The 230129-nt window shown below is 53.5% G+C and carries 218 protein-coding genes, 4 tRNA genes and 2 pseudogenes (2 of these 224 only partly in view); 122 read left to right on the top strand and 102 right to left on the bottom strand.

Going from position 1 to position 230129, the window contains the following annotated elements:
- The 4 genes from CJD38_RS18535 to CJD38_RS07135 all read left to right on the top strand — a co-directional run.
- Positions 1-77, top strand: the 3' end of a protein-coding gene (locus CJD38_RS18535) for a hypothetical protein (protein ID WP_206362909.1). It extends 904 nt beyond the left edge of the window; 77 of the gene's 981 nt are visible here — the last part of the coding sequence; its start codon lies beyond the left edge, outside the window; the stop codon is at positions 75-77.
- Between the two features lie 593 nt (positions 78-670).
- The gene (locus tag CJD38_RS07145) at positions 671-997 is read left to right on the top strand and encodes a hypothetical protein (RefSeq protein WP_107939609.1); all 327 of its coding nucleotides are present in this window, start codon (positions 671-673) and stop codon (positions 995-997) included.
- A gap of 153 nt (positions 998-1150) precedes the next feature.
- A complete protein-coding gene (locus CJD38_RS07140; protein WP_107939608.1) occupies positions 1151-1402 on the top strand; it encodes a hypothetical protein in 252 nt (83 codons plus the stop codon).
- A gap of 9 nt (positions 1403-1411) precedes the next feature.
- The gene (locus CJD38_RS07135; RefSeq protein ID WP_107939607.1) at positions 1412-1891 is read left to right on the top strand and encodes a hypothetical protein; all 480 of its coding nucleotides are present in this window, start codon (positions 1412-1414) and stop codon (positions 1889-1891) included.
- Positions 1892-2064: 173 nt separating this feature from the next.
- Here the strand turns inward: CJD38_RS07135 and CJD38_RS07130 are convergent, their stop codons facing one another.
- From CJD38_RS07130 to CJD38_RS07115, 3 genes are all read right to left on the bottom strand, one after another.
- Positions 2065-3363 (bottom strand): RES family NAD+ phosphorylase, encoded by a 1299-nt coding sequence (locus CJD38_RS07130; protein ID WP_107939606.1) that lies wholly within the window; start codon positions 3361-3363, stop codon positions 2065-2067.
- A gap of 745 nt (positions 3364-4108) precedes the next feature.
- Positions 4109-4624: a hypothetical protein gene (locus CJD38_RS07120; protein WP_107939604.1), complete on the bottom strand. Its 516-nt coding sequence runs from the start codon at positions 4622-4624 to the stop codon at positions 4109-4111.
- Positions 4625-4661: 37 nt separating this feature from the next.
- Positions 4662-5909, bottom strand: a complete 1248-nt coding sequence (locus CJD38_RS07115; protein WP_146165941.1) for a hypothetical protein — start codon at positions 5907-5909, stop codon at positions 4662-4664.
- Positions 5910-5982: 73 nt separating this feature from the next.
- Here CJD38_RS07115 and CJD38_RS07110 point away from each other — a divergent pair, with 73 nt between their 5' ends.
- The 5 genes from CJD38_RS07110 (at position 5983) to CJD38_RS07090 (ending at position 10914) form a co-directional block, all read left to right on the top strand.
- Complete coding sequence (locus CJD38_RS07110) at positions 5983-6228, top strand: helix-turn-helix domain-containing protein (RefSeq protein WP_107939602.1); 246 nt, start codon at positions 5983-5985, stop codon at positions 6226-6228.
- An 86-nt stretch (positions 6229-6314) separates the two neighbouring features.
- Entirely contained in the window at positions 6315-7121 is an 807-nt protein-coding gene (locus CJD38_RS07105; protein WP_107939601.1) for a hypothetical protein, read from the top strand.
- Between the two features lie 74 nt (positions 7122-7195).
- Complete coding sequence (locus CJD38_RS07100) at positions 7196-7852, top strand: hypothetical protein (RefSeq protein WP_146165940.1); 657 nt, start codon at positions 7196-7198, stop codon at positions 7850-7852.
- Positions 7853-8177: 325 nt separating this feature from the next.
- Positions 8178-9884 (top strand): hypothetical protein, encoded by a 1707-nt coding sequence (locus CJD38_RS07095; RefSeq protein ID WP_107939599.1) that lies wholly within the window; start codon positions 8178-8180, stop codon positions 9882-9884.
- Positions 9885-9894: 10 nt separating this feature from the next.
- The gene (locus tag CJD38_RS07090) at positions 9895-10914 is read left to right on the top strand and encodes a hypothetical protein (RefSeq protein ID WP_107939598.1); all 1020 of its coding nucleotides are present in this window, start codon (positions 9895-9897) and stop codon (positions 10912-10914) included.
- Between the two features lie 217 nt (positions 10915-11131).
- Here CJD38_RS07090 and CJD38_RS18355 read toward each other — a convergent pair whose 3' ends face one another.
- The 5 genes from CJD38_RS18355 to CJD38_RS07065 all read right to left on the bottom strand — a co-directional run bounded on the left by CJD38_RS18355 (position 11132) and on the right by CJD38_RS07065 (position 13975).
- Positions 11132-11605, bottom strand: coding sequence for a hypothetical protein (locus tag CJD38_RS18355; protein WP_146165939.1), 474 nt, complete (start codon positions 11603-11605; stop codon positions 11132-11134).
- Positions 11602-11868 carry a helix-turn-helix transcriptional regulator gene (locus CJD38_RS18895; RefSeq protein WP_107939596.1) on the bottom strand — a complete coding sequence of 89 codons (267 nt, stop codon included), beginning with the start codon at positions 11866-11868 and terminating at the stop codon, positions 11602-11604. Before CJD38_RS18895 ends, CJD38_RS18355 begins: the two co-directional genes overlap by 4 nt.
- A 102-nt stretch (positions 11869-11970) precedes the next feature.
- Entirely contained in the window at positions 11971-12501 is a 531-nt protein-coding gene (locus CJD38_RS07075) for a hypothetical protein (RefSeq protein WP_107939595.1), read from the bottom strand.
- On the bottom strand, positions 12498-13736 hold the full coding sequence (locus CJD38_RS07070) for a tyrosine-type recombinase/integrase (RefSeq protein ID WP_107939594.1): 1239 nt from the start codon (positions 13734-13736) through the stop codon (positions 12498-12500). Before CJD38_RS07070 ends, CJD38_RS07075 begins: the two co-directional genes overlap by 4 nt.
- 151 nt (positions 13737-13887) lie before the next feature.
- Positions 13888-13975: transfer RNA gene (locus CJD38_RS07065), tRNA-Leu, on the bottom strand.
- A gap of 62 nt (positions 13976-14037) precedes the next feature.
- Here CJD38_RS07065 and queA point away from each other — a divergent pair.
- Complete coding sequence (queA, locus tag CJD38_RS07060; RefSeq protein ID WP_107939593.1) at positions 14038-15078, top strand: tRNA preQ1(34) S-adenosylmethionine ribosyltransferase-isomerase QueA; 1041 nt, start codon at positions 14038-14040, stop codon at positions 15076-15078.
- On the opposite strand, the gene CJD38_RS07055 is transcribed toward queA, so the two are convergent.
- Entirely contained in the window at positions 15075-15476 is a 402-nt protein-coding gene (locus CJD38_RS07055; protein WP_107939592.1) for a low affinity iron permease family protein, read from the bottom strand. The two genes, queA and CJD38_RS07055, sit on opposite strands and share 4 nt — an antisense overlap.
- A gap of 124 nt (positions 15477-15600) precedes the next feature.
- Between CJD38_RS07055 and tgt the strand changes: the two genes are divergently transcribed.
- Both tgt and ypfJ read left to right on the top strand, forming a co-directional pair.
- Complete coding sequence (gene tgt / locus CJD38_RS07050; RefSeq protein WP_107939591.1) at positions 15601-16788, top strand: tRNA guanosine(34) transglycosylase Tgt; 1188 nt, start codon at positions 15601-15603, stop codon at positions 16786-16788.
- 173 nt (positions 16789-16961) lie between these two features.
- Positions 16962-17831: a KPN_02809 family neutral zinc metallopeptidase gene (gene ypfJ / locus CJD38_RS07045; protein WP_107939590.1), complete on the top strand. Its 870-nt coding sequence runs from the start codon at positions 16962-16964 to the stop codon at positions 17829-17831.
- A gap of 192 nt (positions 17832-18023) precedes the next feature.
- Here ypfJ and CJD38_RS07040 read toward each other — a convergent pair whose 3' ends face one another.
- Positions 18024-18968, bottom strand: a complete 945-nt coding sequence (locus CJD38_RS07040; protein ID WP_276307788.1) for a crotonase/enoyl-CoA hydratase family protein — start codon at positions 18966-18968, stop codon at positions 18024-18026.
- A 77-nt stretch (positions 18969-19045) separates the two neighbouring features.
- Between CJD38_RS07040 and CJD38_RS07035 the strand changes: the two genes are divergently transcribed.
- Together CJD38_RS07035 and CJD38_RS07030 are read left to right on the top strand one after the other, a co-directional pair.
- On the top strand, positions 19046-19870 hold the full coding sequence (locus CJD38_RS07035; RefSeq protein ID WP_107939588.1) for a PaaX family transcriptional regulator C-terminal domain-containing protein: 825 nt from the start codon (positions 19046-19048) through the stop codon (positions 19868-19870).
- Positions 19871-19971: 101 nt separating this feature from the next.
- Positions 19972-20982, top strand: coding sequence for a fatty acid desaturase family protein (locus tag CJD38_RS07030; protein ID WP_107939587.1), 1011 nt, complete (start codon positions 19972-19974; stop codon positions 20980-20982).
- A 112-nt stretch (positions 20983-21094) separates the two neighbouring features.
- Here CJD38_RS07030 and CJD38_RS07025 read toward each other — a convergent pair whose 3' ends face one another.
- The 9 genes from CJD38_RS07025 to CJD38_RS06985 all read right to left on the bottom strand — a co-directional run bounded on the left by CJD38_RS07025 (position 21095) and on the right by CJD38_RS06985 (position 29516).
- Entirely contained in the window at positions 21095-23194 is a 2100-nt protein-coding gene (locus CJD38_RS07025) for a TonB-dependent receptor family protein (RefSeq protein WP_107939586.1), read from the bottom strand.
- The gene (locus CJD38_RS07020) at positions 23191-23691 is read right to left on the bottom strand and encodes a YcnI family copper-binding membrane protein (protein ID WP_107939585.1); all 501 of its coding nucleotides are present in this window, start codon (positions 23689-23691) and stop codon (positions 23191-23193) included. The genes CJD38_RS07025 and CJD38_RS07020 overlap by 4 nt, the downstream gene beginning before the upstream one ends.
- 69 nt (positions 23692-23760) lie before the next feature.
- Positions 23761-24135: a DUF2946 domain-containing protein gene (locus tag CJD38_RS07015; RefSeq protein ID WP_107939584.1), complete on the bottom strand. Its 375-nt coding sequence runs from the start codon at positions 24133-24135 to the stop codon at positions 23761-23763.
- A 162-nt stretch (positions 24136-24297) separates the two neighbouring features.
- Positions 24298-24699, bottom strand: coding sequence for a hypothetical protein (locus CJD38_RS07010; RefSeq protein WP_107939583.1), 402 nt, complete (start codon positions 24697-24699; stop codon positions 24298-24300).
- A 10-nt stretch (positions 24700-24709) separates the two neighbouring features.
- On the bottom strand, positions 24710-25249 hold the full coding sequence (locus CJD38_RS07005; RefSeq protein ID WP_107939582.1) for a hypothetical protein: 540 nt from the start codon (positions 25247-25249) through the stop codon (positions 24710-24712).
- 100 nt (positions 25250-25349) lie between these two features.
- A complete protein-coding gene (locus CJD38_RS07000) occupies positions 25350-26351 on the bottom strand; it encodes a glycerophosphodiester phosphodiesterase (protein ID WP_107939581.1) in 1002 nt (333 codons plus the stop codon).
- A 194-nt stretch (positions 26352-26545) separates the two neighbouring features.
- The gene (locus tag CJD38_RS06995) at positions 26546-27022 is read right to left on the bottom strand and encodes a glutathione peroxidase (protein ID WP_107939580.1); all 477 of its coding nucleotides are present in this window, start codon (positions 27020-27022) and stop codon (positions 26546-26548) included.
- Between the two features lie 14 nt (positions 27023-27036).
- Entirely contained in the window at positions 27037-27654 is a 618-nt protein-coding gene (locus CJD38_RS06990; RefSeq protein ID WP_206362908.1) for a DedA family protein, read from the bottom strand.
- A gap of 113 nt (positions 27655-27767) precedes the next feature.
- Positions 27768-29516, bottom strand: a complete 1749-nt coding sequence (locus CJD38_RS06985; RefSeq protein ID WP_107939579.1) for an acyl-CoA dehydrogenase family protein — start codon at positions 29514-29516, stop codon at positions 27768-27770.
- Between the two features lie 270 nt (positions 29517-29786).
- Between CJD38_RS06985 and yajC the strand changes: the two genes are divergently transcribed.
- From yajC to CJD38_RS06875, 22 genes are all read left to right on the top strand, one after another.
- Positions 29787-30116, top strand: coding sequence for a preprotein translocase subunit YajC (yajC, locus tag CJD38_RS06980; RefSeq protein ID WP_240783550.1), 330 nt, complete (start codon positions 29787-29789; stop codon positions 30114-30116).
- 54 nt (positions 30117-30170) lie between these two features.
- Positions 30171-32024 (top strand): protein translocase subunit SecD, encoded by a 1854-nt coding sequence (gene secD / locus CJD38_RS06975; RefSeq protein ID WP_107939577.1) that lies wholly within the window; start codon positions 30171-30173, stop codon positions 32022-32024.
- A 17-nt stretch (positions 32025-32041) separates the two neighbouring features.
- Entirely contained in the window at positions 32042-32989 is a 948-nt protein-coding gene (gene secF, locus CJD38_RS06970) for a protein translocase subunit SecF (protein WP_107939576.1), read from the top strand.
- A gap of 214 nt (positions 32990-33203) precedes the next feature.
- Entirely contained in the window at positions 33204-34283 is a 1080-nt protein-coding gene (locus CJD38_RS06965) for an MraY family glycosyltransferase (RefSeq protein WP_206362907.1), read from the top strand.
- Positions 34284-34354: 71 nt separating this feature from the next.
- On the top strand, positions 34355-35635 hold the full coding sequence (gene tviB, locus CJD38_RS06960) for a Vi polysaccharide biosynthesis UDP-N-acetylglucosamine C-6 dehydrogenase TviB (RefSeq protein WP_107939574.1): 1281 nt from the start codon (positions 34355-34357) through the stop codon (positions 35633-35635).
- Positions 35636-35686: 51 nt separating this feature from the next.
- On the top strand, positions 35687-37090 hold the full coding sequence (locus tag CJD38_RS06955; protein WP_240783549.1) for a mannose-1-phosphate guanylyltransferase/mannose-6-phosphate isomerase: 1404 nt from the start codon (positions 35687-35689) through the stop codon (positions 37088-37090).
- A complete protein-coding gene (locus CJD38_RS06950) occupies positions 37087-38439 on the top strand; it encodes a phosphohexomutase domain-containing protein (protein WP_107939572.1) in 1353 nt (450 codons plus the stop codon). The genes CJD38_RS06955 and CJD38_RS06950 overlap by 4 nt, the downstream gene beginning before the upstream one ends.
- A 577-nt stretch (positions 38440-39016) precedes the next feature.
- A complete protein-coding gene (gene pseB / locus CJD38_RS06945; RefSeq protein ID WP_107939571.1) occupies positions 39017-40018 on the top strand; it encodes a UDP-N-acetylglucosamine 4,6-dehydratase (inverting) in 1002 nt (333 codons plus the stop codon).
- On the top strand, positions 40015-41169 hold the full coding sequence (gene pseC, locus CJD38_RS06940) for a UDP-4-amino-4,6-dideoxy-N-acetyl-beta-L-altrosamine transaminase (RefSeq protein ID WP_107939570.1): 1155 nt from the start codon (positions 40015-40017) through the stop codon (positions 41167-41169). Before pseB ends, pseC begins: the two co-directional genes overlap by 4 nt.
- The gene (locus CJD38_RS06935; RefSeq protein WP_107939569.1) at positions 41166-42035 is read left to right on the top strand and encodes an aldo/keto reductase; all 870 of its coding nucleotides are present in this window, start codon (positions 41166-41168) and stop codon (positions 42033-42035) included. Before pseC ends, CJD38_RS06935 begins: the two co-directional genes overlap by 4 nt.
- Before the next feature lie 37 nt (positions 42036-42072).
- A complete protein-coding gene (locus CJD38_RS06930; protein ID WP_107939568.1) occupies positions 42073-42669 on the top strand; it encodes a GNAT family N-acetyltransferase in 597 nt (198 codons plus the stop codon).
- On the top strand, positions 42666-43421 hold the full coding sequence (locus CJD38_RS06925) for a cytidylyltransferase domain-containing protein (RefSeq protein WP_107939567.1): 756 nt from the start codon (positions 42666-42668) through the stop codon (positions 43419-43421). The genes CJD38_RS06930 and CJD38_RS06925 overlap by 4 nt, the downstream gene beginning before the upstream one ends.
- A gap of 82 nt (positions 43422-43503) precedes the next feature.
- On the top strand, positions 43504-44790 hold the full coding sequence (locus CJD38_RS06920; RefSeq protein WP_107939566.1) for an aminotransferase class III-fold pyridoxal phosphate-dependent enzyme: 1287 nt from the start codon (positions 43504-43506) through the stop codon (positions 44788-44790).
- Between the two features lie 9 nt (positions 44791-44799).
- On the top strand, positions 44800-46305 hold the full coding sequence (gene pseG / locus CJD38_RS06915) for a UDP-2,4-diacetamido-2,4,6-trideoxy-beta-L-altropyranose hydrolase (protein WP_107939565.1): 1506 nt from the start codon (positions 44800-44802) through the stop codon (positions 46303-46305).
- Positions 46302-47345 carry a pseudaminic acid synthase gene (pseI, locus tag CJD38_RS06910; RefSeq protein ID WP_107939564.1) on the top strand — a complete coding sequence of 348 codons (1044 nt, stop codon included), beginning with the start codon at positions 46302-46304 and terminating at the stop codon, positions 47343-47345. The genes pseG and pseI overlap by 4 nt, the downstream gene beginning before the upstream one ends.
- A gap of 38 nt (positions 47346-47383) precedes the next feature.
- A complete protein-coding gene (locus CJD38_RS06905) occupies positions 47384-48742 on the top strand; it encodes a hypothetical protein (protein WP_107939563.1) in 1359 nt (452 codons plus the stop codon).
- On the top strand, positions 48732-50063 hold the full coding sequence (locus CJD38_RS06900; protein ID WP_107939562.1) for an O-antigen polymerase: 1332 nt from the start codon (positions 48732-48734) through the stop codon (positions 50061-50063). The genes CJD38_RS06905 and CJD38_RS06900 overlap by 11 nt, the downstream gene beginning before the upstream one ends.
- 37 nt (positions 50064-50100) lie before the next feature.
- Positions 50101-50646: an acyltransferase gene (locus CJD38_RS18770; RefSeq protein WP_107939561.1), complete on the top strand. Its 546-nt coding sequence runs from the start codon at positions 50101-50103 to the stop codon at positions 50644-50646.
- A 123-nt stretch (positions 50647-50769) separates the two neighbouring features.
- Entirely contained in the window at positions 50770-51699 is a 930-nt protein-coding gene (locus tag CJD38_RS06890) for a phytanoyl-CoA dioxygenase family protein (protein WP_107939560.1), read from the top strand.
- Positions 51699-52472 carry an acyltransferase gene (locus CJD38_RS06885; RefSeq protein ID WP_107939559.1) on the top strand — a complete coding sequence of 258 codons (774 nt, stop codon included), beginning with the start codon at positions 51699-51701 and terminating at the stop codon, positions 52470-52472. Before CJD38_RS06890 ends, CJD38_RS06885 begins: the two co-directional genes overlap by 1 nt.
- 8 nt (positions 52473-52480) lie before the next feature.
- Positions 52481-53719: a hypothetical protein gene (locus CJD38_RS06880; protein WP_146165938.1), complete on the top strand. Its 1239-nt coding sequence runs from the start codon at positions 52481-52483 to the stop codon at positions 53717-53719.
- Positions 53720-53734: 15 nt separating this feature from the next.
- Entirely contained in the window at positions 53735-54862 is a 1128-nt protein-coding gene (locus CJD38_RS06875; protein WP_107939557.1) for a glycosyltransferase, read from the top strand.
- A 7-nt stretch (positions 54863-54869) separates the two neighbouring features.
- Here the strand turns inward: CJD38_RS06875 and CJD38_RS06870 are convergent, their stop codons facing one another.
- On the bottom strand, positions 54870-56204 hold the full coding sequence (locus tag CJD38_RS06870; RefSeq protein WP_107939556.1) for a glycosyl hydrolase family 28-related protein: 1335 nt from the start codon (positions 56202-56204) through the stop codon (positions 54870-54872).
- A 415-nt stretch (positions 56205-56619) separates the two neighbouring features.
- Here CJD38_RS06870 and CJD38_RS06865 point away from each other — a divergent pair, with 415 nt between their 5' ends.
- From CJD38_RS06865 to CJD38_RS06840, 6 genes are all read left to right on the top strand, one after another.
- The gene (locus CJD38_RS06865; RefSeq protein WP_161554180.1) at positions 56620-58587 is read left to right on the top strand and encodes an acyltransferase family protein; all 1968 of its coding nucleotides are present in this window, start codon (positions 56620-56622) and stop codon (positions 58585-58587) included.
- Positions 58588-58792: 205 nt separating this feature from the next.
- On the top strand, positions 58793-61282 hold the full coding sequence (locus CJD38_RS06860) for an HAD-IIIC family phosphatase (protein WP_107939554.1): 2490 nt from the start codon (positions 58793-58795) through the stop codon (positions 61280-61282).
- Complete coding sequence (locus tag CJD38_RS06855; RefSeq protein ID WP_107939553.1) at positions 61283-62764, top strand: SDR family NAD(P)-dependent oxidoreductase; 1482 nt, start codon at positions 61283-61285, stop codon at positions 62762-62764. It abuts the gene before it with no gap.
- The gene (locus tag CJD38_RS06850; protein WP_107939552.1) at positions 62757-64055 is read left to right on the top strand and encodes a DUF4910 domain-containing protein; all 1299 of its coding nucleotides are present in this window, start codon (positions 62757-62759) and stop codon (positions 64053-64055) included. The genes CJD38_RS06855 and CJD38_RS06850 overlap by 8 nt, the downstream gene beginning before the upstream one ends.
- Positions 64056-64450: 395 nt before the next feature.
- Positions 64451-65638 carry a polysaccharide biosynthesis/export family protein gene (locus CJD38_RS06845; RefSeq protein WP_107939551.1) on the top strand — a complete coding sequence of 396 codons (1188 nt, stop codon included), beginning with the start codon at positions 64451-64453 and terminating at the stop codon, positions 65636-65638.
- 66 nt (positions 65639-65704) lie between these two features.
- Positions 65705-67927, top strand: a complete 2223-nt coding sequence (locus CJD38_RS06840; RefSeq protein WP_107939550.1) for a polysaccharide biosynthesis tyrosine autokinase — start codon at positions 65705-65707, stop codon at positions 67925-67927.
- 58 nt (positions 67928-67985) lie between these two features.
- Here CJD38_RS06840 and rfbB read toward each other — a convergent pair whose 3' ends face one another.
- From rfbB to CJD38_RS06825, 3 genes are all read right to left on the bottom strand, one after another.
- On the bottom strand, positions 67986-69011 hold the full coding sequence (gene rfbB, locus CJD38_RS06835) for a dTDP-glucose 4,6-dehydratase (protein ID WP_107939549.1): 1026 nt from the start codon (positions 69009-69011) through the stop codon (positions 67986-67988).
- Complete coding sequence (gene rfbA, locus CJD38_RS06830; RefSeq protein ID WP_107939548.1) at positions 69008-69877, bottom strand: glucose-1-phosphate thymidylyltransferase RfbA; 870 nt, start codon at positions 69875-69877, stop codon at positions 69008-69010. The genes rfbB and rfbA overlap by 4 nt, the downstream gene beginning before the upstream one ends.
- 80 nt (positions 69878-69957) lie before the next feature.
- Positions 69958-70734 carry an inositol monophosphatase family protein gene (locus CJD38_RS06825; protein WP_107939547.1) on the bottom strand — a complete coding sequence of 259 codons (777 nt, stop codon included), beginning with the start codon at positions 70732-70734 and terminating at the stop codon, positions 69958-69960.
- 165 nt (positions 70735-70899) lie between these two features.
- Between CJD38_RS06825 and CJD38_RS06820 the strand changes: the two genes are divergently transcribed.
- The 15 genes and pseudogenes from CJD38_RS06820 (at position 70900) to der (ending at position 84943) form a co-directional block, all read left to right on the top strand.
- Positions 70900-71757, top strand: coding sequence for an RNA methyltransferase (locus tag CJD38_RS06820; protein WP_107939546.1), 858 nt, complete (start codon positions 70900-70902; stop codon positions 71755-71757).
- A 114-nt stretch (positions 71758-71871) separates the two neighbouring features.
- On the top strand, positions 71872-72612 hold the full coding sequence (gene cysE / locus CJD38_RS06815) for a serine O-acetyltransferase (protein WP_107939545.1): 741 nt from the start codon (positions 71872-71874) through the stop codon (positions 72610-72612).
- Between the two features lie 16 nt (positions 72613-72628).
- Entirely contained in the window at positions 72629-73753 is a 1125-nt protein-coding gene (locus tag CJD38_RS06810; RefSeq protein ID WP_107939544.1) for a cysteine desulfurase family protein, read from the top strand.
- A pseudogene (locus CJD38_RS06805) lies at positions 73750-74886 on the top strand (cysteine desulfurase family protein); the annotation flags it as partial. The gene CJD38_RS06810 and the pseudogene CJD38_RS06805, both read left to right, overlap by 4 nt.
- A complete protein-coding gene (locus tag CJD38_RS18825) occupies positions 74869-75315 on the top strand; it encodes an iron-sulfur cluster assembly scaffold protein (protein WP_301331373.1) in 447 nt (148 codons plus the stop codon). The pseudogene CJD38_RS06805 and the gene CJD38_RS18825, both read left to right, overlap by 18 nt.
- Before the next feature lie 3 nt (positions 75316-75318).
- Positions 75319-75642, top strand: coding sequence for a HesB/IscA family protein (locus CJD38_RS06800; RefSeq protein ID WP_107939542.1), 324 nt, complete (start codon positions 75319-75321; stop codon positions 75640-75642).
- 246 nt (positions 75643-75888) lie between these two features.
- Positions 75889-76320 carry a nucleoside-diphosphate kinase gene (gene ndk, locus CJD38_RS06795; protein ID WP_107939541.1) on the top strand — a complete coding sequence of 144 codons (432 nt, stop codon included), beginning with the start codon at positions 75889-75891 and terminating at the stop codon, positions 76318-76320.
- 4 nt (positions 76321-76324) lie between these two features.
- Positions 76325-77431, top strand: a complete 1107-nt coding sequence (gene rlmN, locus CJD38_RS06790) for a dual-specificity RNA methyltransferase RlmN (protein WP_107939540.1) — start codon at positions 76325-76327, stop codon at positions 77429-77431.
- Entirely contained in the window at positions 77428-78177 is a 750-nt protein-coding gene (pilW, locus tag CJD38_RS06785; protein ID WP_161554179.1) for a type IV pilus biogenesis/stability protein PilW, read from the top strand. Before rlmN ends, pilW begins: the two co-directional genes overlap by 4 nt.
- Positions 78174-79178 (top strand): RodZ domain-containing protein, encoded by a 1005-nt coding sequence (locus CJD38_RS06780; RefSeq protein ID WP_107939538.1) that lies wholly within the window; start codon positions 78174-78176, stop codon positions 79176-79178. Before pilW ends, CJD38_RS06780 begins: the two co-directional genes overlap by 4 nt.
- A 61-nt stretch (positions 79179-79239) precedes the next feature.
- Positions 79240-80346: a flavodoxin-dependent (E)-4-hydroxy-3-methylbut-2-enyl-diphosphate synthase gene (gene ispG / locus CJD38_RS06775; protein WP_107939735.1), complete on the top strand. Its 1107-nt coding sequence runs from the start codon at positions 79240-79242 to the stop codon at positions 80344-80346.
- Positions 80339-81613, top strand: coding sequence for a histidine--tRNA ligase (gene hisS / locus CJD38_RS06770; RefSeq protein WP_107939537.1), 1275 nt, complete (start codon positions 80339-80341; stop codon positions 81611-81613). The genes ispG and hisS overlap by 8 nt, the downstream gene beginning before the upstream one ends.
- A gap of 24 nt (positions 81614-81637) precedes the next feature.
- On the top strand, positions 81638-82273 hold the full coding sequence (locus tag CJD38_RS06765; protein ID WP_107939536.1) for a YfgM family protein: 636 nt from the start codon (positions 81638-81640) through the stop codon (positions 82271-82273).
- Positions 82270-83418 (top strand): outer membrane protein assembly factor BamB, encoded by a 1149-nt coding sequence (gene bamB, locus CJD38_RS06760; protein WP_107939535.1) that lies wholly within the window; start codon positions 82270-82272, stop codon positions 83416-83418. Before CJD38_RS06765 ends, bamB begins: the two co-directional genes overlap by 4 nt.
- 118 nt (positions 83419-83536) lie before the next feature.
- On the top strand, positions 83537-84943 hold the full coding sequence (gene der / locus CJD38_RS06755; RefSeq protein ID WP_107939534.1) for a ribosome biogenesis GTPase Der: 1407 nt from the start codon (positions 83537-83539) through the stop codon (positions 84941-84943).
- Between the two features lie 46 nt (positions 84944-84989).
- On the opposite strand, the gene CJD38_RS06750 is transcribed toward der, so the two are convergent.
- The 7 genes from CJD38_RS06750 to cutA form a co-directional block, all read right to left on the bottom strand.
- Complete coding sequence (locus CJD38_RS06750) at positions 84990-85598, bottom strand: M15 family metallopeptidase (protein ID WP_107939533.1); 609 nt, start codon at positions 85596-85598, stop codon at positions 84990-84992.
- 139 nt (positions 85599-85737) lie between these two features.
- Complete coding sequence (gene accC, locus CJD38_RS06745; RefSeq protein ID WP_107939532.1) at positions 85738-87096, bottom strand: acetyl-CoA carboxylase biotin carboxylase subunit; 1359 nt, start codon at positions 87094-87096, stop codon at positions 85738-85740.
- 6 nt (positions 87097-87102) lie between these two features.
- Positions 87103-87561 (bottom strand): acetyl-CoA carboxylase biotin carboxyl carrier protein, encoded by a 459-nt coding sequence (gene accB, locus CJD38_RS06740; protein WP_107939531.1) that lies wholly within the window; start codon positions 87559-87561, stop codon positions 87103-87105.
- Positions 87562-87577: 16 nt separating this feature from the next.
- Positions 87578-88024, bottom strand: coding sequence for a type II 3-dehydroquinate dehydratase (aroQ, locus tag CJD38_RS06735; RefSeq protein ID WP_107939734.1), 447 nt, complete (start codon positions 88022-88024; stop codon positions 87578-87580).
- A 117-nt stretch (positions 88025-88141) separates the two neighbouring features.
- Complete coding sequence (locus tag CJD38_RS06730; protein ID WP_107939530.1) at positions 88142-88675, bottom strand: TlpA family protein disulfide reductase; 534 nt, start codon at positions 88673-88675, stop codon at positions 88142-88144.
- A 12-nt stretch (positions 88676-88687) separates the two neighbouring features.
- Entirely contained in the window at positions 88688-89185 is a 498-nt protein-coding gene (locus CJD38_RS06725) for a protein-disulfide reductase DsbD domain-containing protein (RefSeq protein ID WP_107939529.1), read from the bottom strand.
- Positions 89176-89493, bottom strand: a complete 318-nt coding sequence (cutA, locus tag CJD38_RS06720; protein WP_107939528.1) for a divalent-cation tolerance protein CutA — start codon at positions 89491-89493, stop codon at positions 89176-89178. Before cutA ends, CJD38_RS06725 begins: the two co-directional genes overlap by 10 nt.
- Between cutA and CJD38_RS18350 the strand changes: the two genes are divergently transcribed.
- The 3 genes from CJD38_RS18350 (at position 89476) to CJD38_RS06710 (ending at position 91752) form a co-directional block, all read left to right on the top strand.
- Positions 89476-89691 (top strand): hypothetical protein, encoded by a 216-nt coding sequence (locus tag CJD38_RS18350; RefSeq protein WP_146165937.1) that lies wholly within the window; start codon positions 89476-89478, stop codon positions 89689-89691. The genes cutA and CJD38_RS18350 overlap by 18 nt on opposite strands.
- A complete protein-coding gene (locus CJD38_RS06715; protein WP_107939527.1) occupies positions 89678-91018 on the top strand; it encodes an MATE family efflux transporter in 1341 nt (446 codons plus the stop codon). The genes CJD38_RS18350 and CJD38_RS06715 overlap by 14 nt, the downstream gene beginning before the upstream one ends.
- 101 nt (positions 91019-91119) lie before the next feature.
- On the top strand, positions 91120-91752 hold the full coding sequence (locus CJD38_RS06710) for a peroxiredoxin (RefSeq protein WP_107939526.1): 633 nt from the start codon (positions 91120-91122) through the stop codon (positions 91750-91752).
- A 52-nt stretch (positions 91753-91804) separates the two neighbouring features.
- Here the strand turns inward: CJD38_RS06710 and CJD38_RS06705 are convergent, their stop codons facing one another.
- Complete coding sequence (locus CJD38_RS06705) at positions 91805-92695, bottom strand: LysR family transcriptional regulator (RefSeq protein ID WP_107939525.1); 891 nt, start codon at positions 92693-92695, stop codon at positions 91805-91807.
- Between the two features lie 101 nt (positions 92696-92796).
- Here CJD38_RS06705 and CJD38_RS06700 point away from each other — a divergent pair, with 101 nt between their 5' ends.
- Positions 92797-93429: an NAD(P)-dependent oxidoreductase gene (locus CJD38_RS06700; protein ID WP_107939524.1), complete on the top strand. Its 633-nt coding sequence runs from the start codon at positions 92797-92799 to the stop codon at positions 93427-93429.
- A gap of 88 nt (positions 93430-93517) precedes the next feature.
- Positions 93518-95203 (top strand): dihydroxy-acid dehydratase, encoded by a 1686-nt coding sequence (gene ilvD / locus CJD38_RS06695; RefSeq protein WP_107939523.1) that lies wholly within the window; start codon positions 93518-93520, stop codon positions 95201-95203.
- A gap of 67 nt (positions 95204-95270) precedes the next feature.
- Here the strand turns inward: ilvD and CJD38_RS06690 are convergent, their stop codons facing one another.
- The 3 genes from CJD38_RS06690 to CJD38_RS06680 all read right to left on the bottom strand — a co-directional run bounded on the left by CJD38_RS06690 (position 95271) and on the right by CJD38_RS06680 (position 98615).
- Positions 95271-96059 carry a TatD family hydrolase gene (locus tag CJD38_RS06690; protein ID WP_107939522.1) on the bottom strand — a complete coding sequence of 263 codons (789 nt, stop codon included), beginning with the start codon at positions 96057-96059 and terminating at the stop codon, positions 95271-95273.
- Between the two features lie 2 nt (positions 96060-96061).
- Positions 96062-97882 carry an HTTM domain-containing protein gene (locus CJD38_RS06685; protein ID WP_107939521.1) on the bottom strand — a complete coding sequence of 607 codons (1821 nt, stop codon included), beginning with the start codon at positions 97880-97882 and terminating at the stop codon, positions 96062-96064.
- 70 nt (positions 97883-97952) lie between these two features.
- Positions 97953-98615 (bottom strand): hypothetical protein, encoded by a 663-nt coding sequence (locus tag CJD38_RS06680; RefSeq protein ID WP_107939520.1) that lies wholly within the window; start codon positions 98613-98615, stop codon positions 97953-97955.
- A 123-nt stretch (positions 98616-98738) separates the two neighbouring features.
- Here CJD38_RS06680 and CJD38_RS06675 point away from each other — a divergent pair, with 123 nt between their 5' ends.
- Together CJD38_RS06675 and CJD38_RS06670 are read left to right on the top strand one after the other, a co-directional pair.
- On the top strand, positions 98739-99413 hold the full coding sequence (locus CJD38_RS06675; protein WP_107939733.1) for an alpha/beta hydrolase: 675 nt from the start codon (positions 98739-98741) through the stop codon (positions 99411-99413).
- A 172-nt stretch (positions 99414-99585) separates the two neighbouring features.
- Positions 99586-100311 carry a hypothetical protein gene (locus CJD38_RS06670; RefSeq protein ID WP_107939519.1) on the top strand — a complete coding sequence of 242 codons (726 nt, stop codon included), beginning with the start codon at positions 99586-99588 and terminating at the stop codon, positions 100309-100311.
- A gap of 77 nt (positions 100312-100388) precedes the next feature.
- Here the strand turns inward: CJD38_RS06670 and CJD38_RS06665 are convergent, their stop codons facing one another.
- From CJD38_RS06665 to proC, 5 genes are read right to left on the bottom strand one after another with little or no spacing between them, the layout of a single operon-like run.
- Positions 100389-100829 carry a DUF4426 domain-containing protein gene (locus CJD38_RS06665; RefSeq protein ID WP_107939518.1) on the bottom strand — a complete coding sequence of 147 codons (441 nt, stop codon included), beginning with the start codon at positions 100827-100829 and terminating at the stop codon, positions 100389-100391.
- On the bottom strand, positions 100826-101446 hold the full coding sequence (metW, locus tag CJD38_RS06660; protein ID WP_107939517.1) for a methionine biosynthesis protein MetW: 621 nt from the start codon (positions 101444-101446) through the stop codon (positions 100826-100828). The genes CJD38_RS06665 and metW overlap by 4 nt, the downstream gene beginning before the upstream one ends.
- Complete coding sequence (gene metX / locus CJD38_RS06655; RefSeq protein WP_107939516.1) at positions 101443-102585, bottom strand: homoserine O-succinyltransferase MetX; 1143 nt, start codon at positions 102583-102585, stop codon at positions 101443-101445. The genes metW and metX overlap by 4 nt, the downstream gene beginning before the upstream one ends.
- Entirely contained in the window at positions 102585-103142 is a 558-nt protein-coding gene (locus CJD38_RS06650) for a YggT family protein (RefSeq protein WP_107939515.1), read from the bottom strand. Before CJD38_RS06650 ends, metX begins: the two co-directional genes overlap by 1 nt.
- Positions 103143-103151: 9 nt before the next feature.
- Positions 103152-103970 carry a pyrroline-5-carboxylate reductase gene (proC, locus tag CJD38_RS06645; protein WP_206362905.1) on the bottom strand — a complete coding sequence of 273 codons (819 nt, stop codon included), beginning with the start codon at positions 103968-103970 and terminating at the stop codon, positions 103152-103154.
- Between the two features lie 140 nt (positions 103971-104110).
- Between proC and ilvA the strand changes: the two genes are divergently transcribed.
- A complete protein-coding gene (ilvA, locus tag CJD38_RS06640; RefSeq protein WP_107939731.1) occupies positions 104111-105631 on the top strand; it encodes a threonine ammonia-lyase, biosynthetic in 1521 nt (506 codons plus the stop codon).
- A 93-nt stretch (positions 105632-105724) separates the two neighbouring features.
- Here ilvA and CJD38_RS06635 read toward each other — a convergent pair whose 3' ends face one another.
- Entirely contained in the window at positions 105725-107791 is a 2067-nt protein-coding gene (locus CJD38_RS06635) for a phosphocholine-specific phospholipase C (protein WP_107939514.1), read from the bottom strand.
- A gap of 206 nt (positions 107792-107997) precedes the next feature.
- Here CJD38_RS06635 and CJD38_RS06630 point away from each other — a divergent pair, with 206 nt between their 5' ends.
- The 3 genes from CJD38_RS06630 (at position 107998) to CJD38_RS06620 (ending at position 111134) form a co-directional block, all read left to right on the top strand.
- The gene (locus CJD38_RS06630; RefSeq protein ID WP_107939513.1) at positions 107998-109104 is read left to right on the top strand and encodes a CaiB/BaiF CoA transferase family protein; all 1107 of its coding nucleotides are present in this window, start codon (positions 107998-108000) and stop codon (positions 109102-109104) included.
- 63 nt (positions 109105-109167) lie between these two features.
- Positions 109168-110220 (top strand): TauD/TfdA family dioxygenase, encoded by a 1053-nt coding sequence (locus CJD38_RS06625; protein WP_107939512.1) that lies wholly within the window; start codon positions 109168-109170, stop codon positions 110218-110220.
- Complete coding sequence (locus CJD38_RS06620; protein ID WP_161554178.1) at positions 110217-111134, top strand: bile acid:sodium symporter family protein; 918 nt, start codon at positions 110217-110219, stop codon at positions 111132-111134. Before CJD38_RS06625 ends, CJD38_RS06620 begins: the two co-directional genes overlap by 4 nt.
- A 61-nt stretch (positions 111135-111195) precedes the next feature.
- Here the strand turns inward: CJD38_RS06620 and CJD38_RS06615 are convergent, their stop codons facing one another.
- Positions 111196-112290, bottom strand: a complete 1095-nt coding sequence (locus tag CJD38_RS06615) for a strictosidine synthase family protein (RefSeq protein ID WP_107939510.1) — start codon at positions 112288-112290, stop codon at positions 111196-111198.
- A 276-nt stretch (positions 112291-112566) separates the two neighbouring features.
- Between CJD38_RS06615 and CJD38_RS06610 the strand changes: the two genes are divergently transcribed.
- Positions 112567-114219, top strand: coding sequence for an AMP-binding protein (locus CJD38_RS06610; RefSeq protein ID WP_107939509.1), 1653 nt, complete (start codon positions 112567-112569; stop codon positions 114217-114219).
- Between the two features lie 66 nt (positions 114220-114285).
- Here CJD38_RS06610 and purU read toward each other — a convergent pair whose 3' ends face one another.
- From purU to CJD38_RS06590, 4 genes are all read right to left on the bottom strand, one after another.
- A complete protein-coding gene (purU, locus tag CJD38_RS06605) occupies positions 114286-115158 on the bottom strand; it encodes a formyltetrahydrofolate deformylase (RefSeq protein ID WP_107939508.1) in 873 nt (290 codons plus the stop codon).
- Between the two features lie 58 nt (positions 115159-115216).
- A complete protein-coding gene (locus tag CJD38_RS06600) occupies positions 115217-115969 on the bottom strand; it encodes a hypothetical protein (RefSeq protein ID WP_107939507.1) in 753 nt (250 codons plus the stop codon).
- A 22-nt stretch (positions 115970-115991) separates the two neighbouring features.
- A complete protein-coding gene (locus CJD38_RS06595; RefSeq protein WP_107939506.1) occupies positions 115992-117035 on the bottom strand; it encodes an SAM-dependent methyltransferase in 1044 nt (347 codons plus the stop codon).
- An 82-nt stretch (positions 117036-117117) separates the two neighbouring features.
- Entirely contained in the window at positions 117118-117897 is a 780-nt protein-coding gene (locus tag CJD38_RS06590) for a DUF1295 domain-containing protein (RefSeq protein ID WP_107939505.1), read from the bottom strand.
- A gap of 51 nt (positions 117898-117948) precedes the next feature.
- Here CJD38_RS06590 and CJD38_RS06585 point away from each other — a divergent pair, with 51 nt between their 5' ends.
- Entirely contained in the window at positions 117949-118401 is a 453-nt protein-coding gene (locus CJD38_RS06585; RefSeq protein ID WP_107939504.1) for a PaaI family thioesterase, read from the top strand.
- A gap of 29 nt (positions 118402-118430) precedes the next feature.
- On the opposite strand, the gene CJD38_RS06580 is transcribed toward CJD38_RS06585, so the two are convergent.
- A complete protein-coding gene (locus CJD38_RS06580; protein ID WP_107939503.1) occupies positions 118431-119330 on the bottom strand; it encodes a LysR family transcriptional regulator in 900 nt (299 codons plus the stop codon).
- Positions 119331-119422: 92 nt separating this feature from the next.
- Here CJD38_RS06580 and metE point away from each other — a divergent pair, with 92 nt between their 5' ends.
- Entirely contained in the window at positions 119423-121684 is a 2262-nt protein-coding gene (gene metE / locus CJD38_RS06575) for a 5-methyltetrahydropteroyltriglutamate--homocysteine S-methyltransferase (protein ID WP_107939502.1), read from the top strand.
- Positions 121685-122033: 349 nt separating this feature from the next.
- Here the strand turns inward: metE and CJD38_RS06565 are convergent, their stop codons facing one another.
- The 6 genes from CJD38_RS06565 to CJD38_RS06540 all read right to left on the bottom strand — a co-directional run bounded on the left by CJD38_RS06565 (position 122034) and on the right by CJD38_RS06540 (position 127313).
- Positions 122034-122978, bottom strand: coding sequence for an OmpA family protein (locus tag CJD38_RS06565; protein ID WP_107939500.1), 945 nt, complete (start codon positions 122976-122978; stop codon positions 122034-122036).
- A 3-nt stretch (positions 122979-122981) separates the two neighbouring features.
- The gene (locus CJD38_RS06560; RefSeq protein WP_107939499.1) at positions 122982-123368 is read right to left on the bottom strand and encodes a DUF4398 domain-containing protein; all 387 of its coding nucleotides are present in this window, start codon (positions 123366-123368) and stop codon (positions 122982-122984) included.
- Positions 123369-123496: 128 nt separating this feature from the next.
- Positions 123497-124327, bottom strand: coding sequence for a response regulator (locus tag CJD38_RS06555; protein WP_107939498.1), 831 nt, complete (start codon positions 124325-124327; stop codon positions 123497-123499).
- Positions 124324-126033: a hybrid sensor histidine kinase/response regulator gene (locus tag CJD38_RS06550; RefSeq protein WP_107939497.1), complete on the bottom strand. Its 1710-nt coding sequence runs from the start codon at positions 126031-126033 to the stop codon at positions 124324-124326. Before CJD38_RS06550 ends, CJD38_RS06555 begins: the two co-directional genes overlap by 4 nt.
- A gap of 11 nt (positions 126034-126044) precedes the next feature.
- Positions 126045-126821 carry a Crp/Fnr family transcriptional regulator gene (locus CJD38_RS06545; protein ID WP_436295481.1) on the bottom strand — a complete coding sequence of 259 codons (777 nt, stop codon included), beginning with the start codon at positions 126819-126821 and terminating at the stop codon, positions 126045-126047.
- 210 nt (positions 126822-127031) lie between these two features.
- Positions 127032-127313 carry a collagen-like protein gene (locus CJD38_RS06540; RefSeq protein ID WP_107939730.1) on the bottom strand — a complete coding sequence of 94 codons (282 nt, stop codon included), beginning with the start codon at positions 127311-127313 and terminating at the stop codon, positions 127032-127034.
- Between the two features lie 375 nt (positions 127314-127688).
- Between CJD38_RS06540 and CJD38_RS06535 the strand changes: the two genes are divergently transcribed.
- Both CJD38_RS06535 and CJD38_RS06530 read left to right on the top strand, forming a co-directional pair.
- Positions 127689-127961 carry a hypothetical protein gene (locus tag CJD38_RS06535; RefSeq protein ID WP_107939495.1) on the top strand — a complete coding sequence of 91 codons (273 nt, stop codon included), beginning with the start codon at positions 127689-127691 and terminating at the stop codon, positions 127959-127961.
- Between the two features lie 402 nt (positions 127962-128363).
- Positions 128364-128828, top strand: a complete 465-nt coding sequence (locus tag CJD38_RS06530; RefSeq protein ID WP_161554177.1) for a DUF4124 domain-containing protein — start codon at positions 128364-128366, stop codon at positions 128826-128828.
- Positions 128829-128846: 18 nt separating this feature from the next.
- Here CJD38_RS06530 and CJD38_RS06525 read toward each other — a convergent pair whose 3' ends face one another.
- Positions 128847-129056, bottom strand: coding sequence for a hypothetical protein (locus CJD38_RS06525; RefSeq protein ID WP_107939493.1), 210 nt, complete (start codon positions 129054-129056; stop codon positions 128847-128849).
- Between the two features lie 110 nt (positions 129057-129166).
- Complete coding sequence (locus CJD38_RS18890; protein ID WP_107939492.1) at positions 129167-129313, bottom strand: lmo0937 family membrane protein; 147 nt, start codon at positions 129311-129313, stop codon at positions 129167-129169.
- Between the two features lie 221 nt (positions 129314-129534).
- Between CJD38_RS18890 and CJD38_RS06515 the strand changes: the two genes are divergently transcribed.
- Both CJD38_RS06515 and CJD38_RS06510 read left to right on the top strand, forming a co-directional pair.
- Positions 129535-130272, top strand: a complete 738-nt coding sequence (locus CJD38_RS06515) for a Crp/Fnr family transcriptional regulator (RefSeq protein ID WP_107939491.1) — start codon at positions 129535-129537, stop codon at positions 130270-130272.
- 224 nt (positions 130273-130496) lie between these two features.
- Positions 130497-131111: a Crp/Fnr family transcriptional regulator gene (locus tag CJD38_RS06510; RefSeq protein WP_206362903.1), complete on the top strand. Its 615-nt coding sequence runs from the start codon at positions 130497-130499 to the stop codon at positions 131109-131111.
- A gap of 213 nt (positions 131112-131324) precedes the next feature.
- Here the strand turns inward: CJD38_RS06510 and CJD38_RS06505 are convergent, their stop codons facing one another.
- The 4 genes from CJD38_RS06505 to CJD38_RS06495 all read right to left on the bottom strand — a co-directional run bounded on the left by CJD38_RS06505 (position 131325) and on the right by CJD38_RS06495 (position 132726).
- Complete coding sequence (locus CJD38_RS06505) at positions 131325-131876, bottom strand: ferritin-like domain-containing protein (RefSeq protein WP_107939490.1); 552 nt, start codon at positions 131874-131876, stop codon at positions 131325-131327.
- An 83-nt stretch (positions 131877-131959) separates the two neighbouring features.
- Positions 131960-132133, bottom strand: a complete 174-nt coding sequence (locus CJD38_RS18500) for a hypothetical protein (protein ID WP_170107362.1) — start codon at positions 132131-132133, stop codon at positions 131960-131962.
- A gap of 180 nt (positions 132134-132313) precedes the next feature.
- On the bottom strand, positions 132314-132520 hold the full coding sequence (locus CJD38_RS06500; protein WP_107939489.1) for a CsbD family protein: 207 nt from the start codon (positions 132518-132520) through the stop codon (positions 132314-132316).
- Entirely contained in the window at positions 132517-132726 is a 210-nt protein-coding gene (locus tag CJD38_RS06495; RefSeq protein ID WP_107939488.1) for a hypothetical protein, read from the bottom strand. Before CJD38_RS06495 ends, CJD38_RS06500 begins: the two co-directional genes overlap by 4 nt.
- A gap of 299 nt (positions 132727-133025) precedes the next feature.
- Here CJD38_RS06495 and CJD38_RS06490 point away from each other — a divergent pair, with 299 nt between their 5' ends.
- Positions 133026-133574: a porin family protein gene (locus tag CJD38_RS06490; protein ID WP_161554176.1), complete on the top strand. Its 549-nt coding sequence runs from the start codon at positions 133026-133028 to the stop codon at positions 133572-133574.
- A gap of 71 nt (positions 133575-133645) precedes the next feature.
- Here CJD38_RS06490 and CJD38_RS06485 read toward each other — a convergent pair whose 3' ends face one another.
- From CJD38_RS06485 to CJD38_RS06455, 7 genes are all read right to left on the bottom strand, one after another.
- Positions 133646-136762: an efflux RND transporter permease subunit gene (locus tag CJD38_RS06485; protein ID WP_107939486.1), complete on the bottom strand. Its 3117-nt coding sequence runs from the start codon at positions 136760-136762 to the stop codon at positions 133646-133648.
- Between the two features lie 10 nt (positions 136763-136772).
- Entirely contained in the window at positions 136773-138038 is a 1266-nt protein-coding gene (locus CJD38_RS06480) for an efflux RND transporter periplasmic adaptor subunit (RefSeq protein ID WP_161554175.1), read from the bottom strand.
- 37 nt (positions 138039-138075) lie between these two features.
- Positions 138076-139320: a TolC family protein gene (locus CJD38_RS06475; RefSeq protein ID WP_146165936.1), complete on the bottom strand. Its 1245-nt coding sequence runs from the start codon at positions 139318-139320 to the stop codon at positions 138076-138078.
- Between the two features lie 126 nt (positions 139321-139446).
- Positions 139447-139863, bottom strand: coding sequence for a hypothetical protein (locus CJD38_RS06470; protein WP_146165935.1), 417 nt, complete (start codon positions 139861-139863; stop codon positions 139447-139449).
- A 108-nt stretch (positions 139864-139971) separates the two neighbouring features.
- Positions 139972-141129, bottom strand: coding sequence for an acyl-CoA dehydrogenase family protein (locus CJD38_RS06465; RefSeq protein WP_107939482.1), 1158 nt, complete (start codon positions 141127-141129; stop codon positions 139972-139974).
- Positions 141122-143257, bottom strand: coding sequence for a 3-hydroxyacyl-CoA dehydrogenase NAD-binding domain-containing protein (locus CJD38_RS06460; RefSeq protein ID WP_107939481.1), 2136 nt, complete (start codon positions 143255-143257; stop codon positions 141122-141124). Before CJD38_RS06460 ends, CJD38_RS06465 begins: the two co-directional genes overlap by 8 nt.
- A 64-nt stretch (positions 143258-143321) precedes the next feature.
- Positions 143322-144530, bottom strand: a complete 1209-nt coding sequence (locus tag CJD38_RS06455) for an acetyl-CoA C-acetyltransferase (protein WP_107939480.1) — start codon at positions 144528-144530, stop codon at positions 143322-143324.
- 248 nt (positions 144531-144778) lie between these two features.
- On the opposite strand from CJD38_RS06455, the gene CJD38_RS06450 reads away from it, so the two are divergent.
- The 4 genes from CJD38_RS06450 to CJD38_RS06435 all read left to right on the top strand — a co-directional run bounded on the left by CJD38_RS06450 (position 144779) and on the right by CJD38_RS06435 (position 148220).
- On the top strand, positions 144779-145372 hold the full coding sequence (locus CJD38_RS06450; RefSeq protein ID WP_240783548.1) for a TetR/AcrR family transcriptional regulator: 594 nt from the start codon (positions 144779-144781) through the stop codon (positions 145370-145372).
- A gap of 150 nt (positions 145373-145522) precedes the next feature.
- Entirely contained in the window at positions 145523-146503 is a 981-nt protein-coding gene (locus CJD38_RS06445) for a helix-turn-helix transcriptional regulator (protein WP_107939478.1), read from the top strand.
- Between the two features lie 95 nt (positions 146504-146598).
- A complete protein-coding gene (locus CJD38_RS06440; protein WP_107939477.1) occupies positions 146599-147495 on the top strand; it encodes a recombination-associated protein RdgC in 897 nt (298 codons plus the stop codon).
- A 140-nt stretch (positions 147496-147635) separates the two neighbouring features.
- Positions 147636-148220, top strand: a complete 585-nt coding sequence (locus tag CJD38_RS06435; protein WP_107939476.1) for a hypothetical protein — start codon at positions 147636-147638, stop codon at positions 148218-148220.
- A 162-nt stretch (positions 148221-148382) separates the two neighbouring features.
- On the opposite strand, the gene arsC is transcribed toward CJD38_RS06435, so the two are convergent.
- From arsC to CJD38_RS06410, 5 genes are all read right to left on the bottom strand, one after another.
- Positions 148383-148733, bottom strand: coding sequence for an arsenate reductase (glutaredoxin) (gene arsC / locus CJD38_RS06430; RefSeq protein WP_107939728.1), 351 nt, complete (start codon positions 148731-148733; stop codon positions 148383-148385).
- A 100-nt stretch (positions 148734-148833) separates the two neighbouring features.
- Positions 148834-149754, bottom strand: a complete 921-nt coding sequence (locus tag CJD38_RS06425) for an alpha/beta hydrolase (protein WP_107939475.1) — start codon at positions 149752-149754, stop codon at positions 148834-148836.
- Positions 149755-149786: 32 nt separating this feature from the next.
- A complete protein-coding gene (locus CJD38_RS06420; protein WP_107939474.1) occupies positions 149787-150425 on the bottom strand; it encodes a LysE family translocator in 639 nt (212 codons plus the stop codon).
- 9 nt (positions 150426-150434) lie between these two features.
- Positions 150435-151208, bottom strand: coding sequence for a glutathione S-transferase N-terminal domain-containing protein (locus CJD38_RS06415; RefSeq protein ID WP_107939473.1), 774 nt, complete (start codon positions 151206-151208; stop codon positions 150435-150437).
- A gap of 55 nt (positions 151209-151263) precedes the next feature.
- Positions 151264-152742 carry a protein adenylyltransferase SelO gene (locus CJD38_RS06410; protein ID WP_107939472.1) on the bottom strand — a complete coding sequence of 493 codons (1479 nt, stop codon included), beginning with the start codon at positions 152740-152742 and terminating at the stop codon, positions 151264-151266.
- Positions 152743-152816: 74 nt separating this feature from the next.
- Here CJD38_RS06410 and CJD38_RS06405 point away from each other — a divergent pair, with 74 nt between their 5' ends.
- The gene (locus CJD38_RS06405) at positions 152817-152999 is read left to right on the top strand and encodes a PLD nuclease N-terminal domain-containing protein (protein WP_107939471.1); all 183 of its coding nucleotides are present in this window, start codon (positions 152817-152819) and stop codon (positions 152997-152999) included.
- Positions 153000-153176: 177 nt separating this feature from the next.
- On the opposite strand, the gene CJD38_RS06400 is transcribed toward CJD38_RS06405, so the two are convergent.
- From CJD38_RS06400 to CJD38_RS06390, 3 genes are read right to left on the bottom strand one after another with little or no spacing between them, the layout of a single operon-like run.
- On the bottom strand, positions 153177-154190 hold the full coding sequence (locus CJD38_RS06400) for a ketopantoate reductase family protein (RefSeq protein ID WP_107939470.1): 1014 nt from the start codon (positions 154188-154190) through the stop codon (positions 153177-153179).
- Positions 154190-154747, bottom strand: a complete 558-nt coding sequence (locus CJD38_RS06395; RefSeq protein WP_107939469.1) for a hypothetical protein — start codon at positions 154745-154747, stop codon at positions 154190-154192. Before CJD38_RS06395 ends, CJD38_RS06400 begins: the two co-directional genes overlap by 1 nt.
- Positions 154748-154755: 8 nt before the next feature.
- Positions 154756-155226: a hotdog fold domain-containing protein gene (locus tag CJD38_RS06390; protein ID WP_107939468.1), complete on the bottom strand. Its 471-nt coding sequence runs from the start codon at positions 155224-155226 to the stop codon at positions 154756-154758.
- 104 nt (positions 155227-155330) lie between these two features.
- Here CJD38_RS06390 and CJD38_RS06385 point away from each other — a divergent pair, with 104 nt between their 5' ends.
- Complete coding sequence (locus tag CJD38_RS06385) at positions 155331-158174, top strand: penicillin acylase family protein (protein WP_161554174.1); 2844 nt, start codon at positions 155331-155333, stop codon at positions 158172-158174.
- Between the two features lie 69 nt (positions 158175-158243).
- Here CJD38_RS06385 and CJD38_RS06380 read toward each other — a convergent pair whose 3' ends face one another.
- The 14 genes from CJD38_RS06380 to gshA form a co-directional block, all read right to left on the bottom strand.
- Positions 158244-159191 carry a homocysteine S-methyltransferase family protein gene (locus tag CJD38_RS06380; protein ID WP_107939466.1) on the bottom strand — a complete coding sequence of 316 codons (948 nt, stop codon included), beginning with the start codon at positions 159189-159191 and terminating at the stop codon, positions 158244-158246.
- 149 nt (positions 159192-159340) lie between these two features.
- Positions 159341-159817, bottom strand: coding sequence for a hypothetical protein (locus CJD38_RS06375; RefSeq protein WP_107939465.1), 477 nt, complete (start codon positions 159815-159817; stop codon positions 159341-159343).
- On the bottom strand, positions 159814-160671 hold the full coding sequence (locus CJD38_RS06370) for a bile acid:sodium symporter family protein (protein ID WP_107939464.1): 858 nt from the start codon (positions 160669-160671) through the stop codon (positions 159814-159816). The genes CJD38_RS06375 and CJD38_RS06370 overlap by 4 nt, the downstream gene beginning before the upstream one ends.
- Positions 160672-160759: 88 nt before the next feature.
- Positions 160760-161386 carry a fumarylacetoacetate hydrolase family protein gene (locus CJD38_RS06365; protein ID WP_107939463.1) on the bottom strand — a complete coding sequence of 209 codons (627 nt, stop codon included), beginning with the start codon at positions 161384-161386 and terminating at the stop codon, positions 160760-160762.
- On the bottom strand, positions 161383-161985 hold the full coding sequence (locus CJD38_RS06360) for a coiled-coil domain-containing protein (protein ID WP_107939462.1): 603 nt from the start codon (positions 161983-161985) through the stop codon (positions 161383-161385). Before CJD38_RS06360 ends, CJD38_RS06365 begins: the two co-directional genes overlap by 4 nt.
- A 93-nt stretch (positions 161986-162078) precedes the next feature.
- Complete coding sequence (locus CJD38_RS06355) at positions 162079-163731, bottom strand: phosphoenolpyruvate carboxykinase (ATP) (RefSeq protein WP_107939461.1); 1653 nt, start codon at positions 163729-163731, stop codon at positions 162079-162081.
- Positions 163732-163991: 260 nt separating this feature from the next.
- Positions 163992-165959: a methyl-accepting chemotaxis protein gene (locus CJD38_RS06350; RefSeq protein ID WP_107939460.1), complete on the bottom strand. Its 1968-nt coding sequence runs from the start codon at positions 165957-165959 to the stop codon at positions 163992-163994.
- A gap of 35 nt (positions 165960-165994) precedes the next feature.
- The gene (locus tag CJD38_RS06345; RefSeq protein WP_107939459.1) at positions 165995-166360 is read right to left on the bottom strand and encodes a response regulator; all 366 of its coding nucleotides are present in this window, start codon (positions 166358-166360) and stop codon (positions 165995-165997) included.
- Between the two features lie 111 nt (positions 166361-166471).
- Entirely contained in the window at positions 166472-167770 is a 1299-nt protein-coding gene (locus tag CJD38_RS06340) for a dihydroorotase (RefSeq protein ID WP_107939458.1), read from the bottom strand.
- Complete coding sequence (locus CJD38_RS06335; RefSeq protein ID WP_107939457.1) at positions 167767-168777, bottom strand: aspartate carbamoyltransferase catalytic subunit; 1011 nt, start codon at positions 168775-168777, stop codon at positions 167767-167769. The genes CJD38_RS06340 and CJD38_RS06335 overlap by 4 nt, the downstream gene beginning before the upstream one ends.
- A gap of 595 nt (positions 168778-169372) precedes the next feature.
- Complete coding sequence (ruvX, locus tag CJD38_RS06330) at positions 169373-169789, bottom strand: Holliday junction resolvase RuvX (protein WP_107939456.1); 417 nt, start codon at positions 169787-169789, stop codon at positions 169373-169375.
- Positions 169786-170346: a YqgE/AlgH family protein gene (locus CJD38_RS06325; protein WP_107939455.1), complete on the bottom strand. Its 561-nt coding sequence runs from the start codon at positions 170344-170346 to the stop codon at positions 169786-169788. The genes ruvX and CJD38_RS06325 overlap by 4 nt, the downstream gene beginning before the upstream one ends.
- Positions 170347-170483: 137 nt before the next feature.
- Positions 170484-171449 (bottom strand): glutathione synthase, encoded by a 966-nt coding sequence (gene gshB, locus CJD38_RS06320; protein ID WP_240783547.1) that lies wholly within the window; start codon positions 171447-171449, stop codon positions 170484-170486.
- A gap of 1 nt (position 171450) precedes the next feature.
- Entirely contained in the window at positions 171451-172746 is a 1296-nt protein-coding gene (gene gshA / locus CJD38_RS06315; protein WP_107939453.1) for a glutamate--cysteine ligase, read from the bottom strand.
- Between the two features lie 170 nt (positions 172747-172916).
- On the opposite strand from gshA, the gene CJD38_RS06310 reads away from it, so the two are divergent.
- The 4 genes from CJD38_RS06310 to CJD38_RS06295 are packed head-to-tail and all read left to right on the top strand — an operon-like array spanning position 172917 to position 180254.
- Positions 172917-173270: a response regulator gene (locus tag CJD38_RS06310; protein ID WP_107939452.1), complete on the top strand. Its 354-nt coding sequence runs from the start codon at positions 172917-172919 to the stop codon at positions 173268-173270.
- Between the two features lie 14 nt (positions 173271-173284).
- Complete coding sequence (locus tag CJD38_RS06305) at positions 173285-173833, top strand: chemotaxis protein CheW (RefSeq protein ID WP_107939451.1); 549 nt, start codon at positions 173285-173287, stop codon at positions 173831-173833.
- Positions 173830-179787 (top strand): Hpt domain-containing protein, encoded by a 5958-nt coding sequence (locus CJD38_RS06300; RefSeq protein ID WP_107939450.1) that lies wholly within the window; start codon positions 173830-173832, stop codon positions 179785-179787. The genes CJD38_RS06305 and CJD38_RS06300 overlap by 4 nt, the downstream gene beginning before the upstream one ends.
- Positions 179784-180254, top strand: coding sequence for a chemotaxis protein CheW (locus CJD38_RS06295; RefSeq protein ID WP_107939449.1), 471 nt, complete (start codon positions 179784-179786; stop codon positions 180252-180254). The genes CJD38_RS06300 and CJD38_RS06295 overlap by 4 nt, the downstream gene beginning before the upstream one ends.
- A 33-nt stretch (positions 180255-180287) precedes the next feature.
- Here CJD38_RS06295 and CJD38_RS06290 read toward each other — a convergent pair whose 3' ends face one another.
- Positions 180288-180914 carry a TetR/AcrR family transcriptional regulator gene (locus CJD38_RS06290; RefSeq protein ID WP_107939448.1) on the bottom strand — a complete coding sequence of 209 codons (627 nt, stop codon included), beginning with the start codon at positions 180912-180914 and terminating at the stop codon, positions 180288-180290.
- A gap of 111 nt (positions 180915-181025) precedes the next feature.
- Here CJD38_RS06290 and CJD38_RS06285 point away from each other — a divergent pair, with 111 nt between their 5' ends.
- From CJD38_RS06285 to CJD38_RS06265, 5 genes are all read left to right on the top strand, one after another.
- Positions 181026-182132, top strand: a complete 1107-nt coding sequence (locus tag CJD38_RS06285; RefSeq protein ID WP_107939447.1) for an efflux RND transporter periplasmic adaptor subunit — start codon at positions 181026-181028, stop codon at positions 182130-182132.
- Positions 182129-185191: an efflux RND transporter permease subunit gene (locus CJD38_RS06280; protein ID WP_276307787.1), complete on the top strand. Its 3063-nt coding sequence runs from the start codon at positions 182129-182131 to the stop codon at positions 185189-185191. The genes CJD38_RS06285 and CJD38_RS06280 overlap by 4 nt, the downstream gene beginning before the upstream one ends.
- Before the next feature lie 119 nt (positions 185192-185310).
- On the top strand, positions 185311-186225 hold the full coding sequence (locus CJD38_RS06275; RefSeq protein ID WP_107939446.1) for a cation diffusion facilitator family transporter: 915 nt from the start codon (positions 185311-185313) through the stop codon (positions 186223-186225).
- A 34-nt stretch (positions 186226-186259) separates the two neighbouring features.
- On the top strand, positions 186260-186844 hold the full coding sequence (locus CJD38_RS06270; RefSeq protein ID WP_107939726.1) for a DNA-3-methyladenine glycosylase I: 585 nt from the start codon (positions 186260-186262) through the stop codon (positions 186842-186844).
- A complete protein-coding gene (locus CJD38_RS06265; protein WP_107939445.1) occupies positions 186841-187332 on the top strand; it encodes a WbuC family cupin fold metalloprotein in 492 nt (163 codons plus the stop codon). Before CJD38_RS06270 ends, CJD38_RS06265 begins: the two co-directional genes overlap by 4 nt.
- 15 nt (positions 187333-187347) lie before the next feature.
- Here the strand turns inward: CJD38_RS06265 and cysS are convergent, their stop codons facing one another.
- Positions 187348-188733, bottom strand: a complete 1386-nt coding sequence (gene cysS / locus CJD38_RS06260) for a cysteine--tRNA ligase (protein ID WP_170107361.1) — start codon at positions 188731-188733, stop codon at positions 187348-187350.
- A gap of 164 nt (positions 188734-188897) precedes the next feature.
- Here cysS and CJD38_RS06255 point away from each other — a divergent pair, with 164 nt between their 5' ends.
- The 8 genes and pseudogenes from CJD38_RS06255 to CJD38_RS18660 all read left to right on the top strand — a co-directional run bounded on the left by CJD38_RS06255 (position 188898) and on the right by CJD38_RS18660 (position 192906).
- Positions 188898-189890 carry an MBL fold metallo-hydrolase gene (locus CJD38_RS06255; RefSeq protein ID WP_107939444.1) on the top strand — a complete coding sequence of 331 codons (993 nt, stop codon included), beginning with the start codon at positions 188898-188900 and terminating at the stop codon, positions 189888-189890.
- A gap of 315 nt (positions 189891-190205) precedes the next feature.
- Positions 190206-190478, top strand: a complete 273-nt coding sequence (locus CJD38_RS06250) for an HU family DNA-binding protein (protein WP_107939443.1) — start codon at positions 190206-190208, stop codon at positions 190476-190478.
- Between the two features lie 37 nt (positions 190479-190515).
- Positions 190516-190591, top strand: a tRNA-Val gene (locus CJD38_RS06245).
- 12 nt (positions 190592-190603) lie between these two features.
- Positions 190604-190680: transfer RNA gene (locus tag CJD38_RS06240), tRNA-Asp, on the top strand.
- Positions 190681-190862: 182 nt separating this feature from the next.
- Entirely contained in the window at positions 190863-191210 is a 348-nt protein-coding gene (locus CJD38_RS06235) for a hypothetical protein (protein WP_107939442.1), read from the top strand.
- A 27-nt stretch (positions 191211-191237) separates the two neighbouring features.
- The gene (locus tag CJD38_RS06230) at positions 191238-191786 is read left to right on the top strand and encodes a hypothetical protein (protein ID WP_107939441.1); all 549 of its coding nucleotides are present in this window, start codon (positions 191238-191240) and stop codon (positions 191784-191786) included.
- 424 nt (positions 191787-192210) lie between these two features.
- Positions 192211-192375 (top strand): annotated as a pseudogene (locus CJD38_RS18885) (HNH endonuclease); the annotation flags it as partial.
- Positions 192376-192567: 192 nt separating this feature from the next.
- Positions 192568-192906: a hypothetical protein gene (locus tag CJD38_RS18660; RefSeq protein WP_240783546.1), complete on the top strand. Its 339-nt coding sequence runs from the start codon at positions 192568-192570 to the stop codon at positions 192904-192906.
- Between the two features lie 23 nt (positions 192907-192929).
- Here the strand turns inward: CJD38_RS18660 and CJD38_RS06220 are convergent, their stop codons facing one another.
- The 8 genes from CJD38_RS06220 to CJD38_RS06185 form a co-directional block, all read right to left on the bottom strand.
- On the bottom strand, positions 192930-193226 hold the full coding sequence (locus CJD38_RS06220; RefSeq protein WP_107939439.1) for a hypothetical protein: 297 nt from the start codon (positions 193224-193226) through the stop codon (positions 192930-192932).
- A gap of 1 nt (position 193227) precedes the next feature.
- Entirely contained in the window at positions 193228-193515 is a 288-nt protein-coding gene (locus CJD38_RS06215; RefSeq protein ID WP_170107360.1) for a hypothetical protein, read from the bottom strand.
- Between the two features lie 18 nt (positions 193516-193533).
- Positions 193534-193941, bottom strand: a complete 408-nt coding sequence (locus CJD38_RS06210; protein ID WP_107939438.1) for a hypothetical protein — start codon at positions 193939-193941, stop codon at positions 193534-193536.
- A 272-nt stretch (positions 193942-194213) separates the two neighbouring features.
- A complete protein-coding gene (locus CJD38_RS06205; protein WP_107939437.1) occupies positions 194214-195626 on the bottom strand; it encodes a DUF3987 domain-containing protein in 1413 nt (470 codons plus the stop codon).
- Positions 195616-195858 (bottom strand): helix-turn-helix transcriptional regulator, encoded by a 243-nt coding sequence (locus tag CJD38_RS18880; protein WP_366511311.1) that lies wholly within the window; start codon positions 195856-195858, stop codon positions 195616-195618. Before CJD38_RS18880 ends, CJD38_RS06205 begins: the two co-directional genes overlap by 11 nt.
- Positions 195859-195951: 93 nt before the next feature.
- Positions 195952-196551 carry a hypothetical protein gene (locus tag CJD38_RS06195; RefSeq protein ID WP_107939435.1) on the bottom strand — a complete coding sequence of 200 codons (600 nt, stop codon included), beginning with the start codon at positions 196549-196551 and terminating at the stop codon, positions 195952-195954.
- Between the two features lie 13 nt (positions 196552-196564).
- The gene (locus CJD38_RS06190; RefSeq protein WP_107939434.1) at positions 196565-196975 is read right to left on the bottom strand and encodes a hypothetical protein; all 411 of its coding nucleotides are present in this window, start codon (positions 196973-196975) and stop codon (positions 196565-196567) included.
- Positions 196972-198276, bottom strand: coding sequence for a tyrosine-type recombinase/integrase (locus tag CJD38_RS06185; protein WP_107939433.1), 1305 nt, complete (start codon positions 198274-198276; stop codon positions 196972-196974). The genes CJD38_RS06190 and CJD38_RS06185 overlap by 4 nt, the downstream gene beginning before the upstream one ends.
- Positions 198277-198611: 335 nt before the next feature.
- On the opposite strand from CJD38_RS06185, the gene CJD38_RS06180 reads away from it, so the two are divergent.
- Genes CJD38_RS06180 through CJD38_RS06170 form a run of 3 tightly spaced genes read left to right on the top strand, consistent with a single transcriptional unit; the run spans position 198612 to position 202654 of the window.
- On the top strand, positions 198612-200147 hold the full coding sequence (locus CJD38_RS06180) for a thioredoxin-like domain-containing protein (RefSeq protein ID WP_206362902.1): 1536 nt from the start codon (positions 198612-198614) through the stop codon (positions 200145-200147).
- A 60-nt stretch (positions 200148-200207) separates the two neighbouring features.
- The gene (locus tag CJD38_RS06175) at positions 200208-201833 is read left to right on the top strand and encodes an NAD(P)/FAD-dependent oxidoreductase (RefSeq protein WP_107939432.1); all 1626 of its coding nucleotides are present in this window, start codon (positions 200208-200210) and stop codon (positions 201831-201833) included.
- Positions 201834-201841: 8 nt separating this feature from the next.
- Positions 201842-202654 carry a putative RNA methyltransferase gene (locus CJD38_RS06170; protein ID WP_107939431.1) on the top strand — a complete coding sequence of 271 codons (813 nt, stop codon included), beginning with the start codon at positions 201842-201844 and terminating at the stop codon, positions 202652-202654.
- A gap of 19 nt (positions 202655-202673) precedes the next feature.
- Here the strand turns inward: CJD38_RS06170 and CJD38_RS06165 are convergent.
- A tRNA-Pro gene (locus tag CJD38_RS06165) sits at positions 202674-202750 on the bottom strand.
- 6 nt (positions 202751-202756) lie between these two features.
- Complete coding sequence (locus CJD38_RS06160) at positions 202757-203725, bottom strand: polyprenyl synthetase family protein (protein WP_107939430.1); 969 nt, start codon at positions 203723-203725, stop codon at positions 202757-202759.
- Between the two features lie 166 nt (positions 203726-203891).
- Between CJD38_RS06160 and rplU the strand changes: the two genes are divergently transcribed.
- From rplU to proB, 4 genes are all read left to right on the top strand, one after another.
- Positions 203892-204206, top strand: a complete 315-nt coding sequence (gene rplU / locus CJD38_RS06155) for a 50S ribosomal protein L21 (RefSeq protein ID WP_107939429.1) — start codon at positions 203892-203894, stop codon at positions 204204-204206.
- A gap of 22 nt (positions 204207-204228) precedes the next feature.
- Complete coding sequence (rpmA, locus tag CJD38_RS06150; protein ID WP_107939428.1) at positions 204229-204492, top strand: 50S ribosomal protein L27; 264 nt, start codon at positions 204229-204231, stop codon at positions 204490-204492.
- 87 nt (positions 204493-204579) lie between these two features.
- Positions 204580-205959 (top strand): Obg family GTPase CgtA, encoded by a 1380-nt coding sequence (gene cgtA, locus CJD38_RS06145; protein WP_107939427.1) that lies wholly within the window; start codon positions 204580-204582, stop codon positions 205957-205959.
- A 32-nt stretch (positions 205960-205991) separates the two neighbouring features.
- Positions 205992-207116 carry a glutamate 5-kinase gene (proB, locus tag CJD38_RS06140; protein WP_206362901.1) on the top strand — a complete coding sequence of 375 codons (1125 nt, stop codon included), beginning with the start codon at positions 205992-205994 and terminating at the stop codon, positions 207114-207116.
- Between the two features lie 228 nt (positions 207117-207344).
- Here the strand turns inward: proB and rpsT are convergent, their stop codons facing one another.
- The gene (rpsT, locus tag CJD38_RS06135; protein ID WP_107939425.1) at positions 207345-207608 is read right to left on the bottom strand and encodes a 30S ribosomal protein S20; all 264 of its coding nucleotides are present in this window, start codon (positions 207606-207608) and stop codon (positions 207345-207347) included.
- 460 nt (positions 207609-208068) lie between these two features.
- On the opposite strand from rpsT, the gene murJ reads away from it, so the two are divergent.
- From murJ to CJD38_RS06075, 12 genes are all read left to right on the top strand, one after another.
- Entirely contained in the window at positions 208069-209619 is a 1551-nt protein-coding gene (murJ, locus tag CJD38_RS06130; protein WP_107939424.1) for a murein biosynthesis integral membrane protein MurJ, read from the top strand.
- Between the two features lie 49 nt (positions 209620-209668).
- Complete coding sequence (locus CJD38_RS06125) at positions 209669-210046, top strand: LiaF transmembrane domain-containing protein (RefSeq protein ID WP_107939423.1); 378 nt, start codon at positions 209669-209671, stop codon at positions 210044-210046.
- 16 nt (positions 210047-210062) lie between these two features.
- Positions 210063-210995, top strand: coding sequence for a bifunctional riboflavin kinase/FAD synthetase (locus CJD38_RS06120; protein ID WP_107939422.1), 933 nt, complete (start codon positions 210063-210065; stop codon positions 210993-210995).
- A gap of 143 nt (positions 210996-211138) precedes the next feature.
- Complete coding sequence (ileS, locus tag CJD38_RS06115) at positions 211139-213916, top strand: isoleucine--tRNA ligase (RefSeq protein ID WP_366511319.1); 2778 nt, start codon at positions 211139-211141, stop codon at positions 213914-213916.
- 9 nt (positions 213917-213925) lie between these two features.
- Positions 213926-214423 (top strand): signal peptidase II, encoded by a 498-nt coding sequence (gene lspA / locus CJD38_RS06110; protein ID WP_107939420.1) that lies wholly within the window; start codon positions 213926-213928, stop codon positions 214421-214423.
- 1 nt (position 214424) lies between these two features.
- Positions 214425-215378, top strand: a complete 954-nt coding sequence (gene ispH / locus CJD38_RS06105) for a 4-hydroxy-3-methylbut-2-enyl diphosphate reductase (RefSeq protein WP_107939419.1) — start codon at positions 214425-214427, stop codon at positions 215376-215378.
- Between the two features lie 54 nt (positions 215379-215432).
- Positions 215433-218642 carry an adenylate/guanylate cyclase domain-containing protein gene (locus CJD38_RS18975; protein ID WP_107939418.1) on the top strand — a complete coding sequence of 1070 codons (3210 nt, stop codon included), beginning with the start codon at positions 215433-215435 and terminating at the stop codon, positions 218640-218642.
- 135 nt (positions 218643-218777) lie between these two features.
- Positions 218778-219596: an outer membrane lipoprotein-sorting protein gene (locus CJD38_RS06095; RefSeq protein WP_161554173.1), complete on the top strand. Its 819-nt coding sequence runs from the start codon at positions 218778-218780 to the stop codon at positions 219594-219596.
- Positions 219597-219607: 11 nt separating this feature from the next.
- Positions 219608-222334 (top strand): MMPL family transporter, encoded by a 2727-nt coding sequence (locus CJD38_RS06090; protein WP_240783544.1) that lies wholly within the window; start codon positions 219608-219610, stop codon positions 222332-222334.
- A 134-nt stretch (positions 222335-222468) separates the two neighbouring features.
- Entirely contained in the window at positions 222469-223308 is an 840-nt protein-coding gene (locus CJD38_RS06085) for an SDR family oxidoreductase (RefSeq protein ID WP_107939416.1), read from the top strand.
- Between the two features lie 57 nt (positions 223309-223365).
- Positions 223366-223863 carry a transcription elongation factor GreB gene (gene greB / locus CJD38_RS06080; RefSeq protein WP_107939415.1) on the top strand — a complete coding sequence of 166 codons (498 nt, stop codon included), beginning with the start codon at positions 223366-223368 and terminating at the stop codon, positions 223861-223863.
- A 1035-nt stretch (positions 223864-224898) separates the two neighbouring features.
- Positions 224899-225411 carry a hypothetical protein gene (locus CJD38_RS06075; RefSeq protein ID WP_107939414.1) on the top strand — a complete coding sequence of 171 codons (513 nt, stop codon included), beginning with the start codon at positions 224899-224901 and terminating at the stop codon, positions 225409-225411.
- Between the two features lie 70 nt (positions 225412-225481).
- Here CJD38_RS06075 and CJD38_RS06070 read toward each other — a convergent pair whose 3' ends face one another.
- Together CJD38_RS06070 and CJD38_RS06065 are read right to left on the bottom strand one after the other, a co-directional pair.
- A complete protein-coding gene (locus CJD38_RS06070; RefSeq protein WP_206362899.1) occupies positions 225482-226279 on the bottom strand; it encodes a dienelactone hydrolase family protein in 798 nt (265 codons plus the stop codon).
- 26 nt (positions 226280-226305) lie between these two features.
- Entirely contained in the window at positions 226306-226674 is a 369-nt protein-coding gene (locus CJD38_RS06065) for a rhodanese-like domain-containing protein (protein ID WP_107939413.1), read from the bottom strand.
- Between the two features lie 81 nt (positions 226675-226755).
- On the opposite strand from CJD38_RS06065, the gene CJD38_RS06060 reads away from it, so the two are divergent.
- The 4 genes from CJD38_RS06060 to CJD38_RS06045 all read left to right on the top strand — a co-directional run.
- On the top strand, positions 226756-227541 hold the full coding sequence (locus tag CJD38_RS06060) for an SDR family oxidoreductase (RefSeq protein WP_107939412.1): 786 nt from the start codon (positions 226756-226758) through the stop codon (positions 227539-227541).
- Positions 227542-227551: 10 nt separating this feature from the next.
- Positions 227552-228337 (top strand): alpha/beta fold hydrolase, encoded by a 786-nt coding sequence (locus CJD38_RS06055; RefSeq protein ID WP_107939411.1) that lies wholly within the window; start codon positions 227552-227554, stop codon positions 228335-228337.
- A gap of 124 nt (positions 228338-228461) precedes the next feature.
- Positions 228462-229253, top strand: coding sequence for a DUF3450 domain-containing protein (locus tag CJD38_RS06050; protein ID WP_240783543.1), 792 nt, complete (start codon positions 228462-228464; stop codon positions 229251-229253).
- On the top strand, positions 229250-230129 hold the 5' portion of the coding sequence (locus tag CJD38_RS06045) for a MotA/TolQ/ExbB proton channel family protein (protein ID WP_107939409.1). It continues 467 nt past the right edge of the window; 880 of the gene's 1347 nt are visible here — the first part of the coding sequence; the start codon lies at positions 229250-229252; its stop codon lies off the right edge, out of view. Before CJD38_RS06050 ends, CJD38_RS06045 begins: the two co-directional genes overlap by 4 nt.

The following is a 230129-nucleotide window of genomic DNA, read 5'->3' as shown; positions in this document are numbered from 1 at the left end:
TCATGGTCTATCACCAAGACAGCGAATCGCGCGTTTATGGCTCACACGTTGGCGTGCGTTACGACTTCAAGATCTAAGCTTCACGCATAAGCAAAAAGGGCGGCCCTCGGGTCGCCCTTTTTGTTTTGAATGCTTTTTATCCGTAGATACTTGAACGCCAGTTGCAGCTCCTGCGCGTCCATGCGCCCGCTGCATACCGTACTTCCTGTACATAAAACAGATAAGCCCCGGGTTTGCCGGGGCTCATCCATTACAATTGGTGCTAAGGGGGGCTTCTAATTAAATATTTAATTACCTAATTATATTGATTAAATTTAATTATAAAAATAAACATTCCCCTACGAATGCCCCTAAAAATGCGATGCAGTTCAAGCGGTTGGGCCTAGCTGAGGAGTGATTTGTGAGTTCCCATAATTCTGGAAAATTATGAGAATGAGCATGTTTTTTTGTAGAACATGTGTGATCTATCTTCATATTTTGCAGCGTTAATCGGACATTGATTTAGCGGTCTAATCTGGCGATAGTTCAAACACAACCATAAGAAATCACGGCTTTAAAAATGATGCCGCTGAATAAAACCGCCGCAGAGCAGCAATTAATGACCGCTATTAGGCGGTCTAATTGTAGTTGGGCATATGGGCTGTAGCTCGTTCACTACGAAGGAAACTTAATGAAACCTCTCCTATTTGTTTTATTGCTGTGCATGTCAGGTGTTACTAGCGCAGCCACTCCGCAGCAATGTGACACGTCTACTTTCCCTGATTTTTGGGCAGACGCTCAAGATACGGTTGCACAACTTCAAGTTTCACTAAAGGCTGCTGCCGCTGAAAAGAAACTCGGCCCTGCTTTTTTACTCGCGGCAGACAACGCTTTTAAAACATGCGAAAAAACTCGCAAACGTATTTATAACGGCGGGGGTAGCGGTGGGTCTGCCAGCGCGTCAAAGTGCGAAGCAGAAATCATTTGCGGATTTATACGCTCCACAGAAGTATGGTAGTGGCCTTAGCCTGCACCCTGTGAATCAATTGTCCGTGAGCATATTGCCCAACAAGACGTTCCACCGGGAAAACCCGCCTCCGCTTCGCAACGGCGGTTTTTCCGGTGAACTTAGGCGTTGAGTATTGCAATACAACCGTTTGGGGGACATTAAATGGACGTAGCGTCATGGCTGTTAATTGCAGTACTTGTGGTCGGCCTCGCCTCGCTAATCGGTTTCTTCTGCACAAAAACAAAGGGCTTTGGTCGCTTCGCGACCAGCACGTTTCTAATCCTTGTTGTTGTCATCATCGCCGCCCTGTTCTTCGCTGCTGGGAAGCTTGATCTCTCGCTCATGGCGAACATCTTTTTTGCGGTAATTGGCTTTGCGGGCGGCCTATTCACCGGCAAGGACAACGAAAGTTAGGGGCTCCGAATGAGAAGTATTAAGTCATTGCTTTACCTCATCCCGTTGGTCGTAGCTGGTGCCTTGTCCGGTTGCGGCGTGAATAAGGCTCTAATCGCGGGCGCAGCAGAGGGTCCTAAACAGATATTCATTAATCTTCAAGGTGATCCATTGCTGATAGCGATCGAACTAAAGACTCTTCTTGCAGCAAAGGGCTATGAAGTGGCGCTCAACACCGAAGAAGCTGGGAAGACCGTCGTTCAGAACACAAACACCGGAAGCGTGATCTACAAGAACGTCAGTGACTCGCGATTTCGTTACGAGCTGACGCTTGGCTACGTACCCATTCAAGAGCGAATCCAGCTCGTCGCGGCGTCAATAAGGGACAGAGAGCAAAACAAGATTCTCGGCACTTATAGATGGAGCTGGAACCAATTGGCACCAGCTCCAACTATCGAGCGAGCGATCGAGATGATTGATGAAAATCTCTTAGTCAAGGTATTCAGATAAGCAATGCCCAGCAACGCGTTTCAGTCGGACTGGCGTTGCTGACTGACCGCTTTTTGGTGGTGAATTGAGAAGTGTGGCCGACAAGAATTGGCGCCAATTCACTGGCGACACATAGCCCAAGCGGACCGTGACTAGAGCCACATTCTCAGCGATGAACAAGGAAGAACTTTGTATCAAAACCCGGAAGGATCGATATCGATCGACTCGTCGTCCTCGCCCAACACTTCCAGTACATGGACCTTGCCCTTGCGGGTCTTCGCCAGCGCTATTGGCGTCAATCGATACGACACGCTACCTACTCGCTGCATTTTCAAAGAGTCTTTGACGTACGCGACTCTGAATGCCTCGCTGGCCGGCAAAAAATACTCATCGTCTGAGAAGATCACCGCGTTGATGCCTCCCAACTTCTGGGCGGACTGAAAAATGACGCCGTCGAAGCGCAAAGGATGAACATGAGCAAGGTATTCGGCCATGTTTTGAGTGATGAGGTAGTCGCTTTCCTTTCCGGGCACGATCGGCATGGAGATGAGTTTGTGAAGGCGCTTGGACAGAGCCGACATCTCAATTTGGGCATTGAAATCTGGCTGGAAGTAGCTAAGTTGCTTTCTGGGCCTCGCTTTCTCAAATCGTCCAAAATCGAGCAGGCGAAGCTGCCGCGTGGTCTTTAGGCGAATAGACACCACGTCATTACCGATAGCCGGGCGGAGTTCTGCGACCGCTGTTGCTCGGTTCAGTGAGGTATAAAGAACGGTGATTCCTTCGGCGTTCATTCGCCCGGCGCGCGTGGCCGCCGCCGGTGGAGGACCGACATGGGTGAGCGGGTCGTCGGCGATTTGCTGGAGCATCTCTGTGCTCAAGCAGATGCGGGCTCGATACAAGCGTCGACCTTTGGGGATGATTCGGACGACTGGCACTTTGGCGGCTTTTAACGACGAGCTGCTTCTCTCGTAGCAGTACAGCGTCTCAACGTCGGCGAACAGCGCGTCGAAAAGCTTCTTGGCGAGCGGGCTGTAGAAGCGGCGTGTAGTTTTCAGCTCGGCAAGAGTCGGGTGCCAGTGCTTTTCCAACGGTGCGATTGCTGTGCGAGTTTCGACGTAGTTCGTCGTCGAGTCCCAAAAGCATTCGTCACCGCTACGAGGGTCGCAGTCCTCGGCGGCGCAGACCGCGTCAACGAGTTCGTCCTCGAACGGATAGTTGTCGCCGATGACGGATTGGACGATGAATGCCATGTCATCGCCCTGCTGGTCGTCATACACGCGGTCGTCGTCACCTTCACCGATTCTGTGGACGATGTCGCCCGGTTCGAAGTGTTCCCGAAGGATCGGCTCGATGAGTTTGCCGAGGTCCTCGACAGACATCGCTTTGTTGACGTCTTTGCTGCAAATCGAGCACTCGATCAGTTCGCCTTGTGCATCGATGATCGAAGCCAAGAACTTGTCGGTCGAGCATTGCGAGCAGAGCGCACTATCCATTACGAAACCCAAAATTGGCAGTATCCGCAGATCAATCGCAAATTGGCGCGTTGACCGTTCATGGGATTGTATACCTCCGTGGTCACGCCCCCGTTTCAAGAACCGACTCACATCAAAACTAACAGTCTGTTTCTGGCACCTGCCTGCCCTGCGTGGGTGGGGGACTCTTGAAAAGGGTGTTTAGAGAAAGATCATGGCGAAGGTCTTAGTCCATCCTTCGGGAAGCCGTTAGAAAGTCTTTCGTGTTAGACCCTTCCATGACCCTTCGAAGGGTCATGGAATACTCTAACAAGGCCCTTCCAAGGCCCTCCCAAGGCCCTTCCAAATATTTGGAATGATTGCTTGAATACTTCAACAGTAGTTGGAAAGCATCTAACTACTGGGAATCACTCATGGAATTTCCACCTTGGGAAGGGCTGAGAAAATCAAAGCCCATCTATAACGGCTCCAGAGTTCTTCACCCATCGAACTTTTTTCTTGTCCCAGATGAATCTAGGTTCGAGCATGCGCATCAACGCGATTGCATCGTCTGGATTTGGTGCTGAGAGAGAGCCGAGATAGCCGATATAGGAGCGGTCACTAGCAGTGAACGCTTCATGCTCGTAGAAATAGCTAAGCCAGCGACTGCCGCAAATTGAGCACGTCCGCAAGCACACCTCGCCGTAGGATTTGGTTTCTCCTAGATCTTCTGTAGACCAATCTCGCTGCGGCCCGTCGGTTAAACATTTGCAGTTGGATTCTCCCGTCATCTAGCGCCTTCCGCTTGCGGCGTGACATTGTCACTCTCATCTTTCTGTTTCAGGAGCTTCTTGATCCCTTCCCTTGAAAGCTCCCCTTTAAAGCACCGATTCTCTATTTCCTTGAGGCCACGATCAGTTCCGGGATCGCTCGCGTCATACCAATACATTGTCACGATCACCGCTTTAACATCTTCGCCGTTGAGATGCGGAAACTTATATGGAAGAAGATCTTCACCTGCTTTATAGCCCTGATAGGCATCTGTAATCGAAAAACCATTCTCCATGGATTTGGATATGTTCTTTCCAATAGCGAGCATTTCAGAGCAACGCTTGGCCCTGAACTCATCATCTGATTCGGTAGGCTGTTCGATAGTCTGCACGGGGCTCACCGCAGATTGGGCTTGAGCTACTACTGGCGAAACCGGCACAGGTGATCGCGGCGTCCAGAATAACAATTTGAGCATTGCTGCCGACAAAAACACATAAATAGCACCAAGGCCAATATATCCAGCAACGCGCATATCCTTCTCCCCAATGGTTCGGTCTTTTTTGAATGGCCTAGTTCATCTTGCAATATGACGGCATGATCCCATCCGCAGTAGCGTCGTCGAATTCTTGACGGGTTTTAAGCTGGCAAAGGGCAGTGTCTTTAAAGGCAATTGAAATAATCTGCTGATTCATTCGCATGTAAGAACCACGCTGGATTACTTGCTGCGCATTTTGAGCGAGTGAATAGGCCTTAGCTCCGCCGCTGGGAACAGAGATCGGCTCAATAAGGGTAGTGGCAAATCCGAGGGAGCCCCTTTCATACCCGCAGCATGGCGCTAGTATTTTTCCGTTTGCCAGAGCGAATGCGAAATCATGAAAATCCGCAGACACGACATGTTTGGAAGCGTTATTAATTAAGAGATATACGCCGTGCTCGGGGTGAGCAGCAATTCCCCAAACTACATTGTCGACCTTCCAGGCAAAAAATTGCTCAGTAGGTCCAGTACTAGCTTTTACGTTATTTAAGGTTGCCCTCGAAAGGATGCCATCTCGACATTCAAGAGCAATCAGAGCATACGCTGATGCGGCATCCTCCTTTGAATACATTGCCAACACTGTAGCCTCCATGTCGGCAGCCGACAGTGCGGGGTAAATCTTTTTCGCCAAATCAGGCTCATCAGTGATGGCATCAAGGGAAAGCTTGATGGGATATCCCGCCGCAACATTTTTAGCGATACCTTTGCCGAGCGTCAGCATCTGTACGCATCGCTCTTGATCAAGATCCTGATTGGGTTGCTCAATCGCCGCACTGGACACTGATGAGACAGAAGGTGAGGTTGCTGTTGGCGCTGGATCTGATGCTTGATTTTGCGCAGCGCGACTTATGGATGGCTCAATAGCTGGAGGCTTCGGACCGCTCAGGACAATGAGGACAAGAAAAAACGTTGCCGAAATTACAGCGGAAATTGCTACTCGACATGAACCGATCCAATTGGGCAGCCAGTGAGCTTTTTTAATTAGCCCGTTAACTGGCATCGTCTGCTCTGTAAGCGAATTACCACAATGCCTACATCTCGTGGCGTTAGACATAACGAGTTCTGTGCATTTATTGCAGCGCTTCATCTCTCCGCTGGATATTTGATTGCGCTCAATCTGTTCTTCTCGATCAGGTAGCAATAAAAGGACTAGCAAAGTCGCGATGCTTAGTAGTGCGCCTGCCAAACCCCATAAGGCTGCATCACGACCTTTCCCATGAGCTATGTTTGCGCAAGCCAAAAAGAATATGGCTCCCCAAGCCATTAGCAGCATATTTCCCACAAAAATCTCCTTTTTCGATTTTTCAGAATATCTGGATTTTAGATATCTGTAAAACAGATATTAGGGTTGCTGTATGGGGAAGCAGCTCTACAATAAGCAGCGGGAAAGATTTCGCACGACAATCAAGCAAGTGCGGCTTGATGCCGGCTTAACTCAAGTCGAGCTAGCGGATAAATTGAAACGCCATCAAAGCTACGTGAGTGATTATGAACGTGGTCACCGACGGCTCGATTGGGTTGCCATCGAAGAGGTTCTAGTCGCGTGTCAAACTAATTTGGTGCATTTTTCGAAATGGTACTTAGCGGGTGGGCCTAAATAATCCAAGACGTGTCACGCAGCGAATGCCGCTGCGATTGGCGATAGACCGGCAAATACATTGCCAGGCCACTAAATATTCGAGGAAACATGGTCACCCCATTAGTATTCCGCGGAGCGTCTGCCGGACAGTGCAATATCTGCGGCGAGTTTGGGAAGCTAACGGAGGATCACACTCCACCTAAAGGTTGTTATCGTCCGACAGCCATGGAGGTACAACACCTGCATCAGGCGCTGAGCGCTGAACCTCTGCCTCGCAAATATAAAACAAACAACGGCGTAAGGTTCAGGTCACTATGCGCACATTGCAATAATGCGCTGTTAGGTGGCTTGTACGATCCTGCGTTGATCAAATTCTCGACGCAAGTAGCAAGGCTGGCGATGTTTCAAGATTCACTTCCCCGGAATATGGCTATTCCGGGGCAACCGCAAAAAATCATGCGCTCTATTTATGGGCATCTAGCGGCAGCGACAGTGAATGGTTATGGACAGTGGAGCGGATACGAAGAGTTAAGTCACTGGTTTCTTTCGGGCAAGGGGCAGCTGCCAGCTGGGCTTAAACTTTATTACTGGTTCTATCCCTATAAGCCACAAATTATTGTGAGAGGCTTTGGATTTACTCCCATGATTGGCTCTGGATCCATTTTTGTCGGCTGGGTCATGAAATTTTTCCCACTAGCGTTCCTCTTTGTTAATCAAGAAGAAGGGATCGCTTTGGATTTGCCTGAAATGAGTGTGTACAGCGACCTTCCTATGGATGCTGAGATTGATTTGCACATCCCTCTTCGGCCAACTACTCATCCACGATGGCCAGAGAGCTATGTTGGTGAGCACGGCCTAATTCTTTCAGGCAATCACGCAATGCGAACGATAGAAAGGCCGCGTCGCTTTCGATAATACGTTTAATGCTTACTCAATCAGATGTCTATGAGAGTGGAGTAAATCCACATAATGAAAATGGGTCGCAAGCCATGACTAATGACCAGATTGAGAACCTTATAGACGAGTTGAACGCGCAAAGGTTAGGTGATCGCATATTCCTAGCCAGCCTCTCGCGCGCCGTGGATAGGGCTAAAGTTTGGCTAAATGAGCCTCAAGGCGTAGCCGGATTTGAAGGCGTTCGCGAATTCTTCTTTATCAAAAATGATGAAGGCCTTTATGTCGCTGCTATAGAAGATTTTGAATACGATCTCCATGCTTTTGTGAAGCCAGCTTATCGCCGTCAAGGTCATCTCTCTAGGGCGATGAAGATAACGATCCTTCCCAAACTATTCCAAGATGGTAGAGCGATACAAAAAATTACGTTCAACGATCCCTACGTGGCTGAGTACTGCGTGAGAAATTGGGGATTTTCTGTGACCGGGGAAAAAACGGCTGAAATCGACTTGTCCGTTTATTCTGCCTGGCAAGAAATCGCCCCAATAAGAGCTCCATTATCTTGGGATGACTACCATTCTGGAATTAAAGTTAAGCTCAATCGAGCCAGGCTATATTTAGAAATGATCAAAGATCAGTTAGATATGGCATACGGCAGAGACGGTAGCTCATGTATAGAAAGATATATACGCGATCTTGAATGCCTTGGGGGCGAAGTCCAAGATCTTATTCAGAACAATCTAAAGAAATAGACTGACTTGAAGGCAATGAGTTTTTCTTGAGCCAGAAGACAAGCTACATGCTTCGTCTACGCTGTCTTGCGAGTACTCATTTTGATTTCTGAACAGCTATGAAATGCCGTGTATGCGATGAAGATCAAAAATCAATTGTCAGCTTTTATCTGCTTGGAAATGGCGCTATTGGGAGGCCTAATCAGTGCCCACTTTAGATCCTAACAAGGCGTCAAATACGGCGAATTTACTTCGGCCGCTCTGGTTTCGAGTGGTTGACATTTTTTCGGGTATGACACGCCAATAAAAAAGACGGCCGATGTGAGGCCGTCGTGAGAGGAAAGAATTGCATAACTATTCTCATAAAAAGGTCATCGAGACCATCGCTAAGCTCGACGCGATTCCTGCGAATCCGGAGGAGTACGCTGAGTGGATTACGGCTGAGGCGCATCTTGCTTTCCTTCGTATTAACGCTGTTTCAGACGAGCTTGTAATTTTTGCTAACGGCGAATATTCGTTTGTGGACTCCGTCGTTGTTCCCAACAAACTGCTTGCGCGAATGACGCCAGAGCAATTGGAGCAGTGGCACTTTGAGGCTTACGCACCTATAGCTAGTTTTGTCTCTGGCGGGGGCAAAGAGGGCGTGTGGATTGAACGCGACGTCAGGCATCGTGATGACGAACATCTAAAGGCTGCCCGACTTGTTTTCAACAGGACATTTGAAGGGTGGGAGGGTTCAGGGCGTAGTTACGTTGAGGTGAATCAAGAATTTACTCATGTAACTGGCGTCCATTGGAGGCCCGAGAAGCGAGCGTATTGCCGCTTTGATAGTCGCGGAGATCTTGAGGCTGCTGTATCGGTTACGACGCGGGAGGACAAAGGAAGTCGGATGACTCTCGTGACATTCAAATGGGATGCATTGGAGGAATATCTATCGGCCGCGGACGCAGTCCTGCTTCGGAGATTCGATTTCACACTGCTTCGGCGGGGCGGGTTCAATGGCTGGCCGCAGACGACGCCAGAAAGCGTTCGAGAATCAAATGAGCTGTTCTATCGTCGGCTCATTCTTCATGGACATGCTGCCTATACTGCGGGAAGACAAATTATTCGCCCGCGCAGATCTCAGCAAGCTATCAGCACGGCTATAACGAACAGCTGGGGTGGCACTACGGACAAGAAGTACGCCGAATTTCTTGCCTACGACTGGCGAAATAATAAGAACGCAATGATCTCAGCTTCGCCAGAGGCAACAACCAATTACTTTGATGCAAAGGACAATCCTTTGCCTTTCGAGTTGTCTCCGGCATTCTTTCGCCCCGAAGTTCTCTCAAAATATAAGACTGATAGGGACAAATACACGCTGGCTGAGCGTGAAGTCACATGCAGGACCGCATGGCGCCTAAAAGGCATCGATGTGAATGAAGCGGGCCAAGTCCACGCTTATATTTGCGATCTCCGCCGTCTGCCATACGAGGAACAACTTCACTGGCTCGGTCACAACGAGTCACCAAAAGCATCCATCTCGAAACGAGCGTTCATCAATGACTTTGAGGGCAAGTTCGTGCATTTTACGGAGCCCCCAGCAGCCGTCCTTTCAACGGTCCGGCGCTGGCACGATGAAAAAGTTTCATGGTGGGCACTTCGCGACCAAAAGTTGTTGGGATGCGTAAATACCCCACTGACGGCAAGTCGCGACGAATGGGCCGAAGCCTTTATGGATCTTGCCAAGCTTGTTGTTGAGGGATTTGAGACTTCATCGATCCGCGCAAAGCTAGATGCGGCGAAGCTCGTGTACAGCAAGGATGATCGGACAATTACTTTGCTAGAAAAACTACTCAACAAAGATGCTGCGCTCAGTGATCAGAAAAAGCTTGTAGGGCTTCGCACTGTTCAGAGTTTGCGCTCAAAAGCCAAGGGACACGCTGGAGGGTCCGAAGCGGAAGAATTGGCGCAGAATGCTTTGATGCAGCACGAGACGTTTGCGAATCATTTTAAGTATGTTTGCGGGCTTCTCACCGAGGAGCTAGCAGCTATCGAAGGGTTATTCGCGTAGAGAACAATTTATGAGCTTCATCGGCGATTATCAGCGTGAATCCAAACGTCAAACCGAACGTTCTCGCTGTTTGCATTACGCCAAAGGAGCGCGATGCGATGAGCTTATTTCAGCTCATTCCATACAGAGCAAGGGGCAATTGAGCCTCATTGCAGAGAGGGGACATGTTTATCGTGTAGGTGCAGATATTTCACTTCTTCGGAGGACGCAGGGGCTGCCGCAGCTTATAAAAGTTGGTGTCAACAAAGCGTCAACTTTCGCGGGATTCTGCAAGCATCATGACAACGAGCTCTTCGAGCCAATAGACAACTTTCCCTTTGAGCCAGTCAAGCATCAAGTCGCCCTTTACGCATATAGATGTTTATGCCGCGAATACTTCGTAAAGGAAAATGCACTTGTTTTGGCCGACAAGATGAAAGACCACCCTGAGCTCAGTACGTCCCAAAAGGCGTCGCTCAAAGAGACTTGGATGGGGCATGGCTTAGGCTTCGCTCCGTTGCATCAGCAAAAAGTTCATTATGATCAAGCGCTGCTCAATAGAGATTACGAGAAATTTAGGTTCACGTGCTTTACCTCATCGGAGCCGTGCAATGTGCAAATGTCGGGTCTCTTGTATCCCGACTACGACTTCTCTGGTCAGTTACTTCAAGATCTCCTTGAAAGGCGCTCTGCGTTAGATCTAATCACGTTTTTTACTGCACCAATGCGTGAAGGTTGGGCATTTGTATTCGCTTGGCATGTATCAAGCAATCAAACGTGTGAGCCCTTTATTCAATCACTTGATTCGAAAGTGGCTAATGGCGAGAAACTTCAAGACGCACTTCTACGGTTTACGCTCTCTTGCTGTGAGAATCACGCCATACGTGTTTCCTGGTGGGATGGCCTTGACGGAAGCTCCAAAGATGCAGCCATTTCACGAATCCACCTAATGACACACCCGCACATACCCGTGCCCGCAAGCTACCTTGTGTCGGGTTGTGAAGGGATCGCGAACTGGGCTTTCGATGGAGAACACACAGCACTTTGTTAAATCTCATAGCGCCCCTTGCAGGTAAAGCTAAGTAAGGGCTTGTTTTAGGCAATTTGCCGTTAACAGATGTACAGCACATAGCTAAAGCGACAAGGCGCGTATGCCTGACATGTGAGATGGCCCATAGATTGACGGGCACGGTGATTACTTCGCGATGCATGAGCATCTGCGAAATTTTTTAGTGAAGAGATTGGGCGTCCCCAAATGGTGGCAATGTTTACTTGAAGTTTTTGCTGAGTTCGATCTCGCCGTTAAAGGCGGTTACTTTTGTGAGGTAAGCGGATACAGCTTCTGCAAATTGAACCATCTCAACTTTGGCAATGCCGTGCTTACGGTTCCATAAGTTTTCCATGCTATTTAACTCTTCGCGTGAAAGATTTTTGCCTTTGACGGTAAGCAGCACATGCAAATGCAATTTCTTAGTCCCTGCCTCAATTGAGACCGCCCAAGAGAGGTGCTCGGCGGCCCTATTAAAATATCGAGAGCCAAACATCTTCCGGTTAGAGGCGTGAATCCAATTCTTGAAAATGGCTAACGCTCTGTGTGGCGTCACAGATTGATGCTTAAAGGTCAATGTTGCCCATGCTTGGAAATTGCGATTGCGCAGGAACTTTGCCCAGGAATCATGCAATTGTTGACGCTCAGTCTGTTTCGAAGGGGCGCGTAGGCCGGATGGCCGACGGTTGCTCACGGAGCGCTCTTTTCAGCGGATGGCGATGGTTCGCGCAAGGCAGTTTGTGTTGCCCGTAAAGCTCCGACGTTCCAAGCTGTAACGCGTGGGCCCGGCTTAATGGGTTTAGGCAGGTGTCCAGAATTGCACCACCGCCACACTGTGGCATGTGAAATTCCAAACAGTGCTTGGACTACCGGTTGCCGAACATATGCACTATCGGGTAGTTGATCAAAAAATTGAAGTAAGTCGGAAGAATGGCTAAAGCGGTTGTTGCGGGACATCTCTCGCTCATATTGATGTTGGCGAAAGCAAAGTAGTCCCTGATTTTTTCCTCAACAACGCGTTTGCTGGAAAACTAATGCGTTTGCCAGCAAATACATTTTCTACAAAGGTTTGAACCAATCTCTTTTAACAGTTGATCTCTTCGCTCTTATATTGAAATCCCTAAGCAGGATTGGATATAAAATATCCAAGAAGTCATCTTGAGAGAGCTTTTCTTTACGTTGAGTGCGAAGAGTCCATTGGGCTAGAAAATACTTTCTGCCTTCTTCGTTTTGTGCCGCATATTTTTCTTCCTTGGTCTTAGGTCCTTTCCCTGCTCTTCGTGAGTTTCCCCTTTCGTGAGCGATGAGTATTAATCCTAAGACACCCCAGCCAGATAGTGGGCGAGCTGCAATAAGTGCTAACGCCTCGGGATCTGATTTTGCGGAAATCACACTCTCATAGAGCTCCAGCGCTTGCTTCACGGCCGCCTGCTTCTCGTGGACCGCAGGCATATCGATGCCAATGCATCCATTCTCATGCAAGCTCTGTAATAGCCTTTGTTCGAAATGATTGAAGCCCTCATATTTTTCAGGGGCGCTTTCCAGATACTGTGCTACCCATGAGCTTTTACTGACTTTTGACCGACTCATTTTCTTTGTCCAGATTTGTAAGGAGTAATCTCTTCGTTGGCTTTTATACTGTCCAAATGGTCAGCCCACTCCTGCATCATTTCGCGACGTTGATCGAGATATTGAGCTTGGTTGTATGTGCCGCGAATTTCGTCATCATCTCCGTGAGCTAACTGGCGTTCGATCCAGTCTTTGTTGTACCCGCGTTCGTTTAGCGCGGTACTCACGACGTGTCGGAAGCCATGGCCGGTTTGCCTGCCTTTATAGCCTATGGCCCCGAGCAGGCGGTTAATCGTTCCATCGCTGATCGGTTGCTTGGGTTTATACGGACTCGCAAAAACCAGAAAATTTCTTCCTGCGTCATTTCTCATTTCAGACAATATTGTTATTGCCTGCGCTGAAAGTGGCACGACGTGCGCGCGCTTCATCTTCATGTCGGCGCCTGATTTGTTCCAAGTTGCGGCCTTAAAGTCGATCTCGTCCCAAGTTGCTTTGCGTAATTCGCCTGGGCGAAAACCGGTTAATAACAAAAGTAAGCAGGCACGCTTAATCTGTAATGAGGCTTTGTGATCGTTCAGTGCGCGCAAGAAGGCCGGCAGCTCAGATTGCGGGACGTGCGCATAGGGTTTGGATTTTGGCGCCTGTGCTGCCACCACATTTAGGTCGGTAGCCTGATTTATTTCTATAACGCCGAGGCTCCTCGCATAGCGAAATATCAGTGAAAGCCAGCCACGGCACTTCTTCGCTACGTTAAATGCTCCGCGGGCTTCAATTTTCCGAAGGACGGTGATTAGTTCTGCGCGTTTAATTTCGGCGATTGGGCGCGTGCCTAGCGGGGGTAATAGATCTAGATCGAGGTAAAGCCGTACTTTTTTAGCTGTCGTCGGTCGCCAGTTGCCTGAGGCGTTGGCTTGATACCAGGCCTCGGCTAATGCCGCAAAAGTATTCTCACGGTGTGTTTGGGCAGCTAGCTTGACCTCTTTGCGGTGGTTATCAGGGTCAATCCCCTTTGCTACCAACTCGCGTGCATTGCGGCGCAGATCGCGCGCGGCGGCCAAACCGATCTCAGGGTAGCTGCCAAAAGCGATAGGGCCGCGCTCTTTGCCATCAAGCCGGTATTTGAACCGCCACAGCTTGCCACCGGTTGGGGTAACAAGTAGAAATAGGCCATCACCATCAAACAACTTGTAAGGCTTGGTCTTGGGCTTTGCGCTTTTACACTTGGTTTCAGTCAGGGGTTTAACGGTGCGCGGCATCGTAGGGGTCTTTGCGGGCTTCCCCTATAGATACCCCTAAGATAGGGGTATGTCAAAAGACCGGGTGAGACCACCTGAAAGCTGTAAAAACTAAAAACCCCCGTATTATCGGGGGCTTAGAGTTGACAAGAGACCATCTGATACATCAAATTGGTGCCTAAGGGGAGACTCGAACTCCCACGGGGGGTTGCCCCGGCGGATTTTGAATCCGCTGCGTCTACCGATTCCGCCACTAAGGCTGAAAAAATCCGTCGTACCAACACCGCCGCACGACTTCAGCGGCCGCGATTATAACGATCCTATGACAACACACCAACGTCGTTCTGACTTTTTTTACGATTTACCGCCCGATTTAATCGCGCAGCACCCAGTTGAGCCGCGCAGTGCGAGTCGTTTATTGCATTTGGGCACGTCGGGCGTGGCTGATCGGGCGATTGCGGACCTGCCGGATTTGCTGCAGCCGGGCGATTTATTGGTGTTTAACGACACCCGTGTGATCCCCGCGCGTCTGTTCGGGCAAAAGCCCACGGGTGGTCGGGTGGAGATTTTGGTCGAACGTGTGCTGGGCGATCGCGAAATCATTGCGCAGGTCGGCGCTAGCAAAACGCCGAAACCGGGCGGCGAGATTTTGGTGGCAGATGCCGTCTTCCGCATGATTGACCGCGCCGACGACATGTTTCGCCTCAGTTACGAAGGCGAAGGCGAGGGCGATGTGCTGTCGTTTTTGGAGCGCGTCGGCCAAATGCCGTTGCCCCCTTACATTCACCACGATCCCGATCAGACCGACAGCGAGCGCTACCAAACTGTTTTTGCGCGCGAACCCGGCGCGGTTGCGGCGCCAACGGCGGGCCTGCATTTTGATGAAAGTTTGCTAGCGCGCATCCGCGAACGCGGCATTCGTACCGCAACGCTGACGTTGCATGTTGGCGCGGGCACCTTCCAACCAATGCGCGTGGAGTTGCTCAGTGAGCACAAAATGCACGCCGAACGTTTTGAAGTTTCCACCGAGTTGGTGACTGCAATTGCGCAGACCCGCGAGCGCGGTGGGCGTGTGGTGGCTGTCGGTACGACTGTGACGCGTGCGCTGGAGTCTGCCGCTGCGCAGGGCACGTTGCATGCCGGAAAAGGTGAGACGCAGATTTTCATCACGCCCGGTTACACATTTAAAGTTGTGGACCTGCTGCTGACGAACTTCCATCTGCCAGAAAGCACGCTGATGATGTTGGTCAGTGCCTTTGGCGGTTATGAGCGACTGATGGCCGCTTATCGCCACGCCGTCGAGGCGCGGTATCGCTTCTTTAGTTATGGCGATGCGATGTTGATTGAGCCTTTGCGCGGCTAGTCATCGCCGTCTTTGCTGTCGCGCACTTTGCGAGCTTCGCGTGCGAGCGCGAGGTAGCGCTCGCGGATCGAGTCGAGCTCTTCTTCTTCCAACTCTTCAAGGTTCAGCACCACATTATTTGCGCCTTCGAGCGAACGAATGATTTCGTCCAGCTTGATTTGCAGCGCTTCTGAGTCGCGGTTCTGCGTGTTCTGAATCAGGAACACCATCAGGAAGGTGATGATCGTCGTACTGGTGTTGATCACCAACTGCCAAGTGTCGCTGAAGTTGAAAATCGGCCCGACTGCGGCCCAGATCACCACGACGAGCGTTGCGATGGCAAAGGTTCTGGGCCTGCCGGCCTGAGAAGCAGTCAGTTTTGCAAAGTGCGTAAACCAGGAGGTTTTCTTATCTGCCATGACGGTCACCGTATCCTTGGAGCCCTCAAGGTATCAGCATCCGCACTGTCACTGGCTCGCATAAAGTCTGCATAGCCATGCTGAGCCTCAGCACTGGCAGCCGCGTAGCGCGTAAAATGCGCGCATGAAATTTGAATTGATCAAGCAGGACGGCCATGCCCGTCGCGGTCGCCTCGTATTTGAGCGCGGCACGGTAGAGACGCCAGCCTTTATGCCCGTGGGCACTTACGGCACCGTCAAAGCGATGAAGCCGGAAGAGGTCCGCGATACCGGCGCGCATATTCTGCTCGGCAATACCTTCCATTTGATGATGCGCCCCGGCGAAGAGACCATTCGCGGGCTCGGCGGTTTGCATCGCTTCATGAATTGGAAGGGGCCGATTCTCACTGACTCCGGCGGCTTCCAAGTCTGGAGTTTGTCCGGTCTGCGCAAGATCACTGAAGAAGGTGTGAAGTTTGCCTCGCCCGTGAATGGCGACCGCATCATGCTCACGCCCGAGCGCTCCATCGAAGTTCAGCACGCGCTGGGCTCCGACATCATCATGCAGTTCGATGAATGCACGCCGTACCCGGCCACCGATAAGCAAGCGCGCAAGAGCATGGAAATGTCTGCGCGTTGGGCTGCACGCTGCAAAACCGCGCACGCCGCGCTGCCACAAGAAACGCGTGGCGGTGGCGGTGAAGAACGCAGTGCGCTATTCGGCATCGTGCAAGGCGGCATGTATGAAGATTTGCGCCGTGAATCGCTGCAAAAATTAGTTGACGTTGGTTTTGATGGTTACGCGCTTGGCGGTTTGTCCGTCGGTGAAACTGAAGAAGAGCGCTTACATGTGCTCGACGCCATCGGCCACACACTGCCCGCAGATCGCCCGCACTACTTGATGGGCGTCGGCACGCCACGTGATCTGGTCCAGGCTGTGGGTCGTGGCATCGACATGTTTGATTGCGTGATGCCAACGCGTAACGCGCGCAACGGCCATCTGTTCACGCACGAAGGCGTGATCAAAATCCGCAACAGCGCGCACAAGAATGACAGTCGTCCGCTCGATGAAAAGTGCGACTGTTACACCTGCAAAAATTATTCACGTGCTTATTTGCATCATCTCGATAAGTGCAACGAGATTCTCGGATCGCAGCTCAACACGCTGCATAACCTGCATCACTATCAAAACGTAATGCAGCGTATCCGTGCTGCGATTGAGGCGAATGACTTTCAACGCTTCTCTGCAGATTTCCTTGCGGGTGAGGGCGCCGAGCGTGGTGCACATAAAATCGCGAAGAAGGTCGCAGGGCCTTTAGATAGCGCGATCTAAGCGATCGTCATCCCCGCGAAGGCGGGGATCCAGTTCTGGCTTGGTTGCTTGCTGGAACGAAAACTGGATTCCCGCCTTCGCGGGAATGACATAGATGCTGTAGTTTGTTTTTGCGGTGCAGAATAGTTGCTGGTGGCGCACGGCCATCGTCCACATCTGAAGCAGGTATCAGCATGAAATGGGAAGGCGGCCGAAAAAGCGACAACGTTAACGACCAACGCGGCGCAGGCGGTGGCGGTATGCGCCTTGGCGCAGGGCGCTTAGGCATTGGCGGCATCGCAGTTGTAGTGGTGCTGAGCTTGCTGATGGGCAAAGACCCTATTCAGATGCTGGGCCTGCTCGGGCAAATCGATGGCGGCGCGCCAGCGCCGACTGAGCAACAAGCGGCGCCGATAAATGATCGCGACTCAGATTTTGTCCGCGTGATCCTCGGCTCCACTGAAGACGTTTGGAACACGCAATTCAACGCCGCCGAACGAAGCTACGTTCCACCCAAGTTGGTGATCTTCTCCGGCAGCGTGCAAACCGCTTGTGGCGGCGCAACCGCTGCATCCGGTCCGTTCTATTGCCCGGGCGATCAGCAGGTCTATCTAGACACCAGCTTCTTCGACGAAATGAAATCACGTCTCGGTGGCGGCGGTGATTTCGCCAACGCTTACGTCATCGCACATGAAGTCGGTCATCACATCCAAACCTTGCTCGGTTATTCCAAAAACCTCGACGCTGCACGCGCGCAAGGCGAATCAGTAGCAGGCGATGATGGTCCTTCTGTGCGTCTGGAATTGCAGGCTGATTGCTTTGCGGGCGTCTGGGCACACGATGCGCAACAGCAGATGAAGTGGCTGGAAGTAGGCGACATCGAACAAGCGCTCAGCACGGCCTCAGCAATTGGTGATGATCGTTTGCAGAAACAATCTCAAGGCACCGTGGTGCCGGACTCGTTTACGCATGGCAGTTCAGCGCAGCGTGTGAAGTGGTTTAAGACTGGGTTTGAGAGTGGATCGGTGGCTAAGTGCGATACGTTTGCGGCGGCGAATCTCTAAAAGTTGAAGTGTGTAGGCTGGGTTGAAGCATGGCGAAACCCAGCATATCTCGATGGTTCGCTGCACATGCTGGGTTGATGAATGTACCCCAGTCTGCAGGTAGGTAGCCCGGGTGTAACCCGGGGCTCTTCTTTATTTGTGATGTCCTGTCCCGGGTTTCACTCGGGCTATGTAAAGTGCACTGCACTTTTATCAGCCTTTAAACGACGACATCCCAAAATCCCCAAACGGTTCATCACGTTCACGTACGGCTTGTTTAAAGCCTGATTCCGCCGCGCGCTGTTGAAACGCATAACCCTCTGGCGTATGGCGAGTAATTCCATCGAAGACAGTGCCGAGGATTTGTGTGGTTTGCAGGCCTTGCTGCATCACAGATTGATTGAGTAGCAGCTTCATCATCACCAGTTGATTGATCGGCATGCGCGCGATGCGTTCAAGCAGGATTTCGAAGCGCTCATCAAGTTTGTCGGCGGGTGCAGACTCAATCGCTAATCCCCATTCCTTCGCTTCCTTGCCGGACAAGCAATCGCCGGTGAAGAGCAGGCGCTTGGATTTTTCCAGGCCAATGCGGTGAAACCAGATGGAGGTGGTGGGCGAGCCCCAGACGCGTGCAGGTGGGTAGCCGATCTTGGCGTCGTCGGCGATTACGAGCAGGTCTGAGCACAGCGCCATGTCGGTTCCGCCTGCAACGCAGAAGCCGTGCACTTTGCAGACGACGGGCTTCTCACTGTGAAACAGGCTCATGAAGCCTTTCACATTGCGACTCATCATTGCGTAATCAACCATCGGGTCCCAGTTGCTATTGGGGCGGTGGTTTTTCATTTGTACGAGTGGATCAAGCACCGAGCTTTTTGGGCGTGAGGCATCTGGATCGCCGACTGTCATTGTTTCTGCGCTTTCCACTAGGTCGTAGCCACCACAAAAGCCGGTGCCGTTTCCTGAAAGGGCGATGACATGCACGGCGGGATCGATGTTGGCGCGCTCAATGCACGCGGCTAGTTCACGCGGCATATCCATGGTGATGCCGTTGCCGCGCGCGGGGCGGTTGAGCGTGATGCGCGCGATGCGGCCGGTCGCTTCGTACAGCATCGTTTTGAGTTCTTGCATGGCACGTCCTCTTTGATGGCTATGCTCAATAGTTACACAAAATGTATTGACGTGCAGTTATAAGTAACATTACAATGAAGGCCAATAAATGCCCATATCTGTAATTTATGAAGCCAAACCCGCGCCACGTCGTCCTCAATTTGTTGTTGGCAGCTAATGACGAAACTCTGTCTGCACGAGAAGCCATTGGCGCTTGTGGCCTGCTGGGCATTCGTGAGAACAGCGTGCGTGTGGCGCTGCTGCGGCTGGCGGCGGCGGGCATGATTGAATCCACCGGACGCGGCAGTTATCAGCTGGGTCCAAACGCTTCGGGCCTCGCTGGTGAAATCTCTAACTGGCGTGATGCCGAAAAGCGCGTGAAGGAATGGAAAGGCGGGTGGATCGCCGTACACACCGCCAGCCTTGGTCGCAGTGATCGCTCTGCACTCCGCGGGCGTGATCGTGCGCTGCAGCTTCTGGGCATGCGTGAACTTGATCGTGGCCTCTATGTGCGCCCAGACAATCTTGCAGGCGGCGTTGTTAGCGTGCGTGAGCGCTTGCACAAGCTGGGCCTTGATAACGACGCAGTCGTATTTGTTGCGCATGAATTTGATGATGAGCGCGAGCAGCGCGCCCGCAAGCTTTGGAATGGCAAAGCACTCAGCAAGAGCTATCGCGATACAAGGCTGAAGTTAGAAAGTTGGCTGGCGCGCGCAGATCAACTGGATCCCGAAGCCGCAGCACGCGAATCATTCTTGCTCGGCGACAAGGCGATTCACCAGTTGGTATTCGATCCTTTGCTGCCCGAGCCGCTAGTGGATGTGAAAGAACGCCGCGCCTTCGTGGAAGCCGTTGTGCGTTATGACCGCGCGGGCCACGCGATCTGGCAGCGCCTGCATTTCAATTTTTCCAACGCAGTATCAGCGGGCGCCAAAGCCACGCGACCGCATTGATTCGTAGGGTGCGCTAAGCGCACCAGAAGTTAGAGCTGAACTCGACAACGCGTGCGCACAGCGCACCCTACGAGCGATATTTTTATTCTTGGAGTAGCTGTATGAATACTGTTGAAATCACTAGCTCAACGCCAACAGAGTTGCCGCAAGCAACGCGCCGTCGTATCAATGAACTGTTCTCGCGCGAAGAGATTGCACAATTCACCGCGCGCTCAGACTGGCGCGGCGCGTGGGCCGTTGCATCGACGTGGCTGATTATTGCGGCGTCTCTGTTTATGCTGGCGCGCTGGCCTAATCCGCTGACTTTTATTGCGGCACTGGTGCTGATCGCCGGGCGTCAGTTAGCGCTGGCGATTCTTCAGCACGAAGCGGCACACGGTACTTTGTTCAAGACGCGGTGGATGAACAATTTCTTTGGCGACTGGTTTTGCGCGCGTCCGGTCTGGCAGCATCTGCAGAAATATCGCGAGCATCATTTCGTTCATCACACGAAAACAGGAACGGATGCTGATCCGGATATGTCTTTGCATTCTGGCTATCCGACTACACGCAGCTCCATGTTGCGTAAAACCTTGCGCGATGTATCGGGTATCACTGGGCTCAAGCTGATGCTGGGCCTGGTGCTGATGGATGCGGGTCTGTTTAAGTGGACAGTCTCCAATCACTTGGAAAAGCTGCCGCAGGAAGGACGTCGCTGGTGGAGCTATCCGCTGAATTTTCTGCGTAACGCTTCAGGCATGATCATCACCAACGCCATTCTGTTCGGCGTTTGCGCTGCTAGTGGACATGCTTGGTTGTATGGCGTCTGGGTACTGGCATACATCACACCGTTTCCCTTATTCGTGCGTATTCGCTCGCTGGCGGAGCACGGCATGCTTGAACGAGTGCCGGATATGTTTCTGAACACGCGCAGCACCCGTGCAGGCTGGATCGCGCGAATTACGGTGGCGCCAGTGAACGTCAACTATCACATCGAACATCACGCAATGGCATCGGTGCCGTTCTACCGTTTGCCGCAGATGCATCGCCTGCTACGCGAACGCGATGCGGTGCCGGAAGCGCCGGGTTATCTGGATGTGTTGAGGATTGCGTCTACGCCGGTTGTTGCATAACTAACGTAGGAGCGCCTCTTAGGCGCGATAGCTGGTTAAGCCATCGCGCCTAAGGGGCGCTCCTACAAAAGCAATGCCGGACGGCTTGTGCAGCCGTCCGGCATTTTTATTTCTAAAACGCGTAGCGCAGACCTGCGTGAACGTTGCGACCATCGCCGGGTGCAAAGATTGCGTTGGTGGGCTTTCCAGTTCCAAGATCAAACGTTGCTGCGGTAACGGTGCTGACATCACTGACGTAACGACGATCAGCAAGATTGCGGGCATCAACAAACAGCGAGATGCCGTTGCGCCATTCCATGCCAGTTTGCAGGCCTAGAAGTGCGTAGCCATGTACGCGGAGCGTATTTTTGTCATCAGCCCAAGCACCTTGCGGCACCCAATCCAGTGTCGGTGTGAAATAGAAACCGCTGGCTTGTGTGTAGGCGATGCTGGTACGCAGAACATTGCGCGGTGCGCCTGGGATTTTGTTGTTGCCGTAGGTCTTATCGTTCTTGAACGAGAAATCGTTGAGCGTCCACATCTGTTTAATAGTGATGTGATCACCAGCAACAAAGTTGTCACGCACTGCTTCGTATGAAAGACCTAGCTCAACACCTTGATGGCGTGTGCGGTCTGCGTTGAAGGTGGTTGCAGGAGCATCCACAGCCGCTGTGAACTGCAACATCTCATCACGCAGTTGAGCGCTGTAGAGGGTGAAGTCCCAAGTGAGTCGATCAATCTTGCCACGTGTCCCCACTTCTAGTGTCCAAGCTTTTTGTGCTGCAAGCGGTACAAATACGGCAGTGGGTGGGGCAGGTGGAGGCTGAAATTGTGTGAGATCAGTAAAGTCTGGAACGTCTTGGCTCCGTGCAATGTCTGCAAAAATCTGCACATTCTGTTGCGGTAGCCACAGCACGCCGAGCTTTGGATTAAAACCGTTGTAGGTTTTGCTGGCTTCCTTGTTGGGTAGCTGACTGTCGTAATCGCGTAAATTCTTGAACAGCTTGGCCCCGGTCATCAATGCCACTTTGTCGGTTACAAATAAACGATTCTCGAAGTACGTTTCGTAATTCTTCGAAGTTTGCTCGGCGTCTGCACTAGGGGCGCCAGAGCTACCGCCTACATTGAAAAAGCGCCGTGAGTGATTGCTGCCACCAAAGAACTGCGCTCCGGCGTAAAGATCATTGCGAAGCCCGAACAGGTTAAAGCTGGAGCTATAGCGCGGGGCGAAACCATAGGTGCTGCCGTTCTCATCGATGACTTGAAAGATCGGATGCAACAGTGATTTGTGGATGAACCAGCTATCAAGATCAATCTGTCCGTTTTCGAGTTTGAAACTGGTGCGATTGGCAATGCGCTGCGTGCGGGTGTCGCGTGCTTGATTGCCTGACTTTGCGGCGAGAGTGGCTTTACGAGGATCATTTTCAACTTCACCTAAAGTCAACGAGCCCGGCAGGAGCTGGTTGACGATATAGACGCCGCCATAAAAACGCGTTTCGACATTTGAACTGATGCGGTAGCCAACATTGCTGTTGAACTGGCCATAGTCACCGCGCGAGTGATCGCGCCAGCCATCGTTGTGCGAGAGCGTGACATTGATCAATGCATCGGCATTGCCAAGCACGCCTGAGGCCTGACCGCTGACACGTTCACTGCCGTAGCCACCGCCTTCAACACGAATCAGCGCTGGAGCGACTGCGGTGTAGGCAGTGGGGGTGACAAAGTTGATTGCGCCGCCCAGTGTGGTGGCACCGTATGCGAGGCCGTTGCCGCCTTTGTAGATCTCAGTGCTGCGCAGTGCGAGTGGATCAATTTGATAGTAGTCGCCGCTTCCATCTGCGAGATTGGTAGGAATGCCGTCTTGCAGAATCAGCAAGCCACGTGTGTGAAAGCCACGTGCCAAGCCTGATCCGCGAATGGAGACGCGCATTTCCTGGCCATAGCGCGTTCCAGTCAGAACGCCGGGCGAATTGCCGAGTACGTCGCGCAGGTTGCTGGCGTAACTATTCTGATAGTCCGTGCTGTCAATAAAACCCACAGAGCCAGCGGTTTCATCAAGACGTTTTTCTTGTGCGGCCACGCTTGAGGCTGTGAGTGAGCCGTTGCGCTCTCCGGTGACCACCACAGCAGGCAATGGTGTTGCAGCGGATGTGTCATCACCATGATTCGCGTACGTCGCCTGCAAAGGCAGCAATGCAAGCGTGGCGCAAAAAGTTTTCGCTAGCGAATTCATTTCTGTTCTCCGGAGAGAACGCGAACAGTGGGTGCCGGATGATCGCCATCTGGTTTTTCATTCCACTGCACGGAGCCTTTATCGCATTCTTGCGTGACGGCGAATGACAGCGTCTGCGCCGTGGCGGGCAATTTCACGATCAGGCCAAAGTTATCGAACTGTGAATCAGGCAGTGGGCCGCCGCGCCATTCGACTTCGCTGATGGTCTCGGTGATGTCCGGGCCATGATGCGCTTTGATCGGTGGATCGACCTTGCGATTTTTGGTGCTCACCGTCCAGCCCGGTTTGAACTGTGGCTTGACTGAAAAAACGCCTTCGGGAATCTGCACGCGTACAGCGATGGTCGATGCGCCATCGCCGCAGCCATGCGGCACGGTGAACGCGGTCTGAAAATATTTATTCGCGTCGCCGCTATCTGGGCGAGCGGTGATGTGAGCGAATGCGGGTGTGGCAAAGCTGCTGGCAGCAGCCAGCGCGATTAGGGTGTGACGCAACATGTTCTGATCCTGATGTGCGCGTGAGAACGCGCGAGAGCCAAGGCGGCTCGGGCAACAACGGGCTAAAGATCAGGACAGAGCGGGCGGGCCGCGAGGTGCTGCGGTGAGTCGGTGAACGCTGCGAGGCTGTGCAGGCGAGAGATACTCAGGCTGAGGCTCAGCCTGTAATTGCAGATAAGCCAGTGTCAGCGACGCTGATGGCAGTGCAGCCTGAGCAGCGGTGAGCAGGCAGAACGGGCAAGCGTTCTTTTGCATATCAGGCGATGGCAGTGTCTTGCCATCAAGATTGACCGCGATTTGTTTAAGGCCGCTGGCGGTACAAAATTCCAGAATCGAACCTTTGCCCGCGCGATCTTGCGCAGCCGCAATCAACGGCGTGAGCGCGTTGAACACGAGCGCGATCAGCAAAAAGCGGCTGATGAATTGGCGGAGACGGGAAGACATGCGGGCAAGTTTATGGAGCGCAGCCCATTGCGGTCAAACGGTTGGGGCGTGATTCGATATGAAAAATCAGCCCAATCGCTGCCATTCACTCAAAACGTCTATGGATATGCCGAGAAAGCGACGCTGTCGTAGGGCGCGAAGTCTTCCTCGTCGACGAGACGTTTAGGCGACAGCGGGTGGTTGACCACGCTTGAGCAAATAAGCGAGGAAGCCCGCCGCCACGATGTCGTAAGCGCCGCAGAATGTTGGCCACCACGTAGGAGCGCCGGGATTCTGGATGAGCCCGTCGTGGAAGAAATCAAACACGCCGTGTCCAGCGAGCGCGGCAACGACGATCCAAAGGTTTTTGCGGAATCCAATGATGGCGGCAAGCATGAATGCCGTCATCGGTATCGCTTCTGCGATGAAGGCTTGTTGTGAGCCGCTCATGACGGCGAACAAGCCGTAGTAAGACGCGATGACAATCATCACAACTGGATAGAACGAACGCTCACGATCAAAGCCAACGATGCGCGCCAACAGCGAGATGGCGAGTGCCAGACTAATGCCAATCAGAATATCCATAGACTTTTAATTACCAACGCATCATTGGCAAAGGTTTCCAAGGGCGACGCAGAAATTCCGCGCCTCCCAGCTTAAGCAACATATTGTGAAAACCATCGTTTGGAAATTCGGCGAGCAGCTGTTTTCGCAGCGCGCGTGGCACGCCCATTGATATTGAGCCGAGGCTGACGAAGTTCCAATCAGCGCAGCGGAATGCTTCGGCCAATCTCGCATGCTCGCCTTTGCAACGAGTGAATTTGTGATGACCTTGAATCATCGCTTCCACCGCTGGCACATCCGTTTCGCGACCTTTGGCAACGAGATAAGCGCGAGCGCGGTCAGCAGAAGGGTCGAGATAGTCGAGCGTTTTGTCGCTCCAGATGCCGAGGTCGTGAAATGCGACGGCGATTGCGACTTGGTCCAGCTCCTGCGCAGAAGGCTGCGCCAAAGTGTTCACCACATTCAGCACGTAGTAGCAGTGATTGCGATAGGCGTTGAAATTTGGGCCGATTTCCTTGGTCCATTCGTTCAACGCAGCATCCAACTGCGGGTGTGATGTGATCAACGACATGTGCGGCTCCTGTTATACGTATCGCTTGGCGAATTCGGTCAATGCGGGCATGAATAGCCTTGCATGATCAGCATCGCCAGTCACCACCCGAAAGGGCAGCTTAAGGTCCGGGGCAAGCGGCGATTTCTGGCGAACCCTTAACGGCAATGCGGCTGGGTACTTCGCGATTCAATATCTGCAGTGTGCAAGCTGGGTAATTGGTAATGACGCCGTCAGCGCCGACGTCCAAAGTCTTTTGCTGATCTGCTTGGCTATCCGGCGTAAACGGCAGCACTTGTTTGCCTGCCGCGTGCGCGATTTCAATGACTGGCGCGAGAAAATCAGGCGCGTCGAAATTGGGTGAGCTGATGTCCTGACCTGTGGCGATGGTGTCGGCGATATTCACTGCTGCGGTAACGCCGAGACTTGAGGTGCTCAGAAACTGTGTATGCAAATTCGAGTTGAGCGACTTCACCTGAATGAGGGTGATCGGCCAAAACGATTGAATCACGACTTCGCTTTCAAGTTGATATTGCGCGAGTAGCGGCAGCAACACTTTGGCGATCTTGTCACCCACTGGATCAAAATTTGTTTCGCCCGGAATGTTTTTGATCTCGATCGAAAGTGTCGGACGACCGCAGGGCAGGGCGGAGTACCAGCCGAGCAATTCTTTAAGCGTCGGCACTTTCACGCCACTACCACGCAGAGGATGTGACAAGTCTGCGCCCGGTGTCGTGGTGGCTTGGCCGGGAGAGAACCAATACGCGGCATCACAGGCGCGCACTTCCTCCAGCGTTTTGCTATTGGCTGCACCAGCGCACTGCGTGGTGCGCTCAAGCGTGTCGTCGTGAAGGACGATCAGCTCGTTGTCGGCAGTGAGCTGGGTGTCTAACTCCAGTTGATCGACGCCAAGACGCAGCGCATTGCGAAAGGCCGCCAGTGTGTTCTCTGGTGCATACGCTGCGCCGCCGCGATGCGCGGAAATAATCGGGCCGCTCTGTACTTTGGCAACGCAAACGATTGGAGCGCCGTTGCCGCTGGAATCACTGCGCTCCATGCAGCCTGTTAAAGCGAGCGTCGCGGCGATGACGCCCAAACGCCACGCTGGAAAATGTTGGCCCATTTTTTATTGTCCCTTATATTTTTTAACAGTGTCGCAGAGCGGTGGTTCTTTGTTTTTAGTAATTTTAACTTTCAGTGATTTCCGGATTGTTACGTAGGGAGGGAGTATCCCGCCCCCGCACATTTTTTATCGCCGCAAAGCAACAAGGCCTCTATGAAGAGGCCTTGCGGGTCACACATCAATACAGGCTTTGCTTAGATCAGTTCAGCAATGTCTTTGTCGATCTTTTCTGGCGTGTCGATTGAGCCATAGCGCTTCACGACTTTGCCGCTCTTGTCGACGAGGAACTTGGTGAAGTTCCACTTAATGCCTTCGCTGCCGAGGATGCCGGTGGCTTCGCTCTTGAGGAATTGATAGAGCGGATGCGTGTTGGCGCCGTTGACGTCGATCTTGGCGAACATCGGGAAGCTGACGTCATAGGTCAGTGAGCAGAAATTCTTGATCTCGTTTTCGTCGCCCGGTTCCTGATGACCGAACTGGTCGCAGGGAAAGCCGAGCACTTCAAAATCTTTGCCCGCATATTTGCGATGCAGCGCTTCAAGACCTTTGTACTGCGGCGTGAAACCGCACTTGCTGGCAACGTTGACGATCAACAGGACTTTGCCTTTGTAAGCGTCCAGTTTCTTGTCGCTGCCGTCGATGGCCTTAGCCGAGATATCGTAAATGCCCATGCGCTGAAACCCCCTTAAGTTTTCTTCATGGCCCGGTGGACCAGGAAATAATAAAGCGCCCCGAGTATCGCAGCGCCGACAATGATCCATAGCGTAATCTGATGCAGGTCTCCGCGCATCAAGGCTTCGTCCTGACCTGCGTGCACGCCGATCACGGTGAGCACGGTGCACCAAATAGCGGAGCCTAGAATGGTGAAAATGGAATAACGAAGGAAATTCATTTTCACGATGCCGAATGGAATGCCTACCAGATGGCGGATCACCGGCAACAGGCGCGAAATGAAGACGCCAGCCGCGCCGTACTGCGCAGCCCAACGTTCAGCAGCTTCGATCTTTTCTGGCGAGATCATGAAGTAGCGGCCGTAGCGCATCGCCAGTGGACGGCCGAGCCAACGTGAGCCCCAATACATGAATGTGGCGCCAATCCATGAGCCGACGGTGCCAGCGATGACGATGCCAACATAGGTCAGCTCGCCGCCACGTGAGGCCAGAATTGCGGCGGGTGGAATCACCAACTCGCTAGGCAAGGGCAGGAAAGAGCTCTCAATCGCCATCAACAAAACAATCAGCGGATAACCGCCGGTGGCGAGCTGCGCGAGGTACCAATCAATCAAGGGCTGCAGGAAGGACATGGACAATTCCAGAAATGGGGCTGGATTGTTGCATAGCTCTATAAGGATCGCGCAAATAGAAACGCCGCCGAAGCGCGATTTGAATCGGGCTTCGGCGGCGTGGTCAGCACAACTTAGAAGTTGGCGGCGTCCAGCTGCATCATTTCAACAGCAGGGTTACGCACGTTGCTCAGCAGCGCGCCCACTTGCGACAGCATGCGCTGGGCAAAGAACTCAGCCGTTACGCGCTTGGACTGACGCAGGCTTGCATCGGCGTGGTTCGCAGCCGCCTGTGCCATACGCAGCCAGTTAAAGCCGAGATAGACGAGGCAGAACGCGCGCTGGAAATCGACGCAACCGAAAGCGGCGTCATCCGGCGTGGTCTTGTAAGACTGCTGAATCCATTGGGTGGTGGCTTCGAGATCATCAATCGTCGCGGCCAATGGCTTGGCGATGAAGTCGTAGTCAGCGCTTGCAGATTTGATGGCATCACGCACTTTGGCGAAGAAGCGCTTTGGCAGACGGCCGCCATTCATCATCAGCTTGCGGCGTACGAGGTCCATGGCTTGAATGCCGTTGGTGCCTTCGTACAGGCAGAGGATCTTGGCGTCACGAACGATCTGTTCAACACCATGCTCTTTAATAAAGCCGTGGCCGCCGTAAACCTGAACCGCCATGCTGCCCATTTCAACCGCAGAGTCGGTGCACCAGGATTTCGTCAGCGGGGTGTTGAGGTCGACCCAGTCCTGCGCTTCTTCGCGCACGGCTGCATCGGGATGGTTCTTGGCGATGTCGACATACATGCCGGTTTCATAAGCAAGAACGCGTGCGCCTTCGGTGGTGGCTTTCATCTGCAGCAGCATGCGGCGGACGTCAGCGTGTTCAATGATTTGTTCTTTGCCGTTGAACGCCTTGCCCTGCTTGCGCTCTTGCGCGTAGCGGATCGCGTTCTGCGTGGCGAGTTCGCAAAGGCCGAGGCCCTGCAAGCCAACCAGGATGCGCGCGAGGTTCATCATCACGAACATGTTCTGAATGCCGGTGTTCGGCGCGCCAACCATCCAACCTTGTGCACCGTCGAACTGCATGACGCAGGTGCAAGACGCGTTGATGCCCATCTTGTGTTCGATGGCGCTGGCGATCAGCTTGTTGCGAGCGCCGAGCGTGCCGTCCGCGTTGACCATGTATTTAGGCACGACAAAGGTCGACAGACCTTTTACGCCCGGAGGGGAGTCCGGCAGGCGAGCCAGCACGAAGTGAATGATGTTCTCCGCCATCTCGTGTTCGCCCGAGGTGATGAAGATTTTGCCGCCTTCGATGGCGTAGCTGCCGTCGCCGTTCGGCGTGGCCTTGGTTTTGGCTGCGCCGACGTCAGAACCCGCGTGTGGTTCGGTGATGCACATGGTGCCGGTCCATTCGCCGGTGCCAAGCTTAGGGAGATAGGTGTTCTTGATTTCTTCGCTGGCGGTGGCGTGGATCGCTTCAAAGCAGCCCATGGTCAGGCCAGGGTAGAGCGCAAAAGCAACGTTGCCGCCGCAAAGCACTTCATCGACGACCTTAGAAAGCGTGAAGGGCAGGCCCTGACCGTTGTACTCGGTTGGGTTGCATAGCGAGACCCAGCCGGCCTGCCAGTACAGCTTGTAGGCTTCTGCGAGGCCATCTGGCACGGTGACCACGCCATTGGAAATCTTGCAGCCTTGCGCGTCGCCGCTGGCGTTGAGCGGGGCAATCTGGCCTTCGACCAGCTTGGCGGCTTCTTCGACCAAGCCCAGAAGGGTGTCGGGGGTGGCGTCTTCAAAACCGGGCAATTTGGACAATTGCTCTACATTAAGGACGTCATTAAGGACAAATTCGATTTCGCGCAGGGGGGCTTTATAAGTGGCCATGATTCGTTGAGCTGTCTGGGGAAAAATGGGCGCGCAGGTTACCACAGGGTTTATTGCTTTCCCCCGCCCGTTTTGTCCTACCCGCAAAAGAATGCCTAGATAATATAGATTGTTTTATAAGCCTAATTAAAGGCTTGATAAGTTTATAAATTAAAACAATCTAAATAACTGCGATCGAAAATGGCACAAATGCAAATGGTTATCGCATGCCTTGTGGCATAATCCTGCGCTCATTTTTTGACCCGCTTAAAGCGGTAAATGGAGTCGCAAGTGTTGGATTTTATTCTTAGCCCGGCTTACGCCCAGACTGCCGCACAGCAGCCTAACCCTTTGTTCCAGTTCGCACCGCTGGTTGTTTTGATTGTCCTTTTCTACTTCATGCTGATCCGTCCGCAGATGAAGCGTGCCAAAGAGACCAAATCGATGCTCGGCGCCCTCGCTAAGGGTGACGAAGTTGTGACCGCAGGCGGTTTGGCCGGAAAAATTGCGAACCTTGGCGAAGTTTACGTGTCAGTCGAGATCGCCGATAACGTTGTCATCAAAGTCCAGAAGGGCTCGATCAGCAGCGTTTTGCCAAAAGGCACGTTGAAAGCGCTTTAATTAAAAAACAGAATCCCGCGGTCATTAAGCCGCGCGCAGCAGACTTGGTAAGCCATGCAGCCCTACGCAACTTGGAAGTACGTTCTTCTTATCGTCGTCATGGTATTGGGCGGGCTCTATGCCGCGCCTAATCTTTATGGCGAAGATCCCGCAGTGCAGATTGCAACGCAGTCAGGTGATGCACTCGCCAATGACTTCGGTGATGTGGTCGGCAAGACCATTACTGAAGCCGGCGCAAAGGCCAAGTTAAGCGTTTTGAAAAACCAGCAGTGGCTGGTGAGCTTTGAAGACGAAGCTGCTCAGCGTTTAGCGGCTGATGCACTTAAGCGTGCAATGGGTAATGACTATGTTGTGGCACTCACGACTGCGTCTAAGACACCGGAGTGGCTGCGTGCGATTGGCGCCAAGCCGATGACGCTGGGTCTGGACTTGCGTGGTGGCGTGCACTTCTTGCTTGAAGTGGATATCGACGACGTTCGCAAGAAGGCCGTTGAACGTTACCTCACGGAACTGCCAGCTTTCTTGCGCAAGAACGACATCCGCTACACCGGTCGTCATCAGTCTGCTGATGCTGTGCTGCTCGACTTTGCTGATGCTGACAAGCTCAGCGCCGCCAAGTCTGCACTGGCGAAGGAATACAGTGAGTTGATGCTCACTGTATTGCCATCTGCGCCGCTGACGCTCGAAGTAAAAATGTCAGTGGTTGAAGCCAAGCGCATCGTCGATTTCGCGGTTAAGCAAAACCTCACCACGCTGCGTAATCGCGTCAACCAACTCGGTGTGGCTGAGCCTCTGGTACAGCGTCAGGGTCAGAACCGCATTGTGGTGGAACTGCCCGGCGTGACGGATGCAACGCAGGTTGAATCACTGCTCGGCGCGACTGCGACTTTGGAATATCGCGCAGTTGATGAGAGCGATGCTAATCTCGCAGCCTCCAGCGGTTTGGTGCCAGCGGATTCAGAATTGTTTTACACCCGCGCAGGCCATCGTCCAATTTTGTTGAAGAGAGACATCATCGCTGCGGGCTCGCAGTTGGTTGATGCAGCTTCGACGGTAGATGAGAACGGCAGCCCCGCAGTATCGGTAACGCTGGACGGTTCCGGCGCCAAGAAGATGTTTGAGTTCACGGAAAAGAACGTCGGCAAGCCGATGGCCGTGTTGTTTAAAGAACGCGAAGTTGTGACCAACTACAACGCCAAGGGCGAGCCGATGCGTGAGCATCGCGATGTGCAGGAGATCATCTCCATCGCAACAATCCGCGGCGTGTTCGGCAAGCGTTTCCAGACCACGGGTCTGGAGAGCAAAGAAGCACATGACCTTGCGATTCTGTTGCGTGCTGGTGCGCTGGCTGCGCCGGTCGATATCGTAGAAGTTCGCACGGTGGGCCCAAGCTTGGGTGCAGACAATATTCGCCGCGGTTTCCAGGCTGCAGTGCTGGGCTTGGTGTTGGTGATGTTGTTTATGGTTTTCTATTACCGCGTATTTGGTGCGTTCGCCATCGCTGCGTTGGTATTGAACATTGTGCTGATCATTGCAGGCATGTCGATCATGTCGGCAACGCTCACCATGCCGGGTATCGCGGCTATGGTTTTGACCATGGGTATCGCGGTCGACGCCAACGTGCTGATCTACGAGCGTATCCGAGAAGAATTGCGTGATGGCCAAACGCCGCATGCGTCGATTGAAGCCGGTTACGACCGCGCGTTCCTCACCATTGCCGACGCTAACGTCACTGTGTTGATCGGCACCTTGGTGTTGTTTGCCATGGGTGCGGGCCCAATCAAGGGCTTTGCGATCACGCTGGCACTCGGCATTTTGACTTCGCAGTTCACCTCCATCGTGGGTTCGCGTTCGCTGGCTCATCTTGTGTTTGCCAAGCGCAAACTTAAAGACCTCCCGATCTGGTAAGCGAAAGAGATATATCAATGAGAATTTTCGCTAAAGTCCCCAATTTCAATTTCATGGCCCAGCGCAAAGCTGGTCTGTGGGTTTCTTCGCTGCTCAGCATCGGCGTGATTTTGATGATGTTGTTGGGCGCCCTTCACTTGGGCCGCAATCTGAATTTCGGCATCGATTTCACTGGCGGTGTGCTGGTTGAAGTGGTTTATCCGCAGAACATTGAGCTCGATTCCGTACGCAATGATCTCAAGGCGGGTGGTTACCACAACCCGATCGTGCAGTACTTCGGCGGCACGCGAGAAGTGCTGATTCGTCTGGCACCAGAAGAGAAAGAGAATTCATCTGCGATCAGCGCCAGCGTGTTGCAGGCACTGGGCGCGGAGCAGAAGGGTGTGCAGCTGCGTCGTATTGAGTTTGTCGGTCCGCAGGTGGGTGATGAGCTGACGGTTAATGGCAGCTTGGCGATGGTGTTCGCGTTCATCGGTATTGCGCTGTACATCATGTTCCGCTTCGAGTGGAAGTTTGCAGTTGGCGCTATTGCTGCGCTTGTTCACGATGCCTTGATGGTGGTTGGCTTTCTGTGGATATTCCAAGTTGAATTTGATCTGACCACGCTGGCGGCAATCCTCGCGCTGATCGGTTACTCCAATAACGAAACCATCGTTATCTTCGACCGCGTTCGCGAAAACTTGATCAACCAGCGCAAAGGCACCATTTACGACATCGTGAATTTGTCAGTGAACCAGACGCTGCTTCGCTCGATCATTACCCACGTTACAACCTTGTTGGTGTGTACCGCACTGTTCTTGCTCGGCGGCCCCAGCGTACACAGCTTCTCGATCTCGATGATTGTTGGCGTGATCGTTGCGACGTATTCATCAATTTACGTCTCCACCGGCTTGGCCGTCGCCCTGGGCGTATCGCGCGAAGACCTGCTGCCACCAGAAACGAAGGAAATAGACGAGACCCCCTAACGGGGGGATGCTGCTCGCATGTCGGTCTGTAGGATAATTCCGCTGTTTGAGGTGTTCGTTACAACACAGTCGTCAGATGCGCATAGAGTGGTCGAGCGTTGAGTAACTCAGCGTGTTCTTAATTATTAATTGACGAACAAACATACAAATGATCTGGGGCTTTGTTTTTTTTGCGGTGCTAACTAGCTTTTGGGTCTGCTGGTTAACGATTCGTATGGCTCACCAACTTAAATTTGGTGGAGACGAATCGAGCGGCGTACAGAAGTTTCATGATCACTGGGTGCCGAGACTCGGAGGCATCCCAATTTTTATCTCATTCTTTTCTGGCTTGTTACTCCTGTCATGGGGGATGCATGACGGCGAGCAAACATTTGCCAATGTGATTCTGTGCACCCTGCCGGCATTTGGTATTGGGTTGCTAGAAGACATCACACGTCGTGCAGGTGTATTGCCACGCTTGGTGATGACGATGGTTGCCGCAGGTTTGGGCTGGTGGCTGCTAGATGCTGGTTTGCATCGACTTGATATCCCCGGCGTTGATACCTTGCTTGCCATGTGGCCGTTGTTTGCTTTGGTGCTGACCTTAGTTGCGGCAGGCGGCGTTGCACATGCGATCAACATCATCGACGGCTACAACGGTCTCAGCGGATTTTTTGTAATCGTTGTATTGGCATCGTTGGCCGTAGTGGCCAGCCAAGTGGGTGATGTGCTGGTCATGCAAATTGCATTGATATCGGCGGCGTCCGTGCTTGGATTTTTGGTTTGGAACTTCCCGTTCGGTCGCATCTTTATGGGCGATGCCGGAGCATATCTTTTGGGCTTTGTGATTGCAGAACTGGCAATGATGCTAGTGGTACGCAATCCAGAAGTTTCACCATGGTGCCCGTTGCTGTTGGTAATGTACCCAGTCTGGGAAACCCTGTTCTCTGTGTTCCGCCGAGCTCTACGTAGCTTGGCTCAAATTGGCCAGCCCGACGCATTGCATCTACACCAGCTGATCTATCGTCGCTTAATGAAGCGTTACGGCAGCAGCAAAGATCCGCATCATCGTTTGATGCGCAACTCTTTTACCTCACTCTATTTGTGGGCATTAGCTGTATTTTGCGCGGTGCCCGCAATGCTGTTCTGGAACAACACGCCCGCATTAATGGGCTTCTCGTTTTTGTTCGCGATTAGTTACGTCATTCTGTATCGCAGACTGATCCAATTCCGCATGCCACGTTTTATGGTGCTTAAGCCTTCAGCTTCAAAACGTTTGCATACCTCAAAGCGCACGCGGTCTTCCAGTAAGTAATACAGTGTCGTCGCACGGCCATGAGTCGTGCGCGATATGTTTTGCATTGTTAAAACGATAGGAAGCAGGTTGTGAGCTCATTCTTCAGTGGCAAGCTTGCTGTTGTCGGCCTTGGCTACGTCGGCCTCCCGCTTGCTGTGGAGTTTGGAAAGCGCCAGGCAATTATTGGATTTGATGTCAGTGCAAGCCGTGTATCTGCTTTAAGTTCAGGAATTGACCACACGCTCGAGGTGAGTGCCGACGAATTAAAGTTGGCAACGCACCTTACGTTTTCAGCCAACGCTAGCGAGCTTGCTGATTGCGATGTCTTTATCGTCGCCGTGCCCACGCCGGTCGATGCTACAAAACGACCCGATTTCATGCCCTTGATCAAGGCGAGTGAAACGATCGGTGGCGTCATGAAGAAGGGCGTTACCGTGATCTATGAGTCCACGGTTTACCCCGGAGCTACCGAAGAGATTTGTGTGCCCGTGCTTGAAAGAGTATCGGGTATGAAATTCAATCAGGACTTTTTCTGTGGCTATAGCCCAGAGCGTATTAATCCAGGTGATAAACAGCGCCACTTGACCAACATCGTCAAGATCACATCAGGATCAACGCCGGAGATAGCTGAGCTTGTCGATCAACTTTATCGCAGCATCATTACCGCAGGCACCCATAAAGCCCCGAGCATTAAGGTTGCTGAAGCGGCTAAGGTGATCGAGAACACTCAGCGCGATGCGAATATTGCTTTGATTAACGAATTCGCTTTAATTTTTCATCGCCTTGGTATTGATACACAAGAAGTATTGGCGGCAGCCGGAACAAAGTGGAACTTCCTGCCATTTTCCCCGGGCTTGGTTGGTGGACATTGCATTGGCGTGGATCCGTATTACCTGATTCAAAAAGCCCAATCTGTCGGCTATTACCCAGATATCTTATTGGCCTGCCGCCGTATCAACGATGCGATGGGGCAGCATGTTGTTGCTGAAGTTATAAAGTTGATGATCGCTAAAGGTCATGCGATTAAGAGCAGTCGCGTGTTGGTGCTGGGGCTGACATTTAAAGAAAACTGCCCAGATCTGCGCAACACTCGCGTAGTTGATTTGGTCAGAGAATTTGAGAGTTATGGATCAGTTGTGGATATTTACGATCCATGGGCAGATGTTGCTGAAGCGAAGGCTGAATACGGGCTCAATCTTCTGCCAGAAAAACCCCAGCCTCATATCTACGATGCCATCGTGCTTGCTGTTGCGCACAACGAATTCAAGGCGATGGGTAGCGAAGGTGTACGCAATCTGGGTAATAGTCGCAGCGTGTTGTACGACATCAAGGGCGCGTTGCCTAAGGCCGATGTAGATGGGCGTTTGTAAGTAATAGATTCAGCAAATGAACAGTGAATTTCAATGACTAAAATTGTTCCAGTGTTTCTTGCTGGTGGTTCGGGCACGCGTCTGTGGCCGCTGTCTCGAGATCAATATCCTAAGCAATTCCTAAAGCTGCTTGGTGATAAGACGCTGCTGCAAGATACAGCGTTGCGCGCACAAGGCCTCGATGGTGTTGAGCCTCCGATTGCGCTTTGTGGCGATAAGCATCGCTTCATTGTTGCTGAGCAATTGCTCGAAATTGGATTGGGTGGTGCAACAATTATTTTAGAACCAGAGGGGCGAAATACCGCGCCTGCTGCGGCGGTTGCGGCGCACTTTGTCGCTGAAAAATATGGAGCGGATGCGCTTTTGTTATTGATGCCGGCTGATCAAGTCATTCGTGATGTCGTGCGTTTTAAAGATGCCGTAAGAGCCGCAACTAAAGTGGCCGCAGATGGGAAAATTGTAACTTTCGGCATTGTGCCGACACGACCAGAAATCGGCTTTGGATATATGCAGGCTGGCAACAGCTTGGAAGGCGGAGCTTTTGTTATTGACCGCTTTGTTGAAAAGCCAAATGCAGAAACGGCTCAGGCTTACATTAATGCTGGCGCGTACTTCTGGAATGGCGGCATGTTTATGTTCAAAGCCTCTTCATTTCTAGAGGAAATGAAGGAGTTTGAGCCTGCAACGTTCGATGCTTCTGCGGAATCTGTTACCCGCAGTCGGCGTGATCTTGATTTTGTTCGACTAGATCCCGACTCATTTCGTCGTACTCGCGCGGAATCCATTGATTACGCAGTGATGGAAAAAACCCGTAAAGCAGCAATGATCCCGCTAGATGCCGGCTGGGATGACGTCGGCAGTTGGCAATTCCTTGAGCACCTGACGAAAGATTCTGCTGGAAACGTTTGCCGCGGCGATGTGTTGCTCGAATCTGCAAGTAATAACCTGGTTCATGCTGAATCTCGTTTGGTGACATTGGCTGGCGTTGATAACCACATCGTTATCGAAACACAGGATGCTGTATTGGTCACGACACGTGATCGCGTGCAAGACGTCAAAAAAATTGTTGCGCAACTTGGAGCGCTGAAGCGTACAGAAGCGCAGGAGCACCCAAGGGTTTATCGACCATGGGGCAGCTACGAGACGATTGCGTTAGGTGAGCGTTTCCAAGTGAAACGAATCATAGTTAAGCCGGGTTGCAAGTTATCGCTTCAAATGCATCACCATCGCGCTGAGCACTGGATTGTGGTTAAGGGAACTGCACAAGTTACCTGTGGTGAAAAGGTGTTTCTGCTAGGTGAAGATCAATCAACTTATATTCCGCTTGGTGAGAAGCATCGGCTGGAAAATCCCGGCACAAGCTCTTTGGAATTGATCGAAGTGCAATCAGGATCGTATTTGGGTGAAGACGATATCGTTCGCTTCGAAGATGTGTACGGACGTGTATCGACATGACAACGCGACTCCCGTGTTTCAAGGCTTACGATATCCGTGGACGCGTGCCGGATGAATTGAATCCTGATATCGCTTATCGATTGGGGCTGGCATACGCTAGAAAATTTCGACCTACAAAGATTGCGTTAGGGCGAGATAACCGGCATTCAAGCTTGTCGCTGCTGCACGCTCTGGCTCACGGGTTTGTCGATGAAGGCGTTGAAGTAATCGATATTGGTCTTTGTGGAACCGAAGAAATTTATTGGGCTGCGCAACAGAGCGGAGTGGATGGCGGCATCCAAGTCACTGCGAGCCATAACCCGATCGACTACAACGGCATGAAGCTGGTCAGAGGTGGAGCAATACCCATCTCGGGCGATACAGGATTGCGTGAGCTTGAGACGGCAGTGGCCAGTTCAGATGCTGTGCTGCCGCAGGGCGAGCCCAAAATGACAGCGCAATCATTTCGCGATAGTTACGTGCAGCATCTGTTGAGTTATGTGGATGTTGCGGCATTAAAGCCTTTACGAATTGTGGTGAATGCAGGCAATGGGGCAGCAGGTGCTGTGATTGATGCACTTGAGTCACACCTGCCATTTGAATTTATCAAGATCCATCATCAGCCGGATGGCGATTTTCCAAATGGCATCCCTAATCCATTGTTGCCTGAGAATCGCGCGGCAACTTCCGATGCAGTACGCCTGCACAAAGCTGATTTCGGAGTTGCTTGGGATGGCGATTTTGATCGATGTTTTTTGTTTGATGAAACGGGCGAGTTCATCGAGGGTTATTACATCGTCGGGTTATTAGCCGCTGCGTTGCTAAAAAAACATCCGGGTGAAAAAGTTATTCATGATCCAAGATTGACTTGGAATACGATTGATATCGTAGAGGCCGCTGGCGGAATCCCCATTCAGTCAAAGACAGGTCACGCATTTATTAAAGAGCGGATGCGCTCTGAAAATGCGATTTATGGGGGCGAAATGAGCGCCCACCATTATTTCCGAGAATTCGCATACTGCGATAACGGCAATATTCCTTGGCTGCTTGTCTCGGCACTTGTTTGTGAAATGGGCATGCCGCTTTCAAGCCTAGTACTTGATCGCATCCAGAAATTCCCTGCGAGTGGTGAAATCAATCGCACGGTTGCGGATGTCAAATTCGCGATTGCCGAGATTTCCGCGGCCTATAAAAAGTCGGCGATCAACGTAGATACGACTGATGGGATCAGTATTGAATTTCCGGAATGGCGCTTTAATTTGCGCGGCTCAAATACAGAGCCAGTGATTCGTTTAAATGTGGAATCTCGTAACGATATCGGGATAGTGAACAAAATGAGTGAAGAAATCCTGGCGAGACTGGGGTCATAGGGCGCAACTTGAAAATGGCCTTAAGCAGGTAAGGTCGGCTCGTTGGAAAATTGCCGGCTTAGCAAACATTCCATGGCCAGCTTCTTGCTGCCAACATTCAGCATCCTCCATGGCAAGAGTGGATAGGGTATTTATGTAGATTTCCGAGATTCATTGGCGCTTACACGTTCTATAAGTGGCTGTCTGCTCGGCGACACAAATCTTATATTTTCTAGTGCTACAGCGCTCTTCCTATACTTTTAATTTTATTATTTATTTTTTGTTTTAAATCATGATTTAAAAGGATATTTGTTGGGTTACAGGGATGGTGGCAGCAAGATGTTCTCGGTCGAAGAGAAATGTAACTTGAGGTGTATAGCGCCATTTACGTTATTTTTATGCGAGCTGTTTATAATATGTGTCAGTAGAAGAAGCATATTTCTGACTAATTTTAGGTTCAAAACGACCAATTTTTTTTAGAGATTTGAGCTTCTGAAGTTTTTCTCTGGTGTTTCGATCTTGGCAGGCAGTATTTGGTAACTTGCCTCGAGGAAAATTCACCTTATCTATATTGAATTATCTGAAGGTATGGAATTGCATGTTTAATGACAAAGTTGTTCTTATTACTGGCGGTACCGGATCTTTTGGAAAGAAGTATTTAAAAACAATCTTGGGCGGTTATAAACCCAAGAAAGTGATCATTTTCTCGCGAGATGAGCTAAAGCAGTTTGAGATGCAGCAGAATGGTGAACATCCTGCTGTGCGTTATTTCATTGGCGATGTGCGCGACGGCGAGCGGTTGCGTCAGGCGATGAAAGGCGTTGATTTTGTAATTCACGCGGCAGCCCTCAAGCAGGTCCCAGCAGCGGAATACAATCCCACTGAATGCATCCGCACCAATATCTATGGGGCGGAAAATGTTATCAAGGCTGCCCTTGAGTGCAACGTCAAGAAAGTTATTGCGCTTTCTACAGATAAAGCGGCCAATCCTATTAACTTGTACGGCGCGACCAAGCTTGCCTCCGACAAGTTATTTGTCGCAGCAAATAATATGGCTGGCGGGCACCAGACAATCTTTTCGGTCGTGCGATATGGAAATGTTGTTGGATCGCGTGGATCGGTCGTCCCGTTTTTCAACAAATTGATTGCAGAGAAAGCAGATCATCTTCCGGTTACTGATGAGAAGATGACTCGCTTTTGGATCAGCTTGCAGCAGGGCGTCGATTTCGTGCTTAAGAATTTTGAGCGTATGCACGGCGGCGAAATTTTCATCCCTAAAATTCCTTCAGTACGCATTGTCGATTTGGCAAAGGCAATGGCGCCTGACTTGCCTATCAAGCTGGTCGGCATTCGTCCGGGTGAAAAGCTGCACGAAGTAATGTGTCCTGCAGATGACTCACATCTCACTTTGGAATTCGATGATCACTATGTGATTAAGCCGACAATTAAGTTCCACCACAGCGATGTTGATTACAGCGTCAACAAGCTTGGTGAACTGGGTAAACCAGTGCCATTTGGATTTGAATACCAGTCTGGCAGCAATCCTAACTTCATGAACGTTGAGCAGGTCGCTGCCTTCAATCAATTCGCCGAAGCATGATTCCGTACGGCCGCCAAGATATTAGTCAGGAGGACATTGACGCTGTTGTATCGGCGTTGAAGTCTGACTGGCTGACTCAGGGGCCTGCTGTCCCTGAATTTGAAGCTGCGTTCGCTACGTACTGCGGAGTTGCGGAAGCTGTTGCCGTTAATAGTGCGACCAGTGCATTGCATATCGCTTGCATGGCACTAGGCTTGGGGCCCGGGGATTGGTTATGGACTTCGCCGCTTACGTTTGTGGCCTCCGCGAATGCAGGGCTCTATTGCGGTGCTAGTGTCGACTTTGTTGATATTGATCCGGTCAGTTACAACTTAAGTGTTTCGGCTCTCGCGCAAAAACTTTCCGACGCTGAGAAGATCGGACGGTTACCCAAAGTTTTGGTTCCGGTGCATTTCACAGGGCAATCCTGTGAAATGCGTGAAATTCGGCAGCTCGCTGATCAATATGGATTCAAGATTATTGAGGATGCGTCACATGCGGTTGGAGCTAACTATCTAGACGGCAAGGTCGGCAACTGCGAGTACGCGGATATCTGCGTATTCAGTTTTCACCCAGTGAAAATCATCACTTCCGCTGAAGGTGGCATGGCGCTTACGCGTAGCCAAGTACTTGCTGAATTAATGCGTAAACTCAGGAGTCATGGGATTACGCGAGATCCTGAGCAAATGACCCAGGATGCAGATGGTCCTTGGTATTACCAACAGCTGTCGTTGGGCTACAACTATCGGATGACTGACATTCAGGCTGCTTTGGGATGTAGTCAGCTTCGACGGATAGACGGTTTTGTTGCACGTAGACACGAAATCGCTGATTTCTACGATCATCAGTTGCGGGAATTGCCAATCATATTGCCGACCCGATTTGACTACGGGCGTTCAGCTTTGCACTTATACCCTGTTCAGATCAGAGAAGAGTCCGGCAAAACACGTCGCCAAGTATTTGATGGCCTGCGTGAGCGAGGCATCGGCGTGAATGTTCACTATATTCCGGTTCATACGCAGCCTTACTATCAGCATCTCGGATTCAAGGACGGAGATTTTTCTGAGGCTGAAAAGTTTTACGCGCGAGCTATTAGCCTGCCAATGTATCCAACTCTGACCGATAAAGATTTAACAAAAGTCGTTGCTGAAGTGAAAGCCTCTCTGTCATGAAATTAGCTTTGGGCACTGTTCAGTTTGGACTCGCTTATGGCGCGTTCAATCGCAATGGTCAAGTGACTGAGAGTGAGACTGCCAACATCTTGGAGCGTGCCAAGGCAGCCGGCATAAATTTGCTTGATACGGCGCATGCTTATGGAAACAGCGAATCAGTGCTCGGATCGCTGGACGCAGCAAGTCGTTTTCGCGTTGTTACTAAGTTGCCTGCATTGAACGATGATCTGGCGAACCGCGCGACCGAACTCTTTTCTGAGAGCCTGAGACGGTTACGAGTGCAGCGCGTATATGGATTGCTGCTTCATCGTGCGGCGGACTTGCTCGGCCCCAATGCAGACGATATTTGGAAGAAATTACAAGATCAGCGAGAGCGGGGATTCGTACAACGCATCGGATTTTCGGCCTATGGCCCGACTGAAGCGCTTGAGGTTTTGCGACGTTATCCAGTCGAGCTAATTCAGCTGCCATTGAATGTATTCGATACTCGTCATATCGATAGTGGACTGCTGGAGATTTGTAAGTCTCGCGGAATCGAGGTGCATGCTCGATCCATATTTCTTCAAGGTTTTGCCATCGGAAATCCTGCAGAACTTGTTGGGCATCTTGCAAAATATCGTGATGTTCTAGAGCGTTTTCAAGCACGCTGCCGCGATCTCAAGTTGACTCCTATGCAGGCTGCTTTGCGTTTTGCGCTCGACTTGCCGCAGGTTGATCAAGTTGTGATTGGCGTAGAGAGCTGCAAGCAGTTAGAAGAGATTTTGACTGCGACCCGAGCGGAGCCTTTACCCACTTCTGCGTTCAAAGATTTGAATAGTGACGATCTTGCACTTGTCGACCCATCGTTATGGGCGGCAAAAGCTTGAGTGCAAAGATTAAGAGCCAATTAATCAGGAACAACTGATGACTGAAATGCAAAATTACCACTATAGCGAGCGGCTCTACATTCGTCCTTTGACTGAGGACGATTGCAATGATCGTTATCTGTCTTGGTTCAAAGATCCAGAAGTCACCCGCTTTCTTGAAGTACTAGATTTAACCCGCGAAGACTCAATACGCCATCTTAAGGAGGGCTTAGCAACGCAGTCATATTTTATGTATGCGTTGTGCACTAGAGATGGTGATTTGCATATCGGCAACGTCAAGATTGGGCCAATAGTTAGAAAGCACGGCGTCTCTGATTACTCGCTAGTCATTGGTGATCGCGCGTATTGGGGAAAAGGGTACGCGTCTGAAGCCACAGCTTTAAGTACGCGCGTAGGATTTTCCGAGTATGGAATCCGAAAGTTCAGTGCGGGCCCATATTCTGATCACTACGGGTCTATGCTCATGCTCCTCAAGGCGGGTTGGGTACTTGAAGGTACGTTGCGGGGTCAGCTCGTAAGGAACGGAAAAGTCTTAGACAAGCTTTGCTTGGCTTACTTCAACCCTGAATATTCGCCAACCGGTGAAGATGAGGCGTCAGTCCAAAAGACTGTTGATGGCCCAGAGCCCAAATGATTCTTGCGATTCTACAAGCTCGTCTTTCTTCAACCCGATTGCCAGGTAAGGTGCTGCGCCCTATTTTGGGTAAGCCGATGCTCATGCTCCAAATAGAGCGACTGCGTCGAAGTCGGAAGATTGATCGACTACTTGTAGCTACTAGTTCTGAAGCTAGTGATGATCCGTTGGCGCTGGTCTGCGCTGAATTTGGCGTTGACTGTTATAGAGGTAGCCTGACAGACGTACTTGATCGTTATTGCAAGGCTGCTGAGCCCTATGCTCCAGAGCATGTAGTGCGACTAACAGGTGATTGCCCACTTGCAGATCCAGACATCATTGACCAAGTGATTTCGATGCACCTGAGTAATGGCAATGACTATACAAGTAACACATTAAATCAGAGTTTCCCTGACGGCCTAGATGTTGAGGTAGTCCGTTACAGTGCTTTGGTTGAAGCGGGTGCCAATGCCAAAATGGTCTCAGAGCGTGAGCACGTTACGCCCTTCATCTACAAGAATCCGCAGATATTCAAGCTTGGGGAGTTCCGCTCAATTCAGGATCTTTCGGAGTTGAGGTGGACGGTTGATGAATTGGAAGACTTCGAACTAGTCAACGCTATATATGAAGCGTTGTATCCACTGAGAGCAGATTTCTCAACTGAAGATATTCTGCATTGGCTACAACAGAATCCTCGTTGGAAATCCCATAACACGGATTTTGAACGCAACGCGGGCTATAAAAAATCGCTCATTCAGGACAAGGCAGTTTAGCGTTCAGGCACAGATATTTTTGAGCCAGTGGCAGTTCTTCTAAGCATAAATTTGAATTACGAATTCTGTAAGGTTTAATACGATGAATAGATACAAGAAATCAGAAGAGTTGCTCGCACGCGCGCTAGCGGCGATGCCGTTGGGATCGCAAACTTTCAGCAAGAGCAAAACTCAATACCCATTGGGGGTTTCGCCCTATTTCATGGTGCGTGCCAAGGGATGTCGTAGTTGGGACGCCGATGGAAACGAATATATCGATTTCATTAACAGCCTTGCTGCCGTTACATTGGGCTATAACGACGATGACGTTACTTCTGCGGTAAGTAAGCAATTGCAAGACGGCGTGATTTTTAGCTTGCCGCACCCGATCGAAACATTGGTTGCAGAAAAAATCATTGAGATGGTGCCGTGCGCTGAAAAAGTCCGCTTTGGCAAAAATGGATCGGATGCGACTGCTGGCGCAATCAGATTGGCGCGTGCTTATACCGGTCGCGACCGAGTGGCTGTCTGTGGTTACCACGGTTGGCAGGATTGGTATATCGGCAGTACCGCACGCAATCGTGGCGTGCCGAAGGCAACTAGCGATCTGACGCACACGTTTGTTTATAACGATCTTGCAAGTTTGGAAAAACTATTAATTGAGTACCCGCAGCAATTCGCAGCGGTAATTCTCGAGCCTATGAACGTAGTAGAGCCGAGCAAGGGATTCCTGGAAGGTGTAAAGACGCTGGCGCATCGCTATGGCGCTCTATTGGTGTTTGACGAAACCATTACCGGATTCCGTTATGCCAATGGCGGCGCTCAAGAATATTTCAATGTGACGCCTGATCTGGCGACTTTTGGCAAGGGGCTCGCGAACGGATATCCGGTTTCTGCTGTGGCAGGGCGTGCCGATGTTATGCAACTGATGGAAGAGATTTTTTTCTCTTTCACTTTTGGCGGCGAGACACTATCTCTAGTAGCCGCTCTTGCAACCATGCAGAAATTGCAACGTGAACCTGTAGTCGAGCAGATGTTTTTGCAGGGAACAAAATTACTTCAAGGACTGAATGCGCTGATTGATAAGCATGGAGTTGCTCATATAGGTAAGACCGCGGGTCATCCCACATGGAGCTTCTTCCTGATCAATGATGCCAACGGCTACTCGTCGTGGGAAATCAAAACACTTTATCTTCAGGAAATGTTTGCTCGCGGAATTCTGACCCTTGGCAGCCACAACATTAGTTATTCGCACGGTGACAGTGAAATTGCGGCGCTGCTTAGTGCCTACGATGAAATCTTGCCAATCTTGAAGCGGGCTGTGGATGAAAAGCAGATGGGCGAGTTGCTTCGTTGTTCTCCGCTTCAACCGCTGTTCCGCGTACGCTGATTCTTCAACATGCGCATTGCCATAAGAGTCGACGCCTCAGTCTCCATTGGAACGGGACATGTAGTGCGATGTGCGACTCTGGCCAAGGCTTTGCTCAAGCAGGACCAAGGCGTCGAGCTTTCATTTATTTGTCGTGAGCTTCCCGGCGATCTAGTCAATTGGCTTCGGACGCAGGGATTTGTTGTTCATGCGCTGCCGACTCCGAATGATGTTGCGGAGTCATGGAATTCGATTCCTGAGCAGATTGACGCAAATCAAACTGCTGATGTTTTGAAGAAGGCTGGCTACGAACTGGATTGGTTAATTGTTGACCATTACGGACTTAGTGCAACTTGGGAGCAGGCTCTGCGAATTTCGGCTGGGCAGATCATGGTTATTGATGATCTCGCGGATCGCAAACATGATGCCGATATTTTGTTGGATCAGAATTTCTTTCAGACGATTGAGCGCCGCTATCAAGGTTTGCTGCCGGCTAAATGTAGGCAGCTTTTAGGGCCTAGGTATGCACTGTTGCGGGATGAATTTTCAGCTCTACGAAAGCTCGAAAAATCTGTTTGTAAGGGTGCACGAAAGATTGTAATTTCATTCGGTGGCTCAGACGCAAGCAATGAAACTACCAAAGCACTCGATGCTTTGAATTTGGTAGGGCTGGAAGATATTGAAGTCGATGTGATTGTCGGCGCATCTAATTTACATCGCGATCAAATTGCTTCTAGGTGCGCTGCCGATGTGCGCATGCGATTTCATTGCCAGACAGACCAGATAGCCAATATTTTCTGGAATGCAGATTTGAGTATTGGTGCTGGAGGCACTACCACTTGGGAGCGATCTGCCCTTAGGTTGCCGAGCATTGTGATCTCTATTGCTGAAAATCAAGAGAAGATTTCGGAAGACCTTGCCAAGACAGGCGCTATTCTTTACCTCGGACGTAGTCAGGATGTGACTGTCGAGACACTTAGCCACATCATCAGTACGGCGTTGCATTGTCCAGAGCTCTTGTACGCGTTATCGGATCATTCAGGCCGTATCGTTGATGGTAAGGGTGCAAAGCGTGTGGCGCTGCACATGCTTGGTGAGGGAATATCGTTGCGCCGAGCCACGGCAGCTGATGCATTGGCGACCTATGAATGGCGTAATAGTCCAGAAGTCCGGCGCTATTCGGGTAATGGCCAGGAAATCCAACGAGTTGATCACGAGCGCTGGTTTTTAGCCCTGCTCTCAGATCCCAACAGGGCACTTCTGATTGGCGAAATAGATGGTCGAGCTATCGGAGTGCTTAGATTTGATGACCTGATGTCCACAGAGACAACTGTCTCTATATATCTGGTCCCAACCGAGCTTAGTAAGGGTTATGGCCCTCTATTGTTGCGAGCCGGGCAGCGCTGGCTTACTGCTGAATACCCGAAGCTCCGTTGGATCATTGCCAAGATACATGTAGACAATACGCCCTCAGTTGCGGCATTTACTGAAGCTGGCTACAGCGAATATCAATACGAATACCGGTGTGAATTATGAAGATTGGAAATTTTGTTGTTTCAGCAGGCAATAAGCCCTTTGTTATTGCGGAAATGTCTGGGAATCATAACCAGTCCCTAGAGCGTGCAATTGAGATTGTGGATTCGGCGGCCAAGGCTGGTGCACATGCCCTCAAGATACAGACCTATACCGCAGAAACCATGACTCTTGACCTTGCCGAGGGTGAATTCTTTATCAAGGATAAAGATAGTCTATGGCAGGGCACTTCGCTTTTTGATTTGTACAAGCAGGCATATACCCCGTGGGAATGGCACAAGCCAATCTTTGATCGTTGCCGTGAGCTTGGCATGATCGGATTCAGTTCTCCGTTTGATGCTACAGCAGTGGATTTCCTTGAGACACTTGATGTGCCGGTTTACAAGATCGCGTCTTTCGAGATTCTTGATTTGCCGCTGATTCGAAAATGCGCAGCCACTAGGAAACCGCTCATCATTTCGACCGGGATGGCAACAATTGGTGAAATTCAGGACGCGGTGGACTCTGCGAGGGGAGCAGGTGCAAGCGATATCATCCTGCTGAAGTGCACCAGCACTTATCCTGCGGCAGCAGCAAATACCAATATCATTACGATCCCTCATCTTCGCCAACTTTTTGGTTGCGAGGTTGGATTGTCAGATCACACGATGGGTATCGGTGTGGCGGTTGCGAGTGTTGCACTCGGTGCTAGCGTCATCGAAAAACATTTCACTCTAAATCGGGCCGATGGCGGTGTGGACTCTGCTTTTTCGTTGGAACCAGAGGAGTTGACGGCCCTGGTTGTTGAAACTGAACGAGCTGCGTTGTCACTGGGGCAAATCAGCTATGGCCCGACTGATGCCGAGAAAAAATCACTCCAGTTCCGCAGGTCGATGTACATTTCCGAGGATGTTAAGAAGGGGGAGCCTTTAACCGTCGATAACCTTCGTTGTATCAGGCCAGGGGGCGGGTTGCCGCCAAAGTTCTATGAATTACTTCTGGGCAAGTCGCTAAATCGCGATGTAAAAAAAGGCACCCCTCTGAATTGGGATTTGCTCGCTTGAGTCGGCACACATTTGCGCCTAGGCCTAGGTAGTTGCGGATGAAAATCCTGTTTATCGAGAATCGGCAGAAAACATGGTTCTGGGAGCTGATTGCCGAGCGCCTGGAACAGTTCGGTCATCAGGTTGCGTGGCTGGTGCAGAACCCGCTATTCAGCCCCGGTGGCCGGAATGTTTACCGCATCCATTTCCCGAGTGAAAGCGAGCTGGTGGCAACGGCCGATCCCTGGTTCCAGCCCATTTCCGCAAGCGACAGGAATACCAACTATTTTGCTGGCAACACTACTCACTATGAGTATTATCGCCGGAAGATAGCGGAGGTCCTGAGTGATTGGGCTCCCGATCTTGTCATAGGCGAGGTGGCATTGTTCCATGAACTCATCACTGCGCACTTGTGCCGTGATCGAGGCATTCGTTATGTGCATCCAGTTGCGGCGCGCTACCCGGCAGGTCGATTCTTCATCTGTGACTACGACACGCAAGAAGTGCACTGCGGCAGTGGTGACGAAATGACCGCGGAGGATGCATCGGCGCTTGCCGAATTGATCTCCACTCGCTCAATAGTGCCGTTCTACATGAATATGGGTGGACGGTTGACCAGGGCAAAAAAAGCCTTGCGGCTGAGATTGGAGCAAGCCAAGGTGTTAGCGGGCTGGTGCATGGGAGAGCGCTATAACACGCCCTCTCCGCAGGGAAAACTGGCCTTGGGTGCCAAGGTCAAGGCAAACCTTGCAAGTTGGGATCGGCTGGCGGCGCTCCCGCCGCGTGGAGCCAAGGTGATTCTTTACCCTCTGCAGTTGCAGCCGGAAGCCAATATCGATGTATGGGGCAGACCTTACCGGGATCAGGTCGGATTGATTCGCCGGATTTCCGAACTGGCCGGGGATGGCGTAGTTGTAGCGATAAAGGTCAATCCCAAGGCCAAGTATGAAGTTTGCGAGGAGCTGCTCAAGCTTAGTTCGCCTGCGATCACTTTGCTCCCCAAGAATACCAGCATGGAAGATGCCTTGAATCGCTGCAGTGGAGCGATTACGGTTTCTGGAACCATTGGCTTGGAGGCAGTATTTGGAGCAGCCAGGTGTTTCTCGCTTGCGCATCCCATCATCAACAGCCAGTTTCCGGAATTTGCGGTTGCGAGCCTCAATGACGCGATCGACAGGATTCTTCGATCCGAGGAAGGGGGCAGGGGTAATGCAAAATTAGGCGCAAATTTGATTAGCTCAATGTACAGGCAGTCTTTTCCCGGCATGATTAGTGACCCCGTGTCCTATCCCGAAGCCATTGCTCGACAGAATCTGGATCTAGTTGCGGCTGCACTGCAGCAGGCGTGTCTTGGCGGGCGGACGATGTTGACCGCCATGCAACAAGACTCATCCGGGGGGCAGGAAAATGCTCTATAACCCGGCAGGGCTGGCAATCGCCGGGATGGGCTTCTATCTACTGCTTTGGGTATTGGCCCCGGTGCATCTGGATGCGCCGCTTTCGTTTGGTGGTTTGGCTTTTATATTCGCCTGCTACGTTTTTTTTATTGCAGGCTGTGTTCTGGGCAACAAGAAAAGAACCACGCTCGCGCTGTATCGGCAGATGCCACAGCTGCGTGGCGATATGTCTTCAAAGGTCTTCTGGATCATCTGCGTCATAGGATTGATTGGGGCATGCCTGAAGGTTTATGACCGTTACTTTATTCGCGGCATATCCTTGGGTGCAGGTTTGTTCGACGCTAGAGAGGAGTTGAATGACGCTGCCTCGGGTCCGTTTTCGGTGATCGCGGGCCTGCTCTATCCCTTCAGCCTGATCCCACTGATTGTTGATCTGTCGATATACAGGGTGAAGCGCCTGAGGTTTAGACGTGTAGTTGCGGCGCTGCTGTTTATTTTCCCCGCGGTTGATGCGCTGTTGTTGCTCTCGCGCTCGCAGATGCTGGTTTCTGGATTGCTGATCTATCTGCTAATCAGCCATGCAGTACATGGCGGACGTCTGATCGTACGCAAGATGGTTTTGGTGGCAGTGGGTATTCTGGCGTTCCTAGTAACGCTTTCCGCCGTGGTTTTCGCGACTCGCCTTGAAGGCATGGGGCATGACCTTGCATACAGCATCCTCAACTCTGGCTACGCTTTCACAGTGCAACCCAGTGCAAATCTATTGGCCTATATTGAGCAGAGTGGGAGTTATTTTACTGGTGCCCTGCTGACCGTGACTAACTTCAGCCAGTATTTGCTGCACGGCATTCCTGAATTCTGCTTGTTATGGGATCGCGGTGATTCCCAGTTGTTTACCTGGGGTAGCCAGTTCTTCTTCCCCTATGTCAAAACACTGAATATCCTGCAATTGGCAAATATCCCGATTCCCGAGGCTGAGGATGTCTACGTGCGGGCTGGGATATTCACCAGCTTTTTTGGGCCGTTATGGGCGGATTTTGGATATTTTGGCCTGATATTCATGCTGCTGTTTGGCTTCCTTGCTGCAAGGGCATCCAATGCCATGATCAATGGCAATGTTTATGTGACGCCGCTGTATCTCTACATGGCGTTGATTATCCTGATGATGCCTACGGTCAATTTATTCATCGGCGCTCAAGGCATATATGCCATCAATGCTTTTATCGTGTTTATCCTGATTTCAAAATTTCCTGGAACGAAAATGACTCCGCGGCTGGTCGCTATGGCAACACCCTCGGAACAGGATTTGACCGTTCAGGATGCGCCGCGGGCGCATCCCTGAATTTATCTGAAACCCTATCGTTGGCAGCCCTCAATTTATGAGCAAGTCTCTCGCAATCCAGATCAAGTGTATGGAATCCGTTCTTGCCGGGCACGGGCCGCTAAGATGGTTGTTGTTGGGTGTCGAGAAAATTTTAAAAAAGGTCATGTGGGTATACAGTCGCCTCAGGTTCCGTGCGCTGTGTCCAACGGCTGGACAGGATTCGGTATGTCATTGGAGCGTTGAGATCAAGTATCCGGAACGGCTTGAGATTGGCAGAGGGGTGGTGATCGGACCTGAGACAACCCTTGGTGCCGCAGGCAAAATCATCCTGGAGGATCGCGTCAGGATTTCAAAGGGCGTATTCATTGAAACCGCAGGCCTGATATTCGATGGAAATCCACCATATCGCCACCACACGCGTCCCATCGTTATACGCAAGGGCGTCTGGCTGGGTGCCCGTTCCATGGTGTTGAGCGGGGTGACTATTGGCGAATATGCTGTTATTGGCGCTGGCGCTGTGGTGACTCGGGATGTGCCACCTTATGCTGTCGTTGCCGGGAACCCGGCAAAAGTTGTCAAGACTTTCCAGAAGGCTGAATGACGATATCGCTTCTGATGCTGGTGGCATTCTGTTTGTCTTGAAGGTGCAGCGACATGACTGAACGAGTAAATATGGAAAAAGTAAAGTGTGCTGTGGGGAAAATGTGCACAGAGTAATAGTGGCATGAGCCTATCCTCAAAAATGCGGCATCTGCGCCTCGTGTGGCGGGATTTTCGATGGTGGCGTTTCTATCTGCAAAGGAGCGTTATTGGCCCCGTCAGCCGCCGGGCGGTTACTCGTTTAATGGCGCGTTTCCGGCCGCCGCATGCTTTGAAGGCAGAGATTTCGCCAAATGTTGGTCAGGCTCTACAGGCGTTGCTCACTTCGGGATTGGTCAGGCTGCGTGACATGCTGAGCGCGGAAGATTGCGATGCCCTGATGGAGTATTTCCTGCGGCATGAAGTACGGGACGCCTACCGTCCCGAAAACGGGAGTTTCCTGCCGGATAGCGAACGTCGACACCCCTTGAGTCATGTGGCACATCATCAGGCCCGGGACATCGTTTTGGCGCCAAGACTGCTGGCCGTCGCAAACGATCCGGAAATCCTTGATATTGCAGGTCGATACTTGGGATGCAAACCCACGCTGGCTTATCTTGCAGTGTGGTGGAGCTATCCTACGGAAATAGGCGCCCAGCAAGCGGAAAACTTTCACCGCGATGTCGATGACTGGCGGTTTTTAAAGCTGTTCGTATGCTTGAGCGATGTTGGTCCCGACAATGGCCCGCACAAGTATGTGACGAATTCTGTTGAAAGCGAAAAATTACGTGAGATTCGCCGGTTTACAGACCAGGAAGTTGAGAGCGTGTTTGGGATCGAGAACATTAAATGCCTGACTGGGCATCCCGGCCAGGCGTTTCTTGAGGACACGTTTGGCATTCACAAGGGGCAGCCAGTGAAACAGGGCAGACGACTGATGTTCCAAGCGGTTTACAGCATGTACTCGCTGCCATATGGCCCTGGAAAACCTGTGGCGACCTTGAGGGAGCTTGGTGAGTATGCTCCCGGTATCAAGGTTGATCCTTGGATCAATCGTTTTTACTTTTGCCAGTGATGCGAAAGTCTCCAAAAAAACTCCTTACGGCTTTGGCTGCCGTGCTGCTGCCTTCGTTCTTCCTGCGGCCCGTTTTACGTTTGCTAGGGCATCGTGTCGCGGCGTCCGCTCGCATCGGGTTCTCCCTGCTGTGGGTGGATAAAATCTGTCTTGATCAGCACACGCGAGTCGGGCATCTGAACCTGTTGGTGGTCAAGCGCTTGGTGCTGCGGGAGCGCGCGTACATCGGTCGCCAGAATGTGGTTCTCGGCCCGATTTCCATTGATCTGGCGCCACAAGGTGCGATCGGTAACGCAAATAAGATCGTGCGAGGACGGCAGGGTTTGGTGACTAGCGGGCCTTCGCGCCTTTATTTGGGTCGCGTGGCCAAGATTACTGGCGGGCATCGAATCGATTGCACCACTAGCATCAGCATCGGCGATTACTCGACGATTGCTGGTGTGGGTTGTCAGGTCTGGACGCATGGGTACGTTCACGATACTTCGGGTCCTGGCCGCTATCGGATCGATGGAAAAGTGTTCATTGGTGACAATGTTTACATCGGTGCTGGGTGCATCATCAGCATGGGCGTTCGCATCGGTAACGGCGTCATTGTCGGTGCGGGTACCACCGTTGCTCGTGACCTGGATGAGCCGGGGCTCTATGTTTCCGCGGCGATCCGCAAGTTGCCACGCCCTGCTTCCCCTGAATCGCGCGCCGATCTCCAGTCGCTTGCTGATGCTGGGTTGTGCGAACGGGTTTATAGGAAGATTCCAAAATGTCAGGAGCAATGAGGAGGCTATTGCCCATCCTCCGTTACCTGGCGATTTTCGGAGTTGCCCGGGGCACCTTGTTTATTGCCCCGCTTGTGCTCGCCAGCGTCTTGCCTGCGACTGAGTACGGCATTCTTGAGTGGGCATACGCCACCGCGGCCGTATTGGTCAATGTGGTGACCTTGGGAACCGCGGGTCTTGTGCCAGTGGTTATGGTCGGAACCTCGTTGCCTGGAGTGTCCATACATGGCATTCGTATCCAGCATCTGGCAGTTGTGATGCTTTGCGCAGGCACTGTTCTGGCAATGCTTGGTGCGCGGGCGGAAGTATGGCAAGTGGCTTTGCTCATCGGCGTTCTTGCGCTGCAAGGACTGCGCAGCACGCAGGCAAAGTCTGATGGAAGGGCGAACGCTTCCCTGTTAACGGACGCTAGCCTATTCGGAACCATGGCCGTGGCTGCAGTACTTGCGCGTTTGCTGATGCCACAGCAGACCGGTGTTGTGGTTTGGCTCGCTGCTTCTGCCTGTGCCTTGGTCCTTGGATCGAGCATGGTGGCGGGCATTGGCAGGCAGGAAATAAGTCAAGGTGTCAAAGACTGGATCCCCACCTTGAAGGCAGGGGTGCCACTGATGCTCACAGGCCTTGTGGCCACGCTGGTGGCTTCTGCGGGGCGCTTGGGAATGGGCTGGTTGTCTGATCCCGTAATGACCGCCAGTTATTCGGTCTTGTCACGCGGGGCAGCGTTACCAATCATTGCGCATCAAGTCATACTCGTTGCACGATTTCGCAATGTATTTGTTGAAGAAACGGCGAATCTCGAGAACATCTTGCTGGCAATTATAGGTCTTGTTACGGCCAGCGCGTGCGCGGTGTGGATACTCAGTCCTTGGCTGGCGTGGATGCTAGGCCCCAGCTTTGCGAATGCCGTCGCGACCTACCGGGCGGAGTTCCTGTGGGTGCTCAGCCAGGCGATTCTCTGGTCGGCGATTGCTCTGAATGATCTGGTCAACAACCGGTTCGGTACTGTAGGGCGTGTGCTGAAATGGAGTATGCCGGCTTTGTTTGCCATGCTGGCGATAGGCGTCTGGGTGATAAAGAGCCTTGGAGTTTCGGTGTCTGCATTTGTGAAAGTCCACGGGATGATCATGCTGACTTTCTATCTGGTGCAGATCATCACCATGCGATCACAGGGCATCAAGCTCAAAAAATTATGGTCATTTACGGTGGGCGCTTACTCCTTTCTTGCCCTCTATGCGTGGCTTTCCTGAGCATTTAGATACGTTATGAAGATTGTCCACCTAGGAAAATTTTATCCTCCGGATACTGGAGGCATTGAAAGTGTGACGCAAGTTCTAGCTCAGGGGCATGCCGGGCTTGGGCACGATGTTGCTGTCGGATGCTTTGCGCGCAATGCGTTGGTGCCCGCGATAATGGACGGAGTAATGGTTCATCGCTTTCCAATGGACCTTTTTTGGGCATCGCAGCCTGTGGGCTGGCGGTATGTGCGTGAGGGGCTGCGCATGGCGCGTGCTGCTGATGTCGTACACGTCCATGTGCCCAATCTTCTGGCCAGCCTGATGACTTTATTTGTCAGCAAGCGTCCACGCGTAATCGTGCATTGGCATAGCGATGTGGTGAACAAGGGGTGGTTTGGCAAGGTGGTGCGCCCACTGGAGCGTGCAATGCTGCGCCGGGCTGATGCCGTGATTGCCACGTCTCCTCCATATCTGAATCAGTCAAAGCTTCTGCAATATGTTCGCGACAAGGTACGCGTTGTTCCCATTGGCATCCCGTTGCCCGACAGTCTTGGTCTGCGTCCTGCGCTGGCGAATACGTTTGACCAATTTCTAAGTGGACGCAAACTGATTCTGAGTGTCGGCAGGCTGGTGCCATACAAGGGCTTCCAGCATTTGGTCGATGCCGCTGCTGCGATGCCTGATGACGCGGCCGTGATCATCGCCGGCAATGGCCCCCTTCGTTCAGCGTTGCAGGCCCAGATCGACGGCGCAGGCGTAGGCCGTAAAATTTTACTGGCCGGGCGGGTTTCTGATGAAGAGCTATCGGCCTTGCTGGCTCACGCGCATGTTTTTTGCCTGCCGTCGGTAGAGCGTTCAGAGGCCTTTGGCGTCGTTCTGCTGGAAGCGATGTGCCGTGGCATTCCGTTGATAGCGACTCGGATCGAGGGCTCGGGAACCTCCTGGGTCAATCAAGATGGTGTATCTGGCCTTAATGTAGCGACAGGGGACGCACCGGCTCTTGCTGTTGCCTGTTCAAGGATTTTGCAGGATAGCCAGTTGCATCAGTTGCTGAGCGAGGGTGCACGACAGCGATTCCACGCCACGTTTTCAGTTGCACGTTTCATAGCCGATACCGAAAAACTTTATATCGAAACTCTGGCTCAGCGGGACTGAAACGCGATCATTCCTTGCTGGAATTCGGCAGTGCATCCCACTTGCCTTTCGAGACCCAGCCTTCAGCCCCATCCTGAATAATGAAATTCTGACGCTTATTGAAGTCAGCGCGGTCGTATCCGATGTATTTGTGGATCTTGGCTTTCCCCCCAGTCTGATCGGAAACAAGATTGCCGATGATGGTAATGTCCTGGACATTAGCGGTGTTGGCCCAGCGGAACAGAGTGAGATCCCCCGTAGCTCCGACGCGAAATACATTGCGCTCAAAGGTGATATTTTTTGCCGCAGCCTCAGCGCCGTCGTTGGCGAGGACAATGGATTCCTTGGGAGTTGTTTCCTCGGTTCCCCAGCTTCTGAAGATGAAACGATTGTCGTGGATGTGGCCCACTGCTAGGCTGTTGATATACAGATGCGCTGATTTCGCAAAATCGAATTCGCAGTTGAACACATCTATCCTGGCGATGCTGCCGCGCAATTGGCCGATCGTGAGATGTGCCTGCTCTCCTGGAGCCACTCTTTTGTCGTTGAAGTATCCGCTCCCTTGAAATGAGCAGGTGTCGAAGGTGTGTCCGGCTGATGTGACCAGAGCTGCGCCTTGGGCACAGAAGGAAAAACCACAGCGAGTCCACCGCCACGCAGGGTTGCCGATAAACGCGCCGCAGTAGCCCTTGCCACCCAGGTATTCGAAAGCACTGTCCTCGACTGTGACTATGGAACTGGTAAAGTCAGGATTGCTATTGATATTCAGATCGACGCGACCATAGATTCCGTGTCTGCTGAACTTGGTGATCCTGCAGTTGCGAATCCTTGCGTAGTACCAACCTAGGATATCGAGCGCATCATGATCCTTGGCGCCACCTTTTTCGCCAGAAAAATCAATCCCCTCGATGCCGCCGCCCCAGTAGAATGTTGTACTGACCGGGCCGTTGACAGGCACGCCGCGTACTTGCAGCAACGGGCCCTCTTGTACATAAGAAAGAATTCGTGTGGTGACGTACCCGGCGCCTACTATCCATATTCCAGACGCCCGTGAATTTCTTGGATTGATCCAGCGAAGGGTTTTAGTGATTTTGTAGCTGCCTGGGTCAACCAGTATTTCCCCTCCTGTCGGCGCTACCTTGTCGATCGCGGCTTGGAATGCAGCGGTGTCATCTGCATTGCCATCTCCGACTGCACCCAGTTCCTTCACGCGGATGACCACGCTTGAGCGTATTGGCGGCTCGTTGGAACCCGCATCGTTGCCAACGCTGGAGGCCAGTGCGGAATCCGGGACTAATCCAGAGGCAACTGCGCTGGCTCCAAGCAGGAATTTTCGGCGGGACATTTTTGATGGATTTTCCATGGCCTTCTCTGGATTGCGTCGAATCCAAAACCGTGGTGAGTGACGAGGCTATAGATACGAGTGCCTTAATCTAGCTGCTTGTCGCAAACTATGTGCGCTTTATTCCAGCAATTGCTTGGGGAGCTTCGCACTCAAGTGTGAAGAGATGCCGACTCGTGAGGTGTGTCCCCGCACGAGACCTTTCAGGAGCCCCAGGGGAATGCTAGATTCGCAAACTATTTATTTGAGTTTGGCCAGCATATAGTAGGAATTCTCAAGTGTTCAGCAATATTGAATAAATCGCATCGATTATTGCAATTTAATGTTTTTTATACTGCCGCTTTTAATTAAAATAAATCGTGGGTAGCTTGCTGGTATTTCAAGAAGTCAAACTATAGAAATGCCTAACTCAGAAACGCGAAATAAGGGTATTTCTATGCGTTATCGTGCAGATGTTGATGGTTTACGCGCAGTAGCTATTTTGCCGGTAGTACTATTTCACGCTGGCATTGATGCGTTCAGTGGTGGGTATGTTGGAGTTGACGTTTTTTTTGTTATATCAGGGTATCTGATAACGTCCATATTGCTGAATGACTTGCATTCGGGTCGCTTTTCTATTGCATCTTTCTATGAGCGTAGAATTCGTCGCATTTTCCCTGCACTGTTTGGAGTTTTGCTTTTTACTATTGTTGTTGCGAGTGTAATTTTTACTCCTGCATATTTTAAGGAGTTTGGACAAAGCGTTATTGCAACAACACTGTTTTCGTCCAATATTCTTTTCTGGACCCAAGCAGGCTATTTTGATGGCCCAGCTGAGATGAAGCCATTGCTTCATACTTGGTCGTTAGCGGTTGAAGAACAATTTTATATTTTCTTACCGTTATTGCTCTGGGGCATTTATAAGTGGGGGAAAAGCCGTTGGGCCTTGTATATCCTCCCGCTTTTGCTTGTTTCCTTGCTTCTGAATATTTTTTCTGTACAGCACTATCCGACGGCGGCATTCTTCCTTGCGCCAACGCGCGTATGGGAGTTATTGCTGGGTTCCATGATTGCGCTTTCGATAGTTCCTCCGATAACTGGTCAGGCTCTACGCGAGGTAGCGAGCTTGCTGGGTTTCGGAATGATTGCATGGTGTACGGTAGCTCTGACAGATCAGACCCCATTCCCGGGTGCGTATGCGCTGTTGCCATGCATTGGAGCTGGACTGATTATCCATGCTGGCGCTGAAACCCAGCCAGCAATAAATCGGCTTTTGGCCAGTCGGCCATTGGTGCTCATCGGTTTGATTTCGTACTCGCTTTACCTTTGGCATTGGCCTCTGATTGTATTTGCCAAATATCTGAATATAGATCCATTGCCGACTTGGGGAGCAATCGTGCTAATTGGCCTCTCTGCCCTCATTGCAACCATCTCCTGGCGATTTATCGAGGCCCCCTTCAGAAAGAAACAGCCTGGGATGAAGCGCAGGGCCCTATTCATCTCTGCTCTTTCATGCATGGGCTGCGCTTTAATCGTTGGATTATCTGCTTATCTCTCGGATGGCTGGAGGGGAAGATTTTCGGATGAAGTAAACGCGTTGAATTTCCCGTACGCTGACCTCCGGGTTAACGCACATGGCTGCAACAAGGGAGTTTCGGTCAAGAAAATCGAAGCGGGCCACGCATGTTTGCTAGGCAATCTAAATGCGGAAAAAACTACGGTTGCGCTCGTCGGCGATAGCCATGCCGCGATGCTTTACGAGGTGTTTGATGAAGCGCTCCGATCCAGAGGATTGAAGGGAGTATTTTTCAGCGCAAATCGATGTGTACCCCTATACGGAGTCGTGTCTTACATCAAGAGCGATTGCACGGAAATCGTGAAGGCTTATTATGATCAAATCGCTGCATCATCAGATCAAGTTTTAGTTTTGATGGCATCTGAATGGTCGGAATACGCGACTGGATATCGATTGGGTGAAAGAACCCGGTACTACTTGGACGACTTATCGCGGGAAACGTCTGTCGCAGAAAATGAGAGAACGTTCAGGCGCGGATTGCAGCGAACCATTGAAAAGCTCCCAGGGAAAAAACTTGTCATTATCGAGCCTGTTCCAGAACAGCTTTTTTCCAATCCTGACCTGCCACGATATGTATTTTTAGGTCGAGAGCCTCCGCGGCTATCTCCAGAGATGTATCTGGAAAGAAATGCTGTTGTACGCGACATATTTTCGAATGCGCTTGTGAGTTCAGCTCAAAGTCTGACGCTGCTGGATCCTTCAAAGTATCTTTGTGACTTGCAGCAATGCTATGCCATGCATTCCGGAATGCCGTTATATTTTGACGACAATCATTTGACTAGATTGGGCGCAAACTTGCTTCGCCCGCTTATTGATCAGGCCTTGAATAAGGTGTCGATAAACCGGTGAATTCCAATTACGGCGCCTGTCGCGTTACCTTTATTCATGGCAATCAAGAATTGGGAGTCGTCGTCGCCCATTTCCATGTGGTTTGAAGAAAAGTTATTGAAGATTCATTGCTCTAACGAATGTGGACTTCCATGGTGCGGTGAGAGAGGCGCTGGGGATAGTTTAAGTTAAGGCATTGTGCTTCGAGATGTAATTAAGGAACGGTATGCGCCAACAAATATTAGATGCATTGCGGAGCGTGCTGAGTGGGACGCCGCGTGTAGCGGTTATTCATTCGTCTATTGCCAGTCTGGCGCCGCCTGCCAGCTTTGAGTGCTGGGAATTCCTCTATGGTTTGGAATGCCTGATCAAGGAAGGATGGACAATCGCCTTGCCCGCGTTCACTTTCAGTTTTTGTGGCGGGCGCCCGTATCAATGTCAGGACAGTCCATCAGAGGTTGGAGTGCTCGCCGATTGGCTTTTGAAGGCTAATCCAACGGCTATACGCACTCCTCATCCTATTTATTCTTTTACTGTTGCGGGGCCCGCAGCCCAAAGAATTGGCGCATGTGCGGCCTCTACTACCTTTGGCGACGATTCGCCGTTTGCGCTTTTTGAGAGCGAGGACGCAGTCATTGTCATGCTTGGATGTGGTTGGGAATATTGCACCCAGTTTCATCGTTATGAAGAAATGGCCAAGGTGCCATATCGGTATTTCAAAACTTTTTCAGGCCGAGCGGACCTTGGAGATGGTCATGGCGAGCGCAGTGTGTCGGCTGATATGTTCGTCAGGAAATTGGAAGCCAATCCAATTAATGACTTTATGCCCGCTATCGGGCGATTGAGAGAAGAAGGGGCAGTGCGGTCGGGTGTGCTATGGCGTGGTCGCGTGGAAGCTGTTAGCGCCTTTGATCTTGCCAGGGTCTGCACTTCCATGGTTGCCGCTGACCCTTATGCGTTTGTTACAAATCGTGCAGACGTTGTTCACGCCCTGGCTAATTCTTCGCAGATGCTTCGTCAGCCGGTGGTACGCATCGCGCTGCTAGGTAGTTCCAATGTTCATATGCTGGAGACGGCCCTGGCTTCTGATTGCAAGAAATTTCTTCTTGACCGGAACGTCGAAATCTATGCCGTGCCCTACGGTCAACTGAGGCAAAGCTTGCTGGACACTGAATCTCCACTTCATGGATTCAAACCACAGGTTTCATTTTTCTGTGACCGTGTAGAAGATTTGGCTGGGCAGCCGACTTTGGATGGCATGTCTCACGATATGCTTGGCCAATTGGTAGACCAATATGCTGAGCTTATTTCCGCTTACCATCAGTCCAACGGTAACTGGATAGTCGTGCACCGCTTTGCAGTTCTGGGGTATCTGGCGGCAGAAAGTGATGGCCGCATGGCCGCAGACCTGATTAGTCAGTTGAATGCGCGCCTTGGGCAACGTCTAGCTGGGCTGGCGCAAGTGCTTTGGGTCGATATTGCGGCTGAGGCCGCATGCAGCGTCGGGCCAGTTACAGATACTAGACTCTGGTATCTCGGCCGTTTCCCATTTTCAGAGCGTTTCGCCTCGCAACTCGCGAAGCGATGGTTGGGACTGATCAATACGATACTGGGTAAATCTGCAAGGCTCATCGTCCTCGATCTGGATAATACCTTGTGGGGTGGGGTGCTAGGTGAGGATGGCTTTGCAGGGGTCCATATTGGTGGCGATTATCCAGGTAACGCCTTCTTGGCCTTCCAACGTAGTTTGAAATGTCTTTCGGAGCGTGGAATTGGCCTCGCAGTTTGCAGCAAGAATGATGAGGATCTTGCGCTTAAAGCCATCGACGCCTTGCCGGCGATGCAAATTCGATCTGAAAATTTGCTTGCCCATCGTATTAATTGGCAGCCAAAATGGATAGGCATAAGCCAGATTTGCGAAGAATTGAATATTGGATTGGGTTCAGTCTTGTTTGTTGATGACAATCCAGTAGAGCGCGAGGGCGTGCGGCGCAATTTACCGGAGGTCAAGATACTGGATCTTCCTGTTGATCCTGCAATGTATGTGCAGGCTCTGTTGACTTCGCCCTGGCTATCAGCGGCTAGCGTGACTGCTGAAGATATGAAGAGAGTGCAGAGTTACAAGAAAAGGCAAGCACTCAATCAGCACAAGTCATCATCGGCCAATCTTAATGATTTCTACGAAAGCTTGGGGCTCAAGCTTTATTTCCAAGGTTTAAACGATGGAAACATGGCCCGGGCTGCGCAGTTATGCCAAAAAACAAATCAGTTCAATACTACTACGCGGCGCCATGACCAAAGTAATCTTTGCAAGATTGTTGCTGATGGTGGTGACGTCGTTGTTCTAGGATCGGAAGATCGGTTCAACGAGTTTGAAAATATTGGCTTGCTCATCCTGCAGCGAGACTCGGAACATGATAAATGCGGATTTGTAGATAGCTATCTCTTGTCTTGTCGCGTTCTGGGCCGAGGCCTTGAGACGGCTGTGCTGCAATGGGCTATTGCGCGTTCAGCTAAACGCGGCTGGGAAACCTTGAAAGGTTTGATTATCGAGACCGAGAGAAATACACCCGTTCGAAGTGTATTCCTTGATGCTGGTTTTGAACGAGGACAAATTGAAGGTGAATGGATATCGGCAGCAAATGGCTCGGCGAATTTTCCTTCGTGGCTGACGGTTGTTGATCGATTTACTGAACAGAGTGCAGGGCCTACCTAAATGAAAAATAATCATCCCCTATCATTCTCGATCGATTCTTTTAAGGTTGGAGACTATGTCTCTTTTGAAAGAGTTTTTACTTGCGAGGATGCAGAGTTTTTTAGGACGTTAAGCGGCGATGAAAATCCGCTTCATTATGATCAGGATTACGCTCGCGATACGGAATTTGGCAAAACCATAGCGCCACTCCAATTAACTCTTTTGCCTTTATCCATGATTGCCGGGATGATTTTCCCAGGTGAACCATCACTGATTCTTGGACAAGAGGTGCGAGCACCTCACCCGATTTTCTTTGGTGAAGCCATTTGCTACTCGGCTCGCATTGAAGCTATCAATGCGAGCCACAGGATTTTGACAATCCGGATTTTGGCTCTGCGCGGGAATCAGGTATTGATTGATTCTCGCCTGCGAGTTCAAGCGCGCGTTGCGGAGTGGCACACACCATCCGCGCTGGCTATACAAAGAAGCACAACCGGCAGATCGGTTGTTATTACAGGGGGCAGCGGTGAAATCGGCAGGGCGATCGCCTGGTCCCTTGCAAAGGAAGGTTGGCAAATTTTCATTCATGATCGCGGGGTATCAGCTAATCGCGATCAACTAATCGCGGATTTATCTCGAATAAACGCGCAAGTACGGTTCATCGATGCTGATTTGACCAATGCGAAAGGCCGCGAGAAGTTGGCCACTGAGTTGAGCAAAATTCCTGCTCTCGATCTGGTCGTGCATGCGGCTTCACCGGGCGTTACGGCGTCGGTTGAAGATTTGATTTCTGTAAATTTCTCCGCACTAAAGGAAATTATCAGCGCCGTAACCCCGGTGTTTTTGTCGAGACAAAGTGGGACTGTTGCGTTCATTGGATCAAAGTCCATCGAAGTATCGTTGCCCGGATGGGAAGCCTATTCTGGTGCGAAAAGCATGGCAGTCAACTTGATAAATGGCATGGACCGGAGTTTTTCCAACTATGGAGTGCGTGGGCTCAATATCTTGCCTGACATGGTGCTGACGGAATTCTCAAAGGATTTTCGAGGCGATCAGGCCATGCTTTTGCCCCAGGAAGTTGCCGTGGCTTTGCTGGATGTCTTGCGAGACCGTGAAGTTTCAGAGAATACGGTGATTATCGAACCAGGAAAGATTGTGCGAGGGCGGGTTGGTTTTCATGCAACTGCTGCGGCAGTAATGGCGGTGAAGGTGTCATCCGGAAATGTGGGCGCATCTGTCAAAGCAGAGCAAAAAGAATTGCAAGGGTCTATTGATTCGATAGTGCGTGAAATTTTACGTCTTCCAGCCGACTATGATGTCGGAAATGCAGCTTTGGGTGTGACACCAGGTTGGGACTCGCTCAAGCATCTTGAATTGTTGCTGGCAATTGAATCATCGCTGAAGATTCATTTTGCTTCTTCGGAAATGGCCCTGCTCAAGCGATTCTCTGACCTTGATGCATTGTGCAGAAGTAAAATCAACGCTGGAAAAGCCAATGAATAATTTTTCTTCTGCAAAAGACTCCGGCAATGAGATGTATCAACTGGCCAGGGACTTGTTTCCAATCTGCCGCAGTATCACTGGAGATGGAGTGCGGCAAACCCTGGCTGCCCTCGGCGCGCAGTTGCCAGGGTTGAGACTCCATGAGGTGCCTTCGGGAACGCAAGTATTTGATTGGACGGTTCCTGAGGAGTGGAATATTCGCAGCGCGCGTCTGCTTGGGCCTGATGGTCAAGTTGTTGTTGATTTTGCTGATCACAATCTTCATGTGGTTGGATATTCAGAGCCGGTAGATATTGAGCTTTCACTGGATGAATTGCAGGAACATTTGTATTCATTGCCAGATCAGCCCGACGCAATTCCTTATGTCACTTCCTACTACAAGCGGCGATGGGGTTTTTGCTTGACGCACCGGCAGCGTGAAGGATTAAAGCCTGGCCAATATCGCGCGGTAATTGACAGCTCCCTGGAGGCTGGCTCCCTCACTTACGCTGAACTGTTGCTTCCCGGTGAGAGTAAGCAGGAAATATTGGTTTCCAGCTATGTTTGTCACCCTTCAATGGGGAACAACGAGTTATCAGGGCCGGTGGTTACAGCGTGGTTGGCGAAATGGTTGACGCAAACCAAGCGACGCTATTCGTATCGCATTGTTTTTATTCCAGAGACTATTGGCTCTATTACTTATCTCAGCAAGAATCTTGCGGCCATGAAGCCGGTAACCATCGCAGGCTTCAATGTTTCTTGCGTGGGTGATGATCGCTGCTATTCATTTCTTCCAACTCGCAATGGAAAGACCGTGGCTGACAAAGCAGCCAAACATGTCCTCAAGCACATTGCCCCGGATTTTATTTCGTATACCTATCTGGATCGTGGTAGCGATGAACGGCAATACAACGCCCCTGGCGTTGATTTGCCAGTCTGCTCAGTGATGCGATCCAAGTATGGACAATATCCTGAGTACCACACCTCCCTCGACAATCTCGATCTGATTTCGCCGACAGGGCTTGCCGGTGCCTTGAACGCACTGCAATTGTGTCTGACCTGTCTGGAAAACAATGAGACGCTCAAGGTAACGGTTCTTTGCGAGCCCCAGCTTGGCAAGCGCGGCCTCTATCCCACAATCTCAAGTCGTGGGTCAGCTGCAGCAGTTGCGAACATGATGCATATGCTTGCGTACTGTGATGGCAGCCGGGATTTGCTTTCAATTGCTGAAACTATCGACTGTCCAATGTGGGAATTATTAGATGCGGTTAAAAATCTGAAGCAGCATGGCTTGCTGGAAGTCGTTGGCTGAGTTTTAGTGCGATGCCCCTGTGATGGGGCAGGTAGCCGAATGATTTTGGAGCCCAATCCTCTTGACTGTGGGGCGAATACCCCATCTGTTGCCTTGTCACATATTAAAAATTATATGCATGATAATTTATTGAGCATTTAATCGGATCTTAAATTTCTGTAAAATCATTGACTATTCAGATAGTTGCAAAATAATGATTAGTCATTCTGACTCTCATATATGGATTTGCGCAATGACAGATGCATACGGCGTGCATTTAAAAACTAATCTGATTAAGCATGCGTGAAAATGTTTTACAATCATGTGTAATAACTAAAGTTTAAAAACAGCCCGCTTCTGATCACTTTAAAAGTGGCTTTTTGGGGCACGTGGCCTGCCATGTTTGGGGAAATCTTATGAATGCTGCACGAATAATATTGATTGGCCTGTCTGCCAGTGTAATCAGTGGTTGCGCGCTGCCTGGGCTGCAATACCGCGAAGGCGGCAGCTCGGTCTGGAAGGAGCAGGGCAACCAGTCTGGTGCAGATGTTCAAATTAAAGAAATTACGCCCAGCCTGACTTTGCAATTGGCTCAGGATGCCTTTCAAAAGCATCAAGCTAAATTGGGGGCGGTGGTGCCCACTACTTATGCTCAACGTTCTTGGGTTTATCGCGTTGGCGTTAGCGACATTCTAAGCGTCATTGTTTGGGATCATCCCGAGCTGACCAATCCCGCCGGTACGACAATGAATGTCGATAGCTCTGGTCGCGTCGTGCGACCAGATGGCACGATCTACTTTCCTTACGCGGGCGATGTGCTAGTTGCTGATAAAACTACAACAGAAATTAGAGAGCTTTTAACGCAGAAGCTCGCGCGTTCTGTTCAGAACCCTCAAGTTGATATTAAGGTTTTGCAGTATCGAAGCCAGTTTGTAAATATCGTTGGCGATATTGATCAGCCGTGCAAATTGCCAATCAGCGACACGCCGATAACGGTTGTCGATGCGATGAGTCAATGCAAAGTTACTCGTGCAGCTTCTGCGGGCGCTAATGACAACTCGCTTTATGCCCATCGTGATATCGAATTTCGTCGTGGAGAAGTGCGCCGAAATGTCGATCTCTTTGCCATTTATAAGGGGCAAGATCCCTTAAGTTCTCAGCCTTTATTGGGAGGCGACACGATCTATCTCAAGGATAATCGTCAGAACCGTGTTTTTGTCGTGGGCGAAGTTAATCGGCAAGCAGCAATTTATATTCCTGCTAGTGGCCTGAGCTTGGCGGACGCATTGAATGACAGAGACATTGGCGGCCTGAATCAGCAAACTGCCAATGCGGAAAATATCTACGTTTTTCGTGGTGGATTTACAACTGGCGAAAGTAAAAACGGATCCGCTGTTCAGGCAGTGGCGCAGCCCGATATTTTCCATCTCAACGTAAAATCTGCAGATGCATTGTTGGTAGCGGATCAGTTCCAACTGCAACCACGTGACGTCGTTTTTGCCTCGGCCGCACCGTTGGTTAGCTACAGCCGTACTGCGGCGCTAATTATCCCCTCTATTTCCGCATTGCTTCAGACCGGTATTTTGATCAATGCCACGAGGTAGTGGTCGCCAGTATTGATGACGCTTTGATGCTGAAAGAATCAGCAATGACTGCATCTTGAGAAAATAATGACTAACGATACGCACGCCCGATCCATTAGTGCCGCGATGCAGGATGGAGAGATCGATCTCCGTCAAATTTTGGACACCGTTCGCCAGCACTATCTTTTAGGTGTGGTGGTTGCTGCCTCCGTACTGTTTATCGGCGTGTTTTATTTATTTGTTGCAACGCCTATTTATAAGGCGGATGCGCTGGTGCAGATTGAGCAGCAACAATTGCCGATTCCAGGCTTGCAAGATATCAGTACAGCGCTAGGCTCCAATTCAAACACGGAAGCTGGTGCAGAAATCCAAGTCATGCTTTCGCGTTCGGTGATCCTGCCTGTTGTAGAGCAGCTCAATTTGACGGTTGAGGCTGAGCCGCATCGTTTCCCTTTATGGGGTGATGCTCTCGTTCGTCGTGGCCTAGGTGAAGTGTTCAGTGCTATCGGCGGTGGCTACGCATGGGGTGATGAGCAGATTGACGTGAGTCGCTTAGAAGTTCCGGCGAGCTTTCACGGAGCCAAATCCACTTCGATGATTCTCCGTGCGGGGGCAGCAGGGGCCTATACGCTTGAAGGCCCGGATGGGCAGAAAATACTGAGCGGACGCGTAGGCCAAGCAGCAGCTGCCAATTTTGCGGGAGGCCAAGTTTCGATTTTTGTTCGCGCGTTAACGGCATCTCCCGACACTGAGTTCGTCGTTACAAGCTACCGCACTGACGCAGTTGTGGCTGCTCTGCAGGGCAACCTCAGCATTGCAGAAAAGGGTAAGCAAACAGGGATCATTGGGCTTTCAATGTTGGGGGAGGATCCTGTTCGCATTACCAATATTTTGAACGGGGTGATGAACAGCTATACCCGACAAAATGTTGAAATCCACTCTGAGCAAGCCAGCAAGTCTTTGCAGTTTTTAGATCAGCAATTGCCTGATTTGCGCCGACAGCTGACGACCGCTGAAGCGGCTTTACAGGCCTTTAGATCTCAAAAAGGTGCAGCAGTTGATCTGAGCGTTGCTGGTAAAGCAATTCTTGATCAAGCCACTGCTGTTGAAATGCAGATATCTAATCTGAGGTTGCAACGTAGTGAGATGAAGCTACGTTTTACCGATGCTAGCCCTCCAGTTCAGGCGCTGCAGCAGCAGTTGAGCCAGCTAGAGGCGACTAAGGGTGAGATTGAAGGACAGCTCAAAGGGCTGCCACAAACAGAATTAGAAACCATCCGTTTAACACGAGATGTGCAGGTAGCTAACGATCTTTATGTTCAACTGCTAAACAAAGCACAAGAATATAAAGTGGCAAAGGCTGGCACCGTGGGCAACGCGCGCATTGTTGATGCTGCCGTGCAGCCTTGGAGAAAAGATAAACCCCAAGGCGCCATCGTGCTTGCCTTGACTTTTCTCATCGCAATTTTTGCAGGCATTGGCTCCATCTTTATTAAAGTTGCTTTGCGACGAGCTTTAGAAACACCAGAGGCAATCGAAGTGCAGTTGGGCTTGCCTGTGTTTGCCACCATTCCCCATAGTGAGACTGAGGCCGCAATTCGTCGCAAAGTATTGACAGGCGGGGCATCACCGCTTTTGTGTCGTGAAGTTCCGCAAGAACCTGCTGTGGAAAGTTTGAGAAGCTTGCGCACCAGCTTGCAGTTTGCCTTGCTAGAAGCCAAAAACAACATCGTGGCTATTCACGGCCCTACACCGGGTATCGGCAAATCATTTGTCGCAGCCAACCTTGCCTTTTTGTTGTCGGATGCCGAAAAGACAGTGCTGTTGATTGATGCTGATATGCGCAAGGGCCATGTGCACAAATCACTCAGCAAGCCACGCTCTCCTGGTTTGTCAGAAGTGATCACGGGCAATTCAACGCTTGAGGCTGCTGTGCATTCATTTGATGGTGGCCGGATGAGATTTCTTTCAACGGGCAAGATTCCCCCCAATCCTGCTGAGTTGTTGACGCATGGCAACTTCCAGGCCATGTTGCAGCAAGCATCCAAGCTTTTTGACTTTGTGATCATTGATACACCGCCCACTTTAAATCTTGCGGATAGCATTTCTATCGGCAAGTTAACGGGCGTCAATTTCCTTGTCGTGCGTGGTGGACTCAGCACGATTCAGGATGTTCAAATTTCGCAGCGCCGTATGGATCAAAGTGGCATCCGTATCGATGGCGTGATCTTCAACGATCTTTCTGCAAGCGCTTCTAAATACGGTTACGGCGGGTACTACTCGTACAAGTACAAGTCAGAAGTAACCTAAAGTTCAGGGATTTCTGTGCGCAAACAAAAACGCCGGATTTAATCCGGCGTTTTTGTTTTTAGAGTTCAGCGTTCTCGGCTGCGGTAAGCAGCCAATTGATGGTGCTGCGCATTTCTTCTTCGAATCGCTCTGCGCGGTTCCAACCTAGTTCTTTGGTCAGCTTGCTTGCGTCGATGGCGTAGCGCCAATCATGGCCGGGGCGATCTGTGACAAAGCTGATGAGTTTCTCGTGCGGTGCGCCATCAGGTTTGATCCGATCCATGAGTCGACAAATCAGTTTTACGATATCGATGTTGCGCTGTTCGTTGTTGCCGCCGATGTTATAGGTTTCGCCAAGTCTCCCGCCGTGCAATACCGCGAGAATTCCAGCGCAATGATCATCCACATAGAGCCAATCGCGAATATTGCGACCATCCCCATAAACTGGAATCGGCGTCTGATCTTTGCAGGCGCGGATGATGGTTGGGATGAATTTTTCTTCGTGTTGGTGTGGCCCAAAGTTATTTGAGCAATTGGTCGTCACAACCGGCAATTGATACGTGTGGAAATAGGCGCGAACGAGATGATCTGAAGCTGCTTTGCTTGCCGAATACGGTGAGTTAGGTGCGTAAGGAGCATTCTCAGTAAACGCTGGATCACTTTCGCTTAATGTGCCGTAAACCTCATCTGTCGAAATATGATGGAAGCGGCACTGAGCAGCGTTCCATTTCATTTCTTCTTGCCAATACAAGCGACAAGCTTCCAGCAATGTATAGGTGCCGACGACATTGGTTTGTACAAAAGCGCCTGGGCCGGTGATTGAGCGATCAACATGCGACTCCGCAGCAAAGTGCACCACGGTATCAATCTGATGTTCGCGGAGCAGGCGGTCAACCAGTCTGCGATCACAAATATCTCCACGCACAAAAAAATGGCGCGAGGGATCAGGAAGGTTACTAAGATTGTCTAAAGATCCCGCGTAGGTCAGCGCATCTAGATTAATGATCTTGGTGCTGGCGTCATTCTGTAAAACATGCCGAACAAAGTTACAGCCGATAAAGCCGGCTCCACCAGTGATCAGAATATTTTTCGCTTGATGTGTCATGCCTTGAGTAGATTTAGCAGATAAAGGCCGTAGCGACTCTTGAGCATAGGCTGTGCGAGTTTTTCGAGTTGGACCGCATCGATATATCCCATCAGAAATGCGATTTCTTCTGGGCATGCAATCTGTAAACCTTGGCGTTCTTGGATGACTTGAATGTAGTGTGCAGCGGCAAGCAAGGATTCATGCGTGCCGGTGTCTAACCAAGCGTGGCCACGACCTAGAAGCTCTACTTGGAGATCACCGCGCGCAAGATAGGCCTTGTTGATGTCGGTGATTTCAAGCTCGCCGCGTGCTGAAGGTTTGATGGATTTAGCGATAGAGACGACGTCTTTATCGTAAAAATATAAACCAGTGACAGCGTAGTTAGATTGCGGTACGGGTGGTTTCTCTTCGATGTCGAGCACCTTGCCGGAAGGGTCAAAGCTGACTACGCCATAACGGCCCGGATCACTGACGTAATAACCAAACACTGTGGCGCCAGATTTACGGCTACTTGCTTGCTGCAAGATCGGCCGGAGTCCGTGGCCATAAAAAATATTGTCACCCAGTACTAGACAGCTAGAGTCATTGCCGATGAAAGATTCGCCGATGATAAAAGCCTGTGCCAGCCCGTCAGGTTTCGGTTGTTCGGCATAGCTGATGTTCAAGCCCCATTGCGAACCGTCGCCCAACAAATGACGGAAGCTGGAGAGATCATGAGGGGTGGTGATTAGCAGAATGTCCCGAATGCCGGCCAGCATCAGTACCGATAGCGGGTAGTAAATCATCGGCTTGTCATAGACCGGCATCAGTTGCTTGCTGACAGACAGGGTCAATGGATAAAGCCGAGTACCGGAACCGCCAGCGAGAATCAGACCTTTAGTCATAGACGTCCGTGATTATGGATATCGGCCAAGCAATATGTGGTGGCGCCTTAACAACTGGAACTAGCTGAAAGAGTGAAGCCTCACTCTCCGCCGTGAATACACTTATTCAGTAGTGGATGCAGCTTTGCGTTGGCCGCCATGATGTGCCCAGTTTGCAGCACATCGCTACCGCCATAAATCTCACTAACCACGCCGCCGGCTTCCTGCACCAGCACGATGCCCGCGGCAACGTCCCAAGGCTTGAGACCGAGTTCCCAGAAGCCATCGAGGCGACCGGCTGCAACATAGGCGAGGTCGAGTGAAGCTGCGCCAGCGCGGCGTACGCCGGAAGTCTGTGCAACAACATTGCGCATCATCGGCAAATAAGTATCGAGCTTGTCCGCATTGAGCGGCACGCCGGTGCCGATCAGTGCTTCGTCCATGTCTTTGCAGGCACTGACGCGCAGCTTGCGATTGTTGAGGGTGGCGCCGGCACCGCGCGAGGCGCAGTAGAGGTCTTGTGTGCTTGGCGCGTAGATCACGCCGTGTTCCAGACGGCCACGCACTTGAATGCCGATTGATACGGCAAAGTGCGGGAATCGGTGTAGGAAGTTGGTGGTGCCATCGAGTGGATCAATGATCCAGACGACTTCGTCGTCGCCTTGCTGGCCGCTTTCTTCGGCCAGAATTGCGTGATGCGGGTAGGCTTTTTGAATCTGCCCAATGATCTCGCGCTCGGCAGCGCGGTCGATCTGGGTCACGAAGTCATTACGGGTTTTGCGCTCCACTTGGAGCTGCTCGACGCGCTCTTGGCTGCGCATGATGAGGTTGCCGGCGGAACGCGCGGCAGAAATAGCAATATTGACCAGCGGATGCATGGGTAAGGGTATTCCTGCGATGCCTTAGCGGCACCGTGGGCGTATCCGTTTGCCCAGCCGAGCGAAGTCGGGCGGGTGTTTTCGGGATCCGCGCACTCGTGCCATGGACGGCTTGAATGAGCTTTTAGAAAAGAACGGAGAACAGCGAACGCATAGAATACCACTATGACTGACATTCTTCCCCCTTCCGCGCCTGACGCGGCCCCGATTTTGGCTCCTGTTCCGCGTTCTGGGGCTGACCCTGCGGCCGAATTCTTTACCCGAATCCGCGTCGTTCTGATCGGCACCCAGCATCCGGGCAACATCGGCTCGGTAGCCCGCGCCATGCTCAATATGGGATTGCGGGAGTTGGTGTTGGTGCGGCCAGATCGCTACCCGCACTCGCAAGCCACGGCCATGGCGGCCGGAGCGGTCGAGATTCTCGAAAGCGCGCGTGTGGTCGAGACCATGGAAGAAGCTGTCGCCGATTGCGCTTGGATCGTCGGCAGCTCCGCGCGCCCACGTCATTTGGGTGACGAACCACTTACGCCTTGGGACGCCGCCGCGCGCGCTGCTGAACTCGGTCAGCGTGAAAACGTGGCCTTGGTATTTGGCTGTGAACGCACTGGCCTGACCAATGAAGAGATCGAACGCTGCAACGCCACCGTGCGCATTCCAACCAACCCTGGCTACAGCTCGCTGAATCTGTCGCAGGCGGTGCAGGTCATGTCTTATGAAGTGCGTAAAGCCGTGCTGCAAGAAGGCCCCAAAGTCTCCTCCAAGCACGAGCACCCTTGGTATTCGCTGCCGAGTAACGAGGATATGGAGATGTTCTATCAGCACATGGAACGCGTGCTGATCGCCACCGGATTCTTAGTGCCAGAGAATCCGCGCATCCTTATGCGCCGACTGCGCCAGCTTTATAACCGCGCGCAGCCGGACAAGAACGAGTTGGGCATCCTGCGCGGCATCTTGAGCTCGGTAGAGTCGCCCAAAATTCGCACCAAGCGCGTTCCCAAAGCTGCGCCAAACAAGGACGAGTAAGCCGCGGGTGCGCCCAAGAGGCGCTCCGTCAGAAGATTTAAAGCCCATCAAAGACGCATAAGGTCTAAAATCTGCGTCTGTTATTTCTATTTACCGTCAGGATTTAAGTCAGCCATGTTCTCCCGCCTCCGCGAAGACATTCACTCCATCAGGGAGCGCGACCCCGCCGCGCGATCCACCTGGGAAGTGCTGACCTGCTATCCGGGCCTACACGCGGTCACGGCCCATCGCGTTAGCCATTGGTTTTGGACGCACGGCCTCAAATGGCTGGCGCGCTTCAACTCGCATATCGCGCGCGGGCTCACAGGGATCGAAATCCATCCGGGCGCGCAGATTGGCCGTCGCCTGTTTATCGATCACGGTATGGGTGTGGTGATTGGTGAGACGGCCGAAATCGGCGATGACGTCACCATTTACCAAGGCGTGACCTTGGGTGGTACCAGCTTGTCCAAAGGCGTGAAACGTCATCCGACCTTGGCCAACGGCGTCGTTGTTGGCGGCGGTGCCAAAGTGCTCGGCGGATTCACCGTCGGCGAGGGCGCACGTATCGGCAGCAACGCCGTCGTGGTCAAAGCTGTGCCTCCAGGTGCAACGGCTGTGGGCATTCCTGCGCGCATCATTAGCGAGTCGGATGCCGCCGCTCACCACGATGGTTTCGATGCTTACGGCATCACCAAAGACATGCCAGATCCGGTAGCTAATGCGATCCGTGCGTTGCTGGGACATGTGCAGGCGCTTCAAGCGGAAGTCCATGCGCTCAAGGCGGGTCCCGATACTTTCATCGAGCCCATGGGCAGCACCAAAAAAATCGAACTGCCCGAGGATTGTGGGGAATTCGGCGGCAAGTCTGGCTAAGAGTTAGCTTCGCGCCATGCCGGTCTACTTCGACAATAACGCCACCACGCGCCTTGATCCGCGCGTGCTTGAAGCGATGCTGCCTTATCTCAGCGGCCCTTATGGCAACGCATCAAGCCTGCATCGCTACGGCCGCGCTGCGCGCGACGTGGTTGAGACCGCGCGTGCGCAGATTGCCGCATTCATTGGCGCACAGCCGAGTGAAGTCATTTGGACTTCTGGTGGCACCGAAGCTAACAACCTCGCACTCAAAGGTGTGACGGATCTCGCCACGCCATCACGCGTTCTCTATGGCATCACCGAGCATCCGGCGGTGATGGAAACGGCGGAGTCACTCAAGTCTCGCGGTTGGGGCGTGGAGCCGATCGCGGTTGATCATGACGGCGTGATTCTGTGGGACGCTTTCGCTGCGCAGTTGCGCTGCGCGCCAGTGAAGTTGGTCGCGCTGATGCGCGCCAATAATGAAACCGGCGTGATCCAAGATTTGGGGGACGCAAAAACGCTCGTGCATGGCGCGGGCGCGTGGTTGCACGTGGATGCAGTGCAGGCCGCAGGAAAAATTCCGGTTGATTTTTCTGAGATGGGCTGCGATTTAATGAGCCTCTCCAGTCATAAAATTTACGGCCCCAAGGGCATCGGCGCGTTGATCGTTAGCAACGAAGTTGAAATCACACCACTGCATCACGGCGGCGCGCAAGAACGTGGCTTACGTGGGGGCACCGAAAACGTCGCAGCGATTGTTGGCTTCGGCGTTGCTGCAGAACTCGCAGGCGCAGAACTTGCTGCGCGTACTGCACAAACCTTGGCTTTGCGCGAAAAACTAGAGTCCAGCCTGCGAGAAATTTCCGGCATCGAAATTTTTGGCGCAGCGTCATTGCGTCTACCCAACACACTGCAATTTGCACTGCATGGCTACGACGGCGAAGCCTTGCTGATGCAGCTCGATCGCAAAGGCATCGCGGTCTCAAGTGGCTCTGCCTGTGCGAGTGGAAACGGCGAGCCGAGCCATGTGCTTCTCGGTATGGGCATCTCGTATGAAACTGCCAAGGGCGCGATCCGCGTGAGCTTTGGCAAGGACAACACGGAAGCCGAAGTCGAGCAATTTTTAACAGCACTCAAAGCCGTGGCGCAATCGCGATGATTTATTTAGATCATGCGGCTACAACACCACTTGCAACTGAAGTGCTGCAAGCGATGCTGCCTTGGCTGCAAGAAGGCTACGGCAATCCTGCATCCGAACACACGCACGGTTTACGCGCTCGCGCCGCGGTTGAAAAAGCTCGTGCAGAAATCGCAGCGCTGATTGGCGCGACGCCAGAAGAAATCGTTTGGACCTCTGGCGCAACAGAATCCAACAACCTTGCGATCAAAGGCGCACTGGAATTTCGCGGCGCACGCAACGCGCACATCGTCACTTCGCGCATCGAACACAAAGCCGTGCTCGACACCTGTCGTCATCTGGAAACGCAAGGCGCACGAGTCACCTATCTCAAGCCAGACGCGAGTGGCCGCATCACTGCCGAGCAAGTGTTGCAGGCGCTAACGCCGGACACTGCGTTGGTGTCGTTGATGTGGGTCAACAACGAAATCGGCACGATCAACGAAGTGGAAACGCTGGCGCCGCAGTTGCGCGAGCGCGGCATTCTGTTTCATGTAGACGCTGTGCAAGCAGTCGGAAAGCTGTCGATCAATCTGGCGCAAACGCCAATTGATTTGCTGTCAGTGTCCGCACACAAGCTCTATGGACCCAAAGGTGTCGGCGCATTGTTCGTGCGCAAGCGCCCACGTGCGCGACTCGCGCCACAGATTCACGGCGGTGGACACGAGCAGGGCATGCGTTCTGGCACGTTGCCGACGCACCAAATCGCAGGCATCGGCGAAGCGTTTCGTTTGGCTGGTCTCTCAATGACTGAAGACGCGCAGCGATTAACTGCGCTGCGTGATGATCTCTGGCAGCGCCTGCAAGTGTTGCCGCGCATTCATCTGAATGGTGAAGACGCGTCGCGTGCGCCGCATATTCTCAATGTCAGTTTCGAAGGCGCAGAAGGCGAAAGCCTGCGCGCGATGTTGGGTGATGTGGCGGTCTCCAGTGGTTCCGCCTGTTCATCAGCGACGCGCGAGCCGTCTTTTGTTTTACGTGCTTTGGGGCGCGACGATGAATTAGCTGGATCATCTTTGCGCTTCTCTTTGGGCCGCAACACCACCGCTCAAGAAATTGAGCTGGCGGCCGCTCGAGTGATTGAAGCTGTCAGTTGGTTGCGCTCGCTGTCGCCAGAATCGAAAGATTCAGCGAGCAGCGCTATCGCCGGAAACGGCGGCAATGCTTTCGGCTACGCCGAGCCGATTTGGCAGCGTTTTAGCGCACCGACCCATGTTGGCGAGCTAAACGGTGAGGGCGTGCTAACCGCAGAAGCGGGCAGCCCGGCGGCCAAATCGCTGCTGCGTTTGCAGGTCAAATTAGGGGAGGGCGCGGTGGCCGAGGTGGCTTTTAGGGCCTATGGCTGTCCAACCGCGATTGCCGTCGGCGAGTGGCTGGCGGCCAGCCTGATAGGTCAAAAGCCGGCCGATTGGGCCCAGCTAACCGCCTCAAAAATCCGCCAGGCCCTTGAAATTCCAGACGATCGGGCCCATTGTGCACTGATGGGTGAGGACGCTGTCCAAGCCTTAGCGGCACTGTTTAGCAAACCGGATTTAGCGAGTTGAATCATGAGCATCAGCCTTACAGAAAGCGCGGCAACCCGCATCGGCAAACAGCTGCAACAGCGCGGCAAGGGCCTTGGCCTGCGCGTAGGCGTTAAAAAGTCCGGTTGCTCAGGCTATGCCTACACCATGGACTATGCCGACGAAATCACTGCTGATGACCAAGTCTTTGATAGTTATGGCGCAAAACTGATTATTAAGTCAGACCATTTGCCTATGTTGGAAGGCTTGACCTTGGATTTTCAAAAACAGGGCTTGAACGAATCTTTCAAGTTTCTAAACCCCAATGTGAAAGGTGAGTGCGGTTGTGGGGAAAGTTTCACTGTTTAGCCGTCCATGGCCCTTTGTCCCTGTACGGCCATCCATGGCCGCCCGTTCGCATTCGCGTGAAGCAATGCTTCACAAACGCGATGCTCACCCAAATGTAAAAGGCGAATGCGGCTGCGGCGAGAGCTTTACAGTTTAGTTACAGCACTAAAATTGCCGCACTGCGGCAATAACGAATACAATTACCTGTTTTCTCTATTCCTTTGTCCCTCTGGGACCTTTGTCCGTTTGTTTTTTTAGGAGTCCGCTGTGGCTGTCGAACGCACCCTGTCAATCATCAAGCCCGACGCAGTTGGTAAGAATGCAATCGGTGGTATCTATTCGCGCTTTGAAAGCGTTGGCCTGCGCATCGTCGCTGCCCGCATGAAGCACCTGACGCAGAAAGAAGCTGAAGGCTTCTACGCTGTGCACAGCGAGCGTCCTTTCTTCAAAGATCTGGTCAGCTTCATGATCAGTGGTCCAGTCATGGTTTCCGTGCTGGAAGGCGAGAACGCAGTTGCAGTTCACCGCGACATCATGGGTGCAACCAACCCTAAGCAGGCAGCTCCAGGCACGATTCGTGCTGATTTTGCTGAAAGCATTGACGAGAACGCTGTGCACGGTTCCGACAGCCTGGAAAACGCGAAGAACGAAATTTCGTACTTCTTCCGCGTGACCGAGCTTTGCCCGCGCACTCGCTAAGCGAATGACGCAATCTGCAAACACGCCGCAGAATCTTTTCGGTCTCGACCGAGAACAGCTGCGCGCGTGTTTTGCGGAGATGGGTGAAAAGCCCTTTCGTGCCGATCAGATTATGCAGTGGATTTACCGCCGCACCGCTGACGATTTCGACCTGATGACCAACATCAGCAAAGATCTGCGTACGAAGATGAAAGAACGCTTCGTCATCAAACATCCAGAGTTGGTGGCTGAACAAGTTTCCCAGGATGGTACCCGCAAATGGGTGCTGCGCCTCGACGGCGGTAACGCCATCGAAACTGTATTTATCCCAGAAGACGACCGCGGCACGCTGTGTATCAGCTCGCAGGTCGGTTGCGCGATGGACTGCTCGTTTTGCTCCACCGCCCAGCAGGGACTCAATCGCAATATGACCACGGCGGAAATCGTCGCGCAGGTTTGGTTTGCTGCCAAAACACTCGGCGGTGATTTCCAGAACGAGCGCGTGATCTCCAACGTTGTGTTCATGGGCATGGGCGAACCGTTGGCGAATACCGCTGCGGTATTGCCAGCCATTCACATCATGTTGGACGACTTTGGTTTTGGTTTATCCAAGCGTCGCGTCACCGTCAGCACTTCAGGCTTGGTGCCGTACATCGATCGTCTGCGTGCGGATTGCGATACCGCACTCGCTGTATCGCTGCACGCGCCGAACGACGAACTGCGCGACAAGCTGGTGCCGATCAACAAGAAATATCCGATTGCAGAATTGATGGATGCTTGCCGTCGTTATCTCGAAGGCAAAGACCGCAAGACGCATATCGTTTTTGAATACGTGATGCTCGATGGTGTGAACGATCACCCAGAGCACGCGCGTCAGCTCGCCAAGTTGCTTGCAGGCATGGCAGCAAAAGTAAATTTGATTCCGTTTAATCCATTCCCAGAAGCCGGCTATAAACGCTCCAAGCCTGAAGCGATTAAACGGTTCTCCGACATTCTTCGCGAAAAGAAAATTGTCACCACGACGCGCAAAACGCGCGGTGACGATATCGATGCCGCATGTGGACAGCTCGTTGGCAAAGTCCAATCACGCCAAAAGAATCGACTCAGCGGTATTCCAGTGGTGACGCAGTGAAGATTCGTTTTGTTGCGTTGCTGTTAGTGACTTTGCTCGCGGCCTGTGCCAGCGATGCCGATTTGCCGAAGGGCGTCAGCGCTAAAGATGCGGCACGTATCAATCTGCAATTGGGCGCTGACTACGCGCGCAAAAATGAGTTTGATGTTGCGATTGAAAAGCTAAAGCGTGCGATCAAGCAGGACCCTGATCTGGCTCAAGCTTATTCCACCCTCGCTTACGTTTATGGCGCTAAGGGCATGAAAGAGGCGGCCGAGAAAAACTATCGCAAGGCAATTGCTTTGGATGATAACGACGGCAACTTGCGCAACAACTTTGGCGTGTTTTTGTGCGCCAATGGAAAAGAATCAGAAGCGCTGCGCTATTTCGTACAAGCGGTAGCGAGCAAGAACTACACGACGCCTGAAGTGGCATGGACTAACGCTGGCGTTTGCGTCCGTCGCAAGCCAGATCTTGAAGCCGCCGAAAGATATTTCCGCGAAGCTTTGCAGGTCAAACCGCAGTTCCGCGACGCACTTGGTCAGATGGCAACGCTGACCTACGAAAAGAAAGACTACCTACGCTGCCGAGCATTCCTGCAGCGTTATCTGGCGACTGGACAAGCAACACCTGAAGTTCTTTGGATTGCATCGTTGAATGAACGCCAGCTCGGCGATATTAGTACTGCGCAAGATTACGAATCCCGTCTTAAACGCGAGTTCCCGGAATCGGAACAAGCAGCAAACCTCAAGCCTAATAAACAATGACTCCTGAATTGACCCAAGAACAGCAGGGCGTGGAAACCGCGCCGACTTCTCCCAGCCCAGAATCTAGCCGTGCTACTCCCGGTCAGTTGATTCGTCGCGCACGCGAGCGCGCACGCATGACGACCGAAGAGCTCTCGGCAATGATCAAGTTGGCGCGTGGCACTTTGGATGCGCTAGAGCGTGACGACTTCAAGGTGTTGATGGAGCCGGTTTACGTTCGCGGCTACTACCGCAAGTGCGCCAAGGTTCTCGGCATTGCCGAGAGCGATTTGGTTGATGCGTATCAGGCGATGGTTGCTCCACGTGCACCAGAAGCGCCCGCCAAACTGCGTTTGGCTTCGGGTAGTGAACTTGGATCGGGAAGCCGTCTGCCACTCGCGCTGGCGTCTGCAGCCGCAGGCATTGGCGTGGTGGTGCTCTCGATCATTTGGTTTGCACGCGGCGAAGTGACGCAGATTCCCGAACTTCCTGCTGCCGTTGAAACGCCAGTGGAGAACAAGACCGCAGCCGTGCCTGTAGACGTCACGACCTTGGCGACAGATCCCGCTGCGACGCCTGATGCGGCGGGTGCGACTCCATCTGCAGTGCCAGCAACAAGCGCAACAGACGTGCCTGCAACAACGCAGTCCCCAGCTATCGCTCCAGTCGTGGCAGCACCGCTCGCACCTGCTGCGACGGGCGTGTCCACCGTTGTGGTGCCGACGACCAAGCCGCTTGCTGGTCTTCCAGCTGCGACGGGTCCAATGACCACCGGCACACTGACGCTGCGTTTCAACATCACCTCTTGGGCGCGCGTTGAAGACGCAACCGGCAAGACTTTGGTGAACGGTTTGGTTCGTGCTGGCGAAAAGCAGAGCTGGACTGGCCATGCGCCATTCTCGGTTTTCCTTGGCAATGCGCCTGGCGTTAGCGTTGATTTCAACGGCAAGCTGATTGATCTGGCCAAGTACACGGCTCAGAACAACACGGCGCGCTTCTCGGCTGGCGCCAACACGCCCTGAGTCTGTAAAAAATATTTAGAAGTGCCGGCGGTTTGCGGCTACAGGTGTATTGACCATGGCGATGCAGAGTCACCACAAGATCGAACGGCGTAAGTCACGCCAGATTCGCGTCGGCCGCGTTGCGGTTGGCGGTGATGCACCGATCGCGATTCAGACCATGACCAACACTGACACCGAAGATGTTGCGGCTACCGTCGCGCAGATTCGTGCAGCAGTTAAAGCGGGCGCCGATATTGTCCGCGTGTCTGTGCCGACGATGGATGCGGCGCGTGCGTTTGGTCTGATCAAAAAAGAAGTGGGCTACGTTCCACTCGTTGCCGACATTCACTTCAACTACCGTGTTGGTCTTGAAGCCGCCAAGCAAGGTGCAGATTGCCTGCGTATTAATCCGGGCAATATCGGTAACGACAAAAAAGTTAGCGAAGTTGTTGCTTGCGCACGTGATCACGGCATTCCAATTCGCATCGGCGTCAACGCTGGTTCGCTTGAAGCCGATCTGCAAGAAAAATACGGCGAGCCGAATTCTGATGCGTTGGTGGAATCAGCGCTGCGCCATATCGAAATTCTAAAGCGTCACAACTTCGAAGATTTCAAAGTCTCGCTGAAGGCCAGCGAAATCTTCATGACGGTTGAGGCTTATCGCAAGCTCGCCAAGTTGATTGATCAGCCGCTGCATCTCGGCATCACCGAAGCGGGTGGTTTGCGTTCTGGCGCAGTGAAATCATCAATTGGCCTTGGCATGTTGCTCGCTGATGGCATCGGCGACACGGTCCGCATTTCACTCGCGGCTGATCCGATTGAAGAAGTGAAAGTGGGTTGGGACATTCTCAAATCACTGCACATCCGCAATCGCGGCATCAATCTCGTGGCGTGCCCAAGCTGCTCACGTCAGAACTTCGATGTGGTCAAAGTCGTTGCAGAACTCGAAAGCCGTTTTGAAGAAATTGATGAACCGCTGGATCTCGCTGTGATCGGCTGCGTCGTCAACGGCCCAGGCGAAGCACGCGAAGCTGCGATTGGCGTGGCCGGTGGTCGCCCGAACTCGATCTACGTCGACGGCAGCATCCAACATAAATTCAAGAACGAAGACTTGGTCGATCGACTTGAAGCGCTAGTGCGCGAAAAACTCGCGGCCCGTAAAGCCGCCAAGGAAGCCGCGAATGGCTAATCTGTTTCAATCGGTCCGCGGCTTCAATGATGTATTGCCCGCCGACAACGCCATCTGGCAATACCTGCACAACACAGCCGCAGAAGTTTTCGCAGCCTATGGCTACGGCGAAATCAAAATGCCGTTGCTGGAGCACACCGAACTTTTCAAACGCTCGATTGGCGAAGCCACCGACGTTGTCGAAAAAGAAATGTTCACCTTCGATGATCGCGAAGGGCAGAGCCTGACGCTGCGTCCGGAAGGCACGGCCAGCTGCGTCCGCGCAGGTCTTGAACACGGCTTGTTGCACAACCAGCAGCAGCGCCTCTGGTACGCGGGCCCGATGTTCCGTCACGAGCGTCCTCAAGCAGGTCGCTATCGCCAGTTTTATCAGCTCGGCGTTGAGGCTTACGGCATCGCCGGGCCTGATGTCGACGTCGAAATCATTGCGCTGTCGGCACGATTGTTCCGTCGTCTCGGCCTTAAAGATCTGACCCTCGAAATCAATTCACTCGGCAGCAGCGAGAGCCGCGCCGCGTATCGCGCAGCATTGGTCGAGTTCTTGCAGAAGCATGAAGCCAGCCTTGATGCTGATTCCAAGCGCCGCATGCTGAGCAATCCGCTGCGCGTGCTGGATTCCAAAGTGCCAACGACGCGTGAAATCGTTAAAGACGCACCCAGCATCCTGCAGCACTTGGATGATGGTTCGCGTGCGCACTTCGACGGTTTGCAGCAAGGCCTGTCGGATATCGGAATTCCGTTCGTGGTCAACGACCGCTTGGTTCGCGGCCTCGACTACTACACCCGCGACGTTTTCGAATGGACGACCCAGCAGCTAGGTTCGCAGGGCACGGTTTGCGCCGGTGGCCGCTATGACGGCCTGGTCGAACAGCTCGGCGGTTCATCGACCCCGGCTGTGGGCTTTGCCAGCGGTGTTGAGCGCCTGATCCTGTTGCTCAAGGCGCAGGGCGCTGACCTGCCGACCGCTGCTGCCCACGTCTATTTCTGTACGCTGGGCGAAGATGGTGAGCGCGCAGCCCGCAAGCTGGCCGAGCAGCTACGTGATCAACTGCCCAATCTGCGCATTGTGTTGCACGCTGGCGGTGGTAAATTGCAGGCCCAGCTCAAGCGTGCGGATCGTTCCGGCGCCAGCGTGGCCCTGATTCTGGGCGGCGAAGAGGCCGCTAAACAAAGCATTCAAGTAAAATCACTGCGCAACGATGCTCAGCAGATCAACTGCAATTGGTCGGAACTGTCCGGCACTCTTGCAGGTCTGTTGGGACTCTGAAGCCAATATAACTAGAGACTGAACGTGGCAAGCCATTACGAAGACGAAGCAGAAGTCGAAAACATCAAACGCTGGTGGAAGGAGAACTGGAAGTCCTTGACCGCGGGTTTGGTCATTGGCATCGGTGCCATCGGTGGCTATGAAGGCTACCGCCGCTACCAGATCTCGCATGCTGAGCATGCTTCGCAGATTTATGAAGACCTCAAGGCTGCGGTTACCGCAAAGAAGTCTGATGAAGCCGTCGCTCTCGGCGACAAGCTGATCGCAGACTTTGCCAAAACCCCATATGCCACCGGCGCTGCTTTGCGCTTGGCGCAGCAGGGCGTTGAGCAGGGCAAGCTGGACGACGCCGCCAAGCGTCTGCAGTGGGTTGCAGACAACAGCAAGGACGACGGTCTGCGTGACCTCGCCACGCTGCGTCTGGCTCGCGTGCTCTGGCAGCAGAAGAAAACCGAAGATGCGCTCAAGCTGACTGAAGGCGAACACGGCGCTTATACCGCGCTGTTCAGCGAACTGCGTGGCGACATCAAATTGTCAGCAGGTGATCGCGCAGCCGCACGCGCTGCCTACGAGGCTGCAGTGAAGGCCAGCGACGCAAGTGCGAACACTGGCGAGCTACAGCGCAAATTGGACGAACTCGCTGACGTGGTGGCTTCGTGAAGCTAAGCCGCGTCGCACCAATTGCCGTAGTGGCACTTGCGGCGCTGACGCTGACGGCCTGTTCCGACAAGAATCTGCGCAAGCCGAAAGAGCTTCAGTCCATCGCCAGCCCTACCGTTAAGACGGATAAGGCTTGGACCAGTTCTGTCGGCGGTGGCAGCAACAATATGTACTCTGGCCTGCAGCTCAAGCTGGAAGACGACGCGCTGTTTGCTGCGGATGCTGACGGCGAAGTCTTCGCATTCAATCCGGCGAACGGCAATCGCATCTGGCGCGTCAAGACCAAAAGTCGTGTGATCTCAGGCCCAGGCGTTTCCGGCAATGCGGTGCTGGTCGGCACGCTGGATGGCGAAGTCATCGCACTTAAGCGTGCTGATGGTGCCGAGCTGTGGCGCGTTAAGGCCTCCAGCGAAGTGCTGGCAGCGCCGTCTGGTGATGGCGACATGCTGGTGACGCGCACGGTTGACGGCCGACTGTCAGGCCTCTCGGTCGACAATGGCGAACGCAAATGGGTGTCTGATCACAGCGTCCCGAATCTGACGCTGCGTGGCTTGTCCGCACCGCTGGTGTTGGACGGCCGCGTGTATATCGGCCTCGACAATGGTCGTTTGGCTGCGCTGCGTTTGACCGACGGCCAGCCAGTTTGGGAACAGGCCATTGCTGTGCCAACCGGCCGTACCGAGTTGGAACGTCTTACCGATATCGACGCAGGCTTGTTGGCCAGCGGCTCGGAAATCTTTGCAGTCAGCTTTAGCGGTGAATTTGTTTGCGTAGATGCCGATACCGGACAGGTGCTGTGGCGCCGTACGGTTAAGAGCTACAGCGGCATGGTTGTGACCGGCGATTTGGTTGTTGTGACTGATGAGAGTGGCGTGGTTTGGGGCTTGGATGCTCGCACCGGCGCCGCCGCTTGGAAACAAGAAGGCCTGCTGTATCGCAAGCTTTCACCTCCGGCCGCCTTTGCAGGTTACGTCGTAGTCGGTGATTACGAAGGCTATCTGCACTGGCTCAATCCTAAGGACGGCACCATTGTTGGCCGTTCACGCGCCGGCAGTGACCCGATCCGCGCCGCGATGGTTGCCACCGACAAGCTGCTTTATGTCATGAACAATGGCGGCAAAATTACGGCGGTCAGCGCCAAGTAAGTACCGTTTCAGAGCAGTTTTTGCACCGAAGGCGAGGCACCCGGCAAGGGATGCCTCGCCTCTTTGTTTGCGCGAGTTCTTTGCGCTTACCGCAGTCTTAACCGACAATTCGCGCCTAATGAATGACCAGTTTCCAATTATTGCCCTTGTCGGACGTCCCAACGTCGGCAAATCCACGCTATTTAACCGGCTTACCGGCACGCGCGATGCGCTTGTTGCCGACCTGCCGGGACTAACCCGCGACCGTCAGTACGGTTACGCAGAGTTCGAAGAAAAGCACTTTATCGTCGTTGATACCGGCGGCTTGATGCCGGACTCCGGTGACGCGCTGGCTGCGCTCGCTGAAGAGCAGGCGCAGATCGCTTTGGAAGAAGCTGATCACATCCTGTTCCTCGTCGATGCGCACAAGGGTCGTTTGGGCGCGGATGAATCGATTGCGCGCCATCTGCGCAAGTTCAAAAAGCCGGTGACGCTGGTCGTCAACAAGGCTGAAGGACAGACCAAGAACCAGGCCACTGCCGACTTCTTCACGCTCGGCTATGGCGAAGCCACACCGATCTCGGCAGAGAAGGGCGACGGTCTTCCTGTTCTGCTGCGCGAGATCCTCAAGGATTTTCCTGAGACGCCGCCGCCTGAGGCGGACGATGACGACACTATTCGTGTTGCCATCATTGGTCGTCCTAACGTCGGCAAGTCCACGCTGATTAACAAGCTGCTGGGTGAAGAGCGCGTCGTCGCTGCCGATCAGCCTGGCACCACGCGTGACAGCATCGCGGTGAAGTTTGATTACGCAGGCCGCAAGCACACCTTGATCGACACCGCCGGTATTCGCCGCCGTGCGCGCGTCACCGAAGTGATCGAGAAATTCTCCATCGTCAAAACGCTGCAAGCGATTGAGCGTGCGCATGTCGTTATCGCTGTGGTCGATGCGCAGGCCGACATCGGCGAGCAAGACGCACGCTTGATGGGTCTCGTTGCCCATCGTGGCCGCGCACTGATTCTTGCCGTTAACAAGTGGGATGGTTTGGATAAGGCGGATCGCGAAAAAGCGACTTATCACGTCACGCTTAAGCTGCCATTCCTTGAATACGCGCCGCTGCACTACATCTCCGCTAAAGCCGGCACGGGCCTGCCAAAGCTGATGAAAGACGTGCAGGACTGCTACGCCGCCACCATGCGCGAAATGAAAACGCCGGAACTAACCCGCGCGTTGGAGCAGGCAGTGGAGAGCAATCCACCGCCAGCGGTTATGGGCCGCCGCATCAAACTGCGTTATGCCCACCAAGGCGGCAACAATCCGCCAGTGATCGTGGTGCACGGCAACCAGACCGATAAGTTGGCAACGCATTACAAGCGCTACCTCGCCAACCAATTCCGCGCGATCTTTAAGCTCAAAGGTGTGCCTCTGGCGCTGGTGTTCAAGACTGGCGACAACCCGTTCAAAGATAAGAAGAACGAACTCACGCCGCGTCAGGTCAAGAAGAAACAACGCTTGATGGCTCGAACGAAGAAGCGATACAAATAAATAAAAAAGGCGCCAACGGCGCCTTTTTTATGGATGAAGAAAGGCATCAAGCGTAGACAGGCTTGCCGTCGTCCGTGCGTGTGCGAAGTTCCGCCAGCATATCTTTCTCGCTCAGATCGGAAGCCCATTCCGGACGCAGCTGGAAATGTGGCTGATCAACAATACTTTTCCAGCTACCGCCCCATTCGAGTCCGAGATCCATTCCGAGTGCGCCCACGGCTTTGTACTTCACCGACTCGCCGAGATACTTCGTTCCTTCAAAAACACCGACATCAAACGCGATGCCAAAGTTATGGTTGGAATAACCGCCACGTGCATTGGTGACTTTTGAGCCGGGCTTGGTGCGGCCTTGCGCGTAAAGCTCATTCTGCTCCGCATAAGTTCTCAGGCCGCTGATGATCTTGATCTGAATGCCGTTCTGCGCTGCTTTCTGTACGAGTGCGCGAGCGATGGGTTGTACCTGCGGCAGTAAAGTCGCGATGCACTTTTCACTGCGGGCATCGACAGGCCCAATCGCCTCTGCTGGTTTTACGCCACCAATCTTGGGTTTGACGATGTGCGCGTAAATCGCTTCCCAAGTTTCAGTGCCAGCACGTCCATCCACCTGCACGCTGAGTTTCTTCTGTACGCTCGAAATAATCTCTTCGATCTTCATTGAATGCCTCCCTGACGTTGTTGTGTCAGAGAGCTTAGGCGCGGAATTGAACGCGCCGCATTGGATAAAACACTTCATGGCGCTTGGCTGGGCGCATCAAAAAGCCCGCTTTCGCGGGCTTTTTAAAATGAAGAAATTCTTACTCTTTATCCCACTGTTCCAACATTTCTTCCAAGTAATGGATGTTGTGCGTGCCTTCGCGGAAGACGCCGTCTTCCATGATGCGACGCTGGAGTGGGATGTTGGTGTTGATACCTTCAACAACCATTTCTGAAAGCGCTTGGCGCATACGAGCGATTGCTGATTTGCGATCAGAGCCAAACGCGATGAGTTTGCCGATCATCGAATCATAATGCGGTGGCACTTTGTAGCCTGCATAGATATGTGTATCCATGCGGATGCCGGGGCCGCCGGGCGCGTGATATTTCTTGATCTCGCCAGGCGAGGGGATGAAGGTGCGTGAATGCTCGGCGTTGATGCGGCATTCAATCGCATGACCGCGCAGCTTGATGTTCTTCTGCTGCTTCTTCAGGCCAAGGCCTGCGGCGATGCGGATTTGTGCTTTGATCAGATCAACGCCCGTCACCATTTCGGTGACCGGATGTTCAACCTGAATACGCGTGTTCATTTCAATGAAGTAGAAATGACCGTGCTCGTAGAGGAACTCAAACGTACCTGCGCCGCGATAGCCAATGCGTTTGCAGGCGTTGACGCAGAGCGCGCCGATTTCATCGCGCTGCTCTTGCGTGATGCCGGGGGCAGGGGACTCTTCTACGACCTTCTGGTTGCGGCGCTGCATTGAGCAGTCGCGTTCGCCAAGATGAATCGCGTGGCCTGCGCCGTCGGACAGCACCTGAAACTCCACGTGACGCGGCGTTTCCAAATATTTTTCAAGGAATACTGATGCGTCTTTAAACGCATTGAGTGCTTCAGTGCGGGCGATGTTGATCTTCTCGATCAAATCTTCCTTCGCACGTACTACCTGCATGCCGCGACCGCCGCCACCTGAAGCTGCTTTGATCAGCACCGGATAGCCAACGCGTTCTGCAGTTTCCAAACAGATCGCTTCATCTTCCGGCAGGATGCCTTCAGAGCCGGGCACGCAAGGCACGCCAGCCGCAATCATCTCGGCTTTGGCGTTGGTCTTGGAACCCATCAAGCGAATGGTTTCAGGACGTGGGCCGATGAAGATGAAACCAGATTTCTCAACGCTCTCGGCAAAGTCAGCGTTCTCAGACAAGAAGCCGTAGCCAGGGTGAATCGCGTCAGCTTGCGTCACTTCAGCGGCGCTGATGAGCGCGGCCATATTGAGATAGCTTTTGGTTGCGGGAGCAGGGCCAATGCAAACGGCTTCGTCAGCGAGCAACACGTGTTTGAGATCGCGATCAGCCGTTGAATACACCGCAACGGTTTTGATATTGAGTTCGCGACAGCAGCGCAGAATGCGCAGCGCGATTTCGCCGCGGTTTGCGATAAGAACTTTCTTAATCTCTTTCATCTCGAATTACTCGATGATGAAGAGTGGCTGATCAAACTCGACTGGACGTTCGTTATCCACCAACACTTCGGCCACCACGCCAGATTTGTCAGCTTCGATCTGGTTGAGCATCTTCATGGCTTCGATGATGCACAGCGTCTGTCCCTGCTTAACCGTCTGCCCGACTTCAACAAACGATTTGGCGCCAGGTGAAGGGCAACGATAGAACGTGCCAACCATCGGCGACTTCACGATGTGACGCGTCTCTGCAGCGGGTGCAGCAGCGGCAGCGGCCGGTGCAGCAGCAGGCGCGGCGGCTGGCAATGCAGCAGGTGCAGCCACCATTGGCGCTGCATTGACGTACTGCGTCATCGGGCCGGAGTTGCGGCAAATACGTACAGATTCTTCACCCTCTTTGACTTCCAGTTCGGCAATGCCGGATTCCTGAACGAGGTCGATAAGGGTTTTGATTTTGCGCAGATCCATTTGTGCTTCCTTTCTTTTATGGTTTAACCGTCAGGCGCTCGTGTGCAGCCTGCAAAGCCAGCTGGTAACCCAGCGGGCCGAGGCCAACGATGCAACCGACGGCGATGTCGGAAAAATAGGAGTGATGTCGGAACGACTCACGAGTGAAAACGTTCGAGAGGTGAATCTCGATAAACGGAATGCTCACGCCCAGCAGCGCATCACGCAGTGCAACGCTGGTGTGGGTGTAAGCGCCCGGATTAATCAGGATGAAATTGATGCCTTCGCTGCGCGCTTGATGCACGCGATCCACCAGCAAACCTTCTTGATTGCTTTGAAAGGTGGCCAGCGTGTGGCCAAGTTTCTGCGCGGTGGTGGCCAGGCCGGCTTCGATATCGGCCAGCGTCGCGGACCCGTAGATGCCGGGTTCGCGGGTGCCCAACAGGTTCAGGTTGGGACCATTTAACAGTAAAAGGTTGCTCAAGGGCTGCGCGTCGTTACGGGCGAGTCCGGATTCTGCATCATGCGGAATCCAAAACACAAGTTGACAGCAGTTAACAGCGTAATAACTGACGTTAAGGTCAGGATGCCGGGTGGAAACTTATTTCGGCAGATGGGTCTTGATCAGGGTGTGCAGATCGTCTTCATGTAGCTCACCGAGGACGGTTTTAACGATCATGCCTTCGGCGTTAATGAAAACCGAAAATGGTAGTCCGCCTTGTTTGTTGCCGAGCGTCTGCATCGCAGCGTCAGCGGAAGCGAAGTCTGCCATGACTGGGTAATTCACGCCAAGCTTGGTCGCGAGTGCTTGTACGTCTTTCGCTTCATCAAGTGCGGGCCCAATGATTTGCAAACCTTGCGCGCCGTATTGCTTCTGCGCCTTCACCAGCAACGGCATTTCATTCAGACATGGTGCACACCAAGTCGCCCAAAAATTCACGAGCAATAATTTGCCTTTGTACTGGGCAAAAGTAACCGGTTTGCCGTCGAGACCATTGAAGCTAATCGCTGGCGCAAGCGTTGGCGTAGTCGGCGCGCTGATGCTGCGCCACATATGACTCGTCCATAGACCGCCTAGCGCGCCAATCAAGGCAAGCACGACAACGATTACTGTTTTGCGAGTCGAAGGATTCATGAATGATTTTGTTTAAGGATGTGCAGTCGAGAGCGCGATGATATCTACGATACGTGTCTGTGGGGGATAACAGATGCCACTTTCTGCACAGCCTTGATAAGTAATTTTGAGTTGACGAAGTTTGCTGAGTGATTTTCCTCCAGCAATTTCTACTTCGTGACGACCGCCGCGATAGATGTGTACATCGCCAAAATGTTCATCGTGATGCTTTTCGCCAACAGGTAATTTTGGTTTGGAAATTTTTAGCGTTGCAGGTGTTGCTGCTTCGATGCGAATGCGTTCTTGATACAGGTAATAGCCGGGCGAAATAAACCAACCGAGTTTGAGTCCATGCGCAGTGCGTTCGACAGGTTGCAGTTGAAAGGCTTCATCTACTGCCAAAATATTTGGTGCAGCGTTGACGTTACTCGGCGCATGCCAGAGGCCAGCAGCAATCGCAAAGCAAGGCAGCACGCAGGACGCAGCAAAGAGTAGTGACAGTGTCAGTCGATTGAGCGTTTTCATTTGCATGCAGAGATTACCCAGTCCAGATAGGGCGCGTGGCCTTCTGTTGAGTTGACCGCGACGATCTCTGGAAGTTCGTAAGGGTGATTCGCCAAGATCACTTGCTTGAGTCGCTCAAAATTTTCTGCAGGCGATTTGATGATCAGCAATGCTTCGTCATCATGCTTTACTTCATCTTGCCAGCGGTACACCGAAGTGATCTTCGGCAAGATGTTCACGCAAGCTGCGACGCGTTCAGCTACCAACTTCTCTGCCAATGCTGAGGCGGCCTCAACAGGGCAGGTAACGAGAACAAGATGGATGGCGGTGCTCATGCGGCGCGATTCTGCGTTGCTTGGACCTTGCTCGCAATATTGCTGTCCAATGCCATCAGCATCAGCGAAAATATGTCATTCGCAGTCGCCATACTGGCGGCGCGGATTGTTTATAAATATTTTCCATTGATGTTTATTTTGATATTTTATAACAATCATAAAGTAGTTCTGCCTGTGGTCACTCATGTTTTCTCCTGAATTCAAGCTCGAAGCTCGAGCCAATCTCAAACTCGCGCTGCCGCTGATTGCGGCACAGCTCGCGGGCGTTGGTATGGGCACGATCGACACCATCATGGCTGGCCGCTTGGGCAAAGAAGCGCTGGCCGCCGTGGCAGCGGGCGCCAATCTCAACGTCGTGTTCTTTGTATTTTTTATGGGCCTGCTCATGGCCTGTTCGCCGATCGTTGCGCATCGCTCGGGCGCAGGTCAGGCCGATGCGCGTGTCGGCGCGTTTACGCGTGAAGCTTTGCTGCTCAGCGTCGGCGTTGCAGTGGCGTGGGTGCTCTGCGCACATCTCATCGCTGCGCCGGTGTTGCTCAGCATTGGTTTAGCGCCGGAGACCGGACAAGTCGCTGCAGATTTTTTGCGCGCGCTGAGCTGGAGTGCTTTTGGTTTTAGCGCTTGGTTTGTCTTGCGCTTTGTCGCCGAAGGCATGGGCACTACGAAGCCGATTTTGTTTTCAGGTGTTGCAGGTCTGTTGAGTAATTTCTTGTTCGCCTGGATTTTCATGTACGGAAAATTTGGCGTGCCAGCGATGGGTGCTGTCGGCTGCGGTTGGGCTACAAGCATTTCGTCGTTGCTGATGGCGCTGGTACTCGCTGTGCAATATCGTTTTTATAAGCCGCTACGTCAGCTCGCAGCCTTCAAGCCGCAGTGGCCTCGACTTGGACAAGACGCGCGTGAAGTTCTGCGCCTCGGCTTTCCAATTGGTTTGATCTTGCTCGCTGAAGCGGGCTTGTTTGTACTCACTGCGATGTGGATGGCGCGCTTCGGCGACGGCACGATGGCGGCGTATCAAATCGCGCTGAACTTTGCTTCGGTGTTGTTCATGATTCCGCTAGGCGTTGGCCTCGCAACAACGGTGCGCGTCGGTCATGCGATGGGTGCAGGCCAAACGCAGGAAGCGCGTTTTCGTGGCAGCGTTGGCATGAAGTTGGGGCTAATCAATGCCGCATCCAATGCGAGCATCATGGTGTTGCTCTCCGCATTGATCGCACGGCTTTATACGAACGATGCTGAGATCGCTGCGGTCGCTACGCATTTCCTCTGGCTCGCTGCGGCGTTTCAGTTTGTCGATGGTCTGCAGGTAACTGCTAATGGTGCATTGCGTGGCATCAAAGACACGCGCGTGCCGATGATGATCACAGTCGCGGCGTACTGGTTTTTTGGTATGCCGGTGGCGCATGTGCTGGCATTCAGCACTTCGCTTGGGCCGTCGGGCCTGTGGTGGGGACTGACTTCAGGCCTCGCAGTGGCGGCCGTCGGTTTGTCACTGCGCTTTATGAACAAAGCGGCGCGTTTGTAAGTACTCTCATATTCCATTTGATTCTTTTAATAGGGCTTTGCAAGAACCAAAGTGAAGCGCAAGATGGCGTCCTGATTTGAAGCGACAAATAGGAGAACCGCATGACTTTACGCTTAGGCGACATCGCCCCCGACTTCAGTGCTGAAACCACAGAAGGCAAAATCAATTTCCACGAATGGCTGGGTACTTCCTGGGGTGTCCTGTTCTCACACCCCAAAAACTACACGCCAGTCTGCACTACCGAACTCGGCTACACCGCCAAGCTCAAGCCTGAGTTCGACAAGCGCAACGTCAAAGCGATCGGCTTGTCGGTCGACAAGCTTGAAGATCATCACGGTTGGAGCAAAGACATCGAAGAGACGCAGGGCGTTGCGCTCAACTTTCCGTTGATCGCAGATGCGGACAAGACCGTCGCCAATCTCTACGACATGATCCACCCGAACGCATCCGACACCTTCACCGTGCGCAGCGTGTTCATCATCGATCCCAACAAGAAGATTCGCCTGCAGCTGACGTATCCCGCCAGCACCGGTCGTAACTTCGACGAGATTCTGCGCGTGATTGATTCGCTGCAACTCACCGATGGTTACAAGGTCGCTACGCCAGTGAACTGGAAGCAGGGCGAAGACGTGATCATCGTGCCTTCTGTGAAAGACGAAGATGCCAAGAAGCTGTTCCCGCAGGGCTGGAAAACGCTGAAGCCTTATCTGCGTGTGGTCAAACTGCAGAAGTAAATTTTAATGCTGCAATCACGAAGGCCCGGGCACTCCCCGGGCCTCCTTGTTTTCAGTGAACTTCGAGCGCCGCTTTAAGCGCTTTGATCGCGTGCAGAACTTTTGCCGGTTGTGCATCGCGTCGCGGTGTTACGGCGTAGATGCCCACATCGGGCAAGCACCACTCGGGCAATACGCGCACGAGTCGGCCATCTGCAATTTCTGCGGCGAACTCGGTTGCGAGATTGCGAGATAAGCCTAGGTGCGCGAGTGTTAAATGCTTGGTCGACTGACTTTCGTTGCTGGCAATTCGACCTTCAACACGCACGCGCCGTGTTTCGCCATTCGGCCCGCTGAGATCGAGAAATTGCGGCTCGCCGAGTGCAGTCAGCGTGATCCATTGGTGATGCTGTAAATCTTCCGGCTGCTTCAACGCGCCAGCGCGTTGTAGATAGCTCGGGGACGCGCAAATGATTTCCTCAACCTGTGCCAGTGGGCGTGCAATTAATGTCGAATCAGCGAGTCGACCGACGCGTATCGCCAGATCAATACGGGCTTCGATCAGATCAATGCGTTCGTCACCTGCAAACAGCCGCAACTTGAGTTGAGGGTGCTGCGCCAATAAGGGCGCCAGCGCGAGTGGCAACGTTGTGCCTGCGAAGCCGATCGGCGCCGTGATTCGCAGTTCGCCAACGAGTTCATCGCGCAGGTCCGCGAGTTGCTGCTCGGCCTGCCGTGCCGCATGGACCATATTGGCGCAGCCGGCATAGAAGGTTTCGCCGGCTTCGGTCAGCGTCAGCTTGCGAGTGGAGCGGTGCAGTAGCACCACACCGGTTTCGGCTTCGAGCTGGCGCATTTGCTGGCTGATCGCCGAGGTGCTCATGCCCAGTTCGCGGGCGGCCGCGCTCATCGAACGGGTTTCGACCACCCGGGCAAAGGTCGCCATGCGTTTGAGTTTGTCCATTGTGAAGTAATACTTAACATAAATTGCGATTTATAGGGACTAATCAGACGACTGTGAAGAGAATAATCTGGTTGCGTTCCCAAACACGCAAGGAGTCAGTCATGAAAATCTCCATCGTCGCCGCCACTGGAAAAATCGGTCGCAACATCGTTCAGCAAGCCCTGCTTAAGGGACACGATGTCACCGCCATCGTTCGCAGTGACAAAGATCTGCCCGCTGAACTCAAGGGCGCAAAGGTCGCTGTAGCCGCTTTGGAGAAGGCTAGTCTCGCCCAGGTGTTACGTGGCCAGGACGCCGTGATCAGCGCTTATGGCCCGACGCCAGAAGCAACCGCTGCACTTAGCGATACGGCGCGCACCTTGATCGCTGCGGTTCGTGAAGCAGGCTTGCGTCGCCTCGTCGTAGTTGGCGGTGCTGGCAGCCTCGAAGTGGCTCCCGGTGTGCAACTGGTCGATATCCCTGAATTTCCTGCGGCCTACAAAACCGTAGCCTTAGCTCATCGCCAGGCTCTCGCGATTTATCGCGCGGCCAGCGATATCGATTGGACCTTCTTTTCGCCTGCTGCTGAGATCGGCCCCGGAGAAACCCGTGGCCACTACCGCACCGGTGAAAAGAATCTCCTGGTGGATGGCGAGGGCAAAAGCCGTATTTCCTATGGGGACTATGCGCTTGCTGTCGTCGCAGAAGTCGAGCAACCGCGCTACGTACAGGCTGTTGCGACTGCTTCGTATTAAGCCGGCAAATCATGAAATTCAGCCCCGTTTCGGCTACGATTCCGGCCCCGCAATGCGGGGCCTTTTTATTTAGAGCTGAGATATCCCGATGAGCGACCAAAAACCGCTGAATAAGCACAGTCAAACGATCACTGCCGGTGTGCAGCGTTCACCTAACCGCGCCATGCTGCGTGCGGTCGGCTTCGGCGATAACGATTTCGAAAAACCAATTGTCGGCGTAGCCAACGGCCACTCGACGATGAACCCTTGCAACGCTGGCATTCAGCCGCTGGCGGATCGCGCTTCGGCTGCGATTAAATCTGCAGGCGGCATGCCGCAGAGCTTTGGTTTTCCTACCGTCACTGACGGTATCTCGATGGGCACCGAGGGCATGAAGTTCTCGCTGGTGTCGCGTGAAGTGATCGCCGACTCGATTGAAACCGCTGTGTCTTCGCAGTGTATGGACGGCGTGTTGGTTGTGGGCGGCTGCGACAAGAACATGCCGGGCGCGATGATTGGCATGCTGCGTATGAATATTCCCGGCATCTTCGTTTACGCAGGCACCATCAAACCAGGCAACTGGAAGGGTGTGCCGCTGACGATCGTGTCGTCGTTTGAAGCGGTGGGTTCGTTCCAAGCCGGCAACATGAGCAAGGAAGACTTCATCGGCATCGAGAAGAACGCCTGCCCATCGGTTGGCGCCTGCGGTGGCATGTACACCGCCAACACCATGTCGTCTTCGTTCGAAGCGCTGGGCATGTCGTTGCTGGGTTCTTCGCAGATGGCTTCGCCAGATGCTGAGAAGGCTGATTCCGCTGCGGACTCCGCACGCATCTTGGTTGAAGCAATCAAGAAAGACATCAAGCCGCGCGACATCGTTACGCGCAAAGCGATTGAGAACGCGATGGCACTGATCATGGCCACCGGCGGCTCCACCAACGCGGTGCTGCACTTCCTCGCGATGGCACATGCTGCGCACGTACCATTCACGATTGATGACATTGAAACGATCCGTAAGCGCACGCCAGTGTTCTGCGATCTGAAACCTTCAGGCAAATACGTTGCTGTCGATTTCCACAAAGCCGGTGGCGTGCCGCAGGTTTTGAAGATGCTGCTCAAAGCAGGTCTGCTGCACGGCGATGCAATCACCATTACAGGCGAAACGATGGCGGAAGCACTGGCCAGCGTGCCAGATGAACCGCGTGCTGATCAGGACGTGATTCGCCCGTTCAATAAGCCACTCTACGCGCAGGGCCATCTCGCAGTGCTCAAGGGCAACCTTGCCACCGAAGGCGCCGTGGCAAAAATCACTGGCCTGAAGAATCCTGTCATCACCGGTCCGGCTCGCGTCTTCAATTCAGAAGAAGACGTGATGGCAGCCATCATGGACAACAAGATCAATCACGGCGACGTGTTGGTCATTCGCTATGAAGGTCCTAAGGGCGGCCCTGGTATGCGTGAGATGTTGGCGCCAACCGCTGCACTGATCGGCAAAGGCTTTGGCGAATCAGTCGGCCTTATCACCGACGGCCGTTTCTCCGGCGGCACTTGGGGCATGGTGGTGGGTCACGTTGCGCCTGAAGCGTTCGTTGGCGGCACCATTGGTTTGGTTGAAGAAGGCGACAGCATCACCATCGACGCCAAGCAGCTGCTGTTGCAGCTGAACGTTGCTGACGATGTTCTCGCAACGCGCCGCGCAGCTTGGGTGCAGCCTGCACCGCGCTACACGCGCGGCGTGTTAGCCAAGTTTGCCAAGCTGGTGTCGACGGCTTCGAAAGGCGCCGTTACCGATTGATTTAAAGGCATCAAAAATAAGGCCGAGAGTGTGAGCTCTCGGCCTTATTTTTTCGCGAAGCATTGAGCTAATGGCCGAGCCCAAAAAATCTTGAAGCATTAGCGCTAGTGAAGCGTGCAATTTCGTTTTCGCTCTGATCACGTGCAGTGGCCAGCGCTTTCACCACCCAAGGCAGAAACGCAGGCTCATTTCGGCGCGATGCTTGCTTGGGCGCAGTGCGTGGCAACAGGTACGGCGCATCCGTCTCAATCAACAAACGATCATCTGGAATATCGCGCACGGCTTCAATCAAATGCGCACCGCGACGTTCATCGCAGATCCAGCCAGTGATACCGATATGGCAATCCAGAGCCAGATAGTCATTCATTGCGGCACGCGTGTCGGTGAAGCAGTGCACGACCACATTACTTAAGCGTGGACGCCACTCACGCAAGATCGACAGAAAATCTTCGTGTGCATCGCGTTGATGAAGAAATAGCGGCTTCTTCAAATCAGCGGCGATTTCTAATTGCGCGATGAAGGCATGTCGCTGATCTTGGCGCGGCGAGAGATCACGAAAATAATCGAGTCCGCATTCGCCGAGTGAAACCACTTCTGGCTGCTGTGCCAATTCGCGAAACAACTTTCCAAGCTCAGGCGTCCAATCGCTAGCGTGATGTGGATGCAGTCCTGCTGTTGCGTAGAGCTTGCCGGGATAGCGACGTGCGAGTTCAGCGGCCTGTAGCGCGCTTTCACGTGAGCTGCCGGTGACGATGATTTGCTTTACTCCCGCATCCCAAGCGCGTTCCAGCACCGCATCAAGATCTTGATTGAAACTCTCGCTAGCGAGGTTTGCGCCGACATCAATCAAGCCCACGTTTACGGAACCTGTCCTTTGGTTTCTTGTGGGAAACACTCATGACGCCACAGCACGGCTTGTTCCACTTGTGCCTGCGCGCCCGGTGCTGGCGTGCGTTCCAGCATGTAGATGAGCTTGAACGTCATCAGACGTTTTGCGGGATCGGCAGCATTTTTCTCGTTCCACTCACGGCAAAGATATTTACCGTAGTACACGCGCTGTTCTTCATTCTCTGATTCTGCGAGATGACCGCGGTAAGTATTCCAACGAATGTTTTCGTGGGTCTGCGAGTAGTGCAGGGGTTTGCTGTAATCCGGCGCGGCATGCTCTGGGCTCAGCAGATCAATTTCGCTACCGTCAAAGAGCTTGGCAGGAATAACCATCCAGCCATCATCCTTGCGCGGCGAGGGTGCAAACTGATCCCAATCCTGATCAATGCGAACCATCTTCATCGCTGTTGTTAGCGAAGAGGATACGAACTTCGGCAGTGCATTCACCGTTGTCAGATTCCACAAAAATACCGCCACGATTGAAATTGCAGCAACGCGTTGCCAGCGCTGTGAAACTTCGTAGTGCACTTCACGCGTCGGTAGCAGGGTTTCAGTGATGGTGCTGAAGCCGCCGCGGTTACGTCCCACCCAGTCGTATACCGCGTTGCCGGGTTTGACCAATGCCTGCATGCGAATCAGTGGCCACAACCACGCGGTGAGCGGAGAGTGTTTCAGCAGGATCGTGAAAGCCTGCCACTTCATGTGCGCATTCTCCTCGCCATCAATCACCACCCAAGAGGTGTTGGCTTCGAGTAATGCTTTGGCGCGTGGATTGCTTTGTGCTGGAGCAATGACTGCGCGTGGCAGCAGCAGAAATTGCTGAATCAGCAGTGTGCTTTTCAGACAGAAGCCGCAATCGCGATCGTAGTAAATCCGCAACGGTGCAGACTCAATACGTTGTCGACGTGCGTTTAAGGCGTCCCAGATCCAGCTGCTGGTGAAGACGGTTAATGCCGCGATGCTCGTGAATGGATAGTGGCCCAACTCAAGGCTGAGCTTGAGGCCAATCTGCATCAACACAAAGCACAGCAGAATCAGCAAGCGGATATAGCGATTGAAGAACGGCACAAACAGCAGCACAGGGCCGAGCAGCTCCAGCCACCAGATCAACGCGCTCAAGCTCTGCAATAGCTCAGGGAAGTTCAACAGCCACTGGCCTAGCGGCGTGGCATAGCGATCAAGCGAAAGTGCGTAATAGGCCGCAGTGAATTGCGGATGCCATTCAGCGCCGCTTTTGAGCAAGGCGCCGAAGAAATAAACCGAGACCACTTGCAGCAACAGGCCTGCAGATGCCCATGACAGATGTTGGTTGTTGCTGGGTGCTGTGTTGCTCGATGTTGCTGCGTCGACTGAGTAACGCGCGCCCAATGGCAGGAACATCGCCCAGAACAACAGGCAGGCGATTAACACATCGCCGCTACTCAACACCAAGCTGTTGCGGTTGATCAGCGATGCCCACATTACAAAGCTGACAATGACGGCTAAGCGCGTGCGCCAGCCCAGCATCAACATCAATGCGCAGAGAGTTTGAATCGTGAGCAGCGTGGCAAGGAACCAAGTTTGTCCGTTGAGAAAATACAGCGACACGCGGTTGAAGCTGTCGGACTCGATCGCCCATGAGCGTGGCATGACGCCCAGATCGCCATAGAACGCAGTGAGGTCGCAAAAGCTTTGGCAGAGGACGATGAACAGTACGAGCCCAAGTGCAAAGCGAAACAGCGCTAGCGAGCGCAGATCGATGCCAAAGAGTTCTAAAAGGCGAGGGTGTCGTGCTGAAAAATCGTTGCTCATGATCGGTCGTCGTATTGCACAAATGACAAAGGGAGCCAGAGGCTCCCCTTGTGGTTAAAACATGTAGCGATTAGCGAACGGTGACGAGGTCGCCCATCTGGCCCATGCCCTTGTCGAGCCAATTAATGCGCTCGTAGTCGGATTTCTCATTGCCGCTGGAAGCGTTGTTCGCCAAGCTGCTACCGGTGCTAGGGCATTGCAGAACGCCACCAACGATTGGGCCAAGAACTGGGATGCCATTCACAATGCCGCAGAGGCCGGTGGCTGGATTGCCGCCGCCGCCAGTGGTCGCAGGATCTGAATCGTCCTTGGTCTTCAGAACTTCAGCAATGCCGAAACCAAGACCGGCAGCGCCGATAGCGAGCAGGCCCCAATCCAACATGGAATAGCTGGTTTCGCCGCCATCTTCATCAAATTTTTTCACATGGCTGGCAAAAGGAACGCCATTGACCAGAGCACTGGAGAAACCGTCGCGCAGATTGAAATCAGCCTGCATGAACGCTGGACGAGCTGGCTGTCCGGTGATCTGTGCACTGTAGGGGTTGCTTTGATCCATGCGCAGACCGTAATGCAGGCTGCTCAGCATGTCGTTGTTCTTACCGTGACCACCGAAACCGAAGTTTAAATAAGCGGTTGTTTTGGGAGAGTTGGGAGCGTTGAAGTCAGAAGCAAATGCTCCCGTGCAAACACCAATGCTCGTTACCACGGCTACTGCCATCAAGATTTTACGCATTCAATCCCCCGCACTTAATTTAGAGTCAATCAAACATTGTAAGAACTGCGGCTTACAGTCGCAGCGTTGTCAGGAACTATAGGGATGCCTAAGGCACATGGCAAGCGTGACAGAATACTCATCATGACGAATCAAATTTCACCTACAGAAATGCCCCGCGCGGGCGAGACATCGGAACTCTTGATACCTGGCCCCGCTGGCCTGATTGAGGTGATGCTGACCGCCCCGGGTGATGTCGCGACGCCAGCGGGAATCGCCGTGATCTGCCATCCGCATCCCCTGATGGGCGGCGCGATGAGCAATAAGGTCGTCTACAGCCTCGCGTCGAGTGCATCCAAAGCCGGACTTTATTCCCTGCGTTTCAATTTTCGCGGTGTCGGACGCAGCGAAGGCTTGCATGACGAAGGACGTGGCGAGACCGACGACACGCTGTTTTTGGTCGACTGGCTGCGTCAGCGGGTGCCGGGCGCGCGTCTCGTCTTGATGGGCTTTTCCTTCGGCGGATTCGTCAGCGTCAAGGCTGCGCAACAGGCCAAACCTTATTTGCAGGTGAGCATCGCGCCACCGTTTAGCAAATATTTTAATGAGCCAGTGCCGCCGCGACCGGACTGCCCCTGGCTGGTTGTTCATGGCACTGCCGATGACGTGGTCAGCTACGACGACACCGTGCAAGTGCTGAATGGCTTTGACCCGCCACCGGAGTTAGCCACGCTCAAAGATGCCGGGCATTTCTTTCATGGTCGATTAGCCGAAGTGCAAGGCGCCGTGTTGCCGTTTCTCCAGAAAAATTGGGTTTAATGCGCTCAGGGTGCGTCATGCTTTTAGCGAAACGAGATTGTTTTATTAAATTTAGTAATAAATAATAATTTAATAAATAAAAACAAAGTTCTGTATGGACGTGTATTGCTGACACGGGTATGCGAAACGTTTTGATATCCTGCTTCACACGATAAAAATACAAGGAGTGTTTATGCGTCGTCTTCTACTGGCAGTCACTTTGAGTTTGAGCGCTGCGCCAGCGTTTGCAGCTTTGCCGGACTTTGACATCATTTGCGGCGGCGGCCCTGCTTGTCAGGCGGCTTTTCGCGAAGTCTCAAAAGACATTACTTCCAGCCTTGGCTATAAATCCTTGAGCCCAGCTGAAGCAACCGGCGTGATCGGTTTTGGCGTCGGCGCTTATGGCAGCTACACGCCAACACAGGATTCGCAGGCTTGGGAAAATCTGACGGGGACTAAAGTCACCGGCATCGCTGTTTCGGGTATCACGGTCCACAAGGGTTTGCCGTTCGGCTTTGATGTTGGCGCCAGTTACAGCGTTATCCCAAGTACGAGCGCACGTTTGTGGGGCGCTGAACTGCGCTATGCAGTGCTGACGGGCGGCGTGGGTTCGCCTGCACTGGCCATTCGTGGTGCGTACTCGGCAACCACGGGCATTGATCACATCAAGGTCTCGACCAGCAGCATTGATGCATCGATCTCCAAAGGCTTTGCGATTCTCACGCCTTACGTCGGCGCCGGTTGGGTGCGTGGCACTGTAGATCCAGACAGCAGCACGTTATTGGATAAAGAAACGATTAACCGCGCCAAGGTTTTTGCCGGCATGCGCATCAGCTTCGTGATCTTTGAGCTGACGCCTGAGTACGAGCGAATTGGTGACAACAACAACTACAACTTGCGTATGGGCTTTTCGTTCTAAGCAAGCGAGTCGTTTAAAACAAGAAAGCCGCCGAAGGTACTCGGCGGCTTTTTTATTTGAAGCAAAAAAATTAAAGCTTAATTTTCGTCAGTAAAAAATTGACGTTGGAATTTCACTTTCATCGCACGCTTCGCGCCTTCAGGCTTTACATCAACATCAAAGGTCAAGAACTCCAGATGTTCGATGTCGAATTCAGCAATTAAATCTTGCGTGCTGCCATCGCTAGCTGGGCGCAGTGTGAGCTTCTGCTGATCGCCAATTAGATTGCGCACCGTGCCGCTGGCGCTGCCACGTGCTGGGCTGGTTTTTCCCGGCGCAGTTTCGCGTTGCAGGTTCACCAGTAACAGCCCGCGATCATTGCTTTGGCGAATGCCATATTGCTTTGCCATTGCAGGCGACAAATCTTTGGTCGACATCGCGGCGTAGTGCACAACAAACTCGCCATCGCGTACCAACTGCTGCGCAAATGCACTGGCTGATAACAGCAATAGACTAAGACCAATCAGCGCACGCTTCATGCTGTCACTCCAATAATCTTTGGACCTTGTAGCGTGTAGATCGCAATTTCGCTGAACAGATTCGGCGCGATGCGAATGCCCAAACCTTCGTGATAGCTGCGATCAAGCAAGCGACGACTGGCAATGCGCCAGCCGCGTGCATGGCACAAATCTTCAAAGTCCGACACGGTGCAGAGGTGAATGTTTGGCGTGTTGTACCAAGTCTCTGGTAGCGATGGCGTTACCGGCATGCGGCCCATCGCCAAGGCCGAGCGCACGCGCCAGTGGCCAAAATTGGGGAAGGTGACAATCGCGGTTTTGCCTACGCGCAGAATTTCTGCGAGTGCTTCATCTGGGCGCTGCAAAGCTTGCAGCGCCTGCGTCATCAAGACGTAGTCGAAAGAGCCGGTCTCAAAATCTTTGAGGCCATCATCAAGATCGCCTTGGATGACGTTAACGCCCGCATCAACGCAGCGTGCCAGATTGTCTGGATCAATTTCCAAGCCATAGCCGCTGACATTTCGGGTGCGTGTGAGATGCGCGAGCAGTGCGCCATCACCACAACCGAGATCGAGTACACGGCTGCCCGGCACAATCCAGTTGCTGATCAGTTCGAGGTCGGGACGAAGCGTACTCATGTCTCCTCCTCGGTAATGCGTGCGAGATAGCTGCTGAGTACGCGGTGGTACTGCGGCAACGGCATCAAGAAATCATCGTGGCCGAGTTGTGAGTCGATCAAGGCATAGCTGACATCGCGACCGGCGCTGACGAGACTCTTAACAATCTCGCGCGAACGTGCAGGCGAGAAGCGCCAGTCCGACGTGAACGCAACCACGAGGAACTTGGCCTTGGCCTGACGGAATGCAGTCGAGAGGTCATCGCCAAACTCGCGCGCAGGATCAAAGTAATCCAGCGCCTTTGTCATGATCAGATAAGTGTTGGCGTCAAAGCGATCAACGAAAGCCTGACCTTGATGGCGCAGATAACTTTCGACTTCGAACTCAACGTCGTAGTTAAAGCTTGGCGTCGCAGCTTTGAGTTCGCGACCAAACTTGGCGCGCATCGCTGCGTCGGACAGATACGTGATGTGACCGAGCATGCGCGCGAGCTTGAGCCCGCGTGAAGGAATGACATCGTGGTTGTAGAAGCGACCGCCGTGGAATTCTGGGTCAGACAAAATCGCCTGACGTGCAATCTCGTTGAACGCGATGTTCTGCGCAGAAATTTTTGGCGCTGCTGCAATCACGATGGCATTGCGAATGCGATCAGGCAGATCAATCGTCCACTGCATAACCTGCATGCCGCCCAATGAACCACCAACAACTGCGGCCCACTGACGAATGCCGAGCTGATCGGCGAGCAGCGCTTGTGAGCGAACCCAGTCACGCACCGTCAGCAATGGAAAGTCTGGACCCCAAGGTTCGCCTGTTTCAGCATTGATCGTGCTCGGGCCTGTGGAACCGCGGCAACCGCCGAGGTTGTTGAGGCTGACCACGAAGAAGCGATTGGTATCAATCGGTTTGCCGGGACCAATGCAGTTGTCCCACCAACCTGGTTTCTTGTCGGTTTCGCTGCTGTAACCCGCAGCGTGATGATCGCCAGATAGCGCATGACAGATCAGGATTGCGTTCGAGGCTTTGGCGTTGAGTGTTCCGTAGGTCTCGATGACCAACTCGTGCTGCGGAAGTGTGCGGCCACAGTCCAAGGCCAGCGCCTGATCGATGACGATCTTGCGCGGGGTGACTAGCCCAACAGAATCCGCCGGAAAGGCGCCCATCAACGGAACAGCCCTGGCAGAGGAATCAGGCGAGAGACCACTTGCAGTAGCAGCATCAACACCAGCGGGGCCAGATCAAGGCCGGACAATGGCGGAATGATGCGACGCACAGGGCGCAGCAGCGGCTCATTCAAGCTCCACAGCACATTGCTGGCCGGGTTGTTCACGCCGGGCCCGAGCCAAGACAGGATCGCCTGCACGAACAGCGTAAAGGTGTAGAGATTCACCGTCAGCACCAAAATCTTGAGCGTGGCAAATCCGAATATGGAGGCGATGCCAATCACCACATCGAGCAAGGCGCCGATGGAGTAAATGAACAGCATCGCCAGCGCCAGCAGCGTCACCACCGCAGCGGTGTCGAGATTGCGCCAGCGCGGGATGAACTTGCGCAGAAAATCGGTGGGGTAACGCGTGGTCTGCCACACCAATTGCGACATCGGGTTGTAAAAGTCCGCACGCACCCATTGCAGCAGAATGCGCAGCAGCAGCAACCACATCGCCAGATCAAAGATCGTGGTGACGAGGAAGAAAATCGCGTTATCGGCGTTAGCGCCCATTAACTGTCCCTAGTTCTTTTGCGCAAATTGTTCGCCCAGCTCGCGGCCGCGGTCAGCGGCTTCGCGTAGGGCGCGTTCAAATATGGCACGGATGCCGCCGGATTCAAGAGCTTTGAGGGCTGCTTCGGTCGTTCCGCCTTTCGAGGTCACCTGTGCACGCAAGGTGCTGACGTCGATGCCGGTCTTGGCGGCCATTTCTGCGGCGCCGATGAAAGTCTGTTGTGCCAGTTCAGCAGCGATCTCAGGCGACAAGCCCAGCTTTTCGCCCGCTTCACGCATCACTTCAGTGAGCAGGAAGAAGTAGGCCGGGCCAGAACCAGAAACAGCGGTCACGGCGTCGATGTCCGATTCGTTCTCCAGCCAGCAAGTCTTGCCCGCCGCTTTGAGAATCTTGTCGGCTAATTCGCGTGCAGCGTCTGGCGTGCCTTTGGGCGTGTACAGACCGGTGATGCCTTTCTGATACAGCGCTGGCGTGTTCGGCATGGTGCGGACCAGATGGACCTGATCGCCCAGCAAGTCACCCAAGCTGGACAGACGCACGCCAGCAGCAATCGAAACTACCGTCGCGCCCTTGTCGAGCTTGAGGCCAGACAATGCTTCAGCCATTTGCTGCGGCTTCACCGCTAGCACTACAGCCTGTGAGCCGCGCACGATTTCAGCGGCGCTGCTTTTAACGTCGATCCCAAACTGCCGACGCAACCAGTCTGCACGCTCCGCAAAAGGCTCGGCCACACGAATGTGACTGGCGCTATGACCCGAGGCGAGAAGACCTCCGATGAGTGCAGCAGCCATATTGCCGCCGCCAATGAAAGCTATGGTGGGTTGCATGATCTGGGTTTGACGAGGGGATGGATGCAGGGGAACTGCGCTTAAGCGCGCTATCATATTGCACGTTGCCCCCCAAAACTATTGTCCTTAACTTGAACGCCAAAGCCCGGCCACCGCAGTTTTCTGCGGAGGTCCAGAAAATCCTTGATGCCTATCGTGCCCGTGTCGACGCGGCGCAGGTCTACGACGTGGCCCAGGTCACGGCTCTGGATGAGGCGCGCAAGCTGTCGCAGCGTCTGGGCAATCGCATTCTGCTCAAGCGTGAGGACACCCAAGCGGTGTTCTCTTTCAAGCTGCGCGGGGCCTATAACAAGATCGCCAAACTCACTCCGGCAGAGCGCGCCCGTGGCGTGATCACCGCCAGCGCGGGCAACCATGCGCAGGGCGTGGCGCTGGCGGCCAAGAAACTTGGTCTGACCGCTTGGATCGTGATGCCGCGCACCACGCCGGCGCTCAAGGTCGACTCCGTCCGTTCATTGGGCGGTAAAGCCATCCTTCATGGCGATGCCTATGACGACGCCCGCGAGCACGCTCTGGCGTTGGCGGCTGAAAAAGGCATGACGATGGTGCATCCCTACGACGATCCCGAAGTGATCGCCGGGCAGGGCACCATTGCGCGCGAGTTGCTGGATCAATGTGCTGACCTCGACATGGTCTTCGTGCCGGTTGGTGGCGGCGGTTTGCTGGCCGGTGTTGCCGTTTACCTGAAGGCGATCAAGCCCAGGATCAAAATCATTGCGGTGGAGCCGGAAGATTCCAATTGCTTCGCTGCTGCGATGAAAGCAGGCCGTCGCGTCACGTTGCCGCAAGTTGGCTTGTTTGCCGATGGCGTCGCTGTGCGCCAGATCGGCGAAGAGAATTTCCGCGTCGCTCGTCATTTGGTCGACGGCACCGTTCAAGTTAGCGTCGACGAAATCTGCGCCGCGACTCAAGACTGCTTCTACGAAAACCGATCACTGCCTGAGCCCGCTGGCGCGCTTGCTGTGGCTGGCATCAAGAAATGGGTTGCAGAAAACGGCGTCAGCGGCAAAACCATCGCAGGCATCGTCTCTGGTGCCAACGTCAATTTTGATCGTCTGCGCCACATCGCAGAACGTGCGGAGTTGGGTGCGGCAACCGAAGCCTTGCTCGCCGTTACGATTCCAGAAATTCCAGGCAGCTTTAAGAAATTCCTCAAGCTGTTGGGCCGTCGTTCAATCACGGAATTTAATTATCGCTTCGCCACCGCAAGCACAGCGCATATCTTCGTCGGCATTCGCTTAAGCGAAGGCGCAAGCGAGCGCGAGTCCATCATCGATTCACTGCGCGAAGCGGGCTACGCTGTCGTCGATATGACCGGCAACGAAATGGCCAAAGCGCATGTGCGCTTCATGGTAGGCGGACGTGCATTCGGCGCCGAAAACGAAGTGCTATACCGCTTCGAATTTCCAGAGCGTCCCGGCGCGTTGTCTGATTTCCTCAACGCTATTGGCGGCCGTTGGAATATCTCGCTGTTCCACTACCGCAATCACGGCGCCGCTTATGGCCGCGTGCTTTGTGGCTTGCAGGTGCCCAAGCGTGAGCGTGCCGAGTGTCGACGCTCGTTGGATGAGCTGGGCTATCAGTACGCCGATGAGAGTGCGAATCCTGCGTACGAATTGTTTCTGGGCAGCGGCAACTAAATCTGCTGCGCGCAACGCGCGCTTTTGTAGGGTGCGCTGTGCGCACGCGTCTGGCGCTGACGTCTGGAACGCGTGCGCATGGCGCACCCTACGTTAGCCACCTATCGCGGGATCACTAATTCCCGGCCTGCCGTTTTCAACGCGTCCCGCAAAGCGACGCGCGTAGCTGTTATCTCCATCCACCATCACGCTGAAGTCATACCAACGCCCACTGCTGTTCAATGACCAGTGCGGTTTGACGGTTTCTCCGGGTTTAACGGTGTAACGCCACGGGCCTTCTTTGCTGTAAGCATTGGCCTTGATGATGAAGGTGCAGGGCGCTTTGCCGCTGTTGCGAAGTTCGGCATAGATCGCGCTGTTGTCGCCGTCGTAGCCGACGCGAATTTCTGGAGCGGGGCCATTCAGCAGTGACAAGGCGTTGAGCGTGCCTTGGAAATGGCGATGAAATCCATTCGGGCCGAGCACCCAGAGATCGTAGTGACCTAAATCCAATACGGCGCTCCAGCTATCGTTCAGCATTTTTCCGGCTTCAACGGTGTAGCGCTTCGGGATGCGCTCAAGATGTAGTTTGTCGTAGACCTGAAAGACTGCGCCGACACTGCCCGTGTTGATGAACTGCAGCTGCACTTTTCCTGCGAGCGCATTGATGCTGCTGTTAACGCTTAGCTCGTAGGGCAATGCGCGTGAAGGCCTTACGCCTTGGCGTTGTCGCGGCGCGGTGCTGTTGTTGCCCGTCGGAACGGGCACAGCGTCGAGTCGCTCCTGCGTTCTACTCAAGCTGTCTGCTTCAGCTTTACTGAAGCTAGGTAACGCCGGAAATTTGTCTTCGTTAGGTGTTGCAAAATTGAACGCTGAAGTGAGATCGCCACAGACTGCGCGACGCCATGCGCTGATGTTGGGTTCATGCACGCCAAAGCGTGTTTCAAGAAAGCGGATGACCGAGCTGTGATCAAACACCTGCGAATTGACCCAGCCGCCTTTGCTCCACGGCGAGACGATAGTCATCGGCACGCGCGGGCCGGGCCCATAAATTTTTTGATCGCGATAACGCTCACTGCTGTCATCAACTGTCGAAGCACCTGCGCGTGAGCCGTCGAGATTCACAGAAGGTGCACAAGGTGGTGGTGCGTGATCGAAGAAACCATCGTTCTCGTCGTACATCAACAGCAGTACGGTTTTGCTCCAGCTTGCTGGGTTGGACGTCAGTGCTTCCAACACCTGCTGCGTATACCAAGCGCCTTGCACAGGACTTGAGCGATCAGCGTGTTCTGAATAAGCCGAAGGTGCGATAACCCATGAGACCTGCGGCAGCGTGCCTGAAAGTACATCAACCTTGAGGCCATCCAGCGTATTGTTCTTTAGCGTACTCGTCAGGCCTTTGCTGACTAGCGTCGAGTTCGCGTCAGTTTCATAGGCCTCACGGAAATTGCGAAAACCTGCAAGCGAGTTGTTGTCGTAGTTGTCCGCCATGTCCTGATAAATCTTCCAACTGACGCCAGCGGCTTCGAGTCGTTCGGGATAGGTCGTCCAGTCGTAACCTTGATCAGAGGGTCCGAGCTTGTCGTAGTTGTTGCTGATCGCTGGGCCACCGCCAATTCCGCTGGGGTTGTTGGTACCGGTGAACAGAAAAAGTCGATTGGGATTGGTGCTGCCCTGCACTGAGCAGTGATAGCTGTCGCAGAGCGTGAAGGCGTTGGCGAGCGCGAAATGAAAAGGCAGTTCGGCTTCTTTGTAATAGCCCATCGACTGTCGCTTCTTGAACAAGGGCCACTGCCCATAGCGACCGTGATTCCAAGCGGCGTGTGCATCGGGCCAAGTATGTGGCGTGCTTTCTACGGACTGTGCGTTCCCGATGCGACTGTCGAGGTGATAAGGCTGGATTTCGGTGAATAAATCTTTCTGCTGCCAAATCGTACGGCCATCGGGCAGTGGCACGGTGAAGCGATCACCAAAGCCACGCACGCCGTGGAGGGTGCCGAAGTAGTGATCGAAGGAGCGATTCTCCTGCATCAGAATCACCACGTGCTGCACATCGTTGATCGTGCCGGTAACGGAAGCTGCTGGCATCGCCAGAGCCTCGCGGATGCTTTCCGGAATCATGGATGCGGCGAAAGTCGTGCCGGCCAGCCGTAGAAAATTTCGACGGCTGCTAGAGACCATGAGCGAATTTCTTTCGTCTCTTCATTGGGAGCGAAGCCTAGGTAGGCCAAGCGACGTTTCCGTGACGTCTGGATGAGAGTTTCTTTGCAACGATTAATGTTGGTCTGGTGGCAGAAAAGACGGTAATCGTTATTTCGCTTTGCCCTGTAAGCGCTATGAGATAGCCTTCGCTACAGATTATTTCAAAGAAACTTTAAATTACCGTCATGACCAATCCTCTGCTCGCGGGCATCCGCATTCTCGATCTTTCGCGCCTGTTGCCCGGCCCGTTTTGCACTTTGTATCTCGCTCAGCTCGGTGCTGAAGTCATCAAGATCGAAGAACCTAATGGCGGCGATTACGCGCGCTCGCTTTCGCCGGATTTGTTCGAGCTGGTGAATCGCGGCAAAAAATCAGTCACCTTGGATTTACGTAAAGCAGATGACGTCGAAAAATTTCATCAGCTGGTGAAAGACGCCGATGTCGTCATTGAGTCGTTCCGGCCCGGCGTGATGGATAAGCTCGGCTGTGGCTACGACGCACTGAAGAAGATCAATCCAAAAATCGTTTTCGCTGCGCTGACGGGCTACGGTCAGACGGGTCCGTACCGTGATCGCGCGGGTCATGACATGAATTACCTCGGCTACGCTGGTGTGCTTGATCAGATTGGCCCAGCTAAAGGCGCGCCTGCGCAATCCAATTTGCAGATCGCAGATCTTGCTGGCGGCGCACTCACCTGTGCGATTGGCATTTTGTCTGCGGTGATTGGCGCACGCACATCAGGCGAAGGCGCGTTTGTCGACGTTGGTATGCACGACGGTTCGATGGCGCTGCAGGTCGTGTCCTTCGCTGCGATTCGCGCGATGGGCAAATCCAATCCACGTGGTCGCGACATGCTGAGCGGCGCGCTGCCTAACTACAGCTTCTACGAATGTTCAGACGGCAAACATCTGGCTGTTGGCGCATTGGAGCCCAAGTTCTGGGCCACGCTGTGCACTGCCATTGGCCGCGCTGATTTGCTGAAGCGGCCGATGGCTCCAGGCGCCAGCGCTGAAGCGGTGCGCGCTGAAGTTGCCGAGTTGTTCAAGACTAAGACGCGTGACGAGTGGGAGACAATCTTGCTTCAACACGACGCCTGCACCACTGCGATTCTGACGCCTGATGAAGCGCTCACCAACGAACAAGTCGTGGCACGTGGGCTGGTTGAAAATCATCTTGGCAAACCAGCCACGGCGATGCCGATTCAGTTTGGCGAAATTCCCCGCATCACCTGCGGTCCGGCCCCAAAGCTCGGTGCAGACAACGCAGCGGTACTCGGCGCACTGCGTAGTTAAATTTCCCTTTGAAGTCACAGCGGGGGCTCTGTATAAAGATTGCATCAATAACGGTGTGATTCCATGACAAAGCCCTTTTTTGCAGACGCGCGTTCAGCCAATAACAAACCTATTCGAGTGATCGAAGGGCAGGGCGTTTCTTTGGAAGCGTTCAAGAGTTGGATCGCCGAGCAACGAGATCAGATCGAAATCGAATGGGTGCGTCACGGCGCGCTACGTTTTCGTGGCTTTGATTTGCTGGGTGCCAGCGATTTTGAACAGGTCGCGATGGCGCTGGAACCTGATTTAAAAAACGACTATCTCGGCACTTCGCCACGCAATGCGCGTAGCCAATATGTTTTCACCGCTTCCGAGTTGCCGCCGTTTTACCCGATTGCGCAGCACAGCGAGATGAGCTTTTTGCCTTCAGCTCCGCGCAAATTATTTTTCCACTGCACCATTGCCCCGGGAAAGAATGGCGAAACACCAACGGTTGATTGGCGCGCAGTGTGGCGTGATCTTCCTGCGGAAATGCGTGAGACATTCGCCGCTCGCCGTGTTCGCAATATCCGCAATTACGACGGCCCAGACAGTCCCAAGGGCCGCGATCTCTGGCAGCTCAAGCGTTGGGATGAGTTATTCAGCACAACCGACACCGTCCTCGTTGAACGTAAAGCTGAAGCGCAGGGCTTGCGCTGCGAATGGTTGGCGCAAGGACGTCTTCGTTTAATCAACGATCAAGTTGCGATGCGTGAGCATCCGGTGACCGGTGAAACCGCGTGGTTCAATCACACGCAGGTGTTTCACGTTGCAGCTGCAGCGTTAGAGTACGCCTACATTCTTCGCCATCAAAAAAATCCACGTGCGATTTTTTACTGGGCACTGACTAGCGCATTAACCACACTCAAGCAGCGCATGAAATCGTCGTTGGAACAGCCGATGCATGTGACGCATGCTGACGGTGGAGAAGTGGATCCACGCCACGTTCGTATTTTGGTTGAAACCATCTGGAAACATTTGGTCATTGAGACTTGGCATGAGGGCGATATTCTCGCGATCGACAATCGCTCGACCGGTCATGGCCGCATGCCTTTTCATGGTCCTCGTGAGGTGCTGGTCGCCTGGACTGGCACGTGAACAACGAAGCTTTACCTACGTTGCAGTTCAGCCCCGCGGCTGCGCTGGTTTTGCAGGGCATTCTCGCGCTGGTTATTTTTGGCGTAGCGCTGGAGCTTTCGTTTGCAGACTTTCGCCGTTTGCTGTCGCAGCCCAAGCCCGTTTTTGCAGCACTGTTCTCACAGTTGTTGGTGTTGCCACTGCTGACCTTTGGCTTGATCTGGGTTTTAGATCCTTCACCGGGTTTGGCGCTGGGTTTGATGATGACTGCGGCCTGTCCCGGCGGAAACATGTCGAATTTGTTGACGCATTGGAGTGGTGGACGCACTTCGGTGTCGATGAGCGCTACAACGATTTCCAGTTTGATCTCACCCATCACAACGCCGCTCACCTTCGCGTTGTTAGGTGGTCTGCATCCCGCAACGCAAGCGGCCTTGCAAGAGATTCGCGTGCCTGCGCTTGAACTGGTGATGACGATTGCCGTGGCGCTGATGCTGCCACTACTTGCAGGCATGACCTTAGCAAGCAAAAAGCCTGAACTCGCAAAACGATTGCTGATGCCGCTGCGACGTTTTGGCTTGATCGTTTTCTTTGGATTTGTAGTCGTCGCACTCGCTGCAAACGGTCGACTATTCCTGCACGTGATCTCGACGCTATTCGTCTTGGTGCTGCTGCATAACCTGTTGGCAATGGTCAGCGGCTATGGTGTCGGCGCTTTGTTTCGCGTCTCCGAAGGTGAGCGTCGCGCCATCACGTTTGAAACCGGCATTCACAACACGGCGCTGGGCCTGACGTTGGTGTTCAGCTATTTCCCTACACAGACCAATATGATTTTGGTTTTAGGTTGGTGGGGTGTGTGGCAGTTGGGCACTGGTGGTGTGTTGGCTTGGCTTTGGGCCAGAAGAAGGCCAGCAGCGAGCAGCGTTTACAGATAAATCACAGAAACAAAAAAGCCCAGACAAAAGTCTGGGCTCTGAAACGAACAGCGCGCCGAGATTAAGGCACGCCCGCAATCGCCTTATTAAGTGGCAAGCGACCAATCGCGGTGTCCGTCAGGCTGCCGAAGTACAACCACTCGCGATATTCGCGCACGCTGGTGATTGGGCCATAAGCGCCTTTACCTTCGTATTGCAGGTTGGCGATGACCTTGCCATTGAGATCAAGACCCAAAGCAAACGCGAGTGAGCTGGGTTTAGGTTGCAGGAACTTAGGCAGGCGATAAACCACTTTGCGCAGCCATTCATTGCCAGGCAACAGCGTCTTGTCGAGCATGGCATCGCGGGGCGCGACGAGCGCTACCCAGAAACGGTTTTCGCCGTTGAAGCTGATGTTGTCTGGGAAGCCAGGCAGGTTGTCGATGAATACATCTTGCGTGCCCGCCTTTTCGCCCTTGAGCCAGTAACGCAGCACGCGGTACTCGCTGGTCTCATTCACCAAGATGTAAGCCTCATCTGGGCCCAGCGCGACGCCGTTAGCAAAGTGCACGCCCTTCATCAGCGTTTTCACTTCTTGGGTTTTGGGATCGTATGAGAACACGCGACCATTGGCGCCATGCTCAAGCAGGTCGGACATGTGATTGCCGTAACCAAAGCGGTCAGAAGCGTCGGTGAAATAAACCATGCCGCTGCGGCCAGCGACGGCATCATCAGCAAAGCCATATTTCTGACCATCGGCTTCTGTGCTGATGGTTTCGATATCAACACCTTTGACGCTGTTGACCATGAAGCCCTTGATGGCGTCAGCGATAAACACGCTGCCGTCATCCGCAACGCCAAGGCCGAGAGGGCGGCCACCGGTGTTGCCGAGTTTGGTTTGATTCTTGAAGTCAGGCGAGAAGCGCACGACGTCGCCATTGGCGAAGCCCGCATAGACGCTGCCTTCGCTATCCAGATTGATGCCTTCAGGACCGACGCCATAGCCTTCGGCCATGCGTTCGATGTCTTTGAGCTTCTCGTTATAGGCGTATGGGCCTTCGGAGAGGCTGGGGGCAGGCGGTGGTGTCCACGCCTGTGGCTGAATTGGCACTGGCCAAAACAGTAGGTAAATGGCGGCAACGGCTACGAGTACCAAGGCCGAAATTAATGCTTTCATATGCTCCCCTCTGCATGCACTCTATATTGAGCGTGTGATGTTTATCTACGGTTCCGCGAGCGCTATTGTGCCTGCGATAACTGTTACTAAATGTTTACTATAATTTAATTTATAAGACAATTAACAAGCAACCCATGCTAGATCATGACAGAGCCGGACATAAGCCTCATTTACCGGGAACGCCGTGGAGCTAAACCTCGGGCATTTGTTTAAGATGCTCTGCTCAAATTCAGGTCGCTTAAAAGCGGATCAAAAATAATTGTTTTAGGGGGCTAGATGTCTACGCAAAAAAACCCAGTCGAAATGTTGATGCAGTGGGCCAAAGAGCGCCCGAGCACCCCTTGGTTGTTCCAGCCCGTCAATGGCGCGTGGAAAAGCTACACCTGGGCAGAGGCAGAGTCCCAAGTGCGATCGATGGCCACCGCGCTCAAGTCGCTGGGCTTTCCGGCTGGCACGGCCATCGCGATCTCAGGCCGTAACACCGCGCATTGGTTCTTCGCGGATTTGGCCATCAGCATGGCGGGCTACGTCAGCGTCGGTCTGTATCCGAAGCAGTCGGTAGATGCCGTTAAATACATTCTGAATCACTGCGAAGCCAAGGTCGTTTTCATCGGCCCGATGCCAGACGCGGATGATTTTGCAAAGGGTTTGCCAGCAGGCATTCTCAAGATTGGTTTCCCTTACGCTGATCTCGGCATTGCCTGCGATCACCAGTGGGATGACTTGGTGAAGAAGAGCGAGCCGTTCTCCGGCTACACGCCGCCAGATCCAAAGCAGCTCGCAACACTGGTTTACACCTCAGGCACCACGGGCAATCCCAAGGGCGTGATGATCACTGGCGAGAACATGGCATTCGCCACGATGGGTTTGATGAAAACCATGCCAGCAGTCGGCACTGAGAAATTCTTCTCCTACCTGCCACTCGCGCACATGTTTGAGCGCGGCGCATTGGAACTTGCCAGCATTTATCTCGGCGCGCAGGTTTACTTCAACGAGAACATCGAGAAGCTCGCAGAGCAGCTCAAAGAAGTGGCGCCAACGCGTTTCTTCGGCGTGCCTTTGGTCTACAGCCGCATTCAAGGTGGCGTGTTGAGAAAGCTGCCACAGGAAAAACTGGAACGCCTGCTGAAGATTCCTTTGCTGTCGAGCTTCATCAAGAAAAAGATCAAGACCGGCGCTGGTCTGCAGAACGTGCGCTATATGTTTGTAGGCGCTGCACCAATGCCGATGCCACTGATGAAGTGGTTCGAAAAACTCGGCCTCACCGTGCTGCAAGGCTACGGCATGACCGAGAACAGCATCTACGCAACCGCCAACCTGCCTAAAGCAAATCGCTTTGGCTCAGTAGGCCGCGCGATGCCGGGCGCAGATATGCGCATTTCGGAAGAAGGCGAGATTCAATACAAGCACGCAGGCGTGATGGCCGGTTATTACAAAGAGCCCGAGAAAACCGTCGAAACGTTTACCGCTGATGGCTGGCTGCGCACCGGCGACAAAGGTCGCGTTGATGCAGAAGGCTATCTCTACATCACCGGTCGCGTGAAAGACATCTTCAAAACGCTCAAGGGCAAGTACGTTGCTCCAGCACCAATTGAAGGCTCACTGGCGCGCAACACGGATATCGACCAGATGTGTTTTGTCGGTACTGGTCTGACGCAGCCGATCATGACCGTGACGCTGACACCAGAAGCGCAGAAGAAATCACGTGGCGATGTTGAAGCCGGCCTCATTGCAGATATGAAAGTCGTCAACGAAACGCTCGAACCGCACGAAGAAATTGCCAAGTGCCTCATCCTCAAAGAGAGCTGGACCATCGACAACGGCATGATGACGCCGACGATGAAGGTCAAGCGCAATGAAGTTGAAAAACGCTTCCTGCCACTGATCGAGAAGCACGCGCAGAATCGCGACAAGATTGGTTGGGAATAAAGCACACCGTTTAAACAGAAATGCCGCTCATTGAGCGGCATTTCTGTTTGTGAGCATCGTTATTTATTACTGCGCAAAGATCACCGTCTTATTGCCATCTACAATCACACGATCTTCCACGTGCCAACGCACGGCGCGGGCAAGAACCTGACGTTCGAGATCACGACCCAAACGTTTGAGATCGCCAATCGAATGGCGATGCGAAACGCGCGCGGTGTCTTGCTCAATGATCGGGCCTTGATCCAACTCTGCCGTCACGTAATGCGCCGTCGCACCAATGATCTTCACGCCGTGCTTATACGCCTGCAGGTAGGGATCAGCACCTGCGAATGCGGGCAAGAAGGAGTGATGAATATTGACGATGCGGCTGGGATAATGTGAAACGAAATCACCTGTCAGCACACGCATATAACGTGCGAGCACGATGAAGTCGGTCTGATCTTTTAGCAGCGCCAGCATTTTTGCTTCAGCCTCTGCATGCGTTTCAGCCGTCACCGGCACGTGCTCAAAGCGCACGCCAAAACTCTCGACAGCCGCACGCAGGTCAGCGTGATTCGAAATCACCATCGGGATATCGACCTGCAACTCTCCACGTTGCCAGCGCCACAGCAATTCCATCAGCGCGTGATCATGCTTGGATACGAGCACCGCCATGCGCGGACGCTCACTGGCCTGTGTGATGTGCCACTGCATGCCGAAAGGTTTAGCGACGACATCACCAAAAGCCTGACGCAGTGCGCTGATCGAAACATCTAGCGTTGGCGTTTGAAATTCCAAACGCAAAAAGAATTTGCCGCCGCTGGGATCAGACGAATGCTGATCCAGCTCGGTGATATTCACGCCGTGGTGATACAAAAAAGTAGTGACAGCCGAAACGATGCCGGGACGATCCGGGCAGGTAATCAGCAGGCGGGCGGTGGTTTCAGGCTGGGTAGTCACGGCGGCACATAGACGGCGATGGGGCGGCTATTCTGCCCAAGCGCTCGTCTAAGGCCAACTATTGCAGCGGCGGCAGGGTCTTTGGCGCGTCTGCGGGAGGCTTACTGTAGTAGGCAATGCGCGCGACATAGGGGTTGCCGCTGCTGTCATGCACGTTAGAGATACCGCGATATTCCAGCAGTTTGCGCGTCTTGGCTTCGTAGCTGAGTTCCAGCGGGTCAATCACAAAACGCAGCATGGAATCGGGCTCCACACGAAAGCGAACGATCGGTGCGCTCTCGAAGCTGCCGTCTTCAATGCGCTTGATGCGGAATTTAAAGGCGTCGAGATTGCCAGCAGCCACGAGTTTGAAAGCAATGGTTTTGCCCGCCATCAATTCAGCAAAGTTGGCGCGGATATAAGCGTGAAAGCCGGAGTCAGCAGCCATCGCTGCGGCCCGATCAACTTGCTTGCGTTCCACTGGTTTGTCGCTGCCGCTGCGCTTAAAAATCTCCACCTTATCGCCAGTGATGGCGCTAATGCCTTCTTCGAAACCATCGCGATTGAGGACGAGGTGATACAGCGGGATGTAATTGTCTTTGGAGAAATCCAACGTCTTATTGCCGATCTGTTTTCCCTGCGCATCGAAGTACTTCATCGTGCCGCCAAGCCAGCGATCACCGTTTGAGCGCTGCTCATGCACTTCGGTATAGAGGTATTTGCCGCTCTTCTGATCATAGGCGTAGCCATAAAAGCGCTGCACTTCATCGCCTGCTGCTGAAGCGGGCAGGGCGCTAACGAGCAATAGCACGGCTAATATTTTTTTGAGCATGAGAATTCTGAACTCTTAGTTTTTAGCGTTTATTGAACAGGTAATGCGCCACGCCCCATTCGTTGCCCTTGTTATAGCCGAACAATTCCGCCACGGCCATATAAAACATGCGCCAGCGATTGAACCAGATCACGGCATCCTTCTCGCCATAGCCTGCACGGAAGACGTTCATGATCTCGGCTTTCTTGGCATCCATGCCATCCAGCCAGTGGTTGGAGGTTTTCTCATAATGCGTGCCTGAGACCCACCATTGTTGCTGGAGTTTCACATCGTCTTGAAAATTCAGCAGCAGATTTTCACTAGGCATAGTGCCGCCGGTGAAGAAGTACTGGCTCATCCAATCGCTGCCGTCCTTTACTTCAAAGTGGTAGGCGAGAAGCTTGTGCACGAAGATATGAACAAACAATTTCGCATCCGCATTCATCCAGCGCGAAACCTTTTTGAGCAACAGACCGTAGTTCTTCATGTGCTCAAACATTTCAATCGACATCACGCGATCAAAACCGTATTGCAGTTGCTCGGCAGGGATTTCGAAATCGACAATGTTGCCAGTAAGGATGGTCAGATTATTAAAGCCACGTTCTTTGGCGCGGCGCATGATGAACTCGCGCTGGCCATGAGAGTTCGAGAGGCCAACAATCTGTGAGTTCGGATATTTCTCTGCCAGCCATAGCGACAGCGAGCCCCAGCCACAGCCCAGATCAAGAATGCGTAAGCCATTCTTGAGTTGCGCACGCTCCGCATAGAGCGAAAACATTTTCTCCTCAGCCTGCGCCAGCGTTTCATTGCCGTTGGTGTAAAGCGCGCAGGAGTATTTGAGGCGAGGGCCAAGGTGCAGATGAAAGAATTCTGCGGGCACTTCGTAGTGTTGTTCGTTGGCGGCTTTTGTTTCTACCGCAATCGGGCTGACGCGTAGCTCATCCAGAAAATCGTTAAAGCGACGCGAACGTTCTTCGCCATCGCCTGCAGACTCATCGACCAAACGCTGCGCCATCAACTTGCGCATCGCTGCGCGAGTGAGCACATCGGGGACATAGCCTTTTTCTACGAGATCGATTGGGTTCATGTTTTTAGTCAGTAATGAAAGTGTGGTGTGTCTTTAAGCTCCCTCTCCGCACTGTCGTGGGGAGAGGGAACAAGAGTCGAATTCAGTCTTTTGGCGGCCAGGGAATCAGCGCGCTGGTTGTTCGAATGTAATCGGCATAACCCGGTTTCCGCTTTGCCATTTCTTCTTCAAGAATCGGCATGCCTGAAAGCTTGGTGAGCAAAAACGCCATCACCAGCGGAGCGACAAGCGAGGTCCAACCCCATGGCGCACTGAGTGCCAGCGGCAAATACGCCACCCAATGCAAACACTCAAAGAAATAATTGGGATGTCGCGACCAACGCCATAAGCCTTCGCGACAGACGCGGCCTTTATTGGCTGGGTTATTCCGAAACGCTTCCATCTGCGAATCCGCGATCGCTTCGCCAATCACGGATAGGAGCCAGATCAGGCCCGCCGCAACGATCGCAAGTGAAGACGGCGCATCGGGCCGATACGCAATCGCGATAAAAGCGCTGCCAGAGAGGAGCAGCGTGAAGATGTTCTGAAATTGGAAGAACCAGAACATATTGAAGTTAGCGCGTGAGCCCCATTTCTCGCGGAACTCGGCATAGCGAAAGTCTTCTGGCTTGCCGTAGTTGCGCCGCCACAGATGCGTGCCCAAACGCAGACCCCAGAGTCCGCCCATGAGTCCAAGCACGGTACGTGTGCTTTCCGGTGCGCTACCCACGGTCGCATAAAACACAGCCAACCCGCCCAGTGTCCACGCCCAGATTGCATCCACCAGCCCTGCGTTACGGGTGCGTAGTTGCATCAGCCAGGCCACGGTCTTGGCGCTGACCACAATCACAACACTGATCCAGAAGGCGTTTAGTGGGCTCATAGGTCTCAAATCGTTAAACTTGCTTATAGACAATACGAGGACAACACGAAAATGGATTTAAACCAAGCGAAAAAAGTTTTGGAAACCGGCATCAAGTTCGTTGAGCGCTCCGGCCTCAAGGTGCTGGAACTCGAAAAAGGCCGGGTTAAATGCCAGATGCCCTTTGCAGGCAACGGCAACCACATCGGCACCATGTACGCCGGTGCGCTGTACACGCTCGCCGAAATCCCCGGCGGCGCGTTGTTCCTCTCCAGTTTCGATGTCGCCCGCTATTTCCCCATCGTGCGCGAACAGACCATCAAATTCCTCAAACCAGTGACTACTGATGTCACCATCGAGATCAGCATCAGCGACGCGCGCATCGCCGAACTGCAAGCCGAGGCGGATGCCAAGGGTAAGGCTGAGTTTGTATTGGAAGGCGAGATTAAAACCGCTGACGGCACGACCGTCGCGACGAGCAGCGGCATTTATCAGCTGCGCGCAAACGCACGTAAGCCCAGCTAGTGTCGAAGGCGGTCTGTCATCTACACGCGTTATAGCGAAACAGACCGCACCTTCGAAATGAAGTCGCGCATATAAGGTTTATTGGCGAGACTCTCTGGCATCGCTGCGTGCAGTTCGCACTTTAAGCCATTCGGCCCCAATGATTTTCCAACAACGTAGCCGCGATCCAGATAGGGCTTCACGCTCCACTCTGGAAGTGCGGCGATGCCTCTTCCGCTTGCAACGAGCTGCAGAATCGCTACGGTCAGTTCTACATTTCTACGCTTGGCTTTGATGCGTGCAGGTGCGAGGAAGTGGCGAACGACGTCGAGCATTTCGTCATCGACCGGATAACTGATCAGCGTTTCTGATTGGAAATCTTTGGGCTGTAGAAAAGGTTTATCTGCGAGCGGATGTTTGGGCGACAGGATCGCCAAAGTCTCGTAGGTGAAAAGATGTTCGGTGACGATGCCTGCACGTGCAGCAGGCTTATCGTGAATTACGGCGAAGTCTGCTGTGCTGCCTTCGACCAATGAGATCGGTTCAGTATGAAAGCCGCTGACGAGATCGAGTTCGACTTCGGGCCAGTGTTCACGGAATGCATCCATCGCTGGCATCAGCCAGTCGAAACAGGTATGGCATTCGACGGCAACGCGCAGTTCGCCGCTGCGGCCAGAGACCCATTGTGAAATTTCGCGCTCGGCGTCTGAGGTGAGTGAAGTCACTTCGCGCGCGAGTGCCAACAGTCGCGCGCCCGCCTGTGTGAAGCGCAAGGGTTTGGTGTTGCGTTCAAACAATGGCGAGCCGTAATGCGTCTCCAGCGCCTTGAGCTGATGCGAGAGCGCGGACTGCGTTACGAACACGCGATCTGCGGCTTTGGCCAGCGATCCTGTGTCTGAAAGCGCGAGAATCGTCTGCAAGTGACGGATTTCTAAGGGAGATTGTGACATGAATTTAATTCACATTAATTAGTAAATCTGTGAGATTGAATAATACATGACCGTAACCGAGCATGCGCGCCTGTCCAAATCGGGTTTCGCACATGTCTACCGCTCACATCCTCGGCTTCCCCCGCATCGGCGCTCGCCGCGAACTTAAAGCAGCTACCGAGGCGCATTGGAAAGGCACGCTTGATCAGGCCGGCCTAAAAGAAACGGCGAAAGAACTACGTCGTCGTCATTGGGATCTGCAGAAAGCTGCGGGCCTCGATTACGTGACAGTGGGTGATTTCGCGTTCTACGACCACTTGCACAACGTCACGGCCTTATTCGGTGCCGCACCCAAACGTTTCGATCTAACCAGCGTCGATCTGTCCGGCTATTTCGCAATGGCTCGCGGCACCCCGCAACAACCGGCGTTGGCGATGAAGAAGTGGTTCAACACTAACTACCACTATCTCGTTCCTGAGATTGGTGCCGAAACGCAGTTCAAGCTGAATCGTGATTGGCTGTTGCCAGAAGTGAGCGAAGCACGCGAGCTGGGGCACGCGGTGAAAGTTGTGCTGCCAGGGCCGCTGACGTGGCTATGGCTGTCCTCTGCAGAAGCGGGCTTCGACAAACTCACGCTGCTGTCCTCGCTGCTCAATTCTTACTGGGTGCTGCTCGGCGATCTGAAAGCGCAGGGCGTGGAGTGGGTGCAGATTGATGAACCGATTCTGTCGCTCGATCTGCCACAGGATTGGCTGGCTGCATATCCAATAGTGTTCCGCGAACTCTGCACAGCGGGTTCCAAAGTTCTGCTCGCCACTTACTTCGGCGATGTCTCTGCGCATGCGGAGTTGCTGAAGAGAATTCCGATTGATGGCCTGCACCTCGATTTGGTGCGTGCACCCGCACAGCTTGATGCGTTCCTGAAAGATTGGCCTGAGAACAAGGTGCTGTCTGCTGGCGTCATTGATGGACGTAATTTGTGGCGCAGCGATCTGGCCAGAGCATTAACGACGCTGCACGAAATCAAAGCCGTGCTTGGCGAACGTCTGTGGATTTCTGCGTCAAGCTCATTGCTGCATGTCCCGCACGATTTGGCGCAGGAAACAAAACTTGATCCGCGTATCAAGAACTGGATGGCATTCGCTAATCAGAAGCTCGATGAACTGGCACTACTCAAGCGCGCCATGAATGAAGGCGAAGCGGGTGTGTGGAAAGAACTTCAGGTGGCTGCGAAAGCGATTGAAGATCGCCGCAATGCGCCGAGCACCAAGCGCGCGGATATTCGTGCGCGTGTTGCGGCGTTGAAGGACAGCGATACCGAACGCCAGTCAGTGTTTGGCAAGCGCATCGCGGCCCAGCAAGCAGTTCTTAATTTGCCAAAGCTGCCAACGACGACAATCGGATCTTTCCCGCAGACGGCGGAAATCCGAAATGCACGTGCTTCATTCAAAGCGGGCAAGCTCAGTGAAGCGGATTACATCGCTGCAATGAAAGCCGAGATCAAATTTGTAGTCGACAAGCAGGAGCAGCTCGACATCGATGTGCTCGTCCATGGCGAGCCTGAGCGCAATGACATGGTTGAGTACTTCGGCGAGCAGATGGACGGCTACGCCTTCACTCAGCTTGGCTGGGTGCAGAGCTATGGCTCACGCTGCGTGAAACCGCCAGTGATTTACGGTGATGTCTCACGCCCCAAGGCGATGACGGTCGAGTGGACGAAGTATGCGCAGAGCCTGACGACGAAGCCGATGAAGGGCATGCTCAGCGGCCCACTGACGATGCTGTTCTGGAGTTTCGTGCGCGATGATCTGCCGAAGCGTGATGTTGCTTTGCAGTTGGCGCTCGCGCTGCGTGATGAAGTTGTTGATCTCGAAGCCGCGGGTATCAAGGTGATTCAGATTGATGAACCAACAATCCGCGAAGGTCTGCCGTTGAAGAAAGCCGATTGGCCGGAGTATCTCGACTGGGCGGTTCGCGCCTTCCGCATTACTGCTTCTGGTGTGCGTGACGAAACGCAGATCCACACGCACATGTGCTACTCGGAGTTCAACGATATTCTGCCGTCGATTGCGGCGCTGGATGCTGACGTCATCACCATCGAAACTTCACGCGCTCGCATGAAGCTGCTTGATGGCTTTGCCGAGTTCAAATATCCGAATGACATCGGCCCGGGCCTCTACGACATTCACTCGCCGCGTGTGCCAGCAGCAGATGAAATGAAGACGCTGTTGCAACGTGCGCTGGCGGTAGTTCCGGCTGAACGTCTTTGGGTGAATCCAGACTGCGGGCTCAAGACCCGTGCTTGGCCAGAAACCGAAGCAGCGCTGGAGCGCATGGTGGCAACTGCAAAAGAAATGCGCGCGACCTTGACCTAGCCATGTTTCATTTTGCTAAATCCAGTCGCGGGGCAAAGAGCGGTGTGATCAAGAAAGGTCTGATCACCTTACATATGAGGCAAGTCATGTCAGTAGAGAATGAGCAGTCGATACGAGTGGAGAGAGCTGTGGAAAGCTCACTTGCGCAGAAGAGTTCGGTCATTCAAATGTATGGCAAGAAGCAAGATTTCGCTGCAGAGCTGCCAATGTTTGATGCCGAGTATCACGTGGCAGGATTTTGCTCGTGCTGTATGCGCGGAGAGTAGTTCCAGAAAATAAAAAAGCCCAGATCACTCTGGGCTTTTTTGTTGTTCTGCGGCGTCAAACCATTTTGACGCTTAACACTGACTTATCGTGCTGCAACCGCCGGATTCGAAATGATCACTTCGACACGACGATTAGCCTGACGACCAGCTTCAGTTTTGTTATCCGCAATCGGCGAGTTGTAACCCGAACCGACAGCCGTAACACGCTGGGCATCAATTCCATGACCGGTGAGATAAGCCGCAACTGAATCCGCACGACGCTGTGACAGCGCCTGATTCAACGCTTCGCCGCCACGATTATCGGTATGACCTTCGATGCGTACAGTACGATCTGGAGCCTGTGCGAGAAAAGTCGTTAAGCGATTCAGCTTGGAAGCACCGCCTGCTTTGAGATCAGAGCGACCCGTAGAGAACAGAACGTCGCCTAGCGTTAATACCATGCCGCGATCTGTTTTCTTCGCTTCTAGTGCCAGCAACTGCGCCTGAAGAGCATCATTCTTTTGATTGATGCTGTCGCTTTGTGCTTGTAGCTGGTTGTTTCTCATGTTGGCGTTGTCAGCCTGAGATTTCAGCTCGCTGCTCTTGATAGCGGCCGCATCATTTTCTGCCTGCAGCATGTTGTTTGCACGCTTGGCAGAATCTGCTTCGCGTGTGCGGGCATCCAACTGGATCTGACTATTCTGTTCGCTGAGCGCTTTGCGTTGCTCTTCAGTGAAATTGGTTTGAGCGTTGGCTCTTGCGATATTGATCTTCTGATCCGCCAGATAAACCAGATGCGCGGTTACTGAAGGGTCTTTCTGTTCTTGCTCTGCTTGAGAAACGGCATCTGCAGCATCTTTCATCGCTACGGGTGCGCGGTTTGCCAGCTTTGGATCAGATTGCAACTCAGTCAGATTGGCGCGAACGCGGGTAACACCCGGGTCTTTCGTTTCATGTCCTGCACAAGATGCTAGCAGTACGCCCGTGCTGCCGATAACGGCAACCAAGAAGGTGCTGCGAATGACGCTGCTCATATTATTAAATTTCATGGTTTAGCCTCCCGTATTGCGTTGTGTTTCTTGGCGCAGCGCCTTGCCATTCTTTTGCAGTTCTTGATTCACTGCATTGGCTTTGCCGAGGCGTGCTTTTGATGTGGCCAGATCAGCGTCGGCGCGTGCTTCATCAGCAAGGCGACGTGACTCGGTCATATCTTTGTCATCTTTCTTCAAGGCGGCGGCGTGTGCGGCGGCCAACTTTTCACGGGCAGTACGCATTTCAAGCGGAGCAAATTCAGCGCCGCTTTCTTTTTCAGCGCTGGCTACAGAAATGTCTGCAGCCTGTAGGGTGTCAAGTGGTGGCTGTGGGGTGCTAGCGCAAGCGGCAAGAGCGAGTACTCCGCCCATCAATAGAACGCGAAGGGGGACGAGGTGTAGTTTCATGGTGAACTCCTTAAATGCTTGCGCGGACTTAGCGCGATATCGGATTGGGGGCGAAACTCGCCGCCGATTCGTTGAGCTTAGTTTTACGCTCAAGCCATTAAGGTGTCCGTGTGTAAGCGTACATAGCGCTACTTCTTGCGCATTCGCTCAGTGACGTCCATGCCAATGCCACGATAACCAGAGTAATGGCCAGATCGATCAAAGATCGGCTCTCCACTCACTTGAAAATATTGCAGCGAGCCGTCGGCATTGGTTCTGCTGTAAACAAAATCCAGAAATGGCTTTCGGGCCGCAATATTGGCCTCAAGAGCGGCGAGTTCAATTTCGTTCCATCGAACTCCTTGTGCATCTGTTTGCGTGTGCGCTACGCCTTCCCCACGGATGCCAAGCATTTCCATTGCTGGGCCGGACACATTAGTAAAATGTCCGTTCACATCCTGTTCCCAATACCAGTCAGAAGATAATTCTGTGAGGCGGTGAAAGCGTTCTTCGCTTGCACGCAGTTCGGCAGTTCTCTCAAGTACGGTTTGTTCCAGCACCAAATTGTGGTTTTCGATCTGCTGATACAACAGGCGAACTTCCAGCATGTTGTGTATGCGTGCTTTCACTTCAACCAAATCAAAAGGCTTGCTGATGAAATCTTTGGCGCCCGCTTGCAACGCTCGCAATTTATGGCCGGGCTGAGCAGTAATCACCAGAACAGCAACATAGCGCTCGGTCTCAATCGTCTTGAGTCCTTCCAATACAGCAAACCCATCCATGCCGGGCATCAATAGATCGAGCAGGATCAAGTCATAGTGGTTTTTGCGGTGCAGCTCGCAAACTTCAGTCGGATCCATCGTGGAGGAGACACGGGTATAGCCCGCGGTATCTAGCATTTGGTGCAGCAAGCGCACATTGGCTTCCAGATCATCAACGATCAGGATTTTGGCATTCAGAATATCGGCGGCGTTGATCATCGGGCTGTTAAGTCTTTTGTGTCTTCAGCCCTTGCGCTGGTGAATTCCAAGGCTTCGTCGAGTGCGGCCATGAACGCATCAACTTTGATCGGCTTGGTCAAATAGCGAAAGAACCCGGCTTCTAATCCCTTGCGAATGTCATGGGGCATTGCGTTGGCACTGATTGCAATAACCGGGATGTGTTCTGTTACCGGATCATCACGCAAGATTGCCAGCGCGCGGATGCCGCTGATGCCCGGCAAGTTGATGTCCATCAAGATCAATTCAGGCAGTTGCTCACGCGCGATCTTGATGCCTAGGGTGGCGTCACCCGCGCTTAATAGACGTGTGCTTGGACGTCGGGCAATAAGTTGTTCGACTAATTTGAGATTGGCCGGGTTGTCTTCCACGTAGAGGATCGTGCGAGTCGCAGCATTGTGCTCTGCGATTGATATTGGTTGTTCTTGTTCTGCAATGAGCGGTTCGTTTAGCAGCGGTTCCGCTGCTCGAACTAATTCAACCCAGAAAACACTGCCTTTCCCAATGGTGCTTTGAACGCCAATCGTTCCGCCCATTAACTCCACCAGACGTTTGGTCATTACCAGGCCTATTCCCGTTCCTTCTTCGCCACTGTTTTCTTGTCCGAGTCGGTTGAATGGTTGAAACAGTTGCTCCATCTTTTCCTGCGTGAGCCCGTGGCCCGAATCCGTAACACTAATCCGCACTCGCTCAGGAGATTTCACAGCACAATCAACGATGACTGTTCCGCCAGCATTGTTGTACTTGATGGCATTGGACAGAAGGTTGATCAAGACCTGCTTAACGCGCGTACGGTCAGCATGTACAAAGCAAGTTTCTTGTAGGTTGTAAAAGTTCATCGTGATGCCGTGCTTTTGCGCCTGCGGTTCGATCATTGATTGGCAATCGATCAACACTTCGTCGAGCGACATTGGCTCTTTCGACAGCAGCAACTTTCCAGACTCAATTAAGGCCAGATCTAAAATTTCGTTGATCAGATCCAACAGATACCAGCCTGCTTGAAGAATTTGCCCGGTGCTTTCTTTCTGAGATGGCGTTTGTGGGACCGGATCAGACTCCATCAACTGAGCAAAGCCGAGAATCGCGTTCAGCGGCGAGCGCAGTTCATGGCTCATGTTGGAAAGGAAATCTGATTTCGCGAGGTTGGCTTTTTCAGCAACCGCTTTAGCGCTATTGAGCTCATCCTCGATCTGCTTGCGTACGGAGTTATCCGCGCCAATCAGCAGGTATCCAATCAGATCATCGTAGTCGTCACGCAATGCTGTGATCGAAACTACTGCAGGGAAGCGGCTGCCGTCTTTACAGATATAAGTCAGATCGTAGCTATCTTCGATGCCGCGTGAGGCCTTAAACGCTAGCGCTTCAAAGCCCGGGGTGATCGTGGCTGAAAGTTCCAAGCTCAATGACTTTGCACGCGCCATCACTTCTTCTGGATCGTGCATGTCGCTGGGCTTGATCTTGTTGACTACCTCAGCAGCCGAATAACCCAGCATGCGTTCCGCACCGACATTGAATAACTGGATGATGCCTTTCTCATCGGTGGCGATGATGGAGAAGTTTGCGCTGGTCAGAATTGCATTCTGTAGGGCTCCGGTTTTCAGCAACGCTTCCTGCCGCAGAGATTCGCTTACGTTTTCGGCCGCGCTGGAGTTGGTGGAATTCTTGAGCGAGATAGTGGATTCGGACATGATTCTGGTCTTCAGTGGTGCGGTGCATCGGGGAGCAAACGATTAAATTCAGTTTTAACCACGACGTAACATTCGCAAACATGCGAGTTCAAACCGGCGCGGTCCAGAACGGTGATGTGGCCGCGGCGATAGCTAATAACGCCTTTGTGCTTAAGGTTTCCGGCTGCTTCAGTCACGCTCTCTCGACGCACGCCAAGCATGCTGGCGATCAATTCCTGCGTCATCACTAAATCATTCGTGGGCATGCGATCCAGTGTGAGCAGCAGCCATCGGCACAGTTGTTGCTCCATCGAGTGATGGCGATTGCATGCGCCGGTTTGAGCAATTTGCGTGATGAGGGCTTGGGTGTAGCGCAGTAAAAGACGCGCGATGGGACCGTCACGATGGAATTGTTCAAGTAGAACTTTGACGGGTAAGCGGTAACCGATGCCGCCGGTTTGTACTAACGCTCTGCTGGGTGTGGTGAGGCCGCCCATGAACAACGATATGCCCAACATACCTTCGTTGCCGACGCCTGCGATCTCCGCGGCGGCGCCGTTCTCCATGACGTATTGCAGAGAGACGATTGAGGTAGTGGGGAAGTAAGCATGCTGCATTGGCGAGCCGGATTCGCACAGAACCTCGCCTAAGCGCATCGGAACTTGTTCGAGATGTGACGCCAGCTGTCTGAACTCATTCGCGGGGAGTGCGGCGAGAAGATGATTTTGGAGGGGGCTGGGTGTCAGCAGTGACGCTGTTTTTGAGACGACAGCGCGATGGGCTTCCTGCCCTTGCAACACAACTGGCAATTGATTCTCCCGTAGGACAAAAGAGCCAAGTTGTTGCAGCCATCAGAGTTGCTCGAACACGCCGATAAGACAGTGTGAGGTGCATAGGCTGATTCTTCTGTGGGCTACCGTACAGACGGCATTTGGCACGACTGAAGCAATCTTCAAAGGAATGAATTGATCTACGGCCAAGCCCATAAGGTGCCGTCGCACCTTATGGGTTGGGTCTGCTTATTCTGCTGGCGGTACAACCACGATGGTCGTGCCGTTTTCGCCAGTTTTACCTTGAGTGCCCTGTGCGCCCGTGTAGCCAGTGTTGCCCTGATTACCCTGATCGCCGGTCATGCCCTGTTCTCCGGAATTGCCTCTGGCACCTTGGTCGCCTGGAGCGCCTTGTGGACCAGCTGGTCCCGGAACAGGAGCTGGGGTCACCACTATTGGCGTTGGAGCCGGGCGGTCACAAGCACTCAGTCCAAGTGCCATCACGATTGCTAAAGGAATTGCATATTTCATGTCTGCACCTACATTCATGGGTGGGGCAAAGCTGCCTGCGCCATTGTCGGCAGCCAATTCTCAGTTCTCTGTTCGCTAGGGCACGTTCATCAGTGCCTAAAGATATTTCTCGCTTTGTACGAAACAGAACAGAACAAATTCAGTTTAGGACTCAGGCTTGGCTCAAGGTTTTCCTATTCTTGAAGTTGAGCTGCCATGATTATTCTTATCTTTGTGCTGGCAGTGCCGATGCTTCTATGGGCGGCGCTAGGTTTTGAGGGATTTGGCCAACGCACAAGCGCAGTGGCCCGGGTGGCGTTTGTGGGTTTGATACTCGCAGCCGGCAGTGCCTACAGCATTGCGCAAGCTATGGCGCATTGAGCAGAGAAGCTCACAATGACTCTGCTCCAAGTCTCAAAAGTCACAGCGGGCATTATTTTTAGTATTTCTGTTCTTGCACAGGCGCAAGAACATTCACCTCAGATCGCGAGGCCGACAGCAGTTTCCGAAGCGAATGCTGATGCGATTAAATCGGAAGATCTGACTAAGACTTCAACGCCGGTAGCATTAATCTATAGGGTATTTGAAACCGCAGTGACACCGCGTCCATGGTGTCTTTGTGCGTTGAGCAAAGAAGAAGAAATATTTCTCAGACAGTACGAGCCCTAGCTATCTGACGTCCATGCTGAACGTGGCCCAATCCGGATTTTGGCTACAACGAATATAAGTAAGCGGTGGGTGAGTGCCGCGTGTGATGCGAATCTGGGTGGGTGAAATCACCTTATAGACGGGATCATCCACGATCGCAGTATTCAACAGCCAATCACCTGGCTCCAGACAACCTGACAAGCCACAGAAAGTCACTGAATAAAGTCCATCATCAGCGGGCTTTATCTGCACGCCCCAATAATCATCGCAGCGATTCTTCCAGATGCCTGCGTATTGGGTAGATTGATCAGAGCATCCTGCAAAAATTAGGCAGACAGCAAGCGGAGCACAAGAAAATAAATTACGCCTTAAGAACGCTGGCGCACGGATATCTATACGCGCATTCGGTAATTTGAATGCATGATGAAATACACGCTCACGTTGTTGTTGATGGGATCTTGCGCAATTGCGCATGCCGGACCGATTCATCGCTGTGTCGATCATCAAGGTCAACTGACTTTTCAAAACAACCCTTGTCCAAACATTGAAGCAAAATTGGCCAAGTTTCAGCCTGATGAGCGATCGGCCACGACGTGGAGCCGTAAGCAAAACAGAATGGACTCTCATGCTGAAGGCCAACGCGTGCAAAAAGTGCTGCGAGCCAATAAAGCCGAAACATCTGCTCTGGACGCAAGCAACCGGCGTCGATGCCAGAGTGCGCTTCGAGAAGCAAGAATGTGTGGAAGGTTCGCTGGCATGTTTTCCTGTGGCGAGCGTGGATTCCAACGCGAAGAGCCCACTGCTAAAAACAGCGTCGATCTATTGCTAGCAGTGAAGGGCGGTGGTGAGGCGAACATGCAGCGGTGTGTAGAGCAGGCGTCGGAATAACCGCATTAAACGTGGCGCTCACGGCCTGGTTTTCTTGGCCGGTGTACTCATGACATCGTCATCGCCTTTAGCGGCGGTCGAGGTCGGCACTTCTTGTTTTGATTCAACTGGCTCGGATTTTGGCCAAACGCTAAACATGCCTTCGATAATTTCACTTGCGGACATATTGACCGCCATGTGCTGCTTCGGTGAGTTATTTACGGCAGTTGGATGTTTGCTCTGATTCATGACGGGCTCCTAAAAATGTGGCCGTGTCCATGATGCGTATTGTTCAGGGCAAGGTCTGTACGGCGCCGTACGTTAATCGCTGTGCGATCAAAAACGTACGGCGCTTTACATCAGATTCTTCGGCCTTGGATGACGCGAATAAGGACGACGATAATGGCCACGACCAAAAGAATATGGATGAATCCACCGATCGTGTAGGAAGACACCATGCCTAGTGCCCACAGAACGAGTAATACGATAGCGATTGTTGCGAGCATGTTGAGCTCTCCGAATATTTAAAGTTTGTTAGAGCATTTAGAGTGGGCCAGACTGGAAGCGAGGGTCTGTGCGGCATCGCACCTAAGCGGTCCGAATGCTTGCTAAGCCTTATATGGCCGGCACAAGAAAGATATGTACGGCATCGTACATATAGAGAAGTATGGTGAGAGTATGCTGCTCTCTTGGTGGTCTTGTTCCACCCCTTTTGAGCAGCTCCTAAATGCCCCATTCGCATAATCCGCATCAAAACCGTCTCTTGGCTGCTTTGCCAGCTGAAGTGCAAACGCGTTTGTTACCGCACCTTGAGCTAGTCGAGATGCCATTGGGCAAGGTTTTGTATGAATCCGGCGACGCGATGCGGCACGTTTATTTTCCTACCGATTCCATCATCTCTTTGCTTTATGTGATGGAGAGCGGTGCTTCAGCAGAAATTTCTGTCGTCGGTCATGAAGGACTCATTGGCGTCGCACTATTTATGGGCGGCGAGAGCACGCCGAGTCGCGCGATTGTGCAGAGCGCGGGCTTTGCTTATCGCTTGTTAGGGCAGCGACTCAAAGATGAATTCAATCGTCATGGCGAGATGTTGCTACTAATGCTGCGTTATACGCAGGCACTCATCACGCAGATGGCGCAAACCGCAGTCTGTAATCGACATCACTCTGTTGATCAGCAGTTGTGCCGCTGGCTGTTGCTGTCTTTGGATCGCCTACCGACCAATCAACTCACGATGACTCAAGAGTTGATCGCCAACATGCTTGGTGTGCGCAGAGAAGGCGTCACTGACGCCGCAGGAAAACTACAGAAACTCGGCGTCATCGAATATAGCCGTGGACAAATCACAGTGCTGGATCGGCCGAAGCTCGAGAAGCTAAGTTGCGAGTGCTACGCAGTGGTTAAGAAAGAGACGGATCGTCTACTTCCTTACACCCTTACTTCTGCGAATGCGTCAATAGCTTGAGAGAGCCCGGGTGCTCTGGGGTTTAACGCACAGAGCACTTTGCTACAGAACCTGCATACTGAGGGATCGGGACAGTTTCAGCTTCTATCCCGTGCCATTGCTTCGGCTTTCCTCCGCTGCGGAGAAATGATGTGCCAGTTGCAATACCGCCATCTGTTACAAATCGTTTGATCAGTGCTTTGCCATCAAAAGAGCGGCGCCGGGTATTTGAGCGTTGCGAACCCGTGAACTTGGAATTTGGAACCGTGCTGTGTGAGCCGGGCGAAGCTTACCGTCATGTTTACTTTCCATTAAACGGATTTCTCTCTCTGGTTGCCACAGTACAAAAGCATCCGCCTTTGGAAATGGGACTGATCGGCAACGAAGGAATGTTGGGCGCCACGATGATACTGGGTGTTAACACCGTGCCCTTGCAAAGCAAGGTGCAGGGTGCAGGAGATGCATTGCGCTTGTCTGCGGTGCAACTCCGAAAAGAAATGCAGCAAAGTCCTGCGCTTCAAAAAATCATTGGACGCTATCTGTTTGTGTTGATGGCGCAGCTTTCGCAGAGCGCGGCTTGTACACGCTTCCACGAGGTAGATGCGAGACTGGCACGTTGGCTATTGGAAACGCATGACCGCTCGCATGCAGAGCAATTTCATCTTACGCATAACTTTCTGGCGGACATGTTGGGGGTTCGCCGGAGCGCGGTAACTATCGCTGCCGGTGGCCTGCAGCGTAAGCAGCTCATCAGCTATAGCCGTGGAGCGATCAGCATCATCAATCGCAAGGGCTTAGAAGCTGCCTCTTGCGAGTGCTACGGTGAAGCCAAGCAAGATTACGCCCAGCTATTCTCCTGAAAATATCCTAGAGAATGGCCGAGCAATTATTTTCTTATATGTTGGGTGCCGAACAGAGCGGTCGTTTTAAAGGGCATAGCCTGAACTCTGAGCTAATCACTCAGAATCCGTCTCCCCCTGGAACCAATTCGGGTCTCCCCCAGATGCGATGGTTCAACCGGATTCACATTTAACCCGTTGCGCCCATGCGACAACGGGTTTTTTCTTGGACGATTAAACCTTGCTGGGTAAATCCACCAACAAGTCAGCCAGCTCGTCTGCGTGCTTTTCTTCCACGGCGAGGATGCCCTTCAGCATTTGGCTGGTGGTTGGATCTTCTGTGCCGATGTACTGGATCAGTTCTCGATAGCTGTCGATGGCAATGCGCTCGGCTATGAGATTTTCCTTGATCATGTCGGACAGGTTGGTAGCAGCGATGTATTCGGCATGGCTGCGCACCGTGAGGCTTTCTGGAGAAAAATCCGGATCGCCACCGAGCTGAACAATACGTTCAGCAATCATGTCTGCATGGCCTTGCTCTTCATTTGAGTGGACCAGGAATTCGGCAGCGATGGCCTGAGCATGAATGCCACGTGCCATGAAGTGATGGCGCCGGTAGCGCAGTACGCAGACTATTTCCGTCGCGAGCGCATCATTCAGTTGTTTGATGACGACTTCTCGATTAGCCGAGTAGCCAGAAGTTACAGCGCCTTCTTCAATGTTTCTACGCGCCTGTTCACGAATGGTCTTGATATCAGTGAGCGCGGGTTTTGTGCTTGTGTTCATGATCAACGCCAGTGAGATTGGAGACTCAATATTGGCGTTAGGCTAAAACGCTGTCGGTACGTCGTCGCACATTAGGATCTAACTCAACTTGTCGGATCTTTCTGTCGTGTGACCTTGACGCCGGTGATGATCGATAAGCCCAGCAAGATGATAGCGCCGACAAAAATCCATTGGTGCGGAACATTGAGCAGAATCGCACCGTATACGAGGCCACCTAAAAATATGGCAACGCCGGTGAGGTAGATTGCGAATGACATGTGAATTCTCCTGCTGATCGTCAATAAAAAGCGCAGATCGATATAACGACTGCGCGATCATTCTTTTGAACTACTCTTCGACAAATAAATAGACGTTGTACTAATAGTTCAGGCGCAACCATGGCCACGCGTTGCTAGCTTTGGACGGAACAACGGTGACCATGGCTTGCTGCTTAAATCTTAATTCTTCTCGAAGAAAGTCTTGACCTGTTTTTCAGCTTCGTCACGCGTAACGGCGTAGCGTTCCTGTACGAGGCCTGCCAGCTTCTGCTGATGACCTTCCAGCTTTAGCAGTTCGTCTTCGGTCAGCTTGCCCCAAGCGATCTTGGCGGCGCCCACTTGCTGTTTCCACTTACCTTTAATTTCGTCAACGCTTGGGATACTCATGAGTTCTTCTCCAAAATTGGTTTGCTTTCACCTGGTGTAGGTGAGACTGGGTTAATGATTTCTGGAATCACTGGAGTCGGAGTGACTTCAGGTGTCTTGCTTGGCTGCGTTACTTCTGGTGCAACCTTGTCAGTCCCAATATCCTGAGACTTCGAAGGAGACTTGTCAGTGCTGTTTCCAGCGCGCTGTTCAATCGTTTTGTTCATGGTGACCTCTGAACCCCACGACTCGCGAAATTGCGAGATACCCGGGATTAATTGACCGGCAAACCTTAACGATTGAGTAATTCATGGTCGGTACGCTGTCACGCATAGGAAATGTAAAAAAATTCTTTGTTGAAATATTTACTCGAATATTTCCACAAAGATTGTAGGAATAGAGATGAAATTTTCCACTGTGTATGCCACCGCACAGAAAAGAGATTGATCGGTAGGAGATTCTCCGCATGCGATGGGACTTAAAGACTCATCCCCATTTTTTATCTAGCCCTTCAGGAGCTTTTCTCATGAGACTTATCAAGCATGTAATCCCCGGCACATTACTGATCGCTCTTAGCGCAGTTTCAGTTAGCGCATTTGCAGAACCGGTTCAGCCGCAGGTCTATATTGGTGGCGGTATCGGCGCAGGCCGAATCAACGGTGAAGATTTCACCAATAATGACGACGACATTGAAGAAAATCGTGTTTCCTGGAAAGCACAGGCCGGTATCAAATTGAATCCGGTGATCTCAATCGAAGGACAGTACATTGACTTCGGTGCAGCCAATCGCAACAGCGATCGCGTGAAGGCTACGGGCTGGACCGCCGGACTTGTTCTCGATATTCCAACAGGTATTTTCGTGACGCCTTATGCTAAAGCGGGCGCGATCCGTTGGAAGACCGACAATCGATTTAACAACCTCAGCGCAAACGAAACCGGCACTGACTTTACTTGGGGCGGTGGCGTGCGCTTCCAACTGGCTGACAATATCGATTTGCGTGCTGAATACGAGCGCTTCCGTTTGGATTCGACTCACGTAGATAATATTGCTGCAACGGTACAGTTCAACTTCTAATCGTTGCTGTTCTGTTGGTAATAAAAAACCCGCCATGGTTATCCATGGCGGGTTTTTTATTGGGTCAAGAGTTAGATTCGGTGCGTTCTATTTTGACCATGCGCAATTCGGAATAATCCCGGCAGTACCAATAGCGTCAGCAATGTTGAAGAGATAATTCCACCAATCACAACGGTGGCGAGCGGTCGTTGCACTTCACTGCCAATGCCGCTGTTGAAAGCCATTGGCACAAAGCCAAGCCCCGCAACGAGTGCGGTCATCAGAACCGGACGCAGGCGAGTCATTGCACCTTCGATGATGGCGTCATCCAAACGCTTTCCGTGCAGAAGTAGATCGCGAATAAAGCTCACCATCACGAGGCCATTCAGCACCGCCACGCCACTGAGCGCGATAAAGCCAACGCCGGCAGAGATAGACAGCGGAATGCCGCGAAGCCATAGCGCCAGCACGCCACCCGTCAGCGCGAGGGGTACGCCGCTGAAGATAATCAGCGCATCGCGCAGCGAGCCAAAAGCCATCAACAACAAGCCCAGAATCACGACGAGCGTCAGCGGCACAACAATCGCGAGTCGCTTGCTGGCGGATTGCAATTGCTCAAAAGTGCCACCGTATTCCAGCCAGTAACCGGCGGGTAGTTTCACTTCATCATCGACGCGTTGCTGCACTTCAGTGACGAAGCTGCCGATGTCACGGCCGCGTACATTCGCAGTAACGACGATGCGACGCTTGCCTTGTTCGCGATTGATTTGATTCGGGCCGGGAGCGATCGTGATGTCCGCCACTTCTTGCAGTGGCACATATCCACCATTGGGTAGCGGAACCGTCAGTTGCTCTAGCGTGCGTGGGTCTGCTCGCATTGCATCAGGCAAACGAATGACGATGTCATATCGACGATCACCTTCAAACAGGGTTCCCACTTCGCTGCCGCCGAAAGCGGTTGCCGCTACGGCTTGCACATCTGCTACTGATAAACCGTAACGCGCCAACAGCTCGCGCTTCGGTGTAATGCTCATCACCGGCAGGCCAGTGGTCTGTTCGGTTTTGGCATCAGCTGCACCGGGTACTTTGCGGAGCACGGCCTCGATCTTTTCGGCCTGTTCATTCAGCACTTCAAGATCGTCGCCGTACAATTTTATCGCCAGGTCAGAGCGAACGCCGGAGATCAACTCGTTCATGCGCATTTGCACCGGCTGCGTGAACTCGTAGTTGTTGCCGGGCACGCGCATCACTGCTGCCTCAAGCTCGGCCACGAACTGTGCTTTTGGTTTGCGTGGATCAGGCCATTCACCGCGATCTTTAAGCATGACAAAAGTGTCGGCTACTGACGGGGGCATCGGGTCGGTGGCCACTTCAGCGGTTCCTAGCTTGGCGAATACGCGCGCAACTTCTGGCAACTTTAAGATTTCGGCTTCCAGTGTTTTTTGCATGCCTACAGCCTGCCCAAGGGCGGTGCCGGGTATGCGCAGTGCATGCAAGGCGACATCGCCTTCATCGAGACTGGGAATAAACTCACTGCCCATGCGCGAGGCTAGGACACCGCAGAGCAGCACCAATGCCAGTGCAGAAAATGCCCAAGCGCGGCGATGATCCAAGGCTGATTCCAGAAGCGGCGCGTATATCTTGCTGGCAAAGCGCATGACGGGATTTTCTTTTTCAGAAATCTTGCCGCTCAATAACAGCGCAACAGCCGCGGGCACAAAGCTCAGTGACAGCACTAAAGCAGCAATCAGCGCCATCACCACGGTTGCAGCCATGGGCTGAAACATTTTTCCTTCAACACCAGTCAGCGCAAATAGTGGGATGTAAACCGCGGTGATGATGCCGACGCCAAACAGGCTAGGGCGGATCACTTCTCGGGTGGATTCGTAAACGGTTTCGAGTCGTTCCTTCAGGCTGAGTGCGCCGCGTCCATGCTGTGCTTCAGCCAATCGACGGATGCAGTTTTCAACAATGATGACTGCGCCGTCCACAATCAAACCAAAATCCAGCGCGCCTAGAGACATTAAATTGGCGCTGACTTGGTTGTGCACCATGCCGCTGATGGTGGCGAGCATGGCTAGTGGGATGACCATGGCGGTGATCAGCGCGGCGCGTAGATTGCCGAGCAGCAGAAACAAAACGACGATCACCAACAACGCGCCTTCCAACAAGTTCTTCTTGACGGTGTCGAGCGTTTTGTCGACTAGCGCGGTGCGGTCGTAAACCGTGCGGGCTTCTAGGCCCGGCGGCAGACTCTTTTGAATCTCGGCCAGCTTTGCCGCTGTGGCGCGAGAAACTTTGCGCGAGTTTTCACCGACGAGCATGAACACAGTGCCCAGAACTACTTCGTGTCCATTCATCGTTGCAGAGCCGGTACGCAGTGCACCGCCCCAAGCTATTTCTGACACTTCACCCAAGGTAAGCGGCGCACCGTGCACCATTTTCACAACAACGCGACGTACATCATCCAAACTGGCGACTTGTCCGGGTGAACGGATCAGGTACTGCGCGCCATTGCGCTCGATATAACCAGCGCCGGTGCTGGCGTTGTTACGCGAGAGCGCGGCGCTGATATCTTCAAACGTCAAACCATAAGCCAGCAGTTTTGCGGGCAGGGGAGAGACCAGCACTTGGCGTTCTTGTCCGCCGATGCTGTTGACCTCGGTGACGCCGGGGACCTTGGCAAGCTGCGGTCGCACGATCCAGCGCATGGCGTCGTGCAGATCAAACACGTTGTAAGCAGTGCCGTCAGCTTTAAGCGCTCCTTCCTTGGGGTCGACGGTGAACATGAAAATTTCACCGAGGCCTGTAGCCGTTGGACCTAGATTCGGTTCCAGCCCATCAGGCAATAAGCTCTTCACCTGTTGAATACGTTCGCCGACCAACTGCCGTGCAAAGTAGAGATCGGTGCCATCGGCAAACACCACGGTGACTTGCGACAAGCCATAGCGCGACAGCGAGCGGGTGTAATCCAGTTTGGGCAAACCGGCCATCGCGTTTTCGACGAGATAGCTGACGCGTTGCTCGGCTTCCAGCGGTGAATAGCCGGGAGCCTCGGTGTTGATTTGCACCTGTACATTGGTGATATCAGGGACAGCGTCAATCGGCAGACGGTTGTAGTTGTAAAATCCTAAAGCAGAAATCAGCAATACAGCGGCCATCACTAGCCAGCGCTGCGCAAGTGAGAAGCGAAGAATCTTTTCGATCATGGCGCTGCTCCTAGTGGTCGTGTGAAGCGCCAGACTTTTCGATGTCGGCTTTCACGAGATAGGAATTTGCAACAACCACACGCGCACCCGCAGCAAGGCCGCTCAGAACTTCAGCGCTGTCGCTATCTCTACGGCCCAGTTTCACCGGCTGTGCTTGATAGCGATCACCTTCGTTGACAAACACCACATCCCAATCGCGGAACGTTTGTAGTGCGCTGAGTGGCACGATCAAAGCCGCATTGGATTCACCGACAGTGACATCAGCATTCACAAACTGGCCCGGCGTCCACTCGCCTTTGCTGTTATCCAGCACGACGCGCGCACTGAGTGCTTGATTGGCTGCGCCAACAGGAGAAACAAAACCGATGACGCCGGTGCCTTGAGCAACGCCATCCGCGGCTTTGATCGTCACGGATTGTCCCGGTTGTAGGCGAGTGCGATCACGTGGAAACACGCTGAGTTCGGCGCGCACACTAGAGAAATCGGCAATCTCAAATAGGGCTTCTGTACCGGCGGCTTCACCGTGATTGGTGTTGCGCGCTGTGAGCGTTCCGCTGATCGGCGCGGTGACGGTATACACCTGCAAGCTCTCGTTGCTTTCGACTGTGGCCAGTGCTTGGCCTTGGCGAACGGTGTCGCCGACCTTCACGCTGACGCTACGAACGATGCCGGGGAATCGAGCAGTGACTGCGCGCATACGCTCTGGGTTGGCTTGAATGCTGCCGTAGAGCGCCAGCGTTTCGTGCAGCGCACCACCGCCGATCACCGCGGTTTTCAAGCCTGCAGCCGTGGCCATGTCGGTGGCAATGCGGACTTGGCCTTCAGGCGACGCGTAGTTCCAGCTATGCACTTTGCCAGCGTGTGTGGCTTTGACGGTGACGTCGAAGGAGTGCGGCTCATATACGACTACGTCGCTGCGAAGATAATCTTCCTTCGGCGCAAAGACGTGCTGATCGCTGATGCCATTCTGCATGCCGTTGACGCGACGCAGGGTCGTGCTTGCTTGCACATCTTTCAGCGCAATAGGTTTGCCACCAACGCTAGGGTAAAGCCGGAATTCGGGTGGAACACCGTTTTCAAAGATCGTGACCTCCAAGGAAAAATCGCCGTCTTTAAGTAGGCGACCGCCATGTGGACCTTTAATAATTTCTTCGGCGTGTGCAGCTTCACCGTCGGCGTGTTCGCCATGACTGGCTTCGTCGCTTGGTGACTTGCCGCATGCGGCGAGTAATAGAACTGTGCTGAACAGTGCTGCTTTAACAATGATGGAATTCATGATGGCGCTCGAATGTTGTGGGCGAACTGCGCAGGCTTTATTCAGCATGGCGATCTGTCGCGTTGTCAGAAATAGGCGCAGCAGTGAGGCGCTCAATTTCGGTATGGAATAAATGGGCGTTGGCCGCGGACTCAATCAATGCACGCTGCACCGCGACGCGCTCGCGTTGCGCATCAACCCATTCCAGATAGCCATAGCGTCCGCGCTGATAGGCGTATTCGGTTGCCTTGAGTGCTTCTTCCATCTTCGGCAGAACCTTGTCGCGCAGGGTTTCAGCTTCAGTGATGGAGTGCTTTAGCTCTTGCACCAACTCGAACAAACTGGTTTCTGCTTTGAGCTTTGCTGCGGCTGATTCAACGTCCACGCCTTCGCGAAGTGCTTGTGCTTCCGCAATTGCGGGCTGAGCCTGCTTGCGGCCAAACAACGGCATAGTGAATCCCGCTACAAATGCGGTGTCGTCGCTGTCTTGCAAACGGCGCAGGCCAGCCGAAACCGTGTAATGTGAACTGGCCTTTGCTTTGGCGAGTTGTACCTCTGCATCGCGTTGCCGGGCTTCGGTAGCAAAGCGTAGAAAGTCTGGGCTTGATGCCAACTGCGTCGTTAGCACTTCAAAGTCAGCGATCTGCGGTAGTTCAAACAACTGAGCGCGCACTTCGCCAAACTTGACTTCACGCGAGCCCCACATCGCCGCCAGTTTCCTGCGCGAGGTCAGCAGTTCGTGTTCAGCATGTTCCTGCTCCACTTCGGCGCGAGTGAGCACAATGCTGGCGCGGTGCAGTTCCACCTCTGGCGACTTCGCTGCTTTTACGCGACGCCGCACTTCGTTGACGGTTTTCTCAGCGAGCTGTGTCGCCAGTTCGGTGAGACGCAACTGTTCTTGATCGGAGGCGACATGGATGTAGCGGCGCGAGACTTCAGCAAGCACATCCAGTTGTGCTGACTTGCGCGCGATATCGACGCTGTCGATTCCTGTGCGGGCCAGTTCAACGCGGCGTTGGCGTTGATTGCCCAGTTCAATAACTTGTGAGAGTGCAAAGGTTGCTTCAAGGCCAGTCGCTCCGCGTGTGCGGCCTGTGCCTAAAAAGTTTTCGAGCTGAACATTGAGTTCTGGCGCAGGCTTTAAATCAGCAGCATCAACACGTGTCGATTTGGCTTTGAGCTGAAAAGCGAACTGCGCAAGATCAGGATTGCGCTCGAGTGTGAGCGCAACAGCCTGTTGAAGGCTAAGCGCAGGGAATGACGTAGCGGATTGATCCGCCAACACCACAGGAGTGAGCAGCACGCAGGCGGCTGCAATAAAAAATCGAAACAAAGACAAGGGTTTTCTCCAACAGCACTCTTTAGATGAGTGCGGCGCCGCAAATGCGGCTAGGCAAGGCAGGCCGCGATGCGGCTGCGCTTGAGTGGACTAGGAGAGAAGTCCGGGAGGCCCGTTGGCAGGCGGGTGAAGTGTGAAGGGATGTTGCAGACGCGGTGCATCGAAATCTTTTACGCGTGGAATGTTTTTCGGTCTGCGTACAAAAAGCAGCAACATCACCAGCATTAACAAGCCGGACGGCAAAAGATTTACTTTGATCTTGGCAAGCGCATTGTCGACAGCGTTGATCTCGACATCACCGTGCGTTGCATGGCCCGTGCTCGCCGCGTCGTGGTGTTCATTGTTGTGCAAGCCCGCATCAGCAAAGTGCAGCTCAATCGACGCAGGATGAGCGGTGTCGCTGATGTCACTGTGCATGTGGTGGTGCAAACCCATGATTTGCGTAAACAGCAGCGTCCCGGCCATTAAGGCCAGAAGGATGCGCTGTAGGGTGGGATTGCGTTTCACGGGTATTAGCGTATCAGAGGATTCAGTGGAAACGGCCAAACTTAACAAAGAAACCCGCCGTAATTGCCCACGGCGGGTTCTTTGTTCTCCTCTTGCGCACTCTTCTTATTAGAGGAAGCGCCCAATCAGTTCCTTCATGATCTCGTTCGTACCGCCATAAATGCGCTGCACGCGTGAATCGCGCCAGAGGCGTGAGATCGGGTACTCGTTCATATAGCCGTAGCCACCGTGCAACTGCAGGCAGAGGTCGATGATCTCGAACTGCTTGTCGGTGATCCAGTACTTGGACATTGCGGCGGTCGCTGCGTCGAGTTTTTTGATCAGCAACAACTCGGTGCACTTTTCCACGAATACGCGAGCCAGCGTTGCTTCGGTGCGAGCCTCGGCAAGTTTGAAGCGGGTGTTCTGGAAATCAATGATGCTGCGACCAAAGGCCTTGCGGTCTTTGCAGTACTGCGTGGTCATGTCGAGTGCGAGTTCAATCGCAGCAACGCCAGCCAGTGCAACAATCAAACGCTCCTGCGGCAACTGCTGCATGAGCTGCATAAAGCCCTGACCTTCGTTTTTGCCGAGCAGGTTGGACTTTGGAATGCGGACGTTCTCGAAGAACAATTCCGAAGTGTCCTGACCGTGCATGCCAACCTTCTCAAGGTTACGGCCACGACGGAATCCGGTGACCTTGTCAGGCTCAACTACAACCAGCGAAATGCCTTTGGCTTTTTCGGCGGTGTCGGTTTTGACCACAACAATGATCAAGCCAGCCTGCTGACCGTTGGTGATGAACACCTTCGAGCCGTTGAGGACGTATTCGTCGCCATCAGCAATCGCGGTGGTGCGAACGCTTTGAAGATCCGAGCCAGTGCCTGGTTCGGTCATTGCGATTGCGCCAACGTGTTCGCCGGTAGCGAGTTTAGGCAGCCACTCTTTCTTCTGCTCTTCGGTGCCGTAGTGCAGGATGTAATGCGCGACGATGCCGTTGTGCAGCGACAGACCCCAAGCGCTGCAACCCGCCTTGGCTTGTTCTTCGATTAGAACTTTTTCGAATGCAAAGTTGCCGTCACCGCCGCCGTATTCGGACGGGATGCTCGGGCAGAGCAGGCCGAGTTCGCCGGCTTTGGTCCACAGGTCGCGATCAACGCAGCCTTCTTCATCCCAACGCAGAACGTTAGGTGCAACTTCGGTCTGCATGAAGCGACGTGCAGTTTCCTGAAACATGGTCAGCTCGTCGGTGACGTAGCTGCCCTGGGCGAGTAGTGCGTTAAGCATTGAACGTAGATCCTTCTTTAGCCATCTTTACGAGTATTGCAGCGGGCTTGAAACGCTCGCCGTATTTCTTTGCCAACTCTTTCGAGCGGTTCACAAACTTTTCAAGGCCATAAGCATTGATGTACTGCAGCGCGCCGCCTTGGTGTGGTGCAAAGCCCCAACCAAAGATCGAACCGATGTTGGTGTCGCCGACTGCTTCGACCACGCCTTCGGCGTAGCACTTGGCAGCTTCGTTGGCCTGCGCAAACATCATGCGATCGATCAGTTCTTGCTGTGGCAACTGCGCTTGAAGCGGGAATGCCTGAGCCAGACCGGACCACAGATGCTTCTGACCACCGACTGGATAGTCATAGAAACCAGCGCCAGCTTTTTTGCCCGGACGCTTGAGTTCATTGCACATCTTTTCAACGACAGCGACGCCCGGATGTTCAGCGACGGTCTTGCCTTCTGCTGCGTAGTCTTTGCGCGTCTGCGTCAGCACGTGCAGCGACAGCGACAGTGACACTTCGTCTTGAACGGCGAGCGGACCCACCGGCATGCCTGCCTGCAGACCTGCCATTTCGATAGAGCGAGGATGCTGCCCTTCGGCCAGCAACGTCATACCCTCCATGGGGTAGGTGGCGAAGCAGCGTGAGGTGTAGAAACCACGTGAATCGTTGACGACGATAGGCGTCTTTTTGATCTGCTGAACGTAGTCAAAACCACGTGCCAGCGTTTCTGCGGACGTCTTCTTGCCCTTGATGATTTCGACCAACGGCATCTTGTCGACAGGCGAGAAGAAGTGCAGGCCGATGAAGTTTTTCGGACGTTCGCTCGCTTCGGCAAGGCCAGAGATTGGCAGCGTTGAAGTGTTGGATGCGAATACGGCGTCTTTGCCAATGATGGCTTCAGCCTTCTTGGTCACGTCTGCTTTGATCGTGCGATCTTCGAATACAGCTTCGATGATCAGGTCAGCGCCGCTGAGATCTTCGTAGCTGGTGGTGGCTTTGATGCGAGCGAGGAAAGCGTCTTTACCTTCCGCAGTCTGACGGCCTTTCTTGATGTCCTTGTCGAGCAGATTTGCTGAGTAGGCTTTGCCCTTGTCAGCAGCTTCTTGCGTCGAGTCGAGCAGCACAACTTCGATGCCAACCTTGGCGGACGAGTAAGCAATGCCTGCGCCCATCATGCCGGCGCCGAGGATGCCGACTTTCTTCACCGTCGACTTCTCAATGCCTTGCGGACGTGAGCTGCCCTTGTTGATAGCGTTGAGCTGGAACCACAGCGTGCCGATCATGTTCTTGCTGACCTGCGAGGTCACGAGGTTCGCGAAGTAACGCGATTCAACTTCGCAGCCGGTGTCGAAGTCGACGATGCCGCCTTCGAACACGCAGGACATGATGTTGGTGATCGCAGGGTAGTTGCCGTAGCTCTTGGCGCTGGCCATCGAAGGCGCAATCGCCCAGACCTGTGCATTCGCTGGGCTCTTGGAGTCGCCACCCGGCCATTTGAACTTCTTGTCGTCCCAAGGCTGGACGGCGTTCGGGTTTGCGACAATCCATGCGCGCGCTTTGGCGAACATGTCGTCCGCATCTGCGGCTACTTCGTGAATGAGGCCTGCTTGCTTGGCTTTTTCTGGGTTCAGCGTCTTGCCTTCAAGCATCAGAGGCAAGGAAGGCTGAATGCCGATCAAACGTGGCAAACGCTGAGTGCCGCCGCCGCCTGGCAACAGGCCGAGCTTCACTTCAGGCAAGCCGAACTGCGTCTTCGGATTGTTAATTGCAACGCGATAGTTACAAGCCAGCGCGAGTTCCAAGCCGCCGCCGAGAGCTGTGCCATTGAGTGCAGCAACAACCGGGCGGCCGAGCTTCTCCATGCGACGCAGCAATTTCTTGAACTGTTCTGCGAGTTCAAATGCAACGGCTGGATCAGTGATTTGCACAACGCCATCAATGTCAGCGCCAGCAAGGAATTCTTTCTTGCCGGAGGTGAGGATGACGCCTTTGACGTTCTTGTCTTCTGCAATGCGCGTGATCGCATCGCTGAGTGGGTTCGTCAGGTCCGGGTGCAACACGTTCATCGGGCGACCCGGGAGGTCTAGTGTCAGCGTGACGATGCCGTCAGCGCCTTGATCGTATTTAACTGCGGTCATGTGTGCTTCCTTATTCTATTGTTTGTCAGTGCGCGCTTAGGCGCGTTCGACGTGAACGTTACGTTCACACACGTTCGATAATCGTTGCGATGCCCATACCTGCGCCTACGCACAGTGAGGCAAGACCAACCTGCTTATTGGTGCGTTCCATTTCATCGAGCAGCGTGCCGAGAATGGCGCAGCCAGTTGCACCGAGCGGATGGCCCATGGCGATAGAGCCGCCATTGACGTTGACGAGTGCTGGGTCGATATCAAGATCACGCTGTGCGCGCATCACAACTGCGGCAAACGCTTCGTTGATTTCGAACAGATCAATGTTCTTCGCGGTCATGCCAGCGCGTGCCAATGCTTTCTTCGAAGCAGGGCCGATGCCGGTGAGCATGATCGTTGGTTCGGAACCGATCACTGCCGTCTGCACGATGCGTGCGCGTGGCGTCAGGCCGAGTTTCTTGCCGATTTTCTTGTTGCCGATCAGCATCAGTGCAGCGCCATCAACGATGCCCGAGCTGTTGCCAGCGTGGTGCACGTGGTTGATCTTTTCCAGCGTGGTGTATTTGCGCAGGGCAGTAGCGTCGAAGCCCATCTGACCCATCTGTTCGAACGAAGGCTTCAACAAACCGAGGCCTTCCAACGTTGCATCCGCGCGGATGAATTCGTCGTGATCCAGAACGGTCATGCCGTTGAGGTCTTTAACCGGGATCAGCGATTTGGCGAAGCGGCCTTCAGCGCGAGCTCTGGCAGCTTTCTGCTGCGAGGCGAGTGCAAATGCGTCGACGTCCTGACGCGAGAAACCTTCCAGCGTAGCGATCGTGTCAGCGCCGATGCCTTGTGGTGCGAAGCCGGTCATCTGATTCACGCGTGGGTCCATTGCCCATGCGCCGCCGTCTGAGCCCATGGCCCAACGCGACATGCTTTCAACGCCGCCAGCAACGACGAGGTCTTCAAAACCCGAGCCGATTTTCTGTGCAGCGATGTTGACGGATTCCAAACCCGAAGCGCAGAAGCGCGACTGCGTCACGCCGGCAACGCTTTCAGCCCACTGCGCATACAACACAGCAACGCGAGCAAGGTCAGCGCCTTGTTCGCCAACAGGCGTAACGCAACCAAGGACGAGGTCATCGACCAGCGAGGTGTCGAGATTCTTGTTGCGAGCTTGAAGAGCCCACAGCAGGTTGGCGACGAGATGGATCGGGGTCACCTGATGCAGGCTGCCGTCCTTCTTGCCCTTGCCGCGCGGGGTGCGTACGGCGTCGTAAATAAACGCTTCTGTCATGACTATCCTCTGTTGCAACTATTGGTAAGGTAAATTACCATACGTTGGTATTGCTTGGGTTTGTAGGCGAGCGCGTACAAGTTGGAAAACTTGGTTACGCATCGGTTAAATTCAAGGCCGCCGGAGCATAAGCACAGTGAACACTAGCGTCAATGAGTTTTCCGGCCAGCAAGTTGTGTAATTTGACCACAAGGGAGTAACAAAAATTACTTATGAACGCCAAAACAGTTTCTAAAACGGCGGCGGTAATGGGGGATCGGGGCCAGTTGGACCCAGAAACACGCGAACGCATTGAGCAGGCGGTGCTCGATGTCTTTGCTGATCGTGAGTTTCATCGCGTTGGTTTGATTGAGATTGCGCGTGCAGCCAATGTCAGTCTTCAGACCATCTACAAGTACTACGGCAGCAAAGAAGCGCTGCTGTTCTCCAGTCTGGATGCATGGCTCAGCAAGCTGGCCGTGCGCATGATCGATCACCTGCAGGGCATCGAGGACATCAAGGAGCGTTTTCGCAAGGTGTTCTGGGTGACGCTGGATTTCTTTGAGCACAATCCCAAAGTCGCGCAGATGATGATGAGCTCGGTTTACGTCAACACATGGCGCAAACAGGACAACTACTCGAATCCGATTCTGTTCGGCACCTTTCTGAAGGTGTTGCGCGAAGGGCGTGCGAAGGGCGTTTTGAATGATGAAGTCGACGAGAAGTTCTTGCTCGATTACATCTTCGGCGTCACGGGCCGTTTGGTGCAGATGTACATCCACCGTGGTCAGAAAGAGCCGGTGACCAAGCACGCCAATCAGTTGTTTGAAATGTTGTGGCGCGCGCTCGCTAAAGCGCCATAAGGAAATTCTGTACCACCCCTTGTCATTCCGAGCGTAGCGAGGAATCTTGCTGTTGCGCATTCTGATAAAGAATTAAAGCGAGATCCCTCGCTGCGCTCGGGATGACAAAGGGCTTGCGTGCCATGGGTCAGTCCATACGATAATCCCTCCATGGACCGCACCGAACGCTTTCAACGCATCATCCGCAAACTGCACGAAAAGCGTCTCGTCACGCGTGCAGAAATTCAAGATGAATTAGAAATCTCGCTGGCGACTTTCAAGCGCGATCTTGAATACCTGCGTGATCGTCTTGAAGCGCCCATCATCTGGGACGCAGAGCAGGGCGGTTATCGCTTTGATCAACCTGTAGCCGCACCGCGTTATGCCTTGCCGGGCCTCTGGTTCAACGCAGACGAAATCCACGCATTGTTGGCGATGCATTCGCTGATCTCCGGCATGGGCGAGCGTGTGCTCGATAGCGCCGTCGCTCCCGTATTGAACCGCGTCGAAAAATTATTGGATGGCGAAGGCAATAGCGCCGCTGAAGTTAAAAAACGCATTCGCGTGATTAGCCCAGGACATCGTGCGCTAGAGCATGATGACTTTGGACAAATCTCTCAGGCAGTGTTGCAGCGCAAGCGTTTGCACATTCGCTACTACGCACGCGGCGCTGGTGAGACGAGTGAGCGCGATGTGTCGCCGCAACGTCTCGTGCACTACCGCGAGAACTGGTATCTCGATGCTTGGTGCCATCTACGCAAAGGCATACGCAGTTTTGCGGTGGAAGAAATTCAGTCTGTTAAAACTTTGGATCAAGCAGCAAAAGAAGTGCCTGATGAAGAGCTGGATCACGCACTCGGTTCGTCCTATGGAATTTTCTCTGGTGTGGCGACACAGGTCGCCAAGCTACGCTTTACGCCTGAGCGCGCACGCTGGGTTAAGCGTGAAACTTGGCATCCGCTGCAGAAGGGCACGTTCGACAAACAAGGTCGTTACACCTTGGAACTACCCTATAGCGACGACCGTGAACTGGTGATGGACATCTTGCGCCATGTGCCCGAAGTCGAAGTGATCGCGCCCAAGCCCTTACGCGACAAACTCTTGTCAAGACTCAAGGCCTATCTCAGCGAAAATAAAGTTATTAGCGACTAGTTCGGAGCAGCCGCTGGTATGATTCGTAACGCCGTCAAAGGCCAATCTTCGGATTGGCCTTTTCGTTTCTCTAAGCAACGTAAAAGAACAACGCCATGTGGTTCAAGAACCTCCAAATTTATCGCCTCCCTCCTAAGTGGTTGATGCCTGCGGGCACGCTCGAGGAGATATTGGCCAAACACCCCTTGCAGCCTTGCACGGGCATGAGCACCACGAGCCGTGGCTGGGTCTCGCCGCGCGGTGATCAGCAGTTGGTGGCTTCACATGGCAAGAACCTTTTGATTGCACTCGGTGTGGAGCAGAAAATTCTGCCTGCGGCCGTGATCAATCAAACCGCTTTGGAGCGCGCTGAAAAACTCGAGAAGCAGCAGGGTTATAAAGTCGGTAAGAAACAAATGCGTGATCTGAAAGAACAGATCATGGCGGAGTTGTTGCCACGTGCGTTCTCACGCCGTCGCTCAACACGCGCTTGGTTGTCGCCGAATGATGGTTGGTTGGTTGTCGACGCTGCATCCGCAGGCAAGGCTGAAGAACTCACCGAGCAATTGCGTAATACCTTGGGCGAATTTCCAATCAGCCTGCTGACCACCAAGCTCTCGCCGATTACGGCAATGAGTGGCTGGCTCGCAGGTAGCGATGCGCCGGGTCGTTTCATCATTGATCAAGACTGCGAACTGCGCGGTGCTGACGAGAGCAAGCCGACTGTGCGCTATGTGCGTCACGATCTTGGCGGCAAGGATGTTGTGACTCATATCAACGATGGCAAGGTTGCGACCAAACTTGGCCTCAACTGGAACGAGCGCATCTCGCTGGTACTGCACGAACAACATCAAGTGAAGCGCGTGCGCTTCCTCGATATCGACAAGAATCGCGAAGGCGATCAGTCGCAGAATCCTGAAGAACAGTTTGATGCGGACTTTGCTTTGATGACGGGCGAGTTCAGCAAGTTGTTGTCGGACCTAGTTGAAGCACTGGGTGGTGAAGAGAAATAAGTCATGCCGTCATTCCCGCCTTCGCGGGGATGACGAAAGTACGAATTTTAAATTAATTTCATGCAGGCTCATTCAGTGAGCCAGTGGGCTGCGCACAATGGCTGCGCACGGTGAAAACCGGACCTTAATGGAGCCTAGACATGAACTTAAGCATTGCCCCCAAGCTGACGCTGACCGTTGTTCCCGCCAAGAAGCCAGCTGCGGCTCAGCAGCCTTTGGTTTTTGCTGAGCTGCTGGAACCGGGTTGGACGCAGATTCGCAATGCTGACGAAGCGCTGCGCTTTCTCAACCGCGCCGCCGATCGTGACCCTCGCGAGTTTCCGGTGGGGATTACGCTGTCATCGCCAGCAACCGGAGGCCGTGAACTGGCTTGCTGGTTCGAATCCTGGGCGCAGCTGTGGATGGCGCTGCGTTATGTCGCGGTCCATCTTGCGGATAAGCAGGGCGAAGATTTCAAAGCTTTGACGCGCAATTTGAGTCAATTACGCTTTAGTTACGGCAGCGATGACCTGCAAGTCGCGAGACTGCAACGTATGTTTGGTATGCAGTTACGTGTGCTACGCATGGGTACGTTCCAAGACCTGCGCGTTGGCGCTGGCAGCTACTCGCAGTCACTGGTGAGCAGCTATCACGGAACAAATGCGCCGGAAGGCGCGGATACGGAAATTACGAACTGCGAGCTGGATCGTTTTATTGGTTTTATGCGCCAGCGCGCTTTTCATTAAGTCTTATTGCTTTCGCTTTCGTCGCTCCGAATGTAGCCAGCAACCTCGCGTTGTGATGGACACGAACAATTTCTTGCTGCGTTCGGAGTGACACCTATTTTTGTAGCCCGGGTGCAACCCGGGTTTTTTATTGGCGAAAGTGTGTCCCGGGTTTCACCCGGGCTACAGGATGGCGAGCACGTCTTCTGGTGGTCGTCCAATGGCCGCTTTGCCGCCATAAACAACAATAGGCCGTTCCATCAGTTTCGGATTACGCGCCAACACTTCAAGCCACTCATCATCGCTATAGCCATTGTCGACAGACAGGCCGAGTTCGCTGAAGAGTTCTTCTTTGGTGCGCACTAAATCCAATGGCTTCTTGCCTAGAAGTTTGCAGATCTTGCGCAGCTCATCTTTGCTTGGCGGCTGGCCAAGATATTCGACGATGGCAACGTCAGCGCCATGCTCTTGCAGGAGCTTCAATGTCTCGCGGCTCTTGGAGCAGCGTGGGTTGTGATAGATCGTGTTTTTCATGGAACAAAATTCCGAAATATGCGCTGTCATTGTAGGAGCGCCTCTTAGGCGCGATTGAGCCATCGCGCCTAAGAGGCGCTCCTACAGGCTATGAAATATTTTATTGAATAGGCTTGAGTACGCGAACGAAGAATTCGGTTTGATCACGCGAAACCTGATCAAACATCGGCGGCACATAAATATCAAAGTGACCTGCGTCGTAGCGCTTCACTTCAACTTTGTCTGGTGCGCGACGTGCACCGTCTTCCATCGCTGATGGCGGCACAACGACGTCTTTAGTCGCAATGCAGAACAACGCTGGGCAGGGCAGGCGTGGCGTCATTTTGTTAGGGCGATACATCGCAAGCGTTAGTGCCCAACTGGTGCTGATTTCGTTTTTCCAATCAGGCGGCGTGATGCGCAGATACCCGGGCTTGGAGTCTGGCGTCGTCAGTGCGGCAGTTTCGCCCGGCAGACCAACAACAGGCATCGTGACACGGCCCATTCCAAGGCCACTGCGAACGGCATCGGCAATGCCGTAAGCCGTCAGCTTTGATGCGGCAACAACACCGCATTGGCGAATCAGATTAAACAGCGATGCGACGCCATCCATCATTGCGCCTTGCGCGCTAACGGCTGCGATCTTGCCGTCGGCGACTGCTGATGCAACCGCATGCGAGCCAGAGAACGAGCTGCCCCACGTGGCGATGCGTGTTCCATCGACATCCGGAATGCGCCGCGCGAAATCAATCGCACTTGCCCAGTCTTCCAACTGCATTGACACAGAAACCACTTGTCGCGGCGTGCCATCGCTTTTTCCAAATCCACGATAGTCGAACACCAAAACGTGGAAGCCTGCTTCAGCGAATCGTTGTGCAAACGGATCAAGCCCCGCAGTACGCGTGCCACCCAAGCCATGACCCATGACGATGCAAGGTACGCCGCGTGAGCTGCGCATGGCATCGTTGGCGGGAACATAGTGGCCAGCGCGAATGCCTGTGCTGTGGCTTTCAAAAGAAACTTCGTTGATGCGGACGCCCATGGAGATTTCCTCTTTATGTCAGTGGCTGCGACTTAGTGCAGTAGCCCACTCAAAATCATGCCGATGCCGAGTGCGAGCAGTATCGCACCCATTGCGCGGTCTATCAGATAGCCATACTTGATCAAGCGCTGACGAACGCGTGGATGTCCCAGCGTGATGCTCACCATGCTGAACCATGCGGCAGTTGAGACGACCATCCACAGGCCCAAGGAGAGACGTAGCCACACAGGCGTGTCTGCTGTGATCACCGCTGAACACAGTGCCATGAAGAACAGCATCGCCTTGGGATTGAGCACATTGGTCAGCACGCCAATGCCATACAGATGCGCGGCGCTACCGGGTTCCGCGCGCTGGTCATTACTGCTGTCAGTGACGGATGCTTTTGCGCGAATCGCTTGGCTGCCCATATAAATCAAAAACAGCGCGCCGCCGTAACGCAGCACGTCGAGCAGCATGGGGAAATGTTCAATCATCCAACCCATGCCAAACATCGCCCACGCCACATGAAAGCTGATGCCGCTACCAATGCCCAGTGCGGTCCAAATGCCCGCGCTGCGGCCATAGGCCAGCGTCTGCCGCGTGATCATCGCCAGATCAGGGCCAGGGCTCATCACGCAAAGAAGATGAGCGGTGGCGACAGTCAGAAATAATGCGAACGGCGTGACCAGCATGGATCGTTTTTACTTGGCTGCGTAAACGTTTTCGAGATAGGCAATGATCTTGGCCGACTCATACATCTCGACATCGGTGTTGGGATCGATCAAGTACGGCACTTGCACTTGTCCGGTGTGCTCTTCAAGAAATTTACGATTGCGGCTCGTGCCTTTAGGGCCTTTGAAAATCTTGTCGCGCATCTCTGGCGGACCGATGTCACTCATGCGTGCTTTGCCCGTGCTGTGCAGCAGGTAGGGCAGTTCCAGTTCGCACAGTACTTCGCGCACCAAGCGCGAGAAAGGGCTGGCCTCAAAGCTGTAGAGCTCCAGCGGTTTTTCTGGCGAATTTGAAGTGCGTGCTTTGAATCCACGCAGGCCAAGCATTGCGCGACTCAGTGTTGCCGCTAAGCCCATGCCGACTGCAAGTTTGCGACGCAGTCCGGTGGGGTTCCGCACCTTGCCTTCATAGGTTTCGTTGAGATAACGAATGATGTCGTAAGACTCATACAGCGATGTGCCGGTATTCGGATCCACCATGAACGGATACTGCTGCTTGCCGCCAAGCTTTTTCACCGTTGGGCGAAAGCGCTTGCCGCCTTGAGGGCAGGGATAAATCATGACGTCGAGATCAAGCTCAGTCAGACGTTCACGCACGAGGCGGCAATAGGGGCTCGCTTCGAATTCGTAAAGCTGTAGTGGCTGTTCAGGCTGCTTGCGCGCCGGTTTTTGAACCATGCTGCCGCGCCATCCGCGAAGCTGGCTGGCGAGTACCGAAGTGGTGACATCAAGTGTGCGGGACATGGAAAACCCATCCGTGGAGTACGAGCGCATTATCCGTCAAATGCGCCCAGAAAATTTAAGAGGAACAACTCACTTCGATATGCCGTGCTTCCGGTGGTGGCTCGGCGGCATAGGCTTCGAATTGCGGGTGCTCATCGTAGGGGCGACGCAGCAGCGTCATCAGCGTTTCAATTTCTGAAGCGTTGCCAGTCTGTGCAGCTTCAATCGCGCGCTGTGCAAGATGATTGCGCAGAACATATTTTGGATTGACTGCGTTCATGCGAATGGCGCGATCAGCGTCGTTGGATTGCTCGCTACGTAGGCGCGCGCGGTAGTCGACCACCCAAGCGTCAAATGCGGCGATGTCAGAAATCTCATCGCGTACACCTGCTGCAGGCTCATCGGTATCTGTGCGCAGGAGTGAGAGATTGCGGAATGTTCTTGTGAAGTCTGATTTGCCGCGATGCATGAGATTGAGCAAAGCGTTGATTAGCTCAGGATCTTTGTCCTGCGCTTCACGAAGTCCGATCTTGGCGCGCCAACCAGCGGTCACCGCATTGGCATAGGCCGGACCAAAGCAGTCAAGAATGCCCTGCGCAATCGGCACTGCTTTTTCGGTGTCTTCATTCAGCAAGGGCAGAGTGGCCTGCAGCAAGCGCGAGACATTCCAATGACCGATGCTCGGCTGTTTGTCGTAAGCGTAGCGACCGCCTTCGTCCGTGTGATTGCAAATGTGGCCAGCATCGAAGGCGTCGAGAAAACCAAAAGGGCCGTAATCCAGCGTCAGGCCCAAGATGCTCATATTGTCGGTGTTCATCACGCCGTGACAAAAGCCGACGCATTGCCACTGCGCCATCAAGCGCGCGGTGCGCTCGATGACTTCGGTAAGCCAGCCAACATAGTCCCCAACATGTTGTGGGAAATGTTCGGCGATTACATGGTCGGCAAGTGGCTTCAGTTTTTCGTACTGCTCACGGTAGTAAAACACTTCGAAACTGCCGAAGCGCACATGACTTGGTGCCATGCGACAGACTACAGCGGTGGTCTCCATCGTTTCGCGCCGCACTAACTGCGGGCTGGTGACAATGCTGAGTGCGCGCGTGGTCGGAATACCTAAACCGTGCATTGCTTCGCTGCAAAGATATTCGCGAACAGTTGAACGCAATACTGCGCGGCCATCGGAGCCACGTGAGTAAGGCGTTGGGCCTGCGCCTTTGAGTTGCATATCCCAACTCTCGCCTTTGGCATTGCGCACTTGCGCCAGCAAGATGGCGCGACCATCCCCCAACTGCGACACCCAACTGCCGAACTGATGTCCGGCGTAGAGCATCGCCACTGGATCTGCACCGGGGAGCGGGCGACTGCCACTAAAGATTTCTGCAAACTCAGAGCGCTGTGCCTGTGCTGGATCAAGATCAATCAACGCGGCCGCGTCGGTATTGAAATGCAGCAACTTGGGCGACGGCAACGGCGTTGGCTGCACGCGTGAGAAATAATCCTCGGGCAGACTTGCAAAGCGGTTGTTAATCCGCAGATTATCGAGTGTCAGTTTCATGCGGTAATTGTGACTGACTACGAGGCCGCGTGGGCTAATATGCGGCTTGTAATATTTAAGACAGGAGTCCTGCTGTGTCCTTACACGTCAACGGTTTTTGGGGAATTATTCACCTGGCGCTGGTGATCTGGGCCGTGGTCAGCATTGTGCAGAGCGGCGCCTCGACTGGCGGCAAGGTCGGCTGGATTCTGCTGATTGCGCTGTTGCCTGTGCTGGGATTCGTCATCTGGCTGTTTCTGGGGCCTAAGTCCAGATAACGCGGAAGGCGGGATGCTCCCGCCCTACAGAAGCCGGTGTTGCAACCATATTTGTCATTCGCGTGATGATGTCATCCCGAGCATCGCGAGGGATCTCGCCTTTCAACAGCAAGATTCCTCACTGCGTTCGGAATGACACAAGAGTAGGCGCTGACGTAGGGCGGGAGTATCCCGCCTTTACGCGTTTAGCCTAAGTTGCGATTCGATCCCAAGACGCAAACGTAGTTCTTTAGGTGAGAGGTATACAGGATTCGCCTGACCTTCTATCGCCTTCACCAACTCCACGATTCTCGCACTGATCGGCGCCCGCATATCGCGTTGCTTGGCGAGCAGAATGATCTCGCCATTGAGCTGATCAACTTCGGTGCGACGTTGCTGTTCGATGTCCGACACCATCGACGGATACGCGCCGTCTTTCAAACCATTTTTAATCTTCGCCACCCACCATGGCAGCGGGCCGCCGTGGAGAATGAATTTTCGATACGCCGGATAAGGCAGCGGCACCAGCAGTTGGTAGGGAATGTTTGAGAGTTCGAGCAGCGCTACTGCTTCGTCGAGCACGGCGACATAGATTGCGCGCATATCCCGCTGTGACAGCAGATCACGAAAAGTGGTGTGTGTGATTGCGCAGACGGCATTGGCTAAATTGATCAGCAGTTTTCCCCACACTGCAGATTCGCCTTCGGCACGGAGTGCTTGCAAACCGCTACCTTCAAAACAGCTAAGCAAGCGAGAGTCGTCAGAGCCAATCAGCACCTGTGCCTTGGTGGTGATCTTTGCGTGAAGTGGCGCGGGTAACTGACCGTTAAACATCACCGACATCGGTACGAGTTTGGCGTTTGGCAAACGCTCTTTGATCAAACGCAGCGGTGCGATGCCATTGAGTGTGGAGACTAGTGTGCAGTTGGTTGGAATCGGCGGCAGTTGCGAGAGCAGCGCATCAAGATCAGGAAACTTCACGCAGAGAAAAATGTAATCCACGCCGGTCAGATCGAGTGATGTGGTGAGTTCTGGCTTTGCTGCAATCAATGGCGCGCGTTGCGTCATGTAATCCATCTGTAGCTGCGGCAAGGCCTGCATTGCTGACAGATATTTTTCGCGCACGTAGAGTCGCAAGGGCTCTTTCTTTGCGGCCATCAAATGCGTGGCAAGGATGGTGCCGACGGCACCAGGGCCAATTAACAGAATCATTAGCGAAAGCCTCCAAACACTTCTGCGAGTGTCGCTTTAAATGCGGTTTCTTTTGCAGTGGGCACCAGCACATCAAGCCAAACCACATCGCCCGCTACGACGGGCGTCCACACATCACCGCCGATGGCGTTGCTGTATGGGCCTTCGTTTTGTAGACCATCGGGTGCACACAGCCAGATTTCTGTTCCGCTCGGCAGCGTTGCTTTGGAGATGTGGACAGAAATCGTTTTGGCACCTTGCGATTGAATGCTCAAGGCAAAAGAACTCCAGCCATTTTCAAGATGCGAAAGGCGTGCGAGCTCTAGCAGTGGTTTGCTGACGTTGATCTTATTAGCAAAGTACAGCGGGTTATCTTTGTTGTCGTTGATGTCCGTGGGGACTTTCGTGTTCGCAAGTGTGAGCGTGCCCGCGCGCTGTGCAAAATTTCCAGCGCAGGGCGTTGGCGCAACACGCGCTGTAGCAGATGTGTTCGATTCATCTGCAGCAGACAGCGACGACTGACACCCAGCAAGCAGCGTGAGCAGCGTGATGACAGGCACTAGTTTGCGAGGAGTCATCGGAGCGCCTATTTTTTCGGGCTGATCCACATATTGATCACGGCGCGGAACACGAGCTGCTTCTGCGTATCGTAAACATTGACCGTGACTGGCAATTCAGTAGCAGCGCCGAACGTGGGCATTGGATCCAGCTCAGCAATGGCGCGCAAACTGGTTTCACCTTTCTTCAGGTATTCCACCGTCATGCCTTTTGGAATCCAGCGATGCGTTGAAGGCACGCTGACCTCGGTCATCATGCCGCCAGCAAGTTCCGCCATATTGCACATGGCGATCGCATGAAAGGTGCCGATGTGATTGGTGACGGCGCGGCGTTTTGGCGCAGTGACCTCGCAATAACCCGGGCGCAATTCTTCAAACGTTGCTCTGATACTGGAGAAATAAGGCGCACGGCGGCTGATTAGCAGCGAGAAAAACCACTTGCCGCCGGGTTTCTTCGACAGTTTCTTCCACAGCGACAGGGCGAGATTGGGTTTGCTCATGGGGAGGCTCTAAGGAAATGACTGGGTAAATCCTACCACCGTGCCCCTGTCGGCTTATTGGGTATCCTTCCGGTCTAAATAAAAAGCTAAAGGGGATGCAGGCAATGAACACACTAAAGCGGACTTTGTTGCTGACCGCACTGCTTGCGTCACTGGGTGCGTGTAGCCGCTCTGATGGCGTGAATGGCGGTGGCGGTGGTGGCGGCACGCCTGCCAGCGAACTGGCGCTCAAGGCAGAGACTGCGCTGCCACCCGGTCAATCTGGCTTATTCAACGTGGTAGGGCAGGCGCTGGGCCTGGCGACAGGTAATCCCGGCGATTACGGCGCTCATGTGGACGACCAGCGCGAGATGTACTGGAACTTCCAGTCCAAGCCCGGCGTATTAGTCACCAAGCCCGGAACAGCAGAAGTGCCGAAAGCTGGCATCGAGATTTATCGCGACAGCTACGGCGTGCCGATTGTTTATGCACCTAATGTGCGCGATCTCTGGTTTGGTGTGGGCTATGCGATTGCGCATGACCGTCTGTTTTTGATGGATGCAGTGCGTCGCATGGGGCGCGGCACATTCGCCGAGCTCACAGGCTGTGGCGGCGTTGCGGGTGATATCGCCACGCGCACAACGACGTATACCGAAGAGGAATATCTCGCGATATTCAACGGCCTGTCGCAAGACGCCAAAGATGCTGTGCAGGGTTACGTTGATGGTGCCAACGCGTTGCGCACCAAAGCGCTGACCGATCCGACGATTCTGCCTGCTGAATATGCGCTGCTGACTTCAATTCCAGAGCCGTTCAGCGTAACGGACGTACTCGCCGCTGGTGTCTACATCACGCGCTTTGTAGCCAGCGAGGGCGGCAACGAATTCCTCAACATCAAGATGCTGCAACAGCTGCAAGCGGAATACGGCAGCGCCAGTGCGGCCAAGCAGGCATTCCAAGACATGGTGTGGCTGGAAGATCCGAAAGCGATCGCGACGATTCCTGCATCGACAGCAAAGTTCTCTAACCAAAACGCGCCAAGCAGCGGCACGCGCGAAACTGTTTTTAACAACATGGCCGACTGGGCGATGGCTTTGCCAGACACCGTTTGGAAAGGCGATGGCACCGGCCACGCTGCAATGCCTTCGCCCTGCGCTGAGCTGGGCACTGTCACCGGTGCGGTTAGTCTGGATCGCGGTGCAAGCGAGGTGATCTCCAAGCCTCTCATGCAGGCGAAGAAGGCCACAGCAAAAGCAGCAAAGGCGCTGCGCAAAGCGGCTGCAGCGCAGAAAATTGTGCAAGACCTAGTGAAAGCATTGATTGATCTGCGTGCGCATTTGCACGGTGGTTCTATGGCTTATGCCATCGGCTCTTCACGCACACGCGACGGTGGCACGCTGATGGTCAGCGGCCCTCAGCTTGGTTACAGCTATCCGCTCTTGTTGGTGGAATATGAAATTCATAGCGGCGATTACCACGCACGTGGCAGCTCGGTGCCGGGCCTGCCAGTGGTCGGCATTGGATACAACAACGACATCGCTTGGGGTCTGACCACGGGCTATAGCAAGACGATCGACTCCTTCATCGAAACCATCTGCTCGACTGCGCAGCAGACTGCGGGCACTTGCGCGGCGGATCAGTATTTTCATAAAGGCGTGTGGAAAGACATGAGCTGCCGCAGCGAGACGGTGAACTTCCGCGTCTCTGCTTCCGGCATTCCCGCAGCTCCGCCTCTTTTCAACACCACGAAAAAAATATGCCGAACTGTGCACGGCCCGGTTGTGGCGCGTGATGATGCGCGTGGCTTGGCGCGTTCGCTGCAATTTGCAATGTGGCAACGAGAGATCGAAACCATTGAAGGTCTGCGCGAGTGGAACAAGGCGAAGAGCTTTAAAGATTTCGTCGCTGGTGCAAGCAAGCTCACGTGGAACGAAAACGTAACCGTCGCAACGCGTGACGGACACATCGCTTATTACCATCCTGGCTTGTTCCCACGCCGCAGCGGCGATACGGATATGCGTCTGCCAAGTCCGGGTACGGGCGAGTACGACTTCGGTAGCAATCTGTCATTCAAAGAACTGCCGCATGTAGTTGATCCGCCGGAAGGCTATGTCGCCAACTGGAATACCAAGCCTGCATTTGGTTGGCTGGATGGCGAAGGCCTTGGCAATACTTCACGCCCCGGTGGTGCAGGTCAGCGCGTAACGTCGATTCTCGACAAGCTGGCTACACGCAGCGACTGGACCTTTGATGATCTGAAAGAAATCGATCGTCATCACGGCATTCACGATCATCGTGCGCGCGAATATCTGCCGGTGTTGAAAGCATTCCGTAGTGCAAATGCTGCAACGCTGAGTGATGTTCAGAAAGCTGCGCTGGATACCATGCTGACTTGGAATGGTGATGCGTTTGGCCCTGATTACGACATCAGCAATCCATCAGTCAAAGACGGCCCGGGTGCAACCATCTTCGGTGCGTATGTGGATGCCATCCGTGAAGAACTGTTCCTTCCGCTCAAAGATAATGTCATCGATAGCGGCGTGCCTGATCCGGATCCGAACAATCCCAACGCAGAAGCAGGGCTGACAGTGTTTGGTCGCGTGTCAGGTGTTGGCAGTCATGTGTTCGATCAAAGCGTGATGGACAACTTGATCTTGCGTATTCTCAAGCCATCGACGTCGGGTCTTGCAGTGCGTCGTGATTACACCGGCGGTCGCTCGCGTGATGTCATCTTGCGCGCAGCACTGGATCGCACGCTGCAGGCTTTATCTAAACAGTACAACGGAAATGTCGCGATGACGGTAGCTGATTTGCCCAAGTCCACTCGCATCCATCCGCGCTCAAAACTGTGCTCGCTCTCAGGTGTGATTGGCCCGGGGTCTGACACGATTCCCGGTACGAGTTGCGTGACCATGCCTTACGAAGATCGCGGTTCATGGGTGCATCACGCAGGCTACGAGAAGCCTTGATCATTGTTTAAATAAAAAGCCCCGCATTGCGGGGCTTTTTATTAGGGTGCTTCGGTTGATCTTCAATACTTACGACGTGTGTGCCATTCGTACGTTGCGGGCGATTTCATCAAGATGCGTTTCCCACGTTCCGCAACAGCCGCCCCAGATATCAATGTGCGGATATCGCTTTGCAATATCGCCCATCAATTCGCCAAGTTCTTTCGGATCGCCTTCTTCGAGATGGCCCAACTGGCATAGCGAAATTTTATCCATCTTTGCGGCATTAGGGCGCAGGCTGCGTACACGTTGAAACCACGCGCCTGGCTCAATCGCAGGTTCAAATTCGAAAGGATGTGAACAGTTGATGCCGTAGAACGTGGGCTTTGCATCGCCGGCCTGTGTATCAACTGCTTCAATCGCTTCTTTAAGGCTGGGGCCAGATTTGAGACAGCAAGTGCTATCCAGCGTAAAGGACAAGGCCAATGGCAGTCCGACGCGAGCTGCTGCGCGCGATAGGCCAACGGCCTCCGGGATGTTGTTGAACGTCATTGCGCTTACAAGATCAACGCCAGCTTTACTCAGCGTTTCCAACTGCACGCTGTGATAATCCTCCGCGCTCTCAGCCGTGATCGTTTGATTCAGCGAATACGCGTCGCCTCTGGGGCCCACGATGCCCACATAACTAATGCCCGGAAGTTGATCGACGTATGGCTTCGCAACATCCCGAAGAAAATCGATGCATCGATGCTGGGTCTCAGCCAAAGCTTCTCGCGAGTACCCCAGCAATGAACCCCAATCGGGACTGGCGCGATAGTCCAGTCCACCCATCAATGCCACAAAACCATGTTTCGCTGATGCGTCCAGATATCGGCAGTACATAGCTTTAAGTTCGGCGAGTGCCTGCGGTTTGTCGAGCAAGGAATACATCGCGAACTGCGGAAGATCATGCCCAAACTTGAACATGATCTCGGTCTCTTGACCCCCTTCGGTCATGTAGAGAACGCCTGCTTTCTGCTTCGGGAAGTCAGTGCGCATTTGATCTACCTCCGGTGCGTTTTTACAAACGGATTTCCCGAGCGTCGGGAGCGGTATTCAGATATGTGCAGTTTTGCTTTTTATTGAACGGTGAAGAAATGAATGCGAGCCAAGTTCTTTTGGGCCTTAGCGACAGCACTGGTTCGGGTTTATAGGCAGCCCTCTACATATTCGACGGATGGCTCAATGCCCCCGCGAATTTTTGTAATTTTTCCTCCAGCTTCTTCCATAACCACGGCAAACTTTGCATCACTACTTTTTAGAATCAGGTAATGCCCATTTGGATCGTACTTATGCGGCTGGATGTAGACATCCGGATGTTTGGCCTTTGCTGACTCTAAGGAATCCGCGATTCCAACTCCAAGCGATTGTCCTGCTTGAAGCTCGCCGCGAGTTACAACTCCGTTTTCAACCATGAAACGAACGTTGGGGTAGGCGGCAAATGAAACGTAGTGACAAGCTGGATCACTGTTAGCAGCCATCACGATTTTTTCATCAAGTATTTTTTCAGCGGTTGCCAACGGTTGGCCGAATTGAATACGGCCATATGACTGAGCTGTTAGTCCTGACTCTGCCACTTCTGTGCAGGAGATGCAGGCGATGCATAGGAGCAGATATCTGTTCATAACGAATTTTTACGATGCATGATCTTCGCAAACACGCCGGCAGTAAAAAACATAAACACGCCATACACCGCCGCAGGCACGATGAGTTCAGGCGCGACCATTGCGCCGACTGCCATTGCGAGTGTGGTGTTGTGTACGCCGAGTTCGATGGCGATGGCGGTGGATTGTTTGCTGTCTAGTTTTGCGATGCGTGCGATTTGGTAGCTGATGGTCATCGCTAGAATATTTAGCGTGAGTACGGCAGGACCAATAACGCCGATGTGTTGGCCGATCTCTTCATATTCGCTGCCGAGCACAACAAACACGACGCCGATAAAAAATACGGTGGCTATTTTCTTTGCGACTGGTTCAATGCGTAGTGCAAATGCGGGTGCAAATGCGCGGATTGCCATGCCGATGGAGAGTGGCAGCAGCGTGATCAATAACACCTTCACCACGATGGGGCCCATATCCAACTTCAATGCTTCGTCGCCCGCTAAAAAGTGAGCGCTGGCGAGTGCGAGGAAGATCGGCGTGGTGATGACTGCGGCGAGACTGGAGAGCGCTGTCATCGTTACAGAGAGTGCGGTGTCGCCACGTGCAAGATGCGTGAGCATATTGGCGGTGGTGCCGCCGGGTGATGCGCCTAGCAACACCATGCCGACTGCGAGGGCTGCGGTGAGCCCAAATAATTTGGCGATTAAAAAGCCGAGGAGTGGCGACAGCAAAATAAGATTGATCAAGCCAATCGTTGCGCCTTTGGGATACAGCGCGACGCGTTTGAAATCACCGACTGTTAGCGCAAGCCCGAGTCCGGACATGATGATGAACAGCGACAACGGCAGCAGTGTGGTGATGATGAGGCTTGTAGCCATGGTGCTCCCCTGAGTAGTAGCCGCATCTTGGCGGCTATGTGGCTACAGGTAAAGCCGGCATAAAGATTCCAACGCCGATGGGGTGAAATCAGGCGCAGTGCCACTCAAAACGGCCAATGCCCGGGCTGTGCAGCACAACGTGATCGCCTGGTACGAGCGGGCCTACGCCTGCAGGTGTGCCGGTGTAGATGATGTCGCCCGGTTCCAGCGCCCAGGTTTGGCTGAGGATGCTGATCTGACGTGCCACGCTGTAGAGCATGTTCTTGGTGAAACCGTGTTGACGCAGTGTGCCGTTGATGTGGCAGGTGAACTCAAAGTTCTGCAGGTCTTGTTCAAGATATGGTTTGAAATCGCCCAGCGGTGCGGCGCCATCAAATGCTTTGGCGATTTCCCACGGCGCGCCTTTTTGTTTGAGCTGCGTTTGTAAATCACGCAGTGTCAGATCAAGGCCGAGCGTTATTCCGGCTACGGAGCCAAGTGCATCTTCAACGGGAATATCTTCGCCGCCGCCGGTGAGTGTGACGACCATTTCTGCTTCGAAATGAATGCTGCCTTTGTTGCGGGGCAGGTGAATCTTTTGGCCTTCTTCGACAATGCTCGAAGTGGGCTTCATGAAGATGACGCAGTCACCATCTGCGGCGTGACCCAGATGAGCGAGTTCAGCAACGTGATCGGCGTAGTTTTTGCCGATGCAGAAAATGCGATTTACATTCATGGCAGAACGCGAGTCTCGGGTGACAGCACTGTCGTACGTGGTTTTTCTTCGTTCGCTGATTTGACCGCATTAATATCTGCGCGCTTAGCTGGCTTGTTGACGCAGCGTTTGTCGACGCTGCGCGCCTTGACCTCTAATGCGTCGAGTTGCTTGTTCAGCGCGTCGGCATCGATGTTGTATTGATCAAGCAAGACCTGATGTGCGCGCACATCGGCGTTGTAGCGATCAACGCGATCTTTGTAAGCAGCGCTGAGTTTTTTAACGACGGTGGCTTGCTCAAAGTATGCGGCCATATCGTTGGTGCGGCGCTTGAGTTCGTCTTGATGTTCTTGCAACTGAGCGAGATCAGGCTTGAGCGAATTCTGTGCGTCTTTCATGCGGGATTCGTTTTGAATCAGCGCATCGCCACGCGCATCGATCTGCACTTTCTGCAAGGACAAGGCTTCATTACGAGCGACAACGTCGTTGCGATCTGCAACGCATTGTTCAACTTCTCCGCGAGTCAGCATGGGCTTGCCAGTGCTGCTGTCATCGGCAGCGTGAGCGAATGCGGGCAGGGCCAAGGCAATCGCAATGAGGGTGCGTGAAAGAGTGGACATGATTCAGGCGCTCTAGTTGTGTAAGACAACACTAAACGAAAAAGCGGTTGCCGACATCTAGGTCGACAACCGCTTTGTTTGACCGCTTAAAGCTTAGATACGTTCTTCGATGCCGAAGCTTGCGAAGCCCTTCTTCTGGAAGTTTTCGCGGAAAGCATCGCGCAGCTTGGTTGCCGTGACGTCGTATTCAGCCTTGTCAGCCCAGGTGTTGCGTGGGTTGAGAATGCCGCTGTCGACGTTCGGGCAGGACTTAGGAATCGTGAGATTGAGAATAGGCAGCTTCTCGGTCTCCACTGAATCCAGTTCGCCATTCAATGCAGCGTTAAGCAGGGCGCGGGTCACTTTGAGTGACATACGCTTGCCGACGCCGTACTTGCCGCCAGACCAGCCGGTGTTGAGCAGAATGCAACGAGCCTTGTTCTGCTCCATCTTCTTAGCGAGCAGTTCAGCGTAAACGTTAGGACGGTGCGCCATGAACGGGCCGCCGAAGCAAGCCGAGAACGTTGGCTGCGGTTCGGTCACGCCCACTTCGGTACCTGCAACGCGTGCAGTGAAGCCGGAGACGAAGTGATACATCACGTCCTTAGGCTCAAGGATCGAGATCGGTGGCAGCACGCCGTATGCGTCAGCGGTGAGCAGCACGATGGTCTGCGGATGCGGACCGCGGCCCTTAGGCATGACGTTAGGCACAACTTCCAACGGGTAAGACAGACGCGTGTTTTCAGCAATCGAGTCGTCGTTCAGATCGAGCTCGTCGGGGTGGCACTCAGCCATCGTCTTGCCAGGCAGAGGCGGAACGTTTTCGATGATGCAACCCGCTTTGCTCATGGCTTCAGCGATGACAGGCTCAGCGGCCTTGTCGAGGTTGATCAGCTTGGCGTAGCAGCCGCCTTCGAGGTTGCACAGGCCGTTATCCGACCAAATGATTTCGTCGTCGCCAATCAGCTTGCGTGAAGCGTCAGCGGAGAGCGTGGTCTTGCCAGTGCCGGAGAGGCCGAACAGGATCGCGCCGTCGTTCTTGGCTCCAACGTTGGCCGAGCAATGCATCGACAGACGGCCTTCTTTCGGCAGCAGGTAGTTGCCGACGGTGAAGATGGTTTTCTTGTTAACGCCGCAGTAGTCGGCGCGGCCAGCAACCAAGCAAATCTTGTTGCGAGCGTCGATGATCACAGCGGCTTCTGAGCGGCTGCCATCGCGTTCTGGAACGCATTCAAAGCTCGGCACGTTGATCATCGTCCAGCGACGTGCATCAACATCTTTCACGCCTTCCAGATTTTTCGGGAACATGTTGTCGACGAAGGCGGCGTGCGTGGCGTATTCGCCAACAAAACGGTAAGGGACGGCGAAGTCTTCGTCGCTGCCCATGAACACGTCTTTAACGTAGAGCGAAGCTTTCTTATCGTTAAGGTGTTGGATTACGCGCTTGAGGAGGCCCTCATAAGCGGTTGGGTCATACGGGCTGAGGTCGGCCTTAAACCAGATCTCGTCAGCTACTTCTGGCCATTTAACGGCGAAGGTGTCTTTCGTGCGGCGACCGGTGCAATCCGGGTCGGTGTAATAAACCAACGGGCCTTTTACGCCCAGTTTGGTTGGAAACGCTTTCTGTTCGTTGCTCGGACCGCCGCGGCGAACGCGGCCTTTGTCGTTAGCGATCGCTTCGTGAAAAAGCTCTTCCTTGGACAGGTTGTACTTATAGGTAACGTTTTTCAGTCCAAAAAGCTTTTCAAGATCGGCCTGGAAGGTCATTGAGCGTCCTCAAAGTGTAAAAGAATTTGGTTCTGCGACAGCGGCAGGGTGCGCAAGGATAAAGAGGGGGGGGGATGGAGGCAAGCCCCTCAAAGTATTGGCCTTTAGAGACAATGACGTAGGGAGGGGGAACCTCCCTCAAAGGGACTAATTTAGCGCGTTTTGCTGTTTTTAAATATAGTCAATTAATAAATAATTAACCGATATAAAACAAACGAGGCCGCATAGAGCGGCCTCGAAAGTAAAGTTTTCTGCAGCAATTAAGGCAGTTTGAAGCCTGCCACTGATTCGCGCAGTTTTTCCGACAGCGTGTTGAGTTCACCTACGGCGTTGGCGGTTTGACCGGCTGACCCGGAGGTCTGCACGGCAATTTCTCGAATGACCTGCATCGTGCCGGCAATCTTGGTCGAAGCGGCAGACTGGCTGCGGGCAGAAACCGAGATTTCTTGAATCAGTCGTGACAGTTCCTGAGACGAGGTTTCGATCTTGGTCAGTGCCTGACCGGCTTCTTCAGCTGACTTTGCACCGCTGACCACGTTGGTGGTTGAGCGCTCCATCGAGATGATCGCCTCGTTGGTGTCGGCCTGAATCGTCTTAACCAGATTTTCAATCTGACGCGTTGCGTTAGCAGCACGTTCAGCGAGTCGCTGAACTTCGTCAGCAACCACCGCGAAGCCGCGGCCCTGTTCGCCTGCCATCGCAGCCTGAATCGATGCATTGAGGGCGAGGGTGTTGGTTTGTTCGGCGATATCGTTAATGAATTCGATGATGTTGCCGATTTCTTGTGAAGATTCACCGAGGCGCTTGATGCGCTTGGACGTATCTTGAATCTGTTCACGTAGCGCAGCCATACCTTGAATCGTACGACCCACGGTTTCAGCGCCGTTGTGTGCAACCTGCACTGAGTTCTGCGCCTGTTGTGCGAGCTTCTCAGCGCTTGCGGCCACTTGTTGAAGTGACTGCGACGTTGCAGCGATGGTGTTGGTTACTGCGGAGATTTCGCGAGCCTGACGTTCCGAAGCTTCGTTCATCTTCAGCGCAACCTGCTGCGTTTCGCTAGCAGCTGCACCGATATCTACTGACGTCGTGTTGATCGTACCGACGAGATTACGCATGTTGCCGACGGTGTAGTTGAAAGAGTCGGCGATGGCGCCGGTAAAGTCTTCTGTCACCGTAACGTCAACCGTGAGGTCGCCGTCTGCAAGGTTGGTAATTTCGTCGAGCAAACCAAGAATAGCTTGCTGCTGTTTAGCGTCGCGCTCTTCGGTTCTGCTATTGCGTTCGCGCAGTGCCTTCATCGACAAGTAAACGAAGGTAATGATCAGCAACAACGCCATGCCTGAAGCGCCAAGGCTGATGTAAGGCAGTGCTTTCGGAATCGACAGCGTATCGAGCAGCGCTTGTTCTAGCGTGTTGCCTGCGGCGAGCACTTCAGTGCTGTCGCCTTGGAGTACAGCAGCAGATTGCTGGAGTTTCGCGATTTCTGGTGCGTCGTTGACGATGCCTTCCGAAGCAGCCGGAACAGCTGAGAAGGTGTCGTTGATTTGTTTGTCGGTTGCGCCATCAATCGAGATGGAGCGCTGACCACGCAAGAAGGCTTTAACTTCTTTGTCGACTTCTGCTGCAGCTACTTCTGCATCACGGCCTTGATGAACGACGCGTTGTGCTGCTGCCTGCATGCGTTCCAGACGTGCGATCTGGTTGGCAACGATAAGCGCAGCTGCGCCGCCTTGTTGATTCAAACGGTCAGCAATATCGCCGTAGGTTTTTGAGATGCTGGTTGCGGCAGTGCTGATGGTTGAGATGTTGGTGATCGTGCGCTGATACGACACTTCACCCTTCAAAACTTTGTCGATACCGCCATGCATTTTTTTCCATGCGTTGGCGACAGCATCAACTTCAGCCTGCACATTGCTTGGCATCTTTTTAATGCCGGAATCAGAGTCGCCTTCACGCAGCGCTTTGATCGTGTCGTCAAAATCGTTGGTGTTATCTGCAATTACGCGGAAGTCAGGCACGATGCCAAAAGCGGCATCAGAGCCAGCCTTGGCAACGCTGGTAACGTTGGCGTTGATCGTGCGTACCAGTGAAATCCACGTTTGATTGCGGCTGCTGGTGGACTGGTAATAGTAAAAGCCGCCGATGGCGATAACGATTAACGCGATTGCTATGCCGAGCAACGTAAAATTACGTCGCGTATCTATAGCGGCCCTGTTTATTTCGGCCATATTCCCTTTGCTCCCCTAATTACAGCGCGGCGAAATCAACCGCCAATCGCTGCTTTAATTTTTGCGATGAGGTCGGCTTCCTTCACCGGCTTGACGATGTAGTCACGTGCGCCCTGACGCAGCGCCCATACACGATCGGTTTCTTGATTTTTACTACTGATTACCAGCACAGGAATGTGTGCGGTTGCCGGATCTTTGCTGAGCGTGCGCGTGGCTTGAAAGCCGTTCACGCCAGGCATGACCACATCCATGATCACGCAGTCTGGTTTTTCTTGTTTGATGCGTGCAATCGCATCGAGCCCGCTACTGGCTTCAACCACAGCGTAGCCAGCTTTGGACAAAATATTCTTCAAGTTCTGCACATCGGTGGGCGAATCGTCCACCACCATAATGCGAGCCATGCTTTGAATCCCCTAGTCGTTTTACCGCACCCTAAATGGGCACGTTTTATATGGAAAACCGCAACACCTTGAAATATACACCAAGCGTGCCAACTGCAAGGGTACGGAAGGTTATTGGTTGTAAACCGTGCGTCCGCGGTACAAGGTCTTCTGGACCTGACCGGTAAAGGCGCTGCCCGCAAATGGCGTGTTGTGACCGTTGCTCAGCAGGGCATCTGCCTGCAGGGTCCAGCGGGTATTGGGGTTTATCAGTACCAGATCAGCCGATTGGCCGACGCTCAGCGTGCCTGCCGCAATGCCCGCGATCTTGGCGGGTGTGCCGCTGAGGCGCTCAGCTGCTTGTAGCGGCGTCAGTATTTTCTCGTGCACCAGACGCAGCGTCAGGGGTAGCAAGGTTTCCAGTCCGCTGATGCCCGGCTCGGTGAGCGGGAAGGGATTGGTCTTGGCGTCTGCCTCGTGAGGCTGGTGATCGGAGCAGATCGCGCCGATCACGCCGCGCTTCACCGCTGCGCGCAGGGCATCGCGGTCATCAGCGGAGCGCAGTGGCGGAATCACGTGGCACATGGCGTTGAAGCCTTCCACGTCGGTGTCGATCAGGAAAAGTTGGTGCGCGGCGACGTCTGCGGTGACTGGCAGGCCCCGTTTTTGTGCGGCTTCAACCAGCGCTGCACCACGTGCGGTCGAGAGGCGGCCAAAGTGGACGCTGGCGCCGGTGTCTTCAACCAGCGTGATCCAGAAGCGAATCGCTGAAACTTCGGCGGCTTCAGGGATTGGTAGCAGGCCCAGGCGAGTGGCGACTGGGCCTTCGTGCGCGCAGCCGCCATTGGCGAGTGCTGGATTCTGAGGAAACACATGAACGGTCAAGCCAAGGCCCTGTGCGTATTCAAGCGCGCGGCGGCCCATCAGTGAGTCACGCAAACCAAATGCGGCGTTGCTGACGCCAATGCAGCCGGCTTGTTTCAGCGAGCTCATTTCAGCCAGCGCTTCACCCGCCAGACCCTTGGTCAGCGCGCCGAGCATATGAATGTCTAAGCCGCCTGCAGCCAAGGCTTTGCCACGGATACGGTCAACCACCGCAGGGGAATCAATCACAGGGCTGGTGTCAGGTGGCAACACAACCGCAGTGATGCCGCCGGCCTGTGCCGCGCGTGTTTCAGTGACGATGGTTGCTTTGGTGGTCAGCCCCGGTTCGCGGAAGCGTGCGGCCAGATCAACCAAGCCCGGCATTAGCCAGAGGCCTTTGGCGTCGATGGACTTAGCGTATTTATCTTTGGGACGCGTCTTGCCGACATAAGCAATCTTGCCGTCGCGAATGCCGAGGAAGCCGGTGGCGTCGAGGCCGCTGGCGGGATCGAGCAGACGAGCGGATTCAATCAGCAACGAATCAGCATTGGTCGCAGTCTTGCTCATCGTGCGGCCCTCGCTGATTTTTTAGTTTTTGTTTTGGGGGCGACTTCAGTTTCGGGTTCGCGTCCGAGGATCATCGCCATCACCGCCATGCGCACCGCGATGCCGTGACTGACCTGCTGCAGAATCAGCGAGCGTGGGCCGTAAGCCACATCACCTTCGATCTCGACGCCGCGATTGATCGGGCCCGGATGCATGATGATGGCGTCAGGCTTCAGATGTTTGATGCGAGCTTTAGTCAGGCCAAAGTCGCGGTGGAATTCCGACATCGAAGGCAGAAAGGCGCCGAGCATGCGTTCTTTTTGCAGGCGCAGCAGGATCACTACGTCGACGCCATCAAGACCGGCTTCGAGCGAATGGAAAACCTTGACGCCCATTTGCTCAATGCCTGCTGGCACCAGCGTTGGTGGCGCGACGACGCGGATTTCTTTAGCGCCGAGCGTGCGCAGTGCGTGAATATTGGAGCGTGCGACGCGCGAGTGAACGACGTCGCCGACAATCGCAACCTTGAGCTTGCTGAAGTCGCCCTTGGCTTTGCGAATCGTGTACATGTCCAGCAAACCCTGCGTCGGGTGTGCGTGGCGGCCGTCGCCAGCGTTGAGAATCGCAACGCCCGGTGCAGCGTGTTCTGCAAAGAAGTGCGCAGCGCCGGAGGCGTCGTGACGGATCACGAACATGTCCGCCTGCATCGCTTCCAAAGTCTTCAGCGTGTCGAGCAGGGTTTCGCCCTTGCTGGTGCTGGAAGCGGCGACTTGCAGATTCAGCACGTCAGCTGAGAGGCGCGTGGCGGCCAGTTCAAACGTGGTGCGTGTGCGGGTGCTGGCTTCGAAGAAGAGATTGATGACCGTGCGACCGCGCAGGTGATCCAATTTCTTGTCGCGACCTTGAGTGGCGTCGGCGAATGCCGCGGCCTGGTCGAGAATCTGAAGAATGAGGGGCTTGCTCAAACCTTCGAGGGTGAGCAGATGTTTGAGACGGCCGCTGCTGTCGAGCTGGATATTTGAGGTCATTCTAGGCGGGCATTATGCCTAGCTTGAGCTCGTCTTACGAGGGGGATGGCGTAATTTAGAGTAATTCCTGACATTTCGAGCATGCCGAGGGATCTGTGTTTTGCCCGCCCTGTCTTTCCGTTGATGGGCCTGTTCGCCGCCTTGCGGCGTAACTCTTCCTGTTTTTCTTTGATGTTGTGTGTTCCGCGCTGGTCAGAGCATGCCTCTGACCGGGTAACTTTCTTTGATTAACGTCAAAGAAAGTCACCAAAGAAAACGTTTCTAAAAGCAAAGCCACTCTTGCTGTTATTTGAGCGAATGGTCATCACGACAACTGACTCTATTCCCAAGCATGTAAAAAGTGATAGCGGCACTTTTTCCTCGCACCGGAAATAGCAACCAGAAAACGTTTGTGCGCTAAAAGCTGAAAGACACAAGTAGTTTTGCTTCTAAAGGTGCTTTCTTTGGGTTACGTTTCTTCGCCTAGAGGCGCCTACTGTTGGTGCACCAGCAAAGAAAGGTAACTCGCGCCATAGCGCGAAACACGTCATCTCAATCAGCTCAGGCAGTAGCCACGCCGCAAGGCGGCGCACAGGCCATCAATAATGACGCCGGACTAGCAACGCTCGCGTAGCCACTGTTCAAGGATCACTCTTGCAGCCTGACCATCACGATCACCTTTGCGTACGCGGCGCGTCATCTGGCCGCTGGCGCGGGCGTCTCGCAGAATATTGTCGGCAGCGCGCGAGGAAAAACGTTCGTCGCTGGTATGCACCGGCAACTTAATGCGCCCTTCAATCTGGCGGATAAATTTGCGTGTCAGTGTGGTGATGAGCTGATCGCTGCCATCTTCGTTCAGCGGCATGCCGACAATCAGCGCAGCGGGGCGCCATTCGTTAATGAGTTTCTCGATGGCGGCCCAATCACCGGTCGCCAGCGTGGGCAGTGGACGTGCGCTGCCCGTTAGATCATCCCCAATGGCTGCGCCAATTCGTTTTTCGCCATAGTCAAAGGCGAGGTAAACACTACTCACGCGTGGCCGGCGCCAGTCGAAATCTGGGTGACGTCGATTCCAAGTAAGCGCGTGGCAGATTGCCAACGGTCACGTGCAGGTGTGTGAAACAGAATCGCCTGATCAATTGGCGTATTCAGCCAAGAGTTGTTCATGATTTCGGTTTCAAGCTGACCCGCACTCCAACCGGCATAGCCGAGAGCGATGAAATATTCCTTGGGCCCTTCGCCAAGACCAATCGCGCGCAAGATATCGCGCGAGGTGGTGATGTAGAGATTGTCCGCAACCTGCATGCAGGATTCCCAGTTGGCGGGCTGGCGATGTACGACAAAGCCGCGTTCGGGTTGCACCGGACCGCCCCAGAAAATCTGGCGCTCGGCGTCCTCGGCATTAAATTCAAAGCCCATCTGGCCCATCATTTCGCTGAATGTGAGCTCAATCGGACGGTTGATGACGAGGCCGATTGCGCCGTCGTCGCTGTGTTCGCACATGAGGGTAACGGAGTGATCGAAGTTTTCGTCCTCCAGTCCCGGCATGGCGACCAGAAATTGATTCTTGAATTGGGATTCTGTGGCCATGGGTCGAGTATCCAGCGACATTGCGGGCGTTACAAGTTTGTGACCGACAGACGGTCACAAAGCATTGAGGTACGGAGAAATTTACGCGCAGTTTGTTGGCTGCACCTGCGCAGAAAAGCGCAGGTGCTATGTGGCCTTTAGCGCTTAGTGAGGCGTGCTTCGATTGCAGCGATTAACTGGCCGCCGATATCAGTGCCGTAAGCCTTGTCGATTTCGCGTGCGCAGGTCGGCGAGGTGACGTTGATTTCGGTGAGGTGTTCGCCAATCACATCGAGACCCACAAACAGCAGGCCGAGTTCTTTGAGACGCGGGCCCACTTGTGCGGCGATCCAGCGATCGTGATCGGTTAGCGGTTGCGGACGGCCGCTGCCACCTGCCGCGAGATTGCCGCGGGTTTCGCCAGCCATCGGTACGCGTGCAAGACAGTAAGGAACAGGCTCGCCATCCACCATCAGGATGCGCTTGTCGCCATCCTTGATCGCAGGCAAATAGCGCTGCGCCACGATGGTGGTTTGGCCGTTGTTGGTGAGCGCTTCGAGTACAGCGCCGAGATTCATGCCATCCGCGCCAACGCGGAAAATGCCTGCGCCACCCATGCCATCGACTGGCTTATAGATGACATCGTTATGTTCTGCGTGGAAGGCGCGCAAGGTCGCCATGTCGCGTGAGAACAAGGTTGGTGGTGTGCACTGCGAGAACCAAGCGGTGAACATTTTCTCGTTGCAGTCGCGCAGGCTGCGCGGCTTGTTGGCGACGAGTGCGCCCTGATCTTCAGCGCGTTCCAGAATGTACGTCGCGGTGACGTATTCCAGATCAAACGGCGGATCTTTGCGCATCAGAATCGCATCGAGCTCGCCGAGCTTGATGGTTTCCGCTTCGCCAGTGAATTCGAACCAGTGTTGGGTATCGTCAAAAACTTTCACGGGACGTGTGCGACCCATGGCAACGCCATCACGCAGGGATAAATCCTGCATTTCCAGATAATGCAGTGACCAGCCGCGCTTCTGCGCCGCCAACATCAAAGCCAGCGTTGTGTCCTTATAAGGCTTGATGTGGTCGATGGGGTCCATGACGACCCCAAGGCGCTTTTGAGGTGCGCTCATTTCAGTTGCCTTTTGCTTCAGCTTCAATTTCGCGCGCTGCGGCTAACGCTGCAAGACGGGCGACAACACCATAAGCATAGAAACGATTGGGGCGATCATCTGGCCCGCAATTCGGGTCTGGATGCGTGCAAGGCGTTTCAAAGGCCAGCGGTTCAAAGCGCATGCCGGGTGCATTGAGGTTTTCTTGCGCGCCGCGCTGACTGTTGAGGCGATAGAAGCCGCCGACGACGAACTGGTCGATCATGTAAACCACGGGTTCGGCGGTGGCTTGATCTTCGCCCAGCTTTTCGGTGGTGTGGACGCCTTCTTGAATGATGGCGCCGCTGACTTCGTTGCCTTCTTTGGCGCTACTCATATGAGTGCGCGCTTTGCGGTTCATATTGCGGACGTCGTCGACGCTGCGCGCCGTCATCACGCCCATGCCGTAGGTGCCGGCTTCGGATTTGATGATGACGAAAGGCTCGTCGGTGATGCCGTACTCGTCATATTTGGCTTTGATGTCTTCCAAAAGCATTTCGACATTGGAGGCGAGACACTCTTCGCCTTCGCGTTTGGCGAAGTTGATCTGGCCGCAGTTGCGGAACAGTGGGTCGACCAGCCAAGGATCAATGCCGATGTGTTCGCCAAACTCTTTGGCGACATCGCGGTAGAAGCCGAAATGACTCGATTTGGTGCGCGCATGCCAGCCCAGACCCATTGGCGGGATGATGTCCTGCTCCAGATCTTCAAGAATTGCCGGGATGCCGGATGACAGATCGTTATTCAGCAGAATCGAGCAGGGCGTGAAGCCGCCGACGGACACGTAACCAGCGTCGCGGGTGATCGGTTCCAGCAGCAATTTGCGGCCGGAGATCTCCAGCGTGATTTCGGTCGGTTCCGTAATGTCAGGAATCAGCGTGCCGATGTGTACGCGATAACCGGCTTTTTGAATCAGGCTGAACAGCGTCGCCACGTTTTCCAAGTAGAACTTGTTGCGCGTGTGGTTTTCCGGCACCAGCAAAATTCCTTTTGCGGTGGGGCAAACGCGGGCAATCGAGGTCTGCAAGGCGTGGATGCACAAGGCCTCAAATGCAGGATTGAGATTGTTGAAGCCGCCGGGGAAGAGGTTGGTATCGACCGGTGCGAGCTTGAATCCAGCGTTGCGCAAATCTACCGAGCTGTAGAACGGCGGCGAGGTTTTAAGCCACTGCGAACGGAACCAAGCTTCGATGTCGGCGGCTTTTGCGAGCAGGGTGGATTCCAGCTTTAGCAGTGGCCCGCTTTGTGCAGTAACAAGGTGGGGAACGGGACTTTGCATAGGTTCGCCTTATGTTGTGGTGCGCATGGTAGCGCAACGGTAAGGCGACGTAAGCTTTGGGCGGATAGGCATTAATCAAGGACTGTGTTACAAAACACTCTATAAAAAAGCGGATCACAGAATTAGTAGGGGGTAAGGTGTCCACACAAAACCAGGACTCAGCAAAAGTCATGGTCATCGACGATAGTCAGACGATCCGACGTACCGCGGAGACGCTGCTAACGCGCGAGGGTTATGTCGTTATTACAGCCCAAGATGGCTTTGAGGCGCTCGGCAAGATTGCCGATCATCAGCCAGATATTATTTTTATCGACATCATGATGCCGCGTCTGGATGGTTATCAGGCTTGCGCACTGATCAAAGGTAATCCACGTTTCTCTAAGACGCCGGTCATCATGCTGTCGTCCAAAGACGGATTATTTGATCGCGCGCGCGGCCGCATAGTCGGCTCCGATGAATACCTCACCAAACCGTTCACGAAAGATGAACTGATTGGCGCGGTGAAAGCTCACGCTAAGAAATAGTTGCCTCTGCCCCTATGAGCGCAGAACTACGAGCGTTGCGAGACGATCCCTTTGAGCAATTGTTGCGGCTGGAAGCGCGCATGCGTGCGGCGCGTCTCGACGTCGCTGCAGGCGAAGCCCAGACTTGGGGCGGCCTAGGATTCCGCATTAATGATGTGTGGCTGGTCGCGCCGCGTGATGAAGTGCGCGAAGTGATTGTGCCTCCGCGTATGACGCGCGTGCCGAATGTGCGTGCATGGTTGCTGGGCGTTGCTAACGTCCGCGGCTCTTTGCTCACGATTATTGATCTTCGCCAGTTTCTCGGAATGCCGCCGCTCGATCAGCAACGCACTCAGCGCGTGTTGGTTTTTAACTCAGAACGTTTTCCAGCGGGATTTCTCGTTGACGAAGTTGCAGGCCATCGCCAGTTTGTTTCCAACGAACAACGACGTGAAATCGTCGGCGGCGCCGGCAGCTTCGCACCCTATTTATTGAGCGCATTCGTACGTGATGGCCAACCGTGGTTGGCTCTCAGCCTGCACAAGGTCGCGGGTAGCGACAACTTCAAGCATGCCGGCCTATGAATTTCGATCAAACTGCGACATTTAATAGCGGCTTACATTGGGTTCGTTCGGAATTCGATCACAGTCTGACGCGTGCGCGCACGCTCATCGAATACCACATTGAAAATCCCGAAGATGTGTTGCCGCTGCAGCAGGCTTTAGTAGAACTGCATACGGTGCGCGGCACGGCCAGCATGATTCAGTGCTTCGGCGTGGCCACTGTCGCTGAGGAAATGAAGACGGTTCTGCACGAGATCATGCAGGGTCGTATCCAAGAATTAGAGCCTGCCTATTCGGCACTGCTCGGCGCGACTGTGCAGGTTTCCGATTACATCGATGCCTTGTCCTCCGGCATGGATGATTGCGTCATCGTGCTGCAGCCGATTCTTAGCGAACTGCGATTGTCTCGTGGCAAAACGCTGGTCACTGAGCTGGAACTGTTTAGTGCACAGCTCAACGCTTTCGATCACGGCAAGCCACTGTTGCCTGGGACGGCGATGGTGGGCGACGCGGCTGGTGAGGCGCGCAAATTATTGCCAGTGTTCCAAGCTTCGATGTTGAACTGGCTGAAAAATAATGTTGACGTCAATGCGTCTTTAGGTCGCATTGGCAAGATTGCCGAGCAAATCGCCGCGCAATCCACAAATGCATCGATCCACCAACTCTGGCGCACGGTTGCTGCCGTTGTTGAAGCTTTGCTGACGCGTACGCTTGAAGATTCAATGGATCTGAAGCGTGCGATGGGCGCTACCGCGCAACAGATTCGCGCGCTGGTTGATGAAGGCGAAGCTGCGGCCGCCGCCAAGTTGGCCGATCTGAATTATCAGTTGCTGTTCTTTGTCGCGCGCTCCAGCGGACAAGGGCCACGCGTAACCACGCTGCGTAAATTGTTCAGACTTAATAGTCATCTGCCTACCACTGAGCAGATTGAGCAGCGTCGTATACGAATTCGTGGGCCTGGCATTGGTTTGTTGACCCGCGTCGCCGATGAAATTCGACGCGACTTCACACAAGTTAAAGACAGCATCGATTTATCCGTGCGCTCCGGCGGCAAAGCCGGAATAGGCTTGGAAGAAACGCGCAACAGATTGCAGCGCATTGCCAACACGCTCGCGACCTTGGGTCTGCCAGCGTTGCAACGTGTTGTTGGCAATCAAGTCAAACTCTTAGAGAGCTTGGAAGCCGACGCCAGTTCCAGCAATTTGTGGATGGACATTGCCACGTCAATTCTGCAAGTTGAACACAGTCTGGAAGATGCGCTGTTCAGTCAGATTGTCCGCAGTAAAAAAGGCGCTGGCGGTGTTTCTGAAGTAGATAAGGGCATTCCGCATAGCCGCGATTTAGCTGAAGGTACCGCAGCGTTGTTGCGCGAATCCTTAGTCAACTTGGCGCGTATTAAGTCATCTGTTGATGCTTACATTCGCGGCAACGAAAGCGAACCGCCTAGCGACGCACAGCGTCTGCTCAGAGAAATTATTGCTGGTTTTGATGTACTGCAGAACAACCGCGCTGTGGAACTGATAAGCGCGCTTGAGCACTACGTACTGAGCCCTGCGTTTGCGCAATTGCGCGACACACAAGGACTTGCCGAACGTTTTGCTGATGCCATTGCCGCGATTGAGTTTTATATCGAAGCGATTCGCGATCACGTGCCCAATGTTGAGCCGATGCTGGATAGCATGGCCCACTATGTGGGTCAGTTGAATGTGGTTGAAGAAGCTCCAGCCGTACCCGAACTTGAAGAATTGGAACTGGTGCTTGAACAACCAGAGCTAGTTGTTCCCGTCGCTCCCGTCGCAGTCATTAAATCAGCGCCGGTGGTTGTGGCTGCTGAAGACGTTGATCCGGAAATTCGCGGCATCTTCCTTGAAGAAGCCAGCGAAGTGCTCAGCACGCTCGACAGCGCATTGCCGCGTCTGCGTCGTGATGCACAAGACATGGATACGCTGACGACGGTTCGTCGCGCATTCCACACCTTGAAAGGCTCCGGCCGTATGGTCGGTGCGCAACAGATTGGTGACTTTGGTTGGGCGGTTGAAAGTCTGCTCAATCGCTGCCTCGACGGTTCAGTGCCTGCGGGCGCGGTTGTTGTCGATGCGATTGTTGATGCGGTGGCGATGTTGCCGGGCTTGATTGAAAGCTTCCGCAATAATGCAGCGCCAGATCCTGCACTGCAGGCTTTGATCGAGCGTGCCAGCAACCTTGCTGAAGGACGCGGCGCGCAAGACGCAGAAGAACTGGACATGACGGCCATCTTCCGCGAAGACGCACGCGAGAAGCTAGAAGCGGTTACGCATTGGCTTGAACAGCAAAACCGTAGCTTCGAATGGTTTGCGGTTGAAGACGAAGTTGTTCGTTCCTTCCACACGCTTCGTGGTGCGGCACATATCGTTCATTCGCCATCAATCAGCGAATTGTCTGGTGCGCTAGAAACTTATTTGGATTCTGCGCGTGGCGCTGGGCTTGAATTGCCGCGTGCTGCATTGGTGTTGATTGAAGACGCTGAGCAAACGTTACGTCGTTGGGTTGATGCGATCGGAACACCGGCCGCTTCATCGCAAGATTTAGCGCCGTGGTTGGAACGCATCCAAGCCTTGCAAGCGGAAGTTCCTGAGCAGGCGCGACAAGCAACGGCTGATCGCCAGCTTGCCGAGATTTTCTCTAGCGAAGCTTTCGATCTGGTGCAAAAGATCGAAGAAACCGCCAAGGCTTGGGCGCATGCGCCGGAGAACCTGCAAGGTGCAGGCGAGATCAAGGCGCTGAGTCATACCTTGTTGGGCGCGGCTTTGATGTCGCAGTGCAGTTCGATTGCAATTGCTGGACGCGCGTTGAATGTACGCATGGGAATCGTTGCGACGCATTCGATTAAGCCTGAGTCCGGGTTCTTCTCAGCTTTCGACAATATTGCTGAGGGTTTCTATCAGCTGATTGATGCCTATCGTGAAGGCAAAGCCCTGAACGACGGCAGCGATTTAGTTGCACAAATTGAAGCATTGCCGCTGTCAGGACATGCTGAACTTGCAGCGCCGACATCGTCGGTACAAGAAGAAATTATTGAGATGCCTCCGGTTGTTGAAACCGAGGAGAGCATTACGCCTGAAGGACTGAGCGCCGATCAAGAGTTGGCAGCGATCTTCATTGGCGAAGCGCGTGAACTCTTAGAGAACCTTGATGCTTATGCATCGGCATGGGAGAAGAATCCCGCTGCCGCTGAGTCAGGCGCTGCAGTCAAAAGTGTTCTGCACACTCTGAAAGGTAGCGCGCGCGTCGCTGGTTCAAATGGTTTGGGTGAAGTAGCGCAGTACATGGAATCGCTCGTTGCCACGGCATTGAGCGAGAGCAGGGCGGATGCTGCTTTGTTCTCACGCCTGCATCAGGCTAGCGATGGTTTGCACCGTGTATTGGCTGAGATGGAGCGCGGTGGCATTCCGAATGTTTCGGCATTGATGTCGGATATCGAATCAGCCGCTCCTGCGCAGTCGTCTTTCGTCGAGCCTTTAGAAACAGTAGAAGAAGTTGTCCCTCAGGTTGAGCCAATCGCTGCGCCTGTGAGACAGGAATACGTCGCAAGTATTCCGGCTGCACCTGTTGTGCAATCTGCTGATGACGAATTGGCTGAGATTTTCTCTGCCGAAGCTAGTGAATTGCTTGAAACCTTGCAGCAAAACTTTAACGCCTGGCAGCGCGATCCGCGTGAGTTTGCGCCTGCGCGTGAGATGCAACGTGCGCTGCATACGCTTAAGGGCGGTGCACGCATGGCGGGCTTGGATGCGATGGGTGATGTTTCCCATGAGATGGAAACACGCATCAATAATTTCGAAGTCCGCGGCGCATCAGATAGCAACGATCTAAAACCTGTTGCGGCTGATCTTGAAACCTTGCATCACATGCACGACTTGTTGTCGCGTGGTGACACGGCAAGTCTGCGTGGTGCGGGAGCAGTACCGACCGGGCCTAAAGTAGAGTCCTATGACGAAAAATCCGTCATTGCGGGCGCAGTACCTGAAGTTATCGAAGCTGTTTTTGCGGCACCGCTTGCGCCATTGCTCGACGGTGTTTGGGATCCAATGCTGTTCTGGAAACCAGAAAGCGAGCAGACAGGTTTGGCTGCACTGCGCCGCGAAACCGCGCGTGTGCCGGTCGAAAGCCTCGACAACATGCTCAACGAAGCGGGCGAAATTTCGATTTATCGTTCGCGTTTAGAAGAACAACACAGCGCACTGCAAGCGCAGCTCAATGAAATGTCGCAGGCCGTCACGCGTGTTCGCGAACAGCTGCGCATGATGGACATGGAAACCGAGGCGCAGATTTCAGCGCGTGGCCGCGGTCCAAACGATCGTCTTGATCGTTATGCGGGTGACTTTGATCCACTCGAAATGGATCGCTACACACGTATGCAGGAACTCTCACGCTCGCTATCGGAATCCGTCGGCGACTTGTCGAGTCTCCACACCACGATGGATGGTCTGGTTGGCGAAGCGGAAACGTTATTGCTGCAACAGGCGCGTATTAACACTGATGTGCAGCAAGGTTTGATGCGCACGCTGATGGTGCCGTTCTCACGTCAGGTCGCGCGCTTGCAGCGTGTGGTTAAACAGGCGGCGCAAGACAACGGCAAGATGGCTGAAGCACAGTTCGTCGGCATCGAAAGCGAACTCGATCGCAATGTTCTGGAGCGCATGACTGCGCCGCTGGAACACTTGATGCGTAACGCCGTTGTGCACGGCATTGAAGATCCGCAGACACGCGTTGCAGCAGGCAAGGGCGCTACCGGCACAGTGAGCGTGACGCTGCGTCGCGAAGGTACGCAGCTACTCGTTGAATTGCGTGACGACGGTAAGGGTCTCGACTTTGATGCGATCCGTGCAACGGCGATCAAGCGCGGCTTGATTCCGGCAGATGCGCAGGTTGCTGACGAAGACGTCGCACAGTTTATTTTTGAGGCTGGCTTCTCCACCGCAAAGAGCCTCACTCAGGACGCTGGCCGTGGTATCGGCATGGACGTTGTTGCTGCGGAAGTTAAACAGCTCGGCGGTACGCTGGAAATTGGTTCCGAGACCGGCAAGGGCGCGCGCTTCCTGATTCGTCTGCCTTTGAATCTGGCGATCTCGCAAGCGTTGCTGGTTTCAGTATCGAACGAGATGTATGCGATTCCGTTACCGAGTATTGAAGGCATCGCGCGTATTCCGCGTGAACAGCTTGATGCGCTCTATGACGAGAACGGACCGACTTACGGTTACGGCGGCCATGAGTATCGCGTGCGTTACCTCGGCGATTTCATCGGCGCATCGCGCGCTGCTCCGAAAGAAGGCAAGACAGTCAGCGCCATTCTGGTTCGCCTCGGCGAAGGCTTGGGCACGCAGGATCGTCGTATCGCAGTTGTAGTGGATTCACTCTTCGGCAATCGCGAAGTGGTTTCCAAGGCAGTTGGTCCGATGATTAGCGCAGTGGTTGGCGTTTCAAGTGCCACGATTCTGGCCGATGGTCGCGTCGTGTTGATTCTTGATGTGCCCGCACTGACACAAGATCGCACGCGCCGCGCCTTGATTACATTGGCCGCAGGCAAGGCCGATTCAGTGAACACGGAAGTTGATACTCGCGAATTGGTCATGGTGGTGGATGACTCCATCACGATTCGTCGCGTGACAGAACGTCTGCTGCTCAAGAATGGTTACCGCGTATCGACCGCCAAAGATGGTCTGGATGCGATGGCCAAGCTGCAGACCGAAAATCCGGTCACTGTATTGCTCGATATCGAAATGCCGCGCGCAGACGGCTTCGAAGTGGCGACCTTTATTCGCAACAACGAACGTCTACGCAATTTGCCAATCATCATGATCACCTCGCGTTCAGGCGATAAGCATCGTGAGCGTGCCATGCAGATTGGTGTGAACCGTTATCTGATCAAGCCTTACCAGGAAGATCAGCTCATCTCCGAAGTGCGTGGTGTGCTTGAGGAGACCAGAGGCTCATGAACGATCAAATTTATGCCGTGCTGATGCCGCTTGATGGCGACACCCTGTTGTTGCCGAATGCGGCAGTCATCGAAGTTATTTCGCGCGATACCGTGCGACCTGTAGCGGACGCGCCAGCATGGTTTCTGGGCAACTACGAATCGAATGGCCGTCGTGTGCCGGTGATCAGCTTCGAAGTACTGAATGGCGGGTCTTTGCCTGAAACTGCCCGGCGTTCACGCGTCGTGTTGCTGCACTCTGTGGGTCAGCACTTGGAAGCGCATGCCATCGGCGTGCTCACGCAAGGCTATCCACACTTGGTGACGCTCAATCGCACTGCAATTAATCCCGCGCCACTGCGCGAGAACGATCGCGCAGATCTGGCCTTGTCGCGTGTTCGTATCGCAAGTCAGGAAGCAGTGATTCCGGACCTCGAAACGATTGAGGCGGATCTATTGCGCCTTGATGTGGTGGGAACCGTCGCTTAAATCGCTACCGACGTTTCACCCACCAATTGCAGATCAGCGTGGCCGATACGCGCTGAGAAAAACATCGACCACATCCGCAACATGCGCGCGCAGTTCACTGGCGGGTGGATTGCTCTCGCCCATGATGACGCGCATGTGGTGATCGCCGCGCATCATGCTGAAATAGTGATTGGCTGCTCGTTGTCGATCGCGTATTACCAATTCGCCATTGTGAACGGCGACCGCTAGCAACTCCTCAAACTGATCCAGCATGCGCTGCGGACCTGCGGCGTGGAATAAGCGGCCCAGTTTGCCGGTTTGACGCGCTTCGCCTGCCATCATGCGATAGAACTTGACGGCCTCTTCGCTAAACAGCAATTCAATAAACGCTTGGCCAATGCTAATCAGGCGCTTACGCAGCGGCAGATTGTTAGTGGGATCGTAAAGCGCGTCTGGCGCATGCTCTTCGCACTTGGAGACGACGCACTGCTGAAACAGGTCTTCCTTATGCCCAAAGTGACTATAAAGCGTCAGCTTTGAAACACCTGCGTTCTTGGCAATGGCATCCATGCTGGTGCCCGCATAACCCTGCTCCACGAACAGCTCTTTGGCGGATTCGAGAATCGCCAAACGCTTGTCTGGATCTTTAGGGCGACCACGCTTGGGCGGGCACTTTTTCATGCGGAATGAGGCATTTGTAGGTGAGGCATTGTTAACACCATAACGCCTCGCACATTAATAAACCAGTCGGTATAGTATATGAACTGATTTTGAGCCCCCTAGGAATCCGCCATGCGGTTACCGCGACCTTTGCACCTGAGCCTGCCCATTTCCGCAATCGCTGCCAGTCTGTTGCTGGTCGCGTGCTCTAAAAAGCCGGAGGCGGTGCCACAGGCCAAGCCGGTGGTGATCGAACACGCGCAAGCGATGGTCGGAGAATCGGGTGAAGTATTCCCTGGCTCAGTGCATTCGCGTGAGGAAGCGGATTTGTCTTTCCGCATCTCCGGAAAAATCCTGACGCGTCGTGTTGATGCGGGTGCCGAGGTTAAAGCCGGGCAGGTGTTGGCGACGCTTGATCCGGAAGACAACAAACTCAATAGCGATGCTTCCAAATCTGCTGTCACCGCGGCAGAAGCCGACGTGAAGTTGGCGCAGGCTGATCTACAGCGTTACCAGGATTTGTTGGGCAAGGGCTTCATCAGTAAGTCCATGTTCGAGCAAAAGCAAAACACACTGGAGTTGGCAGAAGCGCGTCGCGATCAAGCGAAGTCCAACTACGCCGTCATCAATAACCAGATGCGTTACACCACGCTGACGGCGACTAAATCCGGATTGATCACCTCCGTCCTCGCTGAAGCAGGACAAGTCATCGCTGCAGGTCAGCCAGTATTTCGTTTCGCCACTGACAACGCGCGCGAAGTTGTGATCAGCGTGCCAGAAGGACGCGTCAGTGCATTGCGTAATGCATCGAAACTGGCGATCTCGCTTTGGGCCAACCCCAGCAAGTATTACGAAGCACGTGTACGCACGATCAACATGCAGGCTGATCCCAGCACGCGTACGCATGAAGCACGTGTCACGATTGTTGGCAGCGATGACGCCGTGCAACTCGGCATGACGGCGACTGTATTTATGGGCGCCAAAGTTGACGGCTCTTTATACCAAGTGCCTTTGTCCGCAGTTGCGCAAGTGGATAACAAGGCTGTGGTGTGGACAGTGTCTGCGGATAACAAGGCGCATAAAGTTCCCGTGGCGGTGCTGCGTTACGTTGAAGGTTTTGCGGTAGTAAGCGGGGCGCTCAAGCCGGGCATGCCGCTGGTGAGTGCTGGCGTGCAGTTGTTGGGCGAAGGCCAGTTGGTCAAGCCAATTCAGCGGGCACGTGAGGTTAAACCGTCGTGAGCGCCGGACGCTTCAATCTCTCGGAGTGGGCGCTCGCCAATAGGGTCATCGTCGTTTATTTGATGATCCTGCTCGGCGCGGCCGGCGTTTGGTCGTATCTGAATTTGGGGCAATCGGAAGATCCGCCGTTCACCTTCCGCATGATGGTGATCAAAACTTATTGGCCCGGCGCTAGCGCTGAGCAAGTTGAATTACAGGTCACCGATCGCATCGAAGAAAAGCTGCAAGAACACCAGCAGCTCGATTATTTGCGCAGCTATTCCAAACCCGGCGAATCGCTAGTGTTTTTTGTGGCACGCGAAGATTCTGGTTTGGCGAATATGCCTGATACTTTTTATCAGGTGCGTAAGAAGGTTAGTGACATCAAGCAAAATCTGCCGCAAGGCGTCGTTGGGCCTTTCTTCAATGACGAGTTCGGCGACACCTTCGGCAATATCTATGCGCTAACCGGTAAGGACTTCACGCCGGCTGAGTTAAAAGAATACGGAGACACCATTCGCGCGCGTTTGCTGCGCATTAAGGACGTCTCAAAGGTTGAATTCTTTGGCGTGCAGAATGAAAAGATTGAGGTTCGCCTCGACAACATCAAGCGCGCGCAGCTGGGTATTCCGCCGCAATTAATTTTTGACACGATTCAGCAGCAGAACAGCGTAACTTCTGCAGGCGTTTTCCAAACCAGTACAGATAGCATTGCGCTACGCACTACCGGCGCCTTTAAAACGCTGGACGATATTGAAAACGCGCCGCTGAACTACAAGGGGCGTACGTTGAGAATTGGCGACGTTGCGCATGTAGTGCGCACGTATACCGACCCTGCGGAACCGCGCGTTAGATTCAAAGGCGATGCAGCGCTGGCGATTGGCGTTTCGATGGACAAGGGTGGCGACATCATTCGTCTCGGTAAAGCACTAGACGCTGAGTTCGCAGCAATACAGACCGAACTTCCTCTGGGCTTGACCTTAGATCGTGTCGCGGATCAGCCACGCGCGGTTAAGCGCGGCGTGAACGAGTTTGTTCGTTCTTTGGCTGAGGCGGTTGTGATTGTGTTGTTGGTCAGCTTCTTCTCGCTGGGCTATCGCCCGGGCTTGGTCGTTGCCCTGACGATCCCGCTGGTGTTGGCAATAACATTTGCAGCGATGAAATATTTCGACATCGGACTGCACAAGATTTCTCTAGGTGCGTTGGTGCTCGCTCTGGGCTTGCTGGTGGACGACGCCATTATTGCGATTGAAATGATGGCGGTAAAAATGGAGCAGGGCTGGGATCGCGTTAAGGCTGCCGCCTTCGCTTACTCCAGCACCGCATTCCCGATGCTGACTGGCACGCTCGTTACCGCCGCAGGCTTTCTGCCGATTGCGACGGCTAAATCTGGCGTTGGTGAATACACGCGCTCGATCTTTGAAGTGGTGACGATTGCCTTGTTAGTGTCATGGGTCGCTGCCGTTATTTTTGTGCCTTACCTCGGCTATCGCTTATTGCCTAGTCATCACGGCGATAGCGTAAAACCGGGATCACATGATCCTTATCAAACCAAGTTCTACCGCCGTTTCCGAGCGCTAGTGGCTTGGTGCGTTGATCGTCGTTGGACGGTGATTGGTGTTACGGCGCTTAGCTTTGTGCTGGCTATTGGTGGATTTGCTTTTATTCCGCAACAATATTTTCCAGCATCAACGCGTCTTGAACTGCTGGTGGATCTGAAGCTGAGCCAAGGTGCGTCGCTTGAAGCAAGCGATGCTGCAGCCAAGCGTTTGGAAGCCATTCTCGCTAAAGAAACCGGATTGGATAACTATGTTGCCTACATCGGTACCGGCGCGCCACGCTTCATTCTGCCGATTGATCAGCAATTGCAGTCCGATAATTTTGCGCAGTTTGTATTGACGGCAAAGAGTTCGGAAGACCGCGAAAAAATTCGTTCACATTTACTCGCTATCTTCCCGGAACAATTCCCTGATCTGCGCACGCGCGTGCTGCGTCTTGAGAATGGTCCGCCGGTGGGCTACCCGATTCAGCTGCGTGTGAGCGGCGAAGATCCCAAGTTGCTGCGTGAGCTGGCAGGAAAAGTTGCAGACGTCGTGCGCAGCAATGCGAATGTCGCCAATGTGCATTTGGATTGGGAAGACAAGATCAAGGTCGTGCGTCTGATCATCGATCAAGATCGTGCTGGCGCCTTGGGCATTAGCTCTCAATCCGTTTCGCAGTTTATGCACAACTCACTCAACGGTGGCCAAATCACCTTCTTGCGTGAGAAGAACAAGTTGATCGAAGTGTTATTCCGTGGCCCGCCCGATGAGCGCGCGCGTTTGTCTTATCTGGATAACACCGCGATTCCGCGAGCCGATGGCACCAATATTCCGCTCAATCAGATTGCTCATTTCGAGTATGAGTTTGAAGACGGCATCATCTGGCGTCGTAACCGTTTGCCGACCATCACGGTCCGTGGAGATATTTACGGCACGGTGCAGGCCGCAGCGATTACCGCTCAGCTTGAGCCATCGCTCGCACCCATTCGCGCGCAGCTTCCCCCGGGTTATTTGCTGGAAGCGGGCGGCACGGTTGAAGAAAGCGCCAAGGGTCAAGACTCGGTGAATGCCGGCATGCCACTGTTTGTAGTCGTGGTGTTTACGGTGCTGATGCTGCAACTGCGTAGTTTCTCGCGTGTGCTGATGGTGGTACTGACGGCACCGCTGGGCATCATCGGCGTCGTCATTACGATGCTGCTGTTCGGCCAACCTTTCGGCTTTGTCGCCATGCTCGGCACCATTGCCTTGTCCGGCATGATCATGCGTAACAGTGTGATCTTGGTTGATCAGATCGAACAGGACATTTCTGGCGGTCACGATCCTTACAATGCGATTGCTGATGCAACGATGCGTCGTTTGCGACCGATCGTGCTGACGGCATTGGCAGCAGTATTGGCGATGATTCCGCTTTCACGCAGCGAATTCTTCGGGCCAATGGCTGTAGCGATCATGGGTGGTTTGGTTGCTGCGACCGCACTCACTTTGTTGTTCTTGCCAGCGCTGTACGCGGCTTGGTTCAAGATTCATAAGCCGGCTTAAGTCTGATGGAATACTGACAGCGCCCTGTACTCGCGGGGCGTTGTCATTTCTGGCGGATGTCCGTGTATGCTCCCGCTTAACGCCCTCGGCGGGCGCTCACTTCAACGGTTAAAGATTTCATGGTTGCTCAATCACTGACTCGCTACGCTTGGTTGTCGATCGCTGCGGCGATTCTGACCATGGGTCTCAAGTTGCTGGCGTGGCACCTCACCGGCTCGGTCGGCTTGTTATCTGACGCGCTTGAGTCACTAGTGAATCTCGGCGGTGCCGTCATGGCGCTGATGATGCTGCGTATTGCGATGCAGCCACCAGACGACGACCACGCTTACGGCCATAGCAAAGCAGAATATTTTTCCAGCGGCTTTGAAGGCATGCTGATTCTGATTGCGGGTGGTCTGATTATTTGGCAGGCAGTGCCGAGCCTGTTAGATCCACAACCGCTGGAGCAGGCATGGATTGGCCTCGCAGTTTCAGCCGCCGCGGCCGTAGTGAATTTGATCGTTGCAAGAATTCTGGGCAAGGCGGGGCGTGAGCATCGTTCGATCACGCTGCAAGCGGATAGTCATCACCTGATGACGGACGTTTGGACCTCAGTTGGCATTCTGATCGGCGTTGCGCTCGTTGCTGTCACAGGCTGGCGTTTGCTAGATCCGATCATTGCTATTGCCGTTGCGCTCAATATCTTGTGGACTGGCGTGCGTTTGCTTCGTGAGTCGGCTGATGGATTAATGGATGCCGCATGGCAGGCTGACGAGTTGCAGTCTCTCGAAGAAGTGCTCAATCAGTTTCGTGATGGCACGGTTGAATTTCATGCGATCCGTACACGCCGCGCTGCTGCGCGTCGATTTGTGACATTTCATTTGTTGGTGCCGGGCGCGTGGTCAGTGCAACAAGCGCACGAGTTGGCAGAAAGTGTCGAAGCGCGGCTCGCGCAACTGATGCCGGGTGTTAGCGCGATCTCGCATATCGAACCTATCGAAGATCCAGCGTCCTATGCGGATGCCACGCATTTGGGTTCAGGTGTGTCGCGGTAAAGTAGCGTTTAATCGCTTCAAACTGGAAATCATCATGAGCAAAGTTATTACTCGCTGCTCTTGGGCAGACCGTACGCCACTTGAGATTATCTATCACGACAACGAGTGGGGCGTGCCTCAACGTGATGACTGCGCGCTATTCGAATTTCTCATTCTTGAAGGTGCGCAGGCGGGTTTGTCGTGGAGCACGATCTTGGCTAAGCGCGAAGGTTATCGCGCAGCGTTTGATGGTTTTGATGTGCAGAAAGTCGCGCGCTATACCGATGCCAAGCTAGAGAAGCTGCGTGAGAATCCGGCGATTGTGCGGAATAAACTCAAGATCTTGTCCGCACGTACCAACGCCAAAGCCTTTATCAAAGTGCAGCAGGAGTTCGGCAGTTTCTCGGCCTACTATTGGGCGTTTGTAAACAACAAACCCATCATCAATCACTTCAAGTCGATGAAGGATGTGCCGCCGAAGACTGAACTGTCAGATCGCATCAGCAAAGATCTGCTCAATCGTGGATTCAAGTTTGTTGGCAGCACCATCATCTACGCTTATATGCAGGCGACGGGTATGGTCAACGACCATCTGACGACTTGTGATTGCTACGGTCGCCTAGGCGGGAAGCGCAAATGACTTTACGCACGATCTCCTACGATCTATTGACCGGCTTGGCCGCACAGGCTGATGCGAGTCCGCGCAAGCGCACCAACTTCAATTTTCACGAAGGCGCTGAGTCTTTAGTGCAGCGCCTGATCATTCAGATGAGTCGCGGCACTTACATCCGCCCGCATCGTCACCATGAGATGGACAAGTGGGAGATGACGCTAGCTTTGAGCGGCGTTATTGAGATTATTATTTTTGAAGACGATGGCGCAGTGCGTGAGCGTTTTCGTCTCGAGCCGAATAGCTCGGTCATTGCGTTGGAGCTGCTGCCGCAGACTTGGCACAGCTACATTCCACTGACGGAGCATGCGTCGTTCTTTGAAGTGAAAGAAGGTCCTTACGATGCGGCGCGCATCACGCAGTTTGCGCCGTGGGCGCCAGCAGAAGGCGAGGCGAGTGTGCCTGCGTATCAGAAGTGGTTAGCAACGGCGCAGCCGGGACAGCGCTACGCCGTTTAGTGCATGGCGCTGCGCTTACAGCATCCGCCAGCGCTGACCATCCTTAGAGTCTTCCACCAAAACGCCTTTGGCTTTGAGCTCATCGCGAATGCGATCGGACTCTGCCCAGTTCTTGTTGGCGCGTGCGGTGAGGCGTGCGGCAACGAGCACTTCAATTTCTTCTGGCGTGATGCCGCTAGCCGATGAGGGCGATGCGGTTGCAAACCATGCGGCTGGTGTCTGTTGCAGCAAGCCCAATAAATGTCCTGCGTCTAATAACTGCGCTTTGATACGAGCTTTGTCAGCATCGTTGTCGGCTTTGTTGGCGGCGCGAACCAGATCAAACAATTCTGCCAAAGCCATCGGCGTGTTGAGATCGTCTTCAAGTGCGGCAATGAATGCGTCAGGTGCGGTGACGCCTTCAGCAGATTTTACATCACCAAGATCACGCAGCGCACCGTAAACGCGGTCGAGTTTCTTGCGCGCATCACTTGCGACTTCATCGGTCCAATCCAGCGGCTGGCGATAGTGACCGGTGAGCAGCACGAGGCGAATCACTTCGCCGGGCAGCGTTTGCAGCAAATCTTTCACCAGCAACACGTTGCCGATGGATTTGCTCATCTTCTCGTGATTCACATTCACGAAGCCGTTGTGCATCCAGTAGCGTGCGTAGGTTTTGCCGCCATGCGCGCAGGTGCTTTGTGCGATTTCGTTTTCGTGATGCGGGAAAACCAGATCGTGACCGCCCCCGTGAATGTCGATGGTCTCGCCAAGGACAGCTTCAGACATCGCGGAACATTCGATATGCCAACCCGGACGGCCGCGGCCCCAAGGTGAATCCCAGCCCGGCAATTCAGGTGATGAAGGCTTCCACAATACGAAGTCGCCTGGATCCTTCTTATAAGGAGCGACTTCGACGCGTGCACCAGCGAGCATCTCGCGCGTGTCGCGCTTGGAGAGCTTGCCGTAGTCGGGGTACGACGGCACGTTAAACAGAACGTGGCCTTCAGCTGCGTAGGCGTGACCTGCGCTGATCAGGGTCTCGATCATCGAGATGATCTGAGGCAAATGTTTGGTGACGCGCGGTTCATGCGTCGTCGGTTCAACGCCGAGTGACTGCAGGTCGGCGTGATACGCGGCGGTGTAGCGATCGGTGATAACGCTGATGTCGACGCCTTCTTTAGCAGCGGCAGCGTTGATCTTGTCGTCGATGTCCGTAATGTTGCGTGCGTAATCGACGCGGCCAAAGCGGCGGCGCAGGACGCGGGCCAGCGTGTCGAACACGACCGGCGGGCGATAGTTGCCGATATGGGCATAGCTATAGACCGTGGGGCCGCAGACATACATCGTCACCCGATCAGGACTCTGAGGGGTAAAGGGCTCTTTGCGGCTATTTAAGGTGTTGTACAGTTGCATGGTCATAGCGTTGGCGAAAAACCGCGCCAGCATAGCGCCTAAACCCCACAAATCAACCGGATTAATGAGGCAGCTACGCTGCCTCATTAATCCAACGGGGCATTGTTTTGTTATTGATTCGGCCAGTAAGGTCCCCAATATTGTGGTCGTTCTATAGCTGAGTGAGCTCTATGTCATCTAATCAAGTACTGGCCGAATCAACAAAGCCCTTGGAAGATCGCCCGCATTTCCGCAACGGCCGTTTTCATAATCGCTACTCCACAGAAAGCCATGGCGCGATGCAGGCAATCAAGTGGTTGCCGGAATTTTTGCTACTGAAGCTGCCCAAAGTCGATTTCACGGTTTTGCGGCCCGATGTGGCCATGCTGAAGGCCAATCGCAGCGAATCCAATCTGACCTGGATCGGGCATTCGACCTTCCTGATTCAGATTGCCGGCCTGAATATCATTACTGACCCTGTATTTAGTGACCGCGCTTCGCCGTTTTCGATGGTAGGCCCTAAGCGGCTGGCACCACCGGCCATGGGCTATCAAGACTTGCCGTCCTTGGATATCGCGCTGGTCTCGCATAACCACTATGACCATCTGGATGAGAAGGCAGTGCGTCGACTGGCCAAGGATCATCCTCGCCTGACGTTCGTTGTCGCGCTTGGTCTGGCCCAATGGTTTAAGCGTCGTGGCATTAATAATGTGATTGAGTTGGATTGGTGGCAGGACACGCTAGTGCTGGGCACCAAAATCAGTGCCGTGCCGGTTCAGCATTTCTCAGGTCGTGGTGCAAACGATCGCAATGCCAGCTTGTGGTGCGGGTTTATTGTTGTGATCGCTGGCAAGAAAATCTTCTTTGCAGGCGACACCGGGTATTCCAAAGATTTTGCAGATATCGGCGAGCGCTTTGCGCCGGTGGATCTGGCGTTGATCCCGATTGGCGCCTATGAGCCGCGCTGGTTTATGCGCCCGGTGCACGTTGATCCGGGTGAGGCGGTCAAGATTCACCGAGACTTACAGAGTCGCCAATCGGTGGCGATGCACTGGGGCACGTTTCAGTTAACAGCGGAGCCAGCCGACCAGCCACCGAAGCAGTTGTCGAGCGAATTAGCGGCCGCGGGAGTCGACGCAGAAAAATTTTGGGTCTTTAAACATGGAGAGACGCGATCTTTCTAATGTGCTTTGGAGGCTGCGATATGGGTATGAAATATCGCAATAAGGTCATGCGTTCTGGCCTTGACAGTGCGACCTTTAAATGCATCCCGTGCGTAGGAAAATCGCCATCACGAAGCTCGAAATTTAAGTGTCATAAATAGAGCAGTAAATCTTGTTGACGCCCCGTGTTTTCGCTTGATATAAAGCTGCGCACTCCATCACTCCTTGTAGAGCAGGCTTCGCTCAGCGATGACCCTGCCGCAGAAAAGTCGATGACATTTAGAAACGAGTAGGGAAGCTCGTTTCAATGAAAAAGTTTATTAGGGGATTTGTTAGATGAATAAAACTGAACTGATTGCTGCAGTCGCAGATAAGGCCGACATCTCCAAGGTCGATGCAGCTAAAGCGATTGACTCGTTGTTTGAAGTAGTGGGCAAAGCACTTAAGAAGAAAGACAAGGTTTCTCTCGTCGGCTTCGGCACGTTTCTGGTTCGTGAGCGTGCAGCTCGCACGGGCCGTAATCCCAAGACCGGCGCGGCTCTGAAAATCAAAGCCAGCAAAACGCCATCATTTAAGGCTGGCAAAGCTTTAAAGGATGCTATAAAATAGCTGTCTCAGTTGGGTTGTTTCAAAAACAACAGCCTTTGGGTGCTTAGCTCAGCTGGTAGAGCGTCGCCCTTACAAGGCGAATGTCGGGGGTTCGAGCCCCTCAGCACCCACCATCAAGATTATGTGGAGCGGTAGTTCAGTTGGTTAGAATAACGGCCTGTCACGCCGTGGGTCGCGGGTTCGAGTCCCGTCCGCTCCGCCATATATACAAGTAAGCCCATGGAAACATGGGCTTTTTTGTTTTATGCGACTATTGATCCCACATAAAATCCCACAATAGCGATTCACCAAAGACGCTCTTCGACTTTCTTTGGGCGTGTTCCCTTTGTTTCCTTCATGTCGAAGTAAACTGCGACAGGTAGTTCCACAAGCGAAGGGATTGGCATGAGTATAAAAATAATCAAGATTGGAACAGCGGGAATACTATTAGCTGTCGCCTTTGTTGCCGAAGCAGCCCCGGTGTATCTCGAATGCACCATGACGGATGGGCAGAAGGACCTAACATGGAATGTCGTAACTGATGAGGCGAACGGCACTATTAGCTACTCAATTCCTGAACTAGGAACGGCCAGCAAGTATCCGGCTGTGTTTTCTCCCGATAAGGTCGTATTTAGCTCGATGGAAATTAGCCGTATAGACCTGTCTTTCAAAAGAACGTCGAATATTCTCGGTGATGTAAAAACGGATGTCGGCCAATGCAAGCTTGCTACTGCTCCTAAGCGACAGTTCTAAACATAAGTCTGATGGCGTTAGACAAATATGGACGACGACAAGACTTTGGTATTCCATGAAAAACTCTACTTCCATGAACTGGATTGTAGAGAGAAGCTAATTCAGAGACTGCAATTAACACTTGCAATACTGACCGGCATAGTCGGGGGATGGATGTATATCTTCTCTCGGCTTAATTTCAGTGGACCGTCTCAGCCGTTCGTGTGGGCTATTTTTTTAGTTTGCTTTGCTTGTGGCTCTGTACTTTTGGCAATAGCGTGTTTCAAATTCGTAAAAGCACTTTGGGGCCATTCCTACGATTGCCTGCCAGTAGCGACCGAAATTGAAAACTACCGAATTCAAATGTATGACACCTACAAAGAATTTTCTGATGGACCTGAAACAGCAGCGGGCTATTTTCGTAAGTTTCTAATTCAATACTTCTCCGAATGTGCTGCGCACAATGCCAAGCAAAACGCTGAGCGATATGATTTTCTACATGAATCAGTCTCGTGCATTGTTTATTCAATACCATTTATATTGATTGCGGCAATCAGCTTCCTCCTCGGCGGTCTCGCCAAGGTGCAATCTATTTAGCGTCACTTGATGAGGATCGAAATGACTACCGACAATAGTAAACCGCAAAATTCAAAGCCGGAGCCGCCGAAGCCGCCGCCGAAACGTGTAATTAAAGAGGACGCCCCATTTTTTGGCGGCAACAAGGACTCTAAACATCAAAAGGGGGGTAGTTAGCGATGTCGTCATCCATGGGAAGTGACAAGCCGCCTCCGCCGCCCCCGCCACCGACGCGTTCAGTAAGAGGTAGCAAGCCTCCAAAGGACCCGCCCCCGCCAGCTAGGAAGAAATAGCCGTAACAATCGTTTTCGTCGAAGTCCTGCCAGCACGGGTTTGTCGTTCTGGCAGGACGCTAGGTGTATAGCTAATAGGCGAGACGAAAGCTGAATGGTGCAGTTTGATTATTGCGATTCACAGTAAATGATATCGAGGCTAAGAGAATAAATTGCCATTCCCGACATCAGTCCGCGATGACGTTCTAGTTAGATCGGGGAGGCGCTGCTGTGTTTGTCGCGACTTCGTTGGGCGATCAATCAACGTACATCACATCGTCCAAGAGGCAGATGGCGGAGAAAACTCTATAGAAAATGCGATTGCCCTATGTCCTCGATGTCATGCAGAAGCGGGGCATTACAATCCCCGCCACCCGCTTGGAACAAAATATTCGCCAACGGAACTTCGCAAGCATAGAGATAGCTGGTGGGCCACTATCGCAACAGGCAACGCCATTCCTGTGTGTAATGTAGAAGTCGCGTGGAAGCGGGTCTACACGTCGCAAGAACTTCATACCTACCAGTTAATTATGCGGTTGCAAAACGGCGAAGACGCGGTCCAAGACTGGAAGCTGCATATTTGGTTTCCGCATGCAGTTCCAATAAGAACGCAAAACATTGAACAACTTGATGACGTTAGTTTCGAAGGTAAAAGGTATGCGTCGTATCAGATAAGCGGTGCCAAAATTTATAGGGGTGAAAATTTGGAGCTAGTCGGTATCGGAAAGGTGTCATTGGCGTACGACATCACCGACGAGATATACCGTGCAGGCCGCGACACTAACATGCTCTTTCGCTGGACTCTCTATCTGTCTTCTGGTGGGCCACTGCAAGGCAGTGTTCCGTGGATGGAAATGCATGAGTTCTAATTTCCAGCCAAATAGTTGGCAGGTTATTTCCGACTGCGTGCCAGCAGGAGTAAATCTCTCTGTTGTTTTTCGCCGCTGAGTTCCCACTGCTCATTTGTCCCGTGATCAGGCATAAGTAAAAATTTTCCGGTAAAGGAGGGCAGTGACCCGCTGGCCGGGTTCTCCCCTTGCGTCCAATACCCTGTCTGCCAAACTTCAAGGTCGCGGTCTGCCGGGCCGTATGTGGCATCTTCAGGACGATAGTAAAGAACCTTATTGGGGCTCTGTAGACTGCGGCGATTTTCAAGCTTTTCTACGCGACTTTTTAGCCCGATACGCATTTCAATGTATTCCGCGTTGTTCGAGCCTTTCTATTCGAGCCTCAAGTTCAGAATCTGACAAGATGCGCGACAAAATCGAAAGCATATTGGCAAGTCTCGATGCGTCGGCAACATCAATCTTTCCGGACCGCGCTTCACGGTACAGTTTGGCGAGCTCGCGACTTACCTCTGTTGCGGTTCCAAGTCTCGCCCGTGCGCTCTGTTTAGCAGGGGGTGGGGGTGGCACATTATCGTCAATATTCATGTGGGGTTGACGGTTTTTATCGTGCAAATTGGTATCGTTGGTCATGGACTTATCTCTGCAAAATTATTGCAGGCAATCGGTTGCTAGTTGGCTCATTTCGACGAAACTTCGACGAAGCCTATTTGCTTTCTTTCGTGCTGCTGAATCGCGCTTTAGCGAGCCTATTTCTTCGTCGATGCGATCTAGCCGGTCGACAATCGCCATAACGAACTGAGCCTTGGTGGGTAAGCAAAGGCCAGCTATTTCATCGCTCTTTAGCCGCAAGTAAGTGTCGACAACTAAGGGGTCCTTGACCCATTCGTTAGCAATGCGAAGGGCGGAGCTTGATGTTGGATCAAAAGGATAAATACGGCGAGCTATTTCTTGAGCTATGGAGAAAGTCGCTTCATGCTCCAATCCAAGCGGCTGTGTTCGCATGAAAAGTTCGTAAGCAAATTGTTTCTTCATCGCTATAAATTTTATGTCGTTCATTTCAATTCCCTGAAAATACTGAAAGCCCACAAATTTTCGCCGTTACTTTTCTAATGCATATTGGTTCTGTTCTAAAAATTGATCAGATAAGCAACCCTAGATATTCATTGGGCAATAGAAAATATTTCTAATTTCTAAAGCTTCTAACGATTATTGGAAGTATTTTCCTCTAGGGGTTTTAAAGGCGTATTAGGTCTTATGGAGTTAGAAGCGTAAGAAAGATCAGAAGTTTCATGTATCAATGAGTTGCGAATTAGATGGCTTTTAGGCCTTCAGAAAAACGATTTAACTTCATGCTTCAATCCCGCCAAGAATTGCTCAACGTCAGTAATTGCATAACTTTCCATTGTTATTCCATATCTGGCTTTCAATTGCCCCGGCGATACTCTGTTTATTTCGCCGCACTTGCATAGTTCGTCGATTGTGCGTTTTAACGTTGCCGTTGCGCCGGTCTTAAAATTCTTAAATGCTGCATCGTTCGTGAGGCGCTTTGATAAGTAGCTATAGGGAACAATGCCCCCTGTTCGCATCGATTCTGTGCCGATTTTGTAACGCTGTAGTTCCGGCCAAGGTTTTAGAAACCAATCCTTAATGACAGAGCGCAGTCGTGATTGCTGTGACATCTCGGAAAAAATTTGCTCCCCAACTTCGCCAGTTTCAAATCGACTTTGTAGGTTGTGAACGTTCGTCTTTTCGATTTGAATGGCCCACAAGGCAATGTCAGGGGTAATCATCGGCGCGTATAGCGTTCGGCCAATTGCAACTAATGCGCCCAGCTTCAAAGCTTTAATGTGGGCACGATTCCAAAGTTGCCGTGTTACTTCGGTGCTTCCTCTGATCTGTTCGTCTGCATATAAATCAAAATCGTCAAACATGCTTTGTGCTTCGATGGTCAGTTGAACAGTTATTGGCGTTTGTCCCGGATGATTTCGTGAAAGGGCGTACGAGCAGAGTTCGGCGAGTTTTGCGGCCAGTTCCGGTGACGGCATTGCGTGAGCATCTTCGTTTCGGGAGGGTCGGTCGCCTCGGTATTCGACGATGGTAAAGCGCGGCAACAGGCCGTCGGATACGGATCGTTCACTTAGGCCTTCGTAAAAGCTTTCAGGAGTCGATTCTCCAATGATCGAAAATGCAGGCGACGCCACCACCGAAGTATTCTTCTCACGTTCGCTGTAGATACTTGGGCGAAGCTCGCTGTTTACGCCGGACTTGTTGTAAAGATCGAGCATGATTTGCCGTAGGCCAACAAGATGTAATGGTGCTTTGGGATTCGCCATTTGCTGCATGGTCAAGCCAAATTCGCCGAGAATCGAAACGAAGCTGGGTGACGTATTCGCCAAGTACTTCGCCAAAGCTTGCGGAGAGGCGATGGACGCTGGGCCAATGAATTCCACTGACGAAGGAACAGTTTGGCGAATGGACTTCATCAACGCAGTAATTCCGTTTGCTATGGCTTCTTTGCCAGTGCCAGTGGGAGCTAGTAGAAGCGTGTACAGATTTAGCCCTGTCGGTGGGTTCGACACGTTATAGGCGCGACCACAAATGCCAGCCATCAAGCCAATTGCGCCCGCCAATGCTATTTCTGGTACGGGACGTGGAGCTGCTGCATAGATAAATTGTGCAAGCTCACCGAGTAAGCCGGGCGGGACGCTATAAGGGCTGAAACTAGCGGCATTACTGCGCATTAGCTGTGCGCTGCTGCTCTAGTTGCGCGACGAGTGTCCGAATTGCGTCGTCGGACTTTCCTGAAATACGCGCAGAATTAATTGCCTCGATCTCTCCAGAGGGCCACGCAGCGCAGCGTTCACCTAATTTGACCGGGGGCGTCATGAGACGCTGCTTTATGCGGAGATATAGAGTCGAGCGCGTTAGGCCCGTTGCTGTCATGACGGCTGGTAGCCGTAGAAGAGAAGTCACATTGCACCCCGTTAGATTCAACTGAACGATGGGTGAAGTATTAAGCTGAGTAGAATTTAAGTCTGCCGTTAAAGTTGTTTGTTTAGTGGCAGATTATTGATGGCTAGACCAAATTGGATTTCCCGGCCCATTACTCCCGGGGAACTGCCATCCCATGCTTGTTACTGTATCTATGACTGAATACGACAAGGCCGCGACTTCAGCTTGCGTCTGCTTGAGGTAAGCAATATCAATAGGTGTTTTGAAAACGTTATTTTTTCTATCGACAAAATGGGGAATAGATTTCCCTTCGGCATTTGGAGTTCGCCAAGAGCCGTGACATAGAACATTGCGAATCTTAGCGGTCTTTTTTATGTCGCTTACTAGGTCTTCGATGTTTTTAATGGTCGATTCTGAATTATCTCGAACAGCCTTTTCATAGGCTTCAGCAAGATTGTATAACTGATCAGATAAGGCTTTTTCTAGCTTTGGAAGCCAAGCTTGATATGCCGCATCTATTTCTTCAGTGCTGTATTGGCGTGTTGCGGTAAATGCAAAAATCGCCTTACCCAATACTTCTTCCAGAAATCCAAACGTTGCGATAACTCTTCCAAGTTGCTCCCAGAATTCAGGTTCATGGCGGTGAGTTGGGAACAGTGCTGGAAGCTTGCTTCGATCAAGGATTGATGGGTTATTTATTTTATCTTTGTTCATTACGGCTCTCGATTTATTGCGCTTGCGAGCTATGACGAGCTTTACGATATTCGTCACGAAACTTTTGCAGCTGTGTGCGGTTATATTTTTCATTGAGACCGTTATTGATTGTTGCCGAGACTCTTGCAATCGCAGCTTCGGGCTTCATTCCTTTTTCCTCAAGCTCACAAATTTCTTCGCCGTACTTCAACCACGCTTTGGGGTCGGCGGACGGTTTTCCTCGTCCTTTGGCTAGTCCCAAACGGCGCAGTAGCTCATTACGATCTTGTCCGGAATGGCGGATTGCTTCTCCCAGCCATGCAGCGAGGTCGGGTGGGATCACTTCACAATCTTCTAAATATTCGGCAATTGTCGCTAGCTTTGTCCAAGGTGGGTTGTCAGCATTTGGCAAGCTTGGGTCAAAGCCATACCGTAGCCTTGTCATAACGTAACCCCTCTTTTCATTGGCACTACGTTGTCGGAATGGGTATTTCTGGAAGTGTTGCAGTAGAGTGCCCAATCAGACATAAGGCGTGCGCGTTTTGCTAATAAGTCGCCGCGTTGGTATGCCGCTTCGACGCCATCAGCGAGCCTGTGGGCTAGGGCATGTTCACAGACTTCGCGTGGGTATGAAGTTGTTTCACCTGCCCAGTCGCGAAATGTCGAACGGAAGCCATGTTGCGTTAGTCCTGTGCGCTCCATTCTGCGTAGAACGGAAGTAAGAGCCATGTCGGATAGCTGACCGCCGCGAGGGGCAGTAAAGACGTAGTCACTGCCTGCAACGCGTGGCAGGGATTTCAACAACTTCATCGTGGCGTCAGATAATGGGACTCGATGTTCTTTCCCTGCTTTCATGCGCTCCGCTGGAACTGTCCATGTCCGCGTCTTGAAGTCGATTTCACTCCAAGTAGCGCCGCGCACTTCGCCGGAACGTGCGGCGGTCAAAATGGCGAATTCCAATGCTCGCGCTGAAACACCTTCACGTTGACGAAGGTCGCTCATGAAGTGGCCGAGCTCGTTGTACGGAAGAGCGGGATGATGTTCGACCTTTCGCACTTTGGCTCGTGCAGGCAACTCGTGTTGTAAGTGGCCTTTCCATCGTGCGGGGTTTTCGCCTTCGCGAAAGCCTCGAAATGCTGCCCAATCCAAGATGACTTCTATGCGGCCTCTAAGGCGGCTGGCTGTTTCAGTTTTGGCGTGCCATAGCTGCGCCGTTTCGTCATCTACATTGACGTCCTGTTGTAAGACGCTTAACACCAAGCCGGTATCAATCGCGGCTACGGGGAGTTGACCGATTTGTGGGTACGCATAGGTGGCGAGAGTGTTTTCCCACTGTTGGATATGCTTTTCGTTCTTCCAGCCTGAGCGATTCGCCGAAATGTATGCTGAAGCGCATTCCTCGAACGTTTTAGTCATTGCCGCTTCCAGCTTCGCGCGAGCTTTAGCAGTCTTGCGTTCTTCTAATGGGTCTATGCCAGCTTTTGCTTGTTTGCGGCATTCTCGGGCTTTCTCGCGCGCTTCGGCTAAGGACACTTCGGGGTAGCTTCCAAATCCTATATCGCGGCGATGAACTACGATTTTATTTTTGCTGTTTAACCGGCTTCCAACCGCTAGGCGCAAAACCCAAGCGCGGGAGCTCCCGGCGATACGAAGATGCAGGCCATCAGCGCCCCCTACCGCATAGCGACCGTCAGTCTTAATCCTAGATACCGCTAAGGCGGATAGTTCTTTGGCTTTTTTGGGCATGGGCGATTTGCTCTATCTGTCCTACATCTTGTCCCACATAGAATACCGGATTCAGTGAGTCTCGGCTAGATAAAATAAGACAATAAATAATTATAAGTTACTGATATATATTGATAAAATTAAACTTTATGAAACCCTATAGGACGTTAACAGAGCGGACGTCCGCTCCGCCATATAATGTAAGAAGGGCCCCGAAAGGGGCCTTTTTTATTTCTACGATTCCTTTTTCCAAGAATCCGCCTGAACGATCAGGCATATCTCCCGAACGCATGGCCGCAGTCTGCTGTCTCATCACAGCCTAAGATGCAGTCCATGCCGTCCTTCGGAAAATCTCAGTGAATGTTGATGCGTACCGCCGCTTGATTGCTGTCTTTATCTTGTTGATGACAGCTGGCCCCTCGTGGGCGCAGAGCACGCTCTCAGGAAAGGCCCCCGAAATCGCACTCCCTGGCCTGCAGTGGCTCAACGTTGCCGCGCCGATTCCGCTCGAGAAACTACGCGGTCGCCTCGTGATTCTCGATTTTTGGACGCTGGGCTGTATCAATTGCGTCCATATCATTCCAACGCTGCGTGCGCTTGAAGAGCGTTATCCCGACAAGATTGTTGTGATTGGCGTGCACTCGCCAAAGTTTGAGCGTGAGAAAAGTATCGTTAGCGTTCGCGACGCGATTCGTCGCTACGAAATTCATCATCCGGTTATTCATGATCCAGAGATGCAGCTGTGGAAGGCCTATGGTGTAGAGGCTTGGCCAACTTTGGTATTTGTTGGCGCTGACGGCAAATTGCTCGGACAAGTGCAGGGCGAGCCCGAACCTCAGCGGTTTAATCGCTTAGTGATGGATTTGCTCAAACAATCGGCGGGCGAACTCAAGCCGCAGCATTTGGCGCTCAAACCATTGGAAGCAGTCCAAGGCCGTTTCAGTTTTCCCGGCAAACTCAAATCTGTAGCGGGTGCAGAGAAGCGCTTGGCGCTGGCGGATGCCGGACACAATCAAATTGTTTTGCTCAACGATAAGGGTGCGGACGTGCGTCGCTTCGGCAGTGGCAAGGAAGGTTTTATTGATGGCGCAGCAAACAAGGCCAGCTTCCATCATCCGCAGGGGCTGATCGCCACTAACGATGCCATTTACGTTGCGGATACCGGCAATCACGCCATTCGCAAAATTGATCTGGCGACAGGCAATGTTTCTACCTTGGCGGGCACGGGGCAGCGCGGCAGTGTCTTGGGCAATCCAAGTGCTGGCAAAGTCACCGCTTTAGCTTCGCCTTGGGATCTTGAGCGCAAAGGCCAGCAAATTTATTTTGCCAACGCGGGCACGCATCAGATTGGCGTGTTGAATCTGGCCGATAACAAGGTGGCGATGTTTGCAGGCAGCGGCGCTGAAGAACTCAAGGATGGCGCGGCGCGTGAAGTCGGTTTTGCCCAGCCTAGTGGCTTGGTAATCAGCGCAGATGGCGCAACGCTTTACGTCGCGGATTCTGAGAGCTCAGCGATTCGCACCATCACGCTCAATAACAAGCCCATGGTCAAAACATTGGTTGGTGCAGGGCTGTTCGATTTTGGCCGCACCAATGGCACATTCAAGGTCGGACGCTTGCAGCATCCTTTGGGCGTTGCGGTGGATGGTCAGCAGTTATTAGTGGCCGATACCTATAACAATGCGATTCGCAGTCTGGACCTTGCGGCCAAGCAGATCAGTGAATTCGATGGTGGTACCTACACCTGCATGGATCCGGTCTGCATCCCAACCCGCGAACCAGCCGGCATCGTCATCGACGGCAAGGATCGCGTGTTGTTGGTGGATACCGGCAATCAGCGTATCGAAGAATATCGCCCCTCCAGCAAGACCTATCACACCTGGGCGCGCTGATTCGCTAGTAATCGTGGGACAATATGCGCCTAGTCTGGCCATATTAAGAGCCCACCGCTAATGCTAAGAATCACCGAACTCACGCTGCCGATTGATCACCCGCCCGAGGCGCTCGCGCCCGCGATTCAGGAGCGTCTGCGTTTGCCGGATGGCGATCTGCACAATTTCATTGTGTACAAGCGCAGCTATGACGCACGCAAACGGTCTGAGCTGAATTTTGTTTACACCGTGGATTGCGAGCTGCGCGATGAGGCAGCGATTCTCGCCAAGTTCCAAGACGATCATCACATCGGTCCTTCGCCTGATACGTCTTACAAAGTTGTTGCGACAGCACCTGCCAGTTTTACCAATCGACCGCTAGTGATTGGCTTCGGTCCCTGCGGAATTTTTGCAGCGCTCGCTTTGGCACAGATGGGTTTCAAGCCCATCGTGTTGGAACGCGGCAAATCGGTGCGTGAACGCACGCAAGACACTTGGGGACTGTGGCGCAAGAATGTGCTGAACCCGGAATCCAATGTGCAATTTGGTGAGGGCGGCGCGGGTTTGTTCAGCGACGGCAAACTCTATAGCCAAGTTAAAGATCCTAAGTATCACGGCCGCAAAGTTCTCAATGAGTTTGTGAAAGCAGGCGCGCCAGAAGAAATTCTTTACGTGAATAAGCCACACATCGGCACCTTCCGTCTCACCGGCGTGGTCACACGTATGCGTGAAGAGATTGAAGCGCTGGGTGGTGAGATTCGCTTCGAGCAGCAAGTCACCGACGTGCTGATTGAAGATGGTCGTATGCGTGGCGTCACCCTTAAAAGTGGCGAAACCATTCACGCTGATCATGTGATTCTTGCGCTGGGCCACAGTGCTCGCGAGACTTTCCGCATGCTGCATGCGCGCAATGTTTTCATGGAGGCCAAACCATTTTCGATTGGCTTCCGCATTGAACATCCGCAGTCGTTGATCGACAAAGCGAGACTCGGCCAATACGCTGGCCATCCGTTGCTTGGTGCGGCAGATTACAAATTAGTGCATCACGCCAAGAACGGTCGCTCTGTGTATAGCTTCTGTATGTGCCCGGGCGGCACGGTCGTGGCGGCAACGTCGGAGCTGAATCGCGTCGTCACTAACGGCATGAGCCAGTACTCACGCAACGAGCGCAACGCCAACGCAGGCATCGTCGTTGGCATCACGCCAGAAGATTATCCGGGCGGTGTTGCCGCCGGGCCTTTGGCGGGTCTTGCGCTGCAAGAAGATTTGGAATCGCGTGCTTATGTATTGGGCGGTAGAAACTACGAAGCGCCTGCGCAGTTGGTCGGTGATTTTATCGCCGCACGCCCATCCACTGCCTTAGGCAGCGTTGAGCCCAGCTATAAACCGGGCGTTCGTTTATGTGATCTCGCGCCGTCATTGCCCAGCTACGCGATTGATGCCATCCGCGAAGCCTTGCCTGCCTTCGAAAAGCAGATCAAAGGATTCGCAATGCCAGATGCGGTGTTGACGGGCGTCGAAACACGCACCTCATCGCCGCTGCGCATCACGCGTGACGCGAACTATCAAAGCCTCAACACGCGCGGCCTGTATCCAGCAGGTGAGGGCGCGGGTTATGCAGGCGGCATCATGTCCGCAGGCATCGACGGTATCCGTGTTGCCGAAGCGTTGGCCTTGAGCCTTCTTGCTGATGCAAAGAGCGCTTAAGCGCACGAATGACGACAACGATTATTTGCCCACTGTGCCGCCACGCGCTGGAGCGTGGCGACAAAGTTTGGCGCTGCAAAACCGGACACAGCTTCGACGTTGCGCGCGAAGGCTACATCAACCTTTTGCCCGTGCAGCACAAGAACAGCCGTGATCCCGGCGACGATCCACAGATGGTGATGGCGCGCCGCGAATTCTTGCAGGCGGATCACTATCAACCCCTGCGCGATGCGGTGCTGAACTCACTCGCACCACTGCAAGCACAAAGCATTCTTGATATTGGTTGTGGCGAGGGCTACTACACCGGCGCGTTTACCAAAGTTGCGAATGAAGTGATCGGCCTCGACATTGCACGTCCTGCAATTCGCCTCGCAGCAAAGCGTCATTCCAACATCACATGGCTTGTTGGTAGCGGCGCGTTATTGCCGATTGCTAACGCATCAATCGATATCGTCAGCAATATGTTCACGCAGCTACACATCGATGAGATGCAGCGCGTGTTGAAGCCTGAAGGTTATGTGCTGGTAGTCACGCCAGCGCCAGATCATCTGTGGAGCATTCGCCAACAACTCTTCGAAGAAGTGCGCGCGCACGATCCTGAAAAGTTTTTGTCAGGGTTCGAATCGCTATTCGAGTTGCGGTCACAACAGCAGGTTCGCTTTCCGCTGAACTTGAATCAGCAAGGCTTACACCAGCTATTGCAGATGACGCCGTATGCTTGGAAAGCAAAACAAGATCGACGTGACGCGCTTGCTGCGAGTGAAGGGCACATAACGGAAGCGGCGTTTTCGATGCTGTTGTTTAAGCGTCGAATGCTTTAGCGATCAAGTCTCGAAGATTTGGTCGGGGCGACAGGATTCGAACCTGCGACTTCTTGCTCCCGAAGCAAGCACTCTACCAAGCTGAGCTACGCCCCGAATCGATCAGCTGACTCGCGCGTTGTTGTAGCGGGCCAAGCTAATGAGTGCGTTTTTATGTGGCGAATCGGGAAGATCGCTTAACGCATTTTCCGCTTCACGGGAATACCGTTCTGCGAGGGCACGAGTGTAAGGGATGGCCCCAGTCGCTTCAACGGCTTTTAGGACCTCTGCGAGGTTCTCCAATTTGCCTTCTACGATCGCGCCGCGAATCAATTCAGCTTGTTCTGGCGTGCCATTTTTCATCGCGTGAATCAGGGGCAAAGTGGGTTTGCCTTCGGCCAAATCGGTGCCGAGATTTTTGCCGCTGAGACTGCTGTCGGCAACGTAATCCAACACGTCATCAACGAGCTGAAAAGCGACGCCAAGTTTGTGGCCGTATTCGGCCATGCGAGCGATACCGGCTTCATCAGCATCGGCACTGATCGCGCCGAGTTTGGTGGCCGCTTCAAACAGACGTGCGGTCTTGAGTTCGATCACGCGCATATAACGCGCTTCGCTGACTTCTGGATCGCCAACGTTCATCAACTGAAGCACTTCGCCTTCAGCAATCGCATTGGTGGTGTCGGCCATCACGCGCATGACTTCCATGCGTTTGGAGTCGACCATCATCTGGAAGGCGCGGGAATACAGGAAGTCGCCAGAGAGCACAGCACCGGCATTGCCCCAAACGGCATTGGCAGTCTTGCGGCCGCGGCGCAGGCCGGATTCATCGACCACATCGTCGTGCAGCAGGGTGGCGGTATGGATGAACTCGATGGTCGCTGCCAAAAGGACGGTTTCATCGGTTTTACTGCCCATGGCGCGGCCGGACATCAGGACCAGAGCAGGGCGCAGGCGTTTACCACCGGCGGCGATAATATAGCCGCCAATGTCATTAATAAGAGCCACTTCTGAGGAAAGACGGGCGCGGATCGTGTTATCGACGCGTTTCATGTCGTCCGCAATAGGGGCGAGAAGTGCTTTGAGATCCATGGGATAGCCGGGGAAAAGTCGCGGGATGCTAGGGGTTGGGCCGAGAACCGTCAATTACCACATGAATTTGTGACAAAGTCATTGACGATTCGAGGTCAGGTCACTACAATCTCGCGCTCTTTCAAGGCTGGCGTGGCCGGCTACTAAGACATTGCGGAGTTAGCGAATGTACGCGGTCATTAAAACCGGTGGTAAGCAGCACAAGGTTACCCCGGGCGAACAGCTCAAAATTGAAAGCTTGAACGCCGAAGTAGGCGCTCAGGTGTCCTTTGACGAAGTGTTGTTGATCGCCGATGGCGACAACCTCATCGTCGGCGCTCCGCTGGTTGTGGGTGGCAAGGTGAATGCAGAAGTCGTGGCCAATGGCCGTGGCGATAAAATTCGCATCATCAAGCACCGCCGCCGTAAGCACTATCACAAAGAACAGGGCCACCGTCAGAACTTCACGGAAGTGAAGATTCTCGGCATCGTTGGCGCCTAAGTTAGCTAGGAGTTAGAAGACAATGGCAAGTAAAAAAGCAGGCGGTAGTACACGTAACGGCCGCGACTCAGAAGCCAAGCGACTTGGCGTTAAGAAGTTTGGCGGCGAGCATGTTATCGCTGGCAACATCATCATTCGTCAGCGCGGCACTCAGTACCGTGCAGGCGTAGGCGCTAAGGTTGGCAAGGATCACACGATCTTCGCAGTGACCGACGGCACCGTAGTATTCAAGAAGCGCGGCGTTAACGGCCGTCTTCACGTGGATATCGTCGCAGCTGCCGCTTAAGGCACTGTGAGGTATTCCTGAAAAGCCCCGGTAGCGGGGCTTTTCTGTTTCTGAGCTAAGCTCTGTGTTTCGTAGTCAGGCAGTCCCATGAAATTTGTAGACGAAGCAACTATCCGAGTAGAAGCCGGCGCTGGCGGTAAAGGCTGCATCGGGTTTCGTCGCGAAAAATATATTCCCTTCGGCGGCCCGGACGGCGGCGACGGTGGTGACGGCGGCACGATCTGGGCTGTAGCCGATTACAACCTCAATACGCTGGCGGACTTCCGCTTTAATCGCACCTTCCGCGCTGAGCGCGGTGGCGATGGCGAAGGTTCCAACTGCCGCGGTGCTTATGGCAACGACATGGAAGTGGGCATGCCCTTGGGCACGCTGATCTATGACGAAGGCACTGGCGAATTGATTGGCGAACTGACGCGTACCACTCAGCGCATCAAAATTGCGCAGGGCGGATTTCACGGCCTCGGCAATGTTCGCTTTAAATCCAGCACCAACCGCGCACCGTATCAGGCGACCAAGGGTTCGCCGGGCGAAGCGCGTGATCTGCGACTTGAACTGTCATTGATGGCGGACGTGGGTTTGCTCGGTTTGCCTAACGCAGGCAAATCAACGCTGCTCTCAGCAGTTTCCGCTGCACGTCCCAAGATTGCGGACTATCCGTTCACCACGCTGTATCCGCAGCCCGGTGTTGTTGCCGTGGGCGCGCTGCGTTCCTTCGTGATGATGGACATTCCTGGTTTGATCGAAGGCGCGGCTTCAGGCGCAGGCTTGGGCATTCGCTTCCTCAAACATATTCAGCGCACGCGCTTGTTGTTGCATCTTGTGGATATCCTGCCACCAAGCGGCGCAGATATCGTCGAGAGCATCAAGACCATTAACGCTGAACTCAAAGAGTTCAACGAAGAAGTGGCTGCGCGTGATCAATGGCTGGTGTTCAATAAAATTGACCAAATGCCAGAAGATGAAGCGCAAGTTTTGATCCAGAAAGCGCTCAAGCGTCTTAAATGGAAAGGCCGTTGGTTTGCGATTTCTTCAGTGTCTCGCGCCGGTCTTAAAGAACTGCTGCACGCGGCAATGGATTGGGTACAAGAGCACTCGGCAACCGAGCCTGAGCAGTTGCTTGGCGCGCCAACGGTCGAGACTGAGCCGAAGGCAAAACCTAAATCCAAACTCAGAGCCCATCCCGGTAATGTCTGGAAGGCGCCTAAGGCTGAGAAGATTATCCAAGAGAAGCCCGTTGCCAAGGCTGCTAAAGCTAAGAAAGCTGTTAAAGCGGTTAAGAAGGCTGTTAAAAAAGCCACGAAGCCCGCAGTGAAAGCTAAGAAGATTGTGAAGGCGACCAAGGTTGTTGCTAAGGCCAAAAAAGTGATCAAGGCGAAGAAGGCTGCAAAGCCAGTCGCCAAGAAAGCCGTCAAGAAAGTCGCGAAGAAAGTGATTAAGGCAGCGAAGGCTAAGAAGTCCAAGCGTTAATTCTTAAAACAGATAAAAAACGACAGGCAATCATGTTGGACCGTCAGAAAATCGCAAGCAGCCGCCGCTGGGTGATCAAGGTCGGTAGTTCTTTGGTCACCGCTAAGGGACAGGGGCTGGATCACGTTGCTATCGCCGACTGGTGTGCTCAGATCGCGCAGCTGCGCAAGTCTGGCAAGCAGATTGTGTTGGTGTCTTCTGGTGCGGTTGCAGAAGGTATGGCGCGTCTCGGCATGAAGAAGCGCCCGTCAGTCATTCACGAGCTACAAGCCGCGGCCGCTGTTGGTCAGATGGGCTTGGTGCGCTCGTACGAAGATGAATTCAAAAAGCATGGTCTGCATGCTGCGCAGATTTTGCTGACCCACGATGATGTTTCCAATCGTGGTCGTTACCTCAATGCACGCGGCACCTTCAACACGCTGCTGGAGCTGGGCGTGGTGCCGGTGGTTAACGAGAACGACACTGTTGCGACCGACGAAATTCGTCTGGGCGACAACGACACGCTCGGCGCACTCACGGTCAATTTGATTCAAGGTGATCTGTTGGTGATTCTCACCGACCAAGATGGCCTGTTCGATGCTGATCCACGCAACAACCCAGATGCCAAGCTGATCTCCGAAGCGGATCTCTCCGACACGCGTTTGGTCGGCATGGCTGGCGACAGCAAAGGCGAGTTGGGTCGTGGCGGTATGCGGACCAAACTCTCTGCTGCATACACCGCAGCGCGCTCAGGCGCGGCAACGGTGATTGCGCACGGCCGCAAGCCAGATGCGCTGTTGCAGATTGCGCGCGGCGAGAACATCGGCACACTGCTCAAGCCTGCGGAAGCGCCTATGGCTTCGCGTAAGCGTTGGATTGCAGGTCAGCTGCAGCTACGCGGCAAACTTTGGCTGGATGAAGGTGCGGTCAAAGTACTACGCGAGCAGGGCAAGAGCCTGCTGCCGGTTGGCGTGAAGAAACTCGAGGGTGAGTTTGAGCGCGGCGACTTGGTGGCGTGTGTAGACCCAGATGGTCGCGAGATTGCACGTGGCTTGGCTAACTACGCATTCGCTGATGCGCGCAAGATCATTGGTGCCAAGAGTGATGAGCTAGAAGCTCGTCTGGGTTATGTCGGCGATGTGGAGCTGATTCATCGCGATAACTTGGTGATCAGCTAAAGCTAGCCGTCATCCCCGCGAAGGCGGGGATCCAGTTTTGCTGGAAAGTCTGAACAAACTAACCCGCGCTTCTTGCTTATAAACACTGGATTCCCGCCTTCGCGGGAATGACAAGAAGAAATCGCAGACTAGCCGCTCCTGCGCATCCTGCGCCCGCGGCATACCGTACATCCTGTACATAACAAAAAACGCCGGCAGTGCCGGCGTTTTTATTTGCAACGCTAGCCTTTAGGCCAGTGCGCGGATGCTGGTGAGCAAACGGCTCTTGTGGCGTGCAACTTTGTTCTTGTGAATCTGGCCGCGGTTGGCGTAACGGTCGAGGACCGGAACCATTTCGGCGTAGGCAACTTCAGCAGCAGCCTTGTCTTTAGCGGTCACAGCTTTGATCACTTTCTTGATCGTGGTACGGATCATAGAACGCTGAGCAACGTTGTGTTCGCGATGCTTCACAGCCTGGCGGGCGCGCTTTTTGGCGCTAGCAATGTTTGCCAAGGGGTAACTCCTGAAAAAATTAAAATTCGGTGCCTTTTGAGGGCGCGTAGTATTGTGATATGGAGTGCTTTTGTCAACCTAAAACGTGTAGCAAAGCCCCTGAAACTCCACGCGATTCGGCAAATTAATCATTCATTACGCATGCCTTGGATGCGATAATCCTCTGATGAGCCCCGAATTTATTGCTTTATAGGGCCTGCTAAAGCCAATTTCGCGTCAGCGCTGCCCCTTCAAAAATTGCCAGGCTAGGCGCGACGGAGGAAGTTTAGTGAGTCTAAATAACGGAGGAGCAACGACGCATGGCAATTTTTGAAGCGGCAGCCCGAAGGGGCGGGAGCCATTGGGCGCATGGCAGCGTCATCGGTCACTTGCATAGAATCACTATGCGGCGCTCCCTCTTCCTTGCCCTGCACCCAATGGCTCTCCGCCGCTGGCGTGAAATTGGCTTTAGCAGGCCCTGATGGCCTCTAGCCTGCTCAAATCCTCTGGCATTGTCAGTGTGATGACGCTGCTGTCACGGGTGCTCGGGTTCGTCCGGGATGTGATGCTGGCGGTCGCTTTTGGCGCAGGTGGCGGCATGGACGCCTTCCTGATCGCGCTGAAAATCCCCAATTTCGGTCGCCGCATGTTTGCCGAAGGCGCGTTTTCACAGGCCTTTGTGCCGGTCTTTACTGAGACCAAAACCAAGCAATCTCACGAAGAAGTGCGTGATCTCGTATCGGTTGTCATGGGTACGCTCGGCGGTGTGCTCTCGGTTGTTACGCTGATCGGCTGCCTCGGCGCGCCGCTGCTGCTGTATGTGTTTGCGCCCGGATTTTCCGCCAGCGCGGACCCGGTCAAGCATCAACTCGGCACGGAAATGCTGCGTTGGACCTTCCCATATTTGATGTTTATCTCGCTCACAGCGATGTGCGGCGGCGTGCTGAACAGTTATGGCCGTTTCGCGATTCCGGCCTTCACGCCGGTGTTGCTCAACGTTTGCCTCATCGCATCCGCATTCATCGATGCCAACTCGGTACGTGTTCTGGCCTATGCCGTATTCGTCGCCGGCATCGTCCAGTTTCTGTTCCAGCTTCCGCAGATGCGCAAACTGGATTTGTTGCCGCGCCCACGTTGGGCTTGGCGCGATTCACGCGTGCGTCGCATCTTGGCGCTGATGATTCCGGTGATGATCGGTTCATCGGTATCGCAGATCAGTTTGCTGGTGGATTCTGCGATTGCCTCGCTGATGGGCGATGGCCCGGTGAGTTGGCTTTATTTCGCGGATCGCTTGATGGAATTTCCGCTGGGCATTTTCAGCATCGCTGTGGGCACGGTGATTCTCCCAGCCTTGGCGGTGCAGCACGCTAAAAATTCAACTGGCGACTTCTCACGCATTCTCGACTGGGGCCTGCGCACGATGTTGGTGATTGGCGTACCAGCAATGTTGGGCTTGATATTGCTTGCGGGCCCGTTGGTGACCACACTATTTGGCTACGGCAAATTCACTGATCGCGATGTCGAGATGAGCACCTATGCGCTGTGGGCCTACGCGCCAGCGTTCATGGGTTTCTCGCTTGTGAAGGTGTTGATCCCAGGCTTTTACGCGCGTCAGGAAACGCGTATTCCAGTTCGCTACGGCGTCATTGCTTTGATTAGCGGTAGCGTTTTGAGTGTCAGCCTCTATGGCTTGTCGCTGATCTATCACTGGGAAGCCGCCCATGCTGGCCTCGCACTGGCCACCTCATTCTCAGCCTGCGTTAACTCAACACTGCTCTACCGTCGCTTGCGTGCAGATAGCATCTATTTGCCGGCACCGGACTGGCGCAAATTCTGGCTGCGTCTCTTCGTCGCCAGCGCTGCAATGGTTGCAGTCACTGTTTTGCTTAACGCGCCGCTGGCGGATTGGCTGGCACTGAGCACTAAGCTGCGTGTCATTAAATTGCTGGAAGTAGTGAGCGCCGCTGGCTTGGTGTACTTCGGCGTGCTGATCGCGATGGGCATGCGTTTAAATGATTTCCGCAGGCATTGAGGCCTGTTGTTCTAAGTTAGGGACGACGCTTTAGAGCTTGGAGAGACAGATGGATATTGAAAACGGTGAACCAACAGCAGTGCCGCGTAGCCATCCCCGCGTGTGGGTGGGTGTCGTTGTTGTTGTGATCGGCGGCTTGTTGCTAGCGAACAATTTGGGCTACGACATTGGTCTTGATCGCCTGCAAAACTGGTGGGCCTTGTTGCTGCTGATTCCTGCTGTTGGCAAATTTCATCAGGCGTGGACCTGCTTGCGCGCAGGCTTCAGTCTCGGCCACGTTGCCGTACGCGAACCATTGATCACCGGGCTGGCTTGTCTGTTTGTGGCAGCCATCTTTTTGATGGGCTTGAGCTGGGTCACTTGGTGGCCGGTGTTTCTGATTCTTGCTGGTTTATCGCTGCTGATGTCTGGCGGCCGTTTTCGTTAAACACTGATCCGCACCCATGGAAATCATCAGAGGCCAACACAATCTGCGCGATCGACATCGCGGCTGTGTGCTGACCATTGGAAATTTCGATGGCGTGCATCGTGGGCATCAGGCCTTGATCGCCCAAGCACGTGCGCGTGCAAAAGAACTCGGCTTGCCTTTGGTTGTGCTGAGCTTTGAGCCGACGCCTCGCGAATTCTTTTCGCCTGAATCGGTTGCCGGTCGTGTCGTGACTTTCCGCAGCCGTATTGCGCTGTTGTCTGCGCAGGGCGTCGATCGATTGGTCTTGCAGCGCTTCGATAAAAAGTTTTCAGCTTACGATCCGACCGCTTTTGTTGAGCAGTTGCTGGTCGGCAAATTGGGCGTTCGTGCCTTAGTGATTGGCGATGATTTCCGCTTTGGCGCGCGGCGTGGTGGCGGCATTGAGCTGCTTCGCGAGCTCGGCAAGAAGCACGGCTACACCATCGAAAATCTCGATACGGTTGAACTCGATGGTTGCCGCTTTAGTTCAACCGCCTTGCGTGCGGCCTTGGCCGAGGCCGATGTGAAGCTGGCCGCAGCACTGCTGGGCCGTCCGTACACGCTCTGTGGCCGCATCCGTCGTGGCCTGCAACTGGGCCGCACGCTCGGCATGCCGACCACCAACGTCAATCTGCACCGCAAGCTGGCGCTCAAGCAGGGCATTTATGCCGTGCGCGCCAAGGTGAATGGTCGCGATTGGGAAGGTGTTGCCAGTTTGGGCGTTCGCCCAACGCTAGGCCTGACGCGCTGCTTGCTGGAAACCCATTTGTTCGGCGAACCGGGCGAGTTGTACGGCTCGACGATGGAGGTCGAGTTCTGCCGATATCTGCGCCCAGAGCTTAAATTCGATTCGCTGGACGCGCTCAGCGTCCAAATGCAGCGCGACGCAGACGACGCGAGAGCCTTTTTCGCTTCAAATCACGCATAATTCCACCCCTGTGAATTTGGCCGTCGATGGGCTTCAAGCCCTCAACGTTGCCCCCTGATTTGAAACGATTTCTATCTGATCCCGCCGTGACCGAAAGCAAAGACTATAAAAGCACGCTCAACCTGCCGGAGACTCCGTTCCCGATGCAGGCCAATCTCGCTAAGCGCGAGCCGGAAATGTTGGCGCGCTGGGAGCAGCAGGGCCTGTACGCAGAAGTGCAGAAGGCGACTGCCGGTCTGCCCGCGTATTACTTCATCGACGGCCCTCCGTACGCCAACGGCGACATTCACATCGGCCACGCGGTTAACAAAGTCCTGAAGGACATGGTGGTGAAGTCCGCACGTCTCAACGGCCATCAAGCGCCGTTCGTGCCGGGTTGGGATTGCCACGGTCTGCCGATTGAATTGCAGGTCGAAAAGAAATTCGGAAAAGTTGGTGACAAGCTTGATGCAAAAGCTTTCCGCGAAAAATGTCGCGAGTACGCTAACGAGCAAGTCGCCAAACAGCGCGAAGATTTCAAACGCCTCGGTGTGCTCGCCGATTGGGATAAACCTTATCTGACGATGCAGCCAGCTTTCGAAGCTGAGCAGGTTCGTTGCCTGTCGAAGATCATCGACCGTGGTCACGTCGTGCGTGGCTTCAAGCCGGTGCACTGGTGCTTGGATTGCGGATCTTCTCTGGCTGAAGCCGAAGTTGAATACGAAGATAAAAAATCATTTGCGATTGATGTGAAGTTTGCTGCGGCTGACGCAGCAGATCTCGCCAAGCGTTTCGGCGTTGCTGATGCTGCAGGCGCTTCGCTAGTGATTTGGACCACCACGCCTTGGACCTTGCCTGCTAACCAAGCCATCGCCGTCAACGCAGAGCTTGAATACGCGCTGGTAGATTTTGCTGAAAATGGCCGCGTCATCCTCGCTGCCGAGCTGGTTGAGAAAACCGCTGCGCGTTGGAAAGACGAGGCCAAGGTACTCGCTAAGGCTTCCGGAAAATCACTCGAAGGCGCACGCGCGCAGCATCCGTTTGCTGATCGCACCGTGCCCGTTATCTGTGGCGAACACGTCACGCTTGAAGCCGGTACGGGTCTCGTGCACACCGCGCCTGCGCATGGTGTGGATGACTACGTGGTTGGCAAACAGTACAAGTTGCCCGTCGACAATCCAGTCGCCAGCAACGGCAAGTTCATCGAAGGCACGCCAATTGTTGCGGGCTTGTTCGTGCGCAAAGCCGAAGAACCGATTCTGGAAAATCTCAAAGCGTCTGGCGCACTCGCCAATCTCGCCGAGATCACGCACAGCTATCCACATTGCTGGCGCCACAAAACGCCGCTGATCTTCCGCGCCACGCCGCAATGGTTTGTGTCGATGGATGAGAAGGGCCTGCGTGAAAGTGCGAAAGCTGCAGTGAAGGCGACGCGCTGGATTCCGAGCTGGGGCGAAGAGCGCATTGCCAAGATGATTGAAGGCCGTCCTGACTGGTGCATCTCGCGCCAGCGTACTTGGGGCGTGCCGATGGCGGTGTTCGTGCATCGCGAAAAGCAGATGTTGCATCCGGACTCCGCTGCGTTGGCATTGAAGATCGCCGACAAGATGGAAAGCGGGGGTCTTGAAGCTTGGTTCGGTTCTACGCCCAGCGATTGGGGTGTTGATGAGAGCCAGTACGAAAAATGCACCGACACACTCGACGTCTGGTTTGATTCCGGCGTTGTGCATCAGTGCTCGTTCAAGTCGACCAATCCTTCGGCGATCGTGAACGGCGTTGCACCACAAGCCGATATGTATCTTGAAGGTTCCGACCAACATCGCGGTTGGTTCCAGTCGTCGCTGCTCACCAGCGTGGCGATGAATGATCGCGCGCCGTACAAAGCAGTGCTCACTCACGGCTTCACCGTCGACGAGCAGGGCCGGAAGATGTCGAAGTCGCTCGGCAACGTGGTTGCACCGCAGACCGTGATCAAAACGCTGGGTGCTGACGTGCTGCGTCTGTGGGCTGCAGCTAGCGATTACTCCGGCGAGATTTCGATCTCCGACAATCTGCTCAAGCGCATCGCTGACGCCTATCGTCGTATCCGCAACACCGCACGCTACTTGTTGGCGAGCGTGAACGGCTTTGATCCTGCGAAGGATGCAGTGCCAGTTGATCAGATGCTCGCCATCGATCGCTGGGCCATCGCACAAGCTGCAAAGCTGCAAGAAGAAATCAAGCAAGCGTACGACGAGTCGCAGTTCCATCTGGTTTACCAGAAGCTGCACAACTACTGCGTGCTCGATCTCGGTGGTTTGTATCTCGACGTTCTGAAAGATCGTCTCTACACCTTGCCAACCAGCAGCCTCGCACGTCGTTCAGCGCAGACCGCGATGTTCCACATCACCGAAGCGATGGTGCGCTGGATTGCGCCTATCCTCAGCTTCACCGCAGACGAAATCTGGCAGTTGCTGCCGGGTGATCGCCGCGCGAGCGTGTTCTCGCAGCAGTGGCATCAGTTCCCGAAGATCTCTGAAGCACAGATCGATTGGGCTGGTCTTGCCGCGACACGCGAAGCCGTGAAGAAAGTTCTGGAAGACCTGCGCGCACAAGGCGCGATCGGTTCGGGCTTGAATGCTGAAGTGACGTTATTCGCGGATGGCGCAAGCGCTCAGACGCTGAACGCAGTCGGCGATGAACTGCGTTTCTGGTTCATCACCTCTTCTGCCAAGGTTGAAAACGCTGCTAGCCGAAGCGCCAACGCCGTCGAGTCCAAGCTTGATTCATCGTTGGGATTGGGCGAATCCATTTGGATTGCGGCACAAGCTTCAACCAACACCAAGTGCGAACGTTGCTGGCATCAGCGCCCCGATGTTGGCGCGCATGCCGAACATCCGACGCTGTGTGGTCGCTGCGTCACCAACATTTCTGGGGCCGGCGAAAGCCGCCTCTATATCTAAGTAAATCCCGTGTCCTACCAATACAAAAATGTTTACTGGCTGTGGCTCTCGGCGCTGGTGATCTCGATTGACCAGATCACCAAGCAACTCGTGGTCAAGCATCTGTCTTGGTACGAAGTGCAACCGCTGCTGCCGAATCTGAATCTGGTGCACATGAAGAACACCGGTGCGGCTTTCTCAATGTTCAGCAACGCGCCGGTTTGGGTGTTTGCAGCTTTGGGTGTTGCAGTGAGTGTCGGCATCATTTTGTGGATGCGCAGCAATCCTCGCGGGCAAACATTGGTCGCTACAGCGCTGGCGCTGATTCTGGGCGGCGCACTAGGCAATGTGATTGATCGCGTGACGCGTGGCGCTGTTGTCGACTTCGTAGATTTCTACGTTGGCAACTGGCACTTTGCAGCATTCAACGTTGCAGACATGGCGATTACGCTCGGCGCTGGTTTCATGATTCTGGACATGATCTTGGATACGCGTCGCGCAAAGCCTGTGGCTGAGGTTAAGAACTAACATGGAAATTCTGCTCGCCAATCCTCGTGGTTTTTGCGCTGGCGTTGATCGCGCCATCGAGATTGTTGAGCGTGCGATTGAGCAACTCGGCGCGCCGATTTATGTGCGCCACGAAGTTGTGCACAACCGCTTTGTTGTCGAGCGCCTGCGCAATATGGGTGCGGTGTTTGTTGAAGAGGTCGATCAGATTCCCGATGGCGCCACCTGCATTTTCTCGGCACATGGCGTTTCGCAAAAAGTGCGTGAAGAAGCCGCCGGTCGCAATCTGACGGTGTTCGATGCGACTTGCCCGTTGGTGACCAAGGTTCACATCGAAGTAAAACGCTACTCACGCGAAGGTCGCGAAGTGGTGTTGATCGGACACGAAGGCCATCCAGAAGTGGAAGGCACAATGGGTCAGTTTGATGACGCCCAAGGCGGCCACATCTATTTGGTAGAAACGCCAGAAGACGTTGCTGATCTGCCGGTCAAAAATCCTGATCACATGGCATTTGTTACGCAGACCACGTTGTCGATGGACGACACCAGTCGCGTTATCGATGCACTGCGTGCACGCTTTCCCATGATCCACGGGCCGCGCAAAGACGACATCTGTTACGCCACGCAGAACCGCCAAGACTCGGTTAAAGAATTGGCAGCCGCTTGCGACACGCTGTTGGTTGTTGGTTCGCGCAACAGCTCAAACTCCAATCGTCTGCGAGAGATTGCAGAACAACGCGGCGTGCCATCCTTTTTAATCGATGGCCCAGAAGACATTCGCGCCGAGTGGCTCACAGGCCGCGAAAAGATTGGCGTTACCGCAGGCGCCAGCGCACCAGAAGTGTTGGTGCAGCAAGTTGTCGCACGCATCAAGGAATTGGGCGGCAAGGCTTCGGTTGAAATGCCGGGCCGCCAAGAGCACATCGTTTTCTCACTGCCAGCAGCGCTGCGTAAAGCGGTTAAACCCGCCGAATAGCATGCGTTGCGCCGACGCGTTCGGCTTATGATGGTGTCAGCGGAATAAGGACCCATGCAGACCTGCTCATCTTGCCAAGCTGCCAACCCGGTCAACGCACGATTCTGTAATCAGTGCGGCGGCAAGCTGTCTGCAGAAACCTCTGCGCCACAACCCAATATCGCCAGCTACACCCCCAAGCATCTGGCTGATCGCATCTTCAAATCGCGTTCGGCTATGCAGGGTGAGCGAAAGCGCGTCACGGTCTTGTTCGCCGATATCAAAGGCTCCACCAAGCTCGCGCAAGAAGCAGGCGCAGAAGCTTGGCATGGCCTGCTCGATCGCTTTTTTTCAATTCTGAGCGGTGCTGTTCATCGCTACGAAGGCACCGTCAACCAATACACCGGCGACGGCATCATGGCCTTGTTCGGCGCGCCCATCGCGCATGAAGATCATGCACAGCGCGCCTGTTTTGCCGCACTAGAAATGCAGGCTGAGGTTCGTCGCTTCGCTGACGATCTGCGCTTAAAGAAAGGCCTCAATCTTTCGATGCGCGTCGGCCTAAATACTGGCGAAGTCATTGTCGGTAGCATCGGCGACGATCTGCGCATGGACTACACCGCGCAAGGTCTTACGGTGAATCTTGCCGCGCGTATGGAACACATCTGTGAGCCGGGTCGTGTTTATTTATCGCGCTACACCGCACGAGGAGTTGAAGGTTATTTCCAGCTGCGTGATCTGGGCCGCATGAATGTTGCTGGGCTTGATGAGCCGGTAGAAGTTTACGAGCTAGAAGGCAAAGGCAATCTGCGTACGCGTTTGGATCGCTCACTCGCGCGCGGCGGTTCGCAATTTGTGGGACGTGATACCGAGCTTGCTGGTTTGCTTGCTGCACTGGAACGTGTGCGTGCAGGTGAAGGGCAGGTGGTCGCTGTTGTCGGCAACGCTGGTATTGGCAAGAGTCGCTTGTGCCATGAATTCACCCGCGCTTGTGAAGAGTCCGGTGTTGTTGTGCATCGTTCAACCGGTGTTCCATACGCCAACGCCTTGCCGCTGTTTCCGGTTCAGACTTTGGTGCGCTCGCGTTTAGGTTTGCCTGAACGCGCGAGTTCTTCAGATGTACGCCGCTTGGTTGCGGGTACCTTCCTGCTGCACGACCCGACTCACGTAGCGATTCTGCCGCGTGTATTCGAATTTCTCGGCGCAGTTGATAGCAATGAACGTGTTGCTGAGCCGCCGGCCAATGCAACGGAAAAGATGTTTGAGCTCTTTGCCCAATACTTGCCTTGCAGCGATGAGGTGCAAGTGTTGCTGATTGAAGATCTTCATTTTCTGGATGCGGCAAGCGAAGAGTTCATCGCCAACCTCTGCTCATACATTCGCAAAAATCGCTGCTTGCTGCTGCTCAATTATCGCCCGGATTACATCAGCGAATATTTGATTCCGCATCTCGACGAACAGATCGCAGTATCGGCTTTGTCCGCGCAGCAGCTGGAACGTTTAGCGATTGGTTTGCTCGGAAAAGATGAGAGTCTCAACGGCGTTGCTGCAATGATTCGTCAGCGCGCTAGCGGCAATCCATTCTTTGTTGAAGAGGCGGTGCAGGCGCTGGCGGATTCAGGTCATCTGCAAGGTGCCATGGGCAACTATGAATTGATTCAACCGATTGTTGAGTGGCCGATTCCAGATACGGTGCATGCGCTGCTCGCTGCTCGTATTGATCGTTTGCCGACTGAGCACAAGAGCTTGTTGCAGACCGCAGCGGTGATCGGCCAAGAGTTTTGCCAGAAGACGCTTGCTGAATTGGTAGAAACGCAGGATGAAGAGTTTGGTCATCATCTCTCTGCGCTAGAAGACTCTGGCTTTGTTCAACAGCGTAGCAACGATAACGAATACGTTTTCTGCCATCCGCTGATGCAAGAGGTGGCGTATCAAGCGCAGTTGGAAGCGCAGCGCGCACTTACGCATGCACGTTTGGCCGCGACGCTGGAAGCGCAGAATCCACCCACTGCGCCAACCACTGAAGTAGCGCTGCGCATTGCGCATCACTGGAAATGTGCAGGGGAATTACCCAAGGCCGGTAGCTGGAATCTGCGCTCTGCAATCTGGGCTTCCTCGCGTGATAGTCGCGTGACGGTTGAGCAATTTCGTTTGGCCGCCAAACATCTACTGCAAGGGCCGCAGACACCAGAGATCATCAAGCAACGCATCGCCGCGCGTGCCGGTTTAATTCGCATGGCGCAGTTCACTGAGATCTCGGTAGAAGAAGTCGACGGCGCCTATGCCGAAGCGCGCCAGCTTGCCGATGAGTGCGGCGATATTGCAGGCGCTGCCGAGTTGATGATTTCTTACGGCAACGAGTTAGTGCATTACGGCGACGCAGAAGCTGCCGCTAAGCTTGGTGCCGAAGCAGTTCAACTTTGTTTGCAGCATGGACACGAAAATTTGGTGAAGCGCTTCCGCTTAGCGCTGTTGCTGACGCATAACTCTGCAGGGCGACCTCGTGACGGTATTGCGCTCGTCGATTCCGCCGGTGGTTCGCAGTGGCGCACCGAGCCGATTGGTGAAGACAATTTCATGTCGCGTGGCTTCTATGGCTTGATGCTGACCTGGATGGGCCAGTTGCAAGAAGCTGAAACTAATTTGCTCGAAGCAGCAGCGTTTGCTGCCAAAGAAGATCGATCCGCAAGTTGGATGCACGCCAATTTGGTCGACTTTGCCTGGTTCACCGGGCGACACGAGTTGGCCTTGCTTGAAGCTCGTAAGTCTTATGAGCGTTCTCAGTCGTTTGGCAGCAAGTTCTTCCACGCGATTGCGCTGCGTGCTTTAGGGCTCGCACACAATCTGCGCGGCGAGTACGACAAGGCGATTGAGTTTATGGAACCGGGTCGGCCGATCTATGCGCGTGGCGGTTTGGCGCATCAATTTGAAGCCAACTATCTCTCAGTGCTGTGCGAGTCCTATCGCGGTGCAGGTCGTTTAGAAGATGCACTTCGCACTGGCGAAGAAGCAGTCACTAGCGCGCAGCGATCGCAGTCTCGCGTGTGGGAAATGCGAGCATGGATTAGCTTGTTGGATATGCCCGTCACCGATGCGCTGCGCCCGCGTGCCGAGCAGGGTTTGGAGCGCATGGATTGTTTGATCAAGCAGAGCGGTGCGCTTGGATTTGAACCTTGGCTGATCCGCGCGCAAGCCCATTGGGCCGCTGATGAACGCTTGGCCGCAGAATTGCGTGCCCGGGCTGTGGAATCATTCAAGAAAATTGGGATGAGAACTACAGTGTGATGGCAGGTCGATATGTCGGATCGCCCGAGTGTTTCTATAGATCAACCGATTAAATCATTATTATATAAATAAGAACAAACCTTGGCAGGTAAGATGGCCATAGCGGACAACAAGAATAGTGAAAAGGGGATGGCAATGAAGCGAATCCAAATGCTTCTCGCGCTACTGCTTGTAGCGGGCACGGCACAGGCCAACGATGCGGCGACGGACAAGATCCTCGAATGCATGCGCGGCAATATTCCCAAGATCATGCGTATTCAAGAATTTGAATTGAACGCGTTTGATCCAGCAGGCGGCGAGCGCATGTTGCGTGGTCGTCTGTACGCCAAGCGCGAAAACGATTTGGTTCGCGCCATGGTCAAAATCAAAGCGCCACCTGATCTCAACAATGCAGCGTATTTGGTGCGTGAAGGCGTCGAGCGAGATGACATGTTCATCTTCCTGCCTGCGCTCAATCGCGTGCGCCGAATTTTGGGCGGCACTGCAGACAGTCCTTTGTTTGGCACTGATCTCTCTTACAACGACATCAAGCAAGTGCAGAACGCATTCTCTGGCGGCCCGGTGAAGTTGGAAAAGCCGCAAGCTTTAGAAGGTCAGCAGATGCATGTTCTGGCGATGACGCCAGGCACCGGAACACCGGGCACGGGCACTGGAACGGGCACTGGCACTGGCACTGGCACCAAATCAAATTACAGTTTGATCCGCGCTTGGGTCGATCAAAAAACCTGCGTGGCACTCAAGGTTGAGTTTTATGAAGGCGCCAAGATTCGTAAGCGCCTCTCATCGCCAGTGAAATCGCTTAAACAGGCGGGCGGCAACTGGTATGTGTCGGAAGCGTTGATGGAAGACCTGCACTCCAAGTCTCACACCACGCTCAAAATCACTGGCTTGACCAGCGTCGACAAGCTCTCTGAGCGTTACTTCAACGTCAGCAGTTTCTATACCGCGGACTAAAGCGCTAATTCATGCAAGCAACAGTGGAGTGGCTGGCTAAGCATCCTTATAGGGTCGTGTTGTTTACGACCCTGCTGTCGGTTTTTGCGCTCCTGTTGTGCGTGAACCCGGTAACGATGACGCCGCGCTTGGTGATTGATCCGGCCGTCGAGCATCTGTTGCCAGCAGGCGATGCAGATCGTGCCGTTTCAGATCGCGTCCGCAAAAATTTTGGCGATGCCGATGCGGTGATCGTTGCGGTTAAATTCGAGACTGTTTTCACGGCGCAGAGTCTGGATCGCATTGATCAGATTACCCAGCGCCTACGCGCGCTAGAGGGTGTTAACACGGTCGTGTCGTTGGCGAGTGCGCCGAATCTTCTCGCACAGGGAGAAGATGTTGAGGTCAGTAGCTTTGCTGAACAAGCCAAGAGAGACCCGGCACTCATTGCAGAATTCCCCAGGCAGTTTGCATCTAATCCGCTCTATAACGGCACTTTGCTTTCGCTGGATGGAAAGATCGTTTCGTTTGCACTGGTGATGGGCGATGTGGGTGAAAGCGATTTTATTAAGCGCGATTACCCAACGCAGATTCGTAACATCGTTCGCGAAGTTTCTGGTGATGCAAAAGTCTGGATCACCGGCACACCGATTGCTCGTGCCGCAACGACACAGGCGTTAATCAAGACCATCAAATTCACCATCCCCGCAGTCTTTGGTGTGATCTTGCTTCTGTTGCTCATCGCTTTTCGTAGTCTGCGTGCGATGTTGGTGGCCGCAGCTACTGTAGGCACTGCGCTGTTGTGGACGATGGCTGTCGCAGCATTTCTACACATCCCGATGAATTTGGTGACAGCGATTGTGCCGCCGCTGGTCATTACCTTGGGGCTGTCGTATTCAATTTATCTGCTGTCTGCGTATTTCACTGCGCAACAAGAAACGTCACTCACGACTAAGCCACAGCGAACGGCTTGGCTGATCAATCGTGCATCTGTGGGCTTGCTGCTCTCAGCAGGCACCACTGTGATCAGCTTCTCGGCGCTGCTGTTGAATGCACTGCCAGCGATCAAACACTTTGCAGTGCTGGCCAGTATCGGTTCGGCATTCGGCGTGCTGCTCTCGCTGACTTTCATGCCGGCTGCCTTGGCCATTATTGGCACGACGCACAAGCCGCGATCCATGGGCGAGACCATGTTCGCTAATTGGGCCCATCGCCTGGCGCGCTTCGATCAGAAATGGCGTTTCTGGATTATCACTATCGCGCTGATCATGATTCCTTTGGATCTGATTTTCGCGTCACGCATTCACGCCGGCTCTGAGTTCATCAAGAGCTTTAATGAAAAGGCGCTGGTGCGTACGGATTTTGAAGCGATCAACACCGCGTTCAATGGCGCCAACATGATCTCGGTGCTGATCGAGACGCATGTGAATGATGCGCTGACGGACCCGAGCCTGATCCGCGAAGTCGACGATCTCCAAGAATGGCTGCGTAAACAGCCAGAAGTGGGCGCCGTTGTTTCTTATATCGATCACCTCAAACTGATTCACCAAAGCCTCAACAATAATAGTCCGCTGTATTTCAGCGTGCCGGATGATCCTGCGGCAGTGAAGCAGCTACTGGTTTTTGCCAGCAACGATCAGATGCGACATGTGATCGATTCACGCTTCCGCACGGCTTTGCTCAGTGTTCGTATCAACGTTGATGGTTCCGTGCCTGTTGCCGATTTGGTGCAACGCATAGAGAAACGCATCAAGTTATTGCCGCAACCGTTGAACGCACAAGTGACTGGTAGTCCTGTGCTCGCAACGCGCACCGTGCAAGAAATTGCAGCAGGGCAGTTGGAGTCGATTGCCATCGCAACCTTCGGCATCTGGTTGTTGCTGAGTCTGATGTTCACTTCGATGCGCGCAGGTTTGATTGCGCTGCTGCCGACGGTTGTGCCGGTTGCGATTTATTTTGGAACCTTGGGTCTGCTGAATATCAGTTTGAGTCCAACCACCTGTTTGATCGCGTGTATCGTCATTGGTATCGCGGTAGACGACACCATTCAATACCTCGCACGCTTTAACGCCGATGCTCGTGCAGGCGGCAAGGAAGAGCCCGCAGTGCGTAGCGCATTGGTCAGTGTGTTGCGACCGATCACGCTCAGCACTGTGGCACTGTGCTTGGGCTTTCTCGTATTCACCGGCAGCGAACTGATCACGCAGGTGCAGTTTGGTTTGCTCTCAGCGTTCACATTGTTTGTGGCTTGGTTCATGAACATCACCTTGACGCCTGCGCTGGGCAGTAAGCTGCGCATCGTGACCTTGTGGGATTTGCTACGCCTTGATCTGGGTCAGAGCCCGCAGCACACCATTCCATTGTTCTCCGGTTTATCGCTGCGTCAGGCGCGTGTGTTTGCGCTGATGTCGAAGTTGGAAAACGTTCCCACCGGTAAGCGTGTCATTCAGCAAGGTGATCTCGCACGCGACATCTATGTGGTCGTCGATGGCACGCTCGAAGCTTGGGTTGATAGCCACGGTGAACACAAAGTGCTGTCCACAATGGGTCGTGGTGCGGTGATGGGCGAGGCCGGCTATTTTGGCCAGCGCCGCACGGCCAATGTCGATACCACGACCTCGGCACGTCTGCTGCGTTTCGACTCGCAAGATCTGGAGCGCCTGCGTGTTCGCTATCCATGGATTGCCGCCACCATCTTCCGCAATCTCAATCGCATTCAGGCCGAGCGCATTGCTCGTATGACCTCGATGCTGCAATAGCGCTGCAGGAAATCACCCTTACGCAGTAATCCGGGTTTTCCATGCGTAGCACTGTATAAGGCCTTAATATCCATCTCCCGTCGGGTTGAATCGGTAATTCCCCGCGCCAAGATTTCTATTGATTGGAGCTGCTCATGAGCTTGAAAGGCAAAACCCTATTTATCACCGGCGGTTCGCGTGGCATCGGTCTGGCCATTGCGATTCGCGCTGCACAAGATGGCGCCAATGTCGTCATCGCTGCCAAAACTGCAGAACCGCACGCCAAGTTGCCGGGCACGATTTACAGCTCGGCTGAAGAAATCGAAAAGGCAGGCGGTAAAGCGCTGCCGATTCTTTGCGACATCCGCGATGAGCAGCAGGTGAATGAAGCCGTGCAGAAAACGGTCGACACTTTTGGCGGCATCGACATTCTGGTCAACAACGCTAGCGCCATCAGCCTCACCGGCACGATGCAAACCGACATGAAGAAGTACGACCTCATGAACGGCATCAACGCACGCGGCACGTATATGGTTGGCCGCGCCTGCATTCCGCATCTGAAGAAAGCAGCGAATCCACACATCCTCACGCTGAGCCCGCCGCTGGATATGTCGACCAAGTGGTTCGCACCGCATGTTGCGTACAGCATGGCCAAATACGGCATGAGCCTGTGCACGCTGGCTTGGGCACAAGAATTCCGCAAAGACGGCATCGCCGCCAACTCGCTGTGGCCACGCACTGGCATTGCGACCGCTGCGATTCAAATGATTGGCGGCGAAGCGTTGATGAAGCAGTCACGCAAACCAGAGATCATGGCCGACGCAGCGCATGTGATCCTGACCAAGCCGAGCCGCGAATACACCGGCAACTTCGCCATCGACGATCTCGTGCTGCACGCAGAAGGCATGCGCGACTTCTCGCACTACGCCGCAGTGCCAGGCACCACCAAGTTCATGCCGGACTTCTTCGTGCCAGACGACACCCCGCAGATCTAAGTACGCAGACCAAAGGCGAGGGCGCTAAACTCCTAGCGTCCTCGCCTTTTTATTTCTATGTCTCGCTATCGCCCACCACAAGCCAAAAGCTCGCCGTATATCACTGCGGAGGGACAAGCTCGGCTAAAAGGCGAATTCGATGAACTTTGGCGCGTGCGCAGGCCTGAAGTTGTTCGTGCGCTTTCTGCTGCCGCAGCAGAGGGAGATCGATCCGAGAATGCGGAATACATTTATCGCAAAAAAGAACTGCGTGAGATTGATGCGCGGCTCAAGTATCTGACGCTGCGACTAGAGGAAGTGAAAGTTGTTGATCGTGCGCCTGGGGATCTCAAGCGAGTGTTCTTCGCCGCTTGGGTTGAGGTGGCGGACGATAACGATGATCGCAAAACTTATCGGATCGTTGGATCTGATGAAGTCGATACGTCCAAGGGTTGGATCAGTGTGGATTCGCCGGTGGCGAGGGCTTTGCTTGGGAAGACGAAAGGGGATGTGGTGCAGGTGGCATTGCCCGGTGGCGAGAGTGAATTGGAGTTAGTGGCGATTCGCTACGACTAACGTGTTTTTTCGTCGTGCCCGCGTAGGCGGGTATCCAGTTTTGCTTTTGTCTTTTTAGCTACTGCCTGTTCTTCTTTGAAGTGTCGTGTTTCGCGCTGTGGCGCGAGTGACTTTTCTTTGCGTGCCCAAAGAAAAGTAACCAAAAGAAAGGGCACCCTGCGACTACGCCGGAACAAAAGCGTTCCGGTTCCCTGCGCTTCTCGCATTGATCGGGGTGCGTGACAGGCCATCCGTGGCCTGGCACGCACGCTCGGCTCCTGCCTCGCCCGACGCAAGCGTCGGCAATAACCGATCAGTGCTGTGATGCTCGGCGTTGTCGAAGGGAACCCGGTAAAGCAAAGCCACTTGTACATCGCATTAGCTAGCGAGCGAATGAGCCGTGATACAGCTCTTTATGCGGACAAAAGTGCCGCCAACACTTTTACTGCTCTCAAGATATAGAAGCGGCCATTGAGGAGACTCTCTCCGTATTCACAGCAAGAGTCGCTTTGCTTTTGATGTCGGGTCCCTTCGGCAGCGCCGAGCATCACAGTCTTGTCCGGTTATTGCCGCGCAACGACGCGGGCGAGGCAGGAGCCGAGCGTGCGTGCCAGGCCATGGATGGCCTGGCACGCACCCCGGTCAAGACGAGAAGCGCAGGGTACCCGCGCAGCTTTATCGTGCGGGCGTAGACGCAGGGTGCCCTTTCTTTTGGTTAGCTTTTCTTTGGGCACGCAAAGAAAAGTAACTCGCGCCTCAGCGCGAAACACACCATCTCCAAGAACAACAGGCAGTAGCTAAAAAGACACAAAGCAAAACTGGATTCCCGCCTACGCGGGAATGACAGCAAAAGAAAAGTAACTCCCGCCTCAGCGCGAAAGACGCCACATCAAAGCACAACAGGCAGTAGCCATCAAAGTTCACAAGTAGCCAGAAGCCTACAACTCCCATCCATGCGCACTGCTTACAGATGATGAGCCCAGCGAATACGCTCGACTAAGCCGAGCACAAATTGCTCGGCTCAATTTTTATCTCATCAGAAAAGGAAAGCTGATCATGAATCGTAAGTCGTTTGCTGCGGCCGCTCTGTTGTTTATCGCTGCGGCACCAGCCGCTCATGCCGCAACAAATGCGCCTGTGGCAATCAGCCCAGTTGTTGCCTTGTTGGGCAGCTTGCCTGTGTTGGGTCCAACCGTTGTGAATGTGGTTGGCTTGGTTGGTGGCGCTGTCAGCGTGGTGCCAGTTGCTGGCCCCCTGCTTGGTGGCGTTTTGGGTGCGCCGGTGAATGTCGGCGGTGGTCTCCCAGGTTTGCCGAGTTTGCCGTCGATTAGTCCGCTGACTGGATTGTTGGGCACGCTACCAGTAGTGGGGCCAACGGTTGCGAATGTAATTAGCGTGGTCAGTGGTGTTGTGAGTCCCGTACCTGTTGTTGGCCCCTTGGTCGGCGGCATTTTTGGTGCGCCTGCGGGCGTCGGCGGTAACTTGCCGGGCTTGCCGCTCACTCCGGGATTTATCAGTGGCTTGCCGCTTGTTGGCCCCTTGCTTGAAGGTACGCTGCTAGGCGGTTAAGTATTCTTCGTCGCTGAAATAAAAAAGCCCCGGCAAATCTGCCGGGGCTTTTTTGTTGAAGCCATTTTTTTTACTTCTTGGCAAATAGTTCTTTGAAGAAATCATTCATCAAACGGAACGCACGCTGTGCAACAACCGGGTTGTAATCCGCCTTGCCAACCACATGCGCATCCGGATCGCTGAAGGAATGCACTGCGCCGCCAAACTTCACGAGTTCCCAATCCACTTTCGCATCACGCATTTCTTGTTCAAAGGCGGCGACTTGCTCGGCGGGGACAAAAGGGTCATCGGCGCCATGTAGCGCGAGAACCCTGGCGGTGATGGTTTTGGATGCTGCGCCTGCAGCTGGGCTCAAGCCGCCGTGGAAGCTGACCACGCCTGCGATGTCATTGCCGCTGCGTGCGAGTTCCAGAACGTTGGTGCCGCCAAAGCAAAAGCCAATCGCGCCGATGCGCTTGAGATCAATCGGGGCTTTGCCAGCTTGTGCCTTCAGAACTTCCAGCGCTTTCTCAATCCGTGCGCGCATCGTCACAGCATCGCCATAAAGGAGTTTCGATGCGGCGCCTGCTTCGTCGCTGTTCTTGGGTCGCGCGCCAGCGCCATACATATCGGCGACAAAGATCACGTAGTCCTTACCTGCGATCGCTTGCGCTTGTTTGAACGCGGCTTCAGTGGGCCCCATCCAATTCGGTGACATCAACAGTCCGGGGCGCAGTTTTTTGGAGGCGTTGTCATAAATCAAACGACCTTCAAATTTCTGATCGCCAATTTCATAGCTGACAGCTTTGCTGACTGGGGCGGCAAGAGTAGGCATGGCGATGAGGCTCAGCAGTGAGGCGAGCATGGGAACCAGCAATTTTCTGGACACGGCGATTCTCCGGAGAAAAATTCTAATTACTTGGCTGTAGGCAACAGGTCTTTGAGCACGCGCCAGCCGCCATCAATCGACCAGACGTTGGTGTAGCCCATCTTTTGCAGATTGTCCGCAGCAATGGCCGAACGGAAACCGCCGCCGCAATACAGATAAAGAGGCTCATTTCTGTCGGGGTGCTTGGCTTCGATGTCGCGCTCAATGATGCCTTTACCCAGCCATTCCGCGCCGCTCACATGCCCGGCGGCATATTCACTTTCTTCGCGGGTGTCGATTAGTTTGACCGCTGAGTTCTGGGTCAGCAGCTGCGGTATTTCGTCGGCTTGGATTTCTTTGATGCGGGTCTTGGCGTCGTTGATCAGCGCCATGAAACCGGGGGAGTGAGCAGACATGTCGATTTCCTAGTTTTTGTACAGATGTGGAACGCTATCACATGATAGATTAAGGCCAAGCAATTCAATCTATAAAGAATCATGACCCGACCGACTATTTTTATTACCGGCGCGGCTGCCGGTATTGGCCGTGCCACTGCTGAACTATTTGCCGCCAGAGGCTGGTTTCTGGGACTGTACGACGTCGATGAGGCGGGTCTGCGGGTTCTGCAGGAGCGCTTTGGCGCTGACAACTGCATCATCGGCAAACTCGATACCACCGATGTTGAGACTTATAAGTCTGCACTCGAGGCGTTTTGGAATGCCTCCGGTTTCCAACTCAATGTGCTTTTCAACAACGCCGGCATCGCTTCGGTTGATGATTTCGAAAATATTCCCTTAGCCCGCCATCACCGCACGGTTGAAGTGAATCTCAATGGCGTGATCAACGGCTTCTATTTGGCGCTGCCTTATTTGATCCGCACGCCCGATGCCCGAGTCATCAGCATGTGCTCGGCTTCCGCCATTTATGGCGCGCCGAAACTCACTGTCTATTCTTCAACTAAATTCGCAATCCGTGGTCTGACCGAGTCACTCAATGTTGAGTGGGATCGCCACGGTATCCGCGTGATGGACATCATGCCGCTGTTCGTGAACACGCCGATGGTGCGTCAGTTTGAGAGCCAGCCAGAGTCCGCCAAGAAAATGGGCGTGCGTCTCACCGCCGAAGATATTGCAGCGGTGGTGTGGAAGGGCGCGACGCGCCCCGCATGGATGACGCCGGTGCACTACTACCCAGGTTTGCAGACTTTCCTGATGCATCTGCTGACCAAGATCACGCCGTCGTTCCTGAACCGCATCGTCGTTAAAAAACTTTCCGGATACTGAGAGCACGGATATGGGATACCCCGTCGTTTTTATTCATGGCATGTGGTGCACCGGCGCTCACTGGAAGCGCGTCACCGATTTGATGGCACCGCGTGGTTACGACTGTCACGCGATCACTTTGCCGGGGCATGAGCCCACGGCCGATCAGCCGATCACGGTGGGGCCGCTGAGTCTGAAGAGCTATGTGGCTTACATCGAAGACTACATCGCACGCCAAAACTTTAAGCAGCCACCCATCATCATTGGTCACTCGATGGGCGGTTTGTTGGCGCAGCAAGTTGCGGCACGTACGCGGCCCTTGGCACTCGTACTGCTGACACCTGCGCCACCGGCCGGCATCTTGGCGCTGTCGTGGACCAACATCATGGCCTTCTGGCGAGTGCTGCTGGCTTGGGGCGGTTGGCGCAAACCACATAAGCCGTCATTTGAAAAGACGCAATCGTACGTGTTCAACACCGTGCCACAGGAACAGCATCGAGCAGGCTACGAATCGATGGTGCATGAGTCTGGCCGCGTGGTGTACGAGATCGGTTTGTGGCCACTCGATTTCACGCGTGCTTCAGAAGTTGATGAAACCGCTGTGCGCTGCCCGGTTTATGTGGTCAGCGCTGAGAAAGACAAACTGACGCCACCGAAAGTGGTGCGCAGAGTCGCTGCTTTGTATCCGGCAGCGTCACAACGGTATTACTTGAATCGTGGTCACTGGGTGATCGACGACGAAGAAACCGAGGAGATGGTCAACGGCATCATTAGTTGGCTGCGTCCTTTTGAACACCGAGTGACTCGCGGTTCATGAACGCTTCACTGCGTCACATGCGCCAATGAGCGCCTTATTGCGTTAGACACCGCGTGCGGCGGGTCGAGGAGATGGAATGTTTTATAAAAATAGACCAAAAATAAAACAAAACAGGGCCAAAGGATTGGCAAAGCGAGGGGGATCAAAATCCCCTGCTCGCGGCTGGTCTTACTTTGTTTTGCTGGTCTTGTTGACGGGCAGCGTTGAGCTGATCGCGCAAGCGGCAGATCCTGTGGGCCAAGCGATTGATGCCTCGCAGGCTGCGAACAATGCCTCCAAAGCTTCGCAGCAGCGTGTGAATAGCACCGATGACCAAACCAAGCAGATGCTTGAGCGTTATCGCGCCGCGACATGGCAGGCGCAGCAGCTCAATGTTTATGCGCAGCAGCTAGAAGAAATTGCGGGTCAGCAAGACACTGAAAAAGTTTCGCTGCAACGCCAGCTCGTCGAAATGGACAACACCGACCGCGAAATCATGCCGCTGATGTTGCGCATGCTCAACAGTCTGGAAAAATTTGTCTCGCTAGATTTGCCTTTCCTCAAGCAAGAGCGTCAGGACCGCATTGCCTCGCTCAAGCGCTTGATGGCTGATCCGGAAGCCAATACTTCTGAAAAGTACAAACGCATTCTCGAAGCGTATTCAATCGAAGCCGACTATGGCCGCACGCTCGGTGTTGAGCGCGCAGATGTCGATGGCAAGGTTGTCGACATTCTTCACGTCGGTCGCACTGCGCTGTTCTTCCTCAGCATTGATGGCGATGCAGCAGGCCGTTGGGATGCCAACGCAGGCAAATGGGAAAAGTTGGACCATGGCTATGTAAAGAGTGTGCGTCAGGGTATGCGTATTGCTCGTGAACAAACGGCGGCGGATCTGCTCACCTTGCCCATGCCAACTCCGGCGGGAGCAGCCAAATGAAAAAACTTTTCATCATTGCTGCACTGAGCTTTAGCGCGGTTGCACAAGCGGCACCGCAGGGCCTCGACGAACTTCTCAAGCAAGTGCAGCAGGGCAGTCAGGCCTCTGCAAAAATGAATGCGGATCGTGAAGCACGTTTTCTGCGTGACAAAAACGAACAAGCCGCGATGCTACAAAAAGCAGAAGCAGATTTGGCTACAGCCAATGCACGCATCTCGCGCGTCAAAGGTCGCTACGACGCCTCGCAAGCTGAAATCAAAGCGCTGAAAGAAAAGCTGCAGACTCGCGTCGGTGATACCGGCCAGATGTATGCTTCAGTCCGTCAGGCCGCTGGAGATTTCCGCGGTGCCGCCGCTGGTTCACTCGTGACTGCGCAGTATCCAGAGCGTATCGAACTGCTTGAAGATTTGATGAAGGGCACCGAACTGCCTAGCGTCGCCAAGCTGGAAAAGTTCTGGTTCTTGCTGCAACAAGAAATGACGGAAGGCGGCAAGGTTGCACGCTTCTCCGCCGAGATCGTTGATGAAGACGGCGCACGTGCAAAAGCAGATGTGATTCGTATCGGCGTGTTTGATGCGTTTGCTGATGGCCAGTATCTGGCCATGCAAACAGACGGCTCCTTGTCTGTGTTGCCGCGTCAGCCGGGTCACGGCGCAACCGGTCTCGCAAAATCATTTGCCAAGAGTGACGATCCAATCGAACCGATCATCGTTGATCCTTCGCACGGCACTTTGCTCGCATTGGAATCTGCTCGCCCAACCATTGGTGAGCGCCTCCACATGGGCGGCTTCGTCGGTTACGTCATCATCTTCATTGGTCTGGTCGGCGCAGCGATTGCGGCTTATCAGCTGACCTTCCTGATCAAGGTCGGACGTT

This window comes from Stenotrophobium rhamnosiphilum (assembly GCF_003052265.1).
In the GTDB taxonomy this organism is placed as follows: domain Bacteria; phylum Pseudomonadota; class Gammaproteobacteria; order Nevskiales; family Nevskiaceae; genus Stenotrophobium; species Stenotrophobium rhamnosiphilum.
Note: the sequence above shows the minus strand (reverse complement) of the source record. Positions and strands in the feature narration are given on the sequence as shown.

Coding starts and splice junctions, on each gene's coding strand:
- rpmA (WP_107939428.1), top strand. CDS start 204,229: ATGGCAAGTAAAAAAGCAGGCGGTAGTACACGTAACGGCCGCGACTCA.
- CJD38_RS06250 (WP_107939443.1), top strand. CDS start 190,206: ATGAATAAAACTGAACTGATTGCTGCAGTCGCAGATAAGGCCGACATC.
- CJD38_RS06420 (WP_107939474.1), bottom strand. CDS start 150,425: ATGCTGGTCACGCCGTTCGCATTATTTCTGACTGTCGCCACCGCTCAT.
- CJD38_RS06380 (WP_107939466.1), bottom strand. CDS start 159,191: ATGCGCACTGACTTCCCGAAGCAGAAAGCAGGCGTTCTCTACATGACC.
- CJD38_RS06900 (WP_107939562.1), top strand. CDS start 48,732: ATGCTCTATAACCCGGCAGGGCTGGCAATCGCCGGGATGGGCTTCTAT.
- CJD38_RS06650 (WP_107939515.1), bottom strand. CDS start 103,142: ATGGGCGCTAACGCCGATAACGCGATTTTCTTCCTCGTCACCACGATC.
- CJD38_RS06710 (WP_107939526.1), top strand. CDS start 91,120: ATGACTTTACGCTTAGGCGACATCGCCCCCGACTTCAGTGCTGAAACC.
- CJD38_RS06090 (WP_240783544.1), top strand. CDS start 219,608: ATGCAAGCAACAGTGGAGTGGCTGGCTAAGCATCCTTATAGGGTCGTG.
- CJD38_RS07005 (WP_107939582.1), bottom strand. CDS start 25,249: ATGTCGTTGATCACATCACACCCGCAGTTGGATGCTGCGTTGAACGAA.
- CJD38_RS06075 (WP_107939414.1), top strand. CDS start 224,899: ATGAATCGTAAGTCGTTTGCTGCGGCCGCTCTGTTGTTTATCGCTGCG.
- CJD38_RS18770 (WP_107939561.1), top strand. CDS start 50,101: ATGAGCAAGTCTCTCGCAATCCAGATCAAGTGTATGGAATCCGTTCTT.
- CJD38_RS07120 (WP_107939604.1), bottom strand. CDS start 4,624: ATGCGCGTTGCTGGATATATTGGCCTTGGTGCTATTTATGTGTTTTTG.
- CJD38_RS06325 (WP_107939455.1), bottom strand. CDS start 170,346: ATGGCCACAGAATCCCAATTCAAGAATCAATTTCTGGTCGCCATGCCG.
- ileS (WP_366511319.1), top strand. CDS start 211,139: ATGCAGGCCAATCTCGCTAAGCGCGAGCCGGAAATGTTGGCGCGCTGG.
- CJD38_RS07015 (WP_107939584.1), bottom strand. CDS start 24,135: ATGTCTTCCCGTCTCCGCCAATTCATCAGCCGCTTTTTGCTGATCGCG.
- CJD38_RS07000 (WP_107939581.1), bottom strand. CDS start 26,351: ATGGGCCAACATTTTCCAGCGTGGCGTTTGGGCGTCATCGCCGCGACG.
- CJD38_RS06950 (WP_107939572.1), top strand. CDS start 37,087: ATGACAACGCGACTCCCGTGTTTCAAGGCTTACGATATCCGTGGACGC.
- queA (WP_107939593.1), top strand. CDS start 14,038: ATGACAACACACCAACGTCGTTCTGACTTTTTTTACGATTTACCGCCC.
- CJD38_RS06750 (WP_107939533.1), bottom strand. CDS start 85,598: ATGAAGATCGAAGAGATTATTTCGAGCGTACAGAAGAAACTCAGCGTG.
- CJD38_RS07010 (WP_107939583.1), bottom strand. CDS start 24,699: ATGGATATTCTGATTGGCATTAGTCTGGCACTCGCCATCTCGCTGTTG.
- CJD38_RS06065 (WP_107939413.1), bottom strand. CDS start 226,674: ATGTCTGCTCACTCCCCCGGTTTCATGGCGCTGATCAACGACGCCAAG.
- CJD38_RS06505 (WP_107939490.1), bottom strand. CDS start 131,876: ATGAACACAAGCACAAAACCCGCGCTCACTGATATCAAGACCATTCGT.
- CJD38_RS07020 (WP_107939585.1), bottom strand. CDS start 23,691: ATGTTGCGTCACACCCTAATCGCGCTGGCTGCTGCCAGCAGCTTTGCC.
- CJD38_RS06095 (WP_161554173.1), top strand. CDS start 218,778: ATGAAGCGAATCCAAATGCTTCTCGCGCTACTGCTTGTAGCGGGCACG.
- CJD38_RS06435 (WP_107939476.1), top strand. CDS start 147,636: ATGAACTTAAGCATTGCCCCCAAGCTGACGCTGACCGTTGTTCCCGCC.
- CJD38_RS06425 (WP_107939475.1), bottom strand. CDS start 149,754: ATGGGCGTCCGCATCAACGAAGTTTCTTTTGAAAGCCACAGCACAGGC.
- secD (WP_107939577.1), top strand. CDS start 30,171: ATGCAGCCCTACGCAACTTGGAAGTACGTTCTTCTTATCGTCGTCATG.
- CJD38_RS06480 (WP_161554175.1), bottom strand. CDS start 138,038: ATGAATTCCATCATTGTTAAAGCAGCACTGTTCAGCACAGTTCTATTA.
- CJD38_RS06255 (WP_107939444.1), top strand. CDS start 188,898: ATGTCATCTAATCAAGTACTGGCCGAATCAACAAAGCCCTTGGAAGAT.
- CJD38_RS07075 (WP_107939595.1), bottom strand. CDS start 12,501: ATGAGTCGGTCAAAAGTCAGTAAAAGCTCATGGGTAGCACAGTATCTG.
- CJD38_RS18895 (WP_107939596.1), bottom strand. CDS start 11,868: ATGTCCCGCAACAACCGCTTTAGCCATTCTTCCGACTTACTTCAATTT.
- pseB (WP_107939571.1), top strand. CDS start 39,017: ATGTTTAATGACAAAGTTGTTCTTATTACTGGCGGTACCGGATCTTTT.
- CJD38_RS06490 (WP_161554176.1), top strand. CDS start 133,026: ATGAGACTTATCAAGCATGTAATCCCCGGCACATTACTGATCGCTCTT.
- CJD38_RS06965 (WP_206362907.1), top strand. CDS start 33,204: ATGGCTCACCAACTTAAATTTGGTGGAGACGAATCGAGCGGCGTACAG.
- CJD38_RS06585 (WP_107939504.1), top strand. CDS start 117,949: ATGGATTTAAACCAAGCGAAAAAAGTTTTGGAAACCGGCATCAAGTTC.
- CJD38_RS06485 (WP_107939486.1), bottom strand. CDS start 136,762: ATGATCGAAAAGATTCTTCGCTTCTCACTTGCGCAGCGCTGGCTAGTG.
- CJD38_RS06210 (WP_107939438.1), bottom strand. CDS start 193,941: ATGAACGACATAAAATTTATAGCGATGAAGAAACAATTTGCTTACGAA.
- rfbB (WP_107939549.1), bottom strand. CDS start 69,011: ATGACACATCAAGCGAAAAATATTCTGATCACTGGTGGAGCCGGCTTT.
- rlmN (WP_107939540.1), top strand. CDS start 76,325: ATGACGCAATCTGCAAACACGCCGCAGAATCTTTTCGGTCTCGACCGA.
- greB (WP_107939415.1), top strand. CDS start 223,366: ATGTCTCGCTATCGCCCACCACAAGCCAAAAGCTCGCCGTATATCACT.
- CJD38_RS06400 (WP_107939470.1), bottom strand. CDS start 154,190: ATGATTCTGTTAATTGGCCCTGGTGCCGTCGGCACCATCCTTGCCACG.
- CJD38_RS06310 (WP_107939452.1), top strand. CDS start 172,917: ATGGTCATCGACGATAGTCAGACGATCCGACGTACCGCGGAGACGCTG.
- CJD38_RS18500 (WP_170107362.1), bottom strand. CDS start 132,133: ATGTCATTCGCAATCTACCTCACCGGCGTTGCCATATTTTTAGGTGGC.
- CJD38_RS06615 (WP_107939510.1), bottom strand. CDS start 112,290: ATGAAAGCATTAATTTCGGCCTTGGTACTCGTAGCCGTTGCCGCCATT.
- CJD38_RS06885 (WP_107939559.1), top strand. CDS start 51,699: ATGCGAAAGTCTCCAAAAAAACTCCTTACGGCTTTGGCTGCCGTGCTG.
- CJD38_RS06515 (WP_107939491.1), top strand. CDS start 129,535: ATGCCCCATTCGCATAATCCGCATCAAAACCGTCTCTTGGCTGCTTTG.
- CJD38_RS06395 (WP_107939469.1), bottom strand. CDS start 154,747: ATGACTCCTCGCAAACTAGTGCCTGTCATCACGCTGCTCACGCTGCTT.
- CJD38_RS07145 (WP_107939609.1), top strand. CDS start 671: ATGAAACCTCTCCTATTTGTTTTATTGCTGTGCATGTCAGGTGTTACT.
- ilvD (WP_107939523.1), top strand. CDS start 93,518: ATGAGCGACCAAAAACCGCTGAATAAGCACAGTCAAACGATCACTGCC.
- CJD38_RS06780 (WP_107939538.1), top strand. CDS start 78,174: ATGACTCCTGAATTGACCCAAGAACAGCAGGGCGTGGAAACCGCGCCG.
- CJD38_RS07055 (WP_107939592.1), bottom strand. CDS start 15,476: ATGGCAGATAAGAAAACCTCCTGGTTTACGCACTTTGCAAAACTGACT.
- CJD38_RS06730 (WP_107939530.1), bottom strand. CDS start 88,675: ATGAATCCTTCGACTCGCAAAACAGTAATCGTTGTCGTGCTTGCCTTG.
- CJD38_RS07070 (WP_107939594.1), bottom strand. CDS start 13,736: ATGCCGCGCACCGTTAAACCCCTGACTGAAACCAAGTGTAAAAGCGCA.
- CJD38_RS06525 (WP_107939493.1), bottom strand. CDS start 129,056: ATGAATCAGAGCAAACATCCAACTGCCGTAAATAACTCACCGAAGCAG.
- CJD38_RS06685 (WP_107939521.1), bottom strand. CDS start 97,882: ATGAGCAACGATTTTTCAGCACGACACCCTCGCCTTTTAGAACTCTTT.
- CJD38_RS06635 (WP_107939514.1), bottom strand. CDS start 107,791: ATGGTCTCTAGCAGCCGTCGAAATTTTCTACGGCTGGCCGGCACGACT.
- CJD38_RS06350 (WP_107939460.1), bottom strand. CDS start 165,959: ATGGCCGAAATAAACAGGGCCGCTATAGATACGCGACGTAATTTTACG.
- metE (WP_107939502.1), top strand. CDS start 119,423: ATGTCTACCGCTCACATCCTCGGCTTCCCCCGCATCGGCGCTCGCCGC.
- CJD38_RS06085 (WP_107939416.1), top strand. CDS start 222,469: ATGAGCTTGAAAGGCAAAACCCTATTTATCACCGGCGGTTCGCGTGGC.
- CJD38_RS06275 (WP_107939446.1), top strand. CDS start 185,311: ATGGTTGCTCAATCACTGACTCGCTACGCTTGGTTGTCGATCGCTGCG.
- CJD38_RS06590 (WP_107939505.1), bottom strand. CDS start 117,897: ATGAGCCCACTAAACGCCTTCTGGATCAGTGTTGTGATTGTGGTCAGC.
- CJD38_RS06875 (WP_107939557.1), top strand. CDS start 53,735: ATGAAGATTGTCCACCTAGGAAAATTTTATCCTCCGGATACTGGAGGC.
- CJD38_RS06905 (WP_107939563.1), top strand. CDS start 47,384: ATGAAAATCCTGTTTATCGAGAATCGGCAGAAAACATGGTTCTGGGAG.
- CJD38_RS06290 (WP_107939448.1), bottom strand. CDS start 180,914: ATGAAAAAGTGCCCGCCCAAGCGTGGTCGCCCTAAAGATCCAGACAAG.
- CJD38_RS06340 (WP_107939458.1), bottom strand. CDS start 167,770: ATGAGCAAGACTGCGACCAATGCTGATTCGTTGCTGATTGAATCCGCT.
- CJD38_RS06855 (WP_107939553.1), top strand. CDS start 61,283: ATGAAAAATAATCATCCCCTATCATTCTCGATCGATTCTTTTAAGGTT.
- CJD38_RS07090 (WP_107939598.1), top strand. CDS start 9,895: ATGAGCTTCATCGGCGATTATCAGCGTGAATCCAAACGTCAAACCGAA.
- CJD38_RS06550 (WP_107939497.1), bottom strand. CDS start 126,033: ATGTCCGAATCCACTATCTCGCTCAAGAATTCCACCAACTCCAGCGCG.
- CJD38_RS06595 (WP_107939506.1), bottom strand. CDS start 117,035: ATGAACCCAATCGATCTCGTAGAAAAAGGCTATGTCCCCGATGTGCTC.
- CJD38_RS06665 (WP_107939518.1), bottom strand. CDS start 100,829: ATGAAGCGTGCGCTGATTGGTCTTAGTCTATTGCTGTTATCAGCCAGT.
- murJ (WP_107939424.1), top strand. CDS start 208,069: ATGGCCTCTAGCCTGCTCAAATCCTCTGGCATTGTCAGTGTGATGACG.
- ispG (WP_107939735.1), top strand. CDS start 79,240: ATGCAGAGTCACCACAAGATCGAACGGCGTAAGTCACGCCAGATTCGC.
- CJD38_RS06055 (WP_107939411.1), top strand. CDS start 227,552: ATGGGATACCCCGTCGTTTTTATTCATGGCATGTGGTGCACCGGCGCT.
- CJD38_RS06715 (WP_107939527.1), top strand. CDS start 89,678: ATGTTTTCTCCTGAATTCAAGCTCGAAGCTCGAGCCAATCTCAAACTC.
- CJD38_RS06675 (WP_107939733.1), top strand. CDS start 98,739: ATGACGAATCAAATTTCACCTACAGAAATGCCCCGCGCGGGCGAGACA.
- CJD38_RS06450 (WP_240783548.1), top strand. CDS start 144,779: ATGGGGGATCGGGGCCAGTTGGACCCAGAAACACGCGAACGCATTGAG.
- CJD38_RS06215 (WP_170107360.1), bottom strand. CDS start 193,515: ATGACCAACGATACCAATTTGCACGATAAAAACCGTCAACCCCACATG.
- CJD38_RS06845 (WP_107939551.1), top strand. CDS start 64,451: ATGAATGCTGCACGAATAATATTGATTGGCCTGTCTGCCAGTGTAATC.
- CJD38_RS06205 (WP_107939437.1), bottom strand. CDS start 195,626: ATGCGCAGTAATGCCGCTAGTTTCAGCCCTTATAGCGTCCCGCCCGGC.
- CJD38_RS06990 (WP_206362908.1), bottom strand. CDS start 27,654: ATGTCCTTCCTGCAGCCCTTGATTGATTGGTACCTCGCGCAGCTCGCC.
- pseC (WP_107939570.1), top strand. CDS start 40,015: ATGATTCCGTACGGCCGCCAAGATATTAGTCAGGAGGACATTGACGCT.
- CJD38_RS06175 (WP_107939432.1), top strand. CDS start 200,208: ATGCTAAGAATCACCGAACTCACGCTGCCGATTGATCACCCGCCCGAG.
- CJD38_RS06725 (WP_107939529.1), bottom strand. CDS start 89,185: ATGCAAATGAAAACGCTCAATCGACTGACACTGTCACTACTCTTTGCT.
- CJD38_RS06195 (WP_107939435.1), bottom strand. CDS start 196,551: ATGAACAAAGATAAAATAAATAACCCATCAATCCTTGATCGAAGCAAG.
- CJD38_RS07030 (WP_107939587.1), top strand. CDS start 19,972: ATGAATACTGTTGAAATCACTAGCTCAACGCCAACAGAGTTGCCGCAA.
- CJD38_RS06410 (WP_107939472.1), bottom strand. CDS start 152,742: ATGAAACTGACACTCGATAATCTGCGGATTAACAACCGCTTTGCAAGT.
- CJD38_RS06230 (WP_107939441.1), top strand. CDS start 191,238: ATGGACGACGACAAGACTTTGGTATTCCATGAAAAACTCTACTTCCAT.
- CJD38_RS06560 (WP_107939499.1), bottom strand. CDS start 123,368: ATGAAACTACACCTCGTCCCCCTTCGCGTTCTATTGATGGGCGGAGTA.
- CJD38_RS06825 (WP_107939547.1), bottom strand. CDS start 70,734: ATGCATCCGCTGGTCAATATTGCTATTTCTGCCGCGCGTTCCGCCGGC.
- rfbA (WP_107939548.1), bottom strand. CDS start 69,877: ATGACTAAAGGTCTGATTCTCGCTGGCGGTTCCGGTACTCGGCTTTAT.
- CJD38_RS06455 (WP_107939480.1), bottom strand. CDS start 144,530: ATGACAGAAGCGTTTATTTACGACGCCGTACGCACCCCGCGCGGCAAG.
- CJD38_RS06235 (WP_107939442.1), top strand. CDS start 190,863: ATGAGTATAAAAATAATCAAGATTGGAACAGCGGGAATACTATTAGCT.
- pseG (WP_107939565.1), top strand. CDS start 44,800: ATGCGCATTGCCATAAGAGTCGACGCCTCAGTCTCCATTGGAACGGGA.
- CJD38_RS18890 (WP_107939492.1), bottom strand. CDS start 129,313: ATGCTCGCAACAATCGCTATCGTATTACTCGTTCTGTGGGCACTAGGC.
- CJD38_RS06170 (WP_107939431.1), top strand. CDS start 201,842: ATGACGACAACGATTATTTGCCCACTGTGCCGCCACGCGCTGGAGCGT.
- ypfJ (WP_107939590.1), top strand. CDS start 16,962: ATGAAATGGGAAGGCGGCCGAAAAAGCGACAACGTTAACGACCAACGC.
- der (WP_107939534.1), top strand. CDS start 83,537: ATGAATGACCAGTTTCCAATTATTGCCCTTGTCGGACGTCCCAACGTC.
- CJD38_RS06220 (WP_107939439.1), bottom strand. CDS start 193,226: ATGCGTATCGGGCTAAAAAGTCGCGTAGAAAAGCTTGAAAATCGCCGC.
- accB (WP_107939531.1), bottom strand. CDS start 87,561: ATGGATCTGCGCAAAATCAAAACCCTTATCGACCTCGTTCAGGAATCC.
- CJD38_RS06610 (WP_107939509.1), top strand. CDS start 112,567: ATGTCTACGCAAAAAAACCCAGTCGAAATGTTGATGCAGTGGGCCAAA.
- CJD38_RS06565 (WP_107939500.1), bottom strand. CDS start 122,978: ATGAAATTTAATAATATGAGCAGCGTCATTCGCAGCACCTTCTTGGTT.
- CJD38_RS06860 (WP_107939554.1), top strand. CDS start 58,793: ATGCGCCAACAAATATTAGATGCATTGCGGAGCGTGCTGAGTGGGACG.
- CJD38_RS06060 (WP_107939412.1), top strand. CDS start 226,756: ATGACCCGACCGACTATTTTTATTACCGGCGCGGCTGCCGGTATTGGC.
- CJD38_RS06375 (WP_107939465.1), bottom strand. CDS start 159,817: ATGAACAGATATCTGCTCCTATGCATCGCCTGCATCTCCTGCACAGAA.
- CJD38_RS06800 (WP_107939542.1), top strand. CDS start 75,319: ATGAGCATCAGCCTTACAGAAAGCGCGGCAACCCGCATCGGCAAACAG.
- CJD38_RS06600 (WP_107939507.1), bottom strand. CDS start 115,969: ATGCTCAAAAAAATATTAGCCGTGCTATTGCTCGTTAGCGCCCTGCCC.
- hisS (WP_107939537.1), top strand. CDS start 80,339: ATGGCTAATCTGTTTCAATCGGTCCGCGGCTTCAATGATGTATTGCCC.
- CJD38_RS06995 (WP_107939580.1), bottom strand. CDS start 27,022: ATGGGCATTTACGATATCTCGGCTAAGGCCATCGACGGCAGCGACAAG.
- CJD38_RS06865 (WP_161554180.1), top strand. CDS start 56,620: ATGCGTTATCGTGCAGATGTTGATGGTTTACGCGCAGTAGCTATTTTG.
- CJD38_RS06630 (WP_107939513.1), top strand. CDS start 107,998: ATGACCAATCCTCTGCTCGCGGGCATCCGCATTCTCGATCTTTCGCGC.
- CJD38_RS07105 (WP_107939601.1), top strand. CDS start 6,315: ATGGTCACCCCATTAGTATTCCGCGGAGCGTCTGCCGGACAGTGCAAT.
- CJD38_RS06355 (WP_107939461.1), bottom strand. CDS start 163,731: ATGACCTTCCAGGCCGATCTTGAAAAGCTTTTTGGACTGAAAAACGTT.
- CJD38_RS06360 (WP_107939462.1), bottom strand. CDS start 161,985: ATGTCCACTCTTTCACGCACCCTCATTGCGATTGCCTTGGCCCTGCCC.
- CJD38_RS07035 (WP_107939588.1), top strand. CDS start 19,046: ATGAAGCCAAACCCGCGCCACGTCGTCCTCAATTTGTTGTTGGCAGCT.
- CJD38_RS18660 (WP_240783546.1), top strand. CDS start 192,568: ATGCGGTTGCAAAACGGCGAAGACGCGGTCCAAGACTGGAAGCTGCAT.
- CJD38_RS07100 (WP_146165940.1), top strand. CDS start 7,196: ATGACTAATGACCAGATTGAGAACCTTATAGACGAGTTGAACGCGCAA.
- CJD38_RS06535 (WP_107939495.1), top strand. CDS start 127,689: ATGACTCTGCTCCAAGTCTCAAAAGTCACAGCGGGCATTATTTTTAGT.
- CJD38_RS06295 (WP_107939449.1), top strand. CDS start 179,784: ATGAACGATCAAATTTATGCCGTGCTGATGCCGCTTGATGGCGACACC.
- cysS (WP_170107361.1), bottom strand. CDS start 188,733: ATGACCATGCAACTGTACAACACCTTAAATAGCCGCAAAGAGCCCTTT.
- CJD38_RS07130 (WP_107939606.1), bottom strand. CDS start 3,363: ATGGATAGTGCGCTCTGCTCGCAATGCTCGACCGACAAGTTCTTGGCT.
- CJD38_RS07110 (WP_107939602.1), top strand. CDS start 5,983: ATGGGGAAGCAGCTCTACAATAAGCAGCGGGAAAGATTTCGCACGACA.
- CJD38_RS06385 (WP_161554174.1), top strand. CDS start 155,331: ATGAACACACTAAAGCGGACTTTGTTGCTGACCGCACTGCTTGCGTCA.
- CJD38_RS06440 (WP_107939477.1), top strand. CDS start 146,599: ATGTGGTTCAAGAACCTCCAAATTTATCGCCTCCCTCCTAAGTGGTTG.
- rplU (WP_107939429.1), top strand. CDS start 203,892: ATGTACGCGGTCATTAAAACCGGTGGTAAGCAGCACAAGGTTACCCCG.
- CJD38_RS06335 (WP_107939457.1), bottom strand. CDS start 168,777: ATGACCTCAAATATCCAGCTCGACAGCAGCGGCCGTCTCAAACATCTG.
- CJD38_RS06625 (WP_107939512.1), top strand. CDS start 109,168: ATGACAAAGCCCTTTTTTGCAGACGCGCGTTCAGCCAATAACAAACCT.
- CJD38_RS06415 (WP_107939473.1), bottom strand. CDS start 151,208: ATGTCCCGCACACTTGATGTCACCACTTCGGTACTCGCCAGCCAGCTT.
- pseI (WP_107939564.1), top strand. CDS start 46,302: ATGAAGATTGGAAATTTTGTTGTTTCAGCAGGCAATAAGCCCTTTGTT.
- CJD38_RS06705 (WP_107939525.1), bottom strand. CDS start 92,695: ATGGACAAACTCAAACGCATGGCGACCTTTGCCCGGGTGGTCGAAACC.
- CJD38_RS06120 (WP_107939422.1), top strand. CDS start 210,063: ATGGAAATCATCAGAGGCCAACACAATCTGCGCGATCGACATCGCGGC.
- CJD38_RS06580 (WP_107939503.1), bottom strand. CDS start 119,330: ATGTCACAATCTCCCTTAGAAATCCGTCACTTGCAGACGATTCTCGCG.
- proB (WP_206362901.1), top strand. CDS start 205,992: ATGTTGGACCGTCAGAAAATCGCAAGCAGCCGCCGCTGGGTGATCAAG.
- CJD38_RS06850 (WP_107939552.1), top strand. CDS start 62,757: ATGAATAATTTTTCTTCTGCAAAAGACTCCGGCAATGAGATGTATCAA.
- CJD38_RS06265 (WP_107939445.1), top strand. CDS start 186,841: ATGACTTTACGCACGATCTCCTACGATCTATTGACCGGCTTGGCCGCA.
- CJD38_RS06345 (WP_107939459.1), bottom strand. CDS start 166,360: ATGGCTCGCATTATGGTGGTGGACGATTCGCCCACCGATGTGCAGAAC.
- CJD38_RS06370 (WP_107939464.1), bottom strand. CDS start 160,671: ATGGCTACAAGCCTCATCATCACCACACTGCTGCCGTTGTCGCTGTTC.
- CJD38_RS06300 (WP_107939450.1), top strand. CDS start 173,830: ATGAATTTCGATCAAACTGCGACATTTAATAGCGGCTTACATTGGGTT.
- gshB (WP_240783547.1), bottom strand. CDS start 171,449: ATGAGCGCACCTCAAAAGCGCCTTGGGGTCGTCATGGACCCCATCGAC.
- CJD38_RS06500 (WP_107939489.1), bottom strand. CDS start 132,520: ATGAGTATCCCAAGCGTTGACGAAATTAAAGGTAAGTGGAAACAGCAA.
- CJD38_RS06530 (WP_161554177.1), top strand. CDS start 128,364: ATGAAATACACGCTCACGTTGTTGTTGATGGGATCTTGCGCAATTGCG.
- CJD38_RS06925 (WP_107939567.1), top strand. CDS start 42,666: ATGATTCTTGCGATTCTACAAGCTCGTCTTTCTTCAACCCGATTGCCA.
- CJD38_RS06935 (WP_107939569.1), top strand. CDS start 41,166: ATGAAATTAGCTTTGGGCACTGTTCAGTTTGGACTCGCTTATGGCGCG.
- cgtA (WP_107939427.1), top strand. CDS start 204,580: ATGAAATTTGTAGACGAAGCAACTATCCGAGTAGAAGCCGGCGCTGGC.
- CJD38_RS06160 (WP_107939430.1), bottom strand. CDS start 203,725: ATGGATCTCAAAGCACTTCTCGCCCCTATTGCGGACGACATGAAACGC.
- CJD38_RS06305 (WP_107939451.1), top strand. CDS start 173,285: ATGAGCGCAGAACTACGAGCGTTGCGAGACGATCCCTTTGAGCAATTG.
- CJD38_RS06700 (WP_107939524.1), top strand. CDS start 92,797: ATGAAAATCTCCATCGTCGCCGCCACTGGAAAAATCGGTCGCAACATC.
- CJD38_RS06495 (WP_107939488.1), bottom strand. CDS start 132,726: ATGAACAAAACGATTGAACAGCGCGCTGGAAACAGCACTGACAAGTCT.
- CJD38_RS06365 (WP_107939463.1), bottom strand. CDS start 161,386: ATGAATGTAAATCGCATTTTCTGCATCGGCAAAAACTACGCCGATCAC.
- CJD38_RS06810 (WP_107939544.1), top strand. CDS start 72,629: ATGCCGGTCTACTTCGACAATAACGCCACCACGCGCCTTGATCCGCGC.
- CJD38_RS06185 (WP_107939433.1), bottom strand. CDS start 198,276: ATGCCCAAAAAAGCCAAAGAACTATCCGCCTTAGCGGTATCTAGGATT.
- CJD38_RS07135 (WP_107939607.1), top strand. CDS start 1,412: ATGAGAAGTATTAAGTCATTGCTTTACCTCATCCCGTTGGTCGTAGCT.
- CJD38_RS06460 (WP_107939481.1), bottom strand. CDS start 143,257: ATGACCGCAGTTAAATACGATCAAGGCGCTGACGGCATCGTCACGCTG.
- metW (WP_107939517.1), bottom strand. CDS start 101,446: ATGAGTACGCTTCGTCCCGACCTCGAACTGATCAGCAACTGGATTGTG.
- CJD38_RS18350 (WP_146165937.1), top strand. CDS start 89,476: ATGGATGGCGGTGCTCATGCGGCGCGATTCTGCGTTGCTTGGACCTTG.
- CJD38_RS06555 (WP_107939498.1), bottom strand. CDS start 124,327: ATGATCAACGCCGCCGATATTCTGAATGCCAAAATCCTGATCGTTGAT.
- ispH (WP_107939419.1), top strand. CDS start 214,425: ATGGAAATTCTGCTCGCCAATCCTCGTGGTTTTTGCGCTGGCGTTGAT.
- cutA (WP_107939528.1), bottom strand. CDS start 89,493: ATGAGCACCGCCATCCATCTTGTTCTCGTTACCTGCCCTGTTGAGGCC.
- cysE (WP_107939545.1), top strand. CDS start 71,872: ATGTTCTCCCGCCTCCGCGAAGACATTCACTCCATCAGGGAGCGCGAC.
- CJD38_RS07140 (WP_107939608.1), top strand. CDS start 1,151: ATGGACGTAGCGTCATGGCTGTTAATTGCAGTACTTGTGGTCGGCCTC.
- CJD38_RS06890 (WP_107939560.1), top strand. CDS start 50,770: ATGAGCCTATCCTCAAAAATGCGGCATCTGCGCCTCGTGTGGCGGGAT.
- CJD38_RS06465 (WP_107939482.1), bottom strand. CDS start 141,129: ATGCTTAACGCACTACTCGCCCAGGGCAGCTACGTCACCGACGAGCTG.
- gshA (WP_107939453.1), bottom strand. CDS start 172,746: ATGCAAAGTCCCGTTCCCCACCTTGTTACTGCACAAAGCGGGCCACTG.
- CJD38_RS06270 (WP_107939726.1), top strand. CDS start 186,260: ATGAGCAAAGTTATTACTCGCTGCTCTTGGGCAGACCGTACGCCACTT.
- secF (WP_107939576.1), top strand. CDS start 32,042: ATGAGAATTTTCGCTAAAGTCCCCAATTTCAATTTCATGGCCCAGCGC.
- CJD38_RS06985 (WP_107939579.1), bottom strand. CDS start 29,516: ATGGCCACTTATAAAGCCCCCCTGCGCGAAATCGAATTTGTCCTTAAT.
- CJD38_RS06870 (WP_107939556.1), bottom strand. CDS start 56,204: ATGGAAAATCCATCAAAAATGTCCCGCCGAAAATTCCTGCTTGGAGCC.
- CJD38_RS07025 (WP_107939586.1), bottom strand. CDS start 23,194: ATGAATTCGCTAGCGAAAACTTTTTGCGCCACGCTTGCATTGCTGCCT.
- metX (WP_107939516.1), bottom strand. CDS start 102,585: ATGGGCGCCTTTCCGGCGGATTCTGTTGGGCTAGTCACCCCGCGCAAG.
- CJD38_RS06540 (WP_107939730.1), bottom strand. CDS start 127,313: ATGAAATATGCAATTCCTTTAGCAATCGTGATGGCACTTGGACTGAGT.
- CJD38_RS06920 (WP_107939566.1), top strand. CDS start 43,504: ATGAATAGATACAAGAAATCAGAAGAGTTGCTCGCACGCGCGCTAGCG.
- CJD38_RS06840 (WP_107939550.1), top strand. CDS start 65,705: ATGACTAACGATACGCACGCCCGATCCATTAGTGCCGCGATGCAGGAT.
- CJD38_RS06820 (WP_107939546.1), top strand. CDS start 70,900: ATGACTGACATTCTTCCCCCTTCCGCGCCTGACGCGGCCCCGATTTTG.
- tgt (WP_107939591.1), top strand. CDS start 15,601: ATGAAATTTGAATTGATCAAGCAGGACGGCCATGCCCGTCGCGGTCGC.
- CJD38_RS06125 (WP_107939423.1), top strand. CDS start 209,669: ATGGATATTGAAAACGGTGAACCAACAGCAGTGCCGCGTAGCCATCCC.
- CJD38_RS06190 (WP_107939434.1), bottom strand. CDS start 196,975: ATGACAAGGCTACGGTATGGCTTTGACCCAAGCTTGCCAAATGCTGAC.
- CJD38_RS18975 (WP_107939418.1), top strand. CDS start 215,433: ATGCAGACCTGCTCATCTTGCCAAGCTGCCAACCCGGTCAACGCACGA.
- CJD38_RS06680 (WP_107939520.1), bottom strand. CDS start 98,615: ATGCGTAAAATCTTGATGGCAGTAGCCGTGGTAACGAGCATTGGTGTT.
- CJD38_RS06445 (WP_107939478.1), top strand. CDS start 145,523: ATGGACCGCACCGAACGCTTTCAACGCATCATCCGCAAACTGCACGAA.
- CJD38_RS06930 (WP_107939568.1), top strand. CDS start 42,073: ATGACTGAAATGCAAAATTACCACTATAGCGAGCGGCTCTACATTCGT.
- CJD38_RS06285 (WP_107939447.1), top strand. CDS start 181,026: ATGCGGTTACCGCGACCTTTGCACCTGAGCCTGCCCATTTCCGCAATC.
- accC (WP_107939532.1), bottom strand. CDS start 87,096: ATGAAAGAGATTAAGAAAGTTCTTATCGCAAACCGCGGCGAAATCGCG.
- CJD38_RS06390 (WP_107939468.1), bottom strand. CDS start 155,226: ATGAGCAAACCCAATCTCGCCCTGTCGCTGTGGAAGAAACTGTCGAAG.
- proC (WP_206362905.1), bottom strand. CDS start 103,970: ATGCAACCCACCATAGCTTTCATTGGCGGCGGCAATATGGCTGCTGCA.
- CJD38_RS06670 (WP_107939519.1), top strand. CDS start 99,586: ATGCGTCGTCTTCTACTGGCAGTCACTTTGAGTTTGAGCGCTGCGCCA.
- arsC (WP_107939728.1), bottom strand. CDS start 148,733: ATGAAAAACACGATCTATCACAACCCACGCTGCTCCAAGAGCCGCGAG.